Genomic DNA, 199725 nt, shown 5'->3' on the forward strand with positions numbered 1-199725 from the left:
CGGTTCGGCGTCGGTGATCGAGCCACCCCAGCCGAACATGTAGGCACTGGTATCCAGCTTCTCGAGCTTGGGGAAGACGATGGCCTTGGGCTGCGCGTTGACGCTGACCTTCAGGCCCAGCTTGGCCCACTGCGAGGCCAGGGTCACGCAGATGCGCTCGTCGTTGACGTAGCGGTCGTTCGTGCAGTCGAGCGTGAAGCCGAAGCCGCTCGGGTAGCCGGCCTCGGCCAGCAGTTTCTTCGCCGCGTCGAGGTCGTAGGGCAGGCGCTTCTCGATCTGCGCGTCGTTGTAGTCGCCCAGCGGCGAAGGCACGACGGCGCCGGTGGGCGCCGACTGGCCGTTCATCAGCTTGGCCTTGATCGTCTCGATGTCGATCGCCTGGTACAGCGCGCGGCGCACGCGCACGTCCTTGAACGGGTTCTTGCCCTTGACGTCGCCGTACAGCAATTGGTCGCGGCCCTGGTCCAGGCCGATGAAGATGACGCGGTTCTCCGGCCCGTTGACGATCTTGACGCCCGGCGTGCGCGAGAGCCGCTCGATGTCGCGCGGGGCCGGATCGAGCACGAAATCCACCTCGCCGGAGACCAGCGCCGCGGTGCGCGTCGCATCGCTCTTGATCGGCGTGTAGATCACTTCCTGCACATTGCCTTCGATCTTGCCCCAGTAGTTCGGGTTGCGCTTGAGCACGGTCTTGGCGTCGGCCGCGCGGCTGACCAGCATGAAGGGCCCGGTGCCGTTGGCGTGGAAGGCGGTGTAGCTCTCCTCCTTGGCGGAGAAATCCTGCGTCTTGGTGGCCTTGTGCTCCTCGGCCCAGCCGCGGCTCATGATGTAGACCGTGGTCACGTGCTGCAGAAAGATCGGGTTGACCTGCTTCAGCGTGAACTCCACGGTCAGGTCGTCGATCTTCTTCGGCTCGCCCAGCGCGTTGGCGTACACCGCCACCTGCGAGCTGGGTTGCTTCGCGCGATTGACCGAGAACACCACGTCGTCCGCGGTGAAGGGCCGGCCATCGTGGAACTTCACGCCCGGCCGCAGCTTGAACACCCACTTCAGCGGCCCGGTCTGCTTCCACTCGGTGGCCAGCTGCGGCACGAGGTTCAGGTTCTGGTCGCGCGTGGCGAGGAACTCGTGGATCTGGCCGTTGACCGTGTTGGTCAAGGTCTCGTTCTGCGCGAACGGGTCCAGCGTCAGCACATCGCCGGCACTGGCCCAGCGGAAGGTCTGCGCATGCAGCGCCGCGCAGGCGGCCAGGGCGAGCGCCCCCACGAAGAGCTTGTTCTTGTTCATCGGCACATCTTTCCTCTTCGAAACTTGACTGGCCCGCATTCTCGGCCAGCGGGCAATTCCCCTGCCGGACCGGCTCTTGCGGCTCTTGTGTCGAGCTCGACACAAAGTCGCTACGCGGATGACAAGCGCCACCGCTGCAATGGCGTCATGCAGCACGATCACGACCAGGGCCTGGCCCACGACCTCGAAGAACTGGGCAAGGAAGCCACCCGCCAGCGCCGCCGCATCGCGCTGGCCTGGCTGGCCAGCGCCGCGGGCTTCGGCACGATGACCTTGCTCGGTTGCGGCGGCGGTGGAGGAGACACCAGCAGCAGCACGACAACCGACAGCGGCACCGGCACCGGCTCGGGCACCGGCACGAGCACGGGCGGCACCACGACGACGACCACCACCAGCAGCTGCTCGGTGATCCCCGAAGAAACCAACGGCCCCTACCCGGCCGACGGGTCCAACACTGCCAACGGCTCGATCGCCAACGTGCTGGTGCAGAGCGGCATCGTGCGCAGCGACATCCGCAGCAGTTTCGGCGGGAGCAGCAGCACCGTCGCCGGCGGCGTGCCGCTGACGCTGAACCTGAAGCTGGTCAATGCCAGCGCCTCCTGCACCGATCTCTCCGGCTATGCCGTCTACGTCTGGCATTGCGACCGCGAGGGCCGCTACTCGATGTACAGCAGCGGCGTGACCAACGAGAACTATCTGCGCGGCGTGCAGGTCAGCGCCAGCGACGGCACACTGAGCTTCACCACCGTCTTCCCTGCCTGCTACTCGGGCCGCATGCCACACATCCACGTCGAGGTCTACGCCAGCGCCGCCACGGCCACCGCCTACACGAAGGCCCTGAAGACCACGCAGATCGCCTTCCCGACCGATGTCTGCAACACCGTCTACAACAACGCCACCGGCTACAGCGCCAGCATCGCGAACTTCTCGCGCATCAGCTTTTCCAGCGACATGGTGTTCAGCGACGGCGTCACGCTGGAAATGGCGACCGTCACCGGTGACCTGACGAATGGCTACACGGCCGCATTGACGATGGCCGTCGCCGCATGAAAGACAACACGATGCGAATTCCAATCCGGGCCGAGCGCCGGGCCGCTCCCAAGCCGGCCCACCTGGCGATGTGCTTGCGGCTCGATGCCGCGAGCATCGCCGCCCCCTCGGGGGGCCGACCAGCGTACCCGCTGGGCGGGGGGCTCACAGCATGATCGTGATGAAGAACGGGACGGGTGTATGGTTCGCCAGTCCGCCCGCGCCTGGCCAGTTCACGGCCTCCGCAGCCGCGCGCGTGGCGCCGCTGGAGGAAACCATGACCCGCTGCCTGGTCGTCGACGACGACGCCGAGATCCGCCATTCCGTGAGTGACTACCTGCGCCGCTTCGGCATGGAAGTCGCGACTGCCGAGGACGGCGCCGAGATGCGCCGCGCGATGGCCTCGGGCAATGAATTCGATGTGATCGTGCTGGACCTGATGCTGCCCGACGAGAGCGGCCTGACGCTGTGCCAGTGGGTGCAGCAGAGCAGCCAGGTTCCGGTGATCATGCTGACCGCCCAGGGCGATCCGGTCAGCCGCGTGCTGGGCCTGGAGATGGGTGCCGACGACTACCTGCCCAAGCCCTTCGAGCCGCGCGAGCTGGTGGCGCGGATCAATGCCGTGCTGCGCCGCACGAAGAAGGGCGAGCGCGGCATGGAGCCGTCCAAGTCGCGCAGCATCAGCTTCGACGGCTGGCGGTTCGACCGCGTGCTGCGCCAGCTGCGCTCGCCGGACGACGTCGTCGTGGTGCTGTCCAACGCCGAGTTCCGGCTGCTCTCGGCCTTCGTCGACCGGCCCGGCCGCGTGCTGACGCGCGACCAGCTGATCGACCTCACCCGCGCGCCGGGCGTCGTCGTCAACGACCGCAGCATCGACCTCAGCGTCTCGCGCCTGCGCCAGAAGCTCGGGGACTCCTCGCGCGAGCCGCGGATGATCCGCACGATGCGCGGCGAAGGCTATCTGTTCGACCTCAAAGTCCAAGGCTGATGAAACGCTTCCTGAAGCGTTACCTGCGGCTGGACACGCTGGCCAAGCGCCTGTTCGTGCTGATCTGGGGCTCGCTGATCGTCGCGCAGCTGCTGGCGGTGTCGGTGGTGCAGCTGGTGTCCATCGGCGACGAGCGCGGCATGTTCGGCGGCCGTGGCATCCCGGGGCCGATGGCCACGCTGCCAGTGCTGCCGCCCACGCCGGGCGTGCCCGGCCACGGCGGACGCATGCCGCGCGGGCCCGCGCCGCCGGATGCCAACGAAGGGGAATGGGGCCATCCCCCCGACGACCGGCCGCGCGACATGCCCGGCCGGCGCCATGAGATGGGACTCCGCCTGCTGCTGATCGACTACGGCGTGCGCTTCCTGGTCATCGGCATTGCGGCCTGGTACGGCTCGCGCTGGGTCTCGCAGCCGATGCGCAAGCTGGTCGGCGCCTCGCAGGCGCTGGGCGACTCGCTGGCGCAAGGCGGCGCCGCGCCGCGCGAGCTGGACGAGACGACCGGCACGATGGAAGTGCGCGAGACCGCCAAGGTCTTCAACACGATGTCGCGCCAGCTGCGCGAGCAGTTCCGCGCCCGCGGCCTGATGATGGCCGCGATCTCCCACGACCTGCGCACCCCGTTGACCCGGATGCGCATGCGCCTAGAAATGATGGAATCGCCCGAGCCGGAGCTGCAGCAGAAGAACATCGCCGACCTGCGCGAGATGAACGCGCTGATCGACAACGCGCTGGAGGTGTTCCGCGGCGCCGACGGCAACCCCGAGCCGATGATGAAGATCGACGTGGCCGCGCTGCTGCAGTCGATGACGGACGACCTCGCCGAGCAGGGCCAGCCGGTGGCGTACTCGGGCGAGCAGGAAATGGTGACCCTGGCCCAGCCGGCCGCGTTGCGCCGCGTGTTCGGCAACCTGGTCGACAACGCGCTGCGCTACGGCGGCCGGGCCGATGTCAACGTGCAACGCGTGGGCTCCGAGCTGCACATCACGATCGACGATGCCGGCCCCGGCATCCCGCAGGCGCTGATGGACAACGTGTTCCAGCCCTTCTTCCGGGTGGACGCCTCGCGCAGCAAGCACACCGGCGGCACGGGCCTGGGCCTCTACATCGCGCGCGACCTGGCGCAGCGCCAGGGCGGCACGCTGACGCTGGCGAACCGACATGAAGGTAGAGAGATAGGCGGGCTGCGGGCAACGCTCGTGCTGCCGCTCCGATAGGGGTCAACGGCGGGCCCCGGCCTGCGGGTTTTTCCGTAGGCAGGCGCCCCAGGTGACGACCGGCACCCCCGGGTCGGGCCTGCACAATCGGCCGCTTCATTCCACACGACGGCCACGAGCCGTCCGCCTGCCCATGAACGCCAAACGTACCGCCATCGCCCTGGCCGCCGCGCTGCAGATCCTCAGCGTCCAGGCCGCCGACCACACGGCCGCCGCCAGCGCCACCAGTGCCACCGCGGCCGCCACCGACGCTGTCTGGGACCTGAAGCCCCTGTACCCCAGCGTCGAAGCCTGGGACGCCGAGCGCAAGGCCATCCTCGCCGAGCTGCCCAAGCTGCAGATCCTGAAGGGCACGCTGGGCACCGCCGCCGGCCTGCGCGCCGGCATGGACCAGGTCAGCGCACTGCGCAAGCGCCTGGACCGCATGGCCGTCTACGCCAGCCTGGCCGCCGACGTCGACACCAAGAACACCGAGAACCAGGCCCGCAACCAGCTCGGCGACGCGGCCTACAACCAGTTCGGCGAGGCCACCTCCTTCCTCAACACCGAGATCGCCGCGCTGGGCAGCGACAAGGTCGAGGCCTTCATCAAGGCCGAGCCGGGCCTCGCCAAGCACGCCTACTCGCTGCGCACGATCGTGCGCCTGGCCTCGCACGTGCTGAGCGGCCCCGAGGAGGCCCTGCTGGCCTCCGCCGCCGAGCCGCTGCAGCAGCCGCAAAACATCTACTCGCTGCTGACCAACGCCGACCTGCCCTGGCCCAAGATCAAGATCCACGGCAAGGAAGTGACGCTGGACCAGGAGCAATACGTCGCGTTCCGCTCCGACCCGGATCCGAAGATCCGCCTGCAGGTGTTCAAGGCCTTCTGGCCGGTCTACAAGGCCTATGAGCGCACGCTCGGCTCGATCTATTCGGCGCAGCTGCGCGGCGACGTGTTCCAGGCCCGCGCCCGCAAGTTCGACAGCAGCGTGGCGGCCGCACAGAGCGGCGACAACATCCCCGAGGCGGTCTACCGCACGCTGGTGCAGGAAGCCAACAACGGCCTGCCGACGCTGCACCGCTACTTCCAGCTGCGCAGCAAGATGCTGGGCCTGAAGAGCGCCGGCTACCAGGACATCTACGTGCCGCTGGCCAAGCCGAAGGGCCAGTACACGATCCCCGAGGCCGAGGCGCTGACCTTGGACGCGCTGAAGCCGCTGGGCACTGAGTACACCGGCAAGCTGGCCGACGGCTTCAAGGGCCAGTGGATGCACGCGGTGGCGCAGCCCGGCAAGCGCTCGGGGGCCTACATGAACGGCGCGGCGTACGACGTGCACCCGTACCTGCTGATGAGCTTCACCAACAACTACAACAGCGTCTCCACGCTGGCGCACGAGTGGGGTCACGCGATGCACACGGTCTACACGACCGGCACGCAACCCTACGAGACCTCCAACTACGCCACCTTCATCGCCGAGATCCCGTCCACCGCCAACGAGCTGCTGCTGGCCGACTACATGGTCGGCCACGCCAAGAGCAAGGACGAGAAGATCTTCGCGCTGAGCCAGGAGCTGGAGAACCTGCGCGGCACCTTCTTCCGCCAGGCGATGTTCGCCGAGTTCGAGCTGAAGGCGCACGAGGCCGTCGAGAAGGGCGAGGCGATGACCGGCGAGAAGCTCTCCGCCATCTACCTCGACCTGCTCAAGCGCTATCACGGCGATGCCGAGAACGTCGTGAAGATCGATCCGCTGTACGGCATCGAGTGGGCCTACATCCCGCACTTCTACCGCAACTTCTACGTCTACCAGTACGCCACCTGCATCAGCGCCGCCGCCTTCTTCGCCGAGGGCATCGGCAAGGGCGACACGGCGCTGCGCGACCGTTACTTCACCCTGCTGAAGGCGGGCGGCTCCGACGATCCGTACAAGCTGCTGCTGGCCGCCGGCCTGGACATGGCCAAGCCGGATCCTTACAAGGCCGTCGTCAAGCGCATGGACCGCGTGATGGACGAGCTGGAAGCGCTGACCGCCAGCAAGTAAGGCGACGTCAACAAGGGACCGGTTGACGGCCGGCCGGCGCGTCGGGAAGATGCGCCGGCCCATCAAAAATCGCCAGGAGGCCCCGACCATGACCGAGCGCCTGAGTGCCCGCGACTTCGCCCCCGAAGTCCTGAAGCTGTTCGACCGCTACGTCCACGGCGATCTCAGTCGCCGCGGCTTCCTCGAACAGGCCCAGCAATACGCCGTCGGCACGATCGGCGGCGCCGCCGGCCTGCTGGCCGCCCTGAGCCCGCAGTTCGCCGCCGCCCAGCAAGTGAAGCCGGACGACGTCCGGCTGGCGATCCACCGGGCGCAGATCGATTCGCCCGCCGGCAACGGCAGCATCCAGGCCTACCTCGCGTGGCCGAAGGGTGCGACGGGCAAGCTGCCGGTGGTGATGGTCGTGCACGAGAACCGCGGCCTGAACCCGCACATCGAGGACATCGCCCGCCGCCTGGCGCTGGACGGCTTCCTCGCCGTCGCGCCGGATGCGCTGACGCCGCTGGGCGGCTATCCCGGCGACGAGGACAAGGCCCGCGATCTGTTCGGCAAGCTCGACGCGCCCAAGACCCGTGCCGACATGCTGGCCGTGGCGCGCCACCTGCTGACCGTGCCGATGGGCAACGGCCGGCTCGGCGTCGTCGGCTTCTGCTGGGGCGGCGGCATCGCCAACTACCTGGCCACCGAAGTGCCGGAGCTGAAGGCCTCCGTGCCCTTCTACGGCGCCCAACCCGCCGCGGCCGACGTCGCCCGGATCAAGGCGCCGCTGCTGATCCACTACGCCGGCGAAGACGAGCGCATCAACGCCGGCTGGCCCGCCTACGAACAGGCGCTGAAGGCCAACCATGTCCCCTACCAGGCCTTCGTCTACGCCGGCGCGCAGCACGGCTTCAACAACGACACGACCCCGCGCTTCGACGCCGCCGCGGCCAAGCTCGCCTGGGACCGCACGGTCGCGTTCTTCAAGGAAAAACTGAAGGGATGAGCACCATGCAACACATGCTCCTGATCGTCGAACCCGTGGGCCAGCGCACCGAGCGCGGGCTGGACAAGGGTCATGAGGTCTACAACCGGATGCTGGACTTCACCGCCACCTTGGAGTCGCAGGGCGTGCTGGCGGCCTGCAATTCGCTGCAGTCGACGCGCCGGGCCACGCGCCTGCAGGTGCGCAACGGCCGGCAGACGCTGGTCGACGGCCCCTTCGCCGAGGTGAAGGAGATGGTCGGAGGCTTCTTCCTGCTGAACGTCGAGACGCGCGAGGAAGCGCTGGCGATCGCCGCGCGCTGCCCGGCGGCGGAGTGGGCGACGATCGAGGTGCGCGCCGTCGGCCCCTGCTACGAGGACTGAAGTCCCACGGCAGAAAAAAAATTTCCGGCGGATTGTCGATCCGCCGCTCGGCCGTCCGTCGTCCTGGCAGGCAATACGACAGGAGATCGACATCATGCGCTTCATGATCATGGTCAAGGCCACCTCGACCAGCGAGGCCGGGGAACTGCCGGACGACGATTCGGTGATGCAGGACATGGGCAGCTTCCACGAGGAACTGGCCCGGGCCGGCGTGCTGCTGGACGCCAACGGCCTCAGGCCCAGCAGCCAGGGCTGGCGCATCCAGTACGGCCGCGATGGCGGGCGCAAGGTCATCGACGGGCCGTTCGCCGAAACCAAGGAGCTGCTGGCCGGCTACACCTTGATCCAGGTGCGCTCGCGCGACGAGGCGATGGAATGGGCGCGCCGCTTTCCGTCACCGTTCGGCAAGGGCATCGAGTGCGAGATCGAGGTGCGGCCGCTGTACGAGAACGAAGACTTCGAGCCGGGCGGCGCACTGCACCGCGCCTGAAGCCCACAACAGGAGAGAGACAAGCCATGAAAGTCATCAAGACCCTCGCGCTGCTCGTATTGGCGGCGATAGCACTGCTGCTGATCTACGCTGCCACGCGGCCCAACGAATTCGTCGTCGAGCGCAGCACGCGCATCGACGCACCGCCCGAGAAGATCTTCCCGCTGATCGCCGACGTGAAGGCCTTCAACACCTGGAATCCCTGGCTGCGCAAGGAACCGAGCGTGCAGCTGACTTACAGCGGCGCCAGCACCAGCGGCCCCGGCGCCAGCTACAGCTGGGTCGGCAAGGAGAGCGGCGAGGGCAGCATGACGCTGGCCGAGCAGACGCCGTCGAGCCAGGTCGTCTACAAGCTCGACTTCATGAAGCCCTTCGAAGCCCACAACCGCGCCTTGTTCACGCTGACGCCGGACGGCGCCGGCACCCGCGTCAGCTGGAAGATGGATGGCCCGGCGCCCTACCTGACCAAGCTGATGGGCGTGCTGTTCGACATGGACAAGATGGTCGGCGATGACTTTGCCGCCGGCCTGGCCAACCTGAAGGCCGCCGCCGAAGCCAAGTAACCCAAGGGAGACTTCTTTCACCATGCAACTGAAGTTCATCAGCATCACGGTGCCCGACCAGCAGGCCGCGCTGGAGATCTACACCAGCAAGCTCGGCTTCACGAAGATGGCCGACATCCCGATGGGCGAGTACCGCTGGCTCACCGTCACCTCGCCGGACGGCGTCGACGGCGCGGAGCTGGTGCTGGAGCCGCTGGCCTTCCCCCCGGCCGCCACCTACCAGAAGGCGCTGTTCGAAGCCGGCATCCCGGCCACGGCCTTCATCACGCAGGACATCGCGCGGGAAGTCGAGCGGCTGCGCGCCGCCGGCGTCACCGTGCGCGGCGAACCGAAGGCCGCCGGCCCGATCACCTTCGTGATGTTCGAGGACGGCTGCGGCAACCTGATCAACCTCGTCCAGCCCCACCAACAGAATCCGGAGACCTGACGTGAGCCACAAGCAGCTGTTCATCAATCTGCCGATCAAGGACATGGCGAAGAGCCGTGCCTTCTTCGAGTCGCTGGGCTACCAGTTCAACCCACAGTTCAGCAACGACCAGGGCGCCTGCCTCGTGCTCGGCGAGAACCTGTTCGCGATGTTGCTGACCGAGCCTTTCTTCGCCACGTTCACGAAGAAGACCATCGTCAACGCGCACGAGAGCGTCGAGGCGCTGCTGTGCCTCAGCTGCGACAGCCGCGAGGAGGTGGACGGCCTGGTCGCCCAGGCCGCCGCGGCCGGCGGCAAGCCGCAGGAGCAGGCGCAGGACCACGGCTTCATGTACTCCCATGGTTTCGAGGACCTGGACGGCCACAAGTGGGAACTCGTCCACATGTCGGGCCAGCCGGGTTGATTGATGGATAGCAGGACCGGCCGCGATGAGATCGACCGCCCAAGCGCCGCTGCAGTGGCCGCCGTCTGGCGGATCGAATCGGCCAAGATCGTCGCCAGCGTGGCCCGCATCGTCCGCGACGTGGGGCTGGCCGAGGAGCTGGCACAGGACGCGCTGCTCGCCGCGCTGCAGACCTGGCCGCGCGACGGCATCCCCGCCAACGGCGGCGCCTGGCTGATGACCACGGCCAAGAATCGCGCGCTCGACCACCTGCGCCAGCGTGCACTGCATGCGCGCAAGGAGGAGGAACTCGGCGCCGACATGGCCGCGCTCGGCGAGGACCACCAGCCCGACTTTGTCGACGCGCTCGACGCCGCGCGCCAGGACGACATCGGCGACGACCTGCTGCGGCTGATCTTCACCGCCTGCCATCCGGTGCTGTCCACCGAGGCGCGGGTGGCGCTGACCCTGCGCCTGCTCGGCGGCCTCGCCACCGACGAGATCGCCCGCGCCTTCCTGGTGCCGGAACCGACGATCGCGCAGCGCATCGTGCGCGCCAAGCGCAGCCTGACCGCCGCGCAGGTGCCCTTCGAGGTGCCGCGCGCCGAGGAGCGCGCCGAGCGCCTGGCCTCGGTGCTGGAGGTGATCTACCTGATCTTCAACGAAGGCTATTCCGCCACCGCCGGCGAGGACTGGATGCGCCCGGCGCTGTGCGAGGAGGCGCTGCGCCTGGGCCGCATCCTTGCCGGCCTGGTGCCGGACGAGGCCGAGGCGCACGGCCTGCTCGCGCTGATGGAGATCCAGGCCTCCCGCACCGCCGCGCGCACCGATGCGCAGGGCCGGCCGGTGCTGCTGCTGGACCAGGACCGCTCACGCTGGGACCAGTTGCTGATCCGCCGCGGGCTGGCCGCGCTGGCCAAGGCCCAGGCGCTGATCGCCGGCCGCGGCGTGACGCTCGGCAACTACGGCCTGCAGGCCGCCATCGCTGCCTGCCACGCCCGCGCCCGCAAGCCCGAGGACACCGACTGGCCGCTGATCGTCGCGCTGTACGACGCACTGGCCGAGTTGCGCCCCTCCCCGGTCGTCGAACTGAACCGCGCCGTCGCCATCGGCATGGCCTTCGGCCCGGCCGAGGCATTGCCGCTGGTCGACGAGCTGATGGCCGTGCCGGCGCTGAAGAGCTACCACTGGCTGCCCAGCGTGCGCGGCGACCTGCTGCTCAAGCTCGGCCGGCTGGCCGAGGCGCAGATCGAGTTCGAGAAGGCCGCCGCGCTGACGCGCAACGAACGCGAGCGGCAACTGCTGCTGCAGCGGGCGGCCGAGGCAGCGCAAGCGCCGCCGCAAAGGCACTGACCGCGTTCAGCCCTTGTCGCTGATCTGTTCCTTGAGCATCTTCTGCATCAAGGTGAAGAAGCGGTCGTAGAACTCGCCGGCGGGGATCGTTTCCGAAGCCACCTTCACCAGCGAATCCTGCGACGAGGACAGCGGCACCGAGATCGAGCCGATCGCGCCCACGCCGACGCTGGCCGAATTGGCGCTGCGCTTGATCACGTAGCGGTCCTGCTGCGCCGACACGTAGGCGGTGGACACCGCGGCTCCCTTGCCGTCCGGCACGCAGACGACGGTGAAGTTGATCTCCACGTGGTCTTCGCCGTTCGGCTGGAAGCGCTTGATGCCGGTGATCTGGCCGGTGGACGTGGTGTTGATGATGTAGCCCTGGCTCAGCAGCGTGCGGCGCGCGGCCTCGCAGGTGTCCTCCACGCTGCCGTCGAACAGGCGCGAGAAGGTCTCGTCGGACTGGAAACGCTCGCTCTGGTAGACGGCCTTCGGCATCGGCGCGAGCGGGTTGGAGAAGCTGCAACCGGCCAGCACGAACGCGGCCGCAAGAACAGTCAGCGGCCAGCGCCGCCTCGGCAACAGAAACAACATGGACGCGGGATTCATCGGCATGGCAACGGCGCATTATCGGCGCCCGCGCAGCACCTTCCGTCCCCTACTGTAAAGGGACGCGAAGAAGGGTTTGCCGCCATGTCGCGGCCGGGGCCCAGTCGTAGACTGACCCGAGCCGTCTCAGGCATTGGGGAGCGTCCGTGCTGCCAAGTGACACCGCGAATCCGGCCTATTTCCACAAGGTCGTCGACTGCCAGTGGGCCTGCCCCGCGCACACCCCGGTTCCCGAATACATACGCCTGATCGCCCAGGGCCGCCACGACGAGGCCTACCTGGTCAACTGGGTGTCGAACGTGTTCCCCGGCGTGCTGGGCCGCACCTGCGACCGGCCCTGCGAACCGGCCTGCCGGCGCGGGCGGGTCGAGGAACACAACGCGGCCAAGCCCGAGGCCGTGGCGATCTGCCGGCTCAAGCGCGTGGCGGCCGACAACAAGAGCCAGGAGCTGCGCGCGATGCTGCCCACGCCGCTGGCGAAGAACGGCAAGCGCGTCGCCTGCATCGGCGCCGGCCCCGCCTCGCTGACGGTGGCGCGCGACCTGGCCACCCAGGGCTATGCGGTGACGGTGTTCGACGGCGAGGCCAAGGCCGGCGGCTTCATCCGCACGCAGATCCCGCGCTTCCGCCTGCCCGAGCGGGTGATCGACGAGGAATGCGGTTACGTGCTGGGCCTGGGCGTCGAGTTCCGCGCCGGCCAGCGCATCGATTCGATGAAGGCAATGCTCGACGACGGAGGCTTTGACGCGGTATTCGTCGGCTGCGGCGCGCCCCGCGGGCGCGACCTGGACCTGCCCGGCCGGCAGGAGGCCGCGGCCGACATCCACATCGGCATCGACTGGCTGTCCAGCGTCTCTTTCGGCCATGTGGACAAGGTCAAGCCGCGCGTGATCGTGCTGGGCGGCGGCAACACGGCGATGGACTGCTGCCGCTCGAGCCGCCGGCTGGGCGCCGAGTCGGTCACCGTGGCCGTGCGCAGCGGCTACGCGCAGATGAAGGCCTCGCCCTGGGAGAAGGAGGATGCCGAGCACGAGGGCATTCCGATCCTCGATTTTCACGTTCCCCTTGCCTTCGAGCATGACGGCCAGGGCCGGCTGACGGGCATGCGCTTCAAACGCGTCACGCAGGGCGACGAGATCACCATCCCCTGCGACGAGGTGCTGGTCGCCGTCGGCCAGGAGAACGCCTTCCCCTGGATCGAGCGCGACGCGGGCATCGCCTTCGACGAACGCGGCATGCCGGTGCTCGACGCCGTGAGCTTCCAGTCCAGCCGGCCCGAGGTCTTCTTCGGCGGCGATGCGGCCTTCGGGCCGAAGAACATCATCACCGCCGTCGCCCACGGCCACGAGGCCGCCGTCTCGATCGACCGCTACCTGCACGGCGAGCCGGTGACCAAGCGGCCGCCACCGCACGTGAACCTGATCTCGCAGAAGATGGGCATCCACGAGTGGAGCTATGACAACGGCCCCAGCAACGAGCTGCGCCACAAGGTGCCCTGGAGCGCGGCCGAGAAGGCGCTGGCCAGCATCAAGGTGGAGGTGGAGCTGGGCTTCGACGCCGCCACCGCCTTCAAGGAGGCGCAGCGCTGCCTGAACTGCGACGTGCAGACCGTCTTCACCGAGAAGGCCTGCATCGAATGCGATGCCTGCGTGGACATCTGCCCGATGGACTGCATCACGTTCACCGCCAACGGCGACGAGGCGGACCTGCGCCCGCGGCTGAACGCGCCGGCGCTCAACGAGACGCAGGACCTCTACGTCAGCGCGCCGCTAAAGACCGCGCGGGTGATGGTCAAGGACGAGGACGTCTGCCTGCACTGCGGGCTCTGCGCCGAACGCTGCCCGACCGGCGCCTGGGACATGCAGAAATTCCTGCTGCTGACGACCAAGGCGGGCCATGCCTGCCGTGATCTGCCGGTCAGAAAGGTGGCCGCAGCATGAGCCGCATCGATGCCGTCAACGACTTCGTCGTCAAGTTCGCCAACGTCAACGGCAGCGGCTCGGCCTCGGCCAACGAGCTGTTCGCCAAGGCCATCCTGCGCATGGGCGTGCCGGTGAGCCCGCGCAACATCTTCCCGAGCAATATCCAGGGCCTGCCGACCTGGTACGAGGTGCGGGTCAGCGAGGCAGGGTGGCTCGGCCGGCGCGGCGGCGTCGACATGATGGTGGCGATGAACCCGCAGACCTGGGCGCAGGACGTGGCCGAGGTCGATGCCGGCGGCTACCTGTTCTACGACAGCACCAAGCCACTGCCGCCCGAGGCCTTCCGGCCGGACATCCACGTGATCGGCATGCCGGTCACGGCGATCTGCAACGCCACCTACGAAGACTCGCGCCAGCGCCAGCTGTTCAAGAACATCATGGTGCTGGGCGCGTTGTCGCAGCTGATGGACGTGGACCCGAAGGTCATCGAGACCCTGTTCGCCGAGCAGTACCGCGGCAAGGAGCGGCTGCTCGACTCCAACGTGCGCGCGCTGCACGCCGGCCGCGAGTTCGCGCGCGACCATCTGCACGACATCATGGGCCTGAAGGTGCGCGCGCAGAAGGACCTGATCGGCCGGCGCATCTTCATGGAAGGCAATGCCGCGGCGGCGCTGGGCTGCGTCTACGGCGGCGCCACCGTCTGCGCCTGGTATCCGATCACGCCGTCGTCCTCGGTGGCCGAGGCCTTCCAGAAGTACTGCACCAAATTCCGCACCGCCGAGGACGGCACAAGCCGCCACGCGATCGTCCAGGCCGAGGACGAGATCGCCTCGATCGGCATCGTCACCGGCGCCGGCTGGAACGGCGCGCGCGCCTTCACCGCCACCTCCGGCCCCGGCGTCTCGCTGATGACCGAGTTCCTGGGCCTGGCCTACTTCGCCGAGATCCCGCTGACCCTGATCAACGTGCAGCGCGGCGGCCCCTCCACCGGCATGCCCACGCGCACCCAGCAGGCCGACCTGCTCAGCTGCGCCTATGCGTCGCACGGCGACACGAAGCACGTGCTGCTGCTGCCGCAAGACCCGAAGGAATGCTTCGACCATGCGGCCGCGGCGCTGGACCTGGCCGACCGGCTGCAGACGCCGGTCTTCGTGATGACCGACCTCGACATCGGCATGAACCAGCGCCTGTGCGATCCGCTGGAATGGGACGACGCGCGCCGCTACGACCGCGGCAAGGTGATGACGGCCGAGCAGCTGGAAGCCGGCCGCGAGTTCGCCCGCTACAAGGACGTGGACGGCGATGGCATCCCCTGGCGCACGCTGCCGGGCACGCACCCGAGCCGCGGCGCCTACTTCACCCGCGGCACCACGCGCGACCCGCAGGCGCTGTACTCCGAGAAGGGCCCGGACTACGTCTACAACGTCGAGCGCCTGCTGAAGAAGTTCGCCACCGCGGCCACGCTGGTGCCGCAGCCGGTGGCCCGGCCGGCGATGCGCAAGACCAGCCTGGGCGTCATCTACCTCGGCTCCACCGCGCCGGCCATGGACGAGGCGCTGCACGCGCTGAGCGCGGCCGGCATCGCGCTCGACGGACTGCGGCTGCGCGCCTTCCCGTTCCCGGAGTCGGTGCGCGAGTTCATCGACTCGCACGGCCACGTCTTCGTCGTCGAGCAGAACCGCGACGCGCAGATGCGCACGCTGCTGATCAACGAGCTGGAAGCCGCGCCCGACAAGCTGATCAAGATCCTGCACTTCGACGGCACGCCGATCACCGCCCGCTTCATCACCGAGGCGATCACGCGGCAGGTGCACGTGCTGGCCACGCAAGCCTTCTAGGGTTGGAAAACCGATGACCTACATCGCCAAACCGAAGCTCCATCACCCCAGCCTGACGAAGAACGCCGTCGGCTACACCCGGCGCGACTACGAGGGCAAGGTCTCCACCTTGTGCGCCGGCTGCGGGCACGACTCGGTCTCGGCCGCGGTCGTGCAGGCCTGCTGGCAACTGGACATCGAGCCGCACCGGGTCGCCAAGCTGTCGGGCATCGGTTGCAGTTCGAAGACGCCCGACTACTTCCTCGGTGCCAGCCACGGCTTCAACACGGTGCACGGCCGCATGCCCAGCGTGCTGACCGGCGCCAACCTCGCCAACCGCGAGCTGCTGTACCTGGGCATCTCCGGCGACGGCGACTCCGCGTCCATCGGCCTGGGCCAGTTCGCCCACGCGATGCGGCGCGGCGTGCGCATGGTCTACATCGTCGAGAACAACGGCGTCTACGGCCTCACCAAGGGCCAGTTCAGCGCCACGGCCGACCGCGGCTCGGTGGCCAAGAAGGGCGCCGTCAATCACGATGCCGCGATCGACCTGGTGAGCCTCGCGCTGCAACTCGGCGCCACCTACGTGGCCCGCGGCTTCAGCGGCGACAAGGCGCAGCTGGTGCCGCTGATCGAAGGCGCCATCCGCCACGGCGGCGCCGCCTTCGTCGACGTCATCAGCCCCTGCGTAGCCTTCAACAACCACGCCGGCAGCACGCGCAGCTACGACTACGTGCGCGAGCACAACGAGGCGGTCAGCCGCGTCGACTTCATCGACCTGGCCGCCCAGCAGCTCGCCGCCGGCGACGAAGACGTGATCGTCGTCCCGCAGCCCGATGGCACCGCGATGCGCCTGCGCCGCCTGCGCGACGACTACCGCCCGACCGATCGCATCGCCGCGATGAACCAGGTCCAGGCGCTCGCCGCCACCGGCGAGATCGCCACCGGCCTGCTCTACGTCGACCCGGATGCCGGCGACCTGCACCGCGCGCTGAACACCACCGCCACGCCGCTGAACCGGCTCGCCGAAGCGGAGCTGTGCCCGGGTGCCGCGGCGTTGGAGAAAATCAACGCTGGCCTGCGCTGAAGGGCGGCATGGCTTTCGGCCGGGGGCCAGGCATTCGCAGAGAATGCGGGCTTCCAAAAATCGAGAGCCCGTCATGCCGTCCACCGCACGCCTGCCCTCCCTGCTCGCGCTGAGCCTCTCCGCCATCTGCCTGGCCGCTTCGGCCCAGACGACACCCGAGACCCCGCTCACCGCCCTGCCCTACACGCCCAGCCTCGACACCACGGCGATGGACCGCAGCGTCGATCCCTGCGAGGACCTGTACCAGTACGCCTGCGGCGGCTGGCTCAAGAACAACCCGATCCCGGCCGACCAGTCGCGCTGGGGCGTCTACGCCAAGATGGCCAACGAGAACCAGCGTTACCTCTGGGGCATCCTCGACAAGCTGTCCCAGGGCGGCAGCGAGCGCACGGCCAACCAGGCGCGCATGGGCGACTACTTCGCCGCCTGCATGAATGAAGAGGCCGCCAACAAGGCGGGCCTGGCGCCGCTGCAGGCCCAACTCGCACGCATCGACGCGCTGGGCAGCAAGAAGCACCTGCCGGCGCTGCTGGCCGCGCTGCACCTGGCCAGCAACAACGGCCGCTTCTTCTTCGGCTTCGGCTCGGGCCAGGACTTCGCCAACTCCACGCAGATGATCGCCTTCGCCGTCGGCGGCGGCATCAGCCTGCCGGACCGCGACTACTACGTCGCCAATGACGAGAAGTCGCAGAAGCTGCGCGCCCAGTACGAGGCCCACGTCGCCCGCACCTTCGAGCTGGCCGGCGCCGCGCCGGCCGAGGCGCAGGCCGCCGCGAAGACGGTGCTTGCCACCGAAACCGCGCTGGCCAAGGCCACGCTGACCCGCGTCGAGAAGCGCGACCCGTACAAGACCTTCCACAAGTACGACGCCAAGGGCCTGCAGGCACTGACGCCCGACTTCGACTGGGCCGCCTACCGCCGCGCGCTCGGCCTGCCGGCCGGGTTGAACGTCTACAACGTCACCGAGCCGGCCTTCTTCAAGGCGATGGACAAGCAGCTCAAGGCGATGAGCGTCGCCGACATCAAGACCTACCTGCGCTGGCAGCTGATCAGCAGCAACGCGCCCTACCTCGGCAGCGACCTGGTGCAGGCCAACTTCGACTTCTTCGGCCAGACGCTCAACGGCGTGCCGCAGCTCAAGGCGCGCTGGAAGCGCTGCGTCGCGCTGGTGGACCAGCAGCTCGGCGAGGCGCTGGGCCAGGAGTTCGTCGCGCAGAACTTCGGCCCTGACCTGAAGAAAGCTACGCTGACGATGACGCAGGAGATCGAAGCCGAGATGGGCAAGAGCATCGACTCGCTGACCTGGATGAGCGACGCCACCAAGCAGCGCGCGCAGCAGAAGCTGCATGCCATCGCCAACAAGATCGGCTATCCCGAGCGCTGGCGCGACTACAGCACCTTGAAGGTCACGCGCGACGGCTTCGCCACCAACGTCGAGCAGGGCAACATCTTCGAGGCCAAGCGCCAGCTCGCCAAGATCGGCAAGCCGATCGACCGCGGCGAATGGGGCATGACGCCGCAGACGGTGAACGCCTACTACGACCCGCAGATGAACGACATCAACTTCCCCGCGGGCATCCTGCAGGCGCCGCTGTACGACGCGAAGATGGACGACGCCCCCAACTACGGCAACACCGGCGGCACCATCGGCCACGAACTGACCCACGGCTTCGACGACGAAGGCCGCCAGTTCGACGCCCAGGGCAACCTGAAGGATTGGTGGACCAAGAAGGACGCCAAGGAATTCGAAACCCGCGCCGCCTGCGTCGTCGACCAGTACGCGCAGTACACCGTCGTCGACGACATCAAAATCAACAGCAAGCTCACCCTCGGCGAAGACCTCGCCGATCTCGGCGGCCTCGTGCTCGCCTACACCGCCTGGAAGGCCCACGTCGCCAACATGACCTTGGACCCGGCCAAGGACGGCCTCACGCCCGAGCAACGCTTCTTCGTCGGCTACGCCCAATGGGACTGCAACGATGCCCGCCCCGAGTACCTCCGCGTCAAGGCCAAGACCGACCCGCACTCCCCGGGCCGCTACCGGATCAACGGCGTGGTCGTGAACATGCCCGAGTTCGAGAAGGCCTTTGCCTGCAAGCCGGGGCAGAAGATGGTGAAGAAGGCGGAGGAGCGGTGCAAGGTGTGGTGAGGAGGCCGCTCAACGCTGACGCTTAGCCGACCGCGCCATCCCGACTGGCGCGGGTCGGACGATGCAACGAAGAAGACACCGGCGGCTCGTCGTCCTCGCATGATTCCGACGGCGTCCTTTCAGCTACGCAACCCGCTGGCTGAGACGGCATGAGGATGACAGCCCTCCGGCTGCAAACATTCACATCTCCAGCCACGAGCTTTCCTTTGCGGAAGCGACAACCCAGCAGGTCACGCAAGGACGGATCCTCGGACCACATACGTACCGGATCGCCTTCGACCACCTCCACCAGCCATCCGAGCGTGACCGGCTCGCCCTTGGTCGTGAGGAAGACAGCCTGACAACCGGTGTATTCGGGATCAATGCTTCCGCTTCGCGGGAAGACTTGGAGGAACACGCCGTGGCCCGCTGCCTCGCCGGCCTCCTGTGGCGGTTTGGTCTGTGAACAATTCAGTCCCAATGGACGCGAAACCGCTTGATTGCTTGCGCAGCCAGCCGCTATCAGGAGGGGTAATGCGAGCGACAGCACCAGGAATCGCGATGGCATGAGCTTCATCCGATCTAGAGCGCTCAAGTTCAGAGTACGGGAACGCGTCCAGTGGTGCAGAGGACTACTTCGTGGGCACCTTGGGAATGACCACGGGGTCATATCTCTTGCTGGCTTCGCCGACAGGCATCAAGGGCCCGAGACTGAGCAACGCCACCCGAATCTGCCCCTTCATGGCAGGTACTCGCGCCTCAGCAAGCGCAATGTCTTCCTCGTGCCGGTCAACAACGACAGGCATGGCATTCGACGCAGAGCGCGCACCGAAGAGCATCCCATGCCCGAGAACAAGCTTTGCGTGGAGATTCCCAAGGTACAAGACCTCACCCCGCTTGACTTCGAATTGAAGGGGCTCGACCGGGGCGGAGATCCGTGCGCCGGCACTCGCGACTTGCCACCCGTCGATTGTGTGAGAGCCCGGCTCCAATTCAAGGACGTAGAGATGCCCCCTCCTGTCACGAAAATCGCTCTTCACGGGGATACTCAGATTGTCTTGAATGGACTTCATTACAACGCGACCTGGATACCGGGACTCGTCGAGATAGAAGATCGCGTTGGCCCCGTTTCCTGCGCCTTGATCGTGCGAAACAGAAATGAGGACGATGGCCTTCTGCCCGATATCAGATGCGCTTGCATTGGGGCTGACCGGCGTGCCAGAGCATGCACCCAAGAGAGTAGTCAGAAAGAGTCCGATCCATTGGATAGCGATTCGAGACATTTGATGGAAGTACATTGATGGAATGGCGGCATGGAGTCAGACGCAGTCAGCGTCCCTCTGTCGTGCGGGTAGCGCCGACTCTCACGAGGTCATGCGCCCGATTATGGGTAACAGACTGCCAGATGAGCCTGCGGACTTGCCCTTGTCACCTTTCGGTGGAAAGACTAATCCATCCCGCACCCGGCCGCCGCAGCACTGGTAAGCGGCAATACGCTTGCGATCGAACTCCCCCCGTTCTGGGGACAGGTAATTCCCGCCACGAACTCGATGGATTCGATGAGAACATGTCCCACGTGAACAGGCACTGCTATCAATCGTGGTGCTCGGGCGCAGATCCATCATTCAAACAATCGACCAATCAGGGGAACTCATGACGCAAAGGATCATTCCTACATGGCTTGTTGCTGCAAGTACAGCCGTCCTGATGGGCACAGTCGGTCTATCGGCGCAAGCCCAGGAGATTCGCTATGACTTCACGGCTCTTTCCTCATTTGAGATCGGCGATCCACCGCTCTCGTACACAGGGTCGTTTTCAATCACCTTACCGGGTGTGCCGACGGGATGGCCTCACTACGACGCGAGCCAGACATCCGGTTGTTCCGTCCAGCCATCAGTGGGCCCGGCAACGTCGTGCGCGTTCGTCGAGTTCACTCAGACGACCGTTCCCGCACTGCACGACACAATCTTTTTCGGCGTCGACCCCAGTCGGAGCTTGGCCTACTATTTTCCGAGCGGCGCCTTCTCGACGCCGGGAACCTACGACACAGTTGAGTTCGGTGCAAGCCAGGCGGGGCGTCTGGTTGTGACCGCGGTCCCTGAACCTGCCACATGGCTGGCGATGCTGCTGGGTCTGTGTGTTGTCGGTGGCTTGGCAGTTCACCGACGCAGGCTCCGATCCTAATGCCCAGTGCTTTTGAGGGTCGGTCCCCGCGGCCTGCTTAGTGCCAGCCCAGCGCCGCCGGCAAGCACCCCGTTAGAGCCGCACAACGCCGGCACTGGCCGCTTCGGATATCACCAAGACCCGCACAGGCTTGTCGTAGACAATACTTTTCGCGCGCAGCGCGAACAGCAGCGTCGCCGCGGCAGTCGGAGTCAGCTCCCGCACCATCAGCAGCGTGGCCCGGCGCGGCCGGAACTTCTCAGCGGGACCTAGCGCACTATCCCTCCACCAACCGCAATCCCAGGGGTCGCCAGGCCGGGCAACGCGCCCCGCCACGGATTCCCGCAACAGGATCCGCAAGCGCCACGCCCAGCCGCGCCAGCGACCGAGGCGTGCCAACTCATGGCTGCCATCCAGCACACAAGCGACACCATCCAGCCCGGCATGCGGCGCGATACTGGCCACGCGCAGCGGCTCGGTCAGCGTCGGGAAGGCTCCGCCTTCGCACCACGCTCGCAGCGATGCAAGAAGCGCGGCGTCCACCGGCGCGCGAAAGTCCGGTGGCTCCATCAAAGCATCATCGAAGCGACGCGGCCGTCGCATCCCCATCACCCTCTGAACTCCCGCCGCACCATCAGCTTCAGGCCAGACCACACGTCCGACACCGCGCAGACCTTGATGTCCACGAAGCCCAACGGCAGGGCCACTTCGCGGATCACGTCCTCGGTGATCGTCGTCGGCACCTTGGCTGCCTTCTTGGGCCAGGAGACCCACAGTGGCACGTCCTCGCGCAAGGTGCTGCGCAGTTCGGCGAGCCGCGCCGTCAGGTCCACGCGCTCGGTGGCGAAGAGGTGCATCAGATCGGTCTCGGCGCTGCCCTTGGCGCGCTTGACGAGCACGCCGTCCGGCAGCGCGGTGCCGAGCAGCGTGCGGTAGTCGCCGACCGGCAGGCCTTGCACGTGCACGCGCATCGCGGGCTTGGTGATGCCGAGTTTCTTGGGCAGAGGCGTTCCGGAGTAGCCGGGAGTCATCGGTCGCATCCCTTCGCGGTCAAGGCGGGCGGGTCCACTGTAAGCGACCGCGATCGCTGCGCCAGAATGGCGGCGTCACCAAGGAGCGTGCCCGTGTACATCCCCGCCCATTTCGACGAGTCCCGCCCCGAGGCCCTGCATGCGCTGATCAACGAGGCGCCGCTGGGCACGTTGATCACGCACGGCCCGCAGGGCCTGGACGCGAACCACATCCCGTTCGAGCTGGCGGCGGCCGAGGGCGAGTTCGGCACCCTGCGTGCCCACGTGGCGCGGGCCAATCCGGTCTGGCAGCAGCTGACCGATGGCGACGAGGTGCTGGTCGTCTTCCGCGGCGGTGACGCCTACATCTCGCCGAGCTGGTACCCGAGCAAGCACGAGCAGCACCGCCAGGTGCCCACCTGGAACTACCGCGTCGTCCACGCGCATGGCCGCATCGCGGTGCGCGACGACGAACGCTTCGTCCGCGGCCTCGTCGCGCGCTTGACACGCACCCACGAGGCCGCGCTGCCGACACCGTGGAAGATGACCGACAGCGCCCCGGAGTACATCGACACGCTGCTGAAGGCGATCATCGGCATCGAGATTCGCATCACCCGCCTGGTCGGCAAGTTCAAGCTGAGCCAGAACAAGGAGGTGCGCGACATCCACGGGGCCGCCGAGCAGTTGAAGGCCCGGGGCGAGGATGTGATCGGCGACGCGATGTCTGCATTGCTTGTTCCGGGCCGCGCTTCTTGAGCCGCAAGTCCGATACCCACGAATCGATGGCGCTCGCTCAGACGAGCGGATCGATGGGAGAGGCAGGCGTCCCGCGAGCCTCGATTGCCTTGCCGGCCAGGAGGCACAGATCTTCCCTGTAGTGACTGGCGACAATCTGCACGCCGACAGGTACCGAGCCGACAAGATTGGTGGATACAGCCAGGCCCGGCAGGCCGAGGGCCGGCGGCGCTCTCATGGGAAGCTGAGCTCGCCATACGCGCTCGAATCCTGCCTGTCCCTGCAGATCGAGCCCGTCCGGGAAAGGCAATTCACCAGAGACCGGCAGGAGCAGTACCGGATACTCGGTGAAGAACAGCCGCCATGCCCGTTGCACGGTGGTGCGCAACACCAAGGCGCGGCTGACGACATCGCCGGGCAGCGCCTCGGCCATGCCCCTGACCGCGTTGACCACGGCGAGTGCGGCTGCATCGCCGTCGCGCTGAGCGGCATTGACCAGGTTCGCGAAGCCGTCGCCAAGCCACAGGTGCATCTGCACGTCAGCCGCCTCTCGCATCATCGGCACATCGTCGATCTCCGTCACGGTCCACCCGGCATCGGAGAGGCGTCGTGCCGCATCCAGCATGGCCGCCTCGACGTGCTCGTCTATCTCCATGCCCCCGGGGCGCAGACACATCGCCGCGACCCGTGGCGTCTCGGGCCCTTCGAGGGGCACGGGTACCCACCAGGGATCGCGCAGATCGGGCGCCGCCATGGCCGCGAGGCCGACCCGGAGGTCGTCGATCGTTCGGGCCATCAGTCCCGTGGACGACATCATCTGGGGGCCGATGGGCCGCTCGGGAGAGGAGGCGTTGTAGGCCGGAACCCGCCCGAGTGTGGGCCGCAAACCGTGGATGCCGCAGGCGTAGGCCGGATAGCGCAGTGATCCGCCGATGTCCGTACCTACGGCGAGCTGCCCGATGCCGGCGGTAACGGCGGCGGCACCACCGCCCGACGAGCCGCCAGGGGTCAGCGCGGAACTGCGCGGATTGCGGGTCGCGCCGTCGAGCGAGTTGCTCGTGAACCAACGCAGCGCGAAAGTCGGCGCGTTGCTACGCCCCAGGAGCACCGCACCCGCACGTACCAGGTTCTCGACTGCGGGACTGTTCACCTTGGCGATGAAGTCCCTTTGAAGGTGTGTCCCGTTCGTCGTCGGAAAGCCCGCCATGTCGACGTTGATCTTGACCGTCACCGGAACGCCAGCCAACGGCCCCACATCCTCGCCACGGCCGATCCGGCGATCCACCTCGTCTGCCTGTGCGAGCACCTGTTCGGGTCGATGCGCCACCACCGCGTTGATCCGCGGATTGACCTCGTCCAGCCTCTTCAGCGCATCCACAGCGGCTTCCCGGGCGGAGACCTTGCGAAGCCGCACCCACTGCGCAAGCTCGGTCGCGGGAAGCCGCCAGAGTTCAACATCTCTTTTCATTTCAATGCTCCCGCAATTCAGCGCCACAGGTTCGAGCGTGCGAGCTCGATCACCTCGTCGGTGCGGCCGTTCATCACGGCCCGAAGCATGTAGAGCGAAAAGCCCTTGGCCATCTCAAGCGTGATGGCAGGAGGCATCGCAAGCTCGCTCCGGTTCACGACCACATCGACAAGGACGGGGCCGTCGTGTGCCAACGCTTCCGCGATGCCTCGGTCCACCTCGTCGGGATGCTCAAGCCGGATTCCGCGCACGCCGACGGCCTCCGCCATCGCCGCAAAGGACGGGTTCTTCAGTTCCGTACCGACGTTGAGCGTGCCGGTCGACTTCTGCTCCAGCTCGATGAATCCCAGGGCCGAATTGTTGAAGACGACCACCTTCACCGGCAGTCCCAGCTGGGCGAGGCTCAGGAAGTCACCCATCAGCATCGTGAACCCGCCATCGCCTGAAAGCGAGATCACCTGCCTGCGAGGAAATGCGGCCTGCGCGCCGATGGCGTGTGGCATCGCGTTCGCCATCGACCCGTGCCAGAACGAGCCGATCAAGCGGCGCTTGCCGTTCATGGCGAGATATCGAGAGGCCCACACGGTCGGCAGGCCGACGTCGCAGGTGAAGACCGCATCATCGGCGGCCTGGTCGCTGAGCGCCTTGGCAATCTGCTGCGGATGGATGCCCCGTCGACCCGGCGCAGCCAGATCGTCGAGACTCTTGCGAGTCTTCCGGTAATGCTCGCGTGCCCGCGCCAGGTGGGCCGCGTCGGGATTCTGCTGAAGCAGCGGCAGCAAGGCCTCCAGCGTCGCCCGGACGTCTCCCACGATTCCGAGGTCGACCGGTGCACGACGTCCGATGTGCGCCGCTCTGATGTCGACCTGGGCGATGCGCACACCCGCCTCGCGGGGGTAGAACTGCCGGTAGGGGAAATCGGTCCCCAGCATCAGCAGGACATCGCAATCGAGCATGGCGTAGTAACCCGACGAGAAGCCGATCAAGCCGGTCATGCCGACGTCGTAGGGGTTGTCCCATTCGACGTGCTCCTTGCCCCGGAGCGCATGCACCACGGGCGCATTCAATCGCTCGCAGACAGCGATCAGTTGATCGTGGGCACCCTGGCATCCGGAGCCGCACAGCACCGTGATCCGCCGACCGCTGTTCAACATCTCCGCGAGCTTGACCAACTCGCTTCCGGCGGGCGTCACCAAGGGCGGTGCCGGCAGCAGACTCTCCTTCTTCGCTACCGGTGCATCGGTAGCCGGAAGAAGCGCGACATTGCCCGGGATCGTCACGACAGACACCCCGCGCTTGCTCACCGCCTCGCGTATCGCGATCTCCAGGGTCCGAGGCATCTGGTCGGGGTCGGAGACCAATTCGCAGTAGTGACTGCACTCCTGGAAGAGCGTCTGCGGATGAGTCTCCTGGAAATAGCCTGTGCCGATTTCCGGTGAAGGAATATGAGCGGCGATGGCGAGCACCGGCACGCCTGATCGATGGCAATCGAACAGCCCATTGATCAGATGCAGGTTGCCCGGCCCGCAGCTTCCGGCGCAGACGGCGAGCGATCCCGTCAGGTGCGCTTCCGCGCCGGCGGCAAAGGCGGCCACCTCCTCGTGCCTGACGGGCACCCATTCGATGTCGCCTCGGCGGCGCACGGCATCGGTCAACCCGTTCAGGCTGTCGCCGACAACGCCGAAGATGCGCTTGACGCCAGCGGCCCGAAGTGTGTCCACGAACTGATCCGCGACGGTTCTTGTCATCGTGTGCTCCTCTTGAATTGGATCCGGCGCCTCACAGCGCGACAACGCACTCAATCTCGACCAGCGCCCCGCCAGCGAGCGCCGCCACGCCGACCGTGCCGCGTGCGGGGTAAGGCTTCTGGAAGTACTCCGACATGAGGCTGTTGAGGAGCGCGGAATGGGCCAGGTCGGTCAGGTAGACATTGACCTTCACGACGTCGTCGAAGGTCGCGCCGGCTGCCGTGACGACCGCGCGGAGGTTCTCGAAGACCTGCCGGATCTGCGGCTCGGCATCGCCGTCGACCATCTTGTTGGTCCGCGGATCCAATGGGAGTTGGCCCGATAGCCAGATCGTGTTGCCGGCTCGAACCGCCTGGGAGTAGATGCCGATGGCGGCCGGTGCATCGGGTGTCGATACGATTTGCTTGTGCATGGGGTGTCCTTTGATTGCTCCGATGTGGAGACAGATGGGTCGCTGAAAGGGTTCTGCGGACGAGCCGGCAGGCGGGAGGTCAACGAACGAGGTATCGGGACCGACGCTGGCGGCGCGAGCGCCATGCCAGCAGTCCCGCCTGGATGACGAAGAATCCGCCGCCTCCGGTCGCATAGACCGACAGCACGGCCAGGGACGGCATGGGCCCGGTGGCCTGGATGCAGTACGTGATGCCGACGAGAAAGGACAGGCCACCGGAGACGAGCATCGGCCACTGTCGACCGAACTCCTCGCCACGCCTGCGAATGCCCAGCGCGAACTGCGCCGCACCGGCGATGGCCGCCCAGGCGCCGAAGACGGCGAGCACGGCGGCGGGGCCGTAGGCTGCGACTGAGCCCGTGGCGATCGCCGCAAGAGTGCTCAGCGTTGCGTTGAAGGCGGTGATGCGGCGCTCCGCATCGCGCTGCAGCGCGCGGTAGTCGACCAGCGACGAGATCGCGTCGATCAGCGGATAGATCACGAGCAATGCCGTCGCCGCGGCGCCCAAGCTCGCGTGCACCGGAGCGAAGGCGGCTGCCCACAACAGCGCGAGCAGGCCGCGGCACAGATAGAGCTTCGACAGGGAGGTGCGATTCGCCGGCGACGAGGGCGTGGAGATCGCGTAGATGGATGGGTTCGTGCGGATCATGGTTGTCCTTCAGAGGGGTGGACGTATGACACCAGGATCGACAGGGCCTCACCATTGGATGTAGGTTTGTCCAACCCCTACCAAGGTTTGGGCGGGAGCGGCGTTCGCTCCAACGGACCGGCCAGAAATCCGCCAGGGCCCCGCTTCCGATCCCGCTTGCGCTCAAGCGCACTTGAGCTTGCACAATGCCGGCCCATGTCCAGCGCTTCCACCACGCCCCTCGCCCCGTCCCCGAACATCCGCCACCCGCAGTGGGTCGTCGCCGCCGTCTGTGCACTGTCGATGATGAGCACCATCGGCGTGTCGATGGCCTACCCCATCCTCGCGCCGATCTTCGTCGGCGGTGCGGCCGACGGCTTCACACGCTTCGCCGGGCTGGACCCGCGGCTGCTGATGGGCGTGGCTCTGGCGGCGAATCCGCTGGGCATCCTGATCGGCAGCCTGTTCATCGGCCCGCTGTCGGACCGTTACGGCCGCCGCGCGCTGCTCACCTTCACGCTGACGGCCTGCTTCGTCGGCAACCTGATCACGGCCTTCGCGCTGCATGAGCGCTGGTATCTGCTCTTCATCGCCGCCCGCTTCGCCACCGGCCTGACCGAGGGCAACACCGCCGTCGCCCGCGCGCTGCTGGCCGACCTGGGCGAGCAGGGCGTGGACCGCACCAAGGCCTTCGCCTCGCTCAATGCCTGCCTCTACATGGGCTGGCTGCTCGGGCCGCTGGTCGGCGGGCTGACCTTGCCGCTGGGCGAGCCGGTGCCCTTCGTGCTGGCGGCGCTGGCGATGCTGCCCTGCCAGCTGGTGCTGCAGCTCGCGCTGCCGCGCCAGGCGCCCCGCCCCTCGGAACCCTTGCATCTGTTGAAGGCGATGCGCGAGCAGCAGGCGCTCGGGCTGCTGGCCAAGGACCGGCGCCTGGTGCCGCTGTTCCTGCTGCAACTGTCCTATACGCTGGGCATCAACGCGCTGTACGAGTTCTCGCCGCTGTGGCTGCTGGAGAAGCTGGGGCTCAGCAGCGTCGGCATCGCCTGGGTGACGGCCGCCCAGTGCGCGGCCATGACCTTGGCCAGCCTCGCCGCGGGCCGCTTCTCGCGCGGCAAGCCGCGGCTCGCCGGCGCGGCACGGGCCGCCCTGCTGGCCTCGGTCTGCATCATCGCGCTGGCACTCGCGCCGGGCTGGCTGGGCGTGCTGTGCATCATCGGCGCCGGGGCCTCGCAGTCGCTCTACAACGCGGTGCTGCCGGCCTGGATGTCCGAACGATTCGCCGAGCACGGCCAGGGCCGCGTGATGGGCCTGCTGACGACGACCTTCTGCATCGCCAACGTGCTGATCGCGCTGGTCGGCAGCGCGCTGGCGCTGCTGTCGGTGCGAGCGGTGATGGGCGTCGGCGGCATCGCCTGCCTGTTGTCGGCCTGGATGCTGCTGCGCCATGCGCGGCGCGCCGGTTGAAGGCATCATCGGCAGCCTGACATCCACCCTTCGCACAACTCATGAAACGCAGCCTGCTTCTTGCCCTCGCCGCGGCGGCAACCGCCCTCGCCGCTCATGCCGAAACCCTGCGCATCGGCGTGATCACCTCGGCCAGCGGCCCGACCGCCGCGGTGGGCATTCCGCAGCGCAACAGCGCCGCGCTGCTGCCGAAGAAGATCGGCGCGCTGGACGTGGAGTACACGGTCTACGACGACGCCTCCGACTCCACGCAGACCGTCACCCTGGTGAAGAAGCTGCTGAGCGAACAGAAGGTCGACGCGATCATCGGCCCCTCGGGCTCGCCGAACGCGATGGCGGCGCTGCAGTTCGTCGCCGAGGCGAGGACGCCGCTGCTGGCGCCGGTGGGCACGACGGCGGTGGTGCTGCCGATGGACGAGCAGAAGAAGTGGGTCTTCAAGACCACGCAGAACGACAGCCTGATCTGCGAGGCGCTGGTCGCCCACATGGTCAGGAAGGGCATCAAGACCGTGGCCTTCATCGGCTTCGGCGATGCCTACGGCGAATCCTGGCACCGCGTGTTCGTGCCGATGATCGAGAAGGCCGGTATCCGCCTCGTGGCCGACGAGCGCTACCAGCGCACCGACCAGAGCGTGCTGGGCCAGGCCACGAAGATCCTCGCCGCGCGGCCGGACGCCGTGCTGGTCGGCGCCGCCGGCGGCCCGACGGTGCTGCCGCAGACGACGCTGGTGGAGCACGGCTACAAGGGTCAGGTCTACCAGACTCACGGCGCGGCCACGCCGGACTTCGTGCGCCTGGGCGGCAAGGCGGTCGACGGCGCGGTGATGGCGGCCAGCCTGATGCTGGTGCTCGGCGAAGTACCGGACGACAACCCGTCGAAGAAGCTGGCGCAGGACTACATCGCCGCCTACGAGAAGCTCTACGGCAGCAGGCCCGCCACCTTCGGCGCCAACGTCTACGACGCCGGCCTGCTGCTGCAGCGCGCCGTGCCCGAGGCGGCGAAGAAGGCACAACCCGGCACCGAGGCCTTCCGCGTCGCGCTGCGCGATGCGCTGGAGGGCCTGCGCGAGGTCGTGGGCACGCAGGGCGTGTACACGATGACGCCGGCCGATCACTCCGGCTTCGACAAGCGCGGGCGCGAGCTGATGCAGTTGCAGGGCGGCACCTGGCGGCGGATCAACCAATAGGGTCCGTATTCGCCCGGGTTATGCCGGGCGTCCGGAAAGCGATTGGCTGGGCCCAGCATCGGCCCTTACCGTCGCCGCTGAACTTCCGGTAGCGACATGAAGAAGATGACCTGGGCCGGCGCCGCCGCTGCCCTCCTGCTTTCGGCCTGCGCGCAGGCGCCGCTGGGCTCGGCCGGCGCCAGCCGCGAATTCGTCTCGGCGAACGAGGACAGCCGCGTGCTGTTCCTCGTCATCCACTACACCGAGGAGAGCTGGGACGACTCGCTGCGCGTGCTCACCCATGCCGAGCCGCCCTACGGCAAGGTCAGCGCGCACTACCTGGTGCGCGAGGAGCCGGCCAAGGTCTACCAGCTGGTGGACGAGAACCGCCGCGCCTGGCAGGCCGGCACCAGCTACTGGCAGGGCACGCAGAACCTGAACTCGGCCTCGATCGGCATCGAGATCGTCAACCCCGGCGACAAGGACCTGAAGACCGGCCAGCGCAACGGCCAGTACCAGCCCTATGCGCCGGCCCAGGTCGACGCCGTGGTGGCGCTGGTCAAGGACATCGTGGCGCGCCACCACATCCGGCCGGACCGCGTGATCGGCCATGAGGACATCGCCCCCGACCGCCGCCGCGACCCCGGCCCGGCTTTCCCCTGGCACCGGCTCTACGAGGCCGGCGTGATCGGCTGGCCGGACCCGGCCCAGGTGGCCCAGCGCCAGGCCGGCTACGCGGCCGCCCTGCCCGACATCGCCTGGGCCCAGCAGCGCCTGGCGCACATCGGCTACATCGTGCCCGCCACCGGCCAGCTCGACGAGCACACGCGCAACGTCATCTCGGCCTTCCAGATGAAGTACCGCAACAGCAATTACGACGGCCAGCTCGATGCCGAGACCGCCGCGCTGATCGACGTGGCCGCCAGCGAGGGCGGCATGTTGATGAAGGACGGAAAGCCTAGCGTCCGCTGACCTGCCGGATGCCTTCGGCGAAGCGCGGCCAAAGCGGCTCGGGCAGGTCGTGGCCCATGCCGGGCACGCGATCCAGCGTGGCGCCGCGGATGCGCCGCGCGAGGTCGTCGCCGTGCGCCACCGGCACCAGCGGATCGGCCTCGCCGTGGATCACCCGCGTCGGCACCGCGATGCCGCCCAGGCGTTCCGCGCGGCTCGCACCGTCGGCACCCACCGCGACCAGCTGCCGCGCCGTGCCGCGGTTGGCGAAGCCGCCGCGGCGGATCGAGGCCTCGATCTGTGCGCGCAGCTGCGGCTCGGGCGTCGGATAGCCAGGGCTGCCGATCAGCCGGAACAGCTTGACGTAGTAGGCGGCGACGCTGTCCACCTGCTTGGGATCGGACGGCTTGCTCATCATCGCGGCACCGACCTTGATCGATGGCTGCGGCAGGCCGCGCGCGCCGGAGCTGGTCATCATCAGCGTCAGGCTCTTCACGAGGGCCGGATGATCCAGGGCCAGGTGTTGCGCGATCATGCCGCCCATCGACGCGCCGCAGACGTGCGCGCTCGATATGCCCAGCGCCTGCAGCACGCCGGCCGCGTCGTTCGCCATGTCGGCCAGCGTGTACGGCGCCTGCACCGGCAGGTGCAGCAGGTGCTGGAACGCGGCCATGCCCACGTTGGGCCGGCCCAGGTGGTCGAAGCGCTGGCTGAGACCCATGTCGCGGTTGTCGAAGCGGATCACGCGGAAGCCGGCGCGCACCAGTTGCTGCACGAAGCCCTCGGGCCAGGCGATCAGCTGCATGCCCAGACCCATGATCAGCAACAGCGGCTCGCCGGAGACCGGGCCGTGGTCTTCGACTTCGAGCGTGATGCCGTTGGCGGAGATCTGCATGTCAGTGCGGGGCGATGTCGATGTACTGCCAGAAATCGCTGGCGAACTTCGGGCGGCGGTAGCCGATGACCCAAGGGTAGGCCATGTCGCCAATGATGCGGTGCACGTGCACTTTCATCGGCGCGAACGCGGCCTGGATGCGCTGGGCCTCGCGGAACAGCGCGTCGCGCTCCGGCCCATCGGGCAGGGACTGCATGCGGCGGTAGATCTCGTCGTAGCGCGGGTGCTGGAAGTCGCCGTAGTTGGCCGTGTGCACGGCCGGACCGTAGAGCAGCTGCAGGAAGTACTGGCCGTCCGGGTTATCGGCCGTGTTCGCCAGGAACCACATCATCAGCTTGTTGGCCTCGGCGGACTTCAGGTTCTCCGGCCACTTGGCGGGCGCGAAGGCGGTGCGCAGGTGGACGCGCTGCATATTGATCTGGAACAGCTCGTCATAGCTGCGGGACAGCGAGTCCGGCTGCGTGGCCCAGACCAGCACCAGCGGCGAGCCGTCGGGCATCTCGCGCCAGCCGTCGCCGTCGCGGTCCTTGTAGCCGTACAGGTCCAGCAGCGCGTTGGCGCGTGCCGGATCGAAGTCGCTCATCTCGCTCTTGTAGGCCGGGTCGTAGCCGCTGGTCGCCGGCGGGATGTCCGACTGCGCGGGGATCGCCTGGCCGCGTCGCAGCAGGCGGATCTCGCGCTCGATGTCCCAGGCCAGCGAGATCGCACGGCGCAGCGCGACCTTCGCGGGTTCCATGCCGCCGACGATCGGATCGTCCATGTTGAAGTAGGTGTAGCCCAGGTCCGAGGCCGGCACGCGGAACAGCTGGATGCCGCGCTTGGCCAGGTTGGGCGCCACCTTGTTGTTGGGCATGGCGATATTGACGAACTCGGGCGGCACGCGGAACAGCAGGTCCTGCTGCCCGTTCACGAAGGCCAGCCAGCGCGGCTGAGACTCCTCGATGATCGTGATCTCCACGCGGTCGATCATCGGGATGCGCCGGCCTTTGAGGCGCGCGGCGATCGCCTGGCCCTCGGCGTCGTCCGGCGCCGGTTCCGCGTCATAGTGGCGCTCGCGATAGCCGGGGTTGCGCTCCAGCACGATCTGCGAGCTGCGGCGCCAGGACTTGAGCATGAACGGCCCCGTGCCGACCGGGTGGGCCATGATGTCGTCGCCATAGGCCTCGACGACCTCGCGCGCCACCGCGCCGTACAGGTCGCTGCCGCTCAGCACGATCTGCGGCAGTCGCGGCCGGCTCTCGGCCGTGCGGATCTGCAGCGTGTAGCGGTCCAGCGCGCGCAGGCCTTCGAGCGGCGTGTCGTAGTCGAAGGGCTTCTTGCCCTTCAGCGCGGCCTCGCGGCGTTCGTCGAGGCCGAGGATCGACTGGTCCGACAGCAGCGCCCAGGCCGGCGCATTCAGCGCGGGGTCGGCCAGGCGTTCGAGGCTGTAGACGTAGTCCTGCGCGGTCAGCTCGCGGCGATGGCCCTTGAAGGCCGGGTCGTCGGCAAAGTAGATGCCGGGGCGCAGCTTGATCGTGAAGGTCTTGAACTCGGCATCCGCCTGCGGCATCGCCTCGGCGGTCAGCGGCTTCATCTTGACCGGCCGGGCCAGCGGGTCGTAGCAGTAGGGCGACTCGAAGATGTGGGCGGTGACGGCGCGCGAGTATTCGTCGCTGATTTTCGCCGGATCGAAGCCGGTCTCGGCGATCAGGAAGGCGTAGCGCAGCACCTTCTCGGCGTGGGCCGGCAGGGCCATGCCCAGGGTGAGCAGCAGCGCAAGGAACAGACGTTTCATGCAGCGACGATATCCACGTATTGCCACCAGTCCTGCCAGAACAGCGGCCGGCGGAAGCCGATGACCTCGGGCATGGCCATGTCGGTGATGATGCGATGACCACGCGGCTTCAGCGGCGCCCAGGCGGCCTGGATGCGCTTGGCCTCGCGGAACAGCGCAGCACGCTCGGGGCCGTCGGGCATCGACTGCATCTGCTGGTAGATGTGGTCGTAGCGGGCGTTGGCGAAGCGGGGGAAATTGAAGGTGCCGGCGGCCGGGCCGTAGAGCAGTTGCATCGCGCCGATGGAGTCGGGCTGCGAGGCGGAGAAGTTGACGTCCCAGGTCATGAAATTGCCCGCCTGCGCGGCCTTCAGGTTCTGCGGCCACTGCGCCACCGTGAGCTGCAGCCGGATGCCCAGCGCGCGCATGCTGCGATCCCAGACCTCGTCGACCTGGCGCGACTGGCCGTCGGACTGCGTGCGGCGCTCCAGCACCAGCGGGCTGCCGTCGGGCTGCTCGCGCCAGCCGTCGCCGTCGCGGTCCAGGTAGCCGTAGAGGTCCAGCAGAGCCTTCGCGCGGGCGGGGTCGTAGTCGCCCACCTCGGACTTATAGGCCGGGTCGTAGCCACTGGTGTGCGGCTGCACCTGCGATTGCGCGACGATGCCCTGCCCGCGCCGCACGTCCTGCAGCTCGCGCGGCACGTCCAGGCCCAGGCCGATCGCCCGTCGCAGCGCCACCTTGGCCGGCTCCAGCCCGCCGACGACCGGGTCGTTCAGGTTGAACAGGGTCAGCATCACGTCCGGCGCCAAGGTGCGGAAGCCCTGGATGCCGCGCTTGGCCAGGTTGGGCGCGAGCTTGCCGTGCGGCATCGCCTGGCTGATGTAGTCCTCCGGCACGCGCTCGACGAAGTTCTGCTCGCCGCCGAGGAAGGCCAGCCAGCGCGGCTGCGGCTCCTCGATGATGACGACCTCCACCTGGTCGATCATCGGCAGGCGCCGGCCCTTGAAGCGGGCGAGCAAGGCCTGACCCTCGGCATCGTCGGCTGCCGGCTGGGCCTCGTAGTAGCGCTCGCGATAGGCGGGGTTGCGCTCGAAGACGATCTGCGAGCTGCGCCGCCAGCTCTTCAGCTTGAAGGGACCGGTGCCGACCGGGTGCTCGCCGAGCCTGTCGCCGTAGAACTCGACCACCTCGCGCGCCACCGCGCCGTACAGGTCGCTGCCGGCCAGGATCAGCTGGATCAGGCGCGGGCGCGACTCCTCGGTCTTGAACTGCAAGGTGTAGCGGTCCAGCGCACGCAGGCCTTCCAGCGGCGCGGCGTAGTCGAACGGCTTCTTGTCCTTGAGCGCGCGCTGGCGCTGCGCGTTCAGGCCGATGAGGCCGGCGTCCTCGTACTGCACCCAGGCCTGGGCCTTGTTGGCCGGGTCGGCGTAGCGCTGCGCGCTGTAGACGAAGTCCTGCGCCACCAGCTCGCGCGGCTTGCCGCCGAAGGCCGGGTCGTCGGCGAAGAAGATGCCGGGCTTGATGCGGATCGTCCAGGTGCGGAAGTCATCGCTGACCTCGGGCATGGCCTCGGCGATCAGCGGCACGATCTTGGCGGGCCGGGCCAGCGGGTCGTAGGTGTAGAGCGATTCGTAGATGTGCGCGGTGAGGATGCGCGAGTAGAGGTCGCTCAGCTGCGGTGGATCGAAGCCCGTCTCGGCCACGCGGAAGGCGTAGCGCAGCACCTTGGATGACGGGGCCTCGGCCGCGCGGGTGCCGATGCCGGCCAGCGCGGCTGGCAGCGCCAGCAGTTCACGTCGCCGCAAGCTCATCATGATGCGTTCGCCTTCGCCAGCAGGTCGGTGTCGATGTCCACGTACTGCCAGAAGTCACGCAGGAACAGGTTGCGCTGCGCGCCGATGACCCAGGGCTGCGTCATGTCGGTGTAGACGCGATGCACGTGGCCTTTCAGCGGCATGTAGGCCACCATCAGGCGCTGCATCTGGCCGATGATCTGCTGGCGCTCGGGGCCGTCGGGCAGGTGCTGCTGCTTCAGGTAGAGCGCGTTGTAGGCCGGCAGGTCGAAGCGCGAGTGATTGGCCTGGCCCTTGTTCGGCCCGAAGCCGAGCGAGAGGAAGTCCTCGGCATCGGGCACCGAGGCGTTCCAGCTCACGCCCCACATCATCAACTTGCCGGCGCGCGATGTCTTCAGGTTCTCCGGCCACTGGGCGATGCGGAACTTGATGCGGATCTTCAGCGCATCCATGCTCTTCTGCCACAGCTCGGCGAGCTGGCGGCTCTGGCCATCGGGCTGGGTGGCGTACTCGATCACCAGCGGGCTGCCGTCGGGCTGATCGCGCCAGCCGTCGCCATCGCGGTCCACGTAGCCGTACAGGTCCAGCAGCGCCGCGGCGCGGCCACGGTCGAACTCGTTCATCTCCGACTTGAAGGCCGCATCGAAACCGGCCGTGCCCGGCGCCACCATGCTTTGCGCCGGCACCGCCTGGCCGCGGCGCACGAGGCGGACCTCCTGCGCGTTGTCATAGGCCAGCGAGATCGCTCGGCGCAGCGCGACCTTGGCCGGCTCGAAGCCGCCGACGACCGGGTTCTCCATCGCGAAGTAGGAGGACACGAAATCGGCACGCGCGTAGCGGTCCATGCGGATGCCGCGCTTGGCGAGATTGGGCGCGAGCTGGTTGTGCGGCATCGCGATGGCCGTGAAGTCCGCCGGCACTTCCTCGATCATGTCGGCTTCGCCGCTCAGGAAGGCCAGCCAGCGCGGCTGCGACTCCTCGATGATCGAGATCTCCACGCGGTCCACCAGCGGCAGACGCTTGCCCTTCAGCCGTGCGGCCTCGGCGATGAGCCGCGGATCGGCATCGGCCGGCGGCTGCTCGTCGTAGAAGACCTCGCGAAAGCCCGGGTTCTTCTCCAGCACGATGCGCGAGCTGCGGCGCCACGCACCCAGCCTCCAGGCGCCGGTGCCGACCGGGTGCTGCATGATGTTCGCGCCGTAGTGCTCGACCACCTCGCGCGCCACCGCGCCGAGCATCGGATCGGCCAGCCAGTAGAGGAAGCGCGGGTTGCCGGCCTCGGTGCGGATGCGCAGCGTGTAGCGGTCGGCCAGCGTCAGTCCCTCGACCGCACGCTCGTAGTCGAAGGGCTTGCCGCTCTTCATCGCCTCGCGCCGCAACTCGGGCAGGCCCGGAATGCCGGCGGCCTCCAACACGTAGAGATTGCCGCTCTTGTTGACCGGGTCGTAGTGGCGCTTGATCGCGTAGGCATAGTCGGCCGCGGTCAGCTCGCGCCGCTTGCCGCCGAAGGCCGCATCGTCGGCGAAGTAGATGCCCGGCTTTACGCGCAGGGTCCAGGTCTTGTAGTCGGCCGAGACCTCGGGCATCGCGCTCAAGGTGTTGGGCTTGAGCTGGTACGGGCGCGCGAGATAGGCGTACTTCAGCGGCGCATCGAAGATGCCGGCCGTCAACGTGCGCGAATACAGGTCGGAGACCTGGGCCGGATCGAAGCCGGTCTCGGCGATGCGGAAGGCATAGCGCAACACCTTGGTGCCATCTGCGGCCGCCTGCGCAAACACGGTGCTCGAAAGCACCATCAGCAGGCCCAGCAAGGCGCGACGCAACAACATCCAGTACCTCGATTCTTGCGAAGCCGCCGAGTCTAGTGGCTGCCACCCTCCGGGGCCATGCACGGCAACCCTGGGCAAACATGAATGAGGCGTGCGCCAGTGCTGCACTAGACTCGGCCGCTTCGCTCGCACTGGAGTCCTCGCAAGTGGCGGCCTACCTGATCCGACGCCTGTGGCAGATGATCCCGACCCTGCTGGGCGTGGTCCTGCTGGTGTTCTTCCTGTTCAAGTATTTCGGTGCCGATCCGGCCGTGGTGCTGGGCGGCCTGAACGCCAGCCCGGAGATGGTGGAGTCGATCCGCGAACAGCTGGGCCTGAACAAGCCGGTGTGGGAACAGCTCTGGATCTTCATCAAGCAGATCGTCACCTTCGACTGGGGCAAGAGCTGGGCGACGCATGAGTCCATCGGCCACCTGTTCGCCACGCGCATGCCGGCGACGCTGACGGTGATGATCCCGATCCTGATCCTGCAGGTGGTGCTCGCGATCCCGTTCGCGCTGGCCGTGGCCTATGTGCGTGGCAGCCTGACGGACCGGATGGTGATGATCCTGACGACCGTGGCCGTCAGCATCTCGCTGCTGGTCTACGTGATCCTGGCGCAGTACGTATTCGCCTTCCGCCTGGGCTGGTTCCCGGTGCAGGGCTGGAGCGACAGCACCTGGACGAACCTGAAGCAATACGCGCCGCTGCCGGTGCTGACGGTGGTGATGGTGGCGCTGGCGCCGGAGATCCGCCTCTACCGCAGCTTCTTCCTCGACGAGATCGGCCACGACTACGTGCGCACCGCGCGCGCCAAGGGCATGAGCGAGAACACGGTGCTGTTCAAGCACGTGCTGCGCAACGCGATGATGCCCATCCTCACCAATGTCTCGGTGGCCCTGCCCGGCATCTTCGTCGGCTCCTTCCTGATCGAGGTGTTCTTCTCGATCCCGGGCCTGGGCCGCGAGATCCTGCTGGCGGTGAACCGCGCGGACTACCCGGTCATCCAGGCCTTCTCGATCTACCTGGCCTTCCTGACGATGGTGGTCAATCTCGTGACGGACCTGCTCTACAAACTGGTCGATCCGCGGGTGGTGCTGAAATGAACGCAGCCGTGAGCAACGCATCGTTCGTCAGGCCCTCTGAAGGTGTCTGGCTCGCCGCCTGGCGGCGCCTCAAGGGCGATCGTGTCGGCATCGTCTCGATGCTGATCGTCGGCCTGTTCCTGCTGCTGGTGCTGGCCGCGGCGACGGGCCTGGTGGCGAAGGACTGGCAGAAGGAGCTGGGCGTGCCCAACGCCTCGCCCACCTTCATCGGCCCGGCGCCGCCGGAGGCCACCGGCACGATCGCCGTGCCGACCGGCCCGAACGTGGACCTCAGCGACATCGACCCGCTGGTGCCGCGCTACAAGGAGTGGGCCGAGCGCGCCGCGCAGTACAAGACGACCGACACGGCCAAGGCCGAGACCCTGCCCTTCGGCGGCGACCGGCTCGGCCGTGACGTGATCGCCAAGGCGATCAAGGGGGCCGAGGTGTCCATCCTCGTCGGCCTGCTGGCGGCGCTGGTGGCGACGATCATCGGCACCGTGCTGGGCGCGCTGTCGGGCTTCTTCGGCGGCGTGGTGGGCGACGTGCTGGAGTGGGTCTACAACGTGTTCACGGCGATCCCCAGCATCCTGCTGGTGTTCGCGTTCGCGGCCATCGTGCAGCGCGGTGTCGGCTCGGTCGTGCTGATCCTGGCGCTGACCGGCTGGACCGGCATCTACCGGCTGATCCGCGGCGAGTTCATCAAGCACTCGGTGCGCGAGTACGTGCGCTCGGCCGAGGCGATCGGCGCCTCGCGCACGAGCCGGATGTTCAAGCACATCCTGCCCAATGTCTCGCACGTGGCGCTGGTGCAGCTCTCGCTGCACGTCGTGGCCTTCATCAAGAGCGAGGTGATCCTGTCCTATCTGGGCCTGGGCGTCGGTGTCGACCAGGTCAGCTGGGGCACGATGCTGGCCGAGGCGCAGTCGGAGCTGATCCTCGGCTACTGGTGGCAGCTCGTAGCGGTCACCGCCTGCATGGCCGTGTTCGTCACCGCCTTCGCGTTGTTCACCGATGCGCTGCGCGATGCGCTCGATCCGAAGCTGCGAGGTCTGGAATGAGCTTGCTGAGCATCCAGGACCTCAAGGTCTCGTTCCGCATGGGCCGCCATAACGGCGAGATTCAGCGCACACAGGCCGTCAAGGGCATCAGCTTCGACGTGCCGGAGAACACCACCGTCGCGCTGGTCGGCGAATCGGGCTCGGGCAAGAGCGTCACCGCGATGTCGATCCTGAACCTGCTGCCCGACAACGCCGAGCGCGAGGGCCGCATCGAGTTCCAGGGTCGCGATCTGTTGCGCGCCTCGCTGCGCGATCTGCAGGCCATCCGCGGGCGCGAGATCGCCTGCGTGTTCCAGGATCCGATGAGCTCGCTGAACCCGGTGTTCAGCGTGGCCGAGCAGATCATGGAGCCGCTGGTGAAGCACCTCGGCATGGGCCGCCGCCAGGCGCTGGCGCGTGCGGAGGAGTTGCTGAACGAGGTCGGCATCCCGGAGCCGAAGCGGCGGCTCTCGGCCTACCCGCACGAACTGTCCGGCGGCCAGCAGCAGCGGGTGATGATCGCCGTGGCGCTGGCCTGCTCGCCCAAGCTGCTGATCGCCGACGAGCCGACCACGGCGCTCGACGTGACGATCCAGCGCCAGGTGATGGACCTGCTGGCGCGGCTGAAGGAATCGCACCGGATGAGCCTGCTGTTCATCTCGCACGACCTGGGTGTCGTCGGCGAGGTGGCGGACCACGTCGTCGTGATGCGCCACGGCCAGGTGCGCGAGCAGGCGCCGGTGGCCGCCATCTTCGGCAACCCGCAGGACGACTACACGAAGGCCCTGCTGGCCTGCCGGCCGAGCATCGACGCGCAGAACAATCCGGCGCGGCTGATGGTGATCGACGACCACATCGCCGGCCGCGCCGCGCAGCAGACGGGCAAGGCCAAGGACCCGAACGCCCCGGTCGTCCTCGAAGCCAAGGGCCTGAAGAAGAGCTTCTTCTTCAAGGCCGGCCTGTTCGGCCGCCGCGAGTTCCCGGCTGTGCGCGGGGTGGACTTCCAGCTCCGCAAGGGGCACACGCTGGGCATCGTCGGCGAATCCGGCTCCGGCAAGACGACCACCGGCCTCACCTTGTTGCGCCTGCACGAGCCGACCGGCGGCCAGGTGCTGTTCGAGGGCCGCGACCTGCTGACGATGAACGGCGCCGAATGGCAGAAGATGCGCCGCCGCATCCAGATCGTGTTCCAGAACCCGTACGCCTCGCTGAACCCGCGCTTCACGATCGGGCAGACCTTGCTGGAGCCGATGGAGATCCACGGCATCGGCGCCAACACCGCCGAGCGCGCCGCACGGGCCAGCGAGTTGCTGAAGAAGGTGGGCCTGGACGATTCGGCCCTGCACAAGTACCCGCACGAGTTCTCCGGCGGCCAGCGCCAGCGCGTGGCGATCGCGCGCTGCCTGACCCTGCAGCCGGAGGTGCTGGTGCTGGACGAAGCAGTCTCGGCGCTGGACGTCTCGGTGCAGGCCCAGGTGCTGAACCTGCTGAAGGATCTGCAGGACGAGTTCGGCCTCAGCTACGTCTTCATCAGCCACGACCTGGCCGTGGTGCGCTTCATTGCCGACGAGGTGCTGGTGATGCAGAACGGCGCGGTGGTCGAGCAGAACGAAACGCGCTCGCTGCTGGCGGCGCCACAGCAGGACTACACGAGGCGCCTGCTCGGCGCGGTGCCGCGCGGCTACCAGCCGGCCTGAACAACAGACCTGAGGCCGCTGAAGATTGCCATTAGGGCGACTACTCTCGGGCGAATCCCGCAGCCTGCCTACACTGCGCGCTTACAAATTCGAACAAAAGCAGTGGCCGAGGCATGCAAAAGCCGAGCGATCGATACATACAGGCGCCGATAGCGAGAATTACGCCGCGCCGATCGCCAACGGCCCGCTGACCGGAAATGGCAGACTTCTGCGCTGATTCCGGCCATGCCGCCACGACCGATGAACCGGGCTAACGCCTCACCTCAACGCCACCTCCGCCCGCCCCGGCGCGGGCGCTGGGCGCTTGCCTGCGTGGCCGCCCTGGCGGCAGCCGTGGGCTCGGCGATGCTCATCGGCAGTCGCCCGGCCAGCTCGGCAGGCAGCGAGGCGCGCAGCGTGGCCGCCCAGATCGCCCATCAGCTCGACGGCCTGGAGCGTACGGGCGCCGCCCAGCCGGCCACGCACGACGCCGAGCTGCAGGAGCTGATCACGCGTACCGCTCCCGGCAGCGGCGAGCGCGCGGAAGTGCTGGCGCAGGCCGGCGCGCTGGCCGCGCTGGCGCAGGACCGGCTGCGCGTCGATGCCTTCGCACAGCAGCTGCGCGCCTGGCCGAACCCGGCCACGCACGCGCAGGCGACGCTGGCCCTGGCCTATGTCGAGGGACAGTTCTTCTACAAGGGGCAGCAGGACGTGCGCGAGGCGCGCAAGGTGCTGGCCGGCATCGATGCCGAGCCGCTGCGCAAGGCCCCGGCGGCCGACCTGATCCGCGTGCACAACCTGCGCGCGCTCGTGCGCATGGATGCCGGCGAGCTGGACGACGCGATCGCCGATGGCCACCACGCCCTGCGCCTGGCACAGGGTCTCGGCCAGAGCTGGCGGGTGGCTCAAACGCTGACCCAGCTCGCGCTGATCTACTACCGCGCCGAGCAGCCGGACCGCGCCAAGCAGACGGTCGCCGAGGCCGCCGAGCAGGCAGCGCTCGATCCGGATCCGATCCTGATCTACAAGCTGCAGACGATCAAGGGCATCATCTACTCGCGCGACGCTGACACCAGCACCGCGCAGCGCGCACTGCTGGCCGCCGTGGAGCAGGCCTCGCAAGCGGGCGCCGAGTCCTTCAGCGCGCAGGCGATGGCCAACCTGTCCGACTCCTACCTCCATTCCGGCAAGTTCGCCCGCGCGCTGGAACTGGCGCAGGCCGCGCTGCCGCTGGCGCGCAAGACGCGCAACCTCAACGCCGAGATCACCGCGCGGCAGAACCTTGGCCTGGCCAAGATCTCGATGGGCCGCGTGGCCGAGGGCAAGATCGACACCCGCGCCGCGATCACGCTGGACGAGCAGCAAGGCGCCACCACCGGCGTCACCGAGAGCTGGCAGGAGCTGGGCGAATACCTGGAGCGCGCCGGCGACCTCACCGGCGCCATCGAGGCACACCACGAGTACCGCCGGCTGATCGACCAGGTGCTGCGCGACGACACCCGCAAGGCCGTGCTGGAAGCGCAGGAGCGCTACGACGCCGACCAGCGGACCAAGGAGATCGAGCTGCTGAACCGCGACAACAGCCTGATGGCCGAGCAGATCCGCGCCCGCGACCTGGAGCTGGAGCTGTGGGCCTCGCTCGCGGGCTGCATCGTCGTGACCTCGGCGCTGATGGTGCTGTTCTACAAGCGCGTGCGCCGCACCAACGAGGCACTGGCGAGCAGCAACGCGAAGCTGAAGATCCAGAGCGAGCGCGACCCGCTGACGGGCCTGGCCAACCGGCGCCACTTCCAGTCGGCGATCAAGGAACTGGCCGCGGACGGCAAGCTCGACGGCAGCCTCTTCCTGATCGACATCGACCACTTCAAGCGCATCAACGACCAGCACGGCCACGCGGCCGGCGACACGGTGCTGGTCGAGGTGGCGCGGCGGCTGCGCAGCGCGCTGCGCGAGGACGACCTGGTCGTGCGATGGGGCGGCGAGGAGTTCCTGATCGCCGTCAAGGCGCGCGAGCCGGCCTTTGCGCAAGGCCTGGCCCAGCGCCTGCTGGACCTGATCGCCGCGCCGATCCACCACGGCGGCCAATTGATCCCGACGACCGGTTCGATCGGCTTCGCCAGCTTCCCGCTGGCGCCGAACGAGCTGCGACTGGAATGGGAGCGCGCGATCGACCTCGTCGACACCGTCATGTACATGGCCAAGGCGCATGGCCGCAACAAGGCCTACGGCGTGGAGCACGTCGACGCACACGATGAGCAGGAACTGGCGCAGATCACCGCCGCCGTCGAGCCCGCCTGCCATGCCGGCCGGCTGAGGCTGGTGGCGCTGCAGGGGCCGGTGGGCCGGGCCGAGAGCAGCGAGGTCCGGCCATGAGGACGGCGTTCGTCGCAACGATGCTGGCGCTACTCGGTGCCGTGGCCGCGCAAGCCGCGCCAGGCCCCGACGAAGCGCAGCTGCAAGCCGTTGTCGACCTGGGCCGCCGCCAGCCCGAGCAGGCCCTGAAGCAGCTGGCCGAGCTGCGCGCCGCACATGGGCCATCGGCTCGACTGGACTATGCCGAGGCACGCACGCAGCTGGAGAACGGCGACAGCGCCGCCGCGCTGGCGCTGGCCGAGCAACTGGCCGGCCAGCCGGGCGAAGCCGCCCACGCGGCGCTGCTGCGCGCGACGGTGGCGACGCGGCAGGCGCAGATCAAGCAAGCCGGGGACGCGGCCCAGCAGGTTGCCGACCTGCTGGGGCCAGCCTGCCAGGGCGAGGACCTCGCCGCGCTTCGCAGCGCCCGGGCTTGCGATTTCCGCACGCTATCGGAAGCCATGAGCATCCTCGCCGTGCAGCAGGATCGCCGCGGCGCGGTGACGGCCGCGCAGGCGCTGTACAAGCGATCGCTGCTGCTGGCCGAAGCGGGGGGCTATGCCGAGCAGGCCTCCCAGAGCGCCGGCCTGCTCGCGGTACTCAGCGCGGATCAGGGCAACTATGCCGAGGCGCACGAATGGCTGCAGCGCGCCCGCTCGTTCAGCGGCGCGGACAAGATGCTGCAGATGCACGCGCGCAACTTCGAGTCCATGGTGAGCTCGCGGCTCGGCGACAAGCCCGGCCGGCTGCATGCGTTGCAGGAATCGCTGCGCCTGGCGCGCGAGGTCGATGCGCCGCGCTTCATCGCACGCGAGCAGAACAACCTGGCCGACTACTACATGCACCAGGGCGATCCGGCACATGCGCTGGCGCTGTCGCGTGAGGCGCTGCCGGTGGTGCTGCGCTACAAGGACCGGCGCAGCGAGCGCGTCCTGCGCCACAACATCTCGGTCGCGCTGCTGCAGCTCAAGCAGGTGGACGCGGCGCGACGCGAGATCGCACGCGTCGAGGAGCTGCGCCGCGGCCAGCCCGACACCACACAGCGCATCAACGAGCTGCGCGAGCTGGGCGAGGCCTGGGCCAGCGCCGGCCAGCCGAAGGAAGCCATCGCCCTCTTCCACCTGGAGCGCCAGCTCACCGCCGAGGCCAATGCCCGTAATCGCGAGGCCTCGCTGAAGCAGCTGCAACTGAAGTACGACAGCACCCGCGAACGGCACGACCTGGACCTGCTCACCCGCGACCGCGACCTGAAGGACCGCCAGCTCTCCAACCGCCGTCTCGGCCAGCAGCTGGGCATCGCCGTCGCGGTGCTGATGGGCCTGTCGCTGGTGCTCGTGGGCGTGATGATCAAGCGCGTGCGCGACGCCAACAAGCGCCTGCGCGCCAGCCAGGCGCTGCTGCGCGCGCAGAGCGAGCGCGACCCGCTCACCGATCTGGCCAACCGCCGCCACTTCCTCGCCGTGATGGAGCAGCAGCAGGCGCTGATGGCGGCGCCCGCACAGTTCTCCGGCGCGCTGCTGATGGTGGACATCGACCACTTCAAGCACGTCAACGACCAGCACGGCCACGGCATCGGCGACGTCGTCATCTGCGAGGTCGCGCGCCGGCTGGCCCATGCGGTGCGCACCGAGGACCTGGTCGTGCGCTGGGGCGGCGAGGAGTTCCTCGTCTTCGCACCGGACGTCGGCCAGGAACAGCTGAGCCTGCTGGCCGAGCGCATCCTGCAGACGGTGGGCGGCAGCCCGGTCGACACCGAGGACGGCCCGCTGCGCGTCACCGTCTCCGTCGGCTTCGCCCACTTCCCGCTGCCGCCGGCGCAACTGCCGGTGCACTGGGAGCAGGCCGTCAACTGGGCGGACATGGCGCTCTATGTTGCCAAAGCCCAGGGGCGCAACCGAGCGATGGGGATCGCGACCGTGGATGCGCGCGACACGGCGGCGCTGGGCGAGATCGAGGCGGATTTCGAGGCGGCGTGTACGTCGGAGAGGGTGAGGATGGTGCAGGTGGCAGGGCCGGCTTGAGCTGGATGTTGCAGTTCGCCACTGCCACGGCGCCGGGTCTCGCCCCGGCACCGCCGCAGTAGTACCCAACTATCCATGACGCATAACGCGCAAACCAAACGACAAAAGCCCCGCAGTGGTAAACTCCGCAAATAGATTCGCACGAGACCGCTTCTTCTAAGGTCTTATCTGCAGCCCCGCCAGCCTTCCCCAGGCTCCCTCTCGCGAGCGGCTCGCTACAGCTTCCTCCCAGCTGATTGCTCTTGAGTGTTTCTGTCTTCGCAGGCCATGTCGGTCGCGGAGGATTTTCGTCGGCCTTCGAAAGAGGGCCGGGCGGGCCTGTCGGCTTGCCCATCATTCAAACCGCGCCTAGACGGTTCATCCCGATCAAGGCGCACACCTCAAAAGAACATGCACAACAAAAGCATTGAGGTGGGGCGTTTCCTTGTCTCACCCATGACCCGACCCGATGACGACGGACGTTTCGTCGCTTCGGTTTCCATTCGCTCCGGCAAAGGCATGAGCAGCGTCGACCGAGTCTTCCGATTCAGGTCCAGCTTCTCCAACGCCCGCGCCGCACTGCAGTACGCCACGGCCGAAGGAACGGCCTGGGCGCTGCAGCGCTGATCGACCACAACAACGAGGAGGGCCCCATGGCCAAGGAAGAACTGATCGAGATGCGTGGCATCGTGAACGAAGTCCTGCCGGACTCGCGGTTCCGGGTCCGTCTCGACAACGGACATGAGCTGATCGCCTACACCGGCGGCAAGATGCGCCGGCACAGCATCCGCATCCTGGCCGGCGACAACGTGTCGCTGGAGCTGTCGCCCTACGACCTGACCAAGGGCCGGATCACCTTCCGTCACCTGGACCGGCCGTCCTCGCCGATGCCGGCGCGGCCGAAGACCTTCCGCCGCTAAACGCAGGCAAGCTCAGGCCGCAGCGGCGTACAGCCGCTCGGCCTCGACCGGCACCTTCACCGCCTTGTCCGCCAGCGAGCCGGTGATCGCAAACTCCGGCTGCGCGGTGTCGCGCCGGCGTGGCGCAGCCAATGGCTCGCCCTGGGCCGTGGCGATCGCGCAGACCAGCGGCATGCTGGCATGCGCACCGCGGCGCACGACCACAGCCATCTCGCCGCAGGCCAGGCGCACGAAGCTGCCCGGCGGGAAGATGCCCATCTCCTTGATCAGCATCGCCGCCACCGGGTGGCCGGCGCTGGCCATGTAGAGATCGCGCGCAGCCTGCTGCGGCGGCACCGGGTTGCGGTCCGCGCGGCCGGCATGCTTGGCGAGAAAGATGTCGACGAAGCGCAGCATCTGCGCCATCTCGCTGGGGTTCTGCAGGCGGTGCGGATAGCCGCCGCCGGATTCGTCCTCGTGATGCTGCGCCACCGCGGTGAGCCATTCCTCGTCGTCGATGGCAAAGCCCAGGCCGGCCTGGCGCAGCAGGGCGACGCTGTCCTCCGGATGGCGCTCGATCGAACGGCGCTGCGCCGCGCTGGGAATGCCGCCACGCACGGCCATCTGGCCCTGCAGCTCGACGATGGACAGGTTCATCGACAGCGCCGCGCCCAGCAGGTTGTGCAGACGATCGGCCGACCAGCCGGCACGGCGGGCCAGCAGTGCGCAGAGGCCGGCAACGTGCAATGCATGCGCGCTGCCGTAGTTCTCGTAGTGGCGGCTGTGCTCGTGCCGCATGACGGAGAAGATCAGCCGGTCCGGGCTCGTCTCGGCAAGGCTCGCGATGACGGCCGCACAGTCGCGCAGCCGCTTCAGGAAATCCGGCGCAGCGGGTTCGCCCAGCAAGGTGCGCAGCCGCCCCTGCAGGCGCAGCCAGCGCTCGAAGAAGCCGCTCTCGACGGCGGCACGCTGGCTGTCGATGCGGGTCTGGACCTCGCGCAGCTCGTCGGCATCGATGCCCACGCCCTGCGCCAGCAGCCGCTCGCGCATCGCCTCGTCGGCCACCGTCTGACCGCGCGGCAGCAGCAGGCCGCCGCGTGCATCGCGCACGTTGAAGGGCAGGGCCGCACCGACGCGCAACCGCGCTGCCACGCGCTGCAGCGGGATCAGGGTCGGCATGGCTGTGGGCGGCGGGCCCGTCGTCGCGGAGCTCAAGTCCATTGATTGTTTTCCTCCCATGGACCGCTCTCGAGTCGGCCTCGTTCTCATTCAACCCCAGTCGAGTCATCGCAGAGCAAGAGCCGGTCCCGGGCTGCGCGAACAAAATCACGCGATACCTTTCGGCGGATCAAAATGCCGACGATGAAAGCCGCCTCCCCCACCCTCGACGAGCTGCGCCGCTACGCGATCGCCCGCAGCCTGTTCAAGCCGACGACGCTGCCGCGCGCCATCGCGAAGCTGGGCTTCGTCCAGGCCGACCCGATGCGCGCGCCGGCCCGCGCGCAGGACCTGATCCTGCGCCACCGCGTCACGAACTACCGCGCCGGCGAGCTGGAACAGCGCTACGCCAGGCTGAAAATCGAGGAGGACTGCTTCGTCAACTACGGCTTCGTGCCGCGCGACTGGCTGCCGCTGCTGCACCCACGCACGCCGCGCAAGACCTGGGACGCCGCCACGCACGAACGCGCGCAGGCCCTGCTGGCCGCCGTGCGCGAGCGCGGCCCCACGCATCCCAAATCGCTGCTGGATGAATTCGCCCACCACGGCCGCATGCCGGGCTATTGGGGTGGCGAGCTGAACGTCAGCACGCAGCTGCTGGACGGGCTGCACTACCGCGGCCATCTGCGCGTCAAGCGGCGCGACCAGGGCACGCGGATCTACGAGGCGATCAGCCATCCCGAGCAGGACCAGAGCGACGCCGCCCGGCTGGAGCGCGCCACCTTGCTGCTGGACCGCGTGGTCGCGCTCTACGCGCCGCTGCCCTCGGCCAGCCTCGGCTACCTGACGAGCCTGCTCGGCTACGGCGTGCCGCACCTGCGTGCCGAGGCACGGCACGCCTTCAGCAAGGCGGCAAGGACGCGCTACGCGCACGCAATCGTCGATGGCCAGACCTGGTACTGGCCCGCCGATGAGAACCCGCGCTCCAAGCGTCACGCCCCCGACGAGCGGCTGCGCCTGCTGGCACCGTTCGACCCCGTCGTCTGGGACCGCCGCCGCTTCGAGACCCTGTGGGGCTGGGAGTACAAGTTCGAGGCCTATGTGCCGGCGGAAAAGCGCCGCATGGGCCACTACGCGCTGCCGCTGCTGTGGGGCGAGGAGATGCTCGGCTGGGCCAATCTGAGGCTGGACAAGGGCCGGCTGAAGCACGAGCTGGGCTTCATCGGCGCCCGGCCCAAGGGCGCGGCCTTCAAGCTCGCGCTGGCCGAGGAGCTGGAGCGGATGCGGCTATTCCTGGGCTGCGAGTAGCGCCGCTGCCACTTCCGCGAAACCCGCGCCGCGCTCGCTCCGCGTGACGTAGGTAGGCAGATGGCGCATCCGCGGCGCGAAGCGGGCGATATTGGCCACGCCGACCGACAGCGGCATGCGCTCGAACATCGTCTCGTCGTTCGTCGAGTCGCCGACGTAGAGCCACTCCTGCGGATTGAACGGCACATGCAGCGCCGTCTCGACGGCCCAGCGCGCGCCGGTCCATTTGCTGTGCTCTCCGATCCAGCCGTTGATGTGGATGGAGCTGACCGTCGCACGCAGGCCGTGCTCGCGCATCACCGCGCAGACGGCGTCGATCTGCGCGGCGTCGAGATGGGCGAACTCGCTGTGGTCGATGGCAATGTCAGTCTCGCGTCCGACGCTGTCGACCGACCGCATCGCGCCGGGTACCGCTGACAGGACTGCATCCACGCATGCCCGAAGACGCAGGGCATTGGCCGTGCGGACCGAAGGCTTCTGCACGTAGTACGCGCGCAGCCGGTCATCGACCGACCGCAGCATCACTGCACCGTTTTCGGCCACGATGGCCGCCACGGGCCACGCAAGAGCGAACGGCCGACTCCAGCCCGCCGGCCGACCGGTGATCGCGATGACGGGCATGCCCGCGTCATGCAGCCGCTGCAGCGCCACCAAGGCCACGGGCTCGATGCGGCCGTCGGCCGTCAGCGTGTCGTCGATATCGGTCAGCACGCCGCACAGCGTGCGCAATTGCACGGGCGGGCAGAGTTCGAAGGCTTGCACGCGGGCATTGTCCATGCCGCTGAAGCTTGCGATTAGAATTCGCGGCTTCCGAGGAGCGTTGCAACCTCAGCACCCTTTGAGGCCAGGCTCGGAATCAATACTGCAACCGCGCTCACCCGCACTGTCTGGACGTGGGTGATCGATTCCGCTCGAGAGACCCGTCAGGCATTGCGGCCCCATTCTTCTGGAGCAAGCAATGAGCACGACCACGACGCTGTCCGCCGACCAATACCTGATCAAAGACCTGAGCCTGGCGCCCTGGGGCCGCAAGGAACTGAGCATCGCCGAGAGCGAGATGCCGGCCCTGATGGCCATCCGCCGCGAGTACGCCGCCACGCAGCCGCTGAAGGGCGCGCGCATCACCGGCTCGCTGCACATGACGATCCAGACCGGCGTGCTGGTCGAGACGCTGCAGGCGCTGGGCGCCGAAGTGCGCTGGGCCTCGTGCAACATCTTCTCCACGCAGGATCATGCCGCCGCCGCGCTGGTGGCTGCCGGCACGCCCGTGTTCGCCTACAAAGGCGAGACGCTGGCCGACTACTGGGACTACACGCACCGCATCTTCGAATTCGCCGGCAAGGGCGAAGCGGGTGAAGGCCCCAACATGATCCTGGACGACGGCGGCGACGCGACGCTGCTGATGCACCTGGGCCAGCGGGCCGAGAAGGACCTCTCCGTGCTGGCCAACCCGGGCAGCGAGGAAGAGCGCGTGCTGTTCGCCGCGATCAAGGCCAAACTGGCCGTCGACTCGAGCTGGTACACCCGCAAGAGCGCCGAGATCATCGGCGTGACCGAGGAGACGACCACCGGCGTGCACCGCCTGAAGGAGATGAGCGACAAGGGCACCCTGCTGTTCCGCGCGATCAACGTCAACGACTCGGTCACCAAGAGCAAGTTCGACAACCTGTACGGCTGCCGCGAATCGCTGGTGGACGGCATCAAGCGCGCCACCGACGTGATGATCGCCGGCAAGATCGCCGTGATTGCCGGCTACGGCGACGTGGGCAAGGGCTCGGCGCAGGCGATGCGCGCGCTGTCGGCCCAGGTGTGGGTCACCGAAATCGATCCGATCTGCGCGCTGCAGGCGGCGATGGAAGGCTTCCGCGTCGTGACGATGGAATACGCCGCCGACAAGGCCGACATCTTCGTGACGACCACCGGCAACAAGGGCGTGATCCGCCACGAGCACATGGCAGCGATGAAGCACAACGCCATCGTCTGCAATATCGGCCACTTCGACAACGAGATCGACATCGCCTCGATCGAGAAGTACGAGTGGGAAGAGATCAAGCCGCAGGTCGACCATGTGATCTTCCCGGACGGCAAGCGCATCATCCTGCTGGCCAAGGGCCGCCTGGTGAACCTGGGCTGCGGCACGGGCCACCCGAGCTACGTGATGTCGTCCTCGTTCGCCAACCAGACGATCGCCCAGATCGAGCTGTTCGCGCACAAGGCCAACTACGAAGTCGGCCAGGTCTACGTGCTGCCCAAGCACCTCGACGAAAAGGTCGCACGCCTGCAGCTCGTCACGCTGAACGCGCAGCTGAGCGAGCTGACCGACGAGCAGGCCGCCTACATCGGCGTGAGCAAGTCGGGCCCGTACAAGCCCGACACCTACCGCTACTAAGCAAGCGATGCGTGCCGATCAGTTGCTCGTCGCACAAGGCCTGGCGCCAACGCGTTCGGCCGCGCAGCGGCTGATCGAGCACGGCGCCGTGCAGTGCGCGGGCCGGGTGCTGAAGAAGGCCGGGGAAGACCTGGCCGAGCATCAGCAGCTCGTCGTCACCGACGACGCCGAGCTGCGCTACGTCTCGCGCGGCGGGCTCAAGCTCGAAGGCGCGCTGAAGCACTGCGGCATCGCCGTGCAGGGCCTGCAGGCGCTGGACATCGGCCAGAGCACCGGCGGCTTCACCGACGTGCTGCTGAAGGCCGGCGCGGGGCACGTGACCGGCATCGACGTCGGCCACAGCCAGCTGCATGCGGCGCTGCGCGAGGACGCCCGCGTCACTGCGCTGGAGAACACCCACGTCCGCGAATACCAACCAGGACGCACGTTCGAGCTGATCGTCGGCGACCTGTCCTTCATCTCCATGCTGGGCGAACTGCCTCGCATCGCTGCCTGGCTCGCGCCGGGCGGCCAGCTGCTGCTGCTCATCAAGCCGCAGTTCGAGCTGGGCAAGAAGGCGCTCAACAAGGGCGGCCTCGTCAAGGACCCCAGGCAATACGCCGAGCTGGAAGTGCGCGCCCGCGAGGCCATCGCGCCGCTGCCGCTCACGCTGCGCGACTGGTTCGAAAGCCCCATCACTGGCGGTGATGGCAACACCGAATTCTTTCTCTGGGCCCATTCATGAAGACCCCCGTCAGTTTCGAATTCTTCCCGCCCAACACGCCCGTCGGCAGCGAGAAGCTGAAGACCGTCGTGCAGGAGCTGAGCGTGCTGAAGCCCGAGTACTTCAGCGTGACCTACGGCGCCGGCGGCTCCACGCGCGAGAAGACGCTCGCCACCGTGATGAACATCGCCGCCGCCGGCCATGAAGCCGCGCCGCACCTGAGCTGCGTGGGCTCCACCCGCGAGAGCATCGCCGAGATCCTCGCCACCTACCGCGCGCAGAACATCCGCCGCGTCGTCGCGCTGCGCGGCGACCTACCCAGCGGCACCGCCTTCGCCGGCGAGTTCCGCTATGCCTCCGAGCTGGTGAGCTTCATCCGCGAGACGCAAGGGCCGGACTGGTCGATCGAGGTCGCCGCCTATCCCGAGTACCACCCGCAGCAGCGCTACGCCGCGCGCGACCTGCAGCACTTCGCCGACAAGATGAAGGCCGGCGCCAGCTCGGCGATCACGCAGTTCTTCTTCAACCCGGACGCGTTCTTCCACTTCGTCGAGCAGGCGCGCAAGCTGGGCGTCGAGCAGCCGATCATCCCGGGCATCATGCCCTTCCACAACTACGCCCGCATCGCGCAGTTCGCGGCGCGCGACGGCATCGAGATCCCGCGCTGGGTGGCGTTGAAGATGGAAGGCTTCATGGACGACGCCGCCTCCATCCGCGCCTTCGGCCTGGACGTGATGACCGGTGTCTGCGAACGGCTGATCGCCGGCGGCGTGCCCGCGATCCACTTCTACACGCTGAACCAGTCGGCGCTGACGCTGGAACTGTGCAAGCGGCTCCAGCTGGGATGAAGTGCGCAGTCGTCGCGGCCCTGGCCGCGATCCCGCTGTTCGCCAGCGCCCTGCCCTGCGGCTTCGACACCACCACGCTCAGCTTCGCCGGCACGCCGGAGACACAGGCGCGCTGCCTGCTGCGCTACGTGTCGCGCGGTGGCGTGGTCGATGCGAAGCCGGCCACCTTGCCGCCGCTGCTGGCGTCGCTGGTCGGCACCACCGCGCCCTCCGTCGACTTCATCCGCTATGCCGCTGGCAAGCCGGTTTCGGAGATCGGCGGCGATCTCGGCCAGCGGCTCGAGCGCGTGCGCTACTTCGTCATCCACGACACCAGCACGCCCTGGCTCGGCGATGCACCGGACTTTCCGCCCAATGACGCGCCCGAGCTGAACCGCATCGCCCACTACGCCGGGCCGAACGCGGTGGCGCACGTGTTCGTCAACCGCCTCGGCGAGACGGTACTGGGCCACGACTTCGCCGAGCCCTGGCGAGCGACGAAGTTCGAGACCAAGGTCATCGGCCAGCCGGCCAAGGGCCTCTTCGTCCACATCGAACTGATGCAGCCGCGTCGGCGCGATCCGCAAGGCTCGCCCAAGAACGACCTGATCGCCCCGCTGCCCGGCTTCACCCCCGCGCAGTACGAGAAACTTGCCCTGCTCTACGCCGCGGCCAGCGCCCGCGCCGGCCACTGGCTGGTGCCGGCCTTCCACGCCGATCTCGACGAAGGCCTGGACGATGCGCACGACGATCCCCAGCATTTCGAGATCGACGCCTTCGCCGCCGCGCTGCAGCGGCTGCTCGACCACCTCAAGGAGTTCTAAAAGTGGCTTGGATCCTGCTCGTCATCGCCGGTCTGCTCGAAGTGGGCTGGGCCATCGGCCTGAAGTACACCGAGGGCTTCACCCGCCTCTGGCCCTCGATCGGCACCGCCACCGCAATGGCCGCCAGCGTCGGCCTGCTGGGCCTGGCGATGAAGTCGCTGCCCGTGGGCACCGCCTACGCGATATGGGTCGGCGTCGGCGCCGTGGGCACCGCGATCCTCGGCATGGTGCTGTTCAACGAGGCGGCCAGCATCGGCCGCCTCATCAGCCTGGGGCTGATCGTCGCCGGCATCGTGGGGCTGAAGCTGGCGTCCTGACGCTCAAGGCTTGGTCGTCACTCCCGCCGTGCGCGTGCCCTCGGCCGCGTGGCCGTCGTGCGTCTCGAAGGAGCGCACCAGTTCCGCGTAGCGCGGCGAGCGGCGCAGGTCCTGGTAGCGCTTCTGCGCGGCGCGGTATTCGGGCGTGAAGTTCGAGACGAGATCGCTGTTGTCGAGCTGCTGCAGGCCGGATTCGCGGTAGACGACCAGGTCGGCCAGCACCTCGGCGCGGGTGGGCTCGACGGCGGGGCGGGTGTCCTGCGCGTGCGCGGCGGAAGCAGCCAGGGCGGCGGCGGCGATCAGGAGAGAGAGCTTGCGGTTCATGGCATGTTCCTTTCTTTTCTTGCTGGCCGCATCAGCGGCCGAGGATGTCCTTGAGGTAGACGCCTTGCGAGAGCGCGGCGTGGACCTCGCGGGTCGAGTCGTCGACCAGCACTTCCAGCGCGCCGGCCTCGATGGCGGCGAAGGACTGGCGCACCACGTCCTCGGGGCGGGCCTTGGGCACGTCGAAGGCGCGGATCATGTCGGTGTCGATGAAGCCGCCGTGGAAGCCGACGACCTGCGTGCCTTGCGCGCTCAGCTCGTGGCGCAGGCTGTTGGTGAGCCCCCAGGCCGCCGCCTTGCTGACGCCGTAGGCGCCGATCAGCGGCGTGTTGGCCCAGCTCAGCAGCGACAGCAGGTTCAAGATCGCGCCGCCGCCATTGCGGCCCAGCACGGGCGCGAAGGCGCGGCTCATGTGCAGGATGCCGAACACGTTCGTCTCCAGCTGCTCGCGCAGCACCGAGACCTCGTTGCCCTCGGCACCACCGGTGATGCCGCCGATGCGGCCGATGCCGGCGTTGTTGATCAGCAGCGTGACGTCGGGGCATTGCGCTGCCACGGCGGCGACCTCGGCCGCGTCCGTAACGTCGAGCTTCAGCGGCACGACGCCGGGCAGCGTGACGGACGAGGGATCGCGCGCAGTGGCGTAGACCTTGGCGGCGCCCAGGGCCAGCGCCTGCTTGGCGAACTCCTGGCCGAGGCCGCGGTTGGCGCCGGTGACGAGAACGACGGAACCTTGGATCTTCATGATGGGTACTTCCTTGCTTCGTGGGTTGAGGGGAAAGGAAAGGGATTCAGGCCGCGGGCGTCCAGCCGCCGCCGAGTGCACGGAACGCCGCGACCGCCGCCCGCGCGCGCTGCGCCTGCAGGCGGGCGAGCTGGTCGCGTGCGGTCAGCAGCAGGCGGTCTTCCTGCAGCACTTCGAAGAGGCCCACGGCGCCGCCGCGGTAGGCGTCGGCGGCAGCATCACGCGCGGCACGGTGCGCATCGACCTCGTCGACCAGCAGCGCGCGCTGCGCCTCCAGTTGCGCCAAGGTGACCAGCGAGTCCTCGACGTCCTCGCCCGCACGCAGCATCTGCTGGCGCAGCCGGGCCAGCGCCTCGGCACGGGCACCATGCGCCTGCGCGACCTCGGCATCGATGCGCCCGAAATCGAACAGCCGCCAGTGCAGGCCCAGGAAGGCCTGCGGCTGGAAGGCGGCCGACGAGAACAGCGCGCCATGCAGGCTCTCGCCGCCCAGCAGGCCGCCCAGCGACAGCCGCGGGTAGTACTCGGCCGTGGCGACGCCGATGCGCGCCTGGCTCGCATCGAGCTGGCGCTGCGCGGCGATGACGTCGGGCCGGCGGCCCAGCATCTGGGCGGGCGTGAGGTCGGCGGGCAGCGCCGGGATGCGGATGTTCATGGGGACGTCCGCGGCCGGCGGCACGGCCAGCAGCGAGGCGGCGCCGCTGCCCGCTTCATCGCCGGCCAGCACGTCGATGCGGTGCAGTTGCTGCGCAAGCTCGGTGCGCAGCGGCGGCAGCAGGCCGCGCGATTGCAGCAGCAGCGCGCGCGCCTCGGCCAGCTCGCCCTGGGTGGCGAGGCCGTGATCGAAGCGGTCCTGCACCAGCGCCTGCAGCCGCTGCTGCGTGACGATCTGCGCCTCGGCCACGGCGATGCGGGCCTGCGCGCCGCGCAGCAGGAAGTAGGCATCGGCCAGCTCGGCGACGACGCTGATGCGGGCACCCATCCGCGCCGCCTCGGCCGCCTGCCACTCGGCCACGGCGGCGCTCTCGCCCTGGCGCAGGCCGCCGGCCAGGTCGGCCTCCCAGCTCGCGCCGAGGCCCAGCGACTGCAGGGTCTGCTCGCGCTCATAACCGGGGAAGGCGCTGGCCAGCGCGCCTTCCGGGCTCTTCAGCGACTGGCGTTGCGTCAGCAGCGTGCCCTGCACGCCGACCTGCGGCAACCGCTGCGCACCGGCGCCCTGCGCCGCGGCGCGCGCCTGCTCGACGCGGGCCAGCGCCGCGGCCAGATCCAGGTTCTGCGCCAGCGCGCGCTCGACCAGGCGGCTCAGCACCGGGTCCTGGAAGCCTTGCCACCAGTCGTCCAGCGCGGGGGCCGGCATGTCGGCGGCCTGATGGGTCAGCAGCGCTTCGCTCGAAAAATGCGCGGCGGGCGGCTGCACCTGCGGCGGTGCTTCGGGGGCGTGGGCGCAGGCGGCCAGCAATGTGGCGACGGCCAGCGCGGTCCAGGTGTTTCGGTAGGTCTTCATCGGGAAGTCCTCAGTGGGCCTCAGTGGGCATCAGCCGAAGGCATCGGCGGCGGGGTGATCTTGCGCAGCAGCGGCACGACCAGAAGCGAGGCGAGGAAGCAGACCATCACGATCAGGAAGGCGTCGGAGAAGGTCATCGTGAGCGCCTCGCGGTAGGTCAGTTGCCAGATCTGGCGCAGGCCGAGCGCGGAGCTTTCATCGGGCGGGTTCATGTGCTCCGCCAGGCGCAGGAAGTGCAGGTTCGTGCGGTCGTTCAGGATCGTGGCGCAGGCGGCGATGCCGATGGCGCCGCCCAGGTTGCGCATCAGGTTGAACAGGCCCGAGGCCAGCTTCAGCCGCGCCGGCGGCAGGCCGCCCAGCGCCAGGGTGACGACCGGCGGCACACTGAGCTGCTGCCCCATGCCGCGCAACGCCTGCGGCAGCAGCAGCTGGTGCGAGCCCCAGTCGTGCGTGATCGGCGCGAAGTCCCACATCGACAGCGCGAATAGCGCCAGGCCCGCCATCAGGATCCAGCGCAGGTCGAAGCGCGAGGCGAGGAAGGCGTACAGCGGGATCGACATGACCTGGAACACGCCGGTGGAGAACACGGCCAGGCCGATGTCCAGCGCGCTGAAACCGCGCACGCGGCCGAGGAACAGCGGCGTCAGGTAAATCGTGGCGAAGATGCCGATGCCGGTGACGAAGGAGAACAGGCAGCCCAGCGCGAAGTTGCGGTCCTTCAGCGCGCGCAGGTCGACAATCGGGCGCTCGCCGATCAGGCTGCGCCAGATGAAGGCGATGCCGGTGAGGCCCGCGGTCCAGGCGGTGATGACGATGGTGCTGTCACCGAACCAGTTCCAGCGCGGTCCTTCCTCCAAGGTGTATTCGAGGCAGCCGAGGAACACCGCCAGCAGCACCATCGCGAGGTAGTCGGCGCCCTTCAGCAACGCGAGATTGGGCTTGTCCACCCGCACCATCAGCGGCACGACGACGGTGACGACCAGGCCCGGCAGCAGGTTGATGTAGAACAGCCAGGGCCAGGACAGGGTGTCGGTGATCCAGCCGCCGACCACGGGGCCCAGCGTGGGCGCGAGCGAGGCGATGGCGCCGATCGTCGAGGCGGCCACCACGCGCTGCTTGCCGCTGAAGTACATGAACGCGGTCGTGAAGACCATCGGGATCATCGAGCCACCGAGGAAGCCCTGGATCGCGCGGAAGGCGATCATGCTCTGGATGTTCCAGGCCAGCGCACACAGCAGGCTGCTGAGCGTGAAGCCCAGCGCCGAGGCGGCGAACAGCCAGCGCGTGGACATCACGCTGGCCAGCCAGCCCGACAGCGGGATCACGATGATCTCGGCGATCAGGTAGGCGGTCTGCACCCAGGTGGTGTCATCGGCGCCGGCCGAGAGCCCGCCGCCGATGTCGCGCAGCGAGGCCGAGACGATCTGGATGTCCAGCAGCGCGATGAACATGCCCACGCACATGGTCGCGAAGGCGAGCACCTTGTCCCGGGTCGACAGCCGGTCGACCGGGATCACCTCGTCGGACCAGAAGGGCGGGCGGCTCATTGCGCGCTCGCGGTTTTCGTTGTGGCGTTCGCCGTGGTGGCCGTGTCCACGTCGACGATCACCGATAGGCCCGGCCGCAGGCGGCCCAACGCGCTGTCGGCCGCGTCCAGCTCGATGCGCACCGGCACGCGCTGGACGATCTTCGTGAAGTTGCCCGTCGCGTTCTCGGCCGGCAGCACGCTGAACTGCGCGCCGGTGGCCGGCGCCAGGCTGCCCAGGCGGCCATGCAGCACCTGGCCGGGCCAGGCGTCCGCGCGCACGCTGACGGGCAGGCCGACCTGCATGCGGGCGAGCTGGTCTTCCTTGAAGTTGGCATCGATCCACAGGCCCTGCGCCGGCACGATGGACAGCAGCGCCGTGCCCGCGCCCACATAGCTGCCCACGCGCGCCTTGCGGTTGCCCACATAGCCGTCGCGCGGGGCGCGCAGCTCGGTATAGCCGACGTTCAGCTGCGCCACGCGCTGCTCGGCCCGCGCCTGTGCCAGCGCGGCCTGCACCTGCTGCTGCTGCGTGGCGATCACGTCGAGCTGGCGCTGGGCGGCCTGCAACTCGGCGCGCGCGCGCATCGAGCCGGCCTGCGCGGACTTGTAGGTGGCCTCGGCGCGCTGCGCGCTCTCGACGGAGACCGAGGCGCGGCTGACCAGGTCCTCATGGCGGCGGAAGTCGTCGCGGGCGCGGCCTTCTTCCGCCGAAGCCGCGTCGATGCCGGCACGGGCCCGGGCGATCAGCGACTGCTGCAGCGCGGCGTTGGCCTTCAGGTTGGCGAGCGATGCCTGCTGCGCCTCCACCGCGCCGGCGGCGCGCTGCGACAGCGCGTCGTAGTCGCGCACGTCGATGCGGGCCAGCAGGTCGCCGGCGTGGACGAACTGGTTGTCGGCCACCGGCAACTCGGCGATGTAGCCGGAGATCTTGGCGCCGATCACGGTGACGTCGGCGCCGACGTAGGCGTCGTCGGTCTCCTCGTGGAAGCGGCCGGTGGTCCACCAGTGGGTCGCGTAGACGGCGGCACCGGCCACGACGAGCAGCGGCAGCGTCCATTGCAGCGCGCTGCGGCCCAGCGAGCGGCGCGGGGCGGATGGCGTTTGAGGGGTGGTCGGCGAGCTCATCGGTGACTCCGTGTTCGGGGTGGAGCCGGACTGTAGGCAAGTAACTTCAATCATGCAAGTTACTTGGGAATCGTAGGGTCAAAGGGAAGGATCGGATTGCCGGATCCCGAGTTAGTTGCATAATGAAAGCCAAGTCCGCCCATCACCCGGGCGGCACGAAGCATCAGGAGGTGCCATGCGACGGACCAGCTTTGAATCGATGGACTGCCCGGTGGCCCGCGCGGCCGACACGCTGGGCGACAGCTGGAACACGCTGATCCTGCGCGAGGCCTTCTACGGCCGCTCACGCTTCGACGAGTTCATCGCCGAGCTGGGCATCCCGTCGAACACGCTGACGCGGCGGCTGCAGGAACTGGTGGAGAAGGATCTGCTGGAGAAGCGCCTGTACAGCGAGAAGCCGCCGCGCTACCAGTACCTGCTGACGCCCAAGGGCCGCGACCTGCGGCCGGTGCTGCTGAGCCTGCTGGCCTGGGGCAACAAGCACGCGATGCCGACGCCGCGGCCGCTGCGCCTGATCGACACGACGACCGGCGAGCCGGTGGAGCTGGCGCTGATCGACGCGCGCACCGGCAAGCCGATCGGGCCGGAGCACAAGGTGCTGCGGCAGGGGGCTGCGCGGGCCGTGAAGCTCGAGGTGTTCGACTTCGACGGCGAGGCGCCGCCGGCGGCGGTCAACGAAGGCTGAGAACTACAGGCCCAGCCTCAGAGGTCCAATACCAGGCAGGCGCTCTTCGCCCGCGACACGCAGACGGTCATGCACGTACGCTTCTCCTCGTCGCTGAGGATGAAGTCCTGGTGGTCGACCTCGCCTTCGAGCACACCGACCTTGCAGGCGCCGCACAGGCCCGAGAGGCAGGAGGTGGGCACGCGCTGGCCGGCCAGCTCGATGGCGCGAACGATGCTCTGCTCCGGCCCCACCTGAACGGTGATGCCGCTGCGGGCCAGCTTCACCTCGAAGCTGCCGTCCACCGCGCCGGCGGGCTTCTCCCGCTCCGGCGCCTTGAAGTGCTCGCTGTGCACCGCGCCCGCGGGCCAGTGCGAGGCCGCCGCCGCGCAGGCCTTCATGAAGCCGCCCGGGCCGCAGAAGTAGATGTGGCCGCCCGGCGCAGGCTCGGCGAGCAGGCCGGCGATATCCAGGCCCTTGGCCGGATCGCCGCCGTCGAAGTGCAGGTGCAGCCGGCCCTCGGGCACCAGCGCCTGCAGCTCATCGAGGAAGGCCGCGTTGTTCCGAGTGCGCGCGCAGTAGTGCAGCTCGAAGGAGCGGCCCGCCGCGGCCAGCGCGTGCGCCATCGCCTTCAGCGGCGTGATGCCGATGCCGCCCGCCAGCAGGATGCTATGCGCCGCGTCGGCCGCCAGCGGGAAGGCGTTGCGCGGCGCACCGAGCGTCAGCGTTTCGCCGACGCGCAGGCGCTCGTGCATCGCCTGCGAGCCGCCGCGGCCCTGGGCCTCGCGCAGCACGCCCAGGGTCCAGTGCCGGCGCTCGGCCGGGTCGCCGGCCAGCGAGTAGGAGCGCACCACGCCGCCGGGCAGGTGCACGTCCACATGCGCGCCGGGCTCGAAGCCGGGCAGCTCACGCCCCTCGGGGTCGGCCAGCTCGAAAGCATGGATGCCCTCGGCCTGCCAGCGGATCGCGCGGATGCGGACCTGCAGTGTCGTCAGCACCCCGGCCGGCAGCGGCGCATTCACGCATGCCTCCGCGCCAGCACGTCCTGCTGCAGGGCTTCCAGTCTGTCCTTGACGAAGCGCCGGCGCTCCTCGCCGCGCAGGCTGTCGGACTCGGTCAGGATGACGACGACCTGGCGCGCCAGGTAGCGCCGCAAGGTCACTTCTTCCTCGGTCGTGCGGCCCACCGGCAGCTCGAACACATTGCCGGCGCAGTAGCTGTTCGGCTGGCCCGCGCAGTCGCGCAGCCACTGGGCGAACTCCTCCGGGCCCGCCTTCGCATTGGTGCCGCGGATGGCATCGCGCAGCAGCTTGCGGAACATGTAGAGGCCGGCGTCGAACTTGGTCGGATTCTCCAGCGCATGCACGGCGATCGGGCGCTGGCTGACGATTGCCTCGTAGTCGCCCGGTGCGTACTGGCAGTCCTTGTAGTGCTCGCGGGCACGGTGGTCGGCCGGGATCGGGGGCAGGTCCTGCAGCTTGTACTTGCCGAAGCGCTCCGGGCGGCGCATCGCGACCTGGCCTTCGAGGAAGTCGATCGTTTCGTAACCGACCAGTGACTTGTCGCCAATGCCGCGCGTATCGATGCCGGGGCCCATCACGCGCCAGCCGATCATCTTGGCGTTCTCGTCGTCCACCGGCACGGTCCAGCGGATCATGTGGAAGCGGCCGAACAGCTTCTTGGCCTGGCCGTCCTCCGAGGTGTAGGCGTGCAGGCTCAGGTTGGGCAGCACCTGGTGCTGGACGCGGATGTACATGTGCTCGTCGTTGGAGCGCCGCGCGCCGGAGCAGGCCAGGCCGCGCCCGCCGTGGATGGGCACGAACTGCATGTCGGGCGGCACCTCCATCGTCGCGGAGCCGACCTCGTCGAAGGTCGTGCCCTGGTAGTTCTCGCCGGTCACCTGGCGCTTCGCGTGCAGGGCCATCGTGTGATAGTTGTCGGCCGCGTTGTCCTGCACCTGCAGCCAGTTGCAGTGCTGGAAGTTGCTGTACGGCACCAACTCGTCGCCCTCGGCCACGGTGAAGTCGCCCTCCCACTCGGGGAAAGGCGGCTCGACGTCCGGCGGGCCCATGTAGGCAAAGATCAGGCCGTGGCGCTCGATGGCCTTGTAGGCGCCCTGGCGGATCGAACAGCGGTAGCGCTCGCCCTCTTCCTCCTCGCCCTCGGGGAAGGGCACGCGGATGCAGGCGCCGTCCACGTCGAACTGCATGCCGTGGTAGCAGCAGGAGATGCCGTGCTGCTCGATCTTGCCGTACTCCAGCGAGGCTCCGCGGTGCACGCAGTGGGCGTGCAGCAGGCCCAGCGCGCCACTGCCGTCCTTGAAGCAGACCAGTTCCTCGCCCAGGATCTTCAGGAAGCGCGGCGTATCGCTCAGCTCGATGGACATGCACACCGGGTGCCAGAAGCGCCGCAGGTACTCGCCCGCCGGCGTGCCGGGGCCGACCTCGGTCAGCTCCGGGTCATGGCCGGGCACCTTGCTGGTGTAGTAGCCGCCATAAGGGATCAGCTTCTTCACCGTGGCGCCGCCGGCGCTCTGCCTGTCTTCGAACTTCTCTTGCTTGGGGTCACTCATGCTGCTTTTCCGTCGGTTTACATACCGTGTTCTGAACTCTGTATACAGAGATTAGGTTAAAAATGAGGCCAACACCAAAGGGTTTACCCTTTATTTATCTGAATCGCATCGGCTGGGCGGCGTTCTTGGTCGTTCTGTACGTTGCGCTCTGTATCCAATTTAAAATTTGTTCATGCGCCTGAACACTCAGAACCTGCCGACCAAGACCGACTACGTGGACACCGTCTACCGGGTGCTGCTCGACGCGATCACCGACGGAAGCCTCGCCCCCGGCGAGCGGCTGACGCAGGAGGAGATCGCCGAGCAGCTGCACGTCTCGCGCTCGCCGGTGCTGCAGGCGCTGCGCCTGCTGAAGAAGGACGGCCTGATCGAGGACGCGCCCGGCCGCGGCGTCCAGGTCGTGGCGCTAGACCCGGCCTGGGTGGCGCATCTGTACCAGGTGCGCGGCGCGCTGGACGTGCTGGCCGCGCGCCTCGCGGCCGAAGCCCGCCATGCGCTCGACCCCGCCCTGATCGAGCGTGGCCGCCGCGCCGTCGAGGGCGAAGACCTGCAGGCGATCGTCGACGCCGACCTGGCCTTCCACAACGCGATCTACGCCGCCTCCGGCAATCCGCTGATCGCCGAGAACGCCGGCCGCTACTGGACGCACCTGCGCCGCGTGATGGGTGCCGTGCACCGCAGCTCCAGCGGCCGCAGCAATCTGTGGGACGAGCATCAGGCGATCGCCGATGCCATCGCCCAGGGCGATGCCGAGCGTGCCGTGATGCTGACCGAGCTGCACATCCGCCGGGCCAGCGAGAACCTCGTGGCCCGGCTCGGCGAGATGCTGCAACTCAGCGCCGCGCCTTCCGCATCACGTTGACCAGCTTCGCCGGCACGGTGAACACCAGGATGCTGCCGATCACCATGCTGGCCGCCAGGCCCAGCACGCCGGCGCCAGTGGTGCCGCTGCTGGTCTGCACCCAGCCGATCACGTAGGGGCTGACGACACCCGACAGGCTGCCGACCGAGTTGGCGAGCGCGATGCCCGCCGCCGCCGCGCCGCCGCTCAGCATGGCCGGTGGCATGACCCAGAACTGCGAGATCGTCGTCATCACGCCCATCGTGCCGATCGTCAGCGCCACCATGGCCAGCAAGGTGTCGTGCGCGAAGTACACGCTGGCGCACAGGGCCAGCGCACCGATCACGCCGGCGCCGGAAAGATGCCAGCGCCGCTCGCCGGTGGCGTCGGAGCTGCGGCCCACCAGCACCATCGCGACGGCCGCCGCGGCGTAGGGGATCGAGGACAGCAGGCCGATCTCCAGCGGATCGGTCACGCCGCTGGCCTTGACGATGCTGGGCAGCCAGAAGCTCACGCCGTACAGGCCCATCGTGAAGAAGAAGTAGATGCCGCTGAGCAGCAGCACGCGCGGGTTGGTGAGCCCGTCCTTGATCGAGTGCAGGTGCTGGCCCTGCTGCTCGGCAGCGAGGTCACGCTGGATCAGCGCCTTCTCGTCGGCGCGAAGCCACTTGGCGTCAGACACCCGGTCGTCGAGGAAGAAGAAGGCCCAGACGCCGATCACCACGGTGGGCAGCCCCTCCAGCAGGAACAGCCACTGCCAGCCGGCCATGCCGTGCACGCCGCTGAAGTGGTTCATGATCCAGCCCGACAGCGGTCCGCCGACGACGCCCGAGATCGGGATGCCCGTCATGAACAGGCCGGTCACCTTGCTGCGGCGGCTGTTCGGGAACCAGTAGGTCAAGTACAGCAGGATGGCCGGGAAGAAGCCGGCCTCCGCCACGCCGAGGAAGAAACGCAGCACGTAGAAGCTGATGGGCCCGCTGACGAACATCATCAGCGCCGAGATCAGGCCCCAGGTGACCATGATCCGCGCGATCCAGCGCCGCGCGCCGACCTTCAGCAGCACGAGGTTGCTGGGCACCTCGAACATCAGGTAGCCGATGAAGAAGATGCCGGCACCCAGCCCGTACATCGCGTCGCTGAGTCCCAGGTCCTTGCTCATCTGCAGCTTGGCGAAGCTGACGTTGATGCGGTCCAGGTAGGCGCAGACGTAGCAGAGGAACAGGAAGGGCAATAGTCGCCAAGCGACCTTCGAATAAGTGCTGGCGGCCTCGCCCGCGGTGCGGACCGGATGGCTGGCTAGATCGGAATACATGATTCCTTGTCTCCTGGTTTATGGGAATGGCTGCGCCAGCCGGCCTCTGTACGGGCCGGTTGTTGATCTGGCGCTTTGGGGGAACCGCCCTAGCGGAACATGTCCGGTTGCGTCTCGGCGATGTGCTCGTAGATCGCCTGGAAGTGCAGCCAGCCGATGTATTCGGAGCCCACGTGCTCGCGGCTGTAGCGCGAGCGCTCGGGCGACACCAGCATCGGCTTGTGGCCCGTGGCCTCGACCAGCAGTTGCTGCTTGCAGCAGCGCTCCAGCGCGATGAACCAGAAGGCCGCGGCCTCGATGCTGTGGCGGCTGGCGGTCAGCAGGCCGTGGTTCTGGTGGATGGCCGCCTTCACGTCCTTGAACCAGTCGCAGACGGCCATGCCGGCCTTCTCCTCGACGGCCACCTGGCCGGCCTCGTCCTTGATGACCACGTGGTCCTCGAAGAAGGCCGCCGCGTCCTGCGAGATCGGTTCCAGCGGCCGGCCCAGCGCGGCGAAGGCGGTGCCGTAGGTCGTGTGCGCATGGCACATCGCGAGGATGTCCGGATGCGCCTCGTGCACGGCCGCATGCAGCACGAAGCCGGCGCGGTTGATCGCGTGGCGGCCCTGCACGACGCGGCCCTTGTGGTCGGCCAGGATCAGGTTGGAGACCTTGACCTGGGCGAAGTGCACGGCCATCGGGTTGGTCCAGTACAGCTCCGGATGCTCCGGATCACGCACGGTCAGGTGGCCGGCGAAGCCGTAGTCGAAGCCTTCCAGCGCGAAGGCGCGGCAGGCGGCGACCAGGCGCTCCTTCAGGTGCTGGCGCTCGGCGGCCACGTCCTCGAAGACGGGCTTCTCCGGAAAGATCAGGCCGGGCTGCTCGGGCTGGTAGATGGAGGTGCGGCCGTCGCGCAGCAGCGGTGCGGTGGTGGGCTTGCTGCTGGCTTGCGGGCGGTCAAGAACGGTCGTTGACATGCGGGTCGGTCCTCAATGCGTGTGGTGATGCGGTATGAGTGCATCTTCGAATTCCGCCGCATGAATGACAAACGATCGTTGTTCAACTTCATGTGAGCGCCATTCACACAAAGCGCCGGCTGGGCCACACTGCGACCACGATGAGAAAGATCCCGAACTTCGTACTGCTGCGCGCCTTCGAGGCCGCGGCCCGGCTGCAGAGCTTCACGGGCGCAGCGCACGAGCTGCACCTGACGCCCTCGGCCATCAGCCACCAGATCCGTGAGCTGGAGGCTCACTTCGGCCGCGCGCTGTTCCTGCGCAGCCATCGCCGCGTCGACCTGACGCCCGAGGGCCGGCGGCTCTCCGAAGGCCTCACGCGCGTGTTCGATGCGCTGGATGCCAGTTGCTCCGAGGTGGCCCTGGCGCCGTCGAACCAGGTGCTGTCCGTCTACTGCGCGCCGAGCTTCGCCGCCAAGTGGTTGGGGCCGCGGCTGGCCGGCTTCATGCAGCAGCATCCGGAGATCACGATCCGCCTCACCTCCGGCGCCGAGCCGATGGACCTGACCCAGGCCCGCGAGGTGGACCTGGCGATCAGCTACGGCCATGCGCTGCAGCGCCCCGGCGTGGTGGTGACGCCGCTGGGCAAGGAGCGCATCGCGCCGCTGTGCGCACCCTCGCTAAAGCCGCCCAAGCGCGCCTGGAAGGAACTGATCGGTGAATTGACCCTGATCGACTCGCAGCTCAACAACGTCACCTGGCGCGACTGGTTCGCGCTGAACGGCCTGGTGATGCCTCAGCGCCCGCACCAGTCCTTCGACCGCGGCGCGCTGGCCATCTCCGCCGCGGTGGACGGCCTGGGCGTCACCCTGGAGAGCGTGCGCTTCGCCGCGCGCGAGCTGCAGCGCGGCGAACTGGTCGAAGTGGGCGCCAAGGTCTTCAAGACCATCGAGCGGGAGATGCACTTCCTCTCGCTGCGCACGAACGAGCAACGGGTGGAGAAGGTGCGCTGCTTCAGCGAGTGGCTGCTGAAGCAGTTGAAGGTCAGCGCTTGATCGTGGCGAGAACGTTCAACGCCAGACCATGAGCGGCCTTGGCAAGCCGGTCATCGTTGGTCCACAGCGCCGAGCAGCCGTGGTGCATCGCGCAGGCCAGGTGCAAAGCATCGGGCGTCTTGAGCCCGAAGCGAGCGCGGAGTTCGGTGGCTTGCTGGAATACCGGCTCCGTCATCTCCAGCAACTTCAACTCACCCAACGCGGTTTCGAAGCGGCGTTGAAGCAGCACATGGCCGTCGCGCATCGGCTTGACCAGGCACTCCATGCGAACCAGCGGTGACACGCACAGCTGCAGGGGCGGCACCGATGCGATGGCCGTCACGGCGGGCGGTCCAAAGACCGGATCCTGCTCGATGGCGTAGATCAGCAGGCAACTGTCCAGGTAGATCAATCCCAGCTCTCGCGCTCAGCCTGGATGCCTGCTTCGATCAGCTCATGGCTGCGCTGCAGATGCGCCGGCAAGGGGTTGGCGCGCAGCCAGGCCACAAAGTCCCTGGGCCGTTCCTGGCCAGTCTCTGCGGAGTCCGTCGGGTGGATGGGCACCAGCTTCGCAACCGGCTGGCCGCGATTGGCGATCACGACCTCTTCTCCCGCCTGCGCGGATCGGATCAGTTGCGACAGGCTGTTCTTCGCTTCCAGCACGTTGACCTGCATCACGAGCACCTCCACAACAACAGATGGCTCATTTTACACAACCTGGCCAGACTGATGAAAACATAGCCATATCTAGCCAGGTTATCAATCAGCCTGGCAGCACTGCGAACGCGTCCCGCGTCAGATTCTCCGGCGCACCCTCGGCGCGGCAGGCCACGTCGTCCTCGATGCGGATGCCGCCGAAGCGCGCCAGGTGCTCGACCTTGGCCCAGTCCACGTTGGCGCCGGCCGGCGTGGCACGCAGTTTCTTCAGCAGGGTTGGAATGAAGTAGAGGCCCGGCTCGATCGTGACGACCATGCCCGGCTGCAGCGGACGCGTCAGCCGCAGGAACGGATGGCCGGCGGGCTTCGGTAGCGTGCCGCCCTCCTCGGTGGCCATGAAGCCGCCGATGTCGTGCACCTGCAGGCCCAGCAGGTGGCCGATGCCGTGCGGGAAGAAGGTGCTGCTGACGCCTTCGGTGACGATCGCCTCGGCGCTCATGTTCCGCACGATGCCCTGGGTGGACAGGATCTGCGCCACGCGACGGTGCGTGGACAGGTGGATGTCGCGGTAGTCGACCCCGTTGCGCACCTCGTCCACCAGCGCCAGCTGGGCCTGCTCCATCGCGGCCAGCAGCGCGCCGAAATCGGCATCATCGCCACGACTCCAGGTACGGGTGATGTCGGAGGCGTAGCCGTTCACCTGGGCGCCGGCGTCGATCAGGAAGGAACGGCTCTCGGCGGGCCGCTGCGTGTCCTGGTACTGGTAGTGCAGCACCGCGCAGTGCTCGTTCAACGCGACGATGTTGGAGTACGGCAGGTCCCGGTCCGTGTGGCCGGTAGCTTCAAGGTAGGCACGATGGATCTCGATCTCCGAGGCGCCGGCCAGGAACGCGTCGCGCGCGGCGATGTGGCCCGGCGCGGCACGGCGCGAGGCGGCGCGCATCTGCCCCAGCTCCCAGCCGCTCTTGCAGGCGCGACGCCAGTGCAGCAGGTTCAGCAGCTCGGGCGGGTTGTTCGGCTTGAATTCGCCCAGGGCGGCATCGGCCTCGCCGACGATGGCGAGGCGCCCCGGCAGCTTCAGGTGATCCACCGCATCGCCCGGCTCGCTGATGACGACCAGCTCCACATGCTGCACCCACTCCCCGCTCGGGTCGCTGGGCGGCACGTGCCAGTAGTCGTCAGGCTGGTAGTAGACGACTCTCGGCTTGTGCCCCGGGCGGACGACGATCCAGCTGCAGGGATGGTTCGTCAGCGGCAGCCAGTGCTTGAAATGCGGATTCGGCTGGAACAGGTAGGGCCGGTCGTCCAGGAAGGCGTACTTCTCGACGCCGGAGGCGATCAGCAAGGCATCGAAGCCGCTGCGGGCCAGCGCGGCCTCAGCCTCGCACTGCAGGCCGGCGAGGTGGCCGGCGTAGGAAATATCGGTGGAATTCATCGAACAATTATCCGGGCTCATCCCGGGTCGCGCTCCCACACCACGCCTTCCTCGGTGAGCATCGAATCGACCGGCACGTCGTCCGGTTCACGCTTGAGCAGCGGCAGGAAGCCGTGCGCATAACCCACGCCGACCATCTCCGGCCGCGGCGACATCTCCTGCACCGTGCGCGCCATGAAGCCCCCGCCGTAGCCGATGCGCAGCCCCGCCGGCCCGTAGCCGACGCAGGGCACCAGCAGCAACTGGGGCTGGAAGGTCTCGGTGTCCTTGGGCTTGGTGATGCCGTAGGCGTCCTCCTCCATCGGGCAGCCGGGATACCAGACGTGGAAATGCAAGGTGCCGTGTTCCTTGTCCACCACCGGGATGCCGATGCGGCGCGTCGGGTCCGCCTCGCTCCAGCGGTACAGCGCGGGCAGCGGGTCGAACTCGCCCTTGATGGGCCAGTAGGCGCCGATCGTCGTCTCGCGCCGGCGTACCAGCCAGATGCGCAGCACGCTCTGCAACTGCTCGGCCAGCTCGAGCCGGTCGGGCAGGTCCATGCGTTCCTGAATCAGCCTCTTGCGCAGCGCGGCGCGGTCATTCATCCAGTCCACTTGTCGGCACTCCATCCAGCGGTGGCGCATTGTGCAGCCTTCGCTACAGTGAGCGCCATGGATGCCGAACTGCTGAACCACTGCAAGGAACTGCTGGCGCCGCTGGGCGCCGTGCGCACGCGCCGCATGTTCGGCGGCCACGGCATCTATGTAGACGATCTGTTCATGGCGCTGATCGCCTATGACCAGCTTTACCTGAAGGCCGACGACGAGACGCGTCCGCGCTTCGAGGCCGCCGGCTGCGAGCCCTTCCGCTACGCCAAGCAGGGCGGCGAGTCGATTTCGCTCAGCTACTTCCGCCCGCCCGAGGAGGCGATGGAATCGCCCGCGCTGATGCAGCCCTGGGCACGGCTGGCGTTCGGCGCCGCGCTGCGTGCGCGGGCCAAGGTGTCGGTCAAGCGGCCGAAAGCGGCTGCGAAGACTGCGAAGAAGAAGCCAGGAAGCGCTTCCAGAAAGGCTGGCTAGCCGCACGGCCGGCCTGCCGGCGGATCACCTCGGGGCACGGCGGCACCAGCAGCTGGAAGGCGGCCTGCGGCCAAGCCTCCATCACCACGCGGCTGCCCGAGGGCAGTTGCACGCTCTCGCCGGCTTCCAGCCAGTGGTCTTCGGCCGGGGCGTCCAGCGCGCCACGCAGGGTCAGCCACAGGCGGCCTTCAGACACGCTCAGCTCACGCGGTCCCGGGCCGATGGACATGCTGATCGCCTCGCCCTGCGAAACGGACCACAGCGAATGTTGTTGAGACTGGCTCATGATTGCATCTCCTTGCCAAGGGACGCGGACCTCGCGTTCCTCATGGGTAAATACTAGGGTCGACCCGAAGCTGGGTCCAATGAGATCGACGCGCCGGATTGATACCATCCGCTCATGAATCAACCCATTCCTCTCCGTCATAGGCCGCTGGCCGTCGGCCCGCTGCGCGCCTTCGAGGCCGTGGCCCGCACGCTGAGCTTCCGCAAGGCCGCCGAGGAACTGAGCCTGACGCAGTCGGCGATCAGCCGGCAGATCCGCGGGCTGGAGGACGAAATCGGCTGCTCCCTGTTCCGCCGCGGCACCCGTTTCGTGGAGCTGACGGCCGACGGCGCGATCCTGCAGGGCACGGCCGTCGCCGCGCTGGAGCGGTTGGACCAGACGGTGCGCCAGATCCGCCGATCGCGCGGCCGCAGCGTCGTCAACGTCACCACCTTCCCCTCCTTCGCCTCGCTGTGGCTGATCCCGCGGCTGGAGGCCTTCCAGCGCGACTTCCCGGACATCGATATCCGCGTCTCCGCCTCCGACGCCATCGTCGACCTGGACGACAGCGAGATCGACCTGGCCCTGCGCTACACCGACCCGGCCCAGGCCGAGGCCGGCGCGCAGCGCCTGTTCGGCGAGACGCTGACGCCGGTGGTCAGCGCCGCGGCGATGCGCCAGGCCGCCGAAGGCCAGGCCCCGCCGCTGGCGGCGCCGGCCGACCTGGCCCGCTACACCCTGGCCGAGGAAGACGACCAGCGCCCCGGCGCCGAATACCTGAGCTGGCGCCGCTGGCTGCGCGAGAACGGCGTGCCCGGCCTGCAGCCGCGCCGCTGGATGTACCTGAACTTCACCTACCAGCAGGTGCAGGCCGCGCTGGCCGGCCAGGCGCTGGCACTGGCGCGCGTGGCGCTCGTCAGCGAGCAGTTGCAGCGCGGCGACCTGGTCGAGCCCTTCGCCCAGGTCGGTCGGGTCACCAGTCCCTATGCCTACTGGCTCGTGCAGGCGGGCCACAGCCGCAGCCGGCCGGAGGTGAAACAGTTCTGCGACTGGGTGCTGGCGCAGGCGGCGCAGACCCGCATCGACATCGGCGAGGACCTCGCGCCCGTGCTCAAGACCGGTTGAGCACGAAGTCCTTCAGCCGCAGCAGCAAGCGATAGAGCCCGGTCGTGCGGTAGTCGCCGCGCTGCTCGCGCAGGCGGCTGCCATGCGGCCGGGCACCGCGCGCCGCCGTGCCGCGCAGCAGCGGCTCCGCGCGGTCCAGCAACGGGCTCAGGTCGATCAGCGCGGGCACGACGACCGGATGGCCGCAGTCCACGCAGGCCGCACCCTGCGTCGGCTCCACCGTCGCACCGCAGGCCCGGCAGGGCCAGGCCAAGCGCTCGGCCGACACCGGCTCGGCATGGCGGCTCAGCAGCGCGGTGAAGAAGCGCGGCATGTCCATCACCAGCAGCGGGCTCGTGCAATAGCCGCAGCGCGCATCGCGGTCCAGCAGGCCGCGCGCGCAGGCCTCGCGCTCCAGGCCGGCACCGCAATTGAGGCAGGCCGGCTCGCGGTTCTCGGTCTTCAGCGCGTCGAGGTCGCGGCGCGTCATCGCGCGCACCAGGCCGCGTCGCGCCAGCAGCGCCGCGAAGCCGGCCAGGCCACCGCGGCAGCGCGGGCATTCGAGCTCGCCGAAGCGACCCATCACGGTCAGGTTGTGCACCGGCTTGAGCGTCGCGCCGCAGCGCGGGCAATCGCAGGCCGCGACGGCTGACGGAGGCGCATCGCCACGGGCCTGCTGCAGGCGACGCAGCAGGCTCACCCAGCCCAGGCCCGACAGGTTGACCGCCTCCAGCTCGTCCAGCCAGACGAGCCGGCACGGCGCGCACAGGTCGGTGTGGACGGTGTTGCCGTAGTGACCCTCCAACGGCAGCGCCGTCATCGGCTGGCGGCACTGCGGGCACTGCAGGGTCTTGTGGACGGAGGCGCCAGCCGGCATCGCCGTCTCGGCTCAGGGCGCGATGATTTCGCGCTCGGTGACGATCACCGTCAGGGGCAGGTCGTGCGGCTCCACCGCGAACGGCGCCTCGCCGATTCCCCAGGCGACGCCCACCGTCGTCACGCCCGGATGCGCGGCCTGCCAGCGATCGAAATAACCGCCGCCGTAGCCGAGCCGGTAGCCCTCGCGCGTGAAGCCGACGCAGGGCGCCAGCACCACGTCCGGCACGACGACGGCACCGCCGCTGGCCGCGATGCCCACCTCGTCCACCTGGCCCGGCGTGCCGCCGTCCCACAGGCGGTAGTCCATCCGGCGCGGCGAACGCAGGCAGAAGGGCAAGGCCCATTGCGAAGCTGCCGCCGACAAGGCCTCCACTGCGTTAAATTCCCCCTCCAGCGGCCAGTACAAGCCCAGGCATTGCGGCTCCAGCTGCTCCAGCACTTCGCGCAGATGGCGCGCCAGCGCGGCCGAGGCCGCATGGGCGGCGGGCGTGGCGAACCAGGCAGCGCGTTCGGCCTTGAGCCTGGCGCGCAGCGCGGGACGTTCGTGCGGCAGGGTGGTCGTCATCGATGAAGGAAGCAGTTTGGTGAAGCGTGCGTTGGCAGTATATGGAGCGGTGGCCACAGGCCTGCTGCTGTTCGTGGCAGCGGCCCCGGCCCAGGCGCCCGGGGCGACCGAATGGGTGCTGGACGCCAAGGACGCCGTCCGCACCAAGGACCGCAAGAAGCTCGCCACGATCAACGCCGCGGCCCAGGCCCAGCGCTACCCGCTCGCGCCCTGGATCGACTACTGGGACATCGGACTGCGCCTGTCGGAAGTGAGCCAGCCGGACCTGGACGCCTTCTACGCGCGCTGGCCCGGCAGCTATGTGGAAGACCGGCTGCGCAACGACTGGCTGCTGGAGCTGGGCCACCGGCGCGACTGGCGCAATTTCGCCACCGAGTACCCGCGCTTCCAGATGCGCGACGACCGCGAGGTGCTGTGCTATTCGCTGGTGGTGGAGCAGCAGGCCGGCGGCAAGCCCAAGCCCGATTTCAAGGACCGCGCCCGTGCCGCCTGGCTGGCGCAGAAGGACGGCGACGAGGGCTGCCAGCTGCTCGCCAGCACCCTGTTCGACGGGAAGCTGCTGAAGCCCGACGACGTGTGGCTGAAGCTGCGCCTGGCCGTCGAAGCGCAACGGCCGCGCGCCGTGAAGCAGGCCGCCGCGCTGCTGGGCACGCCGGTGGAAAAGGCCGTGGCCGAGCTGCAGGACAACGCCGGCAAGTACATGACGCGCAAGGCCAGCGCCGCCAACCGTCAGCAGTCCGAACTGGCGACGCTGACCCTGCTGCGCGTGGCCTCGGCCGACCCCGACCAGGCCGCCGCGCTGCTGCGCGCCCGCTGGGAACGCGCGCTGCCGACCGAGCTGGCAGCAGCCGTGTGGGCCCAGGTCGCGCGCCAGGCCGCGTTCCGCCTGATGCCCGAGGCCAACGACTACTTCGACCGTGCGCTGAGCTTGCACGGCAAGAAGGGCCAGACCGATCCCGAGTGGAGCGACGAGACCTTCGCCTGGGCCGCCCGCGCCGCCCTGCGCGGCACCGACGGCACGCCGCGCTGGCCGCAGCTGCTGCGCGCCATCGGGCTGCTGAGCGCGAACGAGCAGAACCAGCAGGCTTGGCGCTACTGGCGCGCCCGCGCGCTGATCGCCACGGCCACCGACGGTGCCGGCGGCGACCCCCAGCGCGCCGAAGCCCGCTCGCTGCTGCAGGGCCTGGCCACGCCCCTCACCTTCTACGGCCAGCTCGCCGCCGACGACCTGAACCAGCCCCAAACCCTGCCCGCCGCCCCGGCGCCGCTGACCCCGCTGGAGCGCGGCAAGGCGCAGACGACCGTCGGCCTTGCCCGCGCGCTGCAGCTGATCTCGCTGGGCCTGCGCAATGAAGGCGTGCGCGAATGGAACTTCAGCTTGCGCGGCCTGAGTGACCGCGAGCTGCTGGCCGCCGCGCAGGAGGCCTGCGACCGCGAGGTCTGGGACCGCTGCATCAGCGCCAGCGACCGCACCAAGAGCGAGATCGACCTGACCCAGCGCTACCCCACGCCCTTCCGCCGCGAGCTGCTGGCGAAGACGCGCGAGGTCGGCGTCGACCCGGCCTACGTCTATGGCCTGATCCGCCAGGAATCGCGCTTCGTCATCGACGCGCGTTCGCATGTCGGCGCCTCCGGCCTGATGCAGGTGATGCCCGCCACCGCCAAGTGGACCGCGAAGAAGGCCGGCATCCCGTTCAGTGCAGAGCTGATGCAGGACCGCGAGTTCAACATCAAGATCGGCGCCAGCTACCTGAAGCTGGTGCTGGACGACTTCGGCGGCTCGATGGCCATGGCCGCCGCCGCCTACAACGCCGGCCCCGGCCGCCCACGCCGCTGGCGCGACGGCCCGCTGCTCGACGCCGCCATCTGGACCGAGAACATCCCGTTCAACGAGACGCGCGATTACGTCAAGAACGTGCTGGTCAACACCACCGTCTACGCGCAACTGCTCGGCGCCGACGGCACGGCCGGCACCACGCTGCGCAGCCGCCTCGGCAAGCAGATCGGTCCCAAAGGCAGTGCACCGGACATCCTGCCGACCGATCCGCCCTGATGCCGGGCTCGCATCAATCGCATGCGCAAATCTCACCCCGGCCGAACGGCGCGCTGGCTAAGCTGAGGTCTTCTTGAACGGAGACCCCTGCATGAAGCTCTACATCGGCAACAAGAACTACTCGTCCTGGTCGCTGCGCCCCTGGCTCACCTTGAAGGGCCTGGGCATTCCGTTCGAAGAGGTGCAACTGCAGTTCGACGACTTCGGCCCCGGCTCGCAGTTCCATGCAGCACTGGACCGGCTCGGTGCCGGCGTGCGCAAGGTGCCGATCCTGGTCGAGGACGACGGCTTCGCCGTGTGGGAAACGCTGGCCATCGCCGAGTACATCGCCGACCGTCATCCCGAATCGCCGGTGTGGCCGCGCGATGCCAAGGCGCGTGCCCGCGCGCGCAGCTACTGCGCCGAGATGCACGCCGGCTTCGGCAGCATCCGCAACCTGTGCCCGATGAACATCGAGGCCTTCTTCCCTGACGTCGGCGCGCGGCTGATCGAAACGGAACCGGGCCTGCGCAAGGACCTGGCCCGCATCGACCAGATCTGGAACGAGGCGCTGCAGGCCAGCGGCGGCCCCTTCCTGTTCGGCAAGGAATTCGGCGCGGCGGATGCCTACTTCGCTCCGGTCGTCATGCGCGTCACCCGCTTCGCGCTGCCGCTGAGCCCGATGGCCGCGGCCTACGCGAAGACGATCGAGCAATTGCCGGCCATGCAGGAATGGATCGCCGCGGCGCTGCAGGAGCAGAGCTACGTGGCCGAGGACGAGCCATATCGCAAGGCTCGCTGAATGCCGGACGACTTTTGGATTTAGATGGCGCGGGTGCCGCGGCGGCGCGCGATCCAGCCCACCAGGCCGAGGCCGACGGCCAGCAGCGCGTAGCTCTGCGGCTCGGGCACAGCGGCGGCGGGTGTTGCCGTGTAGTTGGCGCCGAGGAAGCCGGTGCCGCTGATCTGCGCGCTGCCCGTCAGATAGCCGGTCGCCGTGAGGACGTAGTCACCGGCGCTGACATTGGTGAACGAGAAGCCGGCGGCGCTGGGATCGGAGTCGACGAGGCTGCCGACGCTGGCGCCGCTGAACACCACCGACTGCAGCGAGAAGCTCATCGTCTGGCCACCGATCGACACGCTGGCCGAGTCGAGGGCGAACAGGCTGCCGACGACGTCCGAGGTCGATGCAACGTGGATCGTGCCGATGATGACATCGGTGAACGAGGAGCCGACCGTGACCGGTCCGATCTGGTCTGCATGGGCGGCGCCGGCGATCAGGGCGGCAGCGGCGGCAGCGGCGGCAACGATTAGCTTTTGCTTCATGGGATAAGTGGGTGGGTTGTTCTCGGATGACTCAGAGGAAATTGTCCAGCGCTGCGGACAGGATGTACCGGCAAAATGCTTCAACACTCCCCCGCAGGCACGGGGCGTGTTTGCCCCAATCCACAGGGTTTTCCAGGGACCGGTTTCACCTGCAGGACGACGGACGGAAATGAAATTGCAATGAGACCGGATCCCGGACAAGCTTCAGCAATGAACAGCTATCTCGTCGGCGGCGCGGTCCGCGATGCCCTGCTGGGCCTGCCGGTCCAGGACCGTGACTGGGTCGTCGTCGGCGCCGATCCGGCGGCGATGCTGGAGGCCGGCTACACGCCGGTGGGGCGCGACTTCCCGGTCTTCCTGCACCCCGAGACGCACGAGGAATACGCGCTGGCCCGCACCGAGCGCAAGACGGCGCGCGGCTATCACGGCTTCGCCTTCCATGCAGCACCGGATGTGAGCCTGGAGCAAGACCTGGTACGGCGCGACCTGACGATCAATGCGATGGCGCAGGACGCGGACAGCGGCGCGATCGTCGATCCCTACGGCGGCCAGCGCGATCTCGAAGAGAAGGTGCTGCGCCACGTGTCGCCCGCCTTCGCCGAGGACCCGGTACGCATCCTGCGGCTGGCGCGCTTCGCCGCGCGCTTCTCCGAGTTCAGCGTGGCGCCCGAGACACTGGCGCTGATGCGCCGGATGGTGGATGAAGGCGAGGTCGACGCGCTGGTCGCCGAGCGGGTCTGGCAGGAGCTGTCTCGCGGGCTGATGGAGAAGAAGCCCTCGCGCATGCTGGAGGTGCTGCGCGATTGCGGCGCGCTGACGCGGCTGCTGCCCGAGGTGGACCGGCTCTTCGGCGTGCCGCAGCCTCCTGCCCATCATCCGGAGGTGGACACCGGCATCCACCTGCTGATGGTGCTGGACCAGTGCGCGCTGCAGGAGGCGCCGCTGGCGGTGCGCTACGCCTGCCTGTGCCACGACCTCGGCAAGGGCACGACGCCGGCCGATGTGCTGCCGCGCCACATCGGCCACGAGGGTCGCAGCGAGCGGCTGGCCCGCAAGGTCAGCGAGCGCTGGCGCGTGCCGACCGACTGCCGCGAGCTGGCCGAGCTGGTCGCGCGCGAGCACACCCACGTGCACCAGAGCGAAGGCTTCAGCCCCGAGGCGCGGCTGCGCCTGCTGGAGCGCTGCGATGCCTGGCGCCGGCCCGAGCGCTTCCGACAGATGCTGTGGGCCTGCGAGTGCGATGCACGCGGCCGGCTGGGACTGGAAGCCCGCGACTATCCGCAGCGCGAAAGGCTGCAGCAGGACCTCGATGCGACGCTGACGGTCGATCTCGCCGCCGTCAGCGCCGCCGCGTTGGCCGAAGGCAAGAAGGGCCCGGCCATCGGCAAGGCCGTGCAGCAGGCCCGGCTGAAGGCGCTGGGTGGCTGAACGGGTCGACGCCGTCGTCATCGGCGCCGGCGTGGTGGGACTGGCCGTCGCGCGGGCGCTGGCGCAGCGCGGGCTGGAGACCCTGGTGCTGGAGCGGGAGACGGCCATCGGCACCGGCATCAGCTCGCGCAATAGCGAGGTGATCCATGCCGGCCTCTACTACCCGCAGGGCAGCTTGAAGGCGACGCTGTGCGTGCGCGGCCGGCGGCTGCTGTACGAGTTCTGCGCCTCGCACGGTGTGCCGCACCGGCGCTGCGGCAAGCTGATCGTGGCGACGTCGGCAGAGCAAGTGCCCGGCTTGGACCAACTGCATGAGGCCGGCCGCATCAACGGGGTCGAGGCGCTGCGGATGCTGACGCAAGTCGAGGCGCAGGCGATCGAACCGCAGCTGCGCTGCGTCGCCGCACTGGAAAGCGCCGCCACCGGCATCGTCGACAGTCACGCGCTGATGCTGGCGCTGCGCGGCGACTTCGAGGCCGCCGGCGGCATGCTCGCCTTCGGCGCGTCGGTGCTGGGGGACAGCGGGCTCGCGCTGGAGGTCGGCGGCGCCGAGCCGATGCGGATCGAGGCACGCAGGCTGATCGTCAACGCCGCCGGGCTCGACGCGCCACGGCTCGCCGCCGCGCTGGCCACGCCCGCGCCGCGGGCCTGGCTGGCCAAGGGCAGCTACTTCGCGCTGGCCGGCCGCGCGCCGTTCTCGCGCCTCGTCTACCCGCTTCCGGAGCCGGGCGGCCTGGGCGTGCACCTGACGCTGGACCTGGCCGGCCAGGCGCGCTTCGGGCCCGACGTCGAGTGGGTGGACCACATCGACTACCGCGTCGACCCGCGCCGCGCCGAGGGCTTCTACGCCGCGATCCGCCGCTACTGGCCGGCCCTGCCGGACGACGCGCTGCAGCCCGCCTACGCCGGCATCCGCCCGAAGATCGCCGGCCCGGGCGAGCCGGCGGCGGACTTCGCGATCGAGCGCCACGGCGGCCTCGTGAACCTGTTCGGCATCGAGTCGCCGGGGCTCACCGCGGCGCTGGCGATCGGCGAGCGCATCGCGTCCGAGGTCTGAGCGCAGCTCAGTGCTCGTGCCCTTCGTGGCCCTGCGGCTTGTGCACGTGCATCGTGTGCTCGTCCATCGCCGGCTCGGCGGCACGTGCGGGCTCGCTGGGCATCGGCCCTTCGTACTCGTAGGCCACCGTGCCGGCCGGGTGCTTGAAGGGGCCGGGGTCCGCGTAGTCGCCGGGCTTCTGCCCGTCGCGCACCTTGACCACGCTGAACATGCCGCCCATCTCCAGCGGCCCGAACGGGCCCTTGCCGTCCATCATCGGCAAGGTGTTCTCCGGTAACGGCATGCGCATCGCGCCCATGTCGGACATGCCCTTGTCGCCCATGGCCATGTAGTCGGGGATCAGGCGCGAGATGCGCTCGGCCAGCTCGCTGTGGTCGACGCCGATCATGTTGGGCACCTGGTGGCCCATCGCGTTCATCGTGTGGTGCGCCTTGTGGCAGTGGATGGCCCAGTCGCCGGCGATGGCCTCGAACTCGAAGGCGCGCATCTGGCCCACGGCGATGTCGGTGGTCACCTCGGGCCAGCGAGCGGTCGGAGGCACCCAGCCGCCGTCGGTGCCGGTCACGGTGAAGTGCGGGCCGTGCATGTGGATCGGGTGGTTGGTCATCGTCAGGTTGCCGACGCGCACTCGCACGCGGTCGCCGGTGCGGCAGACGAGCGGGTCGATGCCGGGGAAGACGCGGCTGTTCCACGTCCAGAGGTTGAAATCCGTCATCTCGGCCGTGCGCGGCACCGCGGCGCCCGGCTCGATCGCATAGGCGTTGAGCAGGAAGGCGAAGTCGCGGTCCACGCGCATGAAGCCCGGATCGCGCGGATGCACGATGAACAGGCCCATCATGCCCATCGCCATCTGCACCATCTCGTCGGCATGCGGGTGGTACATGAAGGTGCCGGCGCGCTGCAGCTGGAACTCGTAGACGAAGGTCTTGCCCGGCGCGATGTGCGGCTGCGTCAGCCCGCCGACACCGTCCATGCCGTTGGGCACCAGCAGGCCATGCCAGTGCACGGTCGTGTGCTCGGGCAGCTTGTTGGTGACGAAGATGCGCACCCGATCGCCCTCGACGGCCTCGATCGTCGGCCCCGGGCTGGACCCGTTGTAGCCCCAGAGCCGCGCCGTCATGCCGGGCGCCAGCTCGCGCACGACCGGCTCGGCCACCAGGTGGAATTCCTTGACGTTGCCGGTGGCCATGCGCCAGGGCAGCGACCAGCCGTTCAGCGTGGCGACCGGGCGGAAGGGCCGGCCCGTCTCGGGCGGGCGGGGCGGCTGCATCTGCGGGGAAGCCTGGTAGACGGCCTCGGGCAGCGAGGCGGCGCGGCTGGCCGCGGTGGCGCCAAGCGCGAGCGCACCCGCGCTCACGCCGCGCAGGAAGTTTCTGCGATCGTTCATGGTGTTCTTGTCCTGGTTCTCAACGGCCGCCGAGCGCGGCCTGCAGCTGCGTGTCGGCGATCCAGAAATCGCGCTGCGCCTGCACCGAGGCGGCGACGCTGCGGATCTGCTCGCGCGCATCGGCCAGCAGCTCGAACACGCCCACCAGCATGCCGTTGTAGCGGAGCAGGGTCTCGTCGGAGATGCGCTGCTTCAGCGGCAGCACCTCGTCGCGGTAGTGGCGCGCCAGCGCGTAGGCACTGCGGTAGCCGGCATGGGCCTCGCGCACCTCGGACTGCGCGTTCAGCGCCGCCTCGGCCGTGCGCTGCAGCGCCTGCCGGTAGACGGCCTCGGCGCGTGCATTGCGCGCGCTGCCGGAGTCGAACAGCGGCAGCGCGAGCGACACCTCGTAGCCCTGGGCCAGCGAGGCGGTGCCGCGCTCGCTGCGGTTCTGGTAGCCCAGGTCCAGCACGTTGACGAAGCGCGTGGCCTGGGTCAGGCCCAGCTCGGCGGCGCTGGCCTCGGCGCGGCGCTTGGCGGCCAGCACGTCCAGGCGCCGGTCGATGGCCGTCTGCTCGGCGGCCTGCGGTGCCATCGCCTCGGCCGGCAGTTCGGGCAGGTGCTCGGGCAGGGTGAAGCCGCTGCCCACGCCCAGCACACGCGCCAGCCGCTCGCGCTCCGTCACCGCGGCCTGGCGGCTGCGCGACAGATCGGCCACCGCGTCGGCCTGGAAGGACTGCTCGCGCATCTGCTCCAGCGCGCTGAAGTTGCCGGCCTTCTGCATGCGCCGCGCCAGCTCGGCTGCGGCATCGGCGGCGTCATGCACCTGCTCGAAGTAGCTCACCAACTCCTGCGCGGCCAGTGCGTTGAAGTAAGCCAGCCGGGCCTGCGTGGCCAGGCTCACCGCGGCCTGTGCTGCCTCCAGCTGCACCTGTTCGAAGTGCCGCTGCTGCACCTTCGTGGCCGCGGGCATCGAGAGCAGGCCCAGCAGGTCGAACACCAGCGAGCGGTCGATCTCCAGCGCCCCGCCGCCAGCCAAGCGGCCGAAGCCGAAGACCGGATTGCGCAGGCGCCCGGCCTGCACCAGATCCGCCTCGGCGATGCCCAACTCGGCCAGGCTGGCCTGCAGGCCGGCGTTGTTCAGCAGCGCCAACTCGACGGCCGTGTCCGCCGTCAGCAGTGCCTTCAGGATCTCGGCGCTGCGGGCAGCGGCCGCGTCGGCATCGGCCTGCGTGCGCTGCGCCGCCACGCCCTGCCCGGTGCGCTCGCGGCTCAATGCCGCGACCTTGTCCATGCCACCGTCGGGCGAGAACGAGGCACACCCTGTCAAGGCAAGCGCCAACGGCACCGCCATCCATCGATTCTTTCTAGTCATGATCCGAAGAAGTCTGATTGACCGCGCAGGCGGTCGATCGGGCCGCAGACGCGGGCCCGCCCATGCAGGGGTTCAGACGCTTCGGGGAGGTCGCTCCAGCCCGTCGGACAGGAAGGCTGTCACGGACACGGACCAGGCCGGGTAGCGCAGGCCTTGCGGCACCGGCGTGGCCGGCAGTTCGGCTTCGCTGGCGGTCATCGGGCTGAAGACGCAGGCCGCACAGTGCTTGCACTTGTCCTGCGCGGATGAGGACGCGGCGCCCTCACGATGGTGATGCTCGTGATGGCCCTCGCCCGCCATGGCGACCATGTCGCCCGGTATGGCCGCGCCCGGCTCGCAGGGCATCGCGGCCGCCAGCGCGCCGCGCACCGGCAACAGCACGGCCAGCAACAGCAGCAGGAAGAGGCGGAAGGTCTTGCTCACGATGCCGACATCATACGGAGCTTGGCTTAATCCAGTGACAGGCACGCACAGGCCTCGAATTTGCCCTTCAAATCGTCCTGTCGAACATCAATCGCAAAAGGGGAACCAGGTGCCATCAAACATCAAGTCGATCGCCAGAACACTCACCATCGTCGTGATGGTTCTGGCGGCCCTGTTCTTTGTTGTCGGAGGCGGGTGGCTGCTCGCCCTGGGCGGCTCGCCCTACTACCTCATCGCCGGGGTGGTGCTGGCCGTGGTGGTCCGGCTCTATGCACGGGGCCAGACCAGCAGCCTGTGGCTCTACACCGCGCTGCTGCTGGGCACCATCGTCTGGGGTCTGTGGGAGTCCGGCACCGATTTCTGGGCGCTGGCACCGCGTCTGGATATCTGGTTCCTGCTGGGCCTGTGGCTGGTGCTGCCCTGGGCCAGCCGGCCCTTGCCGAACGCCGGATCGGCCAAGGGCCTGCTATCGCTGAGCCTGATCGCCGTGCTGGCGACGCTGGGCTTCAGCTGGTTCCATGACCCGCAGGAGATCAGCGGCAGCCTCGCCCGTGCGCAGCCCGCCCAGGCGGCGCCGGTCGCCGGCATCGCCGACGGCGACTGGCCGGCTTACGGCCGCACGCAGGCCGGCGTGCGCTATTCGCCGCTGGCCCGGATCAACGACGGCAATGTCGGCCAGTTGCAGGTCGTGTGGACTTACCACACCGAGGACTTCAAGGGCGAGAACGACTCGGGCGAGACGACGAACGAGCTGACCCCGATCAAGATCGGCGACCGGATGTTCATCTGCACCACGCACCAGTTCCTCGACGCGCTGGACCCGGCGACCGGCAAGCGCCTGTGGCGCTTCGACCCGAAGCTGAAGGCCGACCGGACCTTCCAGCATCTGACCTGCCGCGGCGTGTCCTACTACGACGGCGCCGACACTGCGGGCAATGCCGCCAGCGTGGACAAGAAGCTCAGCACCGTCTCCGCCGAGTGCCCGCACAAGGTGATCCTGCCGGTGAACGATGGCCGCCTGTTCGCGGTCAATCCGGACACCGGCAAGGCCTGCAGCGATTTCGGCAAGGACGGCCAGATCGACCTGCAGGCCAACATGCCCTTCCCGTACCCGGGCGGCTACAACCCGACCTCGCCGCCGGTCGTGACCGGCTCCACCATCGTCATCGGCGGCTCGATCACCGACAACCTGTCGAACAAGGAACCCTCGGGCGTGATCCGCGGCTACGACGTCAACACCGGCGCGCTGCGCTGGGTCTTCGACACCGGCGCGCAGGACCCGAACCAGATGCCCGGCGGCGATACGCAGTTCGCCCACAACTCGCCCAATGCCTGGGCGCCGCTGGCCTACGACGCCGCCACCGACGTCGTCTACGTGCCCACCGGTGTCGGCACGCCCGACATCTGGGGCGGCGACCGCAGCGAGCTGAAGGAGCGCTACGCCAACTCGATGCTAGCCCTCGATGCCAGCACCGGCAAGCTGATCTGGAACTTCCAGACGACCCATCACGACCTGTGGGACATGGACGTGCCCTCGCAGCCCTCGCTGGTCGACCTGAAGCGGCCGGACGGCGCCACCGTGCCGGCGATCTACGTGCTGACGAAGACCGGCCAGGTCTTCGTGCTGGACCGCCGCGACGGCAAGCCCATCCTGCCCGTCACCGAGAAACCGGTGCCGCAGACCGTGCGGCGCGACCCGCAGACCCGCGGCGAGCACTACTCGCCGACGCAGCCTTTCTCGCCGCTGGACATGGGCCCGCACGAGAAGCTGACGGACAAGGAGATGTGGGGCGCCACCGCGTTCGACCAGCTGATGTGCCGCGTGATCTTCCACCGCCTGAACTACGAGGGCATCTACACGCCGCCGTCCGAGAACGGCACGCTCGTGTTCCCGGGCAATCTCGGCATCTTCGAATGGGGCGGCATGTCGGTGAACAGCGATCGCCAGGCCGCGTTCATGAACCCGCTGGGCCTGCCCTTCGTGTCGCGCCTGATCCCGACCGATCCGAACCGCCCGCAGCTCGAGAAAGGCGCCGGCACCGAGCAAGGCGTGCAGCCGATGTACGGCGTGCCCTACGGCGTGAACATCAGCGCCTTCCTCTCGCCGCTGGGCCTGCCCTGCAAGCAGCCGGCGTGGATGACGGTGGCGGGCGTGGACCTCACGACGCACCAGGTCGTGTGGCGCAAGCGCGTGGGCACGATCCGCGACAGCCTGCCCAAGCTGATGGAGCTGCCGGCGATCAAGGCCGGCGTGCCGGGCCTCGGCGGCCTGATCTCCACCGCCGGCAACCTGGTGTTCATCGCTGCCACGCAGGACAACTACCTCCGCGCCTTCAATGCCAACAACGGCGATCTGCTGTGGGAAGCGCGCCTGCCGGCCGGCGGCCAGGCGACACCGATGACCTACGAGGTCGGCGGCAAGCAGTACGTCGTGATCATGGCGGGCGGCCACGGCTCCTTCGGGACGAAGATGGGCGATGCGCTGACGGCGTTCGCCCTGCCCTAGCGTGAAAGCCCTTCAGGCTTCCAGCGTTTCGTGGAAATCGGCAGCGCCGGGCTTCCAGTAGGCGGCGACCTTCATCGCCTCCTTGACCTGGCCCTTTTCCTCGACCAGCACGGTGCGCAGGCGGGCCATCAGCCCGGCCTCACCGGCGCACCAGCTGAAGCCCTCGCCCGGCGGCAGGGCCAGCGCGCGCACGGCGGCCAGCAGTTCCTCGTCGCTGGCGACCCAGTGCAGCTCGACCTGGGCACGACTGGCGATCTCGCGGCGGTCGGCCGGCTCGGGCATCAGCATGACCACGATCGCGCGGGTGCCGTCGGGCAGTTCTTCCAGGCGCCGATGGATCGCCGGCAACGCCGAGGCGTCGCCGACCAGCAGGTGCCAGTCGTAGTCCACCGGCACGATCATCGAGCCGCGCGGGCCGCCGATGATCGCGCGCTGGCCGACCGTTGCGCGGTCCGCCCAGTTGCCAGCGCCGCCATGGCCGTGCACGGCGAACTCCAGGGTCAGCTCACCGCGGGCGAGATCCCAGGAGCGCGGCGTGTAGTCGCGCCGCACCGGCTCGCCGCCGTCGCCAGCGTCGAACATGAACTTGACGTGATCGTCGAAACCCAGCGAGACGAATTCGCGCAGCGAATCGGCGGCGAAGGTGATGGCGACGAAGTGCGGGCTCGGGCGCTCGATGCGCACGACCTCGACGTCGCGGCGGTGCAGTTCATGGCGCACGCGCTGGACGCGGCGCACTGGGGTGTTTGGGCTTTCCATGATGGTGTTTCTCTATATCGTTGATAATGTCATCCAATCATGCGCAAACAAGTTGATTTTGTCAACCATCAGTCCGGTGACACCACCGCCGACGAGGTCATCGAAACCATCCATTCGGTGATGCATCTGTTCCGCGCGCGCCAGTTCCGCGCGCTGAAGGAAGGTGCGCACGAACTCGCGCACATGGAGGCCAAGGCGCTCGGCTTCTTCGCCCGCCATCCAGGCGCGACGCAGAGCGAGCTGGTGCAGCACTCCGGCCGGGACAAGGGACAGATCGCGCGCCTGATCGGCGGCCTGCGCGAGCGCGGCCTGCTGGACGTCACGCCGGACGAGCACGACCGCCGCGTCCAGCGCCTGGCCGTCAGTGCGGCGGGCAAGGCGGTGCAGAAGGCGCTGCAGGCGCAGTCCCGCAAGCTCAGCAAGGATGCGGTGGCCGACCTCGGCGACGAGGAATGCGCGCAGTTGCTGGCGCTGCTGGAAAAGCTGAAGGCGCGGCTGGAGCAGTAAGGCGCGCGGGGGTCGTCAGAGCGTGTGCGAGCGATCGCCGGCGCTGAAGCCGACGGCGTCGAAACCCTCGCCGGTGGCGAAGCCCACCACCTTGAACAGCTCGCCCATCTCGTGTTCGGCGATCAGCTTGTGCGCCATCGCGCGCTGCGGCAAGGTCGCGTGGCAGAGCATGTCGACGATGCCGCAGTTGATCAGGAAGTTGGCCTGGCTGGTGTAGCCCAGCACCGTCAGGCCTGCGTCCTGGCCGGCCAGCGCGATGCCGGTGAAGTTGACGTGCGCGGTGATGTCCTTCTCGCCCAGTTGCACCAGCGGATCGGGATCGCTCTGGTGCAGGTGGTGGCACATCAGCGTGCCGCCGTGGCGCTGCGGGTGGTAGTACTCGCCCTCGGGGAAGCCGTAGTCGATCAGGAAGACCGCGCCGCGCGCCAGGCGCTCGGCCAGGGTGCGGACGAAGGCCTCGGCCTGCGGGTGGATCTCGGTGACGCTGCCGGGCGGCATCGCGTCGACCTGCGCCTCGGGCGGGCGCAGTGCCGTGGGCCGGTCCGCGTAGGCGAGGCGGCCGTCGGCGGCGCTGGCGACGCCGCGCTCCAGCCACTGCGTGCCGTCGAAATGCAGCAGCTGCACCGGCATCGCATCCAGCACTTCGTTGCCGACGACTACGCCTTCGAAGCGCGCCGGCAACTGGTCCAGCCACTCGATCTTGGCGTGCCACGGCGCGAGCTTCTCGGCCTGGCGTCGGCGCAGGTTGCCGGACAGGTCGACAATCACGTAGCGCCGGATCCGGTCGCCGAGCGCTTCCAGCAGTTGCGCCGCCAGCGCGCCGGTGCCGGCGCCGAATTCCCACACTTCGTCGGTCTGCGTCGCCTCCAGCGCCTGGCCGACCTGCACGGCCAGGGCCTCGCCGAACAGCGGCGAGAGCTCGGGCGCGGTGACGAAGTCGGAGCCGGATGTCGGCATCAGGCCGAACTTCTGCCGCGCGTTCGCGTAGTAGCCGAGGCCCGGCGCGTACAGCGCCAGCGACATGAAGCGATCGAACGGGAGCCAGCCGCCGGCATCGGCGATGGCCTGGTGCATCTGCTGGTCGAGCGGACTGGTCATGAGGACGATGCCAAGGCTTCGCGGGCGAGACAGAGGTCTTCCCAGGCGCGCGCCTTGTCGGGCAGATTGCGCAGCAGGTAAGCCGGGTGGTAGGTGACGATCAAGGGCACGCCCTGGTACTGGTGGACGCGGCCGCGCAGCCGGCCGATCGCATCGCTGCTGCGCAGCAGCGACTGCACGGCGAAGCGGCCCATCGCGAGGATCACCTTGGGCTGGATCAGCGCGATCTGGCGATCGAGATAGGGCTCGCACTGCGCCAGCTCGGACGGCTCCGGGTTGCGGTTGCGCGGTGGGCGGCACTTCAGCGTGTTGGCGATGTAGACCTGCCGCTCTGGCGGTCCCTCGCTGCGCGAAAGGCCAAGCGCACGCAGCATGTTGTCCAGCAGCTTGCCGGCTTGGCCGACGAAAGGCTCGCCCTGCAAGTCCTCGTTCTCGCCGGGCGCCTCGCCGACGATCATCCAGTGCGCGCGGGTGTTGCCGACGCCGAAGACGGTGTTCTTGCGGCTCTCGCACAGGCCGCAGGCGCGGCATTGGGCGACGCTGTCGCGCAAAGCGTCCCAGTCCATGCCGGCGATCGCCTGGGTGCGTTCATCGGCATCGACAGGTGCCGAGGCCTGAGGGGCCTGGCGCAACAGCTGAGGCGGCAGCGCCGCGACGGCGCGCACCGGTGCAGGAGGCGCCGCAGGCTCGGGCACAGCCATCGTCGCGACATCGGTTTCCTCGACCGGGCGCGGCAACGGCGGGCTCCAGACCCGCAGCCCCATCGCCCGCAGCATCGCGGTCTGGCGGCTGTCCCAGCTCATGCGGCCACACCCAGGCTCATCAGCACCGCATCCTCGCGCGCGCCGCCCGGCATCGGGTAGTAGCGCTTGCGCACACCCACCTCGGTGAAGCCGTAGCGCGCGTAGACCGCTCGCGCCCGCTCGTTGCTGACGCGCACCTCCAGCCACAGCTGCGGGCAGGATTCGCGGCGGCAGACTTCGCACAGCTTGTCGAGCATCAGCCGCGCCAGGCCCTGGCCTTGGCGCTCGGGCTCGACCGTGATGTTCAAGAGGTGCATTTCCTCGACGCCCTTCATCGCCAGGAAGTAGCCGACCAGCTCGCCGGTGTTCTCGTCCCGCAGTGCGTAGGCCAGGTAGCCGGCGGCCAGCGAGTCGATGAAGTTGCCGGCCGACCAGGGCACGAGGTAGGCACGCGTCTCGATGGCCATCACCTCGGGCACGTCGACGGCCTGCAGCCGGCTCAACTTGACGCCCGGCCCCAGCGAGGGCCGCGGTGGCGCGAGGGCGCTCATGAGGAACTCAGCGCGGAGCGCGCTTCCAGGCGCTCCTGCGTCGTCTGCGCGACCTTGTCGCGCACATAGATCGGCATCGCGTCGGCCGGGTCCAGCAGCGCGCCGGCGGCCCAGGCTTGCTGGGTCAACTCGGCGAGCGCGCCGCCGCGCGAGATCGTTGCGGGCCAGCAGCGCACGGCACGGCCGGCCAGGCCCAGTTGGCCTTCGAAAGCCACCAGCGCGGAGCCGGCGACGGCACCGGGCTCGCCCCACTGCGCCAGCAGCGCGGCGGGTGCGTACAGCGCCGGCTCGGATTCGGTGATCCAGCGCTCGCCATCGAAGCGATAAGCGCCAGCGTAGATCTCGCCCATCCGCGCGTCCATCGCGACCCAGATGCGGTCCACCGACGGCTCGCCGGCGGCAGCGGCCTGCTGGCGCGCGTCCTCGGCCACCAGCATCAGGCTGTCCAGCGACAGCACCGGTTTGCCGGCGCCGAAGGCCAGGCCCTGGGCCACCGCACAGGCGGTGCGCAGGCCGGTGAAGGCACCGGGCCCACGGCCGAAGCCGATCGCGTCCACGTCCGCCAGGGTCAGGCCGGCCCGCTCCAGCAGCGCCAGCGCCTCGGGCACCAGCCGGGCCGAGGCCTGCGGACCGCCTTCGGCATCGACCGCGATGCGCTCGCCGGACGGCGTCACCAGGGCCAGCGCCATGGATTCCGTCGAGCTGTCGAAGGCCAGGAGAACAGTCATCGGAGAAGTGTAGCGGCGGGTCGCCGGGGCGATAAAAAACCCGGCCGCAGCCGGGTTCGTCGGGAGCGGCGTCGGATCAGAACGGGTTGTTCTGCGCCCGCGTCTGCGCCAGCGAGCCCAGACGCGACTGGCCGATCGCGCTCAGCAGCGTGTCGGTGGCCCACAGCCAGGTGGTGCCGGTGGCGTTGACGACCAGCGTGTTCTCGTTGCAATTCACCGGCGAGACGGTGGTCAGGCAGGCCGGATCCGTCACGTTGGTCAGCGAGAAGGCAGTCGGGAACTTGGCGGCCGTCTGCACCGACTCGTCCAGCAGCACCAGGCCGATCATGCGGCCGTCGTTGATCAGCTCCAGGCGCATCGCGACGTTGAAGGCATTGCTCAGATCGCTGAGCAGCTTGGCGCGGTCGATGTCGAACTTGGTCGACTGCTCCTTCAATGCATAGGGCGTGTAGCCGAGGTCCGGCAAGGTCGACACGATGACCCGGCCGTTCTGGTTGGCGACGCGGTTGACCTGGTCGGCCACCGCGATACCCAGCTGCTTGGCCTGGGTGATCAGCGAATCCTCGCTCTGGCCCGGGTACTGCTTGTACAGCTCCAGCACGTCATTGGTGCCGATGAGGATGGTCACCAGGTCCTTGGACGAGAAATTGCTGACCGCGAGGTGCCGGTCGATCTGCGTGGCCAGGTCGTCCACCTTGGCGCCGGACGTCGCGTACATCAGGCCTTGCGGCAACGCGATGTGATCGGGGTTGCATTGCGGGAAGACGAGCTCAAAGGCCGTCGCCAGGATCTGCACCCAGTTCGGGTTGACCTGGCAGGCCTGCAGCTTGGTCGTCGCGTCCAGGCCGTTGACCGTGTATTTCTGGCCGGTCGCCGTGATGGCGCTGGTCTCGTCGCCAAAGCTGATGATGCGCGTCGGATGGAACGGATCGATCTGGCTGCTGCCGCCGCCACAGGCGCTCATCAGGACGGCCAGGGCAAACGCGGCCAGCAATCGGCTCGCGCCGCTGAAACTCTTCATGAACACTCCAATATCACTCCAACTCGAACGCCGCCGCAGCGCGGGACAGGCGATCACGGACGCCATCCCATTCGCTGCCTGACGGCGGCCGCTCGATCCAGATCTCGGCGGCACCGGCCTCATCCAGCTCGCGCAGCACCGCAAACAACTCGTGCGCCGCAGCGCGGGCATCGGCCGGCATCCGGCGGCGCAGCGCCGCATCGACCGGGCCGGCATCGGCAGTGCGCGAATATACCGCCAGCGCCGCGCCGGCTTGTTTCGGGGCGGTCACCGCCCCGTCAACATCGAACAGCCGCACGACGGCGCGCGGCGCGTAGTGCGCGGCCAAGGTGCCCGAGGCACGCGGCGCGGCCGCGTCGGGCGCCAGCAGCGGCTCGCCCAGCACGGCCTCGATCTGTGCCGGCGTCAGCACGCCGGGGCGCAGCAGCACCGGGTGGCCGCGGCTGCAGTCGACGATCGTCGATTCGATGCCGACCTCGCATTCGCCGCCGTCCAGCACGATCAGGCCGGGTTCGAATTCGTCGACGACATGGCGCGCCTGCGTCGGGCTGACGCGGCCGAAGCGGTTCGCGCTCGGCGCGGCCACGCCCAGCACGCCCTCGGCACGCGCGGCGGCCAGCAGTGCACGCGCCACCGGGTGCGCCGGGCAGCGCAGGCCGATGCTGGACTGGCCGCCGGCGGCAGCCGCCGCCATGGCCGGCGCGCGCGGCACGATCACCGTCATCGGGCCGGGCCAGAAGGCCGCCATCAGGCGCTGGGCGATCGCCGGCAATTCCGTCGCAAAGCGCGCGGCGTCGTCGGCATCGAGCACGTGGACGATCAGCGGATGGTCGGCCGGTCGGCCCTTGGCCGCGAAGATCTTCGCCACCGCCGCGTCCTGGTCGGCACGGGCGCCGAGGCCGTAGACGGTCTCGGTGGGCAGCGCGACCAGTTCGCCGGCAGCCAGCGCGCGGGCGGCCTGGGCGATCGCTTGCGGATCTCGTCCGTCGAGAAGCATGGTTATGCAGCAGTCGGTGCCGGCAGGCCGAGGATGGCCGCCGCTTCGCCAGCGACGCGCAGCGCTTCGGCCGGCGTCGCTGCCGTCACGTTCAGGTGGCCCATCTTGCGGCCGCGGCGCGCCTCGGTCTTGCCGTACAGGTGCAGGTGCGTGCCGGGCAAGGCCAGCACGCGGTCCCACGCGGGCGTGCGCTCCTGGCTGCCGTCGAACCACTGGTCGCCCAGCAGGTTCAGCATCACGGCGGCCGAATGCAGGCGTGGCGCGCACAGCGGCAGGCCGGCCATTGCGCGGACCTGCGCCTCGAACTGCGAGACCTCGCAAGCGTCCATCGTGTAGTGGCCGGAGTTGTGCGGGCGCGGCGCCATCTCGTTGACGACCAGGCGGCCGTCCTGCAGCACGAAGAACTCGACGCAGAGCACGCCGACGTAGTCCATCGAGGCAGCGATGCGCGCTGCCGAGGCGCCGGCCTCGGCCTGCATCGCCTCGCTGACATCCGGCGCCGGCACCTGCGTGACGGCCAGGATGCCGTCGCGGTGCAGGTTCTGCTGGACCGGAAACTGGACGACCTGACCATCGGCGCCGCGCGCCACGATCACGCTCAGCTCCAGCTTCAGCGGCAGCATCTGCTCCAGCACGCAGGGCACGCGCTTCAGCGCCTCCCAGGCGGCCGCCAGCTCGGCGCGGGTCTTGACCCGCTGCTGGCCCTTGCCGTCGTAGCCCATGCGGGCGGTCTTCAGGATGCCGGGCAACAGGGCGTCGGCCACGGCGTCCAGGTCTGCCTGGCTGCGGATCACCGCGTGCGGCGCGCAGGCGACGCCGCTGGCGGTGAAGTGGGCCTTCTCGTCGGCGCGGTCCTGGCAGATCGCCACGGCCGCGCCCGACGGGGCGACGAAGCGGCGCTCGGCCAGGGTGTTCAGCGCCTGCGCGGGTACGTTCTCGAATTCGGTCGTGATCGCGTCGCACTGCTCGGCCAGCCGGGCGAGGCCGGCGGCGTCGAGGTAGTCAGCGTGGATGTGCTCGTGGGCGACGAGCCCGGCCGGGCTCTGCGGATCCGGATCCAGCACCACGGTGCGGTAGCCCAGCGCCTGGGCAGCGTGGACGAACATGCGGCCCAGCTGGCCGCCGCCCATCACACCCAGCGTGGCCTCGCCCGGCAGCTTCGTCGGCAGCCCGGTCACCACGGCCATCAGACCAGGTCCTTCGTCATGCCGCGGGCATGCTCGGTCTGGCGCAGACGGTAGGCGGCCAGCTTGTCGCGCAGCGCGGCGTCCTCGCCGGCCAACATCGCCACCGCGAACAGCGCGGCATTACCGGCGCCGGCGGTGCCGATCGCGAAGGTGGCGACGGGGATGCCCTTGGGCATCTGGACGATCGAGTGCAGCGAATCGACGCCCTGCAGATGGCGGCTCGCGACCGGCACGCCCAGCACGGGCACCAGCGTCTTCGCGGCCAGCATGCCCGGTAGGTGGGCGGCACCGCCAGCGCCGGCGATGATGGCCTTCAGGCCCCGCGCGGCCGCGCCTTCGGCGTAGCGGAACATCTCGTCGGGCATCCGGTGCGCGGAGACGACCTGCGCCTCGAAGGCGACACCGAACTCGGTCAGAATGTCGGTCGCGTGCTTCATGGTTTCCCAGTCACTGCTGGAACCCATCACCACGCCGACGAGAGGAGAAGCTGCTGTTGGCAAAGTCCGACACCCACGGGCTGCAAAGCCTTGAATTGTAGGCGGCCAGCGCCACCTCCCCCCGATTCCGACCCGCCGCACCGAGAACCATGATCGACATCACCCTCCAGAATTTCGAAGCCGAGCTGATCCAGGCCTCGCTGAACACGCCCGTGCTGCTGGACATCTGGGCACCCTGGTGCGGCCCCTGCCGCACGCTGGGCCCGATCCTGGAGAAGCTGGAAACGGCCTACGCCGGCCGCTTCAAGCTCGCCAAGCTGAACGCCGACGAGGTGCCGGAAATCTCGTCCCAGCTCTCGCAGATGTTCGGCGTGCGCAGCATCCCCTTCTGCGTGATGTTCTCGGGCGGGCAGCCGGTGGACGGCTTCGTCGGCGCGATCCCCGAGGCGCAGATCCGCGAATTCCTCGACAAGCACGTGCCGACCGGCGAGATGCTGGAGGCCGAGGAAGACCTGGCCGCCGCCGAGGACCTGGCCGCCTCGGGCGACCTGGAAGCGGCGCTGGACAAGCTGGCTGCGGCGGTAGAAACCGATCCCGCCAACGAGACGGCCCGCTTCGACTACGTGAAGGCGCTGCTGGAGATGCGCCTGCTGCCCGAGGCGCAGGCCGCGTTCGCGCCGGTGGCCGCGCAGGCCGCCGACACGATCACGCCGCATGCGCGCTTCGCCGCGCTGGGTGCCTGGCTGGTGGCCTCCGAGCGCGCCGCCGCGGGCCTGGACGGCGCCGCGCTGCAGGCCGCCATCGCCACGAACAAGCGCGATTTCGATTCCCGCTTCGCGCTGGCCCAGGGCCTGATGGCCATCGGCCGCTTCACCGAAGCGATGGACGAGCTGCTGGAGATCATCATGCGCGACAAGGCCTGGAACGGCGAAGCCGCGCGCAAGCTCTACGTCGCGATCCTGGAGCTGCTGACCAAGCCGGTGCCCAAGGCCCAGGCGGCCGAAGCCGCCAAGGGCAAGGTCGAGGTGGCGGGCAAGGCCGTCGTGCCGCAGAGCGATCCGGTCATCGACCAGTACCGCCGCAAGCTGAGCATGGCCTTGTTCTAAAGGCTTACTTGGTGAGGCGCTCCAGCGCCTCCTGGTACTTGGCGGCGGTCTTCGCGATCACCTCTTGCGGCAACGCCGGCGCCGGCGCGGTCTTGCCCCAGGGCTTGCCGTCGACGGTGGCCTGCTCCAGCCAGTCGCGCACGAACTGCTTGTCGTAGCTGGGCGGGTTGCTGCCGACGGCGTAGCTCTCCACCGGCCAGTAGCGCGAGGAATCGGGCGTCAGCACCTCGTCCATCAAGCTCAAGGTGCCGTCGGCATCCAGGCCAAACTCGAACTTCGTGTCGGCAATGATGATGCCCTTGGTCAGCGCGAAATCGGCGGCGCGGCGGTACAGCTGGATCGCGATGTCGCGCACGCGGGTGGCCAGGTCGGCGCCGATGATGCCCACCATCTTGTCGAACGAGATGTTCTCGTCGTGATCGCCCATCTCGGCCTTGGTGGCGGGGGTGAAGATCGGCTCGGGCAGCTTGCTGGCGTTCTGCAGGCCGGCCGGCAGCTTGACGCCGCAGACCTCGCCGTTCGATTGGTACTCGGCCCAGCCGCTGCCGGCCAGGTAGCCGCGCACCACCGCCTCGACCGGCAGCGGCTTCAGCCGCTTGACCAGCATCGAGCGGTCCTTGACCTGGGCCTTCTCGGCCTCGGTGGAAACGACCGACAGCGGATCGTCGCCGGTCAGGTGATTCGGGACGATGCCGTCGAGCTTGTCGAACCAGAACAGCGCCATCTGCGTCAGCAGCGCGCCCTTGCCGGGAATCGGCTCGCCCATGATCACGTCGAAGGCCGACAGCCGGTCGCTCGCGACCATCAGGATGCGGTCGTCGCCGACCGCATAGTTTTCGCGCACCTTGCCGCGGGCGATCAGGGGCAGGGACGTGAGCGAGGAGTTCAGCAGGGCGGCGGTCATGGCGGTTCCAGCGGCGAAGAAAGAAGAAAGCCCGCCGAAGCGGGCTGCGGTTCAAGAGCTATTTTCGCTTACTGGACGACCTGGGCCAGTTCGCCCTGTGCGTAGGCGGCGGCGATGTCCACCAAGGTGCGCGCCTGGATCTTGCGCGCCTGGCCTTCGCAGCCGAACTCCTGGTAGCGCTGCTTGCAGACCAGCTTGGCCGCCTCGCGGGCCGGCTTCAGCCATTCGCGGGCGTCGAACTTGTCGGGGTTCTCGAACAGGAATTTGCGCACCGCGCCGGTCATCGCCAGGCGGATGTCGGTGTCGATATTGATCTTGCGCACGCCGTGCTTGATCGCTTCCTGGATCTCCTCGACCGGCACGCCGAAGGTTTCCTTCATCTTGCCGCCGTACTGGTTGATGACGGCCAGCAGTTCCTGCGGCACGCTCGAGGAGCCGTGCATCACCAGGTGGGTGTTCGGGATGCGCTTGTGGATTTCCTTGACGCGGCCGATGGCCAGGATGTCGCCGGTGGGCTTGCGCGAGAACTTGTAGGCGCCGTGGCTGGTGCCGATGGCGATGGCCAGCGCGTCCAGCTGCGTGGCCTTGACGAAGACCGCGGCCTCCTCGGGGTCGGTCAGCATCTGGCTGTGGTCGAGTTTGCCTTCCGCGCCGATGCCGTCTTCCTCGCCGGCCTCGCCGGTCTCGAGGTTGCCGAGGCAGCCCAGCTCACCCTCGACGGTGACGCCGACCTTGTGCGCCATCTCGACGACCTTGCGGGTCACATCGACGTTGTAGTCGAACGAGGCCGGCGTCTTGCCGTCGGCCTGCAGCGAGCCGTCCATCATCACCGAGCCGAAGCCCAGGTCGATTGCGCCCTGGCAGATCGCCGGCGTCTGGCCGTGGTCCTGGTGCATGACCAGCGGGATGTGCGGATAGGCCTCGACCGCGGCCTGGATCAGGTGCTTGATGAAGGCCTCGCCGGCGTACTTGCGGGCACCGGCGCTGGCCTGCAGGATCACCGGGGCGTTGACCTCGTCGGCCGCGGCCATCACGGCCTGCACCTGCTCCAGGTTGTTGACGTTGAAGGCCGGGATGCCGTAGCCGTGTTCGGCGGCGTGGTCCAGCAACTGGCGCATCGAGACGAGAGCCATGAGAGAGTCTCCAGTGAAGTTGGGAATCTTCCTCGGCGCAGCCTACCGTCAAACTTTGTGCTTGGGTCGATGTAACCACGCCGTAACTCGCGCGATTCTAGAGGACCGCCGGGATGGCGAGATTGCACCGCCCTGTCGCAGCCATTAGGCTCTCGGCCTCATGACCCGCCTCTCGTTCGACCACCTAACGCTCTGGATCAGCGCAGCCGCGAACGAGCACTCGCACGACCTCGCCGACCACCTGGAGGAACGCACCGGCGCCAGCCGTCGTGCCTGCCACGCCGCGTTGCGCCGCCTCGTCGACACCGGCTGGCTGCAGCGCTCCGGCAGCCGGCAGCGGCCGGTCTACGGCCCCGGCACGCTGCGCCAGGTGGCGCGCAGCTACACGCTCTTCGGCCTGCAGGAAGACCTGCCCTGGCAGCGCGACTTCGCCCCGCATTTCGACTTGCCGCCGCATGTGGCGCGGATGGTGCAACACGGCTTCACCGAGCTGGTCAACAACGCGGCCGACCACAGCGGCGGCACCAGCGTCACCGTCTCGCTGCGGCAGACCCCCAGCCACGCGCAACTGTTGGTGTCCGACGACGGCTGCGGTGTGTTCGACCGCATCTGCGAAGCCTTCCGCCTGCCGGATGCGCAGCACGCGATGCTGGAACTCAGCAAGGGTCGCCTGACGAGTCAGCCCGAAGCCCACACCGGCCGCGGCCTGTTCTTCAGCTCGCAACTGGCCGACGTGTTCGACATCCACGCCAACAACACCGCCTTCCACCGGCGCGCCTGGGAGTCCGGCGGCTGGAAGAAGGGATCGAAACCGCTGCCACGCCAGGGCAGTTCGATCTACATGTCGATCGCACTGGACACCACACGCACCTTGGACCAGGTGCTGGAAGCCTGGAGCCTGGACGGCAGCGGGGTGGACTTAGACCGCACCGTCATCAACCTGCAGATGCTGGCCGGCCCGGGCCAGCCGTTGGACTCACGCGCGCAGGCACGGCGCGTGGCAGCGCGGCTGGCAACCTTCCAGCGCGCCGAGCTGAGTTTCGAGGGCGTCGTCGACGTCGGCCATGCCTTCACCGACGAACTGTTCCGCGTGTTCGCACGGGCGCACCGCAACGTGGAACTGCAGCCGACGAACATGACGCCGCGGATCGCGGCGCTGGTCAAGCAGGCACAGACTGCCGCAGCGGCAGCCTGATTTTTTCGAATCAGCCGACTCGACAAACTTTCAGCATGTTCGTGCCGCCCGGGTAGCCCATCGGCTCGCCGCAGGTGATCGCGTAGGTGTCGCCCGGCTTCAGCACGCCCTGCTCCACCAGCAGCTTCTCCGCCGCGCTGAGCGCAGAGTCGCGGTCGTCGAAGTTCGGCATCAGCAGCGGCTGCACATTGCGGTACAGGCACATGCGGCGCAGGCTGAATTCCTTGCTGGTCAGCGCGAAGATCGGCGTCTTGATCTGGTGGCGGCTCATCCATAGCGCGGTGGAGCCGGACTCGGTCAGCGCGACGATGGCCTTGCAGCCCAGGTGGTAGGCGGTGAACAGCGCGCCCATCGCGATCGACTGGTCGATGCGGCCGAACTGGCGGCCGGTGAAATCGGTGTCCAGGCTGTCGAACTCATGGCGCTCGGCCTCGACGACGATGGTGGCCATCTGCTCGATGGTCTCCACCGGATAGCGGCCGGCGGCGGACTCGGCGCTGAGCATCACGGCGTCGGTGCCGTCGAGCACGGCGTTGGCGACGTCGGACACCTCGGCGCGCGTCGGCACCGGGTTGACGATCATCGACTCCATCATCTGCGTGGCCGTGATCGAGACCTTGTCCATCTCGCGGGCCATCTTGATCATGCGCTTCTGCAGCGCCGGCACCGCGGCGTTGCCGACCTCGATGGCCAGGTCGCCGCGGGCGACCATGATGCCGTCGCTGGCGCGCAGGATGTTCTCGAGGTTCGGGATCGCTTCCACGCGCTCGATCTTGGCGATCAGCGCGGGCTTGTGGCGGTAGGGCTCGCCGGCCACGTTGGCGAGCTGGCGGGCCATTTCCATGTCGGTCGCGTTCTTCGGGAAACTGATCGCCAGGTACTCGCACTGGAAGCTCATCGCGGTCTTGATGTCATCCATGTCCTTGGCGGTCAAGGCCGGCGCGGTGAGGCCACCGCCCTGCTTGTTGATGCCCTTGTTGTTGGACAGGATGCCGCCGATCTTGACCGTCGTGTGCACGACGCTGCCGCGCACCACGTCCACCGTCAGCACCAGCAGGCCGTCGTTCAGCAGCAGCACGTCGCCCGGCTTCACGTCGCGCGGCAGTTCCTTGTAGTCGAGGCCGACGACTTCCTCGTTGCCGAGTTCGGTGCGGTCGGCGTCCAGCAGGAAGGGCGTGCCGGGAATCAGCTCGATCTTGCCGTTCTCGAACTTGCCGACGCGGATCTTCGGGCCCTGCAGGTCGGCCATGATGGCGACCTGCCGGCCGGCGGCGCGGGCCGTCGAGCGGACCAGGGCGGCGCGGTCGATGTGATCCTGCGCCGTGCCGTGCGAGAAGTTCAGTCGCACCACGTCGACGCCGGCGCGGATCATGCGCTCCAGCACCTCCGGTGAAGACGAGGCCGGACCGAGGGTGGCGACGATCTTGGTGGCGCGTGTCATGGCTTGTCTCTCGATGAAATTTGGTTACAGGCGGAAGTGATCATAGGCCGCAAAACGCGGCCGATACGGGTTTCAGCGAGTTACGACGCCGCACGAACGTCGGCCACCGCCAACGCCGTCATGTTGACGATGCGCCGCACCGTCGCCGACGGCGTCAGGATGTGCACCGGCGCCGCGGCGCCGAGCAGGATCGGGCCGATCGTCACACCCTGGCCCGCGCTGATCTTCAGCACATTGAACAGGATGTTGGCGCTGTCCAGGGTCGGCAGCACCAGCAGGTTGGCCGAGCCCTGCAGGCGGCTCTGCGGCAGGAAGGTGTTGCGCACCGATTCGCTGAGCGCGGCGTCACCGTGCATCTCGCCCTCGCTCTCGATCTCCGGATGGGCGGCGGCGAACAGCTCGTGCGCGCGGCGCATCTTCACGGCCGAAGGCCTCTTGCTGGAACCGAACATCGAGTGCGAGACGAAGGCCAGCTTGGGCGGCAGGCCGAAACGCTGCAGCTCCTGCGCCGCCATCGTGGCGATGGCCGCAAGCTCCTCGGCATCGGGCGATTCATTGACGAAGGTGTCGGTGAGGAACAGCGTCTGCTTTTCCAGGATCACGCCGTTCATCGTCGCCAGGCAGCGTGCGCCGGGCTTCAGGCCGATCACCTGCTGCACGTGTTCCAGGTGGCCGTCGAAGCGGCCGACCATGCCGCAGATCATCGCGTCCGCATCGCCGAGCTTGATGGCCAGCGCGCCGATCGTCGTGTTGGAGCGGCGCACCACCGCCTTGGCCATCTCCGGCGTCACGCCCTCGCGGCCCAGCAGGTGGTGATAGGTCTCCCAGTACTGGCGGAAGCGCGAGTCGTTGTTGGGGTCGATCACGGCGACGTTGTCGCCCAGCTTCAGGCGCAGGCCCGCGCGCTGGATGCGCATCTCGATCACGTCGGGGCGGCCGATCAGCGTCGGCTTCACCAGGCCTTCGTCCAGCGCCACCTGCACCGCGCGCAGCACGCGCTCATCCTCGCCCTCGGCGTAGATCACGCGCGCCGGGTTGGCCTTGGCGGCATCGAAGACCGGGCGCATGAACATGCCGGTCTGGTAGACGAAGCGGCCCAGCTCGTGGCGGTAGGCATCCATGTCCTTGATCGGCCGCGTGGCCACGCCGGATTCCTCGGCCGCCTTGGCCACGGCCGGCGCGATGCGCAGGATCAGGCGCGCGTCGAAGGGCGTGGGGATCAGGTAGTCGGGGCCGAAGACGAGCTCCTTGCCCGCGTAGGCAGCGGCGACCTCGTCGCTAGTCTCCGCCTTGGCCAGCGCGGCGATCTCGCGCACGCAGGCCAGCTTCATCGCCTCGGTGATCTTGGTGGCGCCGCAGTCCAGCGCGCCGCGGAAGATGTAGGGGAAGCAGAGGACGTTGTTGACCTGGTTCGGATAGTCCGAACGGCCGGTGGCGATGATGCAGTCGGGCCTCGCTTCCTTGGCCAGCTCGGGGCGGATCTCGGGCTCGGGGTTGGCCAGCGCCAGGATGATGGGCTGCGTGGCCATCGTCTTGACCATCGCGGCCGTCAGCACGCCGGCGGCGGAGCAGCCGAGGAAGACGTCGGCGCCGTCGACCACGTCGGCCAGAGTGCGAGCGCTGGTCTGCTGGCAGTAGCGCTGCTTGCTCTCGTCGAGCTTGTCCCCGCGGCCTTCGTAGATGACGCCCTTGGAGTCGCAGACGAAGATGTTCTCGCGCTTGACGCCCAGGCCCACCATCACGTCCAGGCAGGCGATCGCCGCGGCGCCGGCGCCGGAGACGGCCACCTTCACCCGGCCGATGTCCTTGCCCACCAGTTCCAGCCCGTTCAGCAGCGCGGCGCTGGAGATGATGGCCGTGCCGTGCTGGTCGTCGTGGAAGACGGGGATGTTCATCCGCTCGCGCAGCTTCTTCTCGATGTAGAAGCACTCGGGCGCCTTGATGTCCTCGAGGTTGACGCCGCCCAAGGTCGGCTCCATCGCCGCAATGATCTCGACCAGCTTGTCCGGGTCGCGCTCGGCCAGTTCGATGTCGAACACGTCGATGCCGGCGAACTTCTTGAACAGGCAGCCCTTGCCCTCCATCACCGGCTTGCCGGCCAGCGGGCCGATGTCGCCCAGGCCCAGCACGGCGGTGCCGTTGGTGATCACGCCGACGAGGTTGGCGCGCGAGGTGTAGTCGGCCGCGAGGCTCGGGTCCTGCTCGATCGCGAGGCAGGCATAGGCGACACCGGGGGAGTAGGCGAGCGACAGGTCGCGCTGGTTCACCAGCGCCTTGGTCGGGGTGACCGAGATCTTGCCGCGCGTGGGGCTGCGGTGGTATTCGAGCGCTGCGTCACGCAGGGCTGCTTCAGCCGGAGAAAGATTGTCGGCCGGGTGACTACTGCTCATCGGGAACTCCATCATCGATACATCTCGGGGAGCGGCAGGTTACTCCCGGGAACGCATCGATGACGAGTCAAATCGTGCAATCAGCCTTGACCTGCATGCAAAGATCGCATGCAGCTCATAGGCCGACTCATTTGCTAGCGATGACTCATATGAGGATCAGCCAGCGGCTCGCTTTTCCAGGATCTCCAGCGCCGGCAGCTTCTTGCCTTCGAGCACTTCGAGGAAGGCGCCGCCGCCGGTGGAGATGTAGCTGACGTCCTTCTCGATGCCGTACTTTGCGATGGCCGCCAGCGTGTCGCCACCGCCGGCGATGCTGAAGGCGCCGGACGCGGCGATGGCGCGGGCGATCGCCTCGGTGCCATGGCCGAATGCATCGAACTCGAAGACGCCGACCGGGCCGTTCCACACCACGGTGCCGGCGGCCTTCAGCTGCTCGGCCAGCAGGGCTGCGGTCTTGGGGCCGATGTCGAGGATCAGGTCGTCTTCGGCCACTTGATCGGCGGCCTTCACCACCGCCTCGGCGTCAGCGGCAAACCTTTTCGCCGTGACGACGTCGACCGGAATCGGCACCGCCGCGCCGCGCGCCTTCATCGCCTCGATCACCGCCTTGGCCTCGCCGACGAGGTCGGCCTCGGCCAGCGACTTGCCGATGGACAGGCCCGCCGCCAGCATGAAGGTGTTGGCGATGCCGCCGCCGACGATCAGGCCATCGACCTTCTCGGACAGGGACTTCAGGATCGTCAGCTTGGTCGAGACCTTGGAGCCGGCCACGATCGCCACCAGCGGCCGCTTCGGCGCGGCCAGCGCCTTGGTGATCGCATCGATCTCTGCCGCCAGCAGCGGGCCGGCGCAGGCGATCTTGGCGAACTGGGCGATGCCGTAGGTCGTGCCCTCGGCCCGGTGGGCGGTGCCGAAGGCGTCGTTGACGTAGATGTCGCAGAGCTGCGCCATCTTGCGGGCCAGCTCCTCGCTGTTCTTCTTCTCGCCCTTGTTGACGCGGCAGTTCTCCAGCAGCACCAGGCTGCCGGGTGCCACGGTCACGCCGTCCACCCAGTTGGAGACGACCGGCACCTCGCGGCCCAGCAGTTCGCCCATGCGCTTGGCGACCGGCGCCAGCGAATCCTCGGGCTTGAATTCGCCCTCGGTCGGGCGGCCCAGGTGCGAGGTGACCATCACCGCGGCGCCAGCCTTCAGCGCCAGCTCGATGCAGGGGATCGAGGCGCGGATGCGCGTGTCCTCGGTGATGTTGCCGGCGTCGTCCTGCGGGACGTTCAGGTCGGCACGGATGAACACGCGGCGGCCGCTGGCCTGGCCGGCGGCGACGAGATCGGAGAAGCGCAAGACGTTCATGTTGCGGAGATTGGTAGTTGGAGGGGATCCTTGAATCCCCGCGAGCTTACCAACCCCGCCGAACGAGCCCTTATTGATCCAGCTTCTTGACGCGACCGCCGCCAACGACCGAGGTGCTGATCTCGGGCGAGCCTACGTAGGCCACATCGCCGGATCCGGCGATGGACACGTGCAGCGACTTGACGGCCTGCACCGAAGCGTCGCCGCTGCCGGCAATGCTGACCTTGACCTCGTCGGCGGCCAGCGCCTTGGTCTTCACGTCGCCAGAGCCGGCGATCGAGATCTTCAGGCTGTTGGTGCGGCCGGCCGCGGTGACGTCGCCGCTGCCCGACACGCTGAGGCCCAGCTTGTCGCTGCTCAGGTTGTCGAACACGATGTTGCCGGAGCCGGAGATGCTGGCGCTGACCTCGGCCGTCTTCATTGCACCGACCTTGACGTCGCCGGAGCCGGACAGCGCGATCGAGCGAAGCGTCGGCATGTCCAGCACCAGCTCGGGTGTGTTGCGGGTGCTGATGTTGAAGCCGTTCTTCGTAGACACCTCCAGGGTGCGGCCCTTGCTGCCTTCGACGACCTTGGTCTCGATGTAGGGCAGCAGGTTCTTGTCGATCTTCAGCTCGACGCGGTTGCTCGCGGCCTGGCGCACGATGATCTTGAAGTCACCGGCAGTGGAGACGCCGTCGAAGGCGCCCAGTTCGCGCACCTCGGTGCCCAGCTCGCCGGAGCCCTTGATGCGCTCGCCGCCGCCGAAGTTGATGGACCAGGCCTGCGCGCTACCGGCAGCGACCATTCCGGCGACGGCAACGAGGGCAAAAAGGCGGCGGTTCTTGTTCATGCAGGGCTCCTGTCGTGTGTTGGAGCCTCTATCTTGCCGCCGCCGAGGCAAGGCGCCGAGCCGCAAACGACAGACTGCGGGATTGGAGGCGCAGGTTGCGGGTCAGTGCCCCTTGGCCGCCGGCGCGGAATCGCCGTCGTCTGCATCCGCGGCCGGCGCGGAGGGCTTGATCGCCGACGGCCGCGGCACGACCGGGGCGATGCCCTCGATCTTGTTCTCGCGCATGTAGGCGTCCATCTCCTTCCAGCCGGCGAACACGGCCGCCTTCTGCGCCTTCGGGTTCAGGGTGTAGCAGTCCTCGATGGCGCGGTTGGCGTGCCGGCAGGCGCTGCCGATGGCCTTGCCATCGGCCTCCTTGGCGGCGGCGACCTTGGCCGGGTCCTCGATGCCCAGCTGGTCGCAGCCGGACAGCAGCGACACCAGCAGCAGGGACGACAGGGCGAGCGCGGACTTGGTCATCATCCTTGCAAGTATCGGCCCTTCGCCGCGAGGCTTTAGCGCCGGGCCATCGCCATCAGGCGCGCGATGCGCTCCTCGGTCGACGGATGCGTGCTGAACAGACCGCGCAGGCCGCCGCCGGACAGCGGATTCATGATCATCATCTGCGCCGTCTCGGGGTGGCGCTCGGCCGCCGCCATCGGGATGCCCTGGGCGTAGCGATGGATCTTGGCGAGCGCCGAGGCCAGCGCCTGCGGATCACCGGAGATCTCGGCGCCGCCACGGTCAGCCTCGAATTCGCGGGCACGGCTGATCGCCATCTGGATCAGGCCGGCGGCCATCGGTGCCAGCAGCGCGACCAGCAGGCCCGCCAGCGGATTGGCCGGGCGACCTTCGCTGTCACGGCCGCCGAAGAACATCGCGAAGTTCGCCAGCATCGAGATCGCGCCGGCCATCGTGGCGCTGATCGTGCTGATCAGGATGTCGCGATGGCGGACGTGGGCCAGCTCGTGCGCCATCACGCCGCCCAGCTCGGCAGGGCTCAGCGCGCGCAGGATGCCGGTCGTCGCCGCGACGGCGGCGTGCTCGGGGTTGCGGCCGGTGGCGAAGGCGTTGGGCGCGTCTTCCTGGATCAGGTAGACCTTGGGCATCGGCAGCTGGGCACGCTGTGCCAGCTCGCGCACGGTGGCGTAGAACTGAGGCGCCGAGCGCTCGTCCACCTCGCGGGCGTTGTACATCTTCAGCACCATGTCCGCGGAGAACCAGTAGCTGAAGAAGTTCATGCCGATCGCCACCACCAGCGCGATCATCATCCCCGCCTGGCCGCCGATCATGGCGCCGATCGCCATGAACAGCGCCGTGATGGCGGCCATCAGCACGGCGGTCTTGAGCAGGTTGAACATCGTCGTGTCTCCTTCCAGCCCTCAAGGTGGGACCGGCAGGAGCGAAATTCAAGCCAGGCGTTCGCCGCCGGCCAGGGGCCGCGCCTGCAGGAAGGCCGCAGCCGGCAGGCGCTTGCCGCCGGCTCGCTGCAACTCGGTGAGGCGCAGCGCGCCCTGGCCGCAGGCGACAAGCACGCCGGTTTCGCCGGCCGCCAGCACGGTGCCGGGGGCGCCGGAACCCTCGGCCAGCTCGGCGCGCCAGACCTTGATCGGCTCGCCGTCGAGCTGCGTCAGGCCGCCCGGGAAGGGGTCGAAGGCACGCAGGCGGCGCTCGATCTGGGCGGCGTCCTGAGTCCAGTCGATCTGCGCCTCGGCCTTCTCGATCTTGTGGGCGTAGGTGATGCCGTCGCCGGGCTGCGGCGTGGCCGGCAGCGGGCCTGCGTGCTGCAGGGCCTGGACGATCATCCGGCCGCCCAGCGCGGCGAGCTTGTCGTGCAAGGTGGCGGTGGTGTCGGCCGCCGCGATCGGCTGGCGCTCGATCAGCAGCATCGCGCCGGTGTCCAGGCCGGCATCCATCTGCATGATGGTGATGCCGGTCTCGGCGTCGCCCGCCTCGATCGCCCGGTGGATCGGCGCGGCGCCGCGCCAGCGCGGCAGCAGCGAGGCGTGGATATTCAGGCAGCCCTGGCACGGCAGGTCAAGCACCCACTGCGGCAGGATCAGACCGTAGGCGGCGACGACCACCACGTCGGCCTTGGCATCCAGCAGCGTCTGGCGCGCAGCGGCAGCGTCCTCGGGGAATTTCCCGTCCAGCCGCAGGCTGCGCGGCTGCGCGACCGGAATCCCCTGCACCTGGGCGAGCTGCTTCACCGGTGAGGCCTGCAGCTTCATGCCGCGGCCGGCCGGGCGGTCGGGCCGGGTCAGCACCAAGGGCACCGTGATGCCGGCATTCAGCATCGCGGCCAGGGCGGTGGCGGCGAATTCCGGCGTGCCGGCGAAGATGGCGCGGGTCATCGGCAGATCAGCGGCGCTGGTCTTCGCGGGCCTTCTTGACCATCTTGGTCTTGATGCGCTCGCGCTTCAGCGGGCTCAGGTACTCGACGAAGACCTTGCCCATCAGGTGGTCCATCTCGTGCTGGACGCAGACGGCCAGCAGGCCCTCGGCATCGAACTGATGCGGCTGGCCGTCGCGGCCCAGCGCACGCACGGTGACGCGGGTGTGGCGCGGCACCTTGTCGTAGATCTGGGGAACCGACAGGCAGCCTTCCTCGCCCTCGGTCATCTCCTCGCTCTGGGCGACCAGTTCGGGGTTGATCAGCACCAGCGGCGTGTCGCGCGCCTCGGAGGTATCCATCACGATCACGCGCTCATGCACGTCCACCTGCGTCGCCGCCAGACCCACGCCTTCGGCGGCATACATGGTTTCCAGCATGTCGTCGACCAGTTGGCGAATCCGCTCGTCGACTTCGGCCACCGGTTTGGCCACGGTGTGCAGTTTCGGATCGGGGTATTTGAGGATGTTCAGTTTCGACATGGACGGCGCGCTGTGGACTCGGCACAACGCCTGTTTGTAAGTGCTGGCAAGTGGACTGGGGCCCGGCCGCGATTCATTGCGACACCCAATGAATGGGGGCAGAATCGTCGCGGGCCAAGGGGGATATTTTATCGGCCCGGCCGTTCCGGGTCCGCCTATCCGGTAAATGTTGGCGCAAACACCAGGAATAGGTCCGCAAAACCCATCGGCCGGCCGCGCCGAGCGAATAAGAATCGATGGATAAAACCCAGGCCGCCGAGATGCGGGGAGAGTGCTTGATGCCGTTTTCTTTATTGCCTGCTACCAGTTCCAACAGTTTCAAGCCGGGCGTCGGCATCAGCCTTCCGATCTTGGGTCTGACACTGGGACTGGCAGCCGCCACCCTGCCGGCGCAGGCCGTCACCTATCCCGTCACCCCCGCGCAGCGCGCCACCGCCGAGCAGGTCGCCCAGGCCGGCGTGCCGCTGAGCGAGCTGGCCAGCGACGCGCCCGACTCCTACACGGTCAAGCCCGGCGACACGCTGTGGGACATTTCCAAGCTGTTCCTGAAGAGCCCCTGGCGCTGGCCCGAGCTGTGGGGCATGAACCGCGACGAGATCCGCAACCCGCACCTGATCTACCCGGGCCAGTTACTCGTGCTGATCAAGGTGGACGGCCGGGCGCGGCTGGCGCTGGGACGCGGCGTCGGCGATTCGGGCATGGCCACCATCAAGCTTTCGCCCCGTGTCCGCGAATCGGCCACCGACGCGAACGCGATCGCGGCGATCCCGACGCAGCTGATCGAACCCTTCCTGACCGACGCGGTCGTCTTCGACAGCGATGAACTGGCGCGCGCGCCGCGCATCGTCGCCACGCCCGAGGGCCACGTGCTGGTGACCCGCGGCGACATCGCCTATGCCCGCGGCGACCTCAGCCAGGCCACCGACTACCGCCTGTTCCGCAACGCGACGCCGCTGCGCGACCCCACCACGCACGAGATCCTCGGCTACGAGGCGCCGTATCTGGGCACCGCCGAGCTGATCCGGCCCGGCGGCACGCTCGACGCGGCCAACGGCAAGAGCGAGATCGTCCCGGCCACCCTGCAGATCCGCACGGTGAAGCAGGAAGTCGGCATTGGCGACCGGCTCTCGCCGGTGCCGCAGCGCTCGTTCACCAACTACGTGCCGCATGCGCCGTCCCAGCCGATCAACGGCCAGGTGATCTCGCTGTACGGCGACGCGGTGCGCGGCGGCCAGAACCAGGTCGTTTCGCTGAACAAGGGCAGCAAGGACGGTCTGGAGCGCGGCCATGTGCTGGCCCTCTGGCGCGACGGCCGCCGCGTCGTCGACAGCACCGGTGAGAAGGCGCAGGAGATCAAGCTGCCGGACGAGCGCACCGGTGTGCTGTTCGTCTTCCAGACCTACGCACGCGTGTCCTACGCGCTGATCATCTCCGTCACCGACGCCGTCTCGGCCGGCGACCGTTTCAGCGAGCCCTGAGGGGCTGAACCCGGCAGCCGCGATGGAACGCGCGGAACTGGCCGCCTGGCTGCGGCTCCTCGAAACGCCGGGCCTTGGCCGGGAGTCCACGCGGCGCCTGCTGGCCGCCGCCGGATCACCCGAAGCGGTGTTCGACGGCCCCCTCGCCCGCTGGCGGGACGTATTGCGAGCACCCTTGCTGGCCGCGCTGGAACAGCCGCCCGAGCATCTGGATGAACTGGTCGACAAGACCTCGGCCTGGCTGGCGGACAGCCCGCAGCGGCACATCCTCGCGCTCGGCGACGCCGATTACCCCGAACTGCTGCTGCAGACGTCCGACCCGCCGCTTCTGCTGTACCTGGAAGGCCGGCGCGAGTTACTGGGCGCGCCGATGCTGGCCATCGTCGGCAGCCGCAACCCGAGCGCCCAGGGCCGAGACAACGCCAAGGCCTTCGGACGGGCGCTGAGCCAGGCGGGCCTGACCATCGTCTCCGGCCTCGCACTGGGCGTGGACGGCGCCGCGCACGAAGGGGCGCTGGAGGGCGAGGCGTCGACGATCGGCGTCGTCGGCACCGGGCTCGACCAGGTCTACCCGCGCCGCCACCAAGCGCTGGCCCGCACCATCGCGGAACGCGGGCTGATGGTCAGCGAATACGCGCTGGGCATGCCGCCGCTGTCGCAGAACTTCCCGCTTCGCAATCGCATCATTGCCGGCATGGCACGCGGCTGTCTGGTCGTCGAGGCAGCGCTGCAGTCGGGTTCGCTGATCACCGCCCGGCTGGCCAGCGAGGCCGGCCGCGAGGTGTTCGCCATCCCCGGTTCGATCCACTCGCCGCAGAGCCGCGGCTGCCATGCGCTGCTGCGCCAGGGCGCCAAGCTGGTCGAGCGCACCGAGGACGTGCTGGAGGAACTGCCGGCCTCGCTGCGCCAGCGCTCACCCGCCGCGGCAGCGCCAGCGCCGGCCGAACCCGCCGTCGCGCCGGAAATGCAGCAGGTGCTCGCGCTGATGGGCTACGACCCGGTGTCGCTGGACGAACTGGTGAACCGCGGCGGCTGGCCCGCGGCCGAGCTGAGCGGCTGGCTGCTGGAGCTGGAAATGGCCGGATCGGTGGCCCGGCTGGCGGGGCAGCTGTTCCAGCGCCGCGCGCAGGCCTGAACGGGGAGTTTGAGGGTATTTCGTGAGGTCTTTCGCCCCCTGAGGCGGAAATTCGCTCGGGTATCATCGGCCCATGTTCGACGTGCTCGTGTATCTATACGAAACCTACTGGCGCCCTGATGCCTGCCCGGATCACGCCCAGTTGACGCGCAAATTGTCGGCAGTCGGCTTCGAGAGCGACGAAATCCAGGAGGCCTTGTCCTGGCTGGACGGCCTGGCCGGCGCTGCCGCCTCGCACCACGGCCAGCAGGGCGAACTCAGCCAGCGCGTCTACACGCGCGACGAGCAGGAGCACCTGGGCGAACCGTCGATCGGCTTCATCAGCTTCCTCGAGTCGGCCGCGGTGCTGCCGCCGCCGATGCGAGAGATGGTGATCGACCGCGCGATGGCCATCCCGGGCTCGCCGCTGGACCTCGAAGACCTGAAGATCATCGTGCTGATGGTGTTCTGGAGCCTCGGCGAGGAGCCGGATGCGCTGATCCTCGACGAACTCTTCGTCGCGCCGGAAGACCGGCTGATCCACTGAAACGCTGCTAGTTCAGCAGCCGGCTCGGATCCACGTCGAGCTTGGCGAGCGCCGTGCGCGTCGCCGTCACCGTCAGCGCCTCGTCCTGCGCCGGCAGCAGCAAGCCTGCCTGCAGGAAGGCTGCGACGCGGCCCAGCGGGAACAGCACGCCCCGGCCCTGCGGGGTGACGAACAGCGCGAACTGCCGGCGCATGCCGCGCCAGGCCAGCTGCACCGGCTCGTTGCGCTTGCGGTAGTCCAGCATGTACCAGCTGCCGATCTGCAGCTCGCGCGCCCATGCCTCCATCGCCGGCGTCGGCGCCGCGCCGCCTTCGGCGACGACTTCCAGACCGTCGGCCTCGTGGCCGGACAGGTCGCGGACGATCGATTCGTCGATCGACGTCTCGCCCGCGCCATCGGGCAGCAGTGCCTCCAGCGTCTGCAGCTGGTCCATCAGCTCGTCCAGGCGCTCGCGCGGGATCGCGGCGGTCTTGGCGGTGAAGGCGGCGGCCAGCGAGTTGTTCAGCGCGCGGATGTGCTCGTCCTGCTTCTCGGTGCTGAGGCCGGCGTGGCCCATGCCGTCGCGCAGCGTCTTCAGCAGCGGCGGCAGTCGGCGAATGACCTCGGCACGCTCCTCGCGCGAGACCTTGGCGCTGGCCGACCAGATCAGGTCGGCGGCGACCTTCTTCATCGTCTTCGTGTCCTCGGACTGCGCGCCGCTGCGCACCGCGGTGACGGCCAGCACGTCGGCCCAGACCTGGAACAGGAACTCGCGCACGCCGTCCTGCACCGGCACCTCGTTGAGCATCTTGCGCAGCTCGATCGTGTACTGGATCGCCAGCGTCTCGCGCTGCTCGACCTGCTGGGCCAGCGAGACGCCCTTCTTCGAGGCCTGGTTCTCGTTCTCGAAATAGTGCGAGAGGAATTTCTCGAACTCGGCCAGCACCGTCGCGAACACGCGCCGGCCGGTGTCCGGATAGGCCTCGACGACCTGGACGACGCGCTTGATCTCGCGCTCCAGCGGATCGCCGACACCACCCACCGGTGCGCCGCCGCTGCCGCTGAAGCCCATCACGCAGGCGCCCATCCGGTCGATCAACTGGCGCGCGGGGTGGTCGACGGCGGCGAAGAAATCGGGCTCGCTGATCGCCACGCGCAGCACCGGCATCTGCAGCCGCGCGAACCAGACGCGCAGCACGGCCGGGATGCGGTCGTCGGTCAGGATCGCCTGGAACATCATCGCGACGATCTCGATCGTCGCCCGCTCGGCCGGCGTGTCCGCCGCCTGCTTCAGCACCTGTTTGAAGGCCTGGCTGCGGGCCTTCAGCTCCTCGATCTGTGCCGGCATCGTTTCCGGCGACAACGCCTGCTGGCCCGCCGGCGGCACCGCCTGGCGCTGCAGCGATTCCTGCGCATGCCTGATCGCGGAGTTCAGCCGCGGCGAGGCGGCAATGGGCGCCATGGGCGGTGCCTCGGCCAGCGAGGGCAGCGGTGGAGCCACCGTACCGCGCGAAGTGCGCGAACCGTAGGTGGACGGGCGTGCCGCCGGCAGGTGGGTCACCTCAGTCGGCGCAAAGGCCGGCACCTGGCGGCCGAGGACGCGCTGCAGTTGCTGCAGGATCTCGTCGGCATGCTGGCGCGCCACGCTGCGCACCGCCGCCAGCGGCCCAGGAGGCGCCTCGGCCGCCCCCCTCGGTTGGGTGAAGGATTGCGGCGGCGGAGACGAGGTCGCGGGCGATGGAGGGACGGGCGGCACGTAAACCGGCGTACCCGCCGCCTGCGGCGAGCGGCGGATGAAGGGTCGCAGGTCCACCTCGGGCAGCACGTCCTGGGCGATCAGCCAGCGGTTGGCCTCGTGATAGGCCTCACTGATCAGCTGGGCAAATTCCTCGTGCAGCTCGACCTGCAGCATCTGCCAGACCGAGGCGTCCAGCGTCGCGCGCTGCCAGGCATCGAGCACCAGGCGCGTGATCACCTGGGCGCGCATCAGGTCCTGCGGGGGCAGGTCGTCCTGGTCCTCCAGGGTCTGCATGCGCGTGCGCAGGTCGGTGAACTCCCAGGTCGCGCGATCCATCATCGACAGGGTCAGCCGCGAACCGGTGATCTCGCGCTCGATGGTGTCGTCGTCGACCAGGGTCATCCTGCCGGTGGAGACCGGGTCGCCGATGGTGATGCCGGGCGGACGCGTCGGATCCGGCACGCCGCGTTCGGCGGCCTGGCGAAGCATGTACACCAGGCCTTGCGCCCAGCGCAGGCCGTGGCGTTTCCAGGATTGCGCGCCATCGCGGCGCGCCACCATCACCGCATACTCGGCCGGCTTCAGCAGCAGCTGGTCGACCGTGTTGTTGAGCGTGGAATTCAGCGGCCCCATGCCCCGCACCAAGGCCTCGACATAGACGCGCCGCGCCTGTGTGGCCAGGGCCTTCTTGCGGGCGTCAGTCATGGAGGACGAGGAATGGGCAGGGTTGTGAGAGTTGAATCGACTCTACACCACCGCCCCGGCATTCGGATCGTCCGGATCTTCCTTGTTGATCGGTTGCTTGATCAGGTCTTCGCGCTTCACGCCCAGCCACATCGCGATGGCCGCCGCAACGAACACCGAGGAGTAGATGCCGAAGCAGATGCCGATCGTCAGCGCCACCGCGAAGTAGTGCAGGGTCTCGCCGCCGAACAGCAGCATCGACACCACCACCAGCTGCGTGCAGCCGTGGGTGATGATCGTGCGGCTGATCGTGCTGGTGATCGCGTGGTCGATCACCTCGTGCGTGTTCATCTTGCGGAACTTGCGGAAGGCCTCGCGCACCCGGTCGAAGATCACGACCGATTCGTTGACCGAGTAGCCCAGCACCGCCAAGATCGCCGCCAGCACGGTGAGCGAGAACTCCCACTGGAAAAAGGCGAAGAAGCCCAGGATGATGACGACGTCGTGCAGGTTGGCGATCACGCCGGCGACGGCGAACTTCCACTCGAAGCGGATCGCCAGGTAGATCACGATGCCGATCACGGTCGCCAGCAGCGCCTTGGCCGCGTCGACCGCCAGCTCGGAGCCGACCGACGCGCCGACCACCTCGCTGCGCGACAGCTCGACGGCCTCGGCGCCGGCCGCGTTCGTGCAGATCTCCTTGCTGACCGCCTCACCCTTCGGCGTGACGATCTGCTTGGTGCTGACCGTGCCGGACTCGGACTTGCAGATGCCCTCGAAAGCCAGGGGCACCTGTTCGGTCTGCTTGATGTCCTTGCGCAGCGGCAGTCGGATCATCACATCGCGCGAGGTGCCGAAGTTCTGCACCTGCACGTCGGTGTATCCCATCGATTCGACGGTCTTGCGCGTCTTCTCGATGTCGGCCGACTGCGGGTAGGCAATCTCCATCACCGTGCCGCCGGTGAACTCGATCGAGAAGTGCAGGCCGCGCGTCGCCAGGAAGAACACCGCGGCGGCAAAGGTGATGAACGAGATCGCGTTGAGCACCAACGCGTACTTCATGAACGGGAGATCCCGTCGGATGCGGAACAGTTCCATTGTCTTTATGCCTTCTTCGCTGCTTCGCCCGCGTCAGGCGTGGGTTTCCAGACCTGGCCGATCGACACCGACTTGAGCTTTTTCTGCCGGCCGTACCAGAGGTTGGCCAGCGCACGCGAGAACACGACCGAGCTGAACATCGAGGTCAGGATGCCCAGGCAGTGCACGACCGCGAAGCCCTTCACCGGGCCGGAGCCGAAGGCCAGCAGCGCGACGCCGGCGATCAGCGTGGTCACGTTGGAGTCCAGGATGGTCGCGAACGCGCGCTCGTAGCCGAGGTTGATCGCCGCCTGCGGCGAGGCGCCCCCGCGCAGTTCCTCGCGGATGCGCTCGTTGATCAGCACGTTGGCGTCGATGGCCATGCCCAGCACCAGCGCGATGGCCGCGATACCCGGCAGGCTCAGCGTGGCCTGCAGCATCGACAGCACCGCCACCAGCAGCAGCAGGTTGAAGCCCAGCGCCAGCGCGGAGAAGGCGCCGAACAGCATGTAGTACAGGCACATGAACGCGGCCACGGCGACGAAGCCGCCGATCACGCTGTGCACACCCTTGTCGATGTTCTCCTTGCCGAGGCTCGGACCGACGGTGCGTTCCTCGATGATCTCCATCGGCGCGGCCAGCGAGCCGGCGCGCAGCAGCAGCGCCGTGTCGGCCGATTCCTGCGCAGTCATCGCGCCGGAGATCTGGAAGTTGTTGCTGATCTCGCTGCGGATCACCGGCGCGGTGACGACCTCGCCCTTGCCCTTTTCGAACAGGATGATCGCCAGGCGCTTGCCGACGTTGTCGCGCGAGGTGTCCTTCATCAGCCGCGCGCCCTTGGCGTCGAGCTTCAGGTGCACCGCCGGCTGGTGGTTCTCGTCGAAGCCGGGCTGCGCGTCCTCGAGGTTGTCACCGGTGATGACGACCTGGCGCTTGACGATGATCGGGCCGTGGCCGCGGTCCATGTAGCGCTCGGTGCCGAAGGGCACCGGGCCGGAGCCGGACAGCGCGGCCTGGGCCTCGGCGCTGTCGTCCACCATGCGCAGTTCCAGCGTCGCCGTGCGGCCGATGATGTCCTTGGCCTTGGCCGTGTCCTGCACGCCGGGCAACTGCACGACGATGCGGTCCGCGCCCTGCTGCTGGATCACCGGCTCGGCCACGCCCAGCTCGTTGACGCGGTTGTGCAGGGTCTGGATGTTCTGCTTCAGCGCCACGTCCTGGACGTTCTTCATCGCCGCCGGGCTCAGCGAGCCGACCAGGCCGCCGTCGGCCGACGGGGCCCAGGTTTCCTCGGGCAGGCCGTTCTTCAGCACGTCCAGCGCCTGGTCGCGGATCGCCGGCTCGCGGAAGGCGATGACGACGTTGTTGCCATCGCGGCTGATGCCGGCGTGGCGGACGTTCTTGTCGCGCAGCAAGGTGCGCACGTCGCCGACCAGCGAATCGGCCTTCTTCGTGATCGCGGCCTTCATGTCGACCTGCATCAGGAAGTAGACGCCGCCGCGCAGGTCCAGGCCCAGGTACATCGGGAAGGCATGCAGCGCCGACAGCCACTGCGGCGAGCGCGACAGCAGGTTCAGCGCAACGATGAAGGACGGATCGGCCGGATCGGGATTCAGCGCGGCGCTGATCGCGTCCTTGGCCTTGATCTGCGTGTCGGTGTCGCCGAAGCGCGCCTTGATCGACGTGCCGTCGAGCTGCACGTAGTCGGGCGTCAGCTTGGCCGCGGCCAGCGCCGACTCGACGCGCTTCTGCAGGTCGCCGTCGACCTTGACGACGACCTTCGCGCTCGAGATCTGCACGGCCGGCGCTTCACCGAAGAAATTCGGCAAGGTATAGATCAGGCCGACCAGCATCGCGACGACGAGGATCGCGTACTTCCACAGCGGGTAACGATTCATGGATGCTTCCTCATGGGCCCCGAGGGCCCGGCCGCGGCGCCGAACGGGCCGCGGTGGCCGGGCGGCCCGAGGACCGTCCGGCTGCTGACGCTGTTACTTGACGGTGCCCTTGGGCAGCACCTGGACGATGGCCGAGCGCTGCACCTGCAGCTCCACGCCCGACGCGACTTCCAGCGACAGGATCGTTTCGTTGACCTTGGTGATCTTGCCCAGCAGGCCGCCGGAGGTGACGACCTCGTCGCCCTTGCCGATCGCCTCGATCATGGCCTTGTGTTCCTTCTGGCGCTTCATCTGCGGCCGGATCATCACGAAATACAGCACGACGAACATCAGCACCAGCGGCAACATCTGGCCGAACTGGCCGAACATCGACTCCGCGCCGCCGGCGGCGCCCGCGGTCTGGGCGAAAGCAGAAGAGATAAACACGTCGAATTCCTCGAAGGGTAGGCGCGCGCCCAGGCGGCTGCCTGTGCGCGGTTGAACGGCGGATTGTAGCCAGCGGGTATGGCAGGCCCGTGCGCACATGCAGGCCGGCTTCCGGGGTTCAAGCCAGGGTCAACCCTTGTCGGCGCCATCTTGTTCGAATATGCTGTAAATATATTTACAGCATATGAGGATCGACATGCCCGCCCTTCCCTCGACAAGCGCCCTGCCACGCTGGACCGGCATCTTCCCGGCCGTCACCACCAAGTTCACCGCCGACGAGGCGCTGGACATCCCGGCCATGGAGCGCCACTACGAGTTCCTGATCCAGGGCGGCATCGACGGCATCGTCACCGGCGGCTCGCTGGGCGAGGCCAGCACCCTGTCGCTGGAGGAGAAGTTGGAAGTGGCCAAGACCGCGCTGCGCGTCTCGGCCGGCCGGGTGCCGGTGCTGGCCAACGTCAGCGAGACCCGCACCGCCAATGCCATCCGCTACGTCGAGGCGGCCCGCGAGCTGGGCGTGCAGGGCCTGATGCTGATGCCCTCGGTGCTCTACCCGGCGGACACGCGCGAGGCGGTCGCCAACGTCCGCACGATCGCCGCGGCGGCGCAGCTGCCGATCATGATCTACAACAACCCGGTGGCCTACAAGGTCGACCTGACCCCGGCCGACTTCCTCGACCTGGCCGACTGCGAATGGCTGGTCGCGATCAAGGAATCCACCGACAACATCCGCCGCCTGACCGACCTGCGCAACACCGTCGGCCACCGCTACCAGCTCTTCATCGGCGTGGACGACCTGAGCTTCGAGGGCCTGGCCCTGGGCTGCGACGGCCTGCTGGCCGGCCTGTGCACGGCCTTCCCCGCCGAGACGGTGGCTCTCTACAAGCTGATGCGGGCCAAGCGCTGGGACGAGGCGCTGAAGCTCTACCAATGGTTCACGCCGCTGCTGCACCTGGATGTGTCGACCAAGCTGGTGCAGAACATCAAGCTCGCCGAGACGATGGTCGGCATTGGCAACGAGAACGTGCGCCGCCCGCGCCTGCCGCTGGCCGGCGAGGAGCGCGCCCGCGTGCAGGCCATCATCCAGAAGGGCATCGACACCCGGCCGGACCTGCATGGCCTCTTCTGAACGGGTTGCCGACCAGGCCTACGACGCCGTCGAGGCGCTAATCGCCACGCTGGCGCTGAAGCCCGGCGCGCCGATCGTCGAATCCGAGCTGGTCGAACGCACGGGCCTGGGCCGCACGCCGCTGCGCGAGGCGCTGATGCGACTCGTGGCCAACGGCCTGATCGTGCAGCAGCCGCGCCGCGGGTTGCGGGTCAGCGACATCCAGTTGGCCGAGCACCTGGATCTGCTGGAAGCCCGTCGCGTGCTGGAGCGGCTGATCGCCGCCAGCGCCGCCCGCCGCGCGACGCCGCCGCAGCGCGAGCAGTTGCTCGCCTGCGCCCAGGCGATGAACGAGGCCGCCGCCCGCGGCGACCTCGACGCCTACATGAGCGCCGACCAGGCGCTGGACCACGTGGCGCACGCCGCCTGCCGCAACGCCGCGGCGGTGGCGGCGGTGATCCCGATGGTGATCCAATGCCGGCGCTTCTGGGTCGCCTACCAGCATCACGGTGACATCGCCGAAGGCGCGCGCCGCCATGAGGCCGTCGCCCAGGCCATCGCCGCCGGCAAGGCGGAAGAAGCTGCCGCGGCCAGCGAGGCGCTGATGGACTATCTGCGACAGTTCGCCCAGGACGTCATCGCATGAACACCTCAACTCCCACACGCATCATCGATTCCCACACCGGCGGCGAACCCACGCGGGTGATCGTTTCCGGCGGCCCCGATCTCGGCCGCGGCAGCATGGCCGAACGCCTCGCCGTGTTCAAGGAGCAGCACGACGCCTGGCGCAGCGCCGTCGTCAACGAGCCGCGCGGCTCGGACGTGATCGTCGGCGCGCTGCTGTGCGAGCCGGTCGAGACCGGCAGCGTGGCCGGCGTAATCTTCTTCAACAACGTCGGCTTCCTCGGCATGTGCGGCCACGGCACGATCGGCCTGGTCGCCACCTTGGCGTACCTGGGCCGCATCGGCGTGGGCGAACACCGGATCGAGACGCCGGTCGGCACCGTCACCGCCACCTTGCACGAAGACGGCAAGGTCAGCGTCGCCAACGTGCCGGCCTGGCGCGAGCAGGCAAAGGTGCCGGTCACCGTCGACGGCCGCACCGTCCATGGCGACGTCGCCTGGGGCGGCAACTGGTTCTTCCTCTGCGCCGACCACGGCATCCCGCTGGACCTGGCCCACCAGGACGAGCTGCTGGCCTTCAGCTGGGCGCTGCGCCAGCAATTGCCGGCCCACATCGATCACATCGAGCTGACCGGCCCGGCCGCCGATCCCGCCAACAGCGGACGCAACTATGTGCTGTGCCCCGGCAAGGCCTACGACCGCAGCCCCTGCGGCACCGGCACCAGCGCCAAGCTGGCCTGCCTGGCGGCCGACGGCAAGCTGGCGCCAGGCGAGGCCTGGCGGCAGGAAAGCGTGATCGGCAGCGTGTTCGAGGCCAGCTACCGCCCGGGTGAGCAGCAGGGCCAGGTCTTGCCGACGATCACCGGCCGCGCCTTCGTGAACCTCGACGCGACGCTGGTCTTCCAGGCCGGCGATCCCTTCGCCTGGGGCATCCGCGCTTGAAACGCCAGAGCCGCACCGCGGACGTGCTGATCGTCGGTGCCGGCATCGTCGGTGCGGCCTGCGCACGCGAGTTCGCGCGGCAGGGCCTGTCGGTCGCCGTCGTCGAGAGCGGTGCGATCGGTGGCGGCGCCACGGCAGCGGCGATGGGCCACCTGCTGGTCGTCGACGACGCGGAGTTCGAACTGAGCCGCAGGTCTTGCGAGCTGTGGGACGAATGGCTGGCCGAATCGCCCGGGAACACGGCAGCCGCCGAGCACCAGCGCTGCGGCACGATCTGGATCGCGGCGGACGAGGAGGAGCTGGCCGAGGCCCGCCGCAAGAACGCCTGGTACGCCGAGCGCGGCATCGCCTGCGAACTGCTGGACACCGCAGGGCTCGCCCGCCTGGAGCCGCAGTTGCGCCCGGGCCTGGCCGGTGGCCTGCGCGTGCCGTCCGATGCGCGGGTCTTTCCGCCGAAGGCCGCGGCTCGCTGGCTGCAGGAGGCGCGGGCCCAGATCATCCACGGCGAGGTCGTCGCGCTGGACGGCCACACGCTGACCCTGGCCGACGGCCGCCAGCTCTGGGGCGCGCTGGTCGTCGTCTGCGCGGGCCTGGCCAGCCAGCGCTGGCTGCCGCACGGCTGGCTGCGGCCGAAGAAGGGCCAGCTCGCGATCACGCAGCGCGGGCGGGACGTGCGCATCCAGCATGAGCTGGTCGACCTCGGCTACCTGAAGAAGGCCCACCTCGCCGATGAAGACTCGGTCGCCTTCAACCTGCAGCCGCGGCCCGGCGGGCAGATCCTGATCGGCTCCTCGCGCCAGCCCGGGCGCAGCGACGCCGCGATCGATCACGAGCTGCTCAGCCGCATGCTGGCCGAAGCCTGCGCGATGCTGCCCGCGCTGGCCGATGCCTCGCTGCTGCGTTGCTGGACCGGCCTGCGGCCGACCAGCCGCGACGGCCTGCCGCTGATCGGCGCTCATCCGGCCCTCAAGCGTGTGTGGCTCGCCTGCGGCCACGAAGGCATGGGCATCACCACCTCGCTGGCGACGGCCGAGCTGCTGGTCGACCTCAGCCTCGGCCGTGAGCCGCGCATCGCCGCCAGCCCCTTCTCGCCCGAACGCTTGGTCGCCGCATGATGAAGCTGAACATCGACGGCCAGACCCACGAGATCCCCGCCGGCTGCAGCGTCGCGGCGGCGCTGGCGCATGCGGGCCTTGTTCACACGCGCAGCTCCGAAACGGGCCAGCCGCGCGCCGCCTTCTGCGGCATGGGCCAGTGCCAGGAATGCCGCGTGCGGATCGACGGCATCGCCGACCGCCTGGCCTGCATGACGCCGGCCGCCGAAGGCATGGTGGTGCTCACGCGATGACGACGCATTCAACCGACGTGATCGTCATCGGCGGCGGCCCCGCCGGCATCGCCGCGGTCTGCCGCCTGCTGGCGAGCGGGCAACGCGTGACCTGGGTCGACCAGGCGGCCCGGCCCGGTGGACAGATCTGGCGCGCCAGCCTGCCGCCGGCTTGGCAGCCGCGACTGGATGCCGCCAGCGGCAGCGCCGCGCTGACGCATCTGCCCGGCCATGCGGTGATCGCCGTCGAGAGCGGAACGACCTTGCTGCTGCAGGACCAGCTGGACCCGCGCCGGCCCGCCCTGCGCGTCCAGGCACCGCGGCTGCTGTTGGCGCTGGGTGCGCGCGAACGCTTCTTGCCCTTCCCGGGTTGGACCCTGCCGGGCGTGCACGGCGCGGGCGGCTTGCAGGCGCTGGTCAAGAACGGCTGGCCGGTGGCGGGCAAGCGCGTCGTGCTGGCCGGCTCGGGGCCGCTGCTGCTGGCCGCCGCCGACACCGCACGCGCCGCCGGCGCGAAGGTGCTGCTGATCGCCGAACAGGCCTCGCGCGCGGCCCTGAGTCGCTTCGCGCTGGGCCTGCCGGCGGCCAAGCTGGCGCAGGCCGCGGCGCTGCGCTGGCGACTGCGCGGCACGGCCTATCGCCCCGACTGCCGGGTGACGCAGGCCTTCGGTGACGGTCGCCTCGAAGCGCTGCAACTCGACGATGGCCGCCGTATCGACTGCGACATGCTGGGCATCGGCTTCGGCCTGCAGCCCAACACGGGCCTGGCATCGGCGCTGGGTTGCCGCATCGACAACACGACCGGCGCGATCGCCATCGATGCGCAGCAGCGCACGTCGCAGCCCGCCGTGTGGGCTGCCGGCGAGTGCTGCGGCGTCGGTGGCGTGGACAAGGCGCTGGCCGAGGGCGAAATCGCCGCGCTGCAGATCCTCGGCGAGGGGACACCGGCGCCGCTGCGCCGCCGGCACGAACGAGCGCTGGCCTTTGCGGCACGGCTGTCCGGCACCTTCACGCTGCGGCCGGAACTGCTGCGCCCGCCCGAGGCGGGCGACACGATCGTCTGCCGCTGCGAAGACGTCACCATCGGCGCGCTGCGGGCCCAGCCCTCATGGCGCGATGCCAAGCTGCAGACCCGCTGCGGCATGGGCGCCTGCCAGGGCCGCATCTGCAAGCCCATCGTGCGCGACCTGTTCGGCTGGCACGACGAGAGCCCGCCGCGCGAGCCGCTTCAGCCCGCGCCGCTGCGCGCGTTCATCGCCCGCGATTGATTGACCGGTACCGGCGCATCGACGATGCTGGCCGGATGCTCCGTCGCCTACTCGTCCTGCTGACCCTCGCCTTGTCCGTTCTCCCGATCGCCGCCGCCGAGCCGCCGCTGCGCATCGGTTCCAAGCGATTCACCGAGTCCTACATCCTCGCCGAGGTTCTCGCGCAGACGGCACGCCAGGCCGGGGCGCAGGCGGAGGTGAAGCCGGGGCTGGGCAACACCGCCATCGTCTATGCCGCGCTGCGCGCCGGCAGCATCGATCTCTATCCCGAGTACCTCGGCACGATCGACCGCGAGATCCTCGGCAACGACAAGCCCTCCAGCCCCGCAGCCATGCGTGCGCAGCTGGAGAAGCTCGGCCTCGGCATGGACCTGCCGCTGGGCTTCAACGACGGCTATGCGCTGGCGATGCGTGCCGATGTGGCCAAGCGCCTGGGCATCGCCAAGCTCTCCGACCTGGCCGCCCATCCGACGCTGAAGCTGGGCCTCAGCAACGAGTTCATCGGCCGCGCCGACGGCTGGCCGGGTCTGGCGCGCCGCTACGCACTGCCGCAGCAGCCCACCGGCCTGGACCACGGCCTGGCCTACGACGCGCTGGCGGCCGGCCAGGTCGACGCGATCGACATCTACACGACCGACGCGAAGATCGCGCAGTTGGGCCTCGTTGCGCTGCAGGACGAGCACGCCTACTTTCCGCGCTATGACGCGGTGGTGCTGTACCGGCTCGACGTGCCGCAGCGCTTCCCCGTCGCCTGGGCCGCGCTGCAGAAGCTCAAGGACAGCATCGACGAGCGCAGCATGGTGGCGATGAATGCGCAGGCCGAACTGAAGGGCATCGGCTTCGAACAGATCGCGCGTGAACACCTGTCCGGCGCGGCCTCCGGCACCGCGGCGCCGGGTGGCTTGTGGGCTCGCATCACCGGACCCGACCTGGCGCGCCTCACCTGGCAACACCTCGGGCTGGTGCTGGCCTCGGTAGCGGCCGCCGTGCTGATCGGCGTGCCGCTGGCGGTGCTGGTCGCCCCGCATGCCGGTGCGCGAGCCTTCACGCTCGGCGTCGCCGGTCTGATGCAGACGGTGCCCTCGATTGCGCTGCTGGCAATGCTGATCTCCGCCACCGACCGCATCGGCGCCGTGCCGGCACTGCTGGCGCTCACGCTCTACTCGCTGCTGCCGATCATGCGCAACTGCTGCACGGGCCTGGCCGAAGTGCCACAGGGCCTGAAGCAGGCCGGCACCGCGCTGGGCCTCACCGGCTTGCAGCGGCTGCGCCACATCGAGCTGCCGCTGGCGATGCCGACCTTGGTCGCCGGCATCCGCACGGCCACCAGCATTGCCGTGGGCACCGCGACGATCGCCGCCTTCATCGGCGCCGGCGGCTATGGCGAGCGAATCGTCACCGGCCTGGCGCTGAACGACCGCACGCTGATGCTGGCCGGCGCCCTGCCCGCCGCTGCGCTGGCCCTGCTGTTCGAGGCGCTGTTCGGCCTCGCTGCGCTTGTCAGGCCACGCGCAGCAGGGCCGTCGCGATGACCACCTGCGCGCCGAAGCCGACGGTGAAGGCCAAGGTCGGCACCCAGGGGATCGCGAACACGCAGCCGATCGCGTGCACGAGGCGGGCCCAGAAGTAGATCTCGCAGGCCGCCACCACCTGCGGGCCGCCGACGCCGGCGAACTGCGCCACCAGCACCAGCGTGGCGAAGACCACCAGGTTCTCCACGCCGTTCAGGTGGGCACGCATCAGGCGCTGCGCCCAGGCCGCCTGAGGCTTCGGATCGGTCGGGTAACCGGATGCGTCGAGCATGCCGCGCGCCTTCAGCCGGTCGATCACGTAGGGCATCCACATGACGCCGGTCAGGCAGGTCACCCAGGTGAGGTAGCTCAGCTCTGCTTTCATGGCCATGATCTCCGTTGCTAGAGAGTTAGCCCGGTTGATTTGAAGACCTGCCCGCCTCTTTGCATCTCATCGCAAACCCGCTTGTCGATTTGCGGGCGGCCCGTTCGTCGTCCCAATGCGATGCAAGATTCGTTTCACGTTTCCAGAAGGAGATCCGCGATGAAGTTCATGATCCTCGTCAAAGCCACCGCCGACAGCGAAGCCGGCGTGATGCCCAGCACCGAACTGCTGGCAGCGATGGGCGCCTACAACGAAGAGCTGGTGAAGGCCGGCATCATGCAGTCCGGCGAAGGCCTGCAGCCCAGCAGCAAGGGCGCGCGCGTGCGCTTCTCCGGCAAGGAGCGGACCGTCGTCGACGGCCCCTTCGCCGAGACCAAGGAACTGGTGGCCGGCTTCTGGATGTGGACTGTCAAGTCCCGCGAAGAGGCGATCGAGTGGGTCAAGCGTTGCCCGAACCCGATGCCGGGCGACAGCGAGATCGAGATCCGCCAGGTCTTCGAGGCCGAGGACTTCGGCGCCGAGTTCACGCCCGAGCTGCGCGAGCAGGAGGAAAGGCTGCGTGCCCAGCTCCAGGCTGTGGCGCCGGTACCGCCGGTGCCATCTGTGCGTGGAGCCCTGCCCTACCTGACGATCCGCGATGCCAATGCAGCCATCGAGTTCTACCGAAAAGTCTTCGGCGCCGAACTCGTGCTGAGGCTCGATGATCCGCAAGGCAAGCCGATGCATGCGGAGCTGAAGGTCGGGCCCGCGCATTTCATGCTGACCGAAGAGCGGCCGCAGTTCGGTGCCCTCAGCCCGCTGGCCGTCGGCGGTACGTCGTCCAGCACCACGCTCTACTTCCCGGACGTCGACCCGATCTTCGCCGCCGCGCTGGCCGCCGGAGCCAAGCAGGGCATGCCGCTGATGGACCAGTTCTGGGGCGACCGCAGCGGCAGCATCACCGACCCGTTCGGCCACCAGTGGATGCTGTCCACGCACAAGGAAGACCCGACACCCGAGCAACTGCACGAACGGCTGCAGAAGATGATGGCCTCTATGCCGAAGCCGTGAGGAACTGCCCCCGGGCCGCCTCGGTGATCGCCACGACCGCCGGGTGCGTGATGCGCCGCTCGACCGAGATCGCGTAGAACTCCTCGACCAGTTCGGTCGTGCGGCCCAGCACCTGGACGCCGAACTGCTGGCAGGTCTCGGCCTCCAGCACCGTCGGCGCCATGAACACGCCGCTGCCCTCGCGGCCGAAGGCGGTCAGCAGGGCCGCGTCGTCGAACTCGCCGACGAAGCGCGGATGCACGCCCTTGTCCGCCAGCCAGAGGTCCAGGCGCTGGCGCATCGCGGAAGCCGCGCCCTGCATCAGCATCGGCGCGCCGTCCAGGCACTTCGGGAAGCGGCCCGACAGCCCCGCCTCGATCAGCTTCGGCGCGGCGAAGAAGCTCATCGCCGTGCGCCCCAGCGGATGGCTGAAGGCCTTGACGCTGAGCTTGCGGGCCATCGGCTCGTCGGCGATCAGCAGGTCCAGCCGGTGCACCGAGAGCTGGGCCAGCAGATCCTGCATCTTGCCTTCGTGGCAGATCAGCCGCACCGGCTCCTCGATCGATTGCGCCGGCTCCAGCAGCCGGTAGGCGATCGACTTGGGCACCTGGTCGGCGATGCCGACGCGCAGGTCCAGCACGGCCGGCCCGCTGCGCGAACGGCCGATCGCGGCCTCCAGCTCGGCGCCCAGCGAAAAGATCTGCTCGGCATAGCCCAGCGCCACGCGGCCGTCGTCGGTCAGCTCCAGCCGCCGGCCGGCCTTGCGGAACAGCGCGCAGCCCAGCCGGTCCTCCAGCAGCTTGATCTGCGTGGACAAGGTCTGCGGCGTCGTGTGCAGCTGCTCAGCAGCGCGCATCACGCCGCCGGCCTTGGCGGTGGCCCAGAAATAACGAAGGTGGTTGAAATTCATACTTCTGTTTTCTCTGAGTTTTTGTTCCGAAATAGAGAATTTACGCGAAGTATCGAAGTCACTAAATTCCGAGGCTATGGAATTCCTTCTCGACCCCAACCTCTGGATCGCCTTCGCGATGCTGACCAGCCTGGAAATCGTCCTGGGCGTGGACAACATCATCTTCATCTCGATCCTGGTGAGCCGCCTGCCCGCGGCGCAGCGCGACCTCGCGCGCCGGCTGGGCCTGGGCTTCGCGATGCTGACCCGCCTGCTGCTGCTGTTCTCGCTGAGCTGGGTGATGGGCCTGACGGCCGACCTGTTCCACTTCGCCGGCTTTGGGCTCAGCGGGCGTGACCTGGTGCTGCTGCTGGGCGGCCTGTTCCTGCTCTACAAGGCCACGCACGAGATCTATACCGAAGTGGAGGCGCCCGGCGCCCACGGCGAGGCCGACGGTTCCGTGGCGAAGAAGGCCGGCGCGGCCATGCTGTCCACCATCGCGCAGATCGCGGTGATCGACATCGTGTTCTCGCTCGACTCGGTGATCACCGCCGTCGGCATGGTCGACCACCTGGGCGTGATGGTGGCAGCCGTGATCGCCGCCGTCGCCGTGATGCTGTTCGCCGCCAAGCCGATCGGCGATTTCGTTGACCGCCACCCGTCCGTGAAGGTGCTGGCGCTGGCCTTCCTGGTGATGGTCGGCATGGCGCTGACGGCCGAGGCCTTCGACGTCCACATTCCCAAGGGCTATCTGTATGCCGCGATGGCCTTCTCGTTGGGTGTCGAGGCACTCAACATCCGCGCCCGCGGCAAGCGCAACCTTTCCCTGCAACCGAAGGAGTCGTGAAATCATGAACTCGAACATCCAGAACTACTACGGCTACGTGGAGGCCGATTCGGCCACCCGCAACCGCACGCTGCGCAACACCTACTGGCTGCTGGCGCTTTCGATGATCCCGACGGTGCTCGGCGCCGGCATCGGCGTGGCCACAGGCTTCGCCCAGATGATGTCGCCGATGGTCAGCCTGGTCGTCTTCATGGCCGGCGCCTTCGGCTTCATGTTCGCGATCGAGAAGACGAAGAACTCGGCCGCCGGCGTGCCGGTGCTGCTGGCCTTCACCTTCTTCATGGGCCTGATGCTGTCGCGCCTGGTCGGCATGGTGCTGGGCCTGTCGAACGGCGCCTCGCTGATCATGACGGCCTTCGCCGGCACCGGCGCGATCTTCCTGGGCATGGCCTCGCTGTCGTCCATCATCAAGCGCGACATCAGCACGATGGGCAAGTGGCTGTTCATCGGCGCGATCATGCTGATGGTGGCCGGCATCGCCAACGTGTTCCTGCAGTCGAGCGCGCTGATGATCACGCTGTCGGTGATGGCCATCGGCATCTTCTCGGCCTTCATCCTGCACGACCTCAAGCGCGTGCAGGACGGCTACGAGACGAACTACATCACCGCCACGCTGGGCGTCTACCTGAGCCTGTACAACGTGTTCCAGTCGCTGCTGAGCCTGCTGGGCATCTTCGGCGGCTCGCGCGACGAGTAAAGCTCAGGCGGCCTTCTTCCCCAGGTAGGTCTCGATCACTCGAGGGTCCTTCGCCAGCTCGGCGGCAGGACCCTCGAGTCCTATTTCGCCGGTCTCGAGCACGTAGCCGTAGTCGGCCACTTCCAGCGCCGCGCGGGCGTTCTGCTCGATCAGCAGGATCGACACGCCCTGGTCGCGCAGGGTCGAGACGATGCGGAAGATCTCCTTGACGATCAGTGGGGCCAGGCCGAGGCTGGGTTCGTCGAGCATCAGCAGCTTCGGCTGCGCCATCAGCGCGCGGCCCACGGCCAGCATCTGCCGCTCACCGCCGGAGAGCGTGCCCGACAGCTGCTCGCGCCGCTCCTTGAGCCGCGGGAACAGCGTGTAGACCTTCTCCAGGCCCTCGCGCCAGTCGCGCCGGCCGAGCTTCATCGGCCGGAAGCCGCCCAGCACCAGGTTGTCCTCCACGCTCATCGTGGTGAACAGCTCGCGCTTCTCGGGCACCAGGGCCATGCCGCGCATCACCCGTTCCTCCAGGCCCAGCGTGGACACGTCCTCGCCGGCCAGCAAGACCTGGCCCTTGCTCGGCAGCACACCCATCAGCGCATTCAGCGTCGTGCTCTTGCCGGCACCGTTGGGGCCGATGACGGTGACGACGCTGCCTTCGGGCAGGCGCAGGTTCAGGCCAGTCAGCACCTCGGCGCGGCCGTAGCCGGCGTGCAGGTTGGAGACTTTCAGCAGGTCCGACATCTCAGTGCTCCGTGCCCAGGTAGGCGGCCATCACCGCGGGGCTGGCCTGCACCTCGTCGGGCGTGCCCTCGATCAGCTTGGTGCCGAACTCCATCACGACGATGCGATCGGTCAGGCCCATGACGAACTCCATGTCGTGCTCGACCAGCAGGATGCTCATGCCTTCGCGCTTCAACTGGCGCAACACCTCGGCCAGCGCCTGCTTCTCCTTCAGGCGCAGGCCGGCGGCCGGCTCGTCGAGCAGCAGCAGCGCCGGATCGCTGCACAGCGCGCGGGCGATCTCCATCAGGCGCTGCGGGCCCAGCGCCAGGTTGCCGGCCAGCTCGTGCATCTGGGCAGCCATGCCGATGCGCTCCAGTTGCACCTCGGCTTCGGCGAACAGGCGCAGCTCCTCGGCACGGTCCAGGCGCAGCATCGCGCGCGCGGTGCCGCTCGATCCGCGCAGGTAGCTACCCAGCGTGACGTTCTCCAGCACCGTCATGTCCGCGATCATCTTCACGTGCTGGAAGGTGCGCGACATGCCGCGCCGTGCGATCTCGCGCGAGGGCAGCCCGCTGACCCGGCCACCGCGGAAGCTCACCGCCCCGCGCGTCAGCGACAGCACGCCGGAGACGAGGTTGAAGGTCGTCGACTTGCCGGCGCCGTTGGGTCCGATCAGGCCGACGATCTCGCCGGCACGGATCTGGAAGGACACGTCGTTGACGGCCACCAGCCCGCCGAACTCCTTGCGCACCTTGTCGACGTCCAGCAGCAACTCGCCCGGCTGCGGCTTCGCGCCCGCACTCAAGCGCTCGGCCGTGCTGCGCGCACGCGGCGCCGCCGGGAAGCGACTCGCCACATAGGGCCACAGGCCCTTCGGCGCGTACTTGATGATCAGCACCAGCACGATGCCCAGCACGATGATCTCGTAGTTGCCGCTGCCGCCCAGCAGCGCCGGCAGTAGCTCCTTCAACTGGTCTTCGATCACCTTGAAGACGGCCGCACCGACGAAGGCGCCGCCGACGGTGCCGACCCCGCCGACCACCGCCATGAACAGGTACTCGATGCCCATCTTCAGGCCGAAGGGGCTCGGATTGACCGTGCGCTGCACATGCGCGAACAGCCAGCCGGAGATGCAGGCCAGCATCGCCGCGACGACGAAGATGATGACCTTGTAGCGGAAGGTCGAGACGCCCATCGCCTCGGCCATCGTCGTCGCGCCGTTCAGCGCGCGGATCGCGCGGCCGGGGCGCGAGTCGAGCAGATTGCGAACGCCCAGCGCCGCCAGCACGGCGATCGCCCAGATCAGCAGGTAGATGCCACGGCCCTCGCGCAGGCTGAAGCCGAAGATCGACAGCGCCGGCACGCCCAGCAGGCCGTCGTACTTGCCGAGGAACTCCATGTTCGCCATCGTGAAGTTCAGGCTCAGCGCCCAGCAGATCGTCGCCAGCGGCAGGTAGTGGCCGGACATGCGCAGGGTCAGCAGCGCCAGCACCAGCGCGACGACGACGGTGACCGCGAGCCCGACGACGAGCCCCAGCCACGGCGAGAGGCCGTAGCGCGTCGTCAGCAGCGCCGTCGCATAGGCGCCGATGCCGACGAAAGCGGCCTGGCCGAAGGAGGTGAGCCCGCCGATGCCGGTCAGCAGCACCAGCCCCAGCGCGACCAGCGAGAACATCCCGATGTAGTTCAGCTGCGTGATCCAGAACTCCGGCACCGGCAGCGCCGGCAGCGCGAACAGCAGGATCAGGACCGCCACGAGAAGCGCGCGCCTCATGTCAGTGCTCCTCCTGGTGCGGATCGCGCAAGGACCGCCACAGCAGCACCGGCAGGATGAAGGTGAACACGATCACCTCCTTGAACGAGCTGGCCCAGAAGGAGCTGAACGATTCCAGCAGGCCCACCAGCACCGCGCCCAGCGCCGCACCGGGATAGCTCGCCAGGCCCGCGAACACCGCGGCGACGAAGCCCTTCAACCCGATCAGAAAGCCGCTGTCGTAGAAGATCGTCGTCGTCGGGCTGATCAGCACACCGGACAGCGCGCCGATGAAGGCCGCCATCGTGAACGAGAGCTTGCCCGCCGCCGTGCTGGAGATGCCCATCAGCCGCGCGCCGAGCCGGTTCACCGCCGTGGCGCGCAGCGCCTTGCCGTACAGGCTCTTCTCGAAGAACAGCCACAGGCAGACGATCAGCGCGATCGAGGCCAGCAGGATGATGATGGTCTGGCCCGAGAAGAACAGCGGCCCGGCGTTGAAGCTGGCGTCCCAGAAGCTCGGATTGCGCGAACCCTCGGCACCGAAGAACACGAGGCCCAGGCCCGTCAGCGCGAAATGCACGCCGACCGAGATGATCAGCAGCACCAGCACCGAGGCATCGGCCAGCGACTGGTAGGCCAGCCGGTAGACCAGCGGGCCGATCGCCGTGACGATGGCCAAGGTCAGCAGCACCTGCAGCAGCAGCGGTAACTGCCGCGGCCCGGCCCACAGCGCGACGAGGCCGATCAGCACCGGCGCGACCGCCGCGCCGAGCACGCGCTTGAGCACGCGCACGACCGGCAGGCCTTCGCGCAGGCCCGTCACCGTGTCGAGCACCGCGACGATCAGCGCCAACACGAGCAGGAAGGGCGCAGTCATCGGCGTCTTGCCCAGTTGCAGGCTCGCCAAGGTCAGCGCGGCGAAGGCGACGAACTCGCCCTGCGGAATGAAGATCACCCGCGTGACCGCGAAGACCAGCACGGTGGCCAGCGCCAGCAGCGCGTAAACGGCGCCGTTGGTCACGCCATCGAGCATCAGGATGCTCGCGATTGAAAAGTCCATCTCTCTCTGTCTCGCTCCGTCTTGTGCGGCGACTCTACACTGCGCACCCAACCGAGCCTTACGCCACGATGCCAGGACTTTCCCCGCTGCTGCAGATCGAAGGCGCCCATGCGCGCATCACGCTGCGCCGCCCGCGCCTGGCGAACCGGCTGGAAATTTCCGACCTGCAAGCGCTGCGCGAGCAGCTCGCCGAGGTGAACGCCGCCGAGGCCGTGCGGGTGCTCGTGCTGGCGGCCGAGGGCAAGCATTTCTGCAGCGGCTTCAACATCGGCGCGGTGCCCGGCGTCGATGCCGGCGCGCTGTTCGAGCAGCTCGCCAACGACTGGGAGGCCGCTCGGCCGGTGACCATCGCGGCGATCCACGGCGGCGTCTACGGCGGTGCCACCGACCTCGCGCTGGCCAGCGACTTCCGCCTGGGCATGCCCGGCTGCGAGATGTTCGTGCCGGCCGCACGGCTGGGCCTGCACTTCTACCGCGGCGGGCTCGAACGCTACGTCACGCGCCTGGGCCCCGGCTGGGCCAAGCGCGTGCTGCTGGCCTGCGAGACGCTCGATGCCGATGCGATGCTGCAGAGCGGCTTCCTCGATCGCCTGTTGCCTGATACGGCGGCACTGGAAGCCGCCGTCGAGCAGTTGCGCGATCAACTGCTCGCGATGGCACCGCTGGCGCTGCTGGGCATGAAGAAGCACCTGAACGCGATCGCCCGCGGCGCGCTGGACGTGGCTGCGCTGGAGACCGATCTGGCCATTTCGCGCGACTCGGCGGACCTCGCCGAAGGCGTTGCCGCCTGGGCCGAAAAGCGTCCGCCGCGCTTCGTCGGACGCTGATTGAAACGGGGCGAATTGCCCCGATCTGACGGCTCGGGGCTTTGCCTAGGACGGGTTCGTTCGGATATGAGCGAAAATAGACGGGCCGCCAGCCGGCGCGCCGCCGTCCTCCCCGGGTGGCAAGCAGTTTTCTCACCAAACCAAAGATCAGGACCAGCGTGGCCAAGGACAGTACTAAAACGACCATCGAAGCAGATGGTCTGCGCTACCGCTCTAAAGCGCCCGGCTCGCCCTTCGCGGCGACCTCTTCCTTCGGCGCGGCGACCATGTCGTGCTTCCTGTGCGGCAAGCATCGCCCACGCGCGATGCTCAAGTCGAAGAAGTTGCTGGGCAAGTCCCAGCCCGTCTGCTCGCCCAGCTGCAAGGAGCTGGAGGAGCAACTCAGCAACAAGAGCTGATTCCGCTCCTTCGCACTCTGGCCCGCCTCAGGCTAGCCTGAAGCAACGCCCGCATACCGCACGGTAGCGGGCGTTGTCGCCTATCTCGATCTGCGCGCCCTCGGTGACCTTCTGGTTCCTGGCATCGATGCGCATGTTCATCGTCGCCTTGCGGCCGCATTCGCAGATCGTTTTCATCTCGTCCAGCTCGTCGGCCAGCCCCAGCAGCGCCGCCGAACCGGGGAACAGCTCGCCCCGGAAGTCCGTGCGCAGGCCATAGCAGATCGACGGCAGGTCGTGCACGTGCGCCAGCTCGTGCAGCGCCCAGACCTGGGCCGAGGTCAGGAACTGCGCCTCGTCGATCAGCACGCAGGCCAGGCCCGCATCGACCGTCAGCAGCGCGCGGAAGTCGGTCGCCCCGTTGAACTCCTCCGCCGGACGCTGCGGCCCCAGCCGCGAGGTGATCATGCCGCGCCCGTAGCGGTCGTCGACCTCCGCCGTGAAGAGGCGAACGCGGTGGCCGCGCTCCTCGTAGTTGTGCGCCACCTGTAACAGGGCAGTCGATTTGCCGGCATTCATTGCCGCGTAGCGAAAAAAGAGCTTGGCCATCGGTGAATTGTCCCCCGTGAACACGGGCTCCTCCGTCGCCGAAAGACCGAAACCGAGGGCAAGCGAGCAGAGGCATCGTCACACTCGCGGCCTAACATGGTTCAGGAGGGAAGTAGCAACCCCAGGCTGCCATCACCAACCCGGTGTCAGGCAGCCGGCCTCGCGAACCTGCATATCCAGCCATGAGCAAAGACACCTTCACCAGCGTCAGCACCGACGGATTGCGCTACGAATCCAAGGTGGGCGGTTCCCCCTTCCTCGGCAGCGGCCACACCCGCTCCTGCTTCAAGTGCGGCAAGCACCGTCCACCCAGCAGCCTGCAATCGATGCGCGTTCTCGGCCGCACCGAGGTGGTCTGCAAGCCCTCCTGCAACACCCCGGTGAAGTAAACGCCTGCCGCCTCAGCCGGCGGCCAATCTGGGAAACAGCACGCTGACGCGCAGACCCGCCCCGCCGGGACCGCTGTCCAGCGCCAGCGTTGCCTGCATCAGCTGCGCATAGCGGTCGACGATGGACAGGCCCAGGCCCGCGCCGAGGCCCAGGCGCTGGTTGTCCGACCCCTGCTTCCAGCGCAGAAGCAGCGCGGTGCGCTGGCCCGGCTCGATGCCGGGGCCGTTGTCGGTCACGCTCAGGCGCACACCATCGGCCTCTTCGCTCAGGTCCACGCTCAGAGTCGCCCGGCCTTCGTTCGGCTTGCCGTAGCGCAGGGCGTTGTCGAGCAGGTTGGACAGCAAGCCCTCCAGCAGGCCCGGATCGGCCATGACGCGCAGCGGCGCATCGAGCCCGCTGGCGCCGAGCTCGACGCCGGCCCGATCGGCGCGCGCGAGGAACTGCAGCACCACGTCCCGCGCCAGCTCGCCCAGGGCGACCGGCTGCAGCATGCGGCTGTTCTGCGCCTCGTCCGCCAGCGCCAGCGCCAGCAACTGGTCCACTAGGCGGCTGGCGCGCAACTGCCCCTGCAGCACCGCTTGCAACTGCTCGCGCCAGCGCGCCGGGTCGTCCTGCGCCAGGCCGTACTCGGCCGCAGCACGCAAGCCGGCCAGCGGCGTGCGCAGCTCGTGCGCCACCGTGCCGGCGAACTCGCGCTGCGCGCGCACGCCCTCGTCGATGCGCCCGAGCAGGCGGTTGACCGAGCCGGCCAGGCCATCCACCTCGCGGGTACGCGCCCGCTCGCCGGCCATCGGCGGCAGTGGTGTCAGATCCGCCGCGTCGCGGCGCTCGACGCTGGCCTGCAGCGCCTGCAGCGGTGCGAGGTCGCGGCGGATGCCCTGCTGCAGCCACACGGCCAGCACGGCGAGCAGCACCAGCTGCGGCAGCGCCGCGTACACGATCAGCTGGTTCAGCAGCGCCTGGCGGCTGTGCGTCGTCTGCGCCACGATGATCCGCAGCGGCACCGGCGTCGAACGCGCCAGCATGACGCCGCGCAGCGGCACGCCATGGCGCTGCATCGACATGAAATGAGCCTCGCCTTCCCCTTCGCCCCCGGCGTCATCGTTGACGGCCGGATGGTCCAGCCCCGGCTCGCCGGCCAGCAGCCGGCCGTTGGGATAGAGGATCGAGAAGTACTGGGTTTCCTGCTGGTCGTACAGCACCGTGTTGAGGTCCGCCGGCGACAGGTCCAGCACCGCCTCGCGGCCCTGCATCTTGATCCGCGAGGCCAGCAGGTAGGCGTCGCTGAGGATGGCGCGGTCGAAGGCGCGCTCGGTGAAATAGTGCGCCACGCCCACGATGATGGCCGTGCCGAGCAGCCAGGTCAGCAGCAGCGGCGCCAGCACGTTGCGCAGCAGGCGTGCGCGCAGGGACGGTGGCGATGGCGGCACCGATGGCGGCAACGGCGCCGCCGCGTCGGTCAAGCCTGGATCTCCAACACGTAGCCGAGGCCGCGCAGGGTACGGATGCCCGCGCCGCTGCCCGACAGCTTCTTGCGCAGCCGCGAGATGAAGGCCTCCAGCGCATTGGCGCCGAGCGCTTCGTCGAAGTCCGAGAGCTTGTTGGACAGGCTGGTCTTGCTGACGACGCGGCCGGGCGGCGACATCAGCTCCCACAGCACCTCGAACTCACGCGCCGGCAGGTCCAGCGGATCGTTGCCGATGAAGGCGCGGCGGGCACGGCGGTCCAGCAGCAAGGCGCCGACGCGGGCCTGGTCCGTCAGGTCGAGCCGGCGGCGCACCAGCGCGCGCAGCCGCGCCTCGACCTCGGCGAGATCGAAGGGCTTGCCGAGGTAGTCGTCGGCGCCGGCATCGAGCCCGGCGATGCGCTCCTCGGTGCGGTTGCGCGCGGTGAGGACCAGCACCGGCGTGCGGTCGCCGCGGGCGCGCGCCTCGCGCAGCGCCTTCAGCCCGCTGCCATCGGGCAGGCTCAGGTCCAGCAGCACCGCATCGAACTCCTGGACACGCCAGAAGTGCTCGGCCTGGGCGAGGTTGGACGCCACGTCCACATGATGATTCGCCTCGCTGAGGCTGCGCCGCATGGTCTGGCTCAGCAGGGCGTCGTCTTCGACAACAAGGATTCGCATGGGCGCGAACTTACCGCATTTCGGCTGACGGGAAGGCAACGAATATGAGCCCGAGCCGATCGACGCCGGGTCAGGCCTTCGTCAGCCTTTACACACTTTTGAGGATCATCAGGCCCTTCAGGTACTCGCCCTCGGGGAAACGGATGGTCTGCGGATGATCGGGCGCCGCGCCGACACGGTCGACGATGAAGCCGTCGACGCCGGCATCCAGACCGGCACCCGCCACGATCTTGTGGAACAGCTCCGGCCCGACGCCGCCCGAGCACGAAAAGGTGAACAGCACGCCGCCCGGCGCCAGCAGCATCAGGCCCAGGCGGTTGATGTCCTTGTAGGCACGGGCCGCGCGCTCGGCATGCGCGGCAGTCGGGGCGAACTTGGGCGGGTCCAGCACGATAGCGTCGAACTGACGACCTTCCTGCAGGAATCGGCGCAAGGTCGCATTGACGTCGGCATCCATCGCGCGATGCCGCGCCGGCTCGAAACCGTTCAGCGCGACATGCGCTTCCGCGCGGGCCAGCGCCGGCGCCGAGGAGTCCACGCTGATGACCTCCTCCGCCCCGCCGGCCAGCGCGGCGACCGAGAAGCCACCGGTGTAGCTGTAGCAGTTCAGCATCGTCTTGCAGCCGTAGTGGCGCACGGCCTCGGCGAAGCGCTTGCGGTTGTCGCGCTGGTCGAGGTAATAGCCGGTCTTGTGGCCCTCGGCCACGTCCATCGACAGGCGCCACTCGTGCTCGCGGATCGTCAGCTCGGTGGTGCCCTCGCCGGCCAGCCAGCCGGTGCTCTCGGGCAGGCCTTCGAGGCCGCGCGAGCTGGCGTCCGAGCGCTCGTACAGGCGCGTCAGGCCGGTCTGGGCCAGCAGCGCCGGCACGATGGCCTTTTTCCAGCGCTCGACGCCGGCGGCGCCGAACTGCGCGACCAGCGTGTCGGCATAGCGATCGACGATCAGGCCAGGCAGGCCATCGGCTTCGCCGTGGATCAGCCGCACCGCGTCGGACGCGATCGGCAGCCGGGCACGCACGGCAAGGGCCCGGGCGATGCGGCGCTCGAAGAAGGCCGCGTCGATGCGCTCGGCCTCATCGAAGCTCCAGATCCGCACGCGGATCAGCGACTGCGGGCTGAATGCGCCCCAGCCGAGGAAGACGCCCTCGGCCGATTCGACGCGCACCGTTTCGCCGAGGTCGGCGCCGCCGCGGGCGACTGAGCCCTCGAAGACCCAGGGGTGCTGGCGCTGCAGCGAGCGTTCCTTGCCGGCGCGGATGACGATCTTTTTCATCGACTTACTGGCCCCGTGCAAGCGTGCCGAAGGCGTAGCCCAGCGACAGGTTGATCATCGGCGAGGACTGCTGGTCGGCGCCGCGCAAGGTGCGCCAGTCGCCGACGCCCAGGCGCAGGCGCAGGCGGTCGGCTTCCAGCTGGGCCCAGGCCTCGGCCTGGCCGATCGCGCCGCCGCCCACCGCCACGCCGCCACCGCCGCCGGCGCCCACCAGCGCCTCGGCGCCGAAGCGCAATTGCTGGCCGGCAAAGGCATAGGCCCGCGTCTGCAGGCCCAGGCCGAACAGGCCGAAGGAATAGGCGCCCGCATGGCCGATGGCCGCGCTGCCGGCATGGGCCACGCCGTAGACGTTCGAGCTCAGCTCGCGCGTCATCAGCAGGGCCAGCTCAGTGACGGGCGCGCTGCTGCCGTCCTTGAAGCGGACGTGCTGCAGGTGCTGCGCGCTCATCATCAGCTGCTGGGTGAGCACGGTGCCGGTGTTCTGGCTCTCCGGCGCGAACGGCGAGGGCAACTGATCCAGCGGCAGGCCCAGGCCGAGGCGCAGGAAGGGCGCGCTGAAGTGTCCGGAGAAGGAACGCGTCAGCCCCGCGTCGAGATGCAGTGAAGCACCCCAGGGCGTCTGCCAGCGCACGCTCGGGCCGACGCTGGCGATCCAGCCATTGCCGGTGTCGATATTGCCGCCACCGCCCAGGCCGATGCCCAGCTCGGCACCGGCGCGCAGGCCGGTGTTGCCGAGCGGCCAGTCCTGGCCGGCCTTCAGCAGCAGCTGCATGTAGCCGTCGGAGCCACCCTGGGCTGCGCCGGCAGCCTCGGCCGCCCACCAGCTGCCGTCGGCGATGTACTGGCGCAGGTCGGCGCCGGCCGTGCCGAGCTTGCCGGTCATCGGCGCGCCGCTGCGGTTGCGCGAGCTGCCGCTGGGCTTGTAGGCGCCGCCGAACAGCACCACCTCGTCGAAGCCGAAGCCGCTGCGCGCGCTGCCGGCGCCGGGGCGGCCGGAGTCCTGCGGCGAGAAGCTGCCGAAATCCTGCGCCTTGCCGATCACGAACCCGAGGCTGCTGCTGCGTACATTGCCGCTGGGGAAGCGCACGCGCGACCAGGTGACGCCGCTGTACCAGCCGTTGTCGAACTCGTTGTGCAGCGCCAGCTCGGGCCGCAGCATCAGGCCGCCGCCGAAGCTCAGCGAGTTGGAGCTGAGGCCGCCGCCGGCGCCGGCGTAAAGGCCCGCGGAGATGTGCGCATGCGCGCCGATGCGCCAGCGCCGCTGCACGGCGAAGCCCATTGTGAAGATGCCGCCGTAATTGCCCTTGGCCGCGCCGTAGACGGCCGGGCCGACGCCCCAGTCCTCGTCCAGCGCGACGAAGTAGTTCAGGCCCAGCAGCGCCGTGTGGTCACCGGAGGGCAGGCGCACCGAGGTCCAGCTCGCCTCGATGGCGCCGGGGTGCGTCGGCCCCGGGCGCGCAAAGGGCTGCGGCTGGTCCATCGGGTCGGCCAGCGCCGGAAACACGGACAGGGCGAGGGTCAAGGACAGGCACAGGGCCGTCAGGCGGGGAATGGAAAAAGGCATGGAGCTGGAGGAATTTTCAGGCGGGGCCGCTCTTCTTCTTGGCCCGCGGATGGGCCGCATCGTAGACCTTGGCGAGATGCTGGAAGTCCAGCTGCGTGTAGACCTGGGTCGTCGTGATGTGCGCATGGCCAAGCAGCTCCTGCACGGCACGCAGGTCGCCGCTGGATTGCAGCAGGTGGGTGGCGAAGGAATGGCGCAGCATGTGCGGATGCACGTGCGCGGGCATGCCGGCAGCCAAGGCGCGCTGCTTGAGCATCTGGCGGATCTGCGGGGCCTGCAGCCGCGCGCCGCGCCGGCCGACGAACAGCGCCGCCTCGCCGGCCATGGCGAGCGCGGCGCGCCGGGCCAGCCAGGCTTCCAAGGCAGTCAGCGCCGCCTTGCCCAGCGGCACGCTGCGGCGCTTGCTGCCCTTGCCGAGCACGAAGATCTCGGCGCCAAGCAGGTCCAGCCAGCCCAGCGAGGTTGAATCGACGACGGCATCGAGACCGACCAGCTCGCCGATCCGCAGCCCGCAGCCGTAGAGCAGCTCGACGATACAGGCATCGCGGGCCTCGGTCGCCGGGTCGGCAGCGGGGGCGTGATGCTCGGCCAGTTGCATGGCATCGTCGACGCCCAGCGCCTTGGGCAGCGGCTTGCCGGCCTTGGGCGCGCGCAGGCCGTCGAACGGGTTCAGCGCGACGAGCTGCTGCCGCCCCCACCAGCGATACAGGCCGCGCCAGATCGAGAGCAGCAACGAGATGCTGCGCGGCGCCAGCTGCTGCTGGCCATGCAGGCGAGCGATCCAGCGCCGCGCCTGGTTGATCTGCAGACGCCTGGGCTCGATGCCGTCATGCTCGGCGAAGTCCTGCAACCGACGCAGGCCGTCTTCGTACAGCGCCTGCGTGCGCGGCGCCAGCTTGCGTTCGACGCGGATGAAATCGAGGTACGCGGCCAGCGGTGGTGCCAGCGGCGGCAGTTCCTTAACGGCCGCCGCTTCCATCGCCCGCCGCCGGCAGCAGCCGCGCCAGGGCCGCGCTGGCGATGTCGCCGATGCGGGCCAGGAACTCGGTGCCCATCTCGGCCGTGTAGCGCGTCGGATCGGGCGAACCCAGCACCAGCAGGCCGAAGCTCTGCTGCGCGCCGCCGTCCAGCTGGCGCGTCAGCGGGATCAGGGCCAGCGAGGCGGTCGGGCCATCCTCAGCCAGCCAGCGCGCGGCCTCGAAGCCGGAGTTGACGCCGCAGTAGGGCGAGCTGAGGCTGGCCGCGAAGCTCTTGACGTCGGCACCGACGGCCTGGGCGAACTCGGCGCCGGCATGCGCCTCGCCCACGCCCCACAGGCGCAGCCCGGCCTGCGGGATGATGAATTCATGGCGCAGCTCGCGCAGCAGCACGGCGGGCACGGCGGCAGCGTCCTGCGTCAGCATCAGCGTCGTCGTCCAGCGGTGCAGCCGGTCGGCGATGCCGACGTTCTCCTGGCCGTTGCGGATCATCTCCATGATCTTGGACTCCAGGCCCTTGATCTTGTCGCGCAGCATCTCGGCCTGGCGCTCCTGCAGCGACACCGCGCGCGCGCCGTGCGGATGGCTCAGCTGGATCGTGGCCAGCAGCTCGGCATGGCGCTCGAAGAAGCCGGGCGTGGTGGCCAGGAAATGGGCGATGTCCTGTTCGCCAATGACTGGCGTGCCAACGGGCGTTGTAGTGCTCACAGCTCGATTTCTCCCTCAAAAACAGTTGCCGCCGGGCCGGTCATCAACACCCGGGCGCCCAGGCCCTCGGTATTGCCGGCCCATTCGATGCGCAGGTCGCCGCCGCGGGTGTGCACCTCGACCGCTTCGTCCAGCCAGCCGGCGCGGATGCCGGCGACGACGGCCGCGCAGGCGCCGGTGCCGCAGGCCAGCGTCTCGCCGGCATCGCGCTCGAACACGCGCAGGCGGACCTCGCTGCGCGAGACGATCTGCATGAAGCCAACGTTGACCTTGCGCGGAAAGCGCGGGTGGCGCTCGAGCCGCGGGCCCAGCGTCTCGACCGGCGCCGCGTCCACGTCGCCGTCCACGCGCAGCACGGCGTGCGGGTTGCCCATCGACAGCACGGCTGTCTCGGCGCCCGCTTCCAGCGGCCACAGCTCGAAGCCGCCGACCGGGCGCGGGGCCAGGCCTTTCGCATCGAAGGGCACGCGATCGCGCTCGAACACCGGCGCGCCCATGTCGACGCTGACGCGGCCGTCCTCGCGCAGCCGCAGTTCCAGCAGCGCATTGACGGTCTCGACCTTGATGCTGCGCTTGTCCGACAGGCCCTTCTCGTTGACGTAGCGGACGAAGCAGCGGGCGCCGTTGCCGCAATGCTCGACCTCGTCGCCGCTGGCGCCGTTGAAGATGCGGTAGCGGAAATCGACGCCCGGAGTGGTGCTGCGCTCGATCACCAGGATCTGGTCGCAGCCGACGCCGAAGCGGCGATCGCCGAGCCGGCGGGCGCGCTCGGGCGTCAGCTCGGCGGGCAGGCCGTCCGTGGCGTCCAGCACCACGAAATCGTTGCCCGCGCCCTGCATCTTGGTGAAGCGGAATCTCATCGGGTGATTATCGCTGGGCGCCCGCATCGGACACGGGGGCGGCGCCGATGTCCAACCCGCGCGGCGACTTGTAGCGGTGATAGCCCCACAGGTACTGCCCCGGCGCATTGCGGATCATCGATTCCATCGCGCCGTTGATCACCGTGGCTGCGGCTTCCGCACCGGCCTCGGCCGGTGGCAGCTCAGGCGCCGGCATCACATGGACGGCAAAGCCCTGCCCGCCGGGCAGGCGCTCGCCCCAGATCAGCAGGAGCACGGCACCGGTCTGCTGCACCAGCCGCGCGGCCAGGGTCATCGTGTAGGCCGGCTTGCCGAAGAACGGCGCCCAGACGCCGAGGCCGTCCGGCGGCACCTGGTCCGGCAGCAGGCCGATCGTCTGGCCCTGGCGCAACGCGCGGATCATCTGCCGCACGCCGGCCAGCGAGGCCGGCGCGGTGGCCAGGCCCGGGCGGCCGCGCGAATCGTCGACGACCCGCTTCAGCCAGTCCTTGCGCGCCGGCCGGTACAGCACGGTGATCGGCGAATCGGTGCTGCAGTAGCGCTCGGCATAGGCCTGCGCGGTGATCTCGAAGCAGCCCAGGTGCGGCGTCAGGAACAGCACGCCCCGCCCCTGCGCCCGTGCGGCCTCGACGAATTCCGTCCCCTCCCAGCGCACCAGCGCGCCGAGCCGCTCGGCGGGCGGGCGCAGCCACAGCCACGGCGTCTCGGTGATCATGCACCCCGCCGCGGCGATGGCCGGGCGGCAAGCCGCCCACGGCAGGCCCGCCGCCGCCACGTTGGCGCGGAAGCGCTCGCGGTAGGTGGGCGAGCCCAGGTAGGTGAGCCAGCCCGCCAAAGCCCCCATTGCGTGAAGGATTGGCAGGGGCATTCGGGCCAGCAGGCGGAACAGAAGCAACATATCTTTCTATAATCCGGCCCATCGCCGAGTTACTGAACAACTTGCGGGGCGATTAAAAAATCCTGCTAAAGCGTTCGCCGCGGCTTCTAAAGGTTTGCACGGCAACGCCGATCAACAGCAATCCAGGAGTGTAAAAGTGGCGAACGACTTCCTCTTCACCTCGGAATCCGTTTCCGAAGGCCATCCCGACAAGGTCGCGGACCAGATTTCCGATGCGATCCTCGACGCGATCTTCACGCAAGACCCGCGCAGCCGCGTCGCCGCCGAAACGCTGACGAACACCGGCCTGGTCGTCCTCGCCGGCGAGATCACGACGAACGCGCACGTCGACTACATCCAGGTCGCCCGCGACACGATCAAGCGCATCGGCTACGACAACACCGAGTACGGCATCGACCACAAGGGCTGCGCGGTGATGGTCTGCTACGACAAGCAGAGCAACGACATCGCCCAGGGCGTGGACCACGCCAGCGACGACCACCTGAACACCGGCGCCGGTGACCAGGGTCTGATGTTCGGCTACGCCTGCGACGAGACGCCGGAACTGATGCCCGCGCCGATCTACTACGCGCACCGTCTCGTCGAGCGTCAGGCGCAACTGCGCAAGGACGGCCGCCTGCCCTTCCTGCGCCCCGACGCGAAGAGCCAGGTGACGATGCGCTACGTCGACGGCAAGCCGCACAGCATCGACACCGTCGTGCTGTCCACCCAGCACAGCCCCGACCAGAGCGAGACGCCGACCAAGATGAAGGCCAGCTTCAATGAAGCCATCATCGAGGAGATCATCAAGCCGGTGCTGCCCAAGGAGTGGCTGCAGGACACCAAGTACCTGATCAACCCGACCGGCCGCTTCGTCATCGGCGGCCCGCAGGGCGATTGCGGCCTCACCGGTCGCAAGATCATCGTCGACACCTACGGCGGCGCCTGCCCGCACGGCGGCGGCGCGTTCAGCGGCAAGGACCCGAGCAAGGTGGACCGCTCCGCGGCCTACGCGGCGCGCTACGTGGCGAAGAACATCGTCGCCGCCGGCCTCGCCCGCCAGTGCCAGATCCAGGTGGCCTACGCGATCGGCGTGGCCCGCCCGATGAACGTCACGGTCTACACCGAAGGCACCGGCGTGATCTCCGACGAGAAGCTCTCGGCCCTGGTGCAGGAGCATTTCGACCTGCGCCCGAAGGGCATCATCCAGATGCTGGACCTGCTGCGCCCGATCTACTCGAAGACCGCGGCCTATGGCCACTTCGGCCGCGAGGAGCCCGAGTTCACCTGGGAGCGGACGGACAAGGCAGCGGCGCTGCGCGCAGCGGCCGGCCTGTAAGGCCTCCGAGGCTTGGACCCCGCAGTCACCCTGCGCCCGATCACCGCGGACACGGTGGTCGCGGTCTGCCGGCTGGAGGTGAGCGAGTCGCAGAAGGGCTTCGTGGCGCCGAATGCGATCTCGCTGGCGCAGGCGCTGTTCGCGCCTGCGGCCTGGTATCGCGCGATCTATCTAGCTGAGGAGCCGGTCGGCTTCCTCATGCTGGACGATCAGTCCCTGCTGACGCCGAGGCCGCCGCATCCCGAGATCGGCCTCTGGCGTTTCATGGTCGACCGGCGCTTCCAGGGCCGGGGCATCGCACGCGCGGCGCTGCTGCAGGTCATCGAGCAGGTGCGCGAACGCCGCATCTTTGACAAGCTGTCGCTCTCCTACGTACCCGGTCCCGGCTGCCCGGAGCCTTTCTACCTGAGCCTGGGCTTCCGCCACACCGGCCGGATGGACGGCACTGAGGTGGTCCTCGAACTGCCACTTGAGCCTCCGTCTGCCAAGTAAATATCCGGATACTTCTCTACGCGAGTCCGGCGCAGGTGCGCACTGACAAGCTAGGGGGTCTCGCTGAATCGCAACACATTTCGCGGACTGCCGCCCCTAAGCTGGCTGCCCCACTCAAGGAGCAGCACATGGCAAAGGATCTCAAGGGCAAGGTTGCAGTCATCGCCGGTGGCGGCAAGAACCTCGGCGCACTGATCGCCAAGGAATTCCAGGATGCCGGCGCAACCGGCTTCCTCCTCCACTACAACAGCGCCGCCTCCAAGGCGGAGACCGAGAAAACGGCCGGCGCGCTGCGCGAAAAGGGCGCCGACGTCATCGTCTTCCAGGGCGACCTCGCCGTCGTCGCCAACACCACCTCGATGTTCGACCAGGCCAAGGCGCATTTCGGCGCGGTCCACGTCGCCATCAACACGGCCGGTGTCGTCATCAAAAAGCCGATGCTCGAAGTCACCGAGGCGGACTACAACAAGAGCTTCGACGCGAACGCGAAGGCCGCATTCTTCTTCATGCAGCAGGCCGGCCGCGTGCTGGAAGACCAGGGCAGCATCTGCACCATCGTCAGCTCTCTGCTGGCCGCCTACACGCCCTACTACAGCGTCTATCCCGGCAGCAAGGCACCGGTCGAGCACTACACGCGCGCCGCGTCCAAGGAGTTCGGCGACCGGGGCATCTCGGTCACGGCAGTAGGTCCCGGCCCGATGGATACCTCCTTCTTCTACGGCCAGGAATCGTCGGATGCGCAGGCGTATCACAAGACGGCCGCCGCGCTCAGCAAGTACTCGAAGACCGGCCTCACCGACATCGAGGACATCGCCCCGCTGGTCCGCTTCCTGGTGACCGAGGGCTGGTGGATCACCGGCCAGACGATCTTCGCCAACGGCGGCTACACGACGCGCTGAAGCCAACCACGGAGGCGCTCCACCATGAACCGCTATCAAGCCCTGCTCGACCGCCAGAAGGCCTTCTTCCTCGAGGATGCCACCAAGGGCATCGAGTGGCGGCTTGATCAGCTCGACCGGATGGAGCGCCTGCTTCGCGAGAACCAGCAGGCCTTCTGCGACGCGCTCTACGAAGACTTCCGCAAGCCTCCCTTCGAGCAGCGCTTCGAGATCACCGTGCCGCTGGGCGTGATCGACTACTACCGGCGCAACCTGGCCGAGCTGATGAAGCCGCAGCCGGTGGAGATTCCCAAGGGCCTGGAGGCCACCGGGAACCGCGGCCTGATCCTGAAGGAACCCTACGGCGTGACCCTGGTGATCGGCCCGTTCAACGCGCCGATCCTGCTGCTGCTGGACCCCGCCATCGCGGCGCTGGCCGCGGGCAACACGGTGGTGCTGAAACCGGCCAACACGACGCCGCGCGTGGCCGCGCTGTTCCAGCAGCTGGTGCCGCTCTACTTTGAGCCAGAGGCGGTCAGCATCGTCACCGGCGGGCGTGAGGAAATCAGCGCGCTGCTGGAGCTGCCCTGGGACTTCATATTCTTCACCGGCAGCACGGCCGTGGCCAAGGTCGTCATGCGGGCCGCGGCGGAACACCTGACACCGATGGTGCTGGAGCTGGGCGGCCAGAACCCGACCGTCGTCGACGCCACGGCCAACCTCGACATCGCGGTGGACCGCATCGCCTGGGGCCACAACGCGATCTCCGGCCAATGGTGCATCGCGCCGGGCTACGTCTATGTGCACCGCTCGATCGCGGATGAGTTCATCGCCCGCCTGAAGCGCTCGCTGGTGGCGATGTACGGCGAGGACCCGAGCCAGAGCCCCGACTTCGCTCGCATGATCTCGACGCACGACGCCGAGCGCGTGGCCTCCTACATCCTGCCGGAGAAGGTGGTGCACGGCGGGCGCTTCGACGTGCCGGGCCGCTACGTGGAGCCCACCGTGCTCTACCCGAGCAGTTGGGACGATCCCGCGATGCAGCAGGAGATCTTCGGCCCGGTGCTGCCCGTGCTGCCCTACGACGACCTGAAGGACGTGGTCGAGACGATCAAGCGAAAGCCGAAGTCGCTGGCCGCCTACATCTTCAGCAAGGACCAGGCGGCGATTGACTATTTCCTCGGCAGCGTCTCCTTCGGCGGCGGCTGCGCGAACCAGACCAACCTGCACTGCTGGATCGACAGCCTGCCCTTCGGCGGCGTCGGCAGCTCCGGCATGGGCAAGTACTACGGCAAGGCCGGCTTCGATGCCTTGTCCAACACCAAGGCGATGCTGATCGGCAACCCCGACGTGCCGCTGGACGTCTTCCCGCCCTATGCCGGCAAGGACATCGACGCTACGCTGCGCCTGTTCGGCTGAGCCCCTCTTCTCCCCACGCGACCACTCTCACCATGCACATCCTCATCGTCCTGATCGCCGGCGTCGTCCAGCTCGCCGTGTTCCTGATGTTCGGCTGGCACTGGGGCGTGGGCATGGCGCTGGCCGCCAAGGTCTTCATCCCCGTCTGGCTGCTCATCGCCGCGCTCAATATGTGGGTGGGCGTCGCGCACGCCGGCTACAGCGTGAAGGACGAGCTGCCGATCCTGCTGCTCAACTTCGCCGTGCCGGCAGTGATCGCCGCGCTGGCAGCGTGGCGGCTGGCGCCGTCGGTCTGACCGACAACGCCGAACCGCCCGGCATCACATCACCAGATCTGCACGCGCACGTCGTCGCCGCGCACCATCGCGTCGCCCGCCTTGCATGAGAAGGCCTTCGCGAAGGCCGGCATGTTCGACGGCGAGGCCGAGGCACGGAATCCGGCGGGCGCGTGCGGGTCGGTGTTCAGCCGCACCAGCTGCGCCTGGTCGCGGATGCTGCCGGCCCAGACGGTGGCGAAGCTCATGAAGAAACGCTGCTCGCGGCTGAAGCCGTCGATCTTCGGATCGGGCTTGCCGCCGTCGGCCTTCTGCAGCGCGTCGAACGAGACGTTCAGGCCGCCCAGGTCGGCGATGTTCTCGCCCAGGGTCAGCTTGCCGTTGGCCTTCTTGTCGGGGAAGGCGGCCAGCGGCGCGTAGCTGCTGGCCTGGTCGATCAGGCGCTGCGCGCGCGCGTCGAAGCGCTCGCGGTCGTCCTTGGTCCACCAGTTGCGGTTGTTGCCCTGGCCGTCGAACTGGCTGCCCTTGTCGTCGAAGCCGTGCAACGCCTCGTGGCCGATCACGGCGCCGATGCCGCCGTAGTTCAGCGCGTCGTCGCCCTTGGCGTAGAAGAACGGCGGCTGCAGGATCGCGGCGGGGAAGTTGATCGTGTTGGTGCTCGGGCTGTAGTAGGCGTTGACCGTCTGCGGCGTCATGCTCCACTCGTAGCGGTCGGTGGCCTTGCCGATCTTGGCGAGGTTGTAGCGGTAGTTGAAGGTCCGCGCGGCGCGCAGGTTGCCGAAGTAGTCGTTGCCCTTGACGCTGAGGCCGCTCCAGTCGCGCCAGTTGTCCGGGTAGCCGATCTTGGGCAGGAAGGTGCTCCACTTCTCCAGCGCCTTCGTCTTCGTCTCGGCCGTCATCCAGTCAAGCTTCTCGATGCGCTCCTTCAGCGCGGCGCGGACGTTGTCCACCAGCACCTGCGCGCGGGCCTTGGCCTCGGGCGGGAAGTAGTCCTTCACGTAGAGCTGGCCGAGCGCCTGGCCCATGCCGCCGTTGACGGCGCCGAGCGCCCGCTTCCAGCGCGCGGCCATCTCGGGCTGGCCCTTCAGGGTCTTGTCGTAGAAGGCGAAGTTCTCTTCCTGGAAGGCCTTGGACAGTCCACTGGACGCGTTGTCGATCGTGTGCAGTGCCAGGTAGTCGCGCCACTGCTCGACCGGCACGTCCACCAGCATCGCGTCGAAATTGGCGAAGAATTTCGGCTGCGACAACGAGAAGCTGCCACCGACATCCACCCCCAGCGCCTTGAAGTAGGCCGCCCAGTCGAAGTGCGGCGTCACCTTGTTGGCTTCGGCGATCGTCATCATGTTGTACTGGTTCTCGGGCGTGCGCAGCTCCACCGGCAGCAGCGAGTTGGCGGCCAGCCGCGTCTCGAAGGCCAGCACGTTCTCGGCCTTGGCCTTGGCGGCCTCGGGCGCCACGCCGGTCAGCTCGAACAGCTTGGCCGCGTGGGCCACGTAGGCGGCGCGCTTGTCCTTGTATTCGTCCTTCGAGTAGTACTCGGGCGAGGGCAGGTTCAGGCCGCCCTGGTGGGCGAAGCCGACCTGCTTCTGCGCGTTCTTGAAGTCGGCGCCGGCGCCGAAGTAGAAGCCGAGGCCGTTGCCGCTGGCGTGGTTCTGGCGCAGCCAGGCGGCGATGTCTTCCGGCTTCTTCAGCGCGGCGATCGATGCCAGTTCGGGCTTGATCGGCTCGAAGCCGGCGCGCTCGATCGCGGCCTCGTCCATCGCGGCGCGGTAGAACCAGCCGATCTTCTGCTCGATGGAGCCGGCCTGCGCCTTGTCGGCGCCCTTGTCGGCGTTCTCGACCAGGCTGCGCTGCGCGTTCAGGCTCTCTTCGGCCAGCTTGTCGAAGGCGCCCCAGCGGGTCTTGTCGGACGGCAGCGGGTTCGCGGCGACCCAGCGGTTGTTGACATAGCCGTTGAAGTCGGCGCAGGGCGAGACGCTGGTGTCGACGTCGGGCTTGAAGACCTGCGCCTGGGCGCCCTGCGCGAGGGCGGCTGCGGCGGCGAGGGCCAGGAGGGTGCGGGGGAAAGCCATGGCGAACCTGCGGTTGGAATGATGAAAGCGCGCACCTTAAACCGTGGCCACCGCGGGCCGGCCGTGCGGGAAGTCACTTCAGGGTTTGTCTGGAGCATGGATGCGCACAAGTGCGCAGGCGCGTCATCCCACCGCGACCCCGTCCCTATACTCGGCGATCCCCATTCCCGTCCCTGCATGAGCCCCCGCGCCTACGCCCGCACCCTGCTGCGCGACGACCTTGTTGCCGCCTTCGTCGTCAGCGTGCTGTTGATCCCGCAGAGCCTGGCCTACGCGATGCTCGCCGGCCTGCCGCCGCAGGTGGGTCTCTACGCCAGCCTGCTGCCGCTGCTGGCCTATGCGGCGCTCGGCTCCAGCCCGGTGCTCGGCGTGGGGCCGGTGGCGGTGCTGGCGCTGATGATCGTGCAGGCGCTGGGCGCGCTGCCCGCGGGCGTGACGGCCAGCGAAGGTGCGCTGATGCTGGCCTTCGAGATCGGCCTGGTGCTGGCGCTGGCGGCGCTGCTGCGGCTCGATGCACTGGCCTCGCTGCTGTCGGTGCCGGTGCTGCATGGCTTCGAGACCGGCGCGACGCTGGCGATTGCCCTGAGCCAGGTGCCGGTGCTGCTGGGCAGCCCGGTGCGTGGCGAGGACCTGCCCGCGCTGTTGCAGCACGCGCAGCAGGCCGGCTACCCGTGGCACGCCATCAGCGCCGCTTTCGGCCTGGCCGTCTGCGTGCTGCTGCTGGGCGCGCGCCGCTGGCTGGCCGGCACGCTCGGGCGGCTGGCGCCGCTGGTGCTGCTGCTGGCGAGCATCGCCATCGCCTGGGCCGCGGGCCTGAACCGCAGCGGCGTCGCGCTGGTCGGGGCGCTGCCCGAGCTGCACGTGCCGCTGGGCCTGCCGCCGCTGAACCTGGCCCTGGCGATGCAACTGGCGCCGAGCGCGCTGCTGATCGCGCTGATGGCCTACGTGTCCAGCCTCGTCGTCTCCGAATCGCTGGCGCGCCGGCGCGGCGAGAGGGTCGACGCGCGACGCGAGCTGGCGGGCCTGGCGGGCGCCAACGTCGTCGCCGCGCTGAGCGGCGGCATGCCGGTCGCGGGCAGCTTCTCGCGCAGCGTGCTGCTGCACGACGCCGGCAGCCGTTCGCGCATGTCGATTGCCTTCGTGGCCGGCTTCATGGGCCTGGCGATGCTGGCGCTGGCCGCGCCGCTGGCCTGGCTGCCGAAATCGGTGCTGGCCGCGACGATTATCGTGGCGGTGCTGTCCGGCTTCAATCTCCAGCCCTATCGCGACGCCTGGCGCTATGCGCGGCCCGAGGCGCTGCTGATGATCGTGGTGACGGTCATCGTGGTCTGCGTCAGCGTCGGCATGGGGCTGGGCGTGGGCGTGCTGGGCTCGATCGCGCTGATGCTACAGCGCACCGCGCGCCCGCACGTGGCGCTGATCGGCCGCATCCCCGGCACCGAGCACTACCGCAACATCGACCGCTACGCCGTCGAATGCGTACCCGACGTGCTGGGCCTGCGCATCGACGAGAGCCTGCTGTTCACCAACGCGCGCACCTTGGCCGACGTCGTGCAGGCGCACATCACGAGCCACCCGGGCACACAGCGCGTGCTGCTGCAGATGTCGCCCGTCAACCAGATCGACTTCAGCGGCCTGGAGGCGCTGCGCGAGCTGCACGACAGCCTCAAGCACCAGGGCCTGCGGCTGGACCTGTCCGAGGTGAAGGGCCCGGTGCTGGACCGCCTGCGCGAGAGCGGCTGGCAGCGCTGGTTCGAGGGCCAGGTCTTTCTCAGCCACCACCAGGGGATGACGACGGCATGAAGCGTCTTCTTTCGTTCTTGCTTGCCGCGCTGCTGCTGGGCACGTTGATGAGCGCGCAAGCGGCAGAACCGCTGACGCTGAAGCCGCAGCGCCTGAGCGAGCACGCCTGGATGATCGAAGGCTTCTCCGCGCTGGGCAGCAAGGACAACCACAACTTCATCTCGAACGCCGGCATCATCGTCGGGCCGGACGGCGTCGTACTCGTCGACGCACTCGGTTCGCCCGAACTGGCCCGCGCGCTGCTGGCCGCGATCAAGGACCTGACCGACAAGCCGCTGCGCGCGGTCATCCTCACGCACTATCACGCCGACCACGTCTACGGCCTGCAGGTGCTGAAGGCGGCCGGCGCGAAGATCATCGCCCAGCAGGCCGGGCGCGAGTACCTGAACAGCGACACGGCCGCGCAGCGGCTGAAGGCCAGCATCGACCAGGGCCTGGTCGAGCCCGGCACCCACCTCGTGCCAGCCGACGAATGGATCGCCAAAGACACGCCGCTCGCCATCGCCGGCCTCGATCTGCAGCTGATCCCGGTGGGCCCGGCTCACACGCCCGAGGACCTGGCCGTCTGGCTACCCGCCGACAAGCTGATCTTCGCCGGCGACATCGTCTTCCGCGGCCGCGTGCCCTTCGTCGGCCAGGCCGACAGCCGCCGCTGGATCGCCAGCCTCGACCGCCTGCTCACCCGCCCGGCGGCCATCGTCGTCCCCGGCCACGGCCCCGCCTCCACCGAGGCCCTGAAGGACCTGCTGCAGACCCGCGACTACCTCGCCTACCTCCGCGCCACCATGGGCCGCGCCGCGCGCGACATGACCCCGTTCGACGAAGCCTACAACGCGACCGACTGGTCAGCCTGGGAACACCTGCCGCTGTTCAAGCAGGCGAACCGGATGAATGCGTACAACACGTACCTGCTGATGGAGCATGACGGGGACTGAGGTCGGCCCTGCTCTCCTCTAAGGCGTGCCTTTCACCAACGGGCAGTCCAGCGCCACGCGGACGGCCAGTTGCTCACGCAAGGCCCGCAGGCCTTCGATGCGCTCATCGATCTCCCGCAGTTTCTCGCCGAGCAACTGCGTGATCGCAGGGCCGGGCTCCGCCGCATTCCACACCGCCGGCAGCCTGTTGCCGACCTCGGCCAGGGTGAAGCCGAGCTTCTGAGCGGTCCGGATGTAGTCGACCAGTTCTCGCACCTCGTCCGGATAGTCGCGGTAGCCGTTCTCCAGCCGCCGGGAACGGATCAGGCCCTGCTCTTCGTAGAACCTCAAGGTGTCGCGGCTGACGCCGGTCGCTGCTGCAAGTTGGCCGATTCGCATGGTGCGAGAGATTGTGCTTGACCTTGGAGTTAGGTCCAGGGTCGAGACTGGCCGCCTCCATGACAACTCGCCCGAATGCCGAAGTGAAACAAGCTCGATTCCTCGCCATCGTGAAGGCCAGCGCCTGGTACGACCTGGCCGTCACCTGGCCCTTCGCAACACCCTGGACCTTCGCCCTGCTCTACGGCGCGCTGAGGTCGGCAGCCCAGGCGCTGGATCTGCCAGGCGCGATGCCGCCCCTGGACGCAACGAACACCTTGTTCGCCAACCTGCTCGGGTCGGTCGTGGTCGTATGGTCGCTGGCACGGCTGCTGTCGCCGAGCGTGCGCATGGGTCGGCTGGACGGCATGGCGCGATGGCTCTTTGCGGCGTGGCAGGTCAATGCGGTGATGAGCGGCGGCAGCGTCATCGTGCTGGGGTTCAGCGTGGTGGAGGTGGTGTTCGGGGTGCTGCAGTTCCTCCCGGTGAAGGACGCGCCCACCGATGTCGCGACCTGAGAACTCCTTGCGTCAGCCAGCGCGATCCTCGAGCAACTGTTCCTTGAACTCATTCAGGGCGACCACCCGAGCAACACCGCCGTCTAGGTATTCCATCGTCACATCGTGGTGGTGAACATCCTTCGACGCGACACACTCACGAACAATCATCACCTCGAAGTCTCTTTGATAGGCGTCAATCGCCGCCATCCGTATGCAAGCGTGCGTGTTCACGCCTGCCAGGACGATCTGATCTACGCCAAGCTGCTGAAGCAAGGCATCCAGGTCCGTCCGAAAGAACATGCTGTAGCGCTTCTTGACAACTTCAAGGTCAGTATCCAATCGATCCAGCTCATCGAGTATCAACGGCCCCGCTGTGCCTTTGATAAACAGGTGAATGTTCTTGCTCCTCATGTCCAGCATCGCGTCGCTCAGGTCCGGCTCGAACTCCTGGCGAACCCATATCACCGGACAGTCGGCCCCGCGAGCCATCGCTGTCAGTTCATTGATGGATGAGCAGAGCGAGGGTCGCAGGCGCTGCAGTTCGGCATGACCGAAGCAATCGTTGAGCATGTCGATGACAAAGATGGCGGGTCGTTTCATCGCTCTTGGCGCTCGTGGCTAGTTGGTTGGATTTGCTTTGGGCGTCGGGCGGCTAGCGGTGCCGCGCTTCAAAGTTGACTTCAAGCGAGACACGAAGGCCGGCAGATAGGTCCGTGAAGCGCATTCAGCCCCACTTGTGCCTGATGATGCAGCCATGCGCGGAGCCCAAGGACAAGAAACGAACCTTCCGAAAATGTTCAAGCGTCGGAGCGTCAATAACTTTCCTCGGGCTTCCGTCGAGAATTTCGACGTCGGTGACAACACCGCGCTCAACATCGATGCGAACGATCGACCAACCATAGGGTCTAGGCTCGTACTCGGCCTTCGGGATATCGACACCGTTGGACCACAACGCGCTGCATTCGGCGCTGTTGGTCTGTACGAAACTGGGCTCTGGCAACACAGGCTCTCGGGCTGGTGCGGTGGAGCAGCCGGCAATCAGCATAGCTAGCCCAAGGGCGGCAGGAATCAAGCAGCGCATCTCTTTCCCTCACTTGGCAGGGGCGGCGAAATCGGTACTGGCCCAACGTTTGACATGAGAGGCGGCACGAGGGCGGAGCGCTTGCCGCGTCCTCTCGATAGAAGGGCTAGGCGCTTCTTTCATGCTGACCAAGAACTGGCTGCTTCTGACGGAAAGCCTGCGTAGCCTCAGGATGCCAGGGAAAAAGCCCGGCTTTGGAGGGCCAAACAACCTGCTGAACAGGAAAACTGTCACCTTCGTAGTACCAGCGAGCGAAACCAACATGTTCGGGATACTCGTTGAGTGGCACGGGTACAAAAATGCACGGATAGCCTTCGAGCAACTCATCAGTAGGTTCTTCCAGATTCAGCGGCTTCCCCTCTGCAGCTGCTTCTGCGGCGATGGTTAGAACCGCATGTGCTACATCTCGTGGCAACCCGTAGATCAAGAGCTCAGGATGCCTATACGTTTGGAATAGCCCAATCGTGTAGCTGAACGGTTCGTGCTCCTCATCTCCAAAAACGTTCATGCAATGCCATCCGAATTTGTGGATGTCGTCGAGCAGTTTCTGCTCTCCTGGGTCGGTAGCTGCTTTACGGGGCATTTGAGAAGCGCCTAACGTGTAGTCAAGAGACAGCCGCGTCCGTCTATCACGGCAAGCTGTCCGCATAACAAGGCAGTTGAAATCGGTCGGCAACCCGCACCGTTGCTCGGTGTGTGCATCATCTTGTACTCCCGTGCCTCAGTATCAGAACCGGCAAAAGCGGCATCCACAGTTTGACATCGTCCAAGCTTCGAAGACTCACGATCACTCCGTACAAATCCGCAATTCATAAATCGAGCTTGTCTAACTCCCATCGCCATCGGTGAGCATCAACTTTTCCCGGAGGCCGGCTTCGTGTTGACAGTACGGATGGACGCATAGATCTATGCCATCAGCAGATCCCAATTCACCGCGCGCTGATTCAGTCCAGATAACTCCACGAGTCAGCGCCGTCGAATCGCCGCACTCTCACGCCTTCGATGGCGCTCGGTTCGAGCAGTCTGGCATTGATGGAGAACTTGCTGTCAGGTCGCAGAGCCAGCGGCTCCCAGTGGGTGACGCAGCCGCAGTGGCGGCAGTGAAAGGTGCTGATCGTTTTCTCACCCCAGATATACCCGTCGGCGTGTTCCGCTGCGCCTTCGATGCGCGACTGGCGCAACTCGTAGAACGCCCAGAGCGCGCCGTAGCGTCGACAGATCGAGCAGTTGCAGTCGATGAGATATTCCGGCGAGCCGGCGACTTCGATGCGCACGCGGCCGCAGTGACAAGTAGCGGAAAGCATTGAAACTGACTCTCTTTCTTTCGTGCTCAGCCGGCCAACCATAGCAGCCCCGGAGCGCACTATTCCTCATCCAGTTACCTACCGCTCAAATCAATCGTTAGACTCCGTGCTGCCCCATCACTTGGAGTCTCCCCATGGCAACCTCTTTTTCGAAGCTCAAGAATCAAATCCAGAAACTGCAGCAGCAGGCCGCGTCCATCCAAGCCACTGTCATCTCGCGCATCAAGAGGGAGATTGCGCAGCACGGTCTCGATATCGACGATCTCTTCGGCACCGGAGGTTCGGCAGCGGCCAAGAAATCTCGTTCCGCGCCGCTGAAGAAGAAGGCCGCCGGGGCCCGGAAGACTGGCGCGGACAAGCCGGCCAAGTTCGCAGACGATCAAGGCAACACATGGCATGGCGTCGGCAAGCGTCCGCAGTGGATTCACGACGCGCTGGCCGCCGGCCGCTCGCTCGATGAGTTTCTCGTCGGCAAAAAGAAAGGCGTTGCCGCAGCCAAGAAGCCTGCCACTAAGGCGGGCGTGAAGGCCGCCGCAAAGAAGACCACCAAGACGGTGAAGGCGGTGGCGAAGAAGGCGCCCGCCGCGAAGAAGGCCGCAGCAGCCAAGAAGGCTCCGGCCAAGAAGGCAGCGAAGGCCCGCGCAGAGTCGCCGGCAAGCGCACCCGCCGAAGCGTCCTGAAGAAGCAGGAAAGTCCGGCCAGCGGCGCGCGCAACTAGCGCCGCTGGCCGAACAGGCGTTCGAGCGCCCCTTCCGGATCGGCCAGGAAGTCGCGCATGACGCGGAAATGCTCGGTGTCCTGGTAGCGGCTCTCGACGATGCCCTCGGCCGAGAACTGCAGGATGCGCGCATTGGGATAGGCCATCAGGATCGGCGAGTGTGTCGCCACGATGAATTGCGATCCCTCGAGGATCAGTTCGTGGATCCGCCCCAGCGCCACCAGTTGCCGCTGCGGCGACAGGGCCGCTTCCGGCTCGTCCAGCAGGTAGAGCCCGTCGCCGCGGAATCGGTTCTTTAGCAAGGCGAGCAGCGATTCGCCGTGCGACTGCTCGTGCAGGGAGCGGTCGCTGTAGGCCGGCATCACCCGCGGGCCGCCGCCTGGCTCGGCATCCAGCTTCTCGATTTCGGTGGCGACGTTGAAGAAGCTTTCCGCCCGCAGGAAGAAACCGTCGCGCGGCCGGCGAATGCCTTTGCCGACCCGCAGGTATTCGTGCAGGTTCGAATGGGACTGGCGCGTGCCGAAGTTGAAATTCTTGGTGCCGCCTTCCGGGTTGAAACCGAGAGACACAGCCAAGGCCTCCAGCAGCGTCGACTTGCCGGACCCGTTCTCGCCGACCAGCAGCGTCATCTTCGGATGCAGGTCCAGCCGGTCCAGGTGCCGCACGGCGGACAGGTTGAACGGATAGCGGTCGAAGGATTCGACGATGTCGCGGCGCAGCGTGACGCGCTGGACAAAAGGCGCCGTAGGGCCACGCAAAGACCTGATGGGTTCTTCTTCACCGGACACGATCGTTCCTCCCCGAACGACCGGACAATCGCTCGCCATGACCCCGATCATCCGCCACCTGCTCGACACCGATCTCTACAAGTTCACGATGTGGCAGGCGATGCTGCGTCGGCATCCGCAGGTGCAGGCGGAGTACCACTTCGTCTGCCGCAATACACCGGAGTTCGCGCTGGCCGAGCTGTTGCCGGAGGTGAACGCGCAGCTCGATCATCTCTGCTCGCTGGCCTTCACCGAGGACGAGCTGGCCTATCTCGGCGGCCTGCGCTACATCAGGCCGGATTTCGTCGACTTCCTGCGCATCTTCCGCTTCCAGCGCCGCTTCATCGAGGCGCGAATTGGCGCTGACGGACACACGCTGGAGATCGTGGCCGAAGGCCCGCAGGTCCATGTGATGGCCTTCGAGATCTATGTGCTCGCCATCGTCAACGAGGCGTACTTCCGCCGCTTCGACGCCGGTGCCGCGCTCGTCGAGGGCCGCCGCCGGCTGGCGCTGAAGATCGAGCGGCTGCGGGCATTCGGCGCCGAGGAGCCGGCGCGGCGCCATCCGTTCGAGTTCTTCGACTTCGGCGTGCGCCGCCGCTTCTCCGGCGCCTGGCAGGCGGAAGTCGTGCGCACGCTGCAGCGCGAGGTGCCCGAGTTCTTCAAGGGCACGTCCAACGTGCATCTCGCGCGCACCTTGGGCCTGGTCGCGATCGGCACGATGGCGCACGAGTACCTGCAGTCCTACCAGGCGCATGACAACGTGCGCCTGCGCCGCTTCCAGCAGGCGGCGCTGGAGGACTGGGTGCAGGAATACCGCGGCGATCTCGGTGTGGCGCTGACCGACGTCGTCGGCATGGATGCCTTCCTGGCCGATTTCGATCTCTACTTCGCCAAGCTGTTCGACGGCCTGCGCCACGATTCTGGCGATCCGATCGCCTGGGGCGAGAAGGCGCTGGCCCACTACGCGAAGCTGCGCATCGATGCGAACACCAAGCGGCTCACCTTCTCCGACGGCCTGGACCTGGAGCGCGCGTTCGAGATCCATCATCACTTCGCGGACCGCGCGCCGCTGGGCTTCGGCATCGGCACCAACCTCACGAACGACCTCGGCCTGACGCCGCTGAACATCGTGATGAAGCTGGTGCGCTGCAACGGCCAGTCGGTTGCCAAGCTGTCCGACTCGCCGGGCAAGACGCTGTGCGACGACGAGACTTTCCTGGCCTATCTGCGCCAGGTCTTCGACATCAAATCCTGAACCGGATTCAGCGCGACACGAAGATCCGGATCCCCAGGCCGATGAAGACGATGCCGGCCAGGCGGTCCAGCCACAGCCCCGCCTTCGGCCGGCGGTTCAACCAGGCGCCGACGCTGCCCGAGAAGAAGCCGAGCAGACCGAACAGCAGCGACGCCTGCGCGGTGAAGGCCAGCCCCAGCAGGCCCAGCTGCCATTCGACGTGCCCCTGCGAGGCGACGACGAACTGCGGCAGGAAGGACAGGAAGAACAGCACCACCTTCGGGTTCACCGCGTTCGCAAGGAGGCCCTTGGCGAACAGGCGCTTCAGCGACTCGCCGCCCGCCTTCCCGTCCGCATTCAGTTGCACCGCACCCGCGTGGCGCAGCGCCTGGATGCCCAGCCACACCAGGTAGGCCCCGCCCACCGCCTTCAAGAGCGCGAAGGCCGTCGGCGATGCCGCGACGAGGGCGCTGACGCCCAGCACGGCCAGCAGCGTGTGGCTCAGGCAACCGAGCGCGCAGCCCAGGCCGAAGGCGATGCCGGCGCGCCGGCCGCGGGACATGCCGACGCTGAGCACCATCAGGTTGTCGGGCCCAGGCGTGGCGGTGAGCAGCACGGCGGCGAACAGGAAGCCCAGCAGCTGGGACGCGGTCACGATCACAGTTGCTCCCGCAGCCAGTCGGGCAGCGGCATCGAGCGCTGCGCCTTGAAGTCGATCCAGACGGTCGTCGCACCGCCATTGGCGTAGACGACGCCGGGCTGGTCGCTGCGCTCCAGGGTCATGAAGGTGTCGAAGCTGGAGCGGCCGGGATTGGCCACGTAGTGCTTCGCCAGGATCGTGCCCGGGAACTCCAGCTGCTTGATGAAGTTGCAGAAGGCGTTGACGATCACCGGGCCCTCGCCGTTCGGGTTCGGCGCCGCGCCGATCGAGTGCATCCACTCGATGCGCACGGTCTCGAAGTAGCGGAAGTAGGAGGTGTTGTTGACGTGACCCATCGCATCCATGTCGCCCCAACGGATGGGGATGCTCATCTCATGGACCAGCTTCTTGTCTTCGGGAATCTCGAATCGCATAACGGCCTTCCTCGACGGATCGATCAGGCGCGGACGCCACGGATCGCGTTGGCCCGCGCGCTCAAGGTCAGCGGGCCGTCGTCGGCCTTCACCCGCTCGCGCACGCGCGACTTCAGCAGCGCCACGTCCTCGGCGGGCAGGCTCCCGAACAGCGCCCGCATCGCGCTGCCGGTGATGGCCACGTTCCAGTACTCGTCGAAGCTTTCGAAGCGGCGCTCGACGGTGAACTGCGTCGTCTGCACGTCCCGCAGGCCGGCGTCGGTCCACAGCTTGGTGGAGGCCTCGATCGTCGACGCCTCGACGCTGGGCGGCTGCGGCGGCTGCAGGCCGATCTTCAGCGCCTCGGCGCCGATGGCCGCGAGCGGGAAGCCGCCGTTCAGGATGTCCCAGTGGTAGGCCGCCACGATGCCGCCGGGTCGCACCACGCGGACCATCTCGGCAACGCCGACCGCCGGCTGCGGCACGAAGAACAGCACCAGCGCCATCACGGCCGCGTCGCAGCTCGCGTCGGCCAACGGCAGCTTCATCGCATCGCCCTCGGCCCAGTGCACCGGCGGTGCATCCGCCGGCAGCCGCGTGCGCGCGTAGCTCAGTTGGCCCGGCGAAGGATCGAAGGCCCAGACTTCGGCCGGCGCGCCCCGCTGGGTGAGCTGCTGCGTGAAGGCGCCGTTGCCGCAGCCCACGTCGGCCCAGCGCGCGCCCGCGGGCACGGCGATCCAGTCCAGGAAGCGCTCGCCCACCAGCGCACTCCAGCGGCCCATCATCTGCTCGTAGGCGGCGCCGTCGTCGAAGCGGATCTCGTTGCTGGGCTTGTTCATGCGTTGGTCTCCTCGGGCTATCGGGTGATGATAGTGGTCGCCGACCTTCCGCCAATCGCCCCAGCCCAGCAGATGAAATGACTCTCTGTTACCGTGCGCGGCTGATCAAAGAGGACATCGACGCATGAGCGATCACCTGACGCGCGCCCTTGCCACCGCGGACCTGAAAGGCATCCGCCGCGGCATCGAGAAGGAAAGCCTGCGCGCGCTGCCGAGCGGCCATCTTGCATTGACGCCCCACCCGCTGGCGCTGGGCTCGGCCCTGACGCACCCGCACATCACCACCGACTACAGCGAATCGCAGCTGGAGCTGATCACCGGCGTGCACGCCGGCGTCGAGGAGTGCCTGGACGAACTGCGCCGGGTGCACCAGTTCACCTATCACGCGCTGGCCAACGAGGGCGACGAGCGCCTGTGGGTCAGCTCCATGCCCTGCACCTTGCCGACCGACGAGACGATCCCGATCGGCCGCTACGGCCGCTCCAACGTCGGCCGCAGCAAGAGCGTCTACCGCATGGGTCTGGCGCAGCGCTACGGCCGCCGGATGCAGACGATCTCGGGCATCCACTACAACTGGTCGCTGCCGGGCGTGACGAGCGAGCAGTACTTCGGCCTGATCCGCAATTTCCGCCGCCATTCCTTCCTGCTGCTGTATCTGTTCGGCGCCTCGCCGGCCTTGTGTTCGAGCTTCGTCGATGGCCGCAAGCACGAGCTGCAACTGCTCAACGAAGGCACCTACTACATGCCGCACGGCACCTCGCTGCGCATGGGGCGGCTAGGCTACCAGAGCGACGCGCAATCGAGCCTGGCCGTCAGCTACAACACGCTGGACAGCTATGCCGCCTCGCTGGAGGACGCGCTGACGCGGCCCTACCCGGCCTACGAGAAGGTCGGCATCCGCAACCCCGGCGGCGACTACAACCAGCTCAGCACCAGCCTGCTGCAGATCGAGAACGAGTTCTACGGCACGATCCGCCCGAAGCGCGTGATCGAGCCGGGCGAACGCCCGCTGCACGCGCTGCGCGAGCGCGGCGTCGAGTACGTCGAAGTCCGCTGCATGGACCTCGACCCCTTCGTCGACGTCGGCATCGCCGCGCAGACGATGCGCTTCCTCGACGTCTTCCTGCTGCACTGCCTGTTCACCGACAGCCCGCCCGACACGCCCGACGAGGTGCTATCGCTGGCCCGCAACCAGCACCGTGTCGCCGAGCGCGGCCGCGAGCCGGGCCTGATGCTGGAATGCGCGAACGGCCAGTGCCTGGGCGACCGGCGGATGACCGACTGGGCGGCCTCGCTGCTGGCGCAGTGCGAGCCGATGGCCGCTGCGCTGGACCGCACGCACGGCGGCAGCGCCTATGCCGAGGCCCTGGCCGCCGCGAAGGCGACGCTGGCCGACCCGGCCAGCACGCCCTCGGCCCGCGTGCTGGAAGCGATGCACAAGGGCTACGGCGACTCGCACCTGAACTTCATCCGCCACCGCTCCGAGCAGACACGCCAGTCGCTGCGCGCTCTACCCTTCAGTGCCGAAGCACTGGCGCAGGCCGAGGCCGAGGCCCGCGAATCGCTGGTGCAGCAGGCGACGATCGAAGCCTCGGACACCCTGCCGTTCGAGGAGTACCGCAAGCAGTACCTGGCGCCCGAACGGATGCTGCTGGACTAAGGCGAGGCGATCAGGGCTTCAGATACGCGAAGCCCTCGCGCGCCTGCAGCCGCGCCACACGCACGACGCCGGAGGGCGTGAAGCTCGCATCGAGCACGAACTTGCTCTTGTCGATGCCGCGGTTCTTCAGCGTGATCTCGCAGACCTCGAAGACGCAGCCGCGTGCCACCAGCGCGGAGACCAGCGAGGCATACTCGATATCGGGGTTCTTCGCGTCCTTGGCGCCTTCCATCAGGAAGTCGATGCCCTCGGCGTGGGTCACGGCAATGATCTTCGTGTCCGGCGCCACGTCGAGGTGGTTGCGCATATTGCGCAGGCCCTTCGTGGCCTGGTTGGCGGTGTTGTCGAAGTGGTAGACGACCTTGTCGCCGCCTTGGCTGGCAGCCTGCGCGGCCTGGGTCGAAAGTGCGGTGCCGGCCAGCAGGGCGGTGCCGAGAGCGGTTCTGCGGGTGGTGGTCATTGGGATCTCTCCTTCGAATTCAGGGCAGGCGCAACTCTGCCAGTTTCCAGCCGAACAGGCCGTCGCGGTGGAAGACCAGGTCGACGGGCTCGTCGTCCGAGTCCTTCTTCTTCACGCTGAAGATGAAGCGGTTCAGGCCCTCGTAGCCGAAGTGCGTCTCCAGCGCTTCGGGCGGCACCAGCGGCTCCTCGCTCTTGGGTGCGACGACACCGCCCACCGCCGCTTGCGCCGGCCGCTGCCCCTGCAGCAGCCGCGCCAGGCTCTCGGGCGTGATCGCCACATCCACCATCGGCCCCAGCAGCGCGCCGGCCACCGCCGCGCCGAAGGCTCGCGCCGCGGAGGGCTCGCCCTGCTCGTTGCGCTCGCTGCCCAGCAACTTGGCCTGCACGCCGCGCTTCAGGCTTTCGCGCAGTTTCTCGAAGTCGACATAGGTGCCCAGCTTGGCGGCGTCGTGCGCGCGCGCGGCGGCGCGCATCTCGTGCACGGCCAGCCAGGGGCTGCCGAAGAAGGCCACGAGCAGCAGCGCGGCCAGGAGAGCGAGGATGGTCTTCAGTTTCATGAGCGGGCGTCGGACAGCGCGAGCTTCACGCCGAAGGAAAGGAACAGGGCACCGATGCCGCGGTTCAGCCAGCGCGAGACCGCACCGCCGAGATTCAGCCGGCGGCTCGCCAGCGCGGTGAACACGGCCAAGCCGTTGCACCAGAGCATGCCGTTGAGGTTGAAGATCGCGCCGAGCGCGAGGAAAGCCAGCGCCTTGTGCGGCGCGTCCGGGGCGATGAACTGCGGCACGAAGGCCAGGAAGAACAGCGCCACCTTGGGGTTCAGCACGTTCGTCAGGAAGCCCTGGGCGAAGACCTTGCGTAGCGGCAGGGACGCGATCGTTTGCACCGGTGCCGCGGCGTCGGTGCCGCGCCGCGCCAGCAGCATCGCCAGGCCGATGTAGACCAGGTAGGCCGCGCCGATCCACTTGACGACGGTGAAGGCCATCGCCGAGCCGGCCAGCAGCGCGGACAGGCCCAGCGCCGCCGCCAGCACATGGACGCAGGTGCCCGCGCCGATGCCCAGCGCCGCCGCGCAGCCGGCGCGCCAGCCCTGCGTGGCGCTGCGGGTCATGATCAGGATGGAGTCCGGGCCGGGTGCGATATTGAGCAGCAGGCCGGAAACGATGAAGAGGCCGAGGTCGTGGATGCCGAGCATCCGCAGAGCCTACCAGGGGTTTCGCTCAGTCTCCCCACACCACCGCTTGCCCTTGCGCCTCCCAGGCTTCGTAGCGCGGGCCGAACAGTTCCTCGATGCGGTTGCGCTTGACCTTGAAGGTGGGCGTGACGATGCCGTTGTCCACGGTCCAGGGCGTCTGCAGCAGCACCAGGCAGGACAGGCGCTCATGGGGGTCAAGCCTTGCGTTCAGCGCCTCCAGGTGCGCGCGCAGGCGCTCGGCCACCGCCTCGCGCGGCAAGGCCTTGGCGTTCGGCGAGAGCATCACCAAGCCCAGCGGCTGGTTCAGGTTGGCGCCGGTGACGATGCAGGCCTCGATCAGCGATTCGGTGCCGAGCTTGTCCTCGATCGGCGCGGGCGCCACGTACTTGCCCTTGCTGGACTTGAACAGGTCCTTGACCCGGCCGGTGATGCGGTAGCAGCCGGTGGCGGCGTCGATCTCGGCCTTGTCGCCAGTGCTTTGCCAGCCGTCGGCGGAGATCGTCTGCGCGGTCAGCGCCGGGTCTTTGTAGTAGCCCAGCATCACGGCCGGGCTGCGGATCTGCAGCTCGCCGCTGGCCGGGTCGATGCGCGCCTCCACGCCCTCGTAGGGGATGCCGACGGTGCCGCGCTGATTCTTGCCCGGCACGGTGAGGTGCGAGTTGCCGAGGTTCTCGGTCATGCCGTAGGCCTCCATGATCGGCAGGCCCAGCCTGGCGTACCAGTCGAGCAGCGCCAGCGGCATCGGCGCGGCACCACCGGCCGCGAGGCTGCACTGGTCCAGCCCCAGGCCGCGCAGGATCTTGCGCTTGATGAGCGTCGACACCAGCGGGATCTTCAGCAGCAGGTCCAGCTTCTTCGGCGGCAGCTTGTGGTGCACGCCCTGCTGGAAGCGCACCCACAGCCGCGGCACGGAGAAGAAGACCGTGGGCCGCGCGCGCTGCATGTCCGCCGCGAAGGTGTCCAGCGCCTCGGCGAAGAACACGTGCAGGCCGTAGGCCAGCCAGCCATGCTCGACCAGCGTGCGCTCGGCCACGTGGGCCAGCGGCAGGTAGGACAGCATCCGGTGCTCCGGCCCCAAGGTGATGCGCTTGGCGCCGCTGCCGAGCGCCCAGGCGAAACCGCCGAAACTGTGCATCACGCCCTTGGGCATGCCGGTGGTGCCGGAGGTGTAGATCAGCGTGCACAGCTCGTCGGCCCGACGGACCGGCTCGCCGGCCAGCGGCGTCTGCGCGGCGCAGATGGCGTCCCAGCCGGGGTAGGCACGGCGCGCGTCCTCGGGCGCCAGCGGGTAACTGACGCAGGGCAGGCCCGCCGGCACGCCGGGCTTCATCGCGTCCCAGTCGTCGAGCTTGCCGATGAAGCAGGCGCGCGTCTCGCTGTGCGCGAGGATCTGCGCCACGGTGGACGAGGCCAGTGTCGGGTACAGCGGCACGGACACGTGGCCGGCCATCCAGATCGCCAGGTCGCTGATCAGCCACCAGCAGCAGTTCTTCGAGAGGATGCCGATGCAGCTGCCGGGCGGAAAGCCCTGCTCCTGCAACCACGCGGCCATGCGTCGCGCCTGGTCGGCGACCTGGGCCCAGCTGAGCTCCAGCATCTGGCCGCCGCCCATCGGCTGGGTCAGCGCGACCTTGCCAGGGACGGTGCGTTCCCAGTGGTACAGGCGCTGGAGCGCGAGCGCGTCGTCAGAGACCTTGGCGGTCGTCGTCGGCATGGTGGGCCCTCCTTTGCGGAAGACCCGACGCTACACAAGATCGCGCGGCAGGAAAAGCGCGGGCTTACGCTGCCGCTGTCGCTTCTACCAGTGCCTGCAGCGCCGCCCCCAGCGCAGCCTCGTCGGCAACGCGTTCGACCGGCGCCTCGGCCAGCGCCGCCGCGCCCTCGCGCTTGAGCCGCGCCACCCAGGCGCCGGCATCGCGTCCGCCGGCGAAGCCACGGCTCTGCAGCAGCGGCGTGCCGTCGGCGGCGTTGAGCTTGAAGTAGAACTGGCCGTCCGACTCGCGGTACTGCTTGAACACGGGCAGCGCGGGCTTCTCGGCCTTGGTCGCGGCGGCTGCCGTCTGCAGCGGCGCGGTGAAGCTGCGCAGGCCCACGGCCTCGCGGGCGCGGGCCAGCAGCGGCGCGGCCAGCGCGCGGGCCTTGGCGGCGCCCTCCAGCAGGATCTTCTCGATCTTCTCGGGCGCGGCGATCAGCTCGGCATAGCGCGCGCGCATCGGGCCGATCTGGCTTTCGACCTGGTCGAACAGGCGCTGCTTGGCCTCGCCCCAGGCCAGGCCCGCGCGCAGTTCGGCGCGGAAGGCCGCGCGCTGCTCCGGCGTGGCGAAGGCGTCGAAGATGGTGACCAGCGCCTGGCCCTCGGGCTCCTTCGGCTCGCCGGGCAGCTTGGAGTCGGTGACGATGCGGGCGATCGCGTCCTTCAGCGCCTTGCTGCCGCCTTCGAACAGCGGCACGACGTTGTCGTAGCTCTTGCTCATCTTGCGGCCGTCCAGGCCCGGCAGCAGTTCCATCTCGGCATCGATCTGCGCCTCGGGCAGCACGAAGAAATCGTCACCGCGGCCGAACAGGTGGTTGAAGCGCTGCGCCACGTCGCGCGTCATCTCGATGTGCTGGGCCTGGTCCTTGCCGACCGGCACGCGGTGCGCGTTGAACATCAGGATGTCGGCCGCCATCAGGATCGGGTAGCTGTACAGGCCCATCGTGATGCCGGCGTCGGCATCCTCGCCGGCCGCCGTGTTGGCGTCGGTGGCGGCCTTGTAGGCATGGGCGCGGTTCATCTGGCCCTTGCTGGTGACGCAGGTCAGCAGCCAGGTCAGCTCGGGGATCTCGGGGATGTCGCTCTGGCGGTAGAAGACGACACGCTCCGGATCCAGTCCGGCGGCCAGCCAGGTGGCGGCGATCTGCAGGCGCGAGGTGGCGATGCGCTCGGGCTCGTCACATTTGATGAGCGCGTGGTAGTCGGCCATGAAGAAGAAGCTCTCCATGCCGGGCTCGCGGCTGGCAGCGATGGCCGGGCGGATGGCGCCGACGTAGTTGCCGAGGTGCAGGGTGCCGGTCGTGGTGATGCCGGTCAGGACGCGTTGGGTCATGGTGTCTGGACAGCTGCGGGAAGTTTCGTGACATTCTCCCAGCAACGGCGGAACGACCATTCGCGACGGTGCAAAGTGCCTTTTGCCGACAGCGCCGCCGGTCGCCTTGTGCCGCTAGGATCAACAGTTACTTCATCGCACAGGCCGCCATGACTTGGCTCATCCTGATCAGTGCCAGCCTCAATGCCCTGCTCGGCCTGACACTGCTGCTGCTGTGGCGGATCGAGCGACGGCATGCCTATGTGCGCATGTGGGGCTGGAGCTGGATCCTGCTGTCGGTCGGGCTGACCCTGGGCGTCGCGCTGGCCGAGCCCGGCCTCGTCGGCCTGCGCTACGACCTGCAGGCGCTCGTCGCCTCGTTCAGCCTGATGGGCTCGCTGTCGCTGCAGGTGGCCGGCGCGCGCGACTACCGCGGCCTGCCCCGCGGCCGCGGCCGGGGGCTGCCGGTGTTCATCGCCATGATGGTCGTCATCGTCGCCCTGGCCGGCATCGACCAGCGCTTCGCCGTGATCGCCGGCGCCAGCTTCCTCGTCGTCGGCGCCTGGCTCTGCGCGTGGTGGATGGGGCGCGGCGGCGACGGCGGCGAGCGCTTCGTCGCGCTGTGCTTCGTGGCGATCGGCCTCGTGCATGCGAGCGGCCCGATCCTCGATCCGTTCAGCCGCTCGCCGATCACCCACACGCTGGGCCTGTATGTGCAGATGGTGCTGTCGCTGGGCCTGCTGCTGCTGTCGGTGCGGCGCGCGCATGCCGAGGCGCGCCGTCAGGCCGAGCGCTTCGAGCAGCTGGCGCACGTGTCGCTGCAGGGCCTGGCGGTGATCCAGCAGCACAAGCTGATCTACGCCAATCCGGCAGCAATGACGATGTTCGGCCTGCGCGACGAGGCTCACGTCGGTCGCCTCGATCTGCAGGCGACGATTCCGCCGGAACTGCAGGAGGAGGCGCGCGAACGCCACCGGCGCGTGCTGGCCGATCCCGCCGCGCGGATCGAGTGGGAAGGCACGCGGCTGACGACCGATCAGCGACGCCTGTACGTGCGCAGTCTTTCCAGCCACCTGCCCTGGGACGACGCGCCCGCCGAGCTGCTGGTGATGATCGACGACAGCTCGCGGCAGAAGGCGGTCGATGCGCTGCGCCGCCAGGCTCTGCACGACGAGCTGACCGACCTGCCGAACCGTAACTTCGCCGTCGAACGGCTGCGCGAGCTGACGGGGCACGGCGCCGCACCTTTTGCACTGATCTCGGCGGACCTGGACCGCTTCCAGCTCGTCAACGAAACGCTGGGCCATGAGGTAGGCGATGCGCTGCTGCGCGCGATCGCGCGCCGCCTGTGCCGCCAACTGCCGCCGCAGGCGATGCTCACCCGGCTCGGCGAGGACCAGTTCCTGGTGCTGATCGAGGAGACCCGCGACCGTGCCGGCGCGCAGGCCGTGGCCGAGCAGATGATGGCGCTGCTGGAGACGCCGTTCGCCGTCGGCGGCACCGAGCTCTACGTGCACCTGTCGGCCGGCATCGCGCTGTTCCCGCAGGACGCCGCCGACGGCCCGGGCCTGCTGCGCGCGGCCGATTCGGCGATGCACCGCGCCAAGGGCCGGGCCGGCGCGGCCTACATCTTCTTCGACAGCGCGATGAACGGTGCCACGCGCACTCGGTTGGAGATCGAGCAGGCGCTGGGCCGCGCGATCGCGGCGCGCGAGTTCCTGCTGGAGTACCAGCCCAAGTTCGCGGCCGGCTCGCGCAAGCTGGTGGGCTTCGAGGCGCTGGTGCGCTGGGAGCGGCCCGGTCTCGGCCGCGTGCCGCCGGTGGACTTCATCCCGGCGGCCGAGCGCACCGGCCAGATCAAGGCGCTCGGCGAGCTGATCCTGGAGCTGGCGGCGCGACAGCTGCGCGGCTGGCTGCAGCGCTTCGGCCGTCTGTTGCCGGTGGCCGTCAACGTCTCGCCGCTGCAGTTCGAGGATGCCGGCTTCTCCGCGCGCCTGCTGGCGGGGCTGCAGGCGCAGGGGCTGCCGCACGAGGCGATGGAGATCGAGATCACCGAGACGGCTGCGATCGGGCACCTCGGCCGCGTGCTGCCGCAGCTGGCGCACCTGAAGAGCGCCGGCGTCCATTGCGCACTGGACGACTTCGGCACCGGGCAGTCCTCGCTGACGATGCTGCGCCAACTGCCGATCGCTACGGTCAAGCTCGACCGCAGCATGATCGATCCGCTGCCCGAGGCGCAGGCCGCCGCAGTGGTCAGCGCCACCTGCGCGCTGGGCCGCTCGCTGGGCCTGCAGATCGTGGCCGAGGGCGTGGAGACCGAGACGCAGGCGCGCGCGGCCGAGGCACTCGGCTGCACGCAGTTGCAGGGTTATCTGCTGGGGCGGCCGCTGTCGGCCGAGGCGGCTGGTGAGTTGCTGGCCGGGGCGCTGTCAGCCGTTTGACGGCGATGCCATCGCCTCGCCAAGGCGGATCGCGCCGCCGGGCTGCCAGGCGGGGTTGAAGGCCAGCCGATCGGCCTGCGGGAACAGCATCACGACCGTCGAGCCAAGCAGGAAGCGGCCCATCTCCTCGCCCTGCTTCAGCAGGATCTGCTGCGCGCCTTCATAACGCCAATCCCGCACGGTGCCGGGCCGCGGCGGGTTGACCTGGCCATGCCAGACGGTGGCCATGCTGCCGACAATGGTCGCGCCGACCAGCACCAGCATCCAGGGGCCGCGCTCGCCTTCGAACACGCAGACGACGCGTTCGTTGCGCGCGAACAGGCCCGGCACACCGCGCGCGGTCGTCGGGTTGACCGAGAACAGGTCGCCCGGCACGTGAATCATCCGCACGAGGCGCCCGTCGCAGGGCATGTGGATGCGGTGGTAGTCGCGCGGGCTCAGGTAGAGCGTGGCGAAGTAGCCGTCCTGGAACTGCGCGGCCAGTTGTGCGTCGCCGCCGACCAGGGCCCTCGTCGAGTAGCGATGGCCCTTGGCTTGGAAGATCTGGTCCGCCCCGATCGCGCCGAACTGGCTGATCGCGCCGTCCACCGGGCAGATCAGCGCGGCGGGCGCCAGCGGCCGGGCACCGTCCTTCAGCGCGCGGGTGAAGAAGTCGTTGAAGGTGGCGTAGGCGGCGATGTCGGGGTTCGCGGCCTCGGCCATGTTCACCTGGTAGCGCGCGACGAAACGGCGGATCACCGCCGTCGTGATCGCACCCATGCGCGCGCCGGCAATTTTTCCTGCCAGCCAGGTCATCGCTTGCTTCGGCATCAGGTACTGCGGCAATACGGCCAGACGGTCAGACACGCGCGTCCTCATGGGCGTTGAAAGGTCGGCGATTGTAGTGGCGGGCCTCCAGCCGCAGATGCATGCCGCCTGCGCGCCTTCCCAGCGCGCGGGCGGCGGAGGCAGGCGCTCAGACGACCAGCGTCTTCACCGGCACGCCGATCGAACGCCGCGAGGACCTCGCGGCCGGCGGATTCAGCTTGCGGGCCAGCTTGCCGCCTATCAGCGATGCCAGCAGCAGCGCGATGGTGTTCAGCACGCCCCACAACGGTGGCGTGTCCGAGGACAGCAGCAGATCGGCCATCGTCTGGTAGGAGCGCGGATTCATCGCGAAAAAGAACACGCCGTAGAGCAGGCCGGCGAGCCAGGCGGCGAGGATGCCGCTGTAGAACCAGGACGTGATCGATCGGCGGCCCTTTTTCTTCGGCGGCTTCAGCGACAGCGTGCTCCAGACCAGCGACAGCATGAAGACGAGCAGCGCGATCAGCAGCGCCTCGATGCCGATGACGGTGGCGCTCTCGCGCCCGCCCAGTTGCTTGGCCGTCTCGCGAGGCAGGTGGTACTGGGACAGCATCGACGCGCCGCCCACCGACACCGAGTAGAGAAACAGGCCCGAGAAGAAGGTCCCGACCCGGCGAGCGTCACTCATGGTGATGTCCCTGGTTTTCGTGGAATGGTCGCCGGATTCTGCGACCGTCACTCCCCGAGCGGCGCGCGCACCGTCCCCTGTTCGCGGGGGCCAGCCCTCGACCCGAGGGATCGCCGCGTACGCCATTCGCCCGGCCTGTTGCCGGATCATTTCAAACCAGGCTGGACAATGCCGGACATGTCTGCCCCGCGTCTCTGGCCCCCCGACGAAGCCACGCTGACCCGCCTGTTCGAGCGCCCGCGCCTGCAGCGGGGCCGGGCCTTGCTGGCGGCCGTTCTCGAACTTGACGCCGACGCGAGCGGCGCCGTCGCACGTGTGAGCGGCAGCGGCGGGCGGGTCCATGAACTGGCCGTGCAGGGCGTTCGAGATGGCGACGGGCCGCCGCATTACAGCGCGCTGTGCAGTTGCCGCACCCAGCGCTTCTGCGAGCACGCCGCCGCGGTGATGCTGAAGCTGCAGGCCGAGGCCGATGCGCCGGCGCGCGAGCACTTGCTGCATCTGTGGCTCGATGCGCTGCGCCGCAAGGCGGGCCGCGACGAGCTGAAAGCGCTGCCGCGGCTGCCCGATGCCGACGCCGGGAAGTTGATGGACCTGCTGATGCAGGACCGTGCCGCGACGCCTCCGCCCCCTGCGCCGGCCGCGCCGGAGCCGGCGCCTCCGGTCGGCGAACCTGCTGCCTTCCGTCCGCGCCTGACGCTGCGCACGCTGAACCGTGGCGACGGCCTGCTGGGCCTCGCGCCGGGCGGCGCCATCGGCCCGCGCGGGGAGGCCGTCACCATCGCCCAGGTCGACTGGACCTACCGCGGCGACGACGGCCTGGCCTGGCAGACGCCGGCCCCGCGCTCACTGCTGAACAGCCGCCCGGCGCCGAGCGTTCAAATCGGCACGCGGCGGATCGCCCGCGATCTGCGCGCCGAGGCCGATGCGCGCGACCAGCTCTGGGCGCTGGACCTGCTGCCCCTGGATGCGGCGAAGCTGCAGTGGCGCGATCCGTCGGCCGGCGAGAAGCTCGATTCGCTCTGGACGCTGGCGCAGGAGGAATTCTTCGGCGCCTTCTGGACCGACCGGGTGCCGGCGCTGCAGGCGCAGGGCTGGACCATCGTCGTCGCGCCGGGCTTCGCGCACCGGCCGGCGCAGGCCGAGGGCTGGCACGTACGCATCGAGCGGCTCAGCGCGCCCTCGCGCCAGGGCTCCTGGCTGCTGAGCCTGGGCGTGGAGATCGAAGGCGAGACGCTGGACATCGCGCCGATGATCGCGGCCCTGCTGCGCCACGACCGCCGCTGGACCAGCGCCGAAGCCATCGCCGGCATCGAGGACGACGCGATCATCCTGCTGACCGCGCCGGGCGGCCGGCAGGTCGAGGCACCGGCCGCCCTGCTGAAGACGATCCTGGGTGCGATGGTGGACCTGTTGACCGATCCCAAGCGCCCCGAAGGCCCGATCCGCCTCAGCGACTGGGACGCCGCGCGGCTGATGCTGCTGGACGACGAGCGCGCCGGCTGGCAGTTCCACGGCGACATGGACCTGCGCCGGATGGCCCGGCGCCTGCAGGCCGCCGGCTCGCCGCAGCCGGTGGCGGCGCCCGCCGGCCTCGGCCTGAGCTTGCGGCCCTACCAGATGGCCGGCCTGGCCTGGCTGCAGTACCTGCGCGAGCACCAGCTCGCCGGCATCCTGGCTGACGACATGGGCCTGGGCAAGACCGCGCAGACCCTGGCCCACCTGCTGCTCGAGAAGCAGGCCGGCCGGCTGGACCGCCCGGCGCTGGCCGTGCTGCCGACCTCGCTGCTGTTCAACTGGCTGGCCGAGGCGAAGCGCATCACGCCTGATCTGAGCGTGCTGGTGCTGCACGGCCCGGAGCGCGCGGCCGATTTCGGCCGCTTGCACGAGTTCGACCTGGTGCTCTCCACCTACCCGCTGCTGTGGCGGGACATCGAGGCCTTGCAGCGCCAGCGCTGGCACCTGCTGATCCTCGACGAGGCGCAGACGGTCAAGAACGCCTCCAGCCGCGCCGCGCGCTCGGCCCGCAAGCTGAATGCCCGCCACCGCCTGTGCCTGACCGGCACGCCGCTGGAGAACAACCTGGGCGAGCTGTGGGCGCAGTTCGATTTCCTGATGCCGGGCTTCCTCGGTGACGCGCGCACGTTCCAGCGGATCTGGCGCAAGCCGATCGAGGTCAACGGCGAGAGCCTGCGCGCGCAGTTGCTGGCGCAGCGGGTGCGGCCCTTCGTCCTGCGGCGCAAGAAGGAAGATGTGGCGACCGAGCTGCCGCCGCTGACCACCGTGGTTCGCCGCGTGCAGCTGTTCGGCACGCAGCGCGAGCTCTACGAGAGCGTGCGGGTGGCGGCGGACACGCAGGTGCGCCGGGTGCTGGCCAAGCAGGGTTTCGGCGGCGCGCTGATTTCAGTGCTGGACGCGCTGCTGAAGCTGCGCCAAGTCTGTTGCGATCCGCGGCTGGTCAAGGGCACGGAGGCAGGCGCCGATGCCGGCCGAGCCAAGCTGGACCTGCTGATGGAGATGCTGCCGGAGCTGCTGGACGAGGGCCGCCGGGTGCTGGTGTTCTCCCAGTTCGCGGAAATGCTGGCGCTGGTCGAGGGCGAATTGCGCACACTGGGCCTGCCCTACCTGACCTTGACCGGCGAGACGCCGGTGGCGCAGCGGGCGGACATCGTCCGCCGTTTCCAGGCGCTGGAGTTGCCATTGATGCTGGTGAGCCTGAAGGCCGGCGGCGTCGGCCTGAACCTGACGGCCGCGGACACCGTCATCCACCTGGACCCGTGGTGGAACCCGGCCGTGGAAGCCCAGGCAAGCGCACGCGCGCACCGGATCGGCCAGGATCGGCCGGTCTTCGTCTACAAGCTGGTGGTGGCCGGCAGCATCGAGGAACGGATGCTGGACCTGCAGGCCCGCAAGCTGGCGCTCGCGGAAGGGGTGCTGGGCGCCGATTCGGCGGAAGCGCTCAAATTCAGCGCCCAGGATCTGGAAATGCTGCTGGCGCCATTGGGCTGACGCCAGAGTGGGGACTAACTTCTAGATCAGCGCTTCTTGTCCATGCGCAGGACGCGCGTGAGGCTGCGGCGCTCGGAACTGCCGGATTCGAAAGCCTCGTGCTTGCGGCCCTTGTCGGCGGCGTGCCAGTCCTGCACCAGTGCGTGCAGGGCCGGGTTGCGACGGGATTGCTGTTCGGTGTGCTGCTGAGTCTTCATGTCTTCGGAACCTTCTCTGTCCAGACTCGCCGACGGCGATTGCAGGCACAACGAAGCTGACGGGAGGCCGGTTGACAGCGCTGTGACAATTCTTTGCAACTTCCGTCAAGCCCCTAGCTGAGGACAAACGGTCAGACAATCGCCGCTTCGCCATTCCCGCGCCCCCGCTCCATGACCGTCCAACTGAAGAAACCCGCGCCGGCCGGTGCCGTCGCCATCACCGCCATCGACCGCGCCGGCTTTGCCGCGCTGGCCAAGACGCTGCCGGCGTCGACCCGCCGCTGGCTCGCCACCAACGGTTTCAGCGGCGCGCCGGACAGCTTCTGCCTGGTGCCGGACGGCGAAGGCAAGCTGGTCGAGGTGTTCGCCGGTGTCGCCCATGCGACACATCCGTTCGCGCTGGCCGCGCTGCCGATGGCGCTGCCCCTGGGCAACTACAAGCTGTCCGACCAAGGCCTGGCGATCGACGCCGAGGCCGCCGCGCTGTCCTGGGAACTGGGCGGCTACCAGTTCGACCTGTACAAGCCGCGTCGCCGCGAACCGGCCACGCTGGTGCTGCCGCCCTCGCCCGAGGCTCAGCGCGGCCTGGCGCAGGCCACCGTGATCGCCGCAACCCGTGATCTGGTCAACACGCCAGCCGAGCACATGGGGCCCGAGGAACTGGCCCAGGCCGCGCAACTGGTCGCCAAGCAGCACGGCGCGAAGTTCTCCGCCGTCGTCGGCGACGCGCTGCTGAAGAAGAACTTCCCGGCGATCCACGCCGTCGGCCGGGCCTCGACCCGCGCGCCCCGGCTGATCGAGCTGAACTGGGGCAAGGCCAAGGATCCGCTGATCGCCATCGTCGGCAAGGGCGTCTGCTTCGACACCGGCGGCCTGGACATCAAGTCGCCGGACGGCATGCGCCAGATGAAAAAGGACATGGGCGGCGCCGCCAACGCGCTGGGCCTGGCCTCGCTGGTGATGGCGCTGAAGCTGCCGGTGCGGCTGCAGGTGCTGATCCCGGCCGTCGAGAACTCGATCGCCGGCAATGCCTACCGCCCCGGTGACGTCATCAAGACCCGCAAGGGCCTGCACATCGAGATCGGCAACACCGACGCCGAAGGCCGCGTGGTCCTCAGCGACGCGCTGGCCTACGCCTCCGAAGCCAAGCCCGAGCTGATCATCGACATGGCCACGCTGACCGGCGCCGCCCGCGTCGCGCTCGGCGCCCAACTGCCCGCGCTGTTCGCCAAGCACCACGACACCGCGCGCGACCTCGTCGACCTCGGCTTCAAGATGGACGACCCGATGTGGCACATGCCGCTGTGGGCGCCCTACAAGGCCGGCATCGAGAGCACGATCGGCGACATCGTCAACACCGGCAAGAGCGCCCTGGCCGGCGCCATCAACGCCGCGCTGTTCCTCGAATACTTTGTGCCCGAGAACCAGGACTGGCTGCACATCGACCTGTTTGCCTGGAACGACACGGCCCGCGCCGGCCGGCCCATCGGCGGCGAGGCGCAGACGATCCGAACGCTGCTGGCGTACCTGGAGCAGCGCTTCGCGACCGCCTGAGGTCGTTCGTCGCAACGGGATTGGCCGAGGCCGTACGTCGGCGGCACACTGGCGCCCACTCACCAAGGAGCCAGCCGCCATGTGGACCTCAGCCCTCGTCGCCTTCGCCCACTTCATCGCCGTGTTCGGCATCGTCGGCACGCTGGTCTTTGAATGGATCAGCTTCAACGCCACGCCGACCTTGGCCGAGGCGCGTCGGCTGGCGGCGGCGGATCGCTGGTACGGGATCAGCGCCGTCGTGCTGCTGATCGCCGGTTTCGCGCGGGCCGTGTGGTTCGAGAAGGGCTGGGCCTACTACCAGCACAACCCAGTCTTCCACGCGAAGCTGGGCCTGTTCATCGTGATCGGGCTGCTGTCGATCGCGCCGACGGTGGCCTATATCCGCTGGGGCAAGGAGCTGAAGGCTGGCCGGGCGCCCGTTGTCAGCGAGGCGCAGCACCGCCGCGTGCGCCTGTGCCTGAACCTGCAGATGCTGCTGCTGGTGCCGCTGGTGCTGTGCGCCTCGCTGATGGCGCACGGCGTGGGCGCCTAATCACTCGCCCTTCAACACCCACTCCGCCGCTCGCTCCGCGATCATCAGCGTCGGCGAGTTGGTGTTGCCGCTGGTGATCGTCGGCATCACGCTGGCGTCGACGACGCGCAGGCCGGCCACGCCGCGCACCCGCAGGTGGCTGTCGACGACGGCCGTCGGGTCGTCGGCGCGGCCCATCTTGCAGGTGCCGACCGGGTGGAAGATGGTCGTGGCGATGTCGCCGGCCAGGCGGGCCAATTCCTCGTCGGTCTGGAACTGGGTGCCGGGCTTGAATTCCTCGGGGCGGTACTTGGCCATCGCGGCCTGGGAGACGATTCGGCGCGTCAAGCGCAGGCTGTCGGCGGCGACGCGGCGGTCTTCGTCGGTGCTGAGGTAGTTCGGCGCGATCGCCGGGGCCTGGAGCGGGTCGCCGGAGCGGATCATCACCGTGCCGCGGCTCGTCGGGTTCAGGTTGCAGACGCTGGCGGTGAAGGCGTTGAACGCGTGCAGTGGCTCGCCGAAGGCGTCCAGCGACAACGGCTGCACGTGGTATTCGAGGTCGGGCCAGGTCTTGTCCGGCGAACTCTTCGCAAAGGCACCGAGCTGCGAGGGCGCCATGCTCATCGGGCCGCTGCGCTTGAACGCGTATTCGAGGCCGATCTTCGCCTTGCCGATGAGGCTGTTCGCCAGCGTGTTCAGCGTCTTCGCGTCCTGCAGCTTGAAGACGGCGCGGATCTGCAGATGGTCCTGCAGGTTGGCGCCGACGCCGGGCAGGTCGAGCACCGGCGTGATGCCCGCGGCCTGCAGATGCGCGGCCGGCCCGATGCCGGAGAGCTGCAGGATCTGCGGCGAGCCGATCGCGCCGGCGGCCAGCAGCAGTTCGCCGCCGGGCTTCAGGGTGACCGTCTCGTCACCGTGCGGCGTGCGTGCGACGGCACCCGTGCAGCGCCCCTCATCGACCAGTAGCCGCGGCACCTGCGTGCCGGTCCACAGCTCGAAGTTCGAGCGGCCCAGGCAGGTCGGCCGCAGGAAGGCCTTGGCGGTGTTCCAGCGCCAGCCGCTGCGCTGGTTGACCTCGAAGTAACCGACGCCCTCGTTATTGCCGGTGTTGAAATCCTGCGTGGCCGGGATGCCGGCCTGGTTGGCAGCCTCGGCGAAGGCGTCGAGCACGTCCCAGCGCAAGCGCTGCTTCTCGACCCGCCACTCACCGCCCGCGCCGTGCAGCGGGCCGGCGCCACGCCAGTGGTCCTCGTGCTTCTTGAAGTAGGGCAGCGAGGCGTCCCAGCGCCAGGCGGGGTCGGATGTTGCCTCCGCCCAGCCGTCGTAGTCGCGTGACTGGCCGCGCATGTAGATCATGCCGTTGATGCTGGACGAGCCGCCCAGCACCTTGCCACGTGGGTAGCGCAGCCGGCGGCCGTTGAGGCCGGCATCAGCCTCGGTCTGGTAGAGCCAGTCGGTGCGTGGGTTGCCGATGCAATAGAGATAGCCGACCGGGATATGGATCCAGTGGTAGTCGTCCTTGCCACCGGCTTCGAGCAAGAGCACGCGCTTGGACGGGTCGGCGCTGAGCCGGTTGGCGAGCAGGCAGCCGGCCGTGCCGGCGCCCACGATGATGTAGTCGAAGGGGGAAGAAACACTCATGGTGCCGATGCTGGCCCAGCCTCCTCCCCGCTGGCAAGAGCGTTCCTACCAAGTGCGTACCAATCGATCCGGCGCGTCAGCACCATCACCGCGGCCAGCACCAGGAAAAACAGCAGCGCACCAATCAGCAGGGCCGTCTGTTCCAAGGTCAGCAGCGTGTAGAGCGCGCCATAGAGCGCCGCGATGCCGACGCCGAAGGCCAGGCCCTGGCGCCGGCCGCCCAACATCGCCGCGCCGTAGTGGCCCAGCAGCAGCGCCACCGCGGCGGCGGCAAGGCCGTAGGACAGGGCGAAGCTCAAGTGCTCGGACAGGCTCAGCAGCAGCAGGAAGAAGACCGACAGCGCCAGGCCCACCTGCAGGTATTGCAGCGGGTGGACGCGCCGGCCCGCCAGCACTTCCACCAGCCCCACGGTGACGAAGCTCAGCACGATGAAGAGCAGGCCGTACTTGATCGCGCGGTCGCTCATCACGTACGGATTGACCGGATCGACCATCGAGAAGTCCAAGGTGTCCACCATGCCATCGCCCTTGCCGCCGAGGCCTTCGATCGGCTTGGCGGCCAGCACGTCGGCACCGGCGCTGCTGGCCAGCTCGGACACCTGCCAATGGGCCGTGAAGCCCTGCTCGCTGATCTCACGCCGGGTCGGCAGGAAGCGGCCGCCGAAGCTCGGGTGCGGCCAGTCGGAGGTGATGTCCAGCTGCGTGGCCGTAGCCGCGGGCACCAGGGCGAAGCGCTCGGTGCCGGCCAGCTCCAGCTTCAGCTGGACCTGCAGCGGCTCGGTCAGCGACAGGCCGGCGGGCAGTTCGGCATGCAGGCCGCGCGGATAGGCCGCCAAGGTGGTGCCGGGCTTCACCGCCGCCAGCCGGCCGGCCACCTTCAGGGTGGCCAGGCGCAGGCCGCGTGCATCGCTGGTGGCCAGCATCAGCGCCGGCGCTTCGCAGCGCACCGTGCCGCCGGCATGCTCGGGGGCCGGCGGCTGCAGGTCCTCGAGCGAGGGCCATTGCGCATCGAACTGCAGGGCGCCGGCATAGCCGTTGACCTTGAACAGGCCGCGGTAGCGCGGCTCCTGGTTCAAGGCGCCGGCCACGCTGAGCTGGCCGGGCTCCTGGCCCAGCACGAAGTCCTTGCTCTCCTGCGTCACCTTGCGATCGGCCCCGCTGCCGCTCGTCTCCTGCCAGCGCTCGGTGCAATGGCGCAGCAGCAGCGGCCCGAGCAGTGTCTGCGCGCCGGCCTGCGACTGCGCCACGTTCATCACCGCGTCGTGCTGCGAGGACTGGCGCTCGTCCACCAGCCAACCGATGCGCGCCAGCACCACGCACAGCAGCAGCGCCACCATCACGAGGATGGCCAGCTTGCCGATCATTCCGCCATTGCTCAATTTCATGTCCGAGGCTCCGCCTGTTGTCTTGATGACAGGCAGTCTCGGCAGCGGCGGTGAGCAGACGACGAAGTTTGTGAAGCGAGGGTGAAGTCAGCCTGGATCAGGCAGTCAAGGGCTTGCCGGAGCGACGGGTGCGAAGGCCAAGCGCACCCAGACCGGCCAACAGCAAGGCCGCATTCGCCGGCTCGGGCACAGCCGAAACCTCATTGAACACGAAGTAGCCGGAATTGCCGACCGTGTCATGCCCGGCGACCAGGTAGTCAGAGTAATAGCTGCCGTCCGGGTAGAAAGTGAGCTCGAAGGACGAAGACCCGTCCTTGGCACTGAACAGGAAGCCTTGAGTCTCGATGGCGATGGTCGAATTGGCCGCGTCGTACATCACGCCGTCCACCGTGTCGTTGATACGGAAGTCGAGAACGCTGAAGTTGTAGTTCAGGGAGAACGGCGCGGTGGTGGTCATGCTGCCGGAAAAGGTCGCATCGCCATTCACGTCATCGATGGCGACGATGTCGTAGCGGTTGTCGGCGAGCGCCGCTCCGGTACCGGCGAAGAACAGGGTCATGCCTGCGAGGAAGGTGGCAAGTTTCATTGTTGATTTCCTAGGTTGAACTTTTAATGGACCGTGACGAACACCGGGTTCGAATAGAACCAAAGGCTGCTGTAGTTGCGGTCGTTGATCGCATTCAGTCGCGTCGTGTTGTCACCGGTGGCCTTCTGATCGGCCAGCGGCTCGCCGCCGGAGCTCAGCCCCGGCGTGTCTACCGCGAGGTTGGTGCCGCGCAGTCGGAAATACTGGTTCTTGTTCACCTGCAGTTGCACTGTGATCGATGCGTAGCCATCCGCGCCGACCTTCCAGTCGGCCGCCGTGAAACGCTTCAGGACATGCGTGGACGCATTGGTCGCGACGCTGTAGGCAGGCGTACCCGCTGCGGCCTTCGCGGTCACGTCGCCCACGATCAGGTCGACATGGTTGACGACCGGCTTCATGTAGGCGAGCTGGTCCCCGTCCACCGGCTTCAGGTAGTTGTTTGTTTCAGGGCTCTTGAACTTGATGGTGAACTTGACCCGCTCACCCGAGCCGACGTCGATGGTCTGGCCCATGTATGCAGTGCCCGACGAGCCAACGACCCGGAAGTCCAGCGCGTCGATCAGGTCACCGAAGACGCCGAACAAGCGGCCGGCGCGCAGGCTGTCGATCATGCCGGCCGAGCCTGTTGCGGTATCGGGCATCCACAGATAGTTCTTCGAATACTCACCGGGGTAGTAACCGCTGCTGTTGCTGGACGAGTCGATCTTGAAGTGCGAGTCAGAGTCGGCGATGTTCCAGATGTGCCGGCCTTCCCCGAGGAGCGCGTCCCACATGCCACCCACCTTGGCGACCATGGCGTCGACGCCACCGTAGACACGGTTGGGCAGGTTGGCCGACGTGTAGTCGGACGTGTAGCCGCCGCGATCCGGCTCCATTTGGTTGCCGACCATGCCTTCGATCATGAACAGGATGTCCGGCGCGAGGTCGTTCATCTGGCGCAGGTCGTTGACGGTGTACTTGCCAGGGTTGCGCGACGGATGGTTGAGCGTGGCGAAGCTCGTGGTCGGATAGTTGGTCTTCAACCAGCTGAGCGCCGTCAGCGCGTCCGCCGCAGTGCTGTTGGTGCGTGTGACGCCGCGGCTCTTCCAGACGGCCACATCCTGTGAATCGAACTGATCTTCCGCCAGGGTGGTGAATCGATACTGGAACTCGCGGACGCCGCGGGTGGCCGTGTCGAGTGTCGTCGCATTGTCGAACAGGGTCACGCCCACATGGTCGTGTGTCGGCACGTCCCACTCGAAGCCGGAGAAGATCTTCTTGTCGGCATAGGTACCAGCGGACTGCAGCGCCTTGACGTGCTGGATCTCGTAGGACTCCATCGGATAGGCAAAGGCCACCGAACTGGGGAGCTTGTTGCCATTGTTGTCATACGACGAAGCGCGCAGGTGATTGGTCAGCGCCAGCCAGTCCAGCTTGTAGTCGAAGGACTTCTTGAGCAGGAAATCGAGCGTCTGCGTGGTGCGCGAATCATCGGATTCGACCGTGTGGGTATGCAGATCGCCCTTTGTCCATTTGCCAGGCGCATCGGTCGAGATGAGACCCGGAGTTCCTGTGTCAGCAAGAGAAACACTGGCAGAGAAAAGCGTCGCCACTCCGACGACGAGTGACGACAGTTTGAATTTGCTGGGCGCGCGCATGACAGGACCTCATAGAAGATTCGATCCGGCAATGACGCGTTCACATCACAGGCACGTCATGCCGACATAAGGCAAAGCTTTTTCAAAGTGCTTCACGAAGAATCATCGAGTTCAAGAAAGTCTCCTTCATGACGAGCTGACCGCGGCGGCAGACGCATGCCCGCTGTTCGCACATGGGAACGAACTGGTTACTCGCCGATCTCTGCTGGCGAAATGTCCGGGCGGCTCAGAGTTCAAGCACGACGCACAAGCCGGGCTCGGCGCGCTCGAAGCGCAAGCTGCCGCCGTGCAGTTGCGCGATCTGGCGCGTGATGGCCAGGCCGAGTCCCGAGCCCTTGGTCGTCGTGCCCGGGCGGGCGGTGGAGAAGAAGCGCTCGCCCAGGTGCGGCCAGGCGGCCTCGGGCACGCCGGGGCCGTGGTCGCGCAGCGTGAAGACGGCCCTTCCCTCGCGGCGGCAGACGCTCACTTCCAGCGGCGCCTCGGCCGACGCGAAGGCGAGCGCGTTGCCGATCAGGTTGCTCAGCGCGAGCGCCAGCAGCTCGGCATCGCCCTGCACCGTCACCTCTTCGCGCTGCAGCCACTCGGCCCGTGCGCCGGCCAGATCGAGCTGCTGCTGCGCCAGCTCGTCCAGCCGCAAAGGCTGCGGATGCGGCGGGCCGGACCGCATCTCCAGCTTGGCCAGCTCCAGCATCCGCTCGATCAGCGCATGCAGGCGCTCGCTCTGCGCCACCACCTGCGCGGCGAAGCGCTCGCGCTCGGCGCCGGGCAGATCCTCCTGCAACAGCTCGCCGCTGGCGCGGATCGCGGCCAGCGGGCTCTTCAGTTCGTGAGTCAGGGCGCGCACCGTGTGCTCGATGTGCTCGCGGCCATCCAGGCGCTCGCGCATCGCGCCCATCGCGCGGGCCAGGTCGCCCAGTTCGCCGGGCATCGGCGGCACCGCCTCGCGCTGGCCCAGCTGCACGCGCCGCGCATAGTCGCGCAGGCGCCGCACGCTCCACACCAGCCACAAGGTCACCGCCACGCCGATCGCCAGCGACAGCGCCAGCAGCGCCGCACCGGCCCAGAAGATGCGCCGCTGCGCGCGGCCGACGAAGCCCTCCACCGTCACCAGCGGCTTGGCCACGCTGAGCACGCCGATCACGCGTCCGTCCTTCAGCACCGGTGCGGCCACGACCATCACGCCGCTACGGTCGTCGCTCTCCACCTGGCGCGTCAGCCGCGCGCCGTACTCGCCGCGCAGGGTGCGCTGCACGTCGTTCCAGCGCGAATCGTCGCGGCCCACGCCGGCGGGATCGGTGGTGTCCAGCAGCACGCGGCCCTGCGCATTGGTGACGACGACACGCAGGTCGAGCCGGGTCTTGCGCAGGCCCCAGATGCGCGCGTCGATGCTGCGCTGGGCGTAGTCCTGCACCCGTTCGGCGAAGGGCGTGCCGCGCAGGTCGGCGCCGGGCGGCAAGGTGGCCAGCGGATCCGTGGCCAGCTCGGCGAGCAGGTTGGCCGTGTCCACCATCACGTCTTCCATCACCTCGCGCACGCTGGGCTGCACCTCGGCCATGAACACGCGCAGCAGGAAGAAGGCCGTCAGGCCGGTGATGACGAAGAAGCCGAAGAACAGGCGCAGGCCGATCTTCATTCCAGCGAGTAGCCGAGGCCCCGGTGGGTGCGGATCAGTTCCGTCTCGGGCCGCACGGCGCGCAGCTTGGCGCGCAGGGTCTTGATGTGGGTGTCCACCGTGCGGTCGATGCTGTCGGCCTCGCTGCCCCAGACGGCGTCGAGCAACACCTCGCGCGAATGGATGCGCTCGGGCGCGGCGAGCAGGCGCTTCAGCAGGCCCAGCTCGCGGCGCGTCAGGTCCAGCAATTGGCCGTGGAAGCGGATACGCGAGCCTTCGGCCTCGATGACGAAGGGGCTGGCCGCGGGCTGCGGCGCGGCCGGCGCGCGTCGCAGCAGCGCCCGCACCCGCGCCACCAGCTCGCGCGGGCTGAAGGGCTTGGCCAGGTAGTCGTCGGCGCCGAGCTCCAGGCCCAGCACGCGGTCGAACTCCTCGCTGCGCGCGCTCAGCACGATCAGCGGCAGCTGCTGCAACGCGGCGGAGCCGCTGGCGCGGATCTCGCGGCACAGGTCCAGGCCGTTGCCGTCCGGCAGGCCGACGTCCAGGATCAGCAGCGCCGGCAGCCGCTCGGCCAGCGCGGCGCGCGCCTCGTGCAGCCAGGCGCAATGGCGCAGCGCGAAACCTTCCCGCTCAAGTGCGAAGCGCAGGGTCTGCGCGATGGCCGGGTCGTCTTCGAGCAGCAGCAGTTCAGCCAAGGTGCGAGCCCAGCACCGGGAACAGCTTGATCAGCCCGTCGGCCAGCAGTTCCACGGCCAGCGCGGCGAGGATCAGGCCCATCAGCCGGGTCATGATGTTGATGCCCGTCTGGCCCAGCGCGCGGGCGATGCGGCCGGAGGCGCTGAAGACGAGGAAGGTCACGATCGCGACGACCACGCCATAGCCCACCAGCACCGCCAGCTCCCACCAGTGCCGGGTCTTGTCCGCGTAGATGATCATCGTGGAGATCGTCGCCGGGCCGGTCAGCAACGGGATCGTCAGCGGCACCACCGCGATGCTGGCGCCGGCGTCGACCTTGGTGGAGCCTTCGCTGACGTCCTCCTTGCGCGTCTCGGCCGGCTGCGCGTTGAGCATCTGGATCGAGCTGATCAGCAGCAAGGTGCCGCCGCCCACCTGGAAGGAAGCCAGCGAGATGCTGAAGAACTCGATCACCTGCAACCCCGCCAGCGCGCTGATGGCGATGACCAGGAAGGCCGAGAAGCAGGAGACCTGGATCGTCCGCTGCCGCTGCTTGCGGGTGAAGCTGCTGGTGAAGTGGATGAAGAAGGGCACCACGCCGATCGGGTTGACGATGGCCAGCAGCGCGACGAGGGGCTTGTAGATGTCCATCGCGCGATTGTGCTGCCTCGCGCCACCGTCGGCGGCGATGCGCGGATCAGGCTCTACCCGAGCCGGAAGCGTTCCACCGCCTGCTGCAGCCCGCCGGCCTGAGACTCCAGGCTGCCTGCTGCGGCGGCCGCCTGCTCGACAAGCGCGGCGTTCTGCTGCGTCATCTGATCGAGCTGGTGGATCGACTGGTTCACGTCCGCGATGCCCTGGCTCTGCTCCGCCGAGGCGGCGGTGACCTCGCCGATGATGTCCGACACGCGCTGCACGCTGGCCACCAGTTCGCTCATCGTGGCACCAGCGTCCCGCACCAGCCGCGCGCCCGATTCGACGCGACCCACGTTGGTGTTGATCAGCGCCTTGATCTCGCGCGCGGCCTCGGCGCTGCGTTGCGCCAGCGAGCGCACCTCGTTGGCGACGACCGCGAAGCCCCGTCCCTGTTCGCCCGCGCGCGCCGCTTCCACCGCCGCGTTCAGCGCGAGGATGTTGGTCTGGAACGCGATGCTGTCGATCACGCCGGTGATGTCGCCGATCTTGCGCGAGCTGGTGGTGATCTCGTCCATCGTGACCACGACCTGCTCGACCGCCTGCCCACCGCGCTGCGCCACGCTGGCGGCGGAACTGGCCAGCTGATTAGCCTGCTGGGCCGCGTCCGCGCTCTGACGCACCGTCTCGGTCAGCTGCTGCATGTGGGACGAGGTCTGCTCCAGCGAGCCGGCCTGCCGCTCGGTGCGCATCGACAGATCCTGGTTGCCGGCGGCGATCTCGCGGGAGGCCACGGTCATGCTCTCGGTGCCGTTGCGCACGTTGGCGACGATGGCCGCCAGGCCCTGGCCCATGTCGCGCACCGCCGCCAGCAGGCTGGCCTCGGCGCCGGGTGCCACGACGATGGCCTGGGACAGGTTGCCGTCGGCCATCTCCTGCATCACGTCGCGCGCATAGCTGGGCTCGCCGCCGAGCTGGCGCCAGATATTGCTGACCAGCAACCAGGAGCCCAGCGCCAGCACCGCCACCACCACGAAGCCGCTGCCCACCGTCACCCACAGCCCGGCGCTCACGCCCTGCTCGGCAGCGATGAGCCCGGCGTCGAAGCGGCCGCGGGCGTCGGTGCGCATGGCTCCCAGCCGAGCTTCCAGCGCCTGGCGCGCGGCCTGCATCCGCGGCACGGAGCCGGCCTGATCGCCCTGGCGGATGCCCAGGAACAGCTCGGCCGTCTCGACCGAGGCCGCGTAGTAAGTCTCGAAGTCGCGCGCCAGCAGCGTGCCGGCTTCGGCCTTGCCCTCGATGGCCCGGATCTCGACCAGCGTCTTGCGCAACGCAACGGCGTGCTCGGCGGCCTCATCCAGGCGCTTCTTCTCGCCCTCGGCCACGGCGCTCTGCACGGTGGCACCCAGCGTGTCCAGCTCGCTGCCGAAGCGGCCGACGGCATCGAGATACGGGTAGTGGACCTCGCCCACGCTGTGGATCGCCTCCGAGGTGCGGCTGGCAAAGAGCAGCACCACGGCGATGCCGAGGGCGAAGATCACCGCCGCCATGACGGGCAGCAGCAAGATCCGGGTCTTCAGATTCATATGCAGACTCCCCCCGTTCACACAATCAGTCGACGCTCAGGACCACCTTCACCGAGCCATCGACGGCCGATTTGTCGATGTAGCCGATGGCGTCCGGATTGCCGGCCACGAAGCTCTTGACCTCGGCTGCGCTGGCCAGCTCCTTCGGCGGCGTCGCCTTGCCGGAGAACACCAGGCGCGACCAGGCCGCCTTGACCTGCGCCGCCGACTTGCCGGTGACCTTGCTGTAGAAGTGCTCGCGCGCGGCAGCGCTCTCCGGCAGGTCCGCCGCGGCGGCGGCGCCACCGCCGGGCAGCAGGTTGCTCTTGCCGAGGAAGATGGTGGACACCTGGTCCGCCGTCATGTTGCCGATCGGGCTCTTGGCACCGACCACCACCGCCACCTGGGCCTGTGCCGCGGTGCCGGCACCGAGCAGCAGGGCGAGCAGCAGGATTCTTGAGAAGTTCATGGCCGGCCCTTTCAGAACACGAAGTCCACAGCCAGGCTGTAGACATTGACGCGCTTGTCGTCGAAGGCAGCATCGGTGACGTGGAACTGGCCGCCGCCGGTGGGCTTGATGCTGTCCCACTGCGCCTTGACCGCGACGTTGCGCCAGGCATCCCAGCGCACGCCCAGCGCGGCGGTCTTCTGCGGCGTGCTCTGCGCGGCGGTGGTGGCATCGACCACGGCAGCCAGCGGCAGGCTGGCCACCACCACCGAGGGCGGAATGGTGTTGTCGACGTTGCTGTTGTCCGTCTTCTGCTGCGACAAGGTCGCGTAGGGCGTGAACTGGCCGACGCGGTAACCCAGCGTGACGTACCAGCCGGTGGTGTCGGGAATGAAGCTCTGCGTCTTGCGCTTGGTGTATTCGGCGATCGCGATCCAGTCGCCCTGGTCGTAGTTCAGGCCCAGGCCGCTGAAGCTGGCTCGCTTGTCATGGGCATCGAGCTGGTCGCCGACGCCAGCGAAGGGCGTCTGCCGCAGCAGGCCCACCAACTGGTCCAGCGAGGCGCTGCGGACGCTCAGCTTGCCCGTCACATGACCCAGCCTCAGGGTCAGCCCGTCCATCAGCTCGTAAGTGGCGTTGATGCCCAGCATCGAATCGATGTCGACCTTGACGCGACCGACCTTCGAGGAACTGTGGCCCGCCAGCCCCTGCAGGGTCAGCGTCCTGCCGCCCAGACTGGTCTGCCAGGTGAGGTCGCCGCCATCGAAGTGGCTGATCGGCACCTGGCCATAGACATCGATCGGCGGGCGCAGCCAGGTATTGGCATAGCCGACATCGCGAACGTCGGACACCGCGAACAGCGGCGCGCCCATGCGCCCGAGCCGCAGGGCCAGGCCCGGCGTGGCCTGCATCTTCGCGAAGGCCCATTCGACACCGGGCGTGAAGCGGCCCTCGCCGTCCTGCTTGCTCAGCACCTGGACGGTGGCCGAGAACATGCTGTTGAACTTGGCGCCGAGCTGGACGCCGAGCTTGCTGTCGACCTCGCCGCTCCACGACTTGTCAGCGCCCCGGACCTGGCCGGGGATCAGGTATTGCGCGCCGTCCCCGTCGGTGCCCACGACACCGAGGGTGCCGAACCCCGATAGCGAGAAGATCTGATCCGCCTTCTGCTGCGCCTGCGCAGCCAGGGAACAGAACACCAGGGTCGCCAACACGACCGCCTTGCGCTTGCCGTTCATGTTTCCTCCTCCTCGTCAAAGGCTGAAGCCGTTCTATCGGCCTTCACGACGGGATACAAATGCAAACATTTCTTGCAAGAGGAATTGGCGACATTTGCCCGAAGAATTAGGGGGTCAGGTCATGCCGCGTCGGCAAGCGCGCGCAAATAGTCCAACCCCGCTGCGGCCCGCGGGCCATACCAGCTGAGAAGCTCGCCATCGACCAACTGCACCCGGGCCTGCGGGCACAGCTGCTGCGCCAGCGGGAGATGGCCGGCATCGAAGCGATAGGGCTCGGAGCTGAGCAGCACGCGCTCGATACCACCCAGCCAGGGCTCGTCGCCGACCAGCGCCGGATAGCGCGCCGCGCCGGCATCGCCGCCATGGACCTCGGGCCAGGTCTGCCAGCCGACCTCGACCAGCATGCGCGAGATGTAGGTATCGCGTGCGACCGTCATCCAGGGTTCGCGCCAGATCAGGTAGAGCACCCGCTCGCCCGGCCAGGCCTGCTGGCGGCAGCGCCCCAGCGCCAGCACCAGTTCGACGGCCAGGGTTTCGCAGCGGCTGGCAAGACCTGGCACCGCGGCGCCGAAGTGCTCGCGCATCTGCGCCAGCAGCTGCAGGTTGTCCTGCGGGCCTTGCGGATGGGTGACGATGATCTCGGGAACGAACTCGCGCAGCGCCTGCACCGTCTCCAGCCGGTTCTCGTCCACGTTGACGATCACATGGGTCGGCGCCAGCGAACGCAGCTTGGCGATGTTCACGTCCTTGGTGCCGCCGACCTTGGGCACGTCGGCCAGCGCTGCGGCCGGGTGAATGCAGAAGCCGGTGCGCGCGACCAGGTGTTCACGCAGGCCCAGGGCGACCAGCAGCTCGGTGATGCTGGGCACGAGGCTCGCGATGCGGAGGGTCAACTGATGTCGTCCTCGCCCTGCAGCGCCAGATAGACGGCGCAGCAGCCGCGCAGGTAGATCAGCGTCGGCAGCACCAGGGCCAGCGCAAACACCACGCCGCCGCCCACTAGCGCCGCCATGCCCAGCGGCGTAGCCGCCACCGGCGCACCGCTGGCGCCGAGGCTGCGCAGCCCGTAACCGAACAGGCCGGCCATCAGCTGCTGCGCCGGCACGTCGATGCCCAGCAGCAGCACCGACAGCAGCGCCATCGCCCGGCCGCCGCTGATGACGACGAAGCTGATCGCCGCCGTCACGGCGCCGCTGAGCAGCAGCACGATGACCATCAGCGCCGCGGCCTCCAGCAGGCCATGACGCGCCTGGTGCCACAGCATGGCGACCGTATGCCGCGCGCTGCGCCCTGACCAGATGGACGGTCCCACCAGCGGCCCGACCAGCACGACGGTGCAAAAGCTCATCAGCCCCAGCATCAAGACGCCCAGCGGCACCAGCAGTCCGAACAGCGCCGGGCCGACCCAGGGCAGCCGCACGGCATATAACAGCGCCAGCAGCGCGGCAATCGCGCCAGCGGCGGGTATCAATACCATCAGCAGGCACAGCAAAACACGGTGCGCGCCGAGCAGCGCGTCGACGAAGGCGTCCACCACATCGCGCACCGGCCGGCCGAGGGCCTGATCCATCAGCAGCAGGCCGGTGGCATTGACGCCGAAGAAGGCGGCAGCCAGCGCCAGGCCCGCCCAGATCGCGCCGCGCAGGTTGTCGTCGCGCGCCAGCGCCGACTCGGCGGAGGCCAGCAGCAAGCCGGCGAAGCAGAAAGCCGTCAGAAGGGCATACAGTGCGCGACCGTTGCGCGCGGCATCGAGGCTGGCCAGCACGCGGTTCAGCGCCGGAAGCGAGAGGTTTCGGGCCATAGGGCGCCGATCATAGAGAAGCCACGGGCACGGCGATTGCTAACACCAAAGATGCACTGACAGGCGCGCCGGCGTGGCGCGGAAGTTGAAGAGCGCGGGTTTCTCCGGGTTTTTGCTAACGCGCAAAAAACAACAACTTCCGTGCGGCCAGTGCGCATGGCGGGAACCTTCACCCCATAATCGATCGCCTGTGTTCGGACGCCGCGCCTTCGCTTGAATGGTTCACGATGGGTTGAAGCTCCACATGGTTTCTAGGTATTGAAAGGGCTTCCCCATGGGAAACAAGCTTTACGTGGGCAATCTGGCCTACAGCGTGCGTGACGAATCTCTGCAAGAGTCGTTCTCTCAGTTCGGCACGGTGACCTCCGCAAAGGTGATGATGGACCGCGACACCGGTCGCTCCAAGGGCTTCGGCTTCGTGGAAATGGGTTCGGACGCCGAAGCGCAAGCAGCGATCAACGGCATGAATGGCCAGCCTCTGGAAGGCCGCGCCATCGTCGTGAACGAAGCGCGCCCCCGTGAAGACCGTCCGGGCGGCTTCCGCTCCGGCGGTGGTGGCGGCGGCTTCGGTGGTGGCGGCCGCTCGGGTGGCGGTGGCTACGGCGGCGGCAGCGGTGGCGGCAGCTACGGTGGTGGCGGCGGTTACGGCGGCGGCGGTGGTGGCGGCTACGGTGGTGGCGGCGGTGGCCGTTCCGGCGGTGGCGGCGGCTACGGTGGCGGCGGCCGCTCCGGCGGTGGCGGCTACGGCGGTGGTGGCGGTGGCTACGGCGGCGGTGGCCGTTCGGGCGGCGGCTACTGAGCTTCGCTCACTGTGTGAAAAGGCACTTCCGAGTGCCTCTCGCGAAAAGGCACCTTCGGGTGCCTTTCTCTTTTTCTGCGCCGCTCTTTTACTCAGCCGCCCGCTGCTTGCGCGCACGGCCGACCAGCGCACGGTCGAAGACGAAGTTCGGCAACGCACGCATGATCTTCGCGATGACACCCATCTGCCATGGGATCACCCGGTAGCTGACGCCCCGCTCGATGGCGGCGAAGGCCCGGTCGGCAAATTCCTCCGGTTGCAGCAGGAAGGGCATGCCGTAGCGGTTCTTCTCGGTCAGCGGCGTGGCCACGTAGCCCGGGGCGATGGTCACCACCTTGACGCCCTGCGGCCGGCATTCGCCACGCAGGCTCTCGCAGTAGCTGATCACGGCCGCCTTGCTGGAGCAGTAGGCCGCATGCCCCGGCAGGCCGCGGATGCCGGCCACGCTGGCGATGCCCACCAGCGTGCCGCTGCGGCGCTCGTTCATCGGCGTGATGAAGGGCTGGAAGGTGGCGGCCAGGCCGAGGTTGTTGGTCGCGTAGATGCGCTGCATCACGGCCAGGTCTTCATAGAAGGCGCTGTCGATGCCGATGCTGATGCCCGCGTTGGCGATGACGACGTCGGGCAGGCCCTGGGCCTCGATGCAGGCACGGCCGGTCGCAGTGATGGCCGCCACGTCGCAGACGTCGGCGGCGTAGATCGCGCAGCGGTCCGAACTGAGCTGCTGCGCCTGCGCCCAGGCGCGCAGCTCGGCGTCGCGGCGCGCCACCAGCGCCAGCCGCCAGCCGGCGCGATAGTAGCGCAGCGCCAGCGCCTGCCCGATCCCGCTGGAGGCGCCGGTGATGTAGACGAGCCCCGCGCTCATGGCTGCGCCTTGGCTGCGCCGGTCGCACGGTGTGCGGCCTTGCCGTTCGGGGCCGTCTCGAAGCGTCCGGTCGTGCGGCCGCTGTAGCTGACCATCCCGTGGAGATGGTCGTACAGGAAGGTCTGCGCCTGCAGCTGTGCGCCGCCGCCGTAGTCGATCGTCACCGGCAGGTGGGAGCGCAGCTGCGCGGCGTCCGACAGCGCCTGCAGATACTCGCCGCGCACGACCAGTTCCGGCGTCGGCAGCGGCTCGCCCGTGGTGTCGACAGCGAAGCGCTGCACGACGACGTCGCCGTACAGCTGCATGTCGCTGCCGTCGCCGTTGGTCACGCCGCGGTGCGCGGTGGCCAAGGTGATGCTGCCGTCCTCGCTGATCGCGCGCAGCCTGACGCTGTCGATCTCCATCGTGTCCGTGTCGGGATAGTGGCGCAGTTCGTTGCCCTCGACGCGGCCGCGCAGGCGGCCGTCCTTGCCGATGCGCTCCAGCGAGAAGTTGTGCATCCGGTAGTCCGGATCGTGGCGCGGCGGCGGCAGCTCGACCACCTCGTCGGCCGCCGGCGTGTTCTTCACCAGCCACCAGGTGCCGCCGGCCAGCGCGGCCATCAGCAGCAGCGGCAGGTAGGCGGACAGCAGGCTCTGCAGCCGCCAGATCCACGGCACGGCGGGGCGCGAACGGGTGGCGGCCTGCGGCGGCGCGAGCGTCGCCATCAGCGCGCGTCCTCGCCGCTGCCGTCCAGCGTGTTCAGATGGCCGTTGAGCAGCTGCGCGTAGCGCCCGCAGGCGAGCAGCAGCAGGTCGCAGCATTCGCGCGCCGCGCCGTGGCCGCCAGCGGCCTGGGTCACGTAGTGCGCGCGGGCCTTGGCCTCGGCATGCGCATGGGCCGGTGCGCAGGCAAAGCCGGCGCGCACCATCAGCGGCAGATCCGGCCAGTCGTCACCCATCGCCGCGACCTCGGGCCACTGCAGGCCCAGTTGGTCGAGCAGCGGCTGGGCCACGGCCAGCTTGTCCTTGGCGCCGTAGACGGCATGCTTCAGGCCCAGGTCCGCGACACGACGGCGCACGGCCGGCGAATCGCGGCCGGTGATGATGATCGGCACGATGCCTGCCTGGTCCAGCAGCTTCAGGCCCTGGCCGTCGAGCGTCGAGAAGGCTTTGAAGCCCTCTCCGGACTCGCCGATGTAGATGCGGCCGTCGGTCAGCACACCGTCGACGTCGAAGATCGCGGCCTTCATGCCCAGGCCACTGCCCTGGGCCTTCAGCAGCAGTTCGGGCGGAAAACTCAGTGCGGGAGCAAGCATCGGGTCAGATCACCTTCGCACGCATCAGGTCGTTGATCGTGACAGCACCCAGCAGGCGCTGCGCGCCGTCGACAACCAGCACGACGGTGATGCGAGCCGATTCCATCAGGTCCGCCGCGTCGACGGCCAAGGCCGTATCGACGATGGTGCGGGGCTTGGCGTGCATCACGTCGGCGGCGGTCAGGCCGCGCAAGTCGCAGTCGCCGCGCTCGATCAGCCGGCGCAGGTCACCGTCGGTGAAGATGCCCCGCACGACGTCGTCGGCATCGACGACGACCGCTACACCCAAACCCTTGGCCGACATGATGCGCATCATCTCGGTGAAGGGCATCGCGGGCGCCACGCGCGGCAGCTCGTCGCCACTGCGCATCAGGTCGCGCACATGGGTCAGCAGCTTGCGGCCCAGCGCGCCGCCAGGGTGCGAGCGGGCGAAGTCCTCGGGCTTGAAGCCGCGCGCATCGAGCAGGGCCACGGCCAGCGCATCGCCCAGCGCCATCTGCGCGGTGGTCGAGGCAGTGGGCGCCAGCTGCAGCGGGCAGGCCTCCTCGGCAACGGCGCTGTCCAGCACGATGGTGGCGTGGCCCGCCAGGCTCGATTCGGCCCGGCCGGTCATCGCGATGATGGGCACGCCCAGGCGCTTGAGCACCGGCAGGATCGCGTTCAGCTCGTCGCTCTCGCCGGAGTTGGACAGCGCCAGCACGATGTCCTGCTGGGTCACCATGCCCAGATCGCCGTGGCTGGCCTCGGCCGGGTGGACGAACAGTGCCGGCGTGCCGGTGCTCGCCAGGGTGGCGGCGATCTTGCGGCCGACGTGGCCGCTCTTGCCCATGCCCATCACGGCCACGCGGCCCTTGCAGGCGAGGATGATCTCGATGGCCGCGACGAAGGCATCGCCCAGGCGCGGCCCCAGCTCGCTGACGGCCCGCGCCTCGATGCGCAAGGCCTCGCGCGCGACGTCCAGCGCCCGCGCGGCAGTGGTGGTTTCACTCATCCGGGGAGTGTAACTTTCAGGTCCAAGCGGGGGCCGGACCGGATAGCATCGCGCCCCACCATGCCCCTGTTCACCCCTTTGTTCCGTCGCGACCTCACCGTCGCCTTCGTCGCCCTGCTCCTGCTGCTCGCCTGGGATGCCAGCGACCTGGATCTGCTGCTGGTCCGCCACTGGGCCGATGCCGGCGGCTTCCCCTGGAAGGAACGCTGGATCACCGCGCGCGTGCTGCACGAAGGCGGCCGGGCCTTCGCCTGGGTCGTCGCGGCGGTGCTGCTGGTCAATGTGAAGTGGCCCTTGTGGCGCGAGCAGACCCGGCGCGAGCGGATCTGGTGGATCTGCACCACCTTCGCCTGCGTGATCGTGATCCCGCTGATCAAGCGCAGCAGCAGCACCAGCTGCCCCTGGGACCTGGCCGAGTTCGGCGGCACCGCGCAGCACGTCTCGCACTGGGCTTTCGGCGTGCTGGACGGCGGGCCGGGCAAGTGCTTCCCGTCCGGCCACGCCAGCTCGGCCTTCGCTTTCCTGAGCGGCTGGTTCGCGCTGCGCCGGGCCTACCCGCGCGGCGCGCGGTGGTGGCTGGCGGGGGTGATCGTCGCCGGCGCGGTGTTCGGTTTCGTGCAGATGATCCGCGGCGCCCACTACGCGAGCCACACGATGTGGACGGCCTGGGTCTGCTGGATGGTCTGCACGCTCGCCGCGCGCTGGCTGCTGGACGGCAAGCGCGCATAAAAAAGGGCGCCCGAAGGCGCCCAGCGAGGAGATCGGGTCGAAACGCGGATCAGGCGGATCAGGGATAGAGGCCGCGCTCTTCGCGCGCCTGCAGCACCCGCGTGCAAGCCACGGTGAATGCCGCCGTCCGCAGCGAGATCTTGTGCTGCTCGGACGTGTCCCAGATGTTCTTGAACGCGCCGGTGATGATCTTGTCGAGGCGGACGTTGATCTCGTCCTCGGTCCAGAAGAAGCTCGAGAAGTCCTGCACCCACTCAAAGTAGGACACGGTCACGCCGCCCGAGTTGGCGATCACGTCCGGGACGATCACGATGCCGCGGTCGGCCAGCACGGCCTCGCCGTCCGGCGTGGTCGGGCCGTTGGCGCCTTCCAGCACTAGGCGGGTCTGGATGCGGGCGGCACGCTCGCCGGTGACTTGGCCTTCCAGCGCGGCCGGGATCAGCACGTCGCTCTTCACATCCCAAAAGTTCTCGTTGGCGATCGCGTCGCCGCCGCTGAAGCCGGCCACGCCGCTGGTCAGTGCCACGTGGTCCAGCAGGTTCTGCATGTCGAAGCCGTGTTCGTTCAGCAGCGTGCCGGTGTGGTCCTGCACGGCCACGACCTTGGCGCCGTTGGCGGCGAACAGCTTGGCGGCGATCGAGCCGACGTTGCCGAAGCCCTGCACCGCGATGCGGGCGCCTTCCATCGAGATGTTCAGCCGGCGCATCGCCTCGCGGCCGATCACGAACACGCCGCGGCCGGTGGCGGCCACGCGGCCCAGCGAGCCGCCCAGCGGGATCGGCTTGCCGGTGACGACGCCGGTCGCCGTGGCGCCGGTGTTCATCGAATAGGTGTCCATCATCCAGGCCATGATCTGGCCGTTGGTGTTGACGTCGGGCGCCGGGATGTCCTGCTGCGGGCCGATGATGATGCCGATCTCGCTGGTGTACCGGCGCGTAACCTTCTCCAGTTCCTTCAGCGACAAGGTCTTCGGATCGAGCCGGATGCCGCCCTTGGCGCCGCCGTAGGGCAGGTTCACCGCGGCGTTCTTGATCGTCATCCAGGCCGACAGCGCCATCACTTCTTCCAGCGTGACGTCGGGGTGGTAGCGCACGCCGCCCTTGCCGGGACCGCGGGTCAGGCTGTGCTGGACGCGGTAGCCCTCATAGTGGGCGATGGTGCCGTTGTCGAGTTCGATCGGGATGTCGACGATCAGTGCGCGCTTGGGTCGGCGCAGCGTCTCGACCCAGCGTGCCAGGTGTCCCAGGTAGGGGACAACGGCGTCGATCTGGGACAGGTAGGTGCCCCAGGGACTGTTGCGCGAGGGTGAAACGAACGAGAGATTGGACATGTAATGCTCCGTAACTTTTCTGTGGGGCGGACGTTACGCCAACGCCGTGCCCGCCGCCAGCCTCCTCAAAGCCGAGTGGACATTCCGTCATGCGGCTTGTGCATAGGGCTGGCGGACCTGCTACCGCCGGCATGAGTCCATGCCCATCTGGCAGCGCCAAGTAACATCGTCTGCATGACGGCCCCGCTCGATCTCGCCCTGCTCTATCTCGTCGCCGCCGTGCTGGGCGTGGTCGTCTGCCGCACCTTGAAGCTGCCGCCGATGCTGGGCTACCTGGCCGTCGGCGTGCTGATCGGGCCGAACGCCCTGGCCCTGGCCCGCGATTCGGCCAGCGTCAGCTACCTGGCCGAGTTCGGCGTCGTGTTCCTGATGTTCGCGATCGGCCTGGAGTTCAACCTGCCCAAGCTCAAGAGCATGCGCACGGCCGTGTTCGGCCTGGGCCTGCTGCAGGTGCTGCTGACGGTGGCGGGCGCGGTGGTGGGGCATTTCGCCTGTGCCGCACTGTTCGGCTGGCTGGGCTGGCCCTGGCTGCTGTCCTGGCAGGGCGCGCTGGTGCTGGGCGCGGCGATGGCGATGAGCAGCACGGCGATCGTCGTCAAGATGATGGCCGAGCGGCTGGAGCTGGAGAGCGAGCACGGCCGCCAGGTGATGGGCGTGCTGCTGTTCCAGGATCTGGCCGTGGTGCCGCTGCTGGTGATGATCCCTGCACTGAACAGCACCGGTGGCGAGATGGCCGTGTCACTCGGCTGGGCGGCGCTGAAGGCCGTCGTGCTGTTGGGCCTGCTGCTGGTCGGGGGCCAGGTCTTGATGCGCTGGTGGCTGACCCTGGTGGCGCGGCGCAAGAGCGACGAGCTGTTCATGCTGAACCTGCTGTTCGTCACCCTGGGGCTGGCCTGGCTGACCGAACACGCCGGCCTGTCGCTGGCGCTGGGCGCCTTCGTGGCCGGCATGCTGATCGCGGAAACGGAGTTCAAGCATCAGGTGGAGGCCGACATCCGGCCCTTCCACGACGTGCTGCTGGGCCTGTTCTTCATCACCATCGGCATGAAGCTGGACTGGCACCCGCTGCTGCACCAGTGGCCGCTGGTGATCGTGCTGAGCGTCGTGCCGACGCTGATCAAGTTCGCGCTGATCACGGCGCTGGGCAAGCTGTTCAAGGCGCCAACCGGCGTTGCGCTGCGCACGGGTCTCTACCTGGCCCAGGCGGGCGAGTTCGGCTTCGTGCTGCTGACCCTGGGCACCGAGCACAGCCTCGTGGCCGAGCAGTGGATCAGCCCGGTGCTGGCCAGCATGGTGCTGTCGATGCTGGCCTCGCCCTTCCTGATCATGTACAGCAACCGCATCGTGATGAAGCTGTCCAGCAGCGACTGGATGCTGCAGTCGCTGCAACTGACGACGATCGCGAAGAAGGCGATCAAGGCCGACGCCCACGTGATCATCTGCGGCTACGGGCGCAGCGGCCAGAACCTGGCGCGGCTGCTGGAGGGCGAAGGCATCCCCTACATGGCGCTGGACCTGGACCCCGACCGCGTGCGCCAGGCCGCCGCGGCGGGCCAGAACGTCGTCTTCGGCGATGCGGCGCGGCTGCAGAGCCTGATGGCCGCCGGCCTGGCGCGGGCCAGTGCCGTCGTCGTCAGCTATCACGACACGCCCTCGGCGCTAAAGATCCTGCACCTGGTGCAGCAGCATGCAAAGCAGGTGCCGGTCGTTGTGCGCACGATCGACGACAGCGACCTGGAGAAGCTGCGCGCAGCCGGCGCCACCGAGGTCGTGCCCGAGGCGATCGAGGGCTCGCTGATGCTGGCCAGCCACGCGCTGGTGCTGGTCGGCGTGCCGATGCGCCGCGTGATCCGGCTGGTGCGCGACGCGCGGGACGCACGCTACGGCCTGCTGCGCGGCTACTTCCACGGCGCCGACGACGACAGCGTCGAGGAGCGCCTACACGCCCGGCTGGCCTCGATCACCTTGCCGATGACGAGCCCGCACGCGGGCCAGCCGCTCGGCAAGCTGGACCTCGGCACCTTGGAGGTGACCGTGGCTTCGGTGCGACGCGCGGAGGGGGCAGTCGTCGTTCGAAGTGATGAAACGCTGATTCTGCATGGCGGTGACACTCTGGTCCTGTCCGGCGTGCCGGCGGCGCTGGTGCTCGCGGAGGAGCGCCTGTTACTTGCGTGACAGGCAGCGACCCGGCCCTGCGCCACACTGGCCGGACCGATCCGCGACCACCGATGACGACGACAGGAGACGCTGCATGAATTTCGACTACAGCCCGAAGGTGGAGCAGCTGCGCGAGCGCCTGCTCGCCTTCATGGACCAGCACATCTACCCGAACGAGGCGCGCTACCACGCCGAGATCGAGGCCAATCGCCAGGCCGGCAACGCCTGGGTGCCCAGCAAGGTGATCGAGGAGCTGAAGCCGCTGGCACGCAAGGCCGGCCTGTGGAACCTGTTCCTGCCCCGCTCCACCCGCGCGCCGGAGGGCCTGTCGAACCTGGAATACGCACCGCTGTGCGAGATCATGGGCCGCCTGCACTGGGCGCCCGAGGTCTTCAACTGCTCGGCCCCCGACACCGGCAATATGGAAACGATCGAGCGCTACGGCAGCGAGGCGCTGAAGGACCGCTGGCTCGAACCGCTGTTGCGCGGCGAGATCCGCTCGGCCTTCCTGATGACCGAGCCGGACGTGGCCTCGTCGGACGCCACCAACATCCAGTGCCGCATCGAGCGCGACGGCGACGACTACGTGATCAACGGCACCAAGTGGTGGTCCAGCGGCGCCGGCGATCCGCGCTGCGCCGTCTACATCGTGATGGGCAAGACCAATCCGGAAGCGGGCCGGCACGAGCAGCAGTCGATGGTGATGGTGCCGGCGAACACGCCGGGCATCACCGTGAAGCGCTTCCTCTCGGTCTTCGGCTACGACGACGCGCCGCACGGCCACATGGAGATCGAGCTGAAGAACGTGCGCGTGCCGGTGGGCAACATCCTGCTGGGCGAGGGCCGCGGCTTCGAGATCGCACAGGGCCGCCTGGGCCCCGGCCGCATCCACCACTGCATGCGCTCGATCGGCGCGGCCGAGCGCGCGCTGGAGTTGATGTGCGCGCGGGCGCTGGCGCGCACCGCCTTCGGCAAGACGGTGGCGCAGCAGACGGTCACGCAGGAGCGCATCGCCGAGGCGCGCTGCAGCATCGAGCAGGCACGCCTCTTGACGCTGAAGGCCGCCTACATGATGGACACCGTCGGCAACAAGGTCGCCAAGGCCGAGATCGCGATGATCAAGATCGTCGCGCCGACGATGGCGCTGCGGGTGATCGACTGGGCGATCCAGGTCTTCGGCGGCATGGGCGTCTCGCAGGACACGCCGCTGGCCTCGATGTGGGCGCACCAGCGCACGCTGCGCCTGGCCGACGGCCCGGACGAGGTGCACCGCAACTCGCTGGCCAAGTTGGAGCTGGCCAAGCACATGAAGCTGCCCGGTGGTGTCGAGGTGCAGATGCCGATCACGCGCGGCGGCTGAGGCGGCCTGGCGCTCGGTTTGAGCGTTAGCATCCCCGGACCTAAAAATTCAAGGGCCGGGGACCATGCCACAGAGCGAAGCAACGAAGAAGTGGTGCGACGAGGCCAGGCGCCTCGTCAAGCTGGCCGCCAGCGAGCGCGTCGCCGGTGAGAAAGCGCTGGAAAAGGCGCAGGTCGACCGTCACAAGGAACTGACGGACCGGTTCGCGGCGCTGACGTCGATGGTGGACTTGAATCCGGCGCTGGTTCAGCAGCTGGACCACGAGCTCACACTCGCGCGCAGCATGATCCACGTCGGCAATTTCGGGCCGGCCGCCGAGGCCTTGCAGGCTTTCGACGAGCAGCTCGCCGCCACCGCCGCCACCCACAAGGCCAACGCCCGCGCCGCGGTCCAGAAGGCCAGCCGCATCGCCGAGGAAGAGCGCCAGAGCCTCAAGCATTTCATGGCGGATAAACTGGCCCAGGCCGGTGGCGGCCAGCCCAGCGCCGCGGCGCTGAAGGAAATGCGCCGCCTGGCGGATCTCGAATTCAAGCGCGACGCCACGCAGGCCGATCTGCTGAAGCAGGCCGGTGCGCTGCAGCTGGACCTGCCGCCGCCACCCGCCCGCACGGCTTTCGCCGACAACGCCACCGAGGCCGCCCGCCTGTGGACCGAGGACATCTGCAGGCTCGCCTTCCAGACCTACACCTGGTTCCAGTTCAAGGACTTCCGCAAGCAGGCGCCGAACGCGCGCATCAAGGTCGGCGCACTGACCCAGGAGCAGTCGCAGATCACCGACGACGTGATGTGGCGCCTCTACCAGTACCGGCGCCATGTCGTCGACGAGCTGGTGGCGACGCTGAATCGCACCTATCCGGGCCAGCTGCTGTTCTCCAGCAACGGCAGCGAGGACATCGAGTCGGACCTGGACATCACCGTCGCATCGCCGAATTCGGGCGTGGATGTGGAGGCGATGAGCTGGTTCAACACGCAGATCAAGTCGCGCTTCGGCCGCCCGCCGGGCCGCGTCTTCGACACCAACCTCTATGCCCGCGACTACAACGCGATCAAGTCCGACAACCTGAGCAAGAAGGACGGCGACGCCCCGCCCGTGCCGGCCGACCATGCCATTGCCGAACCCGGCGGCGAGATGCAGAAGATGGCCAACATCGACCAGGACGTGGCCACGCTGATGAAGCAGCGCCGCTTCATGGACGCGGACGCCTTCGAGGACATGTGGCTGGAGCTGTGCAACAGCATGCCCGTGGAGCAGCAGGCGACCGTGCGACAGCGCTTCGAGGAGGCGGAAGACGCCTACCTGATGACCTCGCTGGAGAAGATCGACGCGATCGAGAAGCAGGTGAGCCAGGCCATCGCAGCCTTCGACGGCGCGAAGTACGCCACCGTCTATGGCGAGGACGCGGCCGCCGCCAAGCGGCAGGCCATTGCGGGCTTCCACGCGCTTGCGCAGCGCATGGCCGATGCACGCGCGGCCGCATCCGGCCCCGACAGCACGCAGGCGCTCAAGGTGCTGCAGCGCCTGCAGGACGAGTACCTCGACTTCATGGAGCAGAACTTCGAGGACGAGACCATGGAGGCCACCGACGCGCTCTACGCCAAGCGCATGGCCGACCTGCGCAACGACCAGTTGCTGATCCAGGCCAGGGAGCTGTCGCTCGCCGGCGCGAGCAATCTCAGCGCCAAGGACCGCGCCAAGATCGAGGTGGAGCTGGCCAGCGCCAAGGCACGAGCCAAGCAGGCGCAGTTCACCAACATCGTGTTCGCCAACGAGGCCTACGTCAGCCAGGGCGCGATCACGCACGTGGTGTCCGGCAAGCAGGCCGGCGATGCCTCGGTGCTGGCCGCCATCCCGCCGGCCGCGCTGGTGCAGTCCAGCAACGAGCAACTGGCCGACTTCCTGAAGGACATGAAGCACATGGAGCACGGCGCGGCCGAGGCCGAGGGCGACACCAAGCGTCGCCAGGCCAACGGCGAGGCCTTCGTCCATGCCTCCAAGTACCTGGCGCGGATGCTCGAAGCCGTGGCGATGCTGGAGGACAAGTACACGAACCAGCTCAGCGGCAAGGGCGAGGACGCCGAAAAGCAGCTGCGCGCGCTGAAGGAGCCGGCCTACCCGCTGGTCAGTGCCGCGGGCGCAACATCGCCGAAAGCCTTGCAGACCATCGTCGAAGGCCACTTGCTGAAGCTGCGCAAGTCTTCGACGGTGCCCGGCGATGTCAAGGCCGAGCTGGCGGTGGCCGAGTCCTTGAAGCTCTTCGGCGCCGGCGATATCGCGGCGCTGCGGGCCAAGATCCAGGCCTTCTGCACCGAGTTCAACCGGCGCGTGCGCAGCATGGCGGATTTCCAGCAGTCGCAGGCGGCCGACGAGACCGCGTTCCGGCAGTACTTCGACCCGGCGTATGAGCCCCCGCGAAGCTGACGAACTGAATAAGATCGGGCCATGAGCATGAGCCCGGTCGACTACATCAAGAGCCACATCCGCACCGTGTCCGACTGGCCCGCGCCAGGCGTGCAGTTCCGCGACATCACCCCCCTGCTGGCCGACCCGCGCGTGTTCCGCGTGCTGATCGACCAGTTCGTGCACCGCTACTTCGACGCACGACCCTCGGCCATCGCCGGCCTGGACGCGCGCGGTTTCATCATCGGTTCGGTGCTGGCCTACGAGCTGAACATCGGCTTCGTGCCGATCCGCAAGAAGGGCAAGCTGCCGTTCACGACGGTCGAGGAAACCTACGAGCTGGAGTACGGCAACGCCACGGTGGAAATGCACACCGATGCGGTGAAGCCGGGCGACCGCGTCGTGCTGATCGACGACCTGATCGCCACCGGCGGCACCATGGGCGCCGGCGCGCGGCTGCTGCAGCGCCTGGGCGCCGAGGTGATCGAGGGCGCGGCCATCGTCGACCTGCCGGAACTGGGCGGCTCGGCGCGGTTGAAGGCGAGTGGCCTGCCGCTGTTCACGCTGGTCGATTTCGAAGGGCACTGAACGATCATGGCCAAGCTCCCGCCCCGCCTCAGCCCGGAAGAGAAGAAGCGCGTCATCGCTACCGCCTGGACGGACCTGCCGCCCTACCTGCAAATACAGAACGACCACGCGATCAGCCCCGCCGAGCTGAACGCGCTGATGAAACGGGAGCTGACCCCGAGCGCCTACAAGGAATGGGCGGCACGGGGCAAAAACACGAAGCCGGCGACGAAGTCGACCTGGCCCCACGGGCGCTGACATACTCGACGGAGGTCGAAGCCGCCCAAGAAGCATTGCCAGCTGCAACCTGATTCAATCTGAGAGGGGATTCGAAATGGGGGTCGGAATTACCGAAGAGATGCCAACGGTGCTGGTCGTGGACGACACCGTCGACAACCTTCAATTCATGAGCGGGATCCTTCAGGGCCTCTACAAGGTCAAGGTGGCGAACAGCGGGGAGCGCGCGCTGAAGATCCTGGAGCGCGGGCCCTTGCCCGACGTGATCCTGCTGGACGTCATCATGACGGGGATCGATGGCTATGAGGTCTGCAAGCAGCTGAAGGCCAATCCCGTGACGGCCGCCATCCCGGTCATCTTCCTGACGGCACGCAGCGACGTGGAGGACGAGACCCGCGGCTTCGAGAGCGGCGCGGTCGACTACATCACCAAGCCCTTCATCGCGGCGGTGGTGCTGGCGAGAGTCAAGGCGCAGCTGGGGTTGAAGCGCGTCTCGGATTTCCTGCGCGACCAGAACGGCTTCCTGGAGCAGGAAGTGGAGCGGCGCACGCGCGAGGTATCCGCGATCCAGGACGTCACCATCATGGCCATGGCCTCCCTGTCGGAGACCCGCGACAACGAGACCGGCAACCACATCCGCCGCACCCAGCACTACGTGCGCGCGCTGGCGATCCAGCTCCAGAAGGACCCGCGTTTCGCTCGCGAACTCGGCGACAACACCATCACGATGCTGTTCAAGTCGGCCCCCTTGCACGACATCGGCAAGGTCGGCATCGCCGACAACATCCTCCTGAAGCCCGGCCGGCTGACGCCGGAAGAGTTCGAGGTGATGAAGACCCACACGACCTTGGGACGCGATTCCATCCAGCATGCGGAAGACTCGCTCGGGCTGGAGGTGGAGTTCCTCAAGCTCGCCAAGGAAATCGCCTACTCGCACCAGGAGAAGTGGGACGGCAGCGGCTACCCGCAGAGCCTGCGAGGGCTGGACATCCCGCTGTCGGCCCGGCTGATGGCCATCGCCGATGTGTACGACGCGCTGATCAGCGTGCGCGTCTACAAGCCCGCGATGAGCCACGAAGACGCGGTGGAGCTGATCGTGAAGGGCAGCGGCAGCCATTTCGACCCGGACCTGGTCGAAGCCTTCGTGGCGATCAAGGACGAGTTCCGGGCCATTGCACGAAAGTTCTCGGACGACGAGCACGCACACGGCTCCTGAACAACTGACCCGATGGAGCAGCCCGCAACGCCCGCGGTGCCTCCGCAGGCTGACGAAGAACTAGGCCGGCTGATGCAGCACCTGCCGATCGGCGTCGTGCTGGTCAGCGAGGGCAGGATGCTGCGCGCCAATGCCAAGTTCGCGCAGATCTTCGGCTTCGTCGATGCGGGGTCCGCCGTGGGCCAGGACAGCCTGTGCCTCTATGAGGACGAGGCCGAGCTGCAACGGATCGGCACGGAAGTGGCGCGCTCCTTCGCCGTCGACGAGGTCTACAGCGGCGAGTGGAGCGCCCGCCGCCAGGACGGCAGCAGCTTCCAGGCCCGCGCACGGGCCCGCGCGGTGCCGATGGCCGGCGTCCACCCGACCACGCTCTGGATGATCGAGGACGAGGCGGAGATCGGCCTCGCGCAGCAGGCGCGGCAGGAGAACGAGAGCTACAGCCGCATGTTCCAGCAGTCGCACATCGCGATCTCGATCTACGACCCTTCCACCGACTGCTATGTGGACTGCAACGAGGCGGCACGCCGGCTCTACGGCTTCGAGCGGGCCGAGGACGTGCGTGGACGCACCGTGCTCGAGCTCTCGGCGCCGATGCAGGAGCACGGCCCCACGGCGAAGGTGCTGGGCAGCGGCCGGCGCAACCTGCTGGGCAGCGGCAAGGAATCGCCCAGCTTCGAATGGCGCCACCGCCGGCCCGACGGCACGGACTGGTGGGCGGAATGCCGCGGCACCACCTTTCGCTACCGCGGCAAGACGCTGATCCAGTTCACGCTGATCGACATCACCGCGGCCAAGGAGGCGCGCCGCCGCGTGGACGAGATGGCGGTGTTCCTGCAGGCCATGATCGACCGCATGCCCAACATGGTGTACTACAAGGGGCCGGACACGCGCTTCCTGGGCTGCAACGAGGCCTTCGAACAGAATTTCGGCGTCTCGCGCACGACCTACCTGGGCCGGCGCAGCGACGAGCTGGAGTTCCTGCCGCCCCGCTGGCGCGCGGCCCTGCAGGCGCAGGAAGACCGCCTCGTCGCACAAGGCGGCTCCGAGCAGAAGGAGATGCAGCTGCAGTACGCCGACGGCACGACCCACCATGTGCTGACCTCGGTGAGCGGCTTCCGCCGGCCCGATGGCACGCCGGGCGGCCTGGTCTGCGTGATGGTGGACGTGGGCCCGCTGAAGGCGGCCGAGGAAGCGATGCGCCAGGCCAAACGCGTGGCGGAGGACTCCGCGCAAGCGAAGTCGATGTTCCTGGCGAACATGAGCCACGAGATCCGCACACCGATGAACGCGATCATCGGCTTGTCGATGCTGGCACTGCGCACGGAGCTGAACCCACGCCAGCGCGACTACGTCGCCAAGGTCCACAACGCCGGCACGGCGCTCTTGGGGATCATCAACGACATCCTGGACTTCTCCAAGGTCGAGGCCGGCAAGCTGGACATCGAGGCCACGCCCTTCCGCCTGGACGAGGTGCTGGACAACGTGGCCGCGCTGCTGGCCCAGAAGGCCGGCGACAAGGGCCTGGAGCTGCTGTTCGACACCGCACGCGACGTGCCCGTGGCCCTGATCGGCGACTCGCTGCGCATCGGCCAGATCATCACCAACCTGGTCAGCAACTCGGTCAAGTTCACCGAGCGCGGCCAGGTGGTGATCTCGGTGCGCCTGCTCAAGCGTGCGGGCGAGCCTGGGGGCGA

General features: G+C 68.3%; 194 protein-coding genes, 2 pseudogenes and 1 riboswitch (1 of these 197 cut by a window edge). Of the genes and pseudogenes, 87 read left to right on the top strand and 109 right to left on the bottom strand.

Annotated features, from left to right (window positions below; genetic code table 11):
* A protein-coding gene (locus SNE35_RS03220) for an ABC transporter substrate-binding protein (protein WP_320421388.1) crosses the window boundary here: on the bottom strand, positions 1-1287 show its 5' portion. 294 nt of this gene lie to the left of the window's left edge; the window shows 1287 of its 1581 coding nt (coding positions 1-1287); it begins with the start codon at positions 1285-1287; its stop codon lies beyond the left edge, outside the window.
* Positions 1288-1434: 147 nt separating this feature from the next.
* Between SNE35_RS03220 and SNE35_RS03225 the strand changes: the two genes are divergently transcribed.
* From SNE35_RS03225 to SNE35_RS03275, 11 genes are all read left to right on the top strand, one after another.
* On the top strand, positions 1435-2337 hold the full coding sequence (locus tag SNE35_RS03225; protein WP_320421389.1) for a dioxygenase family protein: 903 nt from the start codon (positions 1435-1437) through the stop codon (positions 2335-2337).
* A gap of 160 nt (positions 2338-2497) precedes the next feature.
* A complete protein-coding gene (locus SNE35_RS03230; RefSeq protein WP_320421390.1) occupies positions 2498-3304 on the top strand; it encodes a response regulator transcription factor in 807 nt (268 codons plus the stop codon).
* The gene (locus SNE35_RS03235; protein ID WP_320421391.1) at positions 3304-4521 is read left to right on the top strand and encodes a sensor histidine kinase; all 1218 of its coding nucleotides are present in this window, start codon (positions 3304-3306) and stop codon (positions 4519-4521) included. The genes SNE35_RS03230 and SNE35_RS03235 overlap by 1 nt, the downstream gene beginning before the upstream one ends.
* 133 nt (positions 4522-4654) lie before the next feature.
* Positions 4655-6538 carry an oligoendopeptidase F gene (gene pepF, locus SNE35_RS03240; RefSeq protein ID WP_320421392.1) on the top strand — a complete coding sequence of 628 codons (1884 nt, stop codon included), beginning with the start codon at positions 4655-4657 and terminating at the stop codon, positions 6536-6538.
* Positions 6539-6626: 88 nt separating this feature from the next.
* Positions 6627-7523 (top strand): dienelactone hydrolase family protein, encoded by an 897-nt coding sequence (locus SNE35_RS03245; protein WP_320421393.1) that lies wholly within the window; start codon positions 6627-6629, stop codon positions 7521-7523.
* A 5-nt stretch (positions 7524-7528) separates the two neighbouring features.
* Positions 7529-7885 carry a YciI family protein gene (locus SNE35_RS03250; RefSeq protein ID WP_320421394.1) on the top strand — a complete coding sequence of 119 codons (357 nt, stop codon included), beginning with the start codon at positions 7529-7531 and terminating at the stop codon, positions 7883-7885.
* A gap of 94 nt (positions 7886-7979) precedes the next feature.
* A complete protein-coding gene (locus tag SNE35_RS03255) occupies positions 7980-8375 on the top strand; it encodes a YciI family protein (protein ID WP_320421396.1) in 396 nt (131 codons plus the stop codon).
* A gap of 26 nt (positions 8376-8401) precedes the next feature.
* On the top strand, positions 8402-8938 hold the full coding sequence (locus SNE35_RS03260) for an SRPBCC family protein (protein ID WP_320421397.1): 537 nt from the start codon (positions 8402-8404) through the stop codon (positions 8936-8938).
* Between the two features lie 22 nt (positions 8939-8960).
* Positions 8961-9365, top strand: a complete 405-nt coding sequence (locus tag SNE35_RS03265; RefSeq protein ID WP_320421398.1) for a VOC family protein — start codon at positions 8961-8963, stop codon at positions 9363-9365.
* Between the two features lies 1 nt (position 9366).
* Positions 9367-9768 (top strand): VOC family protein, encoded by a 402-nt coding sequence (locus SNE35_RS03270; protein WP_348539322.1) that lies wholly within the window; start codon positions 9367-9369, stop codon positions 9766-9768.
* A 3-nt stretch (positions 9769-9771) separates the two neighbouring features.
* Entirely contained in the window at positions 9772-11100 is a 1329-nt protein-coding gene (locus tag SNE35_RS03275; protein WP_320421399.1) for an RNA polymerase sigma factor, read from the top strand.
* 6 nt (positions 11101-11106) lie between these two features.
* Here SNE35_RS03275 and SNE35_RS03280 read toward each other — a convergent pair whose 3' ends face one another.
* Positions 11107-11676 (bottom strand): DUF2242 domain-containing protein, encoded by a 570-nt coding sequence (locus SNE35_RS03280; RefSeq protein ID WP_320421400.1) that lies wholly within the window; start codon positions 11674-11676, stop codon positions 11107-11109.
* A gap of 161 nt (positions 11677-11837) precedes the next feature.
* Here SNE35_RS03280 and SNE35_RS03285 point away from each other — a divergent pair, with 161 nt between their 5' ends.
* The 4 genes from SNE35_RS03285 (at position 11838) to SNE35_RS03300 (ending at position 18666) form a co-directional block, all read left to right on the top strand.
* On the top strand, positions 11838-13631 hold the full coding sequence (locus SNE35_RS03285) for an FAD-dependent oxidoreductase (protein ID WP_320421401.1): 1794 nt from the start codon (positions 11838-11840) through the stop codon (positions 13629-13631).
* Entirely contained in the window at positions 13628-15451 is a 1824-nt protein-coding gene (locus SNE35_RS03290; RefSeq protein WP_320421402.1) for a 2-oxoacid:acceptor oxidoreductase subunit alpha, read from the top strand. Before SNE35_RS03285 ends, SNE35_RS03290 begins: the two co-directional genes overlap by 4 nt.
* Positions 15452-15464: 13 nt before the next feature.
* Positions 15465-16517, top strand: a complete 1053-nt coding sequence (locus SNE35_RS03295; RefSeq protein ID WP_320421403.1) for a 2-oxoacid:ferredoxin oxidoreductase subunit beta — start codon at positions 15465-15467, stop codon at positions 16515-16517.
* A 73-nt stretch (positions 16518-16590) separates the two neighbouring features.
* The gene (locus SNE35_RS03300) at positions 16591-18666 is read left to right on the top strand and encodes a M13 family metallopeptidase (protein WP_320421404.1); all 2076 of its coding nucleotides are present in this window, start codon (positions 16591-16593) and stop codon (positions 18664-18666) included.
* A gap of 22 nt (positions 18667-18688) precedes the next feature.
* Here the strand turns inward: SNE35_RS03300 and SNE35_RS03305 are convergent, their stop codons facing one another.
* Together SNE35_RS03305 and SNE35_RS03310 are read right to left on the bottom strand one after the other, a co-directional pair.
* Entirely contained in the window at positions 18689-19213 is a 525-nt protein-coding gene (locus tag SNE35_RS03305) for a hypothetical protein (protein ID WP_320421405.1), read from the bottom strand.
* Positions 19214-19277: 64 nt separating this feature from the next.
* On the bottom strand, positions 19278-19943 hold the full coding sequence (locus SNE35_RS03310) for a hypothetical protein (RefSeq protein WP_320421406.1): 666 nt from the start codon (positions 19941-19943) through the stop codon (positions 19278-19280).
* 409 nt (positions 19944-20352) lie between these two features.
* Between SNE35_RS03310 and SNE35_RS32075 the strand changes: the two genes are divergently transcribed.
* Positions 20353-20829, top strand: a complete 477-nt coding sequence (locus tag SNE35_RS32075) for a PEP-CTERM sorting domain-containing protein (protein WP_431312706.1) — start codon at positions 20353-20355, stop codon at positions 20827-20829.
* Between the two features lie 72 nt (positions 20830-20901).
* Here SNE35_RS32075 and SNE35_RS03315 read toward each other — a convergent pair whose 3' ends face one another.
* Positions 20902-21378: a hypothetical protein gene (locus SNE35_RS03315; protein WP_320421407.1), complete on the bottom strand. Its 477-nt coding sequence runs from the start codon at positions 21376-21378 to the stop codon at positions 20902-20904.
* A gap of 38 nt (positions 21379-21416) precedes the next feature.
* On the bottom strand, positions 21417-21839 hold the full coding sequence (locus SNE35_RS03320) for a DUF3052 domain-containing protein (RefSeq protein WP_320421408.1): 423 nt from the start codon (positions 21837-21839) through the stop codon (positions 21417-21419).
* A gap of 93 nt (positions 21840-21932) precedes the next feature.
* On the opposite strand from SNE35_RS03320, the gene SNE35_RS03325 reads away from it, so the two are divergent.
* Positions 21933-22574: an FMN-binding negative transcriptional regulator gene (locus SNE35_RS03325; protein WP_320421409.1), complete on the top strand. Its 642-nt coding sequence runs from the start codon at positions 21933-21935 to the stop codon at positions 22572-22574.
* 37 nt (positions 22575-22611) lie between these two features.
* On the opposite strand, the gene SNE35_RS03330 is transcribed toward SNE35_RS03325, so the two are convergent.
* The 4 genes from SNE35_RS03330 to SNE35_RS03345 form a co-directional block, all read right to left on the bottom strand.
* Entirely contained in the window at positions 22612-24021 is a 1410-nt protein-coding gene (locus SNE35_RS03330; RefSeq protein ID WP_320421410.1) for an amidase family protein, read from the bottom strand.
* Positions 24022-24038: 17 nt separating this feature from the next.
* On the bottom strand, positions 24039-25769 hold the full coding sequence (gene poxB / locus SNE35_RS03335) for a ubiquinone-dependent pyruvate dehydrogenase (protein WP_320421411.1): 1731 nt from the start codon (positions 25767-25769) through the stop codon (positions 24039-24041).
* Between the two features lie 31 nt (positions 25770-25800).
* On the bottom strand, positions 25801-26181 hold the full coding sequence (locus tag SNE35_RS03340; RefSeq protein WP_320421413.1) for a RidA family protein: 381 nt from the start codon (positions 26179-26181) through the stop codon (positions 25801-25803).
* 79 nt (positions 26182-26260) lie between these two features.
* On the bottom strand, positions 26261-26869 hold the full coding sequence (locus SNE35_RS03345) for a DUF308 domain-containing protein (RefSeq protein WP_320421414.1): 609 nt from the start codon (positions 26867-26869) through the stop codon (positions 26261-26263).
* A gap of 195 nt (positions 26870-27064) precedes the next feature.
* On the opposite strand from SNE35_RS03345, the gene SNE35_RS03350 reads away from it, so the two are divergent.
* The 3 genes from SNE35_RS03350 to SNE35_RS03360 all read left to right on the top strand — a co-directional run bounded on the left by SNE35_RS03350 (position 27065) and on the right by SNE35_RS03360 (position 30450).
* A complete protein-coding gene (locus tag SNE35_RS03350) occupies positions 27065-28312 on the top strand; it encodes an MFS transporter (protein ID WP_320421415.1) in 1248 nt (415 codons plus the stop codon).
* 41 nt (positions 28313-28353) lie between these two features.
* Positions 28354-29499, top strand: a complete 1146-nt coding sequence (locus SNE35_RS03355) for an ABC transporter substrate-binding protein (protein ID WP_320421416.1) — start codon at positions 28354-28356, stop codon at positions 29497-29499.
* A 96-nt stretch (positions 29500-29595) separates the two neighbouring features.
* Positions 29596-30450 (top strand): N-acetylmuramoyl-L-alanine amidase, encoded by an 855-nt coding sequence (locus SNE35_RS03360; RefSeq protein WP_320421417.1) that lies wholly within the window; start codon positions 29596-29598, stop codon positions 30448-30450.
* Here SNE35_RS03360 and SNE35_RS03365 read toward each other — a convergent pair.
* The 4 genes from SNE35_RS03365 to SNE35_RS03380 are packed head-to-tail and all read right to left on the bottom strand — an operon-like array spanning position 30437 to position 36699.
* Positions 30437-31324, bottom strand: a complete 888-nt coding sequence (locus SNE35_RS03365) for an alpha/beta fold hydrolase (RefSeq protein ID WP_320421418.1) — start codon at positions 31322-31324, stop codon at positions 30437-30439. The two genes, SNE35_RS03360 and SNE35_RS03365, sit on opposite strands and share 14 nt — an antisense overlap.
* 1 nt (position 31325) lies before the next feature.
* Positions 31326-33098: an ABC transporter substrate-binding protein gene (locus tag SNE35_RS03370; RefSeq protein ID WP_320421419.1), complete on the bottom strand. Its 1773-nt coding sequence runs from the start codon at positions 33096-33098 to the stop codon at positions 31326-31328.
* Positions 33095-34891 (bottom strand): ABC transporter substrate-binding protein, encoded by a 1797-nt coding sequence (locus SNE35_RS03375; protein WP_320421420.1) that lies wholly within the window; start codon positions 34889-34891, stop codon positions 33095-33097. The genes SNE35_RS03370 and SNE35_RS03375 overlap by 4 nt, the downstream gene beginning before the upstream one ends.
* A complete protein-coding gene (locus tag SNE35_RS03380) occupies positions 34888-36699 on the bottom strand; it encodes an ABC transporter substrate-binding protein (protein WP_320421421.1) in 1812 nt (603 codons plus the stop codon). The genes SNE35_RS03375 and SNE35_RS03380 overlap by 4 nt, the downstream gene beginning before the upstream one ends.
* A gap of 146 nt (positions 36700-36845) precedes the next feature.
* Between SNE35_RS03380 and SNE35_RS03385 the strand changes: the two genes are divergently transcribed.
* The 7 genes from SNE35_RS03385 (at position 36846) to infA (ending at position 45751) form a co-directional block, all read left to right on the top strand.
* The gene (locus SNE35_RS03385; RefSeq protein ID WP_320421607.1) at positions 36846-37784 is read left to right on the top strand and encodes an ABC transporter permease; all 939 of its coding nucleotides are present in this window, start codon (positions 36846-36848) and stop codon (positions 37782-37784) included.
* Positions 37781-38824: an ABC transporter permease gene (locus SNE35_RS03390; RefSeq protein ID WP_320421422.1), complete on the top strand. Its 1044-nt coding sequence runs from the start codon at positions 37781-37783 to the stop codon at positions 38822-38824. The genes SNE35_RS03385 and SNE35_RS03390 overlap by 4 nt, the downstream gene beginning before the upstream one ends.
* Complete coding sequence (locus SNE35_RS03395) at positions 38821-40500, top strand: ABC transporter ATP-binding protein (protein WP_320421423.1); 1680 nt, start codon at positions 38821-38823, stop codon at positions 40498-40500. Before SNE35_RS03390 ends, SNE35_RS03395 begins: the two co-directional genes overlap by 4 nt.
* 240 nt (positions 40501-40740) lie before the next feature.
* Complete coding sequence (locus tag SNE35_RS03400) at positions 40741-42852, top strand: GGDEF domain-containing protein (RefSeq protein WP_320421424.1); 2112 nt, start codon at positions 40741-40743, stop codon at positions 42850-42852.
* Positions 42849-44852 carry a GGDEF domain-containing protein gene (locus SNE35_RS03405; protein WP_320421425.1) on the top strand — a complete coding sequence of 668 codons (2004 nt, stop codon included), beginning with the start codon at positions 42849-42851 and terminating at the stop codon, positions 44850-44852. The genes SNE35_RS03400 and SNE35_RS03405 overlap by 4 nt, the downstream gene beginning before the upstream one ends.
* Positions 44853-45242: 390 nt before the next feature.
* Positions 45243-45458, top strand: a complete 216-nt coding sequence (locus SNE35_RS03410; protein ID WP_320421426.1) for a hypothetical protein — start codon at positions 45243-45245, stop codon at positions 45456-45458.
* Positions 45459-45484: 26 nt separating this feature from the next.
* Positions 45485-45751 (top strand): translation initiation factor IF-1, encoded by a 267-nt coding sequence (gene infA / locus SNE35_RS03415; protein WP_320421427.1) that lies wholly within the window; start codon positions 45485-45487, stop codon positions 45749-45751.
* A gap of 12 nt (positions 45752-45763) precedes the next feature.
* Here infA and SNE35_RS03420 read toward each other — a convergent pair whose 3' ends face one another.
* Positions 45764-46951: an HD-GYP domain-containing protein gene (locus SNE35_RS03420; protein WP_320421428.1), complete on the bottom strand. Its 1188-nt coding sequence runs from the start codon at positions 46949-46951 to the stop codon at positions 45764-45766.
* Between the two features lie 141 nt (positions 46952-47092).
* On the opposite strand from SNE35_RS03420, the gene SNE35_RS03425 reads away from it, so the two are divergent.
* Positions 47093-48196 carry a DNA glycosylase AlkZ-like family protein gene (locus tag SNE35_RS03425; protein WP_431312702.1) on the top strand — a complete coding sequence of 368 codons (1104 nt, stop codon included), beginning with the start codon at positions 47093-47095 and terminating at the stop codon, positions 48194-48196.
* Here the strand turns inward: SNE35_RS03425 and SNE35_RS03430 are convergent.
* Positions 48176-48973: an HAD-IIB family hydrolase gene (locus tag SNE35_RS03430; protein WP_320421430.1), complete on the bottom strand. Its 798-nt coding sequence runs from the start codon at positions 48971-48973 to the stop codon at positions 48176-48178. The two genes, SNE35_RS03425 and SNE35_RS03430, sit on opposite strands and share 21 nt — an antisense overlap.
* 29 nt (positions 48974-49002) lie before the next feature.
* Positions 49003-49079, top strand: a riboswitch (S-adenosyl-L-homocysteine riboswitch).
* Positions 49080-49154: 75 nt separating this feature from the next.
* On the opposite strand from SNE35_RS03430, the gene ahcY reads away from it, so the two are divergent.
* The 5 genes from ahcY to sugE are packed head-to-tail and all read left to right on the top strand — an operon-like array spanning position 49155 to position 53256.
* Complete coding sequence (gene ahcY, locus SNE35_RS03435) at positions 49155-50585, top strand: adenosylhomocysteinase (protein ID WP_320421431.1); 1431 nt, start codon at positions 49155-49157, stop codon at positions 50583-50585.
* A gap of 7 nt (positions 50586-50592) precedes the next feature.
* Positions 50593-51309, top strand: coding sequence for a TlyA family RNA methyltransferase (locus tag SNE35_RS03440; protein ID WP_320421432.1), 717 nt, complete (start codon positions 50593-50595; stop codon positions 51307-51309).
* Positions 51306-52136 carry a methylenetetrahydrofolate reductase [NAD(P)H] gene (gene metF / locus SNE35_RS03445; protein ID WP_320421434.1) on the top strand — a complete coding sequence of 277 codons (831 nt, stop codon included), beginning with the start codon at positions 51306-51308 and terminating at the stop codon, positions 52134-52136. The genes SNE35_RS03440 and metF overlap by 4 nt, the downstream gene beginning before the upstream one ends.
* Complete coding sequence (locus SNE35_RS03450; protein WP_320421435.1) at positions 52133-52939, top strand: hypothetical protein; 807 nt, start codon at positions 52133-52135, stop codon at positions 52937-52939. Before metF ends, SNE35_RS03450 begins: the two co-directional genes overlap by 4 nt.
* Before the next feature lie 2 nt (positions 52940-52941).
* On the top strand, positions 52942-53256 hold the full coding sequence (gene sugE, locus SNE35_RS03455) for a quaternary ammonium compound efflux SMR transporter SugE (protein WP_320421436.1): 315 nt from the start codon (positions 52942-52944) through the stop codon (positions 53254-53256).
* Between the two features lie 3 nt (positions 53257-53259).
* Here sugE and SNE35_RS03460 read toward each other — a convergent pair whose 3' ends face one another.
* Genes SNE35_RS03460 through SNE35_RS03480 form a run of 5 tightly spaced genes read right to left on the bottom strand, consistent with a single transcriptional unit; the run spans position 53260 to position 58482 of the window.
* The gene (locus tag SNE35_RS03460; protein WP_320421438.1) at positions 53260-53580 is read right to left on the bottom strand and encodes a DUF4148 domain-containing protein; all 321 of its coding nucleotides are present in this window, start codon (positions 53578-53580) and stop codon (positions 53260-53262) included.
* A gap of 31 nt (positions 53581-53611) precedes the next feature.
* The gene (locus SNE35_RS03465) at positions 53612-54325 is read right to left on the bottom strand and encodes an SDR family oxidoreductase (protein ID WP_320421439.1); all 714 of its coding nucleotides are present in this window, start codon (positions 54323-54325) and stop codon (positions 53612-53614) included.
* A gap of 46 nt (positions 54326-54371) precedes the next feature.
* Positions 54372-55829: an efflux transporter outer membrane subunit gene (locus SNE35_RS03470; protein WP_320421440.1), complete on the bottom strand. Its 1458-nt coding sequence runs from the start codon at positions 55827-55829 to the stop codon at positions 54372-54374.
* A gap of 20 nt (positions 55830-55849) precedes the next feature.
* Positions 55850-57376 carry a DHA2 family efflux MFS transporter permease subunit gene (locus SNE35_RS03475; RefSeq protein ID WP_320421441.1) on the bottom strand — a complete coding sequence of 509 codons (1527 nt, stop codon included), beginning with the start codon at positions 57374-57376 and terminating at the stop codon, positions 55850-55852.
* Positions 57373-58482 carry an HlyD family secretion protein gene (locus tag SNE35_RS03480; RefSeq protein WP_320421442.1) on the bottom strand — a complete coding sequence of 370 codons (1110 nt, stop codon included), beginning with the start codon at positions 58480-58482 and terminating at the stop codon, positions 57373-57375. The genes SNE35_RS03475 and SNE35_RS03480 overlap by 4 nt, the downstream gene beginning before the upstream one ends.
* Positions 58483-58657: 175 nt before the next feature.
* Here SNE35_RS03480 and SNE35_RS03485 point away from each other — a divergent pair, with 175 nt between their 5' ends.
* Positions 58658-59167 (top strand): winged helix-turn-helix transcriptional regulator, encoded by a 510-nt coding sequence (locus SNE35_RS03485; protein ID WP_320421443.1) that lies wholly within the window; start codon positions 58658-58660, stop codon positions 59165-59167.
* A 17-nt stretch (positions 59168-59184) separates the two neighbouring features.
* Here the strand turns inward: SNE35_RS03485 and SNE35_RS03490 are convergent, their stop codons facing one another.
* Both SNE35_RS03490 and SNE35_RS03495 read right to left on the bottom strand, forming a co-directional pair.
* Positions 59185-60168 (bottom strand): PDR/VanB family oxidoreductase, encoded by a 984-nt coding sequence (locus SNE35_RS03490; RefSeq protein WP_320421444.1) that lies wholly within the window; start codon positions 60166-60168, stop codon positions 59185-59187.
* Entirely contained in the window at positions 60165-61718 is a 1554-nt protein-coding gene (locus tag SNE35_RS03495) for a Rieske 2Fe-2S domain-containing protein (RefSeq protein ID WP_320421445.1), read from the bottom strand. The genes SNE35_RS03490 and SNE35_RS03495 overlap by 4 nt, the downstream gene beginning before the upstream one ends.
* 172 nt (positions 61719-61890) lie before the next feature.
* Here SNE35_RS03495 and SNE35_RS03500 point away from each other — a divergent pair, with 172 nt between their 5' ends.
* Positions 61891-62580 carry a GntR family transcriptional regulator gene (locus SNE35_RS03500; protein ID WP_320421446.1) on the top strand — a complete coding sequence of 230 codons (690 nt, stop codon included), beginning with the start codon at positions 61891-61893 and terminating at the stop codon, positions 62578-62580.
* Here the strand turns inward: SNE35_RS03500 and SNE35_RS03505 are convergent.
* Positions 62552-63874: an MFS transporter gene (locus SNE35_RS03505; RefSeq protein ID WP_320421447.1), complete on the bottom strand. Its 1323-nt coding sequence runs from the start codon at positions 63872-63874 to the stop codon at positions 62552-62554. The two genes, SNE35_RS03500 and SNE35_RS03505, sit on opposite strands and share 29 nt — an antisense overlap.
* Positions 63875-63963: 89 nt before the next feature.
* Positions 63964-64830, bottom strand: coding sequence for a class II aldolase/adducin family protein (locus SNE35_RS03510; RefSeq protein ID WP_320421448.1), 867 nt, complete (start codon positions 64828-64830; stop codon positions 63964-63966).
* Between the two features lie 140 nt (positions 64831-64970).
* Between SNE35_RS03510 and SNE35_RS03515 the strand changes: the two genes are divergently transcribed.
* On the top strand, positions 64971-65864 hold the full coding sequence (locus SNE35_RS03515; RefSeq protein WP_320421449.1) for a LysR substrate-binding domain-containing protein: 894 nt from the start codon (positions 64971-64973) through the stop codon (positions 65862-65864).
* Here the strand turns inward: SNE35_RS03515 and SNE35_RS03520 are convergent.
* From SNE35_RS03520 to SNE35_RS03535, 4 genes are all read right to left on the bottom strand, one after another.
* Positions 65854-66255, bottom strand: coding sequence for a type II toxin-antitoxin system VapC family toxin (locus SNE35_RS03520; protein WP_320421450.1), 402 nt, complete (start codon positions 66253-66255; stop codon positions 65854-65856). The two genes, SNE35_RS03515 and SNE35_RS03520, sit on opposite strands and share 11 nt — an antisense overlap.
* Positions 66252-66518, bottom strand: coding sequence for a type II toxin-antitoxin system Phd/YefM family antitoxin (locus SNE35_RS03525; RefSeq protein ID WP_320421451.1), 267 nt, complete (start codon positions 66516-66518; stop codon positions 66252-66254). The genes SNE35_RS03520 and SNE35_RS03525 overlap by 4 nt, the downstream gene beginning before the upstream one ends.
* 88 nt (positions 66519-66606) lie before the next feature.
* On the bottom strand, positions 66607-67935 hold the full coding sequence (pepQ, locus tag SNE35_RS03530) for a Xaa-Pro dipeptidase (RefSeq protein ID WP_320421452.1): 1329 nt from the start codon (positions 67933-67935) through the stop codon (positions 66607-66609).
* A 17-nt stretch (positions 67936-67952) separates the two neighbouring features.
* Entirely contained in the window at positions 67953-68519 is a 567-nt protein-coding gene (locus SNE35_RS03535) for a 5-formyltetrahydrofolate cyclo-ligase (protein ID WP_320421453.1), read from the bottom strand.
* A 66-nt stretch (positions 68520-68585) separates the two neighbouring features.
* Here SNE35_RS03535 and SNE35_RS03540 point away from each other — a divergent pair, with 66 nt between their 5' ends.
* The gene (locus tag SNE35_RS03540; RefSeq protein ID WP_320421455.1) at positions 68586-68993 is read left to right on the top strand and encodes a TfoX/Sxy family protein; all 408 of its coding nucleotides are present in this window, start codon (positions 68586-68588) and stop codon (positions 68991-68993) included.
* Here the strand turns inward: SNE35_RS03540 and SNE35_RS03545 are convergent.
* Positions 68923-69279, bottom strand: a complete 357-nt coding sequence (locus SNE35_RS03545) for a DUF2917 domain-containing protein (RefSeq protein ID WP_320421456.1) — start codon at positions 69277-69279, stop codon at positions 68923-68925. The two genes, SNE35_RS03540 and SNE35_RS03545, sit on opposite strands and share 71 nt — an antisense overlap.
* A gap of 114 nt (positions 69280-69393) precedes the next feature.
* Here SNE35_RS03545 and SNE35_RS03550 point away from each other — a divergent pair, with 114 nt between their 5' ends.
* The gene (locus SNE35_RS03550; protein WP_320421457.1) at positions 69394-70383 is read left to right on the top strand and encodes a LysR substrate-binding domain-containing protein; all 990 of its coding nucleotides are present in this window, start codon (positions 69394-69396) and stop codon (positions 70381-70383) included.
* On the opposite strand, the gene SNE35_RS03555 is transcribed toward SNE35_RS03550, so the two are convergent.
* Complete coding sequence (locus SNE35_RS03555; RefSeq protein ID WP_320421459.1) at positions 70370-71239, bottom strand: TFIIB-type zinc ribbon-containing protein; 870 nt, start codon at positions 71237-71239, stop codon at positions 70370-70372. The two genes, SNE35_RS03550 and SNE35_RS03555, sit on opposite strands and share 14 nt — an antisense overlap.
* Positions 71240-71251: 12 nt before the next feature.
* Positions 71252-71806: a 5-formyltetrahydrofolate cyclo-ligase gene (locus tag SNE35_RS03560; RefSeq protein ID WP_320421460.1), complete on the bottom strand. Its 555-nt coding sequence runs from the start codon at positions 71804-71806 to the stop codon at positions 71252-71254.
* Between the two features lie 19 nt (positions 71807-71825).
* Here SNE35_RS03560 and SNE35_RS03565 point away from each other — a divergent pair, with 19 nt between their 5' ends.
* Positions 71826-73859, top strand: coding sequence for a lytic transglycosylase domain-containing protein (locus tag SNE35_RS03565; protein ID WP_320421462.1), 2034 nt, complete (start codon positions 71826-71828; stop codon positions 73857-73859).
* Positions 73860-73950: 91 nt separating this feature from the next.
* Positions 73951-74640, top strand: coding sequence for a glutathione S-transferase family protein (locus SNE35_RS03570; protein WP_320421463.1), 690 nt, complete (start codon positions 73951-73953; stop codon positions 74638-74640).
* Positions 74641-74660: 20 nt separating this feature from the next.
* On the opposite strand, the gene SNE35_RS03575 is transcribed toward SNE35_RS03570, so the two are convergent.
* Positions 74661-75164, bottom strand: coding sequence for an FxDxF family PEP-CTERM protein (locus SNE35_RS03575; RefSeq protein ID WP_320421464.1), 504 nt, complete (start codon positions 75162-75164; stop codon positions 74661-74663).
* A 210-nt stretch (positions 75165-75374) separates the two neighbouring features.
* Between SNE35_RS03575 and SNE35_RS03580 the strand changes: the two genes are divergently transcribed.
* Both SNE35_RS03580 and SNE35_RS03585 read left to right on the top strand, forming a co-directional pair.
* A complete protein-coding gene (locus tag SNE35_RS03580) occupies positions 75375-76592 on the top strand; it encodes a multifunctional CCA addition/repair protein (protein ID WP_320421466.1) in 1218 nt (405 codons plus the stop codon).
* Positions 76585-77649, top strand: coding sequence for an NAD(P)/FAD-dependent oxidoreductase (locus SNE35_RS03585; protein WP_320421467.1), 1065 nt, complete (start codon positions 76585-76587; stop codon positions 77647-77649). Before SNE35_RS03580 ends, SNE35_RS03585 begins: the two co-directional genes overlap by 8 nt.
* A 7-nt stretch (positions 77650-77656) precedes the next feature.
* On the opposite strand, the gene SNE35_RS03590 is transcribed toward SNE35_RS03585, so the two are convergent.
* The 3 genes from SNE35_RS03590 to SNE35_RS03600 form a co-directional block, all read right to left on the bottom strand.
* On the bottom strand, positions 77657-79036 hold the full coding sequence (locus SNE35_RS03590) for a multicopper oxidase family protein (RefSeq protein WP_320421468.1): 1380 nt from the start codon (positions 79034-79036) through the stop codon (positions 77657-77659).
* Between the two features lie 19 nt (positions 79037-79055).
* Positions 79056-80369: a TolC family protein gene (locus tag SNE35_RS03595; protein WP_320421469.1), complete on the bottom strand. Its 1314-nt coding sequence runs from the start codon at positions 80367-80369 to the stop codon at positions 79056-79058.
* Between the two features lie 93 nt (positions 80370-80462).
* Positions 80463-80813, bottom strand: coding sequence for a DUF2946 family protein (locus SNE35_RS03600; RefSeq protein ID WP_320421470.1), 351 nt, complete (start codon positions 80811-80813; stop codon positions 80463-80465).
* Positions 80814-80922: 109 nt separating this feature from the next.
* On the opposite strand from SNE35_RS03600, the gene SNE35_RS03605 reads away from it, so the two are divergent.
* Entirely contained in the window at positions 80923-83319 is a 2397-nt protein-coding gene (locus SNE35_RS03605) for a glucose/quinate/shikimate family membrane-bound PQQ-dependent dehydrogenase (RefSeq protein WP_320421472.1), read from the top strand.
* Positions 83320-83331: 12 nt separating this feature from the next.
* Here the strand turns inward: SNE35_RS03605 and SNE35_RS03610 are convergent, their stop codons facing one another.
* Complete coding sequence (locus tag SNE35_RS03610) at positions 83332-84078, bottom strand: siderophore-interacting protein (protein ID WP_320421473.1); 747 nt, start codon at positions 84076-84078, stop codon at positions 83332-83334.
* 39 nt (positions 84079-84117) lie between these two features.
* Between SNE35_RS03610 and SNE35_RS03615 the strand changes: the two genes are divergently transcribed.
* Entirely contained in the window at positions 84118-84585 is a 468-nt protein-coding gene (locus tag SNE35_RS03615; protein ID WP_320421474.1) for a MarR family winged helix-turn-helix transcriptional regulator, read from the top strand.
* A gap of 15 nt (positions 84586-84600) precedes the next feature.
* Here the strand turns inward: SNE35_RS03615 and SNE35_RS03620 are convergent, their stop codons facing one another.
* From SNE35_RS03620 to purE, 8 genes are all read right to left on the bottom strand, one after another.
* Entirely contained in the window at positions 84601-85683 is a 1083-nt protein-coding gene (locus tag SNE35_RS03620; protein ID WP_320421475.1) for a class I SAM-dependent methyltransferase, read from the bottom strand.
* On the bottom strand, positions 85680-86486 hold the full coding sequence (locus SNE35_RS03625; protein WP_320421476.1) for a uracil-DNA glycosylase: 807 nt from the start codon (positions 86484-86486) through the stop codon (positions 85680-85682). Before SNE35_RS03625 ends, SNE35_RS03620 begins: the two co-directional genes overlap by 4 nt.
* Positions 86483-86977: a ribosomal protein S18-alanine N-acetyltransferase gene (gene rimI / locus SNE35_RS03630; protein ID WP_320421477.1), complete on the bottom strand. Its 495-nt coding sequence runs from the start codon at positions 86975-86977 to the stop codon at positions 86483-86485. The genes SNE35_RS03625 and rimI overlap by 4 nt, the downstream gene beginning before the upstream one ends.
* Complete coding sequence (tsaB, locus tag SNE35_RS03635; protein ID WP_320421478.1) at positions 86974-87705, bottom strand: tRNA (adenosine(37)-N6)-threonylcarbamoyltransferase complex dimerization subunit type 1 TsaB; 732 nt, start codon at positions 87703-87705, stop codon at positions 86974-86976. The genes rimI and tsaB overlap by 4 nt, the downstream gene beginning before the upstream one ends.
* Positions 87706-87781: 76 nt before the next feature.
* Complete coding sequence (locus tag SNE35_RS03640; RefSeq protein ID WP_320421479.1) at positions 87782-88726, bottom strand: SGNH/GDSL hydrolase family protein; 945 nt, start codon at positions 88724-88726, stop codon at positions 87782-87784.
* Between the two features lie 13 nt (positions 88727-88739).
* Positions 88740-89723 carry an L-threonylcarbamoyladenylate synthase gene (locus SNE35_RS03645; protein ID WP_320421480.1) on the bottom strand — a complete coding sequence of 328 codons (984 nt, stop codon included), beginning with the start codon at positions 89721-89723 and terminating at the stop codon, positions 88740-88742.
* A 2-nt stretch (positions 89724-89725) separates the two neighbouring features.
* Positions 89726-90910, bottom strand: a complete 1185-nt coding sequence (locus tag SNE35_RS03650) for a 5-(carboxyamino)imidazole ribonucleotide synthase (protein WP_320421481.1) — start codon at positions 90908-90910, stop codon at positions 89726-89728.
* Positions 90910-91374, bottom strand: coding sequence for a 5-(carboxyamino)imidazole ribonucleotide mutase (purE, locus tag SNE35_RS03655; protein WP_320421482.1), 465 nt, complete (start codon positions 91372-91374; stop codon positions 90910-90912). Before purE ends, SNE35_RS03650 begins: the two co-directional genes overlap by 1 nt.
* Positions 91375-91496: 122 nt before the next feature.
* Here purE and SNE35_RS03660 point away from each other — a divergent pair, with 122 nt between their 5' ends.
* Positions 91497-92453 (top strand): tetratricopeptide repeat protein, encoded by a 957-nt coding sequence (locus tag SNE35_RS03660; protein ID WP_320421483.1) that lies wholly within the window; start codon positions 91497-91499, stop codon positions 92451-92453.
* Between the two features lie 4 nt (positions 92454-92457).
* Here SNE35_RS03660 and SNE35_RS03665 read toward each other — a convergent pair whose 3' ends face one another.
* Both SNE35_RS03665 and fba read right to left on the bottom strand, forming a co-directional pair.
* Complete coding sequence (locus tag SNE35_RS03665; protein ID WP_320421484.1) at positions 92458-93357, bottom strand: phosphoribosylaminoimidazolesuccinocarboxamide synthase; 900 nt, start codon at positions 93355-93357, stop codon at positions 92458-92460.
* Positions 93358-93425: 68 nt separating this feature from the next.
* Positions 93426-94490: a class II fructose-bisphosphate aldolase gene (gene fba / locus SNE35_RS03670; RefSeq protein WP_320421485.1), complete on the bottom strand. Its 1065-nt coding sequence runs from the start codon at positions 94488-94490 to the stop codon at positions 93426-93428.
* 160 nt (positions 94491-94650) lie between these two features.
* On the opposite strand from fba, the gene SNE35_RS03675 reads away from it, so the two are divergent.
* Positions 94651-95685, top strand: coding sequence for an STAS-like domain-containing protein (locus tag SNE35_RS03675; protein ID WP_320421486.1), 1035 nt, complete (start codon positions 94651-94653; stop codon positions 95683-95685).
* A gap of 10 nt (positions 95686-95695) precedes the next feature.
* On the opposite strand, the gene pyk is transcribed toward SNE35_RS03675, so the two are convergent.
* From pyk to SNE35_RS03720, 9 genes are all read right to left on the bottom strand, one after another.
* Entirely contained in the window at positions 95696-97126 is a 1431-nt protein-coding gene (gene pyk / locus SNE35_RS03680; RefSeq protein ID WP_320421487.1) for a pyruvate kinase, read from the bottom strand.
* Between the two features lie 80 nt (positions 97127-97206).
* Positions 97207-99516, bottom strand: a complete 2310-nt coding sequence (locus SNE35_RS03685) for an NADP-dependent malic enzyme (protein WP_320421488.1) — start codon at positions 99514-99516, stop codon at positions 97207-97209.
* Positions 99517-99672: 156 nt separating this feature from the next.
* Positions 99673-100866, bottom strand: coding sequence for a phosphoglycerate kinase (locus SNE35_RS03690; protein ID WP_320421489.1), 1194 nt, complete (start codon positions 100864-100866; stop codon positions 99673-99675).
* Between the two features lie 70 nt (positions 100867-100936).
* A complete protein-coding gene (locus SNE35_RS03695; RefSeq protein WP_320421490.1) occupies positions 100937-101698 on the bottom strand; it encodes a head GIN domain-containing protein in 762 nt (253 codons plus the stop codon).
* Between the two features lie 102 nt (positions 101699-101800).
* Positions 101801-102160, bottom strand: coding sequence for a hypothetical protein (locus tag SNE35_RS03700; protein ID WP_320421491.1), 360 nt, complete (start codon positions 102158-102160; stop codon positions 101801-101803).
* Positions 102161-102192: 32 nt separating this feature from the next.
* Positions 102193-103038: a zinc metalloprotease HtpX gene (htpX, locus tag SNE35_RS03705; protein WP_320421492.1), complete on the bottom strand. Its 846-nt coding sequence runs from the start codon at positions 103036-103038 to the stop codon at positions 102193-102195.
* Positions 103039-103086: 48 nt separating this feature from the next.
* Positions 103087-104031: a methionyl-tRNA formyltransferase gene (gene fmt / locus SNE35_RS03710; RefSeq protein WP_320421493.1), complete on the bottom strand. Its 945-nt coding sequence runs from the start codon at positions 104029-104031 to the stop codon at positions 103087-103089.
* 7 nt (positions 104032-104038) lie between these two features.
* On the bottom strand, positions 104039-104551 hold the full coding sequence (def, locus tag SNE35_RS03715; protein WP_320421494.1) for a peptide deformylase: 513 nt from the start codon (positions 104549-104551) through the stop codon (positions 104039-104041).
* 73 nt (positions 104552-104624) lie between these two features.
* Positions 104625-104888, bottom strand: coding sequence for a hypothetical protein (locus SNE35_RS03720; RefSeq protein WP_320421495.1), 264 nt, complete (start codon positions 104886-104888; stop codon positions 104625-104627).
* Here SNE35_RS03720 and SNE35_RS03725 point away from each other — a divergent pair.
* The 3 genes from SNE35_RS03725 (at position 104830) to SNE35_RS03735 (ending at position 107690) form a co-directional block, all read left to right on the top strand.
* Positions 104830-106029 (top strand): LysM peptidoglycan-binding domain-containing protein, encoded by a 1200-nt coding sequence (locus SNE35_RS03725; RefSeq protein ID WP_431312703.1) that lies wholly within the window; start codon positions 104830-104832, stop codon positions 106027-106029. The genes SNE35_RS03720 and SNE35_RS03725 overlap by 59 nt on opposite strands.
* A 22-nt stretch (positions 106030-106051) precedes the next feature.
* Positions 106052-107164, top strand: coding sequence for a DNA-processing protein DprA (gene dprA, locus SNE35_RS03730; RefSeq protein ID WP_320421497.1), 1113 nt, complete (start codon positions 106052-106054; stop codon positions 107162-107164).
* 73 nt (positions 107165-107237) lie between these two features.
* Positions 107238-107690 (top strand): Smg family protein, encoded by a 453-nt coding sequence (locus tag SNE35_RS03735; RefSeq protein ID WP_320421498.1) that lies wholly within the window; start codon positions 107238-107240, stop codon positions 107688-107690.
* A 7-nt stretch (positions 107691-107697) separates the two neighbouring features.
* Here SNE35_RS03735 and SNE35_RS03740 read toward each other — a convergent pair whose 3' ends face one another.
* The 4 genes from SNE35_RS03740 to yajC form a co-directional block, all read right to left on the bottom strand.
* Positions 107698-110112: a DUF1631 family protein gene (locus tag SNE35_RS03740; protein ID WP_320421499.1), complete on the bottom strand. Its 2415-nt coding sequence runs from the start codon at positions 110110-110112 to the stop codon at positions 107698-107700.
* A gap of 42 nt (positions 110113-110154) precedes the next feature.
* Positions 110155-111189, bottom strand: coding sequence for a protein translocase subunit SecF (gene secF, locus SNE35_RS03745; RefSeq protein WP_320421500.1), 1035 nt, complete (start codon positions 111187-111189; stop codon positions 110155-110157).
* Positions 111190-111194: 5 nt separating this feature from the next.
* Positions 111195-113066 (bottom strand): protein translocase subunit SecD, encoded by a 1872-nt coding sequence (secD, locus tag SNE35_RS03750; protein ID WP_320421501.1) that lies wholly within the window; start codon positions 113064-113066, stop codon positions 111195-111197.
* A gap of 93 nt (positions 113067-113159) precedes the next feature.
* Positions 113160-113492 (bottom strand): preprotein translocase subunit YajC, encoded by a 333-nt coding sequence (gene yajC, locus SNE35_RS03755; RefSeq protein ID WP_320421502.1) that lies wholly within the window; start codon positions 113490-113492, stop codon positions 113160-113162.
* Between the two features lie 196 nt (positions 113493-113688).
* Here yajC and SNE35_RS03760 point away from each other — a divergent pair, with 196 nt between their 5' ends.
* Genes SNE35_RS03760 through SNE35_RS03790 form a run of 7 tightly spaced genes read left to right on the top strand, consistent with a single transcriptional unit; the run spans position 113689 to position 120293 of the window.
* Positions 113689-114621 carry a dihydrodipicolinate synthase family protein gene (locus SNE35_RS03760; RefSeq protein WP_320421503.1) on the top strand — a complete coding sequence of 311 codons (933 nt, stop codon included), beginning with the start codon at positions 113689-113691 and terminating at the stop codon, positions 114619-114621.
* A complete protein-coding gene (locus tag SNE35_RS03765; protein WP_320421504.1) occupies positions 114608-115246 on the top strand; it encodes a GntR family transcriptional regulator in 639 nt (212 codons plus the stop codon). The genes SNE35_RS03760 and SNE35_RS03765 overlap by 14 nt, the downstream gene beginning before the upstream one ends.
* Positions 115243-116166, top strand: coding sequence for a proline racemase family protein (locus SNE35_RS03770; RefSeq protein ID WP_320421505.1), 924 nt, complete (start codon positions 115243-115245; stop codon positions 116164-116166). Before SNE35_RS03765 ends, SNE35_RS03770 begins: the two co-directional genes overlap by 4 nt.
* Entirely contained in the window at positions 116163-117281 is a 1119-nt protein-coding gene (locus SNE35_RS03775; RefSeq protein WP_320421506.1) for an NAD(P)/FAD-dependent oxidoreductase, read from the top strand. The genes SNE35_RS03770 and SNE35_RS03775 overlap by 4 nt, the downstream gene beginning before the upstream one ends.
* The gene (locus SNE35_RS03780) at positions 117278-117514 is read left to right on the top strand and encodes a (2Fe-2S)-binding protein (protein ID WP_320421507.1); all 237 of its coding nucleotides are present in this window, start codon (positions 117278-117280) and stop codon (positions 117512-117514) included. Before SNE35_RS03775 ends, SNE35_RS03780 begins: the two co-directional genes overlap by 4 nt.
* Positions 117511-118761, top strand: a complete 1251-nt coding sequence (locus SNE35_RS03785; RefSeq protein WP_320421508.1) for an FAD-dependent oxidoreductase — start codon at positions 117511-117513, stop codon at positions 118759-118761. Before SNE35_RS03780 ends, SNE35_RS03785 begins: the two co-directional genes overlap by 4 nt.
* Before the next feature lie 35 nt (positions 118762-118796).
* The gene (locus SNE35_RS03790; RefSeq protein WP_320421509.1) at positions 118797-120293 is read left to right on the top strand and encodes a glycine betaine ABC transporter substrate-binding protein; all 1497 of its coding nucleotides are present in this window, start codon (positions 118797-118799) and stop codon (positions 120291-120293) included.
* On the opposite strand, the gene SNE35_RS03795 is transcribed toward SNE35_RS03790, so the two are convergent.
* The gene (locus SNE35_RS03795) at positions 120262-120657 is read right to left on the bottom strand and encodes an MAPEG family protein (RefSeq protein ID WP_320421510.1); all 396 of its coding nucleotides are present in this window, start codon (positions 120655-120657) and stop codon (positions 120262-120264) included. The two genes, SNE35_RS03790 and SNE35_RS03795, sit on opposite strands and share 32 nt — an antisense overlap.
* Before the next feature lie 159 nt (positions 120658-120816).
* Here SNE35_RS03795 and SNE35_RS03800 point away from each other — a divergent pair.
* Both SNE35_RS03800 and SNE35_RS03805 read left to right on the top strand, forming a co-directional pair.
* Positions 120817-121230, top strand: a pseudogene (locus SNE35_RS03800) (YciI family protein); the annotation flags it as partial.
* 63 nt (positions 121231-121293) lie between these two features.
* Positions 121294-121707 (top strand): annotated as a pseudogene (locus tag SNE35_RS03805) (VOC family protein); the annotation flags it as partial.
* On the opposite strand, the gene nhaR reads toward SNE35_RS03805, so the two are convergent.
* Positions 121691-122596: a transcriptional activator NhaR gene (gene nhaR / locus SNE35_RS03810; RefSeq protein WP_320421511.1), complete on the bottom strand. Its 906-nt coding sequence runs from the start codon at positions 122594-122596 to the stop codon at positions 121691-121693. The pseudogene SNE35_RS03805 and the gene nhaR sit on opposite strands and share 17 nt — an antisense overlap.
* Positions 122597-122672: 76 nt before the next feature.
* On the opposite strand from nhaR, the gene SNE35_RS03815 reads away from it, so the two are divergent.
* Positions 122673-123422, top strand: a complete 750-nt coding sequence (locus SNE35_RS03815; RefSeq protein WP_320421512.1) for a TerC family protein — start codon at positions 122673-122675, stop codon at positions 123420-123422.
* Between the two features lie 4 nt (positions 123423-123426).
* On the top strand, positions 123427-124119 hold the full coding sequence (locus SNE35_RS03820) for a Bax inhibitor-1/YccA family protein (protein WP_320421513.1): 693 nt from the start codon (positions 123427-123429) through the stop codon (positions 124117-124119).
* A gap of 3 nt (positions 124120-124122) precedes the next feature.
* Here SNE35_RS03820 and SNE35_RS03825 read toward each other — a convergent pair whose 3' ends face one another.
* From SNE35_RS03825 to SNE35_RS03835, 3 genes are read right to left on the bottom strand one after another with little or no spacing between them, the layout of a single operon-like run.
* Positions 124123-124848 carry an ABC transporter ATP-binding protein gene (locus SNE35_RS03825; protein ID WP_320421514.1) on the bottom strand — a complete coding sequence of 242 codons (726 nt, stop codon included), beginning with the start codon at positions 124846-124848 and terminating at the stop codon, positions 124123-124125.
* A 1-nt stretch (position 124849) separates the two neighbouring features.
* Positions 124850-126604, bottom strand: a complete 1755-nt coding sequence (locus tag SNE35_RS03830) for a branched-chain amino acid ABC transporter ATP-binding protein/permease (RefSeq protein ID WP_320421515.1) — start codon at positions 126602-126604, stop codon at positions 124850-124852.
* Position 126605: 1 nt separating this feature from the next.
* Positions 126606-127643 (bottom strand): branched-chain amino acid ABC transporter permease, encoded by a 1038-nt coding sequence (locus tag SNE35_RS03835; RefSeq protein WP_320421516.1) that lies wholly within the window; start codon positions 127641-127643, stop codon positions 126606-126608.
* 68 nt (positions 127644-127711) lie between these two features.
* On the opposite strand from SNE35_RS03835, the gene SNE35_RS03840 reads away from it, so the two are divergent.
* Positions 127712-128470 carry an enoyl-CoA hydratase/isomerase family protein gene (locus tag SNE35_RS03840; RefSeq protein WP_320421517.1) on the top strand — a complete coding sequence of 253 codons (759 nt, stop codon included), beginning with the start codon at positions 127712-127714 and terminating at the stop codon, positions 128468-128470.
* Between the two features lie 158 nt (positions 128471-128628).
* On the top strand, positions 128629-128868 hold the full coding sequence (locus tag SNE35_RS03845) for a hypothetical protein (RefSeq protein ID WP_320421518.1): 240 nt from the start codon (positions 128629-128631) through the stop codon (positions 128866-128868).
* Between the two features lie 27 nt (positions 128869-128895).
* On the opposite strand, the gene SNE35_RS03850 is transcribed toward SNE35_RS03845, so the two are convergent.
* Positions 128896-129456 (bottom strand): thymidine kinase, encoded by a 561-nt coding sequence (locus SNE35_RS03850; RefSeq protein ID WP_320421519.1) that lies wholly within the window; start codon positions 129454-129456, stop codon positions 128896-128898.
* A 182-nt stretch (positions 129457-129638) separates the two neighbouring features.
* Between SNE35_RS03850 and SNE35_RS03855 the strand changes: the two genes are divergently transcribed.
* Positions 129639-129845 (top strand): hypothetical protein, encoded by a 207-nt coding sequence (locus tag SNE35_RS03855; RefSeq protein ID WP_320421520.1) that lies wholly within the window; start codon positions 129639-129641, stop codon positions 129843-129845.
* Positions 129846-129857: 12 nt separating this feature from the next.
* On the opposite strand, the gene SNE35_RS03860 is transcribed toward SNE35_RS03855, so the two are convergent.
* The 8 genes from SNE35_RS03860 to SNE35_RS03895 form a co-directional block, all read right to left on the bottom strand.
* Positions 129858-131309 carry a sensor histidine kinase gene (locus SNE35_RS03860; RefSeq protein ID WP_320421521.1) on the bottom strand — a complete coding sequence of 484 codons (1452 nt, stop codon included), beginning with the start codon at positions 131307-131309 and terminating at the stop codon, positions 129858-129860.
* Positions 131306-131971, bottom strand: a complete 666-nt coding sequence (locus SNE35_RS03865) for a response regulator transcription factor (protein WP_320421522.1) — start codon at positions 131969-131971, stop codon at positions 131306-131308. The genes SNE35_RS03860 and SNE35_RS03865 overlap by 4 nt, the downstream gene beginning before the upstream one ends.
* 88 nt (positions 131972-132059) lie before the next feature.
* Positions 132060-133244 (bottom strand): class I SAM-dependent rRNA methyltransferase, encoded by a 1185-nt coding sequence (locus SNE35_RS03870; RefSeq protein WP_320421523.1) that lies wholly within the window; start codon positions 133242-133244, stop codon positions 132060-132062.
* Between the two features lie 4 nt (positions 133245-133248).
* Entirely contained in the window at positions 133249-134808 is a 1560-nt protein-coding gene (locus SNE35_RS03875; RefSeq protein ID WP_320421524.1) for a hypothetical protein, read from the bottom strand.
* Positions 134809-134824: 16 nt separating this feature from the next.
* A complete protein-coding gene (locus SNE35_RS03880; RefSeq protein ID WP_320421525.1) occupies positions 134825-135787 on the bottom strand; it encodes a tyrosine recombinase XerC in 963 nt (320 codons plus the stop codon).
* Positions 135768-136493, bottom strand: a complete 726-nt coding sequence (locus tag SNE35_RS03885; protein ID WP_320421526.1) for a DUF484 family protein — start codon at positions 136491-136493, stop codon at positions 135768-135770. The genes SNE35_RS03880 and SNE35_RS03885 overlap by 20 nt, the downstream gene beginning before the upstream one ends.
* Positions 136490-137353 (bottom strand): diaminopimelate epimerase, encoded by an 864-nt coding sequence (gene dapF / locus SNE35_RS03890; RefSeq protein ID WP_320421527.1) that lies wholly within the window; start codon positions 137351-137353, stop codon positions 136490-136492. The genes SNE35_RS03885 and dapF overlap by 4 nt, the downstream gene beginning before the upstream one ends.
* 7 nt (positions 137354-137360) lie before the next feature.
* Positions 137361-138251 carry a lysophospholipid acyltransferase family protein gene (locus SNE35_RS03895; RefSeq protein ID WP_320421528.1) on the bottom strand — a complete coding sequence of 297 codons (891 nt, stop codon included), beginning with the start codon at positions 138249-138251 and terminating at the stop codon, positions 137361-137363.
* A gap of 136 nt (positions 138252-138387) precedes the next feature.
* On the opposite strand from SNE35_RS03895, the gene metK reads away from it, so the two are divergent.
* The 5 genes from metK (at position 138388) to SNE35_RS03920 (ending at position 142654) form a co-directional block, all read left to right on the top strand.
* Entirely contained in the window at positions 138388-139569 is a 1182-nt protein-coding gene (gene metK / locus SNE35_RS03900; protein ID WP_320421529.1) for a methionine adenosyltransferase, read from the top strand.
* 12 nt (positions 139570-139581) lie between these two features.
* A complete protein-coding gene (locus tag SNE35_RS03905; protein ID WP_320421530.1) occupies positions 139582-140061 on the top strand; it encodes a GNAT family N-acetyltransferase in 480 nt (159 codons plus the stop codon).
* 128 nt (positions 140062-140189) lie between these two features.
* Positions 140190-140960, top strand: coding sequence for an SDR family oxidoreductase (locus SNE35_RS03910; protein WP_320421531.1), 771 nt, complete (start codon positions 140190-140192; stop codon positions 140958-140960).
* Positions 140961-140984: 24 nt separating this feature from the next.
* The gene (locus SNE35_RS03915; protein ID WP_320421532.1) at positions 140985-142358 is read left to right on the top strand and encodes an aldehyde dehydrogenase family protein; all 1374 of its coding nucleotides are present in this window, start codon (positions 140985-140987) and stop codon (positions 142356-142358) included.
* Between the two features lie 32 nt (positions 142359-142390).
* Positions 142391-142654, top strand: coding sequence for a hypothetical protein (locus tag SNE35_RS03920; protein WP_320421533.1), 264 nt, complete (start codon positions 142391-142393; stop codon positions 142652-142654).
* A 29-nt stretch (positions 142655-142683) separates the two neighbouring features.
* Here SNE35_RS03920 and SNE35_RS03925 read toward each other — a convergent pair whose 3' ends face one another.
* Positions 142684-144705, bottom strand: a complete 2022-nt coding sequence (locus SNE35_RS03925) for a M13 family metallopeptidase (protein WP_320421534.1) — start codon at positions 144703-144705, stop codon at positions 142684-142686.
* A 177-nt stretch (positions 144706-144882) separates the two neighbouring features.
* Here SNE35_RS03925 and SNE35_RS03930 point away from each other — a divergent pair, with 177 nt between their 5' ends.
* Positions 144883-146508 (top strand): SulP family inorganic anion transporter, encoded by a 1626-nt coding sequence (locus SNE35_RS03930; protein WP_320421535.1) that lies wholly within the window; start codon positions 144883-144885, stop codon positions 146506-146508.
* Positions 146505-147443, top strand: coding sequence for an MBL fold metallo-hydrolase (locus SNE35_RS03935; RefSeq protein ID WP_320421536.1), 939 nt, complete (start codon positions 146505-146507; stop codon positions 147441-147443). Before SNE35_RS03930 ends, SNE35_RS03935 begins: the two co-directional genes overlap by 4 nt.
* Before the next feature lie 18 nt (positions 147444-147461).
* Here SNE35_RS03935 and SNE35_RS03940 read toward each other — a convergent pair whose 3' ends face one another.
* Complete coding sequence (locus tag SNE35_RS03940; protein ID WP_320421537.1) at positions 147462-147821, bottom strand: MerR family transcriptional regulator; 360 nt, start codon at positions 147819-147821, stop codon at positions 147462-147464.
* Between the two features lie 83 nt (positions 147822-147904).
* Here SNE35_RS03940 and SNE35_RS03945 point away from each other — a divergent pair, with 83 nt between their 5' ends.
* On the top strand, positions 147905-148318 hold the full coding sequence (locus SNE35_RS03945; RefSeq protein ID WP_320421538.1) for a hypothetical protein: 414 nt from the start codon (positions 147905-147907) through the stop codon (positions 148316-148318).
* A 12-nt stretch (positions 148319-148330) separates the two neighbouring features.
* Here the strand turns inward: SNE35_RS03945 and SNE35_RS03950 are convergent, their stop codons facing one another.
* The 4 genes from SNE35_RS03950 to SNE35_RS03965 all read right to left on the bottom strand — a co-directional run bounded on the left by SNE35_RS03950 (position 148331) and on the right by SNE35_RS03965 (position 150727).
* The gene (locus SNE35_RS03950; protein ID WP_320421539.1) at positions 148331-148900 is read right to left on the bottom strand and encodes a cysteine hydrolase family protein; all 570 of its coding nucleotides are present in this window, start codon (positions 148898-148900) and stop codon (positions 148331-148333) included.
* A gap of 124 nt (positions 148901-149024) precedes the next feature.
* Positions 149025-149372, bottom strand: coding sequence for an energy transducer TonB (locus tag SNE35_RS03955; protein ID WP_320421540.1), 348 nt, complete (start codon positions 149370-149372; stop codon positions 149025-149027).
* Between the two features lie 115 nt (positions 149373-149487).
* On the bottom strand, positions 149488-149964 hold the full coding sequence (locus tag SNE35_RS03960; protein WP_320421541.1) for a DUF4262 domain-containing protein: 477 nt from the start codon (positions 149962-149964) through the stop codon (positions 149488-149490).
* A 361-nt stretch (positions 149965-150325) separates the two neighbouring features.
* On the bottom strand, positions 150326-150727 hold the full coding sequence (locus SNE35_RS03965; protein WP_488803601.1) for a GFA family protein: 402 nt from the start codon (positions 150725-150727) through the stop codon (positions 150326-150328).
* 92 nt (positions 150728-150819) lie between these two features.
* Here SNE35_RS03965 and SNE35_RS03970 point away from each other — a divergent pair, with 92 nt between their 5' ends.
* A complete protein-coding gene (locus SNE35_RS03970; RefSeq protein ID WP_320421543.1) occupies positions 150820-151365 on the top strand; it encodes an H-NS histone family protein in 546 nt (181 codons plus the stop codon).
* A 34-nt stretch (positions 151366-151399) separates the two neighbouring features.
* On the opposite strand, the gene SNE35_RS03975 is transcribed toward SNE35_RS03970, so the two are convergent.
* On the bottom strand, positions 151400-152242 hold the full coding sequence (locus SNE35_RS03975; protein WP_320421544.1) for an AAA family ATPase: 843 nt from the start codon (positions 152240-152242) through the stop codon (positions 151400-151402).
* On the opposite strand from SNE35_RS03975, the gene pncB reads away from it, so the two are divergent.
* On the top strand, positions 152229-153428 hold the full coding sequence (gene pncB / locus SNE35_RS03980) for a nicotinate phosphoribosyltransferase (RefSeq protein WP_320421545.1): 1200 nt from the start codon (positions 152229-152231) through the stop codon (positions 153426-153428). The two genes, SNE35_RS03975 and pncB, sit on opposite strands and share 14 nt — an antisense overlap.
* Before the next feature lie 7 nt (positions 153429-153435).
* Here pncB and SNE35_RS03985 read toward each other — a convergent pair whose 3' ends face one another.
* From SNE35_RS03985 to SNE35_RS03995, 3 genes are read right to left on the bottom strand one after another with little or no spacing between them, the layout of a single operon-like run.
* Positions 153436-154065 carry a LysE family translocator gene (locus tag SNE35_RS03985; RefSeq protein ID WP_320421609.1) on the bottom strand — a complete coding sequence of 210 codons (630 nt, stop codon included), beginning with the start codon at positions 154063-154065 and terminating at the stop codon, positions 153436-153438.
* On the bottom strand, positions 154065-154481 hold the full coding sequence (locus tag SNE35_RS03990) for an acyl-CoA thioesterase (protein ID WP_320421546.1): 417 nt from the start codon (positions 154479-154481) through the stop codon (positions 154065-154067). The genes SNE35_RS03985 and SNE35_RS03990 overlap by 1 nt, the downstream gene beginning before the upstream one ends.
* A 23-nt stretch (positions 154482-154504) precedes the next feature.
* Positions 154505-155299, bottom strand: coding sequence for a class I SAM-dependent methyltransferase (locus SNE35_RS03995; protein WP_320421547.1), 795 nt, complete (start codon positions 155297-155299; stop codon positions 154505-154507).
* 124 nt (positions 155300-155423) lie between these two features.
* Here SNE35_RS03995 and gshA point away from each other — a divergent pair, with 124 nt between their 5' ends.
* Positions 155424-156959 carry a glutamate--cysteine ligase gene (gene gshA, locus SNE35_RS04000; RefSeq protein ID WP_320421548.1) on the top strand — a complete coding sequence of 512 codons (1536 nt, stop codon included), beginning with the start codon at positions 155424-155426 and terminating at the stop codon, positions 156957-156959.
* Between the two features lie 10 nt (positions 156960-156969).
* Here gshA and SNE35_RS04005 read toward each other — a convergent pair whose 3' ends face one another.
* From SNE35_RS04005 to SNE35_RS04025, 5 genes are all read right to left on the bottom strand, one after another.
* Positions 156970-157419, bottom strand: coding sequence for a DsrE family protein (locus SNE35_RS04005; RefSeq protein ID WP_320421549.1), 450 nt, complete (start codon positions 157417-157419; stop codon positions 156970-156972).
* Positions 157420-157438: 19 nt separating this feature from the next.
* Positions 157439-157978 (bottom strand): DUF2939 domain-containing protein, encoded by a 540-nt coding sequence (locus SNE35_RS04010; RefSeq protein WP_320421550.1) that lies wholly within the window; start codon positions 157976-157978, stop codon positions 157439-157441.
* Complete coding sequence (locus SNE35_RS04015) at positions 157975-158616, bottom strand: LysE family translocator (RefSeq protein WP_320421551.1); 642 nt, start codon at positions 158614-158616, stop codon at positions 157975-157977. The genes SNE35_RS04010 and SNE35_RS04015 overlap by 4 nt, the downstream gene beginning before the upstream one ends.
* Positions 158617-158641: 25 nt before the next feature.
* Positions 158642-160330, bottom strand: coding sequence for an AMP-binding protein (locus SNE35_RS04020; protein WP_320421552.1), 1689 nt, complete (start codon positions 160328-160330; stop codon positions 158642-158644).
* A gap of 64 nt (positions 160331-160394) precedes the next feature.
* Positions 160395-161702 (bottom strand): tryptophan--tRNA ligase, encoded by a 1308-nt coding sequence (locus tag SNE35_RS04025; protein ID WP_320421553.1) that lies wholly within the window; start codon positions 161700-161702, stop codon positions 160395-160397.
* Between the two features lie 149 nt (positions 161703-161851).
* On the opposite strand from SNE35_RS04025, the gene SNE35_RS04030 reads away from it, so the two are divergent.
* Positions 161852-164122, top strand: coding sequence for a putative bifunctional diguanylate cyclase/phosphodiesterase (locus SNE35_RS04030; protein WP_320421554.1), 2271 nt, complete (start codon positions 161852-161854; stop codon positions 164120-164122).
* Here SNE35_RS04030 and asd read toward each other — a convergent pair.
* On the bottom strand, positions 164111-164968 hold the full coding sequence (gene asd / locus SNE35_RS04035) for an archaetidylserine decarboxylase (RefSeq protein ID WP_320421555.1): 858 nt from the start codon (positions 164966-164968) through the stop codon (positions 164111-164113). The two genes, SNE35_RS04030 and asd, sit on opposite strands and share 12 nt — an antisense overlap.
* Before the next feature lie 109 nt (positions 164969-165077).
* Positions 165078-165596, bottom strand: coding sequence for a hypothetical protein (locus tag SNE35_RS04040; protein WP_320421556.1), 519 nt, complete (start codon positions 165594-165596; stop codon positions 165078-165080).
* Between the two features lie 444 nt (positions 165597-166040).
* On the opposite strand from SNE35_RS04040, the gene SNE35_RS04045 reads away from it, so the two are divergent.
* On the top strand, positions 166041-168602 hold the full coding sequence (locus tag SNE35_RS04045) for a DEAD/DEAH box helicase (protein WP_320421610.1): 2562 nt from the start codon (positions 166041-166043) through the stop codon (positions 168600-168602).
* Positions 168603-168628: 26 nt separating this feature from the next.
* Here SNE35_RS04045 and SNE35_RS04050 read toward each other — a convergent pair whose 3' ends face one another.
* On the bottom strand, positions 168629-168799 hold the full coding sequence (locus SNE35_RS04050) for a hypothetical protein (protein WP_320421557.1): 171 nt from the start codon (positions 168797-168799) through the stop codon (positions 168629-168631).
* A 171-nt stretch (positions 168800-168970) separates the two neighbouring features.
* Between SNE35_RS04050 and SNE35_RS04055 the strand changes: the two genes are divergently transcribed.
* Both SNE35_RS04055 and SNE35_RS04060 read left to right on the top strand, forming a co-directional pair.
* Positions 168971-170353: a leucyl aminopeptidase family protein gene (locus SNE35_RS04055; RefSeq protein WP_320421558.1), complete on the top strand. Its 1383-nt coding sequence runs from the start codon at positions 168971-168973 to the stop codon at positions 170351-170353.
* 79 nt (positions 170354-170432) lie between these two features.
* Positions 170433-170885 carry a DUF2214 family protein gene (locus SNE35_RS04060; RefSeq protein WP_320421559.1) on the top strand — a complete coding sequence of 151 codons (453 nt, stop codon included), beginning with the start codon at positions 170433-170435 and terminating at the stop codon, positions 170883-170885.
* Here SNE35_RS04060 and SNE35_RS04065 read toward each other — a convergent pair whose 3' ends face one another.
* The 12 genes from SNE35_RS04065 to SNE35_RS04120 all read right to left on the bottom strand — a co-directional run bounded on the left by SNE35_RS04065 (position 170886) and on the right by SNE35_RS04120 (position 184085).
* On the bottom strand, positions 170886-172505 hold the full coding sequence (locus SNE35_RS04065; RefSeq protein WP_320421560.1) for a GMC family oxidoreductase: 1620 nt from the start codon (positions 172503-172505) through the stop codon (positions 170886-170888).
* Positions 172502-173890 (bottom strand): cell envelope integrity protein CreD, encoded by a 1389-nt coding sequence (gene creD, locus SNE35_RS04070; RefSeq protein WP_320421561.1) that lies wholly within the window; start codon positions 173888-173890, stop codon positions 172502-172504. Before creD ends, SNE35_RS04065 begins: the two co-directional genes overlap by 4 nt.
* Before the next feature lie 97 nt (positions 173891-173987).
* Positions 173988-174476: a PEP-CTERM sorting domain-containing protein gene (locus tag SNE35_RS04075; protein ID WP_320421562.1), complete on the bottom strand. Its 489-nt coding sequence runs from the start codon at positions 174474-174476 to the stop codon at positions 173988-173990.
* A 23-nt stretch (positions 174477-174499) separates the two neighbouring features.
* Entirely contained in the window at positions 174500-176068 is a 1569-nt protein-coding gene (locus SNE35_RS04080) for an S-layer protein (RefSeq protein WP_320421563.1), read from the bottom strand.
* 271 nt (positions 176069-176339) lie between these two features.
* A complete protein-coding gene (gene creC, locus SNE35_RS04085) occupies positions 176340-177746 on the bottom strand; it encodes a two-component system sensor histidine kinase CreC (protein ID WP_320421564.1) in 1407 nt (468 codons plus the stop codon).
* Entirely contained in the window at positions 177743-178420 is a 678-nt protein-coding gene (creB, locus tag SNE35_RS04090) for a two-component system response regulator CreB (protein WP_320421565.1), read from the bottom strand. Before creB ends, creC begins: the two co-directional genes overlap by 4 nt.
* On the bottom strand, positions 178413-179051 hold the full coding sequence (locus SNE35_RS04095) for a MarC family protein (protein WP_320421566.1): 639 nt from the start codon (positions 179049-179051) through the stop codon (positions 178413-178415). Before SNE35_RS04095 ends, creB begins: the two co-directional genes overlap by 8 nt.
* Positions 179052-179104: 53 nt before the next feature.
* The gene (locus tag SNE35_RS04100; protein WP_320421567.1) at positions 179105-180619 is read right to left on the bottom strand and encodes a methyl-accepting chemotaxis protein; all 1515 of its coding nucleotides are present in this window, start codon (positions 180617-180619) and stop codon (positions 179105-179107) included.
* A 25-nt stretch (positions 180620-180644) separates the two neighbouring features.
* Complete coding sequence (locus SNE35_RS04105; RefSeq protein WP_320421568.1) at positions 180645-181067, bottom strand: type 2 periplasmic-binding domain-containing protein; 423 nt, start codon at positions 181065-181067, stop codon at positions 180645-180647.
* An 11-nt stretch (positions 181068-181078) separates the two neighbouring features.
* Positions 181079-182284, bottom strand: coding sequence for a porin (locus SNE35_RS04110; RefSeq protein WP_320421569.1), 1206 nt, complete (start codon positions 182282-182284; stop codon positions 181079-181081).
* 119 nt (positions 182285-182403) lie between these two features.
* A complete protein-coding gene (locus tag SNE35_RS04115) occupies positions 182404-183177 on the bottom strand; it encodes a helical backbone metal receptor (RefSeq protein WP_320421570.1) in 774 nt (257 codons plus the stop codon).
* Positions 183174-184085, bottom strand: a complete 912-nt coding sequence (locus SNE35_RS04120) for a hypothetical protein (RefSeq protein ID WP_320421571.1) — start codon at positions 184083-184085, stop codon at positions 183174-183176. Before SNE35_RS04120 ends, SNE35_RS04115 begins: the two co-directional genes overlap by 4 nt.
* A gap of 274 nt (positions 184086-184359) precedes the next feature.
* Here SNE35_RS04120 and rbp point away from each other — a divergent pair, with 274 nt between their 5' ends.
* Entirely contained in the window at positions 184360-184884 is a 525-nt protein-coding gene (gene rbp, locus SNE35_RS04125; protein ID WP_320421572.1) for an RNA-binding regulator, read from the top strand.
* An 88-nt stretch (positions 184885-184972) separates the two neighbouring features.
* Here the strand turns inward: rbp and SNE35_RS04130 are convergent, their stop codons facing one another.
* The 4 genes from SNE35_RS04130 to SNE35_RS04145 are packed head-to-tail and all read right to left on the bottom strand — an operon-like array spanning position 184973 to position 188037.
* Positions 184973-185749, bottom strand: a complete 777-nt coding sequence (locus SNE35_RS04130) for an SDR family oxidoreductase (RefSeq protein WP_320421573.1) — start codon at positions 185747-185749, stop codon at positions 184973-184975.
* Entirely contained in the window at positions 185746-186456 is a 711-nt protein-coding gene (gene lptC / locus SNE35_RS04135) for an LPS export ABC transporter periplasmic protein LptC (RefSeq protein WP_320421574.1), read from the bottom strand. Before lptC ends, SNE35_RS04130 begins: the two co-directional genes overlap by 4 nt.
* A complete protein-coding gene (locus tag SNE35_RS04140; RefSeq protein WP_320421575.1) occupies positions 186456-187046 on the bottom strand; it encodes a KdsC family phosphatase in 591 nt (196 codons plus the stop codon). Before SNE35_RS04140 ends, lptC begins: the two co-directional genes overlap by 1 nt.
* Before the next feature lie 4 nt (positions 187047-187050).
* Positions 187051-188037, bottom strand: a complete 987-nt coding sequence (locus SNE35_RS04145) for a KpsF/GutQ family sugar-phosphate isomerase (RefSeq protein ID WP_320421576.1) — start codon at positions 188035-188037, stop codon at positions 187051-187053.
* 60 nt (positions 188038-188097) lie between these two features.
* On the opposite strand from SNE35_RS04145, the gene SNE35_RS04150 reads away from it, so the two are divergent.
* Positions 188098-188766: a phosphatase PAP2 family protein gene (locus tag SNE35_RS04150; RefSeq protein WP_320421577.1), complete on the top strand. Its 669-nt coding sequence runs from the start codon at positions 188098-188100 to the stop codon at positions 188764-188766.
* Positions 188767-188824: 58 nt separating this feature from the next.
* Here SNE35_RS04150 and SNE35_RS04155 read toward each other — a convergent pair whose 3' ends face one another.
* Positions 188825-190096, bottom strand: coding sequence for a Glu/Leu/Phe/Val family dehydrogenase (locus SNE35_RS04155; protein ID WP_320421578.1), 1272 nt, complete (start codon positions 190094-190096; stop codon positions 188825-188827).
* A 174-nt stretch (positions 190097-190270) separates the two neighbouring features.
* On the opposite strand from SNE35_RS04155, the gene SNE35_RS04160 reads away from it, so the two are divergent.
* From SNE35_RS04160 to SNE35_RS04190, 7 genes are all read left to right on the top strand, one after another.
* Positions 190271-192271, top strand: coding sequence for a monovalent cation:proton antiporter family protein (locus SNE35_RS04160; RefSeq protein ID WP_320421579.1), 2001 nt, complete (start codon positions 190271-190273; stop codon positions 192269-192271).
* A gap of 76 nt (positions 192272-192347) precedes the next feature.
* Positions 192348-193613: an acyl-CoA dehydrogenase family protein gene (locus tag SNE35_RS04165; protein WP_320421580.1), complete on the top strand. Its 1266-nt coding sequence runs from the start codon at positions 192348-192350 to the stop codon at positions 193611-193613.
* Between the two features lie 64 nt (positions 193614-193677).
* Positions 193678-196032 carry a hypothetical protein gene (locus SNE35_RS04170; protein ID WP_320421581.1) on the top strand — a complete coding sequence of 785 codons (2355 nt, stop codon included), beginning with the start codon at positions 193678-193680 and terminating at the stop codon, positions 196030-196032.
* Between the two features lie 27 nt (positions 196033-196059).
* A complete protein-coding gene (locus SNE35_RS04175) occupies positions 196060-196599 on the top strand; it encodes an adenine phosphoribosyltransferase (protein ID WP_431312707.1) in 540 nt (179 codons plus the stop codon).
* A gap of 6 nt (positions 196600-196605) precedes the next feature.
* Positions 196606-196836, top strand: a complete 231-nt coding sequence (locus SNE35_RS04180; protein WP_320421583.1) for a DUF2805 domain-containing protein — start codon at positions 196606-196608, stop codon at positions 196834-196836.
* A 76-nt stretch (positions 196837-196912) separates the two neighbouring features.
* On the top strand, positions 196913-198031 hold the full coding sequence (locus tag SNE35_RS04185) for a response regulator (RefSeq protein ID WP_320421584.1): 1119 nt from the start codon (positions 196913-196915) through the stop codon (positions 198029-198031).
* A 12-nt stretch (positions 198032-198043) separates the two neighbouring features.
* On the top strand, positions 198044-199725 hold a 1682-nt coding region (locus tag SNE35_RS04190; RefSeq protein ID WP_320421585.1), incomplete at its 3' end, for a PAS domain S-box protein.

Origin of the sequence: Roseateles agri (genome assembly GCF_034043675.1) — a bacterium.
Taxonomy (GTDB): Bacteria; Pseudomonadota; Gammaproteobacteria; order Burkholderiales; family Burkholderiaceae_C; genus KK5.

Coding starts and splice junctions, on each gene's coding strand:
- SNE35_RS03225 (WP_320421389.1), top strand. CDS start 1,435: ATGCAGCACGATCACGACCAGGGCCTGGCCCACGACCTCGAAGAACTG.
- SNE35_RS03230 (WP_320421390.1), top strand. CDS start 2,498: ATGAAGAACGGGACGGGTGTATGGTTCGCCAGTCCGCCCGCGCCTGGC.
- SNE35_RS03235 (WP_320421391.1), top strand. CDS start 3,304: ATGAAACGCTTCCTGAAGCGTTACCTGCGGCTGGACACGCTGGCCAAG.
- pepF (WP_320421392.1), top strand. CDS start 4,655: ATGAACGCCAAACGTACCGCCATCGCCCTGGCCGCCGCGCTGCAGATC.
- SNE35_RS03245 (WP_320421393.1), top strand. CDS start 6,627: ATGACCGAGCGCCTGAGTGCCCGCGACTTCGCCCCCGAAGTCCTGAAG.
- SNE35_RS03250 (WP_320421394.1), top strand. CDS start 7,529: ATGCAACACATGCTCCTGATCGTCGAACCCGTGGGCCAGCGCACCGAG.
- SNE35_RS03255 (WP_320421396.1), top strand. CDS start 7,980: ATGCGCTTCATGATCATGGTCAAGGCCACCTCGACCAGCGAGGCCGGG.
- SNE35_RS03260 (WP_320421397.1), top strand. CDS start 8,402: ATGAAAGTCATCAAGACCCTCGCGCTGCTCGTATTGGCGGCGATAGCA.
- SNE35_RS03265 (WP_320421398.1), top strand. CDS start 8,961: ATGCAACTGAAGTTCATCAGCATCACGGTGCCCGACCAGCAGGCCGCG.
- SNE35_RS03275 (WP_320421399.1), top strand. CDS start 9,772: ATGGATAGCAGGACCGGCCGCGATGAGATCGACCGCCCAAGCGCCGCT.
- SNE35_RS03280 (WP_320421400.1), bottom strand. CDS start 11,676: ATGTTGTTTCTGTTGCCGAGGCGGCGCTGGCCGCTGACTGTTCTTGCG.
- SNE35_RS03290 (WP_320421402.1), top strand. CDS start 13,628: ATGAGCCGCATCGATGCCGTCAACGACTTCGTCGTCAAGTTCGCCAAC.
- SNE35_RS03295 (WP_320421403.1), top strand. CDS start 15,465: ATGACCTACATCGCCAAACCGAAGCTCCATCACCCCAGCCTGACGAAG.
- SNE35_RS03300 (WP_320421404.1), top strand. CDS start 16,591: ATGCCGTCCACCGCACGCCTGCCCTCCCTGCTCGCGCTGAGCCTCTCC.
- SNE35_RS03305 (WP_320421405.1), bottom strand. CDS start 19,213: ATGCCATCGCGATTCCTGGTGCTGTCGCTCGCATTACCCCTCCTGATA.
- SNE35_RS03310 (WP_320421406.1), bottom strand. CDS start 19,943: ATGTACTTCCATCAAATGTCTCGAATCGCTATCCAATGGATCGGACTC.
- SNE35_RS32075 (WP_431312706.1), top strand. CDS start 20,353: ATGGGCACAGTCGGTCTATCGGCGCAAGCCCAGGAGATTCGCTATGAC.
- SNE35_RS03315 (WP_320421407.1), bottom strand. CDS start 21,378: ATGGAGCCACCGGACTTTCGCGCGCCGGTGGACGCCGCGCTTCTTGCA.
- SNE35_RS03320 (WP_320421408.1), bottom strand. CDS start 21,839: ATGACTCCCGGCTACTCCGGAACGCCTCTGCCCAAGAAACTCGGCATC.
- SNE35_RS03330 (WP_320421410.1), bottom strand. CDS start 24,021: ATGAAAAGAGATGTTGAACTCTGGCGGCTTCCCGCGACCGAGCTTGCG.
- poxB (WP_320421411.1), bottom strand. CDS start 25,769: ATGACAAGAACCGTCGCGGATCAGTTCGTGGACACACTTCGGGCCGCT.
- SNE35_RS03340 (WP_320421413.1), bottom strand. CDS start 26,181: ATGCACAAGCAAATCGTATCGACACCCGATGCACCGGCCGCCATCGGC.
- SNE35_RS03345 (WP_320421414.1), bottom strand. CDS start 26,869: ATGATCCGCACGAACCCATCCATCTACGCGATCTCCACGCCCTCGTCG.
- SNE35_RS03350 (WP_320421415.1), top strand. CDS start 27,065: ATGTCCAGCGCTTCCACCACGCCCCTCGCCCCGTCCCCGAACATCCGC.
- SNE35_RS03355 (WP_320421416.1), top strand. CDS start 28,354: ATGAAACGCAGCCTGCTTCTTGCCCTCGCCGCGGCGGCAACCGCCCTC.
- SNE35_RS03360 (WP_320421417.1), top strand. CDS start 29,596: ATGAAGAAGATGACCTGGGCCGGCGCCGCCGCTGCCCTCCTGCTTTCG.
- SNE35_RS03365 (WP_320421418.1), bottom strand. CDS start 31,324: ATGCAGATCTCCGCCAACGGCATCACGCTCGAAGTCGAAGACCACGGC.
- SNE35_RS03370 (WP_320421419.1), bottom strand. CDS start 33,098: ATGAAACGTCTGTTCCTTGCGCTGCTGCTCACCCTGGGCATGGCCCTG.
- SNE35_RS03375 (WP_320421420.1), bottom strand. CDS start 34,891: ATGATGAGCTTGCGGCGACGTGAACTGCTGGCGCTGCCAGCCGCGCTG.
- SNE35_RS03380 (WP_320421421.1), bottom strand. CDS start 36,699: ATGTTGTTGCGTCGCGCCTTGCTGGGCCTGCTGATGGTGCTTTCGAGC.
- SNE35_RS03390 (WP_320421422.1), top strand. CDS start 37,781: ATGAACGCAGCCGTGAGCAACGCATCGTTCGTCAGGCCCTCTGAAGGT.
- SNE35_RS03395 (WP_320421423.1), top strand. CDS start 38,821: ATGAGCTTGCTGAGCATCCAGGACCTCAAGGTCTCGTTCCGCATGGGC.
- SNE35_RS03400 (WP_320421424.1), top strand. CDS start 40,741: ATGAACCGGGCTAACGCCTCACCTCAACGCCACCTCCGCCCGCCCCGG.
- SNE35_RS03405 (WP_320421425.1), top strand. CDS start 42,849: ATGAGGACGGCGTTCGTCGCAACGATGCTGGCGCTACTCGGTGCCGTG.
- SNE35_RS03410 (WP_320421426.1), top strand. CDS start 45,243: ATGCACAACAAAAGCATTGAGGTGGGGCGTTTCCTTGTCTCACCCATG.
- infA (WP_320421427.1), top strand. CDS start 45,485: ATGGCCAAGGAAGAACTGATCGAGATGCGTGGCATCGTGAACGAAGTC.
- SNE35_RS03420 (WP_320421428.1), bottom strand. CDS start 46,951: ATGGACTTGAGCTCCGCGACGACGGGCCCGCCGCCCACAGCCATGCCG.
- SNE35_RS03425 (WP_431312702.1), top strand. CDS start 47,093: ATGAAAGCCGCCTCCCCCACCCTCGACGAGCTGCGCCGCTACGCGATC.
- SNE35_RS03430 (WP_320421430.1), bottom strand. CDS start 48,973: ATGGACAATGCCCGCGTGCAAGCCTTCGAACTCTGCCCGCCCGTGCAA.
- ahcY (WP_320421431.1), top strand. CDS start 49,155: ATGAGCACGACCACGACGCTGTCCGCCGACCAATACCTGATCAAAGAC.
- SNE35_RS03440 (WP_320421432.1), top strand. CDS start 50,593: ATGCGTGCCGATCAGTTGCTCGTCGCACAAGGCCTGGCGCCAACGCGT.
- metF (WP_320421434.1), top strand. CDS start 51,306: ATGAAGACCCCCGTCAGTTTCGAATTCTTCCCGCCCAACACGCCCGTC.
- SNE35_RS03450 (WP_320421435.1), top strand. CDS start 52,133: ATGAAGTGCGCAGTCGTCGCGGCCCTGGCCGCGATCCCGCTGTTCGCC.
- SNE35_RS03460 (WP_320421438.1), bottom strand. CDS start 53,580: ATGAACCGCAAGCTCTCTCTCCTGATCGCCGCCGCCGCCCTGGCTGCT.
- SNE35_RS03465 (WP_320421439.1), bottom strand. CDS start 54,325: ATGAAGATCCAAGGTTCCGTCGTTCTCGTCACCGGCGCCAACCGCGGC.
- SNE35_RS03470 (WP_320421440.1), bottom strand. CDS start 55,829: ATGAAGACCTACCGAAACACCTGGACCGCGCTGGCCGTCGCCACATTG.
- SNE35_RS03475 (WP_320421441.1), bottom strand. CDS start 57,376: ATGAGCCGCCCGCCCTTCTGGTCCGACGAGGTGATCCCGGTCGACCGG.
- SNE35_RS03480 (WP_320421442.1), bottom strand. CDS start 58,482: ATGAGCTCGCCGACCACCCCTCAAACGCCATCCGCCCCGCGCCGCTCG.
- SNE35_RS03485 (WP_320421443.1), top strand. CDS start 58,658: ATGCGACGGACCAGCTTTGAATCGATGGACTGCCCGGTGGCCCGCGCG.
- SNE35_RS03495 (WP_320421445.1), bottom strand. CDS start 61,718: ATGAGTGACCCCAAGCAAGAGAAGTTCGAAGACAGGCAGAGCGCCGGC.
- SNE35_RS03500 (WP_320421446.1), top strand. CDS start 61,891: ATGCGCCTGAACACTCAGAACCTGCCGACCAAGACCGACTACGTGGAC.
- SNE35_RS03505 (WP_320421447.1), bottom strand. CDS start 63,874: ATGTATTCCGATCTAGCCAGCCATCCGGTCCGCACCGCGGGCGAGGCC.
- SNE35_RS03510 (WP_320421448.1), bottom strand. CDS start 64,830: ATGTCAACGACCGTTCTTGACCGCCCGCAAGCCAGCAGCAAGCCCACC.
- SNE35_RS03515 (WP_320421449.1), top strand. CDS start 64,971: ATGAGAAAGATCCCGAACTTCGTACTGCTGCGCGCCTTCGAGGCCGCG.
- SNE35_RS03525 (WP_320421451.1), bottom strand. CDS start 66,518: ATGCAGGTCAACGTGCTGGAAGCGAAGAACAGCCTGTCGCAACTGATC.
- pepQ (WP_320421452.1), bottom strand. CDS start 67,935: ATGAATTCCACCGATATTTCCTACGCCGGCCACCTCGCCGGCCTGCAG.
- SNE35_RS03535 (WP_320421453.1), bottom strand. CDS start 68,519: ATGAATGACCGCGCCGCGCTGCGCAAGAGGCTGATTCAGGAACGCATG.
- SNE35_RS03540 (WP_320421455.1), top strand. CDS start 68,586: ATGGATGCCGAACTGCTGAACCACTGCAAGGAACTGCTGGCGCCGCTG.
- SNE35_RS03545 (WP_320421456.1), bottom strand. CDS start 69,279: ATGAGCCAGTCTCAACAACATTCGCTGTGGTCCGTTTCGCAGGGCGAG.
- SNE35_RS03550 (WP_320421457.1), top strand. CDS start 69,394: ATGAATCAACCCATTCCTCTCCGTCATAGGCCGCTGGCCGTCGGCCCG.
- SNE35_RS03555 (WP_320421459.1), bottom strand. CDS start 71,239: ATGCCGGCTGGCGCCTCCGTCCACAAGACCCTGCAGTGCCCGCAGTGC.
- SNE35_RS03560 (WP_320421460.1), bottom strand. CDS start 71,806: ATGACGACCACCCTGCCGCACGAACGTCCCGCGCTGCGCGCCAGGCTC.
- SNE35_RS03570 (WP_320421463.1), top strand. CDS start 73,951: ATGAAGCTCTACATCGGCAACAAGAACTACTCGTCCTGGTCGCTGCGC.
- SNE35_RS03575 (WP_320421464.1), bottom strand. CDS start 75,164: ATGAAGCAAAAGCTAATCGTTGCCGCCGCTGCCGCCGCTGCCGCCCTG.
- SNE35_RS03580 (WP_320421466.1), top strand. CDS start 75,375: ATGAACAGCTATCTCGTCGGCGGCGCGGTCCGCGATGCCCTGCTGGGC.
- SNE35_RS03590 (WP_320421468.1), bottom strand. CDS start 79,036: ATGAACGATCGCAGAAACTTCCTGCGCGGCGTGAGCGCGGGTGCGCTC.
- SNE35_RS03595 (WP_320421469.1), bottom strand. CDS start 80,369: ATGGCGGTGCCGTTGGCGCTTGCCTTGACAGGGTGTGCCTCGTTCTCG.
- SNE35_RS03610 (WP_320421473.1), bottom strand. CDS start 84,078: ATGGAAAGCCCAAACACCCCAGTGCGCCGCGTCCAGCGCGTGCGCCAT.
- SNE35_RS03615 (WP_320421474.1), top strand. CDS start 84,118: ATGCGCAAACAAGTTGATTTTGTCAACCATCAGTCCGGTGACACCACC.
- SNE35_RS03620 (WP_320421475.1), bottom strand. CDS start 85,683: ATGACCAGTCCGCTCGACCAGCAGATGCACCAGGCCATCGCCGATGCC.
- SNE35_RS03625 (WP_320421476.1), bottom strand. CDS start 86,486: ATGAGCTGGGACAGCCGCCAGACCGCGATGCTGCGGGCGATGGGGCTG.
- rimI (WP_320421477.1), bottom strand. CDS start 86,977: ATGAGCGCCCTCGCGCCACCGCGGCCCTCGCTGGGGCCGGGCGTCAAG.
- tsaB (WP_320421478.1), bottom strand. CDS start 87,705: ATGACTGTTCTCCTGGCCTTCGACAGCTCGACGGAATCCATGGCGCTG.
- SNE35_RS03640 (WP_320421479.1), bottom strand. CDS start 88,726: ATGAAGAGTTTCAGCGGCGCGAGCCGATTGCTGGCCGCGTTTGCCCTG.
- SNE35_RS03645 (WP_320421480.1), bottom strand. CDS start 89,723: ATGCTTCTCGACGGACGAGATCCGCAAGCGATCGCCCAGGCCGCCCGC.
- SNE35_RS03650 (WP_320421481.1), bottom strand. CDS start 90,910: ATGGCCGTGGTGACCGGGCTGCCGACGAAGCTGCCGGGCGAGGCCACG.
- purE (WP_320421482.1), bottom strand. CDS start 91,374: ATGGGTTCCAGCAGTGACTGGGAAACCATGAAGCACGCGACCGACATT.
- SNE35_RS03660 (WP_320421483.1), top strand. CDS start 91,497: ATGATCGACATCACCCTCCAGAATTTCGAAGCCGAGCTGATCCAGGCC.
- SNE35_RS03665 (WP_320421484.1), bottom strand. CDS start 93,357: ATGACCGCCGCCCTGCTGAACTCCTCGCTCACGTCCCTGCCCCTGATC.
- fba (WP_320421485.1), bottom strand. CDS start 94,490: ATGGCTCTCGTCTCGATGCGCCAGTTGCTGGACCACGCCGCCGAACAC.
- SNE35_RS03675 (WP_320421486.1), top strand. CDS start 94,651: ATGACCCGCCTCTCGTTCGACCACCTAACGCTCTGGATCAGCGCAGCC.
- pyk (WP_320421487.1), bottom strand. CDS start 97,126: ATGACACGCGCCACCAAGATCGTCGCCACCCTCGGTCCGGCCTCGTCT.
- SNE35_RS03685 (WP_320421488.1), bottom strand. CDS start 99,516: ATGAGCAGTAGTCACCCGGCCGACAATCTTTCTCCGGCTGAAGCAGCC.
- SNE35_RS03690 (WP_320421489.1), bottom strand. CDS start 100,866: ATGAACGTCTTGCGCTTCTCCGATCTCGTCGCCGCCGGCCAGGCCAGC.
- SNE35_RS03695 (WP_320421490.1), bottom strand. CDS start 101,698: ATGAACAAGAACCGCCGCCTTTTTGCCCTCGTTGCCGTCGCCGGAATG.
- SNE35_RS03700 (WP_320421491.1), bottom strand. CDS start 102,160: ATGATGACCAAGTCCGCGCTCGCCCTGTCGTCCCTGCTGCTGGTGTCG.
- htpX (WP_320421492.1), bottom strand. CDS start 103,038: ATGTTCAACCTGCTCAAGACCGCCGTGCTGATGGCCGCCATCACGGCG.
- fmt (WP_320421493.1), bottom strand. CDS start 104,031: ATGACCCGCGCCATCTTCGCCGGCACGCCGGAATTCGCCGCCACCGCC.
- def (WP_320421494.1), bottom strand. CDS start 104,551: ATGTCGAAACTGAACATCCTCAAATACCCCGATCCGAAACTGCACACC.
- SNE35_RS03725 (WP_431312703.1), top strand. CDS start 104,830: ATGCCGTTTTCTTTATTGCCTGCTACCAGTTCCAACAGTTTCAAGCCG.
- SNE35_RS03720 (WP_320421495.1), bottom strand. CDS start 104,888: ATGCCGACGCCCGGCTTGAAACTGTTGGAACTGGTAGCAGGCAATAAA.
- dprA (WP_320421497.1), top strand. CDS start 106,052: ATGGAACGCGCGGAACTGGCCGCCTGGCTGCGGCTCCTCGAAACGCCG.
- SNE35_RS03735 (WP_320421498.1), top strand. CDS start 107,238: ATGTTCGACGTGCTCGTGTATCTATACGAAACCTACTGGCGCCCTGAT.
- SNE35_RS03740 (WP_320421499.1), bottom strand. CDS start 110,112: ATGACTGACGCCCGCAAGAAGGCCCTGGCCACACAGGCGCGGCGCGTC.
- secF (WP_320421500.1), bottom strand. CDS start 111,189: ATGGAACTGTTCCGCATCCGACGGGATCTCCCGTTCATGAAGTACGCG.
- secD (WP_320421501.1), bottom strand. CDS start 113,066: ATGAATCGTTACCCGCTGTGGAAGTACGCGATCCTCGTCGTCGCGATG.
- SNE35_RS03760 (WP_320421503.1), top strand. CDS start 113,689: ATGCCCGCCCTTCCCTCGACAAGCGCCCTGCCACGCTGGACCGGCATC.
- SNE35_RS03765 (WP_320421504.1), top strand. CDS start 114,608: ATGGCCTCTTCTGAACGGGTTGCCGACCAGGCCTACGACGCCGTCGAG.
- SNE35_RS03770 (WP_320421505.1), top strand. CDS start 115,243: ATGAACACCTCAACTCCCACACGCATCATCGATTCCCACACCGGCGGC.
- SNE35_RS03780 (WP_320421507.1), top strand. CDS start 117,278: ATGATGAAGCTGAACATCGACGGCCAGACCCACGAGATCCCCGCCGGC.
- SNE35_RS03785 (WP_320421508.1), top strand. CDS start 117,511: ATGACGACGCATTCAACCGACGTGATCGTCATCGGCGGCGGCCCCGCC.
- SNE35_RS03790 (WP_320421509.1), top strand. CDS start 118,797: ATGCTCCGTCGCCTACTCGTCCTGCTGACCCTCGCCTTGTCCGTTCTC.
- SNE35_RS03795 (WP_320421510.1), bottom strand. CDS start 120,657: ATGAAAGCAGAGCTGAGCTACCTCACCTGGGTGACCTGCCTGACCGGC.
- nhaR (WP_320421511.1), bottom strand. CDS start 122,596: ATGAATTTCAACCACCTTCGTTATTTCTGGGCCACCGCCAAGGCCGGC.
- SNE35_RS03815 (WP_320421512.1), top strand. CDS start 122,673: ATGGAATTCCTTCTCGACCCCAACCTCTGGATCGCCTTCGCGATGCTG.
- SNE35_RS03820 (WP_320421513.1), top strand. CDS start 123,427: ATGAACTCGAACATCCAGAACTACTACGGCTACGTGGAGGCCGATTCG.
- SNE35_RS03825 (WP_320421514.1), bottom strand. CDS start 124,848: ATGTCGGACCTGCTGAAAGTCTCCAACCTGCACGCCGGCTACGGCCGC.
- SNE35_RS03830 (WP_320421515.1), bottom strand. CDS start 126,604: ATGAGGCGCGCGCTTCTCGTGGCGGTCCTGATCCTGCTGTTCGCGCTG.
- SNE35_RS03835 (WP_320421516.1), bottom strand. CDS start 127,643: ATGGACTTTTCAATCGCGAGCATCCTGATGCTCGATGGCGTGACCAAC.
- SNE35_RS03840 (WP_320421517.1), top strand. CDS start 127,712: ATGCCAGGACTTTCCCCGCTGCTGCAGATCGAAGGCGCCCATGCGCGC.
- SNE35_RS03850 (WP_320421519.1), bottom strand. CDS start 129,456: ATGGCCAAGCTCTTTTTTCGCTACGCGGCAATGAATGCCGGCAAATCG.
- SNE35_RS03855 (WP_320421520.1), top strand. CDS start 129,639: ATGAGCAAAGACACCTTCACCAGCGTCAGCACCGACGGATTGCGCTAC.
- SNE35_RS03865 (WP_320421522.1), bottom strand. CDS start 131,971: ATGCGAATCCTTGTTGTCGAAGACGACGCCCTGCTGAGCCAGACCATG.
- SNE35_RS03870 (WP_320421523.1), bottom strand. CDS start 133,244: ATGAAAAAGATCGTCATCCGCGCCGGCAAGGAACGCTCGCTGCAGCGC.
- SNE35_RS03875 (WP_320421524.1), bottom strand. CDS start 134,808: ATGCCTTTTTCCATTCCCCGCCTGACGGCCCTGTGCCTGTCCTTGACC.
- SNE35_RS03880 (WP_320421525.1), bottom strand. CDS start 135,787: ATGGAAGCGGCGGCCGTTAAGGAACTGCCGCCGCTGGCACCACCGCTG.
- dapF (WP_320421527.1), bottom strand. CDS start 137,353: ATGAGATTCCGCTTCACCAAGATGCAGGGCGCGGGCAACGATTTCGTG.
- SNE35_RS03895 (WP_320421528.1), bottom strand. CDS start 138,251: ATGTTGCTTCTGTTCCGCCTGCTGGCCCGAATGCCCCTGCCAATCCTT.
- SNE35_RS03910 (WP_320421531.1), top strand. CDS start 140,190: ATGGCAAAGGATCTCAAGGGCAAGGTTGCAGTCATCGCCGGTGGCGGC.
- SNE35_RS03915 (WP_320421532.1), top strand. CDS start 140,985: ATGAACCGCTATCAAGCCCTGCTCGACCGCCAGAAGGCCTTCTTCCTC.
- SNE35_RS03920 (WP_320421533.1), top strand. CDS start 142,391: ATGCACATCCTCATCGTCCTGATCGCCGGCGTCGTCCAGCTCGCCGTG.
- SNE35_RS03925 (WP_320421534.1), bottom strand. CDS start 144,705: ATGGCTTTCCCCCGCACCCTCCTGGCCCTCGCCGCCGCAGCCGCCCTC.
- SNE35_RS03930 (WP_320421535.1), top strand. CDS start 144,883: ATGAGCCCCCGCGCCTACGCCCGCACCCTGCTGCGCGACGACCTTGTT.
- SNE35_RS03935 (WP_320421536.1), top strand. CDS start 146,505: ATGAAGCGTCTTCTTTCGTTCTTGCTTGCCGCGCTGCTGCTGGGCACG.
- SNE35_RS03940 (WP_320421537.1), bottom strand. CDS start 147,821: ATGCGAATCGGCCAACTTGCAGCAGCGACCGGCGTCAGCCGCGACACC.
- SNE35_RS03950 (WP_320421539.1), bottom strand. CDS start 148,900: ATGAAACGACCCGCCATCTTTGTCATCGACATGCTCAACGATTGCTTC.
- SNE35_RS03960 (WP_320421541.1), bottom strand. CDS start 149,964: ATGCCCCGTAAAGCAGCTACCGACCCAGGAGAGCAGAAACTGCTCGAC.
- SNE35_RS03965 (WP_488803601.1), bottom strand. CDS start 150,727: ATGGTTGGCCGGCTGAGCACGAAAGAAAGAGAGTCAGTTTCAATGCTT.
- SNE35_RS03970 (WP_320421543.1), top strand. CDS start 150,820: ATGGCAACCTCTTTTTCGAAGCTCAAGAATCAAATCCAGAAACTGCAG.
- pncB (WP_320421545.1), top strand. CDS start 152,229: ATGACCCCGATCATCCGCCACCTGCTCGACACCGATCTCTACAAGTTC.
- SNE35_RS03975 (WP_320421544.1), bottom strand. CDS start 152,242: ATGATCGGGGTCATGGCGAGCGATTGTCCGGTCGTTCGGGGAGGAACG.
- SNE35_RS03990 (WP_320421546.1), bottom strand. CDS start 154,481: ATGCGATTCGAGATTCCCGAAGACAAGAAGCTGGTCCATGAGATGAGC.
- SNE35_RS03995 (WP_320421547.1), bottom strand. CDS start 155,299: ATGAACAAGCCCAGCAACGAGATCCGCTTCGACGACGGCGCCGCCTAC.
- gshA (WP_320421548.1), top strand. CDS start 155,424: ATGAGCGATCACCTGACGCGCGCCCTTGCCACCGCGGACCTGAAAGGC.
- SNE35_RS04005 (WP_320421549.1), bottom strand. CDS start 157,419: ATGACCACCACCCGCAGAACCGCTCTCGGCACCGCCCTGCTGGCCGGC.
- SNE35_RS04010 (WP_320421550.1), bottom strand. CDS start 157,978: ATGAAACTGAAGACCATCCTCGCTCTCCTGGCCGCGCTGCTGCTCGTG.
- SNE35_RS04015 (WP_320421551.1), bottom strand. CDS start 158,616: ATGCTCGGCATCCACGACCTCGGCCTCTTCATCGTTTCCGGCCTGCTG.
- SNE35_RS04020 (WP_320421552.1), bottom strand. CDS start 160,330: ATGCCGACGACGACCGCCAAGGTCTCTGACGACGCGCTCGCGCTCCAG.
- SNE35_RS04025 (WP_320421553.1), bottom strand. CDS start 161,702: ATGACCCAACGCGTCCTGACCGGCATCACCACGACCGGCACCCTGCAC.
- SNE35_RS04030 (WP_320421554.1), top strand. CDS start 161,852: ATGACTTGGCTCATCCTGATCAGTGCCAGCCTCAATGCCCTGCTCGGC.
- SNE35_RS04040 (WP_320421556.1), bottom strand. CDS start 165,596: ATGAGTGACGCTCGCCGGGTCGGGACCTTCTTCTCGGGCCTGTTTCTC.
- SNE35_RS04045 (WP_320421610.1), top strand. CDS start 166,041: ATGCTGAAGCTGCAGGCCGAGGCCGATGCGCCGGCGCGCGAGCACTTG.
- SNE35_RS04050 (WP_320421557.1), bottom strand. CDS start 168,799: ATGAAGACTCAGCAGCACACCGAACAGCAATCCCGTCGCAACCCGGCC.
- SNE35_RS04055 (WP_320421558.1), top strand. CDS start 168,971: ATGACCGTCCAACTGAAGAAACCCGCGCCGGCCGGTGCCGTCGCCATC.
- SNE35_RS04060 (WP_320421559.1), top strand. CDS start 170,433: ATGTGGACCTCAGCCCTCGTCGCCTTCGCCCACTTCATCGCCGTGTTC.
- SNE35_RS04065 (WP_320421560.1), bottom strand. CDS start 172,505: ATGAGTGTTTCTTCCCCCTTCGACTACATCATCGTGGGCGCCGGCACG.
- creD (WP_320421561.1), bottom strand. CDS start 173,890: ATGAAATTGAGCAATGGCGGAATGATCGGCAAGCTGGCCATCCTCGTG.
- SNE35_RS04075 (WP_320421562.1), bottom strand. CDS start 174,476: ATGAAACTTGCCACCTTCCTCGCAGGCATGACCCTGTTCTTCGCCGGT.
- creC (WP_320421564.1), bottom strand. CDS start 177,746: ATGAAGATCGGCCTGCGCCTGTTCTTCGGCTTCTTCGTCATCACCGGC.
- SNE35_RS04095 (WP_320421566.1), bottom strand. CDS start 179,051: ATGGACATCTACAAGCCCCTCGTCGCGCTGCTGGCCATCGTCAACCCG.
- SNE35_RS04100 (WP_320421567.1), bottom strand. CDS start 180,619: ATGAATCTGAAGACCCGGATCTTGCTGCTGCCCGTCATGGCGGCGGTG.
- SNE35_RS04105 (WP_320421568.1), bottom strand. CDS start 181,067: ATGAACTTCTCAAGAATCCTGCTGCTCGCCCTGCTGCTCGGTGCCGGC.
- SNE35_RS04110 (WP_320421569.1), bottom strand. CDS start 182,284: ATGAACGGCAAGCGCAAGGCGGTCGTGTTGGCGACCCTGGTGTTCTGT.
- SNE35_RS04120 (WP_320421571.1), bottom strand. CDS start 184,085: ATGGCCCGAAACCTCTCGCTTCCGGCGCTGAACCGCGTGCTGGCCAGC.
- rbp (WP_320421572.1), top strand. CDS start 184,360: ATGGGAAACAAGCTTTACGTGGGCAATCTGGCCTACAGCGTGCGTGAC.
- SNE35_RS04130 (WP_320421573.1), bottom strand. CDS start 185,749: ATGAGCGCGGGGCTCGTCTACATCACCGGCGCCTCCAGCGGGATCGGG.
- lptC (WP_320421574.1), bottom strand. CDS start 186,456: ATGGCGACGCTCGCGCCGCCGCAGGCCGCCACCCGTTCGCGCCCCGCC.
- SNE35_RS04140 (WP_320421575.1), bottom strand. CDS start 187,046: ATGCTTGCTCCCGCACTGAGTTTTCCGCCCGAACTGCTGCTGAAGGCC.
- SNE35_RS04145 (WP_320421576.1), bottom strand. CDS start 188,037: ATGAGTGAAACCACCACTGCCGCGCGGGCGCTGGACGTCGCGCGCGAG.
- SNE35_RS04150 (WP_320421577.1), top strand. CDS start 188,098: ATGCCCCTGTTCACCCCTTTGTTCCGTCGCGACCTCACCGTCGCCTTC.
- SNE35_RS04155 (WP_320421578.1), bottom strand. CDS start 190,096: ATGTCCAATCTCTCGTTCGTTTCACCCTCGCGCAACAGTCCCTGGGGC.
- SNE35_RS04160 (WP_320421579.1), top strand. CDS start 190,271: ATGACGGCCCCGCTCGATCTCGCCCTGCTCTATCTCGTCGCCGCCGTG.
- SNE35_RS04165 (WP_320421580.1), top strand. CDS start 192,348: ATGAATTTCGACTACAGCCCGAAGGTGGAGCAGCTGCGCGAGCGCCTG.
- SNE35_RS04170 (WP_320421581.1), top strand. CDS start 193,678: ATGCCACAGAGCGAAGCAACGAAGAAGTGGTGCGACGAGGCCAGGCGC.
- SNE35_RS04175 (WP_431312707.1), top strand. CDS start 196,060: ATGAGCCCGGTCGACTACATCAAGAGCCACATCCGCACCGTGTCCGAC.
- SNE35_RS04180 (WP_320421583.1), top strand. CDS start 196,606: ATGGCCAAGCTCCCGCCCCGCCTCAGCCCGGAAGAGAAGAAGCGCGTC.
- SNE35_RS04185 (WP_320421584.1), top strand. CDS start 196,913: ATGGGGGTCGGAATTACCGAAGAGATGCCAACGGTGCTGGTCGTGGAC.